Below are 227,791 nucleotides of genomic sequence, written 5' to 3' on the forward strand. Positions count from 1 at the left end.
GCGACGCTCGCCATGGCGCCGATCTCGCCGATGCCGGTCATCCAGCGGTTGGCGTACAGCAGCGAGCCACCCGGCTTGGTCTGGTCGATGAAATCGCCGTAGTCCGCCGACACGGAGCCGCTGAACGTCTGGTGGTCATAGTCGAACGGCATCTTGGTGCGCAGGTTCACCGACCCGCCGATGCCGCCCTCGATGACGTCGGGTGAGCCGCTCTTCAGCACGTCGATGCCGGCCAGCAATTCCGGCGGCACGTCCTCGAACAGCAGCGCGCGGCCGCCGTTGGCGCTGAAGGCCTCGCGGCCGTTCAGGGTGCTGCTGACCTGGGACAGGCCGCGCACGGTCACGCCGGAGCCTTCGACCGAGTAGTGGTCGGGGTCGCCGACGGCGGCGAAGTGGGTGATGGAAACGCCAGGGACGCGCTGCAGCACCTCGGTGACGCTGTTGTCCGGCAGCTTGCCGGCGTCATCGGCCGAAATGCTGTCCAGGATCATGTCGGCGGCCGCCTTGCGCTTGGCGGCGTCGGACACGGCGAACCGCTGCCCGGTGACGACGATTTCCTGCAGATCATCGTCCGCCGCGGCCGCGGTCTGGGCCTGGGCAAAGGAAGCGGCAGACAAAGCACCGATAACCAGCACGGACGCACCGGCCAGCACAAAGGAACGATAGGAATTCTGGGGCCAACTCATGGCGTTTCCCTTCCCTGGGTATCTTATTTATCGCGGGTCGAAGGGCCCGCGCGCTTCACCCCGGCCGCCGCATTTGGTGCGTCACGCCGTAGTCATATAAATGCATATGGAGATTCCTGCGGGCCTGCAACGGGAGAATGGTAGCGCTCACATGAAAAATGGTAGCGGTCCCTTTTTTGTCGCAGCGGATTCCGAAAAACATAATAAAAACAACACACTCAATCTTAGGTTGGTGTTGCGCGCGGGGCACAGGTCGCCTGTTCCGACCCCCGCCGAACCGCTGTCACCTGATTGTGCGCTGCGATGAACCCGCAGCGTATTTAACCATCAGGGCAGAGCGGAAAATTCCTCTATCACATTGATTATTAATAATAAACCGAGCCATTGGCCTGTTGCTTTCCCGAATTTCCAGACAAAAGGCGGGAGGGGCGCTTGGTCGCTGACGAAACCGCGGGCGGTCGTAAAGAGGTGGGAGTGCCCAAAATGTGCACCCAACAATGGCAAGGGCTATTGCTTAATAATTGTGCAATTTTGCAGATGTTGTGAATTGGCTGATAAATAGGGGAATTGCTGATGCTCCGGCGGTACTTCCCTGACCAGGGGGGGCTGATCAGGGGGCGGTGTCCATCACCTGATCAGTGCGATGACGTCCCGGAAGCGGGGATGGGTTGCACTCTCCATCCATTCGAACACGGCCATCTCGGTCGTGATGATGTCCGCCCCGTGTCGTTCCAGGCGGCGCAGGCCAGCCGCCTTGTTCCCCGCGGTGCGGGAGCCCACGGCGTCCTCCACCACATGGACTTCCCGTCCCATGGCCATCAGGCCCAGCGCCGTCTGCAGCACGCAGACATGGGCCTCGCACCCCGCCAGGATGACGGCGTGATCGGGGGGCAGGTGCGCCGCCAGGACGCTGGTGGCGTCGAACGCCATCTTCGTCGCCACCACGGCGGACTCCAGCGCCAGATCGGGCATGAGTTCCGGGACTGTCGGTCCCAGACCCTTGGGGTTTTGCTCCGTGAACACGACCGGCACGCCCATCATGCCGGCGGCGGCCAGCAAGCGGCGGGTGTTGGACAGCACGACGTCGGCATCCAGGAGGGCCGGGATCAGGCGGGTTTGCAGGTCGATCACCGCCAGCGTGCTGCGGCTTGGGATGAGACGGGGCACGGGTGATGCTTCTCAGGTCGGATGACGGTCAGGTTCACTATGGTGCCCGCCGTCGTCGCCGGGCAAGGAAGCGATCGGTTGATAACGGTAACAGCGATAGTGGATTGATTTGATATCGTTGACGGGTATGATCCGCCAGCATCGTTGTGATCATATAAATATGCCCTCGGCGCGCCCCTTGTTATGGGCGCCGGGGCGTTTAGGCCGGGACGGCGTCCGCGCCGATCTTCAATAATCAGCTATGGGCTTGGGAGGGCCTGCCGATGACAAGCGTTCTGGACACCCGCGTTCTGAATAGGGCCCCGCGCTCCAAGTCTCTGCGCTCAAGGGCTCTGCGCGCCATGGCCTTGGCCGTTCCGCTGCTGGCGGGGTTCACCCCTGTGATCCAGGCGGCCGAGAGCCGGACCGAGATGCCACGCCTGGTGCGGGAGGATGGGCGGTACGCCCTGATGGTCGATGGCGCGCCCTATCTGGTGCTGGGCGCCCAGGCCAACAATTCCAGCAATTGGCCCTCGGTGCTGCCGCAGGTTTGGCCGGCCGTGGACCAGGTACAGGCCAACACCCTGTTCATGCCCATCGCCTGGCAGCAGATCGAGCCCAAGGAAGGCCAATTCGATTTCAGCTTCCTCGACACCCTGCTGGCCCAGGCGCGGGAGCATAAGAAGCATTTGGTGCTGCTGTGGTTTGGCACCTGGAAGAACAACAGTCCGTCCTACGCCCCGGATTGGGTGAAGCTGGACAACGACCGCTTCCCTCGTGTCGTCAGTGCCAAGGGCGTCATGCGCGGTTCGCTGTCGCCGCTGGCCCCCGCCACGCTGGAGGCCGACAGGAAGGCCTTCGTCGCCTTCATGCGGCACCTGAAGCAGGTGGATGGCCAGCAGCACACGGTGCTGATGGTGCAGGTGGAGAATGAGACCGGCACCTACGGCGCCGTTCGCGACTTCCGGCCCGAGGCGCAAAAGGTGTTCGAGGGCAAGGTGCCGGCCGATCTGGTCAAGGCGCTGAACAAGGCCCCCGGCACCTGGAAGGAGGTCTTCGGCAAGGACGCGGATGAGTTCTTCCACGCCTACTTCACCGCCCGCTTCGTCGACCAGGTGGCCGCCGCCGGCAAGGCCGAATACCCCATTCCGCTGTACGTGAACGCCGCCTTGCGCGACCCGTTCAAGGACCAGGACCCGTACACCTATTCCAGTGGTGGCCCCACCTGGAACGTGCTGGATATCTGGAAGGCGGCGGCGCCCAACATCGATCTGATCGGGCCTGACATCTACGATCGCGGCTATGACTTCTACGTCAAGACCTTGGAACAGTATAAGCGGCCGGACAACGCCCTGCTGGTCGCGGAGACCGGCAACGACGCCGTCTATGCCCGCTATGTCTTCGCCACGCTGGGACACCAGGGCATCGGCTTCGCGCCCTTTGGCATCGACTACACCCGCTACGTGAACTACCCGCTGGGGGCGGCCAAGATCGACGCGGAGTCGTTGGAGCCCTTCGCCATGAACTTCAGGCTGCTGGGCGCGATGAACCGCCAACTGGCGGCCCTCAGCCTCAAGGGCAAGGTTTGGGGGGCGTCCGAGCCGACGGCCGACCACAGCAACACCCTGGACCTCGGCCCCTACAAGGCCACGGTCAGCTATGGCCTGCCGCAGTTCGGCGACGCCAAGCCCACGGGCAATGAAAAGCCCTGTGGCGGCGTGGTCATCGCCGAGTTGGCGCCCAATGAATATCTGGTGGCCGGCTATCACGCCCGCGTCGACTTCTCCCAGGCCGTCAAGGCCGGCAAGAACGGCTACATGATGGCCAGCGTGGAGGAGGGGCACTTCGATGATAGCGGCAAGTGGGTGTTCGAGCGCCTTTGGAATGGCGACCAGACCGACTACGGCCTGAACTTCACGTCGATACCCCAGATATTGAAGGTGCGGTTCGCCACCTACTGACGGGCTGTCCCGGTCAAGACGGCCTCAAGGACAGGCCCCTGCCGCCGCCCAGACTTTGGCGCGGCGGCAGGGCGTCTTGCCGACTCGCCGGCCGATGCTTGGGTCGATTTGCCGGCCCCCGCCCTTGTATTGGCGCCGCTTTAATCGGCATTTACCATGTAAAGCTGCATCAAGTCGCCGTGGGCGCCATTGGCGATCCCCGTTTTACACAAAACGGTCAGCAGGCGATTGCGCAAGTCCCAATGGTACTGCTATCACCGATCCAAACCGGCAGTGTATGCGCGGGCCCGATAAGGCGGAGCAGGAAGCGTATGGAAAAGCGGCGTGGGCGGAGTTCGCAGGGAGTCACCATTCGTGAGGTGGCGGCGCGCGCCGGCGTTTCCCCGATGACGGTGTCCCGCGTCATCAATAATGAGAATAACGTCACCCCGGCCACTTCCGCGGCGGTGATGGCCGCCATCCAGGAGCTGAAATACACGCCCAATCCCGCGGCGCGGCGTCTCGCGGGGTCTGAAACCTTCCGGATCGGCCTCCTGTACAGTAACCCCAGCGTCGCCTTCCTGAGCGAATTCCTGCTGGGCGCGCTGGATGAAAGCAGCAAGACTGGCCACCAGTTGGTGGTCGAGAAATGCGGTGCCACCGCCGCCACCGAAAAGGCGGCGCTGCAAAAGCTGTTGCAGAGCGGGGTGGACGGCATCGTCCTGCCGCCGCCCTTGTGCGAGGCCAAGAGCATCCTGGCGGACATCGCCAAGTCCGGTGTCGCCGCCGTGGCCGTGGCCGCCGGGCAGCCGGGCCCGGATGTCGCCACGGTGCGCATCGACAATTACAAGGCCGCGCACCGCATGACCCAGCACCTGCTGTCGCTGGGGCACCGCGCCATCGGCTTCATCAAAGGCCATCCCAACCAGACCGTCAGCGACCAGCGCCTGCACGGCTTCCTGGACGCGTTGAGCGAGGCGGGGCTGGACCCCAAGGCCGCGCCGGTCGAGCAAGGCTATTTCAATTATCGTTCCGGCTTGGCGGCGGCGGACAAGCTGCTGGCGCTCAAGCAGCGGCCGACGGCCATCTTCGCCGCCAACGACGATATGGCCGCCGCCGTGCTGGCCACCGCCCATCGCCTGGGTCTGAGCGTGCCCGTCGACCTGTCCATCGCCGGTTTCGACGACACGCTGATCGCCGGCACCATCTGGCCGGCGCTGACCACGGTGCGTCAGCCCATCGCCGCCATGGGCCGTGCCGCGGTCAGCATGCTGCTGGACGAGATGAAGCGTCGCCGCGGGGGCGGAGGCGGGGCGCCGGCGCAGCAACTGTTGCGCCATACGCTGGTGGAACGGGAGTCGACCGCCGCGCCCTCCAAGCCGTGAGTCTTGTGGGCTCGGGGGCCATGGTCCGGTTCCCATTGGCGCTACCCGGACAGGTGACCCCCTACGGAGTCGGGGGCGAAACCTTCGTGCGTATGCCGTCGAAATCCGGACTGGTATGGTAACGTCGCCTTGACAGCGCTTCTCGCTGGCCTCTAATGTTAGCGTTAACAAGGGCCGCCTGGCGATAATGCACCTTGGGAGGAGTTCAAGAGATGGGGTACCCGGTCGACACGCCGGTGCAGACTGCGCACGACAGCATTTTTCCCGAGGACAGCGCCCACGCGGTTCTGCTGGGCCGTATCGATGCGGGCGAGGGGCCGACGCCGGTCCTGATCCGCGACGGTGAGATTTTCGACCTGTCGGGCGTGGCCCCGACCGTGTCCGACCTGATGAACCGGCTGGAACCGGGGCAGATCCCCGAAGGCAAGAGCATCGGCCGCGTCGCCGACTGGGACCTGAAGCCGAGCTGGGCCGGTGGACAGACCATTGCCCCCGGGCGCGCCAAGCTGCTGACCCCGATCGACCTGCAGTGCATCAAGGCCGCGGGCGTCACGTTCGCCGTGTCCGCGCTGGAACGCGTGATTGAGGAGCGGGCGCGCGGCGATGCGGGCAAGGCCCTGGAAATCCGCCAGGCCCTGTCCTCCCGCGTTGGTACCGATCTGCGCCTGGTGAAGCCCGGTTCCGAGAACGCCGCCCGCCTGAAGGAGGCGCTGATCGCCGACGGGCTGTGGTCGCAGTACCTGGAGGTCGCCATCGGCCCGGACGCCGAGGTGTTCACCAAGGGCCCGACGCTGTCGGCCATGGGCTGGGGCGTGGAGATCGGCGTGCGCGCCGACAGCCATTGGAACAACCCGGAGCCCGAGGTGGTGATCCTGTGCGACGGCCAGGGCCGCGCGCGCGGCGCCACGCTGGGCAACGACGTGAACCTGCGCGACTTCGAAGGCCGCAGCGCCCTGCTGCTGTCCAAGGCGAAGGACAACAACGCGTCCTGCGCCATCGGTCCCTTCGTCCGCCTGTTCGATGAGACGTTCACCATGGACCACGTGCGTGAGGCCGTGGTGCACCTGAACGTCACCGGCGAGGACGGCTTCGTCCTGGACGGCAAGAGCACCATGTCCGAGATCAGCCGTGATCCCCTGGACCTGGTCGGCCAGACCCTGAACAAGAACCATCAGTATCCCGATGGCTTCGCCCTGTTCCTGGGGACGCTGTTCGCGCCGGTTGAGGATCGCGATGCCCCGGGCCGTGGCTTCACCCACAAGACGGGCGACATCGTCACCGTGTCCAGCCCCCGTCTGGGCCGCCTGGTCAACAAGGTGGTGCCGTGCCATGAGGCGGCGCCCTGGACCTTCGGCCTGACCGAGCTGATGCGCAATCTGGCTCGCCGTGGCCTGCTGAACGGGTGACGCCGCCCGCGTCACCCATCCGAACCAATTCTTTTAGGCCTGAATACATCATGACGCACGCCATCTATCCTAGCCTGCGGGGCAAGCGGGTCGTTGTCACCGGTGGCGGCTCCGGCATCGGCGCCGCCATCACCGAGGCGTTCGTCCGCCAGGGGGCCCAGGTTTCCTTCCTGGACATCGCGGAAGCTGACAGCCGCGCGCTGGAGCAGACGCTGGCCGAAAGCGCGGAGCATGCGCCCAAGTTCTACAAGTGCGATCTGACCAACCTGGATCAGTTGAAGGCGACGCTGGCGGAAGTCCAGAACGCTGGCGCGGTGGACGTGCTGGTGAACAACGCCGCCAACGACGACCGCCACACCATCGAGCAGATCACGCCGGAATACTGGGACAACCGCATGGCGGTGAACCTGCGGCACATGTTCTTCGCGTCCCAGGCCGTCGTGCCGGGCATGAAGGCGCAGCGCAGCGGCGCCATCATCAACTTCGGCTCCATCTCCTGGCACGTGGCCCTGCCGGAGCTGCTGATGTATCAGACCGCCAAGGCCGGTATCGAAGGCTTGACCCGCTCGCTGGCCCGCGACCTGGGGGAACACAACATCCGCGTCACCTGCGTGGTGCCGGGCGGCGTGCGCACGGAGCGCCAGATGCGCCTGTGGCACAACCCGGAGGAAGAGGCCCGCATCCTGTCGCAGCAGTGCCTGAAGGAGCGTGTGGACCCGCCGCACGTCGCCGCCATGGTGCTGTTCCTGGCCTCTGACGATGGCCGCATGTGCACCAGCCACGAATACTTCGTCGACGCCGGCTGGCGCTGAGGAGGTTGCCCCGTGACCGTGGAACCCCGCTGCATCTGGGCCTTGGGCGCCACCTTGGGGGAGGGGCCGGTCTGGTCACCCCGTGACCGGGCCCTGTGGTTCGTCGATATCAAGAAGCGGCACATCCACCGTTTCCGCCCCGCGGACGGAAGTACCCGCAGCTTCGACGCGCCGGATCAGCCGGGTTTCGCCCTGCCGCGCGCCGGGGGTGGGCTGATCGTCGGCCTGCCGGGCAAGCTGGCCCGTTTCGATAGCGAAACGGGTGTGTTCGAGCCGTTGGTGGCGGTGGAGTGGGACCGGGCGGGCAATCGCCTGAACGACGGCTTCGTCGATGCCCGGGGCCGGCTGTGGTTCGGTTCCATGGATGATGCGGAAGAGGGGCCGACCGGCGCCCTCTATTCCTGGACGGGGGCGCTGAAGCGCCATGTCGATGGCATCGTCATCACCAACGGGCCCTGCACCAGCCCGGATGGGACCACCTTCTACCATACCGATACCTTGGCCAAGACCATCACGGCCTATGACCTGTCGGCCGACGGCACGCTGGCCAACGGCCGCCTGCTGATCACCATCGAGGACGGCGCCGGCTGGCCCGATGGAACGGTGGTGGATGCGGAGGGGTGCCTGTGGGTGGGGCTGTTCGGCGGCTGGGCCGCCCGGCGCTATTCCCCGGCGGGAGAGCTGCTGCAGGTGGTGCGCTTCCCCTGCGCCAACATCACCAAGCTTGCCTTCGGCGGGGATGACCGCCTGGATCTCTATGCCACCACCGCCGCCAAGGGCCTGAGCGACGAAGAGCGCGCCGCCCAGCCGCTGGCCGGCGGCTTGTTCCACTTCAGGGCCACCATGCCGGGCCTGCCCCCGGCGGAGATTGCGTATGGTTGACCGTCCGAATGTTAGGTTCCGTTCCCGCGATTGGTTTGATGCGCCGGACCGGATCGACATGACCGCGCTCTATCTTGAGCGCTTCATGAACTACGGCATCACGCCGCAGGAGCTGCGCTCCGGCAAGCCCATCATCGGCATCGCCCAGACCGGCAGCGACATTTCCCCCTGCAATCGTATTCACCTGGATTTGGCCAAGCGCGTCCGCGACGGTATCCGCGACGCGGGCGGCATTCCCATGGAATTTCCCGTCCATCCCATCTTCGAGAATTGCCGCCGGCCCACGGCGGCCATGGACCGGAATCTCGCGTACATGGGCCTGGTGGAAATCCTGTACGGCTATCCCATCGACGCCGTGGTGCTGACCACCGGCTGTGACAAGACCACGCCGGCCGGCATTATGGCCGCCAGCACCGTCGACGTCCCGGCCATCGTGCTGTCGGGCGGCCCCATGCTGGACGGTTGGCACGAGGGCGACCTGGTGGGGTCCGGCACCGTCATCTGGCGCAGCCGCCGCAAGCTGGCCGCCGGCTTGATCGATGAGGAGGAGTTCCTGGACGCGGCCGCGTCGTCGGCGCCGTCCGCCGGCCACTGCAACACCATGGGCACGGCCAGCACGATGAACGCCGTGGCCGAGGGCCTGGGCCTGTCGCTCACCGGCTGCTCCGCCATTCCGGCCCCGTACCGCGAGCGCGGGCAGATGGCGTACGAAACGGGCCGCCGCATTGTCGACATGGCGTATGAGGACCTGCGCCCGTCCAAGATCCTGTCGCGCGAAAGCTTCCTGAACGCCATCAAGCTGGTGGGCGCGCTGGGCGGTTCCAGCAACGCGCAGCCGCACATCAACGCCATGGCCCGCCACGCCGGCGTGGAGCTGACGGCCGACGACTGGCGCATCCACGGCTATGACGTGCCGCTGCTGGTCAACATGCAGCCGGCCGGCAAGTACCTGGGTGAGCGCTTCCACCGTGCCGGCGGCGTGCCCGCCGTGATGTGGGAACTGCGGCAGGCGGGCAAGCTGTTCGACAAGGCGATGTCGGTCACCGGCCGCCCCATCGGCGAAAACCTGGAAGGCCGGGAAAGCCACGACCGTGAGATGATCACGCCCTACAGCCAGCCGCTGAAGGAGCGGGCCGGCTTCCTGGTGCTCAAGGGCAACCTGTTCGACTTCGCCATCATGAAGACCAGCGTGATCTCGGAGGAGTTCCGCCAGCGCTATCTGAGCGAACCCGGCAATGAGGGCGTCTACGAAGGCCGGGCCATCGTCTTCGACGGGCCGGATGATTATCACGAGCGCATCAACGACCCGGCGCTCAACATCGACGAGCGCTGCATCCTGGTGGTGCGCGGCGCCGGCCCGCTGGGTTTCCCCGGCTCGGCCGAAGTGGTGAACATGCAGCCGCCCGACGCGCTGCTGAAGGCCGGCATCACCAGCCTGCCCACCATCGGTGACGGCCGCCAGTCCGGCACCTCGGACAGCCCGTCCATCCTGAACGCCTCGCCGGAGAGTGCCGCAGGCGGCGGTTTGGCCTGGCTGCGCACCGGCGACACCATCCGCATCGACCTGAACCAGGGCACCTGTGACATGCTGGTGGACGAGGCCGAGATCCAGAAGCGCAAGGCCGACGGCATTCCGGCCACCCCGCCCAGCTATACGCCGTGGCAGGAGATGTACCGCCAGACGGTGGGCCAGTTGGACAGCGGCGGTTGCATGGAGCCGGCGTTGAAGTACCGGGGTGTCGTGGCCCATCCGCCGCGGCATAACCACTGATGTGAGAATACCGGCGCCCCCGTGATGTCATGTCCCGGGGTGCGGATGGTGATCTGAGGTGCAAGGGCGTCCCCATTCCCGATCGAATGGGGGCGCCTCGCTTTAGGACAAACGGCGGGCCAATGTGGCCCGTCTGGGGAGGAATGAATGGGCAACAAGCAAGGCGCACTGTCGCTGACGACAGGCCTGACACTGATCGCCACCCTGGGCGGTCTGTTGTTCGGGTATGACACCGCCGTCATTTCCGGTGCGATGGATAGCATCGACGTCAATTTCATCAAGCCGTTGAACTTGGCCGAAACGGCGCACGACAGCCTGATGGGCCTGACCATTTCCAGCGCGCTGGCCGGCTGCGTCGTCGGTGGCCTGGTCGCCGGCAAGATGGCCGACCGCTTCGGCCGCAAGCCGACGCTGATCTTCGCCGCGCTGATGTTCCTGATCTGCTCCCTGGGCTCCGCCTGGCCGGAAATCGGCCTGGGCGCCATCGGCCAGATGGGGCCGGACGCGCTGACGCCCTTCAACATCTACCGCATCATCGGCGGCGTCGGCGTGGGCATCGCCTCGCTGGTTTCCCCGCTGTATATCGCGGAGATAGCGCCGGCCGAATCCCGCGGCCGCCTGATCTCCTTCAACCAGATCGCCATCGTCGGTGGCATCGTCGGCGTGTACTTCGTGAACTGGGCCATCGCCGGCCTGGGTGACGAGACCTGGCTGCACAGCCACGGCTGGCGCTATATGTTCGCGTCGGAAGGCATCCCGTCGCTGCTGTTCGCCCTGTTGCTGCTGTTGGCGCCCGACACGCCGCGCTATCTGGTCATGCGCCGCCGCGACAATGAGGCCCTGGCCGTCCTGAAGCGCCTGGGCGGCGCCACCGACCCCAAGGTCACCCTGGTCGAGATTGAGGAAAGCCTGGTCGTCACCAACGAGCGCCTGTTCGCCTTCGGCGGCCTGGTGATCTTCGTCGGCATCCTGCTGTCGGTCTTCCAGCAGTTCGTGGGCATTAACGCAGTGCTCTACTACGCGCCGCAGATGTTCAAGAACATGGGCATGAGCAACGACAGCGCCCTGTGGCAGACGGTCATCGTCGGCATCGCCAACGTGGGCTTCACTCTGGTCGCCACCTTCTCGGTGGATCGCTGGGGCCGCAAGCCGCTGCTGATCGCCGGCGGCGTGGTCATGGGCGTGTCCATGATGGTGCTCGGCGGCCTGTTCGCCAGCAACCGGCTGGGCCTGGGCGCGCTGCTGGCCATGCTGGCCTATGTCGCCGGCTTCGCCTTCTCCTGGGGTCCGGTGGTGTGGGTGCTGCTGGCCGAGATGTTCCCCAACGCCATCAAGGGCAAGGCCCTGGGCATCGCTGTCGCGGCCCAGTGGATCGCCAACCTGCTGGTCTCCTGGTCCTTCAAGGTCATGGACGGCAACTCGGCCCTGAACGCCGCCTTCAACCACGGCTTCGCCTACTGGGTCTATGGCGTGTTCAGCTTCCTGTCCGCCCTGTTCGTCTGGCGCCTGGTGCCAGAGACCAAGGGCCGCAGCCTGGAAGCCATCCAGGAGTTGTGGACCCATAAGCCGCTGCATGACGCCGTACAACAGGTGAAGGCCGCGCGGTCATGATCCGATCCTTCGGGACGACCAGGGACGGTGCGCCGGTCCGGGCGGTGACGCTCGGGCCGGCGGACGGCCTTCAGGCCGAGGTGCTGACCTTCGGCGGCATCCTGCGGCAGCTTTCGGTGCCCGGCCCCAAGGGCCGGCGCAACCTGGTCCTGGGGCTGCCGGACGTGGCGGCCTATGAGAACGACCCGGCCTATCTGGGCTGCCTGGTGGGGCGCTACGGCAACCGCATCGCCAACGCCCGCTATGCCTACCAAGGCCGAACCATGGAGCTGGTGCCCAATGAGGGCGCCAACCAGCTGCATGGCGGCCCCGGCGCCTATAGCCGCAAGGTTTGGCGCCTGCAGGATTACCAGGCCGGGGCCGAGTCCCGCCTGGTGCTTGGGCTGACCTCGCCGGATGGCGATAACGGCTTTCCCGGCACGCTGGAGGTGACGGCGGAAATCGTCGTCGCCGGTGGCGACCTGACCTTGCGCTTCACCGCCATCGGTGACGCCGACACGCCGGTCAGCCTGACGTGGCACCCCTACTTCAACCTGGCGGGCGATCCGCAGGTGGCGGCGGATCGCCAGATGCTGCGTCTGCGCTCGCAGCATTTCCTGCCCGTCGGGCCCGGCCTCATCCCCACGGGCGCATTGGAGCCGGTGGCGGGCACGGCGTTCGATTTTCGTCGGCCGCGCCTGCTGACCCCCCGTCACAACCACCCCCAGATCTTCCAGGCCGGTGGTTACGACCACTGCTTCGTCCTGGATGGGGAAGCGGTGCCGGACGAGGCGGCGGACTGGGCGGCGACCCTGTCGTCGCCCGACAGCGGCGTCAGCATGCGTATCCACACCGATCAGCCGTCGGTGCAGTTTTATGGCGGCCAAGGGCTGGCGTCGCAGTATCCGGGCCTGGGCACCGGTGTCTGCCTGGAACCCCAGGCGTTCCCGGACGCGCCCAACCAGCCCGGCTTCCCGGATGCCATGCTGAAGGCGGGCGACCGCTACAGCCGGGTGATGCGCTTCAGCATCAGTTGGTAGGGATAGGTTGACAAGGGGTGTCCGTCACGGGAGTCATCGACCGTGATGGACACCCTTTTCCTTTGCGCGGGCGCCGCCACGGTGTTCGCCGCCACCAACATCGATGATCTGTTCGTCCTGGTCGCGCTTTTCGCCGCCGGCCGGTGGCGCCATCGCGACATCGTGGTCGGGCAATTCCTGGGTATCGGCATCCTGGTCGCGGCCGGACTGATGGGGGCCGTGGCCGCGTTGGTGGTGCGGCCGGCGTGGTTGGGCCTGTTGGGGCTGCTGCCCCTGGGTCTGGGCGTGCGCTTGCTGTGGCCGGCGCCATCCGACGATGAAGACGAGGCCGCCCCCGCCCAGGGTGGGGCCTGGACCGTCGCCGCCGTCACCGTGGCCGGCGGCGGGGACAATATCGGCGTCTACATCCCGCTCTTCTCCACCCAAAGCGCCGGGGAAATCGCGGTGACCACGGCGGTGTTCGCGGTCCTGACGGGCGGCTGGCTCGCCTTCGCCCGATGGCTCGCCACCCATCCCGCCGCCGGGCCGCCGATACGGCGCTGGGGCCGGCTGTTGTTGCCCTGGGTCCTGATTGGCGTGGGGGCCTGGGTCATCGCCGACGCGGGGACGGTTCCGCTGGTCCGATCCTGGCTCGGACTGTAGCTTCGGGTTCAGAGGCCCAGTCGCCCCAGGTTGGCGGCCGCCTTTTCATGGTTGGGGCTGAGGCGCAGGGCGGTGCGCCAGGCGTCGGCCGCCTCGGCCCGCCGGCCCAGTGCCAACAGCACCGCGCCCAAGCTGTTCCATGCCTCAAAGAAGGCCGGCTCCGCCACCAAGAGCTGGCGTAGCAGCGGTTCCGCTTCCGCTGGCCGTCCATCCTGGTGCAGCAGCAGGCCCAGCAGATGCAAAGCGTCCCCTCTGGCTTGGTCTTCTGGCGGAAGGACCGCCAGCATCTGGCGATAGGCGGCCTCCGCCTCGGCCAGCCGGCCCGTCTGGTGGAGGCGGAGGGCCTCGTTCAGGTCCAAGGGCGTGGGCGCGGCGGTCGGCCGTGCCAGGGCCGACAGGGCATGGGCCATGCGATGAATGATATCGGCCATGGTTTCCCCCTCCCTGGCGGCGGGGAAGATGCGCATGGCCGGGTACCAGGGGCGGATGGGGGTGCCAAGGCCGCTCCAATCCTGGCTGGGGGTGGAGATGCGCCAGGTGGGCACCCCCAGGCCGGCGGCGATCTCGCCCACGGAGGTGGGGGCGGTCAGCACCAGATCCAGGGTGGAGATCAGCGCGGCCGTTTCGTCCAGGTCGTTGCGCTGGTCGAGATCGGCCCAGTCGGTGATGTCCAATCCGCGCGCACGCGCGCCAGGCAGCTCCGCCGACACGATGTCGCGGTTGTATTGCAGGCTGACAAGATGGATGCCCGGCACCGACGCCAGGGGCAGCCAGTCGGCCAGGGTGGTGTAGCTGATGGCCCGCTCCGCCGTCAGCAGGCCGCTGGTCCAACATAGGCCCACCTTCAAACCGGGTCCCAGGGCCGCGACCCGCCTGGCCCAAAAGGCCGCGCGCCCGGGGTCCGGTTTCAGGAAGGGGCGCGTTCCCTTGAAGCTGGCCAGTGTCGGACGGCAATAGCGGGGCAGGCTGCCCGTGGGCAACTGCGCTGTGGCCGTGGCCGCGCGTGGATCGGCCGAGGCATCGCGGGAGCCACTGAGCGCGACCTGGGGAGGACGGGGGATCACGGTCACGGGCGGGAACGATCTGGTGAACAGCGGCACCAGGCGATGGTCGCATTCCAGCAGCACGTCCGTGCCGGCCGCGCGCACCGCGTCCGTGAGGCCGCCGGCCAGATCGGGAACCAGGCTGGCGAACAGGATTTCATCGCCCAATCCCTGCTCCCCCCACAGCAGCAGGCGGCGCCCCAAGAGGCTGTCCCCTTGCCAGACCGGCACCGGGAAGGCGCGGCGGACGGAGGGGAAATGGCTCACCTTCCACCGGCTTTCATACAGGGACCAGGCTTCCGTCCCCGGGCCTTGCAGCAAAAGCAGGCGGGCCAGGTTGAACCGCGCGTCGTGGATCAACTGTTCGCTTGTCCCCGGCTGGTCCAGCAGGTGCCGCAACTCCGCCACCGCTGTCGCCTGATGTTCCAGCGCCTTGTGCGCAAGGGCCAGGTTCATGCGGGCGCCGCCGTTGGCGGGGTCCAGCGTGACGGCCCGCGTCAGGGCCTGCAGCGCCGCCGGCATGGCCTGCTGGTCGAACAGCATCTTGCCCAGGTTGGCATAGGCGCCGGCGAAGCCGGGGTCCAGGGCGATGGCGCGGCGCCAGTGCGCCTCCGCCACATCCAATTGGCCACTGTCGCGGGCCACCAGGGCCAGGCCGTTCTCGGCATCCGCCCGCAGGGGGGCGGATGCGCCCGGGAGGGCGGCGAGGTGCGCGTAGGCGGCGCCCGCATCGGCCATGCGGCCGGCCTGGCGCCGCCGCTCCGCCAGGTTGGCCCAGGCGGGGGCGTGGGTCGGCAGCAGCGCGACAGCCTTTTCCGCCGCGGCCAGGGCTTCGCCCGAGGCGCCAATGGCGGCGGCGGCCAGGCTCAGGCCCAGCCAGCCGGTGCCGTCATCCGGGGCCTGGGCCAGCGCGGCGCGGTAGAGGTCCGCCGCCTCCGCCATGCGCCCGGCGGTCACGGCGGCATGGGCCCGGGCCAGGGTGCTCATGCCCGGTCATCCCGTTTCCGCAACAGCTCGCGCAGGGCCTCCAGGAACCGCTCCGCCGCCAGGTCGGCGGGCCAAGGCTCCCAGGGCGTGCCGGCATAGATCGTCCCCAAGGGGTCGTCATCCAACGGCTGGTAGGGAATTTTCAGCGTGCGGCGGATCTCCTCCCGCGACCAGCCGACCACATGCAGGGCTTCGCTGGCGGCGGCGACACGGTCCGCCCGCTTGTGGTTTTTCTTCGTGGTCTGGTTCCAGGCGGGGATTTGGTAGCGCAAGGTGATGGCCCCCTCCAGCCGGGCGGCCAGGGCCTTGTATTCCGGACCCAGGAAGGGCTTCAGCGGTGAAATGGCGTCGAACCCCAAGAGCCCTTCATCCGCGTCGTGCAGCAGTTCGCGCAGTTCCGCCGCCGGGCTCAGGGGCCTGTCGGCCTGTGCCCGGGACAGGGCCAGGACGGTGAGGGAGTGCTGCGCCACCGACAGGGGCAGGGGCCAGCGGGAGTGCCCGCCCCAGCGATAGGTGCGGGCCAGGCCCATGGCCAGGTCCTCGTCATCCCAGTCCAGGGGCGTGGGCGCCAGCAGGTTCAGATGCCGCCTTGAGGGCAACCTGACCCAGGCCCGTGCCTCACCCGTCATGCCCATCGCCTCCGCCAGTCGCCATCCTGCAACAGATAGCGCGTCCCGCGGGGTGCCGGCTAGGGCCCTGTCCGTCAGGTGCGGATCAGGCCCGGCACCGCGGCGGGGGAACCGTCGCCGGGGAAGACCGCTTTGTTCAGCGCGCCCGCATCCAGGCCCAGATGCTCTTGCAGGACGCCCTTCATCAGGGCGCGCAGATCCTGCGTCGGCGCCAGGTCGCGCCCCTGGTACAGGCGATCATCGGCCAAGCCTGGCCAATCGGCCAGCACACGGCCGCCCTGCACGGCGCCGCCGGCCAGGAAGGCGGCCGTCGCCGTGCCGTGGTCGGTGCCGCCGGTGCCGTTCGGCCGGGCGGTGCGCCCAAACTCCGTCACCACCGCCACCACGGTCTGGCTCCAGGCCGGGCCCAGGCCAGCGCGCAGGGAGACCAGGACCTTGGACAGGTTGCCCAGCGCGCCCGCGAGGCGGCCGGCGGTGGTTCCCTGCTGCGTGTGGGTGTCCCAGCCTTGCAGGTCCAGGGCGGCGATGCGCGGGCCGTTGGCGTCCGCCAGCAGCCGCCCCGTGGTTTCGCCCAACTGCGCCGGGTCCAGGCGCACGCTCTTGGCCTTGGGGGCGGAGCCGTCCGCCATGCCTCCGTCCATGGACATGTCGGCGTCGGCGTTCAGCGCGTGATCGGCCATGCTGGCGGACTCCAGGCCGGCCTTCAGCGCGTTGGCCAGCAGCGGGTCGCCGGCATAAAGGGCGGCCACCCGGTCCAGGAAGTCGCCGTCCGCTTCCTTCAAGGGCGATGGCGCCCAGGAGGCGACGGGTGCCGTGCCGCGCAGCACCAGGGGCACGCCCTGGCCCACCGCCAGGCCCAGGCGCCGCCCGGCTGCACCACCCTCCAACTGGCCTCCTCCCAACTGGCCGATTGCGCGATTCAGCCAGCCGGTTGCCGTGCCATGCGGTGTCACCGTGCCGTTTTCCAGCAGGTCCTGGGCGTCGAAATGGCTGCGATCACGATAGGGTGTGGCCACCGCATGGGCCACCAGCAACTGCCCCTCCGCGTACCAGGGGTGGATGTCGGCCAGGGCAGGGTTCAGGCCGAAGAAGCCGTTGAGGTCCAGCACACCGCCCTGGGCGTTGGGATCGGCCAGGGCCAGGCGGCCGCGCAGGGAGCCATAGTCGCGGTCGGCGTAGGGCGCCACGGCGGCCAGGCCATCCATCCCGCCCCGCAGGACGATCAGGACAAAGCGCTGGTCACCCACGGTGCGGGCGAAGCTGACGCGGGGCATGGCGGCCATGGCGGCGGCAGTGCCCAGGCTGGCCAGCAGGTGGCGGCGGTTCAGGTCAAGGATGGGGGACATGAGGGGGCACTCCTTCAGCGCCGCTGGAATTCGGGGGCGGAGATCAGCAGGGCCAGGCCATCGGCGGCGCTGGGGGCGCGGCTCACGGCCTGGCGGGTGGCGTCGCTGGCCAGGGGGCCCAGCGCCTGCTCCGCGATTTGGCGGGGATCGATGCCGTCACCCAGCTTCTCCCCCACCGTCAGGGCCCAATCGACCCGTTGCACCACGGCTTCGGGGCCCGCCCAGTCCGCCGCCTGGTCCGGCCAGCCGGCGGGCGAGGGGGCGGCGAAGGGCATTTGCCCCAGCAGGGCCAGGGATCGGACGGTGGGATCGGCATGGCCGGTGGGGGGGCCGCCGTCGCCCCCCGTCTCCGATCCATGGCCCATCTCCGATCCATGCACGGTTCCGTGCAGGGCGCGGGCGGTGGAGATCACCAGTTCCGTGGGCGTCTTGACCTTGCGCTGCTCCGGCGCCCAGGCGGCGTCCAGGCGCAGCAGGGTGCGCGTGACCTCGCCCAGGTCACCGTCGCTGTCGCGATAGCTTTTTTCCAGCGCCGCCACGGCGGCCGGGGGCGGGGCATCGGCGATGAAGTGGCGGGCCAGCTTGGTGGCGATGTGGCGGGCGGTGGCCGGATGCCGCGCCAGGCGTTGCAGCGCCAGCAGGCCCTCGCCTATGCCGTCCTCGCCATAACGCTGGCCCAGCAGAACCTTGTCCCCCGGTTCATGCAGGTTGGCGCGGAACAGGAAGGTGCCGGTGTCCCGGTCCCGTTCCGCCGCGACGCTCCAGCCGGTCAGGATGCGGGCCAGTTCGCGCACATCCGTCTGGCTGTAGCCGCCATCGACCCCGAGGGTGTGCAACTCCAGCAATTCGCGGCCCAGGTTCTCGTTCAGGCCCCGCTGGCGCCGGATGGCGGCGGGGCTGTCGGGGCCGGCGGAAACCGCGTTGTCCAGGTAGTTCAGCATGACCGGATGGCGGGTCACGGCCAGCAGCAGGTCGGCGAACCGCCCGGTGACGTGCGGCCGGATGGCCTCCGTCTCATAAGGCACGACGGCGGCGGCGACGATGGGCCGGCTGACGGACACGGTGAAATGGTTGGACCAGAAATGCACCAGCCGCTCCCGCAGGGGCGCGTCCGTGGCGATGGCGGCCCGGGTGCGTCGCGCGGCGTCGTCACGATAGGCCTCCCGCAACGCGTCCCGCAGCGGTTTGCGGGCCTCCTCGTCCTTCTCCTTGCGGGCGGCATAGGTGGCGTCCAAGCGGGTGGCGCTGCTGTCCAGGCCGCGCAGTTCCGGGGGCGTCCCGGTTTGCGCCAATTGCGCCTCCAGCCAGCCGCGGGGGTCTGATTGCGCCGCCGTGATGTCGCCGGGGCGGGCGCCCAGTCCGAATCGGTTGGTGGCAATGGCCGCTTGCAGGGTCGCAGCTTGCAGGGTCGCAGCTTGTAGGGTCATGGGGGGATGTCCTCGTACAGGCCGGTTCCACGCCGGCGCCCAAGCGTTTCCGCGCTTTCGGGGCCTTCAGGCCACGCCAGGCGAGGGGGAAACGTCCGCATCGCCCCTGGTACGGCGCACGGCGCGGGGACCCTGCGAACCCGGCAAAAGTGCAAGGACGGCGACGCCTTCGCTCTTTTATCGCGCGGCGCACGATGTCAGCATGGGGAGCAGTGACGTGGGGGCTAGCATGGCTTTGGGGAAAGGCCGGCGCTGGGCGTGGGGGCTGGGGGGCTTTCTCGCCGTGACCGGGGTGATGGCGTATCCGGAGATGGCGCGGCCGGACACCTGGGTGTCCGTGGCCAGCGACGGCCGAACCGCGCCCTATGTTCCCCTGGTGCACGCCAGCCGCCCCTGGCGCATCTGCGCCCTGCTGCCAGGGGCCCAGGACAAGTTCTGGTGGGGTGTTTCCTGGGGCCTGGTCCGCGAGGCCGAGCGCCAGGGCGTCCTCATCGGTGTTTACCAGGCGGGCGGTTATGACCGGCTGGAGGTGCAGAGGGCGCAAGTCGACGCCTGCCGTGAGTTGAAGCCTGACGCCTATATCGTCGCCGCGATATCCAGCGATGGCCTGGATGCCCAGGCGGCCGCCATCGCCGATAGTGGGCGGCCGCTGATCGACCTGATCAACGGCATGGCTTCGCCCTACGTCAGCGCCCACATCGTGTCGAATTTTCGCGAGGACGCCCGTGTCGGCGCCGATTATATCCTGGCCCATCGCGCGGAATGGGAAAGGGCCGCCGGGCGTCCCCTGAAGGTCGGGTGGTTGCCGGGCCCCAAGGGGGCGGAATGGTCGGACGCCATGGAGGCCGCGGCCCTGGCGATCCTGGGGCGTGCCGGGGTGGAGGTCATCCACGGCGGCTATGGCGCGACCGCGTTGCCGACTCAGATGGATCTGGTGCGCGACCTGTTCGACCGGGTGTCGGACATCGACGTGGTTTTCGGGAACGCCGTGGCCATCCAGGCGGCCGCCAGCTATCTGCGGTCACGCCACGACGCCTCCACCCATCTGGTGGCCACCTATGCCACCGATGCCGTCGCCGATCTGATCAAGAGCGGTATCGTGGACCAGGCGTCCGCCGATTCCCCCATTATACAGGCGCGCATCGCCGTTGATCTGGCGGTGCGCGCGCTGGAGCGCAAGCCGCATGGTGTCTGGAATGTCATGACGGTGGATCGATTGGATCGGACGGCCTTGGCCGGCTATGACCTGTCGCGCATCGCGGTGCCGCAGGGCGAGAGATTCCAGCTTCGCCCCCTGTCACCCGCGTCGCCCCCCACGGCCCCTATGCCGGGCGGTTTCCTGCCCGGCGAGCCACTTCCAGAGGCGCCGAACGCGGCGTCACCCCATTTGCCGCCGCATTTGGGGTCCTGACAGGCGGTCCTGACAACGGAAACGAAAAAGGCGGGCACGATGGCCCGCCTTATCCAAATCAAAACTGTATCAAAACTGTCTGGGCCGCTGGAATTACTCGGCGGCGGCGCTGCTGCTGCGGCGGCGCTTGCCGCTGGGCTTGCCCTCGGTGCGGGACCGCTGGCCCAGGCCGATGGCCTTGGCCAGGCCCGAACGCTGCTCGGCATAGTTCGGGGCGACCATGGGGTAATCGGACGGCAGGCCCCACTTCACCCGGTATTCCTCCGGCGACAGGCCGTAGGCGGTCCGCAGGTGGCGCTTCAACATCTTCAGCTTGCGCCCGTCTTCCAGGCACACGATGTAATCCGGAGTGACCGACTTGCGGATCGGAACGGCCGGGGTCAGCGGCTCCGCCGGGGTGGCGACCACTTCCTCAGGCGTCACCAGACGACGCAGAGTGTCATGCACCTGCTTGATCAGATCAGGCAGGGCGGCGGGCGCCAGCGTGTTACCGGCAACATAGCTCGTGACGATCTTTCCGGTCAGGGCGATGATCTGCAGGTCGTCATTGGAATCGGATATCGGTTGTGTCATGTCCAGCCCTGGCGTTGTTTGTCACTTGTTGCAGGTTTTGTTGGACGGACTATAACCGAATTTATCTTGTTTGTATTGAAAAGAAGTGTGTCCCCCCTTGGAATTGTCAAAATCGCGCAAAACTTGGGGGGATAGAGTAATGGGAAACCGAGTTACGTACCCTCTCTAGGCGAAAACCGCCGAGAATCGGAAGCTGAAACCCGTTACATGGGTAGGACAAAGAGTCGCCTTTAAGGCGACTCCCAATCCGTTTTGAACGCTTCGTCGCCGGCCGGTGGTGGCACGTTGACGGGAAGTTTTATGAGCCGCTCACGCCGTGCGCGACTCAGGGGCTGGGCGCGTGCTCCCGGCCGCCCCCGCCTGTCCCGCGATATCCTGGATGAATTGCCAGGCCACACGCCCGGACCGGTTGCCGCGCGTGACCGCCCATTCCACGGCGCGGGCATGCAACTCCTCCACCGGCACGGTCAGGCCCAGGGCCGCCGCGTAGCCGTCCACCATGGCGAAATAGGTGTCCTGGTCACAGTTGTGGAAGCCCAGCCACAGGCCGAAGCGGTCCGACAGGCTCACCTTTTCTTCCACCGCCTCGGACGGGTTGATGGCGGTCGAGCGCTCGTTGTCGATCATGTCGCGGGGCATCAGGTGGCGGCGGTTGGAGGTGGCGTAGAACACGACGTTCGCCGGCCGCCCTTCCACCCCGCCCTCCAGCACCGCCTTCAGCGACTTGTAATGCGCGTCGTCGTTGGTGAAGGACAGGTCGTCGCAGAACAGGACGAAGCGGCGGCCGCTGTCGCGCACGGCGGCCAACAGGCGGGGCAGGGAGGGGATGTCCTCGCGGTGGATTTCCACCAGCGCCAACGGGCCATGGCCGAGGGGCCGGCCGGCCGCCTGGTTCACGGCGGCGTGCACCGACTTCACCAGCGAGCTCTTGCCCATGCCGCGGGCGCCCCACAGCAGGGCGTTGTTGGCCGGGAGGCCCTGGGCGAAACGGCGGGTGTTCTCCAGCAGGATGTCGCGCTGGTTCCGCACCCCTTGCAGCAGGCTGATGTCCACTTTGGATACATCTGGCACCGGGGACAGACGGTCGCCATCAGCCTGCCAGACGAAGGCGTCGGCCGCGTGGAAGTCGATCGGCGCGGGCGGCGGCGGGGCCAGCCGGTCCAGCGCGTCGGCGATCCGGGTCAGCAGCGGCAGCAGGGTGGACTCGAGGGTCACGGGGCTTGCTTCCTTCTTGATTGCAACAGCGCCCGGAGTGGGCGCCCTCAGGGCCATGCGCGGTATGCCTGCGGCCCACCTGTTCAACCCGCGAACGGTACGGGCACCACCGCCGGGCGGCAACCCGTGCCGGCCGGGGGTCTGAGATTGGGTTGCAACATGGCCGGCGGTCGGTATAGTCGCGGCCAAACGCGGGCATGTCCGCCCCGTTGGTCCCTTATGGCCCCCGTTGGCCGTTGTATAGTCCCGCACGCTGGAGCAACCGTCCCATGTTCGTGTCCACCGCCCAGGCCCAGACCACCGGCGGCGCCAGTCCCGCCGATGCCAGCTCGCTGATGCAGATCCTGCCCTTCGTGGCGGTGTTCATCGTCATGTACTTCTTCCTGATGCGCCCGCAGCAGAAGAAGATGAAGGAACACAAGAACATGCTGGAGGCGCTGCGCCGTGGCGACAAGGTCGTCACCGGTGGCGGCATCATCGGCACGGTGGTGAAGGTCGGCGACAATGACGAGGTCACCATCGATGCCGGTGAGGGGGTGAAGTTCCGCGTCCTGCGCAGCACCATCACCAGCGTCCTGGCCAAGACCGAGCCCGCCAAGGCCGATACCGACTCCAAGTAAGCCGCGGCGGGCGGCGGGTTTGAAACCGCCGTCCCCGCACGCCAGTTAAAAGGCCTGCGCCAGCGTCCCCCAAGGTGCCGAGCGCGGGCCTTTTTCATTCTCGGGAGGGCTGGAAGCCCATGGACATCACCCCCCTCATCCCTGCCGACCGCCAGGTCATCGACGCCTATGGCCCCGGCCGCTTCCGCGTCAGCAACGTGGTCTATGAGACGCCCATCATCGTCTTCCCCAACCGCACCATCTCCTGGACGGTCGATGGGTTCGCCGGCCTGCTGCCGGAGGATTTCGCGGTTTTGATCGCGGAAGAGCCGGCGCTGGAGATCGTGCTGCTGGGCACCGGCCCCACCATGCAGCTGTTCCCCTCCACCCTGCGCCGCGCCGTCAAGGAGCGCGGCCTGGCGGGCATCGACGCCATGGACACGGGGGCCGCCTGCCGCACCTATAATGTCCTGCTGGCCGAGGGCCGGCGCGTGGCCGCCGCTTTGCTGCCGGCCTGATATCCGGCTTCACGTCAGGTAAACAAAACCCCGGCCTCCGCAAGAAGGCCGGGGTTTGCATGTCAGGCTTATGCCCCTGGGCTGCTTAGCCCAGGTTCTGGGCCGCGAATTCCCAGTTGGCCAGCGTGTCGACGAAGGTCTTCAGGAAGTCGGGACGACGGTTGCGGTAGTCGATGTAGTAGGCGTGTTCCCACACGTCGGCGGTGATCAGCGGCTTCAGGCCGTGAGCCAGCGGCGTGTCGGCGTTGGCCGACTTCGTGATCTTCAGCTTGCCTTCCTTGGTGTCTTCCACCAGCCAGGCCCAGCCGCTGCCGAACTGGCCGATGCCGGCGTCAACGAAGGCCTTCTTGAAGGCCTCGACGCTGCCGAAGTCGGCGATGATGCGCTTCTCCAGCTCACCCGGGATGGCCGAGGCCTTCGGGGTCAGGCTGTTCCAGAAGAAGGTGTGGTTCCAATGCTGGCCGGCATTGTTGAAGATGGCCTGGGATTCGGCCTTGCCGGCGGTCGCCTTGACGATGTCCTCCAGGCTCTGGCCCTCGAACGCGGTACCGGCGATCAGCTCGTTCAGCTTGGTCACGTAGGCGTTGTGGTGCTTACCGTGGTGGAAATCCAGCGTCTCGGACGACATGTAGGGCTGCAGGGCGTCCTTGGCGTAGGGCAGAGGGGCAAGTTCGAAAGCCATGGTTTTCCTCGTCTTCTACGGGGGTTATTCGGGAGTGGGCGGGCACGGCCGTGATGCGGGGCCGTCCGTCCACCGGGACCGTTATTCTTCAACGAAATCATGCCCTGGCCTGATGGCCCCGGCATGTGGGCATGGTCACAGGACAGCCGCCCGCGCCCTGGTTTCCCTACCCGGAACAAGGGGGTAACATGAACATTCCCGTCCCGGGAAGTGAATAGAACCGGTTCGGGGCCGGAAAGGTTAACCCTTTTGCCGGGGGGACTGTTCCGGGTCGGATCCCTGGGCGTGGGGGCCGGCCGCATCGGGGCCCGCATTGGGGCCATCGGCATCCGGGTCGGCCGGTGGCCCAGACGGCGGGGTGGGGGCCATGCCGGCCATGCTGCGGGCCAGGACCAGCCGGGCGCGGATCGTGACCCAGGCGCGGGCCAGTGGGCCCAGGCTGATGCCCTGGGCCAGCGGATCGCGCCGGCGCAGGCGCCCCGCCATCAGGCGGGCGGCATGCAGCAGCACGGCGGTTTCCATACGCAGGCCCGGGTCCCGCAGGGCGCCTGGCAGGGCGCGCGCGTGATCGAGCTGGCGGTCGATACGGTCCAGCATGCGGTCCAGCACCATGCGGATGGCCGGCGTCGCCCGATGTTCCACCAGATGTTCCGGGCTGGCGCCGACGGCGTCGAACCAGTCCAGGGGGAAATAGCAGCGGCCCAGCCGCACCCAATCGTCCCGGCATTCCTGCACCACGCGCAGCAGGCGGATGGCGGTGCACAGGGCGTCCGTCGCGGCCAACGCGTCGGCGCTTTCGCCATAAAGCTCCAGAAGGTGGTGACCGACCGGGTTCGCCGCCAGGCGGCAGGCCGCCAGCACGTCGCCCCAGGTCCGGGCGCGATAGCCTTCGGCGTCGCGGCGAAAGGCCTGCAGCAATTGGCGGGCGTGGAGGGAGGAGCCGCCGGTGATCGCCAGGCTGGCCTTCAGCTCCAGGGCCGGCCCCAGCCAGGAGGGCACGTTGCCGCCGCTGACCAGCGCGCGCTCCAGCGCGTCCAACTGGGCGATCTTGGCCTCCGGTTCCAGGTTGGCGTCGCCGGTGATGTCGTGCGCCAGCTTCAGGAAGGAGGCGAAGGCCGCCGCGTGGCGCCGCATGGCCTTGGGCACCCGCCGCAAGGCCGAGGCGTAGCCGCCCTGGACGGGCGGGCGGCGCTGGGCCGGGCGCGCGCGTCCGATGGCGGGCGGCTGGATACGGAAATCGGCCATGGTCGGTCCTCCGTCTCGGTGGCGATTGGCCCGGTGGCAGATGGGAGCACAGAGTGCCAGAGCTTGAACGCCGGATGAAGGGAAAGCAGCATGACGCCCACCGGCAATTCCGGGCAGGGCGTCCCTGCCGGCGGCACGACGCGCTGGTCAGGCACCCATCCGCCGGTCCATAAAGGCCCGCCTTTTTCCCGCCGGATGTGTCGCGCCATGGCCTCTTCAGCCCAGCCCACCCTGTCCTATTGTCTGGAAACCGTCCGCCGGCAGGACCCGGACCGCTTCCTGACCCTGTTGTTCGCCCCGGCGGACCGGCGCGAGGATCTGGCGGCGCTCTATGCCTTCAACCATGAGGTGGCGAAGACGCGCGAGGTGGTGACGGAGCCGATGCTGGGGCAAATCCGCCTGCAATGGTGGCGTGACAGCATCGCCGGTGTCTATGAGGGCGCACCCCGCCGGCATGAGGTGGTGCAGCCCCTGGCCCAGGCGGTGCGCCGCCATGACCTGGACCGCGCCCAGTTCGACCTGCTGGTGGACGCGCGTGAGGCCGACATGGATGACGAGGCGCCGGCCGACCTGTCCTGCCTGGTCAGCTATGCCGAAGTGACGTCCGCCCCGCTGGTGCGCCTGGCCCTTCAGGTTCTGGGAGTGGACCCGCAGGGGGCCGCCGCAACCGTGGCCGCGCATGTCGGTCGGGGCTGGGCCCTGGCCGGTATCCTGCGCGCCGTGCCCTTCCTGGCCCGTGCCCACCGGTCGCGCATGCCCGCGGATCTGATGCGCAAGCACGGCGCCGACGAGGCCCAGCTGTTCGAGCTGAAGCCCCAACCCGGGCTGGCCGCCGTGGCCAAGGAGATCGCGGACGCGGCGCGGGCGGAGCTGGCCGCCGCCCGGCGCCTGCGCGGAACACTGCCCCGCGCCGCCGTGCCCGCCCTGCTGCCGGCCCGCCTCGCCAGCCTGTCGCTGGATCGGCTGGCCAAGGCCGGCCACGACCCCCTGGCGCCGGAGCTGCTGCGCCCCGACGGCCTGCGCGCCGCCCGCCTGGCCTGGGCGGCCTTTAGTGGCCGGTGGTAGTTTTAAGGTTCCCTCAGATGCCGGGCGGCCGCATCCACGGCCTTGGCTATCCTCGATTTCCGGTCCGCCTTCGGCTTCCCAGAAATCTCCGGCGGCCCCGGTCGGGGCCTACAACGGCATGAGATGTCTCTCATGCCGTTGGCATCACCCTAACCACTCCGCCAGATCGGCCAGGGCACGGCGGGTATAGGCCAGCTTGCGCTCCTTGCCGCGCAGCTCCCGGCCGCGGGCGTCGCGCTCGGTGGGCGGGGGGAACAGGCCGAAATTCACGTTCATGGGCTGGAAGGTCTCGGCCTCCGCCCCGCCGGTGATGTGGCCCAGCAGGGCGCCCAAGGCGGTGGTGACGGGCGGCGGGACCGCGGGGCGGCCCAGGCGTTCGGCGGCGGCAAGGCGGCCGGCCATCAGCCCGACCGAGGCGCTTTCCACATAGCCCTCGCAGCCGGTGATCTGCCCGGCGAAGCGCAGGCGGGGCGCCGCCTTCAGCCGCAGCGTCGGGTCCAGCAGGCGGGGGCTGTTCAGGAAGGTGTTGCGGTGCAGGCCGCCCAGGCGGGCGAACTCCGCGTTCTCCAGCCCCGGGATCATGCGGAACACCCGCGTCTGGTCCGCGTACTTCATCTTTGTCTGGAAGCCGACCAGATTATAAAGCGTGCCCAGGGCGTTGTCCTGGCGCAGCTGGACGACGGCGTAGGGCCGGCGCTCATCATGCGGGTTGGTCAGGCCCACCGGCTTCATGGGGCCATAGCGCAGGGTGTCCAGGCCGCGCTCGGCCATGACCTCGATGGGCAGGCAGCCCTCGAAATAGGGCGTGTCCTTCTCCCATTCCTTGAACTCGGTCTTGGGGGCGTCGATCAGGGCCTGGATGAAGGCCTCGTACTGCGCCTTGTCCATGGCGCAGTTGATGTAATCCTTGCCCGTGCCGCCGGGGCCCACCTTGTCATAGCGCGACTGGAACCAGGCGCGGCTCAGGTCGATGCTGTCGAAATGGACGATGGGGGCGATGGCGTCGAAGAACGACAGTTGCGCCTCGCCCGTCAGTTCCAGGACGGCGGCGGCCAAAGCGGGGGAGGTGAGGGGGCCGGTGGCGACGATGACGCTGTCCCATTCCTCCGGCGGCAGGCCCGCGACCTCGTCCCGCACCACGGTCACCAGCGGATGGGCGGTCAGCGTGGCCGTCACCGCCTGGGCGAAGGCGTCACGATCCACCGCCAGCGCGCCGCCGGCCGGCACCTTGTGCTCATCCGCACAGGCCAGGATGAGGGAGCCGCAGCGCCGCATCTCCTCATGCAGCAAGCCCACCGCGTTGTACTCGTGATCATCGGACCGGAAGGAGTTGGAGCAGACCAGCTCGGCGAAATGCTCGGTCTGGTGCGCTTCCGTCCCCCGCACGGGCCGCATCTCATGCAGCACCACCGGCACCCCGGACTGGACCAGCTGCCAAGCGGCCTCGCTGCCGGCCATGCCGCCGCCGATGACGTGCACGGGGCCATTGGCGTTCGTGGATGTGGGGGTGTCGCTCATGACCAAAACCTTGCTTTCAACAAAACTGAAACCGCGTGCGGCCAAAGACGCCAGCCGGCGCCGTCCGTCAAGCCCCCCGGAAAAATGAGGCCGATGCGCTACCAGGAAAAAGCTACTTGCAATTCTCTGTCATATGTCAGAATTTACTGACACATGATTGATGGGGTTGACGCTTGTCCATTTCCGGAGATGCCCTGCTGACGATGCTGTCGGCGCTGGCCAGCCCGCACCGGCTACGGATCATGGCCACGCTCAGGGCGGAGGGCCGCAGCTATGTCAGCCAGTTGGCGCGACAGGTCGGCATCAGCCGCCCTCTGCTGCACCTGCACCTGCAGAAGCTGGAAGAGGCGGGGCTGGTCACCAGCCAGATGGAGCTGTCGCCGGATGGCAAGGCGCTGAACTTTTTCGCGGTGGCGGATTTCGCGGTGGAACTCACGCCGGACCTGCTGGTCCAGGCGGCGGCGACGCTCAGCGTCAAGTCCGAGTAATGGGCCAAGTCCGACTAATGGTTTGAACCCGAAGGGATAAGAGAATGTCGCCCAGCATCTATCTGCTCACCTTGATTCTGTTCTTCGGCACCTTCGTGCTGATCTTCGGCTTCAAGTACGTCTCCGCCGCCGTGGCGGCCCGCGCCAAGCTGGAGACGGAGGCCGGCTACCGGGCCCTGGCCGAGCGGGCGATCGCGGCGCAAGCCGAGACCCAGGCCGCCCTGGCGGCGCTGAAGGGCGACATGGCCAAGCTGGCCACCAGCCTGGCGGCCGTGGAGCGCATCCTGCGCGACGTGGAATAAGGCCCGGTCATCGGGCGCGTCAGAACGGGGAGGGGGAAAATGACGATATCGGTGTTTCGGCTTTATCTGCTGCGGGCGGGCTATCTATTGATCGCGTTGGGCATGGGGGGCTTGACCTGGCCGGAGATCCTGGACCCGGCGGTGGACTGGAACTTCAACCAGGGCGTGGTCCGTTGCATGTTGGGGGCGTTGACGGTGCTGTGCCTGCTGGGTGTGCGCTATCCGCTGCAGATGCTGCCCCTGCTGATGTTCGAACTGACATGGAAAATGATTTGGCTGGCGCGGGTGGCGCTGCCAGCCTGGACGTCTGGCCATATCGACGACGGCATGGCGGAAAACATCTTCGCGGTGGGCCTCGGCGCCATTTACTGGTTCATCATCCCCTGGCGCTATGTCATCGACCGCTATGTGACCCAGTCCGGCGACCGCTGGGCTTGGCGCTGAGGGCCGATGCCGGGCAGCGGGCACCTTACATCCGACACTCCTTATCCCTATGTATGGGGCGGGCATTGCGGCGGGCGCCGCCGCCATGCCATAGTGCCGCGCCTTAACGGGCGTCGGTATCGACTTCGCACTTAATTCAGGACACGGGACCCACCCATGGGCTCTTTCAGCATTTGGCATTGGCTGATCGTTCTTTTCATCGCTCTGCTGCTGTTCGGCAACCGTCTGCCCCGCATGATGGGCGACTTCGGCAAGGGCATTAAGAACTTCAAGGCCGGCCTGAACGAACAGGAAGAAGGCGGCGCGTCCGCGCCCCGCTCGATCGATGGCCACACGGACGCCTCGACGACCGCAGCGCCTAAGGATACCGTTTCCAAGGGCTGAGCCGCCGGTGGCCGGGCTTGGCCCGGTCGCGTGCAAGCGGATACGTCGTGCCGAACGGCCCGGGGTGCGTCAGCGCCCGGGGCCGTCTTTGGCCGATCTGGGGAATTGTCGGGAATAAGGCTCGCCGTCCATGTTCGACATCGCATGGTCCGAACTCGCGCTCATCGGGGTGGTGGCGCTGGTCGTCATCGGGCCCAAGGACCTGCCGGTCGCGCTTTACACGGCGGGGAAATGGATGCGCAAGGCGCGCCTGCTGGCCCGTGACTTCCAGTCTCATCTGGACGACATGGTGCGCCAGGCGGAGCTTGAGGATCTGCGCAAGCAGGCCCAGAAGGTGGCTCAGTTCGACCTGACGGCCGAGGTCACCAAGATGGTGGACCCGACCGACAGCGTGCGCCAGGCGTTGGAGATCAACCCCACCGCCTCGCTGACGGCGACCGAGGTCACGTCCGCGCCCACCGCGGCACCGGAGTTTGGAACGGTCGAGGACCATCCCGAGGTCAAGTCTGCCGAATCCGAATTGCCGGCCCCCGAGTTGCCGGCCATCGGTTCCCCCGCCATGCCCCTGATCCTGCCGGAATCGACGCCCGAGGCGGCGGCTGAGCCCGTGCCGGTGGCGCCGCCCCCGGTGACGCATGCCGATCCCGCTGGCGCCGAGGCGCCGGTCCCGACCAAATCCTGATAGGGCCAGCGCCCCATGGCCGATCCCACCCAAGACGAAATCGACGCCTCGCGCATGCCGCTGCTGGATCATTTGATCGAGCTGCGCAACCGCCTGATCATTTCCATATCGGCGCTGCTGGTCGCGTTCCTGGTCTGCTACCAGTTCGCCGCCCGCATCTACGGCTGGCTGCTGGTCCCCATGGTCAAGGCCTGGGGTGAACATGCCCCGGAGCATAAACTGATCTTCACCGCGCCCACCGAGGCCTTCTTCACCTATGTGAAGGTGTCTTTGTGGGCGGCGGCGCTGATCGCCTTTCCCATCATCGCCCAGCAGATCTGGAAGTTCGTGGCGCCCGGTCTGTACAAGCATGAGCGCAAGGCCTTCCTGCCCTTCCTATTGGCGACGCCGGTGCTGTTTTTGCTCGGCACCTGCATGGTTTATTTCTTCGTGATGCCCACGGCGCTCAGCTTCTTCCTGAGCTTTGAGCAGAAGGGCGGGGCAGGGGTTGTTCCCATCGTGGCCGAGACGCGGGTGGAGCAGTACCTGTCCTTCGCCATGTCGCTGATCTTCGCCTTCGGCATCGCCTTCCAGATGCCGGTGCTGCTCAGCCTGCTGGTGCGCGTCGGCATCCTGACAGCCGATCAGCTGGCGTCCAAGCGCCGCTACGCCATCGTGCTGATCTTCGTGCTGGCCGCCATCCTGACGCCGCCCGACCCCATCAGCCAGACCACGCTCGCGGCCCCCATGATCGTCTTGTACGAGGTATCGGTGTTCGCCGCCCGGCGCATCGAGCGCAGCCGGGCGCGGGAGCTGGCGAAGGCGGAGGCGGCGGAAAAGGCCGCGAGCGGCGAGGGCACGCCCGGCTGACGTCGGGCCTATAACGCCGGGGTGAGGCCAAAATGGTGGGGCGGGCTGGACCCCGGTGGGGCTTCCCGCTTATAAGTCGGTGACCAACGTCTAACCGTCTTCCAAGAAGCCTGCCATGCATGACCTCCGCGTTCTCCGCGACAATCCCGAAGCCTTTGACGGCGGCCTGGCCCGCCGCGGGTTGCCGCCCCAGTCCGCCGTCGTGCTGGACCTGGACGCCCGCCGCCGCGCGGCCCAGACGGCGCTTCAGGACATGCAGGCCCGCCGCAACGAGGCGTCGAAACTGATCGGCGCCTACAAGAAGGACGGCAAGGACGCCCAGCCGCTGATGGACGAGGTGGCCGGCCTCAAGGACCGCATGGCGGAGGCCGAGGCGACCGAGAAGGCGCTGTCGGAGGAACTGGACCGTCTGCTGTCGACCATCCCCAACCTGCCGGCCGCCGACGTGCCGCAGGGCAAGGACGAACACGACAATGTGGAGCGCCACCGCGTCGGCACGCCGCCGGTGATCGAAAACGCCAAGGAGCATTTCGACCTGGGCGAGGCGCTGGGCTTCATGGACTTCGGCGGCGCCGCCAAGCTGTCGGGTGCCCGCTTCACCGTCCTGAAGGGGCCGCTGGCCCGGCTGGAGCGGGCGCTGGGCGACTTCATGCTGGACACCCACACCCGGGAATTCGGCTACACCGAGGTGTCGCCGCCGCTGATGGTGCGGGACGAGGCCGCCTTCGGCACCGGGCAGTTGCCCAAGTTCGCCGAGGACCTGTTCCAGACCAACACCGGGCATTGGCTGATCCCCACCGCCGAGGTGCCGCTGACCAACCTGGTGGCCGACAGCATCCTGGATGCCGAGGAGCTGCCCCTGCGCATGACGGCGCGCACGCCCTGCTTCCGTGCCGAGGCGGGTGCTGCCGGCCGCGACACGCGCGGCATGATTCGCCAGCACCAGTTCTACAAGGTGGAAATGGTCAGCGTGACCACCCCCGACCAGTCGGCCGCCGAGCATGAGCGCATGACCGAGGCGGCGGAGACGGTGCTGAAGCGCCTGGGCCTGCCGTTCCGCACCGTCACCCTGTGCACCGGCGACATGGGCTTCAGCGCGTCCAAGACCTACGACATCGAGGTGTGGCTGCCCGGCCAGAACATGTACCGGGAGATCAGCAGCTGCTCCAACTGCGGCGACTTCCAGGCCCGTCGCATGAAGGCCCGCTGGCGCAACAAAGGCGACAAGAACACCCAGTTCGTTCACACCCTGAACGGTTCGGGTGTGGCGGTGGGCCGGGCCCTGCTGGCGGTGATGGAGAATTACCAGGAGGCCGACGGGTCCATTCGTGTGCCCGAGGTTCTGGTGCCGTACATGAACGGGCTGGAGCGCATCGTCCGTGGCTGAGGGCGCGCCGATGCGGGCCCCGGGGACGGAAGACCGCCCCCTGCGCATCCTCATCAGCAACGATGATGGTATCCACGCCCCCGGCCTGGCGGCGCTGGAACGCATCGCGCGGCAGTTGACCGACGACGTCTGGGTGGTGGCGCCGGATGCGGAGCAGTCCGCCGCCAGCCATTCGCTGACCATCCATCGTCCCTTGCGCATGAAGCGCCTGGCCGACCGGCGCTACACCGTGGACGGCACGCCCACCGACTGCGTCCTGCTGGCCGTGAACCACCTCATGGCGGATCATCGGCCGGACGTGGTGCTGTCCGGCGTCAACCATGGGCAGAACCTGGGCGAGGACGTGACCTATTCCGGCACCGTCGCCGCCGCCATGGAGGCGACCCTGCTGGGTGTTCGCGCCTTCGCCTTCAGCTTGCGCCTGCGCGATGGCCGGGACCCGGACTGGGCGACGGCGGAGCGGTGGGGGCCGGATGTCGTGCGCAAGGGGCTGGCGGTGGAGTGGCCCCGCCATGTCCTGCTGAACGTGAACTTCCCGGCCGTGGACCCGGACACGGTGGCCGGCATCCATGTCGTCCGCCATGCCAACCGCAAGGCCGGGGATGATTTGTTCGAGCGCATGGACCCGCGCGGCCGGCCCTATTTCTGGATCGGCGCCGCCCGGGGGCTGGACCAGGTGCCGGAAGACACGGATGTCCATGTGGTGGAGGCGCTGGGCGGCATTTCCGTCACGCCCGTCCACCTGGACCTGACGCACTATGAGACCTTGAAGCGGCTGGAGGGGGTATTCGGGTGAGCAGCGCCGCGCGCAAAATCCGTCTGTTGATGCTGTTGCGCCGCAATGGCGTGAACAGCACGGACGTTTTGCGCGCCATGGAGCTGATCCCGCGGGAGGTGTTCGTGCCCCCGACCTTCCACGACCAGGCCTATGAGGACACGGCGCTGCCCATCGGTCATGGCCAGACCATCAGCCAGCCCATGGTGGTCGGCCTGATGACCCAGGCCCTGCACCTGAACGATCGCCTGAAGGTGCTGGAGATCGGCACCGGCTCCGGCTACCAGGCGGCGGTGCTGGCCAAGATGGCCCGCCGGGTCTACACCATCGAACGTCACCGCCCCCTGTTGGCGGAGGCGGAGTCGCGGTTCCAGGCCCTGCGCCTGCACAACATCACGGCGCGCCATGGCGACGGCATGCGCGGATGGCCCCAGGCGGCGCCCTTCGAGCGCATCCTGGTGACCGCGGGCGGCGGTATGGACCCTCCGCCGGACCTGATGGACCAGCTTGCGGTGGGGGGCATCATGGTCATACCTTTGGGACCCGACCGGCGTAGCCTGCATGTCGTGCGCCTGCGCAAGACGGAAACCGGGGTGGAGCGGGAACAGCTGTGGCCGGTTCGGTTCGTTCCGCTGTTGCCCGAGGTTCCGGCCGAACCGGGTGCCGCGGTGTCGAACGGGGGGATGCCGGGGGATATGCCGCCGCCGGCCCTAATTCCGCCCGACTTTTCCGACGTAATCCATCAGCGGGCGTGATGCCTTACCTCGAACGAAAAAGTGCGATGGCCTTGACGATTTTCCGCCCGACGACTGTCGCCGCCTTCGCGGCCGAGGCCGTTGATGCTCCGATTGCCGGTGCCGCGCCCGGCCTGTCCCGGTTGATCATGCGGGGCGCCCTCGCGGGTGCCCTGCTTGTCGGCTTGTCCGCCTGCGCCAGCCGGTCGGAGCCGCCGGCCCCCGTGGTCACGCCGCCGCCCACGCCGTCCAACGTCATCTTCGTCTCCAAGGGCGAGACGATTTATGACGTCGCCAAGCGCTACAACGTGCCTCTGCGGGACCTGATCGATGAGAACCACCTGCAACCGCCCTACACCGTGACGGCGGGGCAGCGGCTGGTGGTGCCCACGCCGCATACCTACGTGATCAAGCCAGGCGACACCCTCTATGGCATCGCCCGCACTTTCAACGTGGACAGCAATGAGTTGGCGCGGCTCAACAACCTGGGACCGCCCTACCTGCTGCGCGTGGGGCAGACGCTGAACCTGCCGCATTCGGGTGCCGCGCCGGGCTGGACGCCGCCGGTGGTGGCTGAAGCGCCGCCGCCGGTGGCCGCACCCCGGCCAGGTGTGACGACGGCGGGCCGCGCGCCGGTCACGGTCGCGCCCCCGTCGGCAGCGGCACCTCCCCCGGTCACCGCCGCCCCCCGCCGGTCGGTGGAAAGCCAGGTCTTGTCCTCCCCGTCGGCGTCGGCCCCATCGGCTTCGGCCCCGTCGTCGGCACCGCTTCCCACCGGCAGCACCGGCGCGGCCATTCCACCCGGCGCCACGGCGGCGCCGGCGGCCCGCTGGGCGCCTGTCACACCGGGCGCCTCGTCCGAACCCACCGACACGCCGTCGGCCGCCGTTCCAACCGCCGCCGCCCCGGCGCCGACCCGCTCCCCGGCGTCGGCGGCCCCGCCGGCCGTGGTCGCGGCGGTGCCGGCGGTTCCCCGGCGCCCGAGGCGCCTGCGCCCGCGCCCAAGTCGGGCACGCGCTTCCTGTGGCCGGTGACGGGGCAGGTGATCTCCACCCACGGACCGAAGCCGGGTGGCCAGTACAACGACGGCATCAACATCGCGGCCCCCACGGGGACGCCGGTGGTGGCGGCCGATGCCGGCGTCGTCAAATACGCGGGCAACCAGTTGCGCGGCTTCGGCAACCTGGTCCTGATCCAGCACGCCGATGGCCTGGTCACCGCCTATGCCCAGTTGGACCAGATCATGGTGGAGGCGGGCGCCAAGGTGGCGCGTGGCCAGCGCATCGGCACCGTGGGGGCCACCGGCAACGTGACCAGCCCGCAACTGCACTTCGAGGTGCGGGCGCCGGGTAATAAGGTCTTGGATCCCATGGAGGTTTTGGACCCGGGGAAAGGGGGGCGCTGACCCGGTCATCCCTGCCTAGCGGGGCTCTGCATGATGACGAGGGCGGCAGATTTTGCCGCCCTTGCCATTTCCAGCAGTTTGCAAAAATACGAATGATTCCAGCGGTATAATCCGCCACCCCGGTTGGCCCGGGCTTTGCGTAGGGAGGGACGGATCGGCCATGGGGGCCGGTCCCCTGCGCGGAAGTCCCCGCCACCGAGGCCCGGTCCCATGAGTTTGTTCAGCGCGCTGAATACGGCCGCCAATAGCCTGAATGTCATTCAGGCCGGCATCCAGGTCGTTTCAGAGAACATGAACAACGCCAATAGCGCGGATCGTACGAAACACACCGTTTCGCAAACGACCGATCCGTTGAGCGGCGTCAGCATCTCGCAGTATTCGCGCTCGGTGGATGCGGCCCTGCAGGCGCAGTTGCACGGGACCACGTCCGAGAACGGGATGCAGCAGGTGCTGTCCCAGTACATGGGGCAGATCGGAAACCTGCTGGGCAGCACCCTCTCGAATTCGGCCAGTGACACGGCCACGCCCAAGCTGACCCAGGCGTTCCAGGACTTCACCTCTTCCCTGCAGGCCCTGTCGGCCGCGCCCGAAAACGCCGTGGCCCAGAACCAGGTGGTGCAGAAGGCCCAGGCCCTGGTCCAGACCATCCACACCCTCTCGGCGGGTGTCGACCAGATGGCGACGCAGGCAAAGAGCGACATCGCCCAGACCGTGACGTCCATCAACACCGATCTCACCCAGATCGACCAGTTGAACGCCACCATCTCCGATCTGAAATCCACCAACCAGCCGACAGCCGATTTCGAGGACCAGCGCGACGCGACGCTGCGCGACCTGGCCTCCAAGATCAACATCCGCACCACCTTGCGCGATGACGGCTCCATCGCCGTGTTCACCCCCACGGGCGCCACCCTGGTGGACGGTACGGCCACCCAGCTGAGCTATGACAAGGGCGTGATCTCCGGTGCGGGCGGCGCCGACATCACCGCCGCGGTCAGCAGCGGCAAGCTGGGCGGCCTGCTGGATCTGGTGGCCGACAATTCCCCGGCACCCGCCAGCAGCGACCCGACCACCGAGGTGTTCCGCAAACTGAAGTCGCAGCTGGACGCCATCTCCAGCGCGCTCACCGGCACCACCCAGGCGGGTCAGCCCACCAGCATCACTGACGCCTATAACCAGGCCGGCCCCACCAACGATGGTGAGCTGGAAAGCGGCCTGTTCACCGGCAGCGATGCCGGCACCCTGGCCGTCAACAAATCCCTGCTGAACGGGACGAAGACCATCAAGCAATCGGCGGTCAACGCCATGGTCAGCGCCATGACGGCGACCGGCCGCACGCTGACGGCCGATGGCCTGACCCTGAACAACGTCAGCTATGGCGGCATGGGCGACCAGGTGGCCAGCAACTGGTCCACCATCCAGTCCAATGTCAGCACCCAGGCCACCACCACCGCCTCTTTCATGACCAGCCTGCAGACGCGCTACGCCAGCTCGACCGGGGTCAACATGGATGAGGAGGTCGCGAACCTTCAGGTCCTTCAGCGCAACTACTCGGCAACCGCCCGGGTGATCTCGGTCATCGGGCAGATGTTTGACGCTCTTTCGCAGGCCGTGACATGACCATCTCCCGTGTGAGCTCTTACGGCAATTACCTGTCGCTGCTGAACGGCATCAATGGGTCTTCGTCGACCCTGGCCGATTTGCAGCAGCAGTTCAATTCCGGCATCAAGTCGCAGGACCTGTCCGCCTATGGCACGCAGGCCAGCCAGCTGCTTTCCCTGAAGGCCCAGTACGCCCAGCATACCGGCTACGCCACCGCCGTGACCATGGCGACCACCCAGGTGAACGCCACCGAAAAGGCGTTGAGCTCCATGCAGACCATCGTGTCCAGCCTGTTGAGCTCGGCCAACATTCCGGCCGGCGCCGGCAATCCCACCGTATCCGCCGTCACCTCGTCCAACAGCGGCAACCTCGGCCTGGCGGTGGACACGACCAAGTCCGTGTTCAACAGTTCCGCGACCTATACGGTCAGCGCCGTGCCGTCCAACTCCGGCAAATCCGGCAGCTATGACGTCACCGTCAGCGACGGCATGGGCGGCGTCTCGACCAAGACCCTGAACCTCAACACCATCCCGCCCGATGACGGTCAACAAACCTTCCAGATTTCGGGCGGGCCCGGCGACGGCGCCTCTGTCGCGCTCAACATCAACCAGCTGAAGGGCACGGGCAGCGCCAGTTTCACGGTGGGGTATCCCGACCTGGCGGCCCCCAAGGCCCTCCTGCAGGGGGCCTTGACCCAGCTGTCCAGCCTGCTGAACACCAAAGCCGGCGATCGCTATATCTTCTCGGGCAGCCGCTACGATACCCAGCCGGTGGGCGACCTGTCGGCGACCAAGCAGGTCACCAAGATGACCTTCAACGGCACGCTGGGCGTGGCTGGCGACACCTACGAAATGTATGTGGGCGACAAGCGCTACACCTATGTGACCACGGGCAGCGAGACCAGCCCGTCCGACATCCTCAACGGCCTGGCGGCCCAGATCAACGGCCCTAACCAGACCCTGATGGGCAATGGGCAGAAGGCCAACCCGCCGGTGACGGCCGCCGTGTCCGGCAACGTGCTGACCCTGACGGGCATGGACGCGGGCTATACCTTCAACGCCCAGTCCAACGTCTATTCCCAGCCGGGTTACCTGAATTCGGTCAACGGCGCCGCCACGCCGACCACGGCCTATACGCCCGCGACGACCGATGGCAAAGACGGGGTCTATGCCCAGTTCATGACCCAGCAGGCCATCGCGGCCGATCCCACCGCCACGCCCCCGGTCGCCGGCCAGCAGCAGATTGACCAGGTGAATCTGAACGGCGGCAGCGTGGATGTGGGTGACGTCTTCACCATCACCATGGGCAACCGCAACACCATCCAGGTGATCAGCGACGACGCCAACCCGGCCAACAACACGAGCTATGACAAGGTCGGAAGCCCAGCCACCTACAGTTATGTCATGACCGCGGCGGATATCGCCGCCGCCAAGGCCGACCCCAACGGCCCCATGAATTTCGTGGCCAACAAGCTGGCGGGCCTGGTCAATGCCGATCCGCAGCGGTCGGCTGACGCCGCCGTGACGGCCAACCCGCCGCTGAGCGCCCAGCTGACGCTGACCGGAACCGGGACCCAGCGTTTCGCGACCACGGCGACGGTGCAGAACAACACCAACCAGAACAGCTTCACCACCAACACGCTGGACCCGTTCCAGGACGCCACGTCGTTCAGCACCGGCATCACCACCCCGCCGAACCTGCCGGTGTATGACACGCAGTACAGCAGCGGGGCGCAGAACACCGCCGCCTATGCCAGCAGCAGCCTGAACGTGGATGACAGCACCACCGCGACCTACGGCATCAGCTCCAACGATCCGGCCATCCAGAACCTGATCATCGGGATCAAGCAGATGCTGTCCGCGGTCAGCAACCCGGGCACCTACACGTCGATGATGAGCACCGCGCGCTCCACCATCATCCAGGCCCAGGGACAAATTCGGCAGCTGGATGCCAGCACGGTGAACGTGCAGAGCGTCCTCGGCACCGCCGCGACCAACCATAAGAACGCCCTGGCCGACATCGAAAACCAGATCGGCAATATCCAGAACGTCGACCCGACGACTGTGGCAGCACAATTGCAAGCGGCTTTGAACCAGCAGCAAGGCGCCTATACCGTCGCCGGCAAAATCGCCTCCCTTTCCCTTGTCAACTTCCTGAGCTGAGGAGATCCCCCATGAACGCTTACACGCCTGCCCAAGCCTTCGCCGCCGCCACCGTCGCCGCCGCCCCGGTGAATGACGAGGCCCAGCGCGCCCGCCTGTTCGACCAGTTCAACGCCTATTGGGTGAACGCCGCCAGCGAGGGCGTGCCCTATGACACCATCGGCACCATGTCCGTGATGGCCTCCATCTACGGCATCCTGGCCAAGTACGGTAAGACCACCACCGCCGAATACCTGGAAATCCTGGCTGAAAGCGTTCGCTCCGGCGAGTTCTCGGTGACGCAAGGCGTCTGATCCCGATCTCCGACGCGACAAGGTCCAAAAGGGACCACGGGTTCAAAAGGAACCCACAGGAACGGACCAGGAAAAGGCCGGGCCGGTCTCCCCAAAAGGGGGAGGACCAGCCCGGCCTTCCTTGTTTATGGTCCCCGCTTACGGCCCCTGATGGGCCATGCGTGTGACCCGGAAGAAACGGCCGGGTGCGGCCTGCGGTAGGTAAAAATGCCCTGGTGCCACGCCTTCACGGCACTTGCTGCCGGGCGGCCCTTCAGCGCCAACAGCATCTGGGCGGGCAAGAAAGTTCAGAAAAAACCTATCTAAATTAAGGAGTTGTCCGGCTCCGCGCCCTGCGCCTCACCTCCGCCGCACGATGTTGGGTGCTTCGGCGGCATTGTTCGCAATCTGGCATCCATCTTGCTTTCCTGGAGTGTCAGATACGCAACCGCTCTTTTCTGGGAGCCAGCACCATGAGCATTTTCGGCTCGATGTCCGTCGGCATTTCCGGTTTGCAGGCGCAGTCCACCGCGCTCAGCAACATTTCCGACAACATCGCGAACGCCCAGACCACGGGCTTCAAGCGCATCGACACATCGTTCGAATCCCTGGTCATCTCGGCCAGCAGCACGCAATATCAGGCGGGTGGTGTTCACGCCGCGCCCAACTACATCAACAACGTGTCGGGCACCATCTCCACCTCCGACACGCCCACCAACATCGCCATCCGGGGCAACGGCTTCTTCAGCGTCAGCAAGCTGACGACGGTGAATGGAACGACGACGGCATCGACCGAGCGCTTCTACACCCGGGACGGCAGCTTCTCGCTGAACTCGACCCGCACCCTGGTCAACAATTCCGGCTTCGCCCTGAACGGTTTCTCTTACGACAGCACCACGGGTCTGTTCGCCACCTCCGCCACGCCGGTGCAGGTGACGTCGGATATCGACAGCCCGGTGCCGACCAAGGAAATCGACCTCAAGGCCAACCTGCCGTCCAACCCCTCGGGCGGTATCACACCGACCCAGATCCAGGTGTTCGACAGCGCGGGTACCGCCCATAACCTGAACCTGTCGTGGCGCCAGGGCAACACCGACGGGACGTGGCAGTTGGGTGTCACCGCCGATGGCAGCCAGGGCTCCCAGCCCATCCAATCCCTGCTCAGCACCGGCTTCCCCGCCGCCATCACCGAATCCAGCCTGCTGACCGGCAAGAACGACCGAGCCCAGATCACGGACGTGACGTTCGCCACGGCGGCGACCTCGCCCGCGGTTGGCTTCAACGTCGGCGACACCTATTCGGTGGTGATCAACGGCACGACCTATAGCCAGAGCCTCACCCAGGCCAACGCCGCTCAGTTCAGCGGGATGAAAGACATCGCGCAAGCCCTGGCCGACAAGATTAACGGTGCCGACACCTCTTCCGGTGTGCTGGCCACCGTGACGTCGACGGGCGACCTGCGCCTGAGCGCGAAAACGGCGGGCACGCCCTTCACCTTGGATCAAAGTGTGACGGCGGGTGCCATCACCACGCACACCTTCACCGATACCCTGGTGCAGAGCGCCACGGCGACCACCAAGGAAATCCACACGTCTACCTTCGTCGGCAACACCATCAACATCGACGACGTGTACAGCATGAACGTCAACGGCACGGCGTATTCCGTCCGTGTGACGCCACAGAACATCAGTTCGCTGTCCAACATCACCGGCGTGGTGCAGAAGCTGGCATCGCTGATCAACCAGGACTCCGCCACCACCGGGCTAACGGCCACCCCGTCCAACGGCACCGTCACCGTGACGGCGTCCAACCCCAACGTCGCCTTCACCCAGACGTCCAATGCGGTTGACTCGGCTGGCCTGACCAACACGGCGACCCAGTCAACCTACACCGGCAACATTACCGGTTCCAAAGAGGTCGAGAAAATCAGCCTCACCGGTCAGCCGGGTGACGTGGGCACCACCTACAGCCTCACCATCCAGTCGCCGCAGGCCAAGACGGTGACGCCCGTCCAGACGCTGAACGCCGGTGCGCCGACCGATTACACCTATGACTTCGCCACGCCTTACGGCAGTACGGCGCCGGCTGTGGGGCAGCTCTACAGCATCACGCTGGGGACTTCGACCTATAACATCCAGATGACCAACTCCAACATCGCCAACTATCCGGACGTGGCGTCGGTGGTCACCGATCTGGCGGCCAGGGTCACGGCGGACACCAATTCCCCCTTCAGCGTTGTCTCGTCGACGGGTGGTGTCCTGCAACTGGCGACCAAGGTCAATGACGCCCAGTTGTCCACCACCCAGGTGGTGCCGCAAAGCTTCTCGCAGGCGATCAGCTACACCACCGACGGCACTGAAACCAGTCTGAGCGACATCAGCGGCAAGCTGGCGGCCAAGATCAACGCCATCTCCGGCATCCCGGTGCAGGCCACCTCTTCCGGCGGCACGATCACCCTGACCGGCAATACCAACGCCTCCGCCTTCTATACCAGCATCCCCGGTGGCTCGACCGCGTTGACGCCGGGCGTGGTGGTCGGCAAGACGCCGGGCCATATCAGCCTGACCTTCGGTGGCACGCTGTCTGATGGCACCACTGCCGCGGCCGGCACGCTCAGCCACATGGACACCGCGTCGATCGGTACCGGCAATGCCACCGTCAGCGCCGACCAGAGTTCCGGCTCCGCCGCGCAGGTGGGCTTTGATTTCGACTTCGGCTATGGCCTGCAACACATCGTGTTGAACCTCGGCAACTTCGGTGAGGCATCCGGCCTGACGCAGTTCGACGGCAGCAGCATTAACGTCACCTCCAAGGTGCAGGACGGCAGCCCGGCCGGTACTTTCAAGGACGTGCAGATCAACGCCGACGGCACCGTGCTGGCCAACTACGACAACGGTCGCCAGCGCACCATCGCCAAGGTTCCGGTCGTGCTGTTCAACAACCCGGATGCCCTGTCGCGTTCCACCGGCAACGTCTTCACCGAGACGGTGGACAGCGGCAAGGCCCGCTTCAACGACACGGGCGTCAACGGTGCCGGTGACATCGCCTCGGGCAGCTTGGAAGGATCGAACGTCGATATCGCGTCGGAGTTCACCCAGCTGATCGTGGCGCAGCGCTCCTACACCGCCAACACCAAGGTCATCACCACCGCCGACGACCTGCTGCAGGACACCATCAACCTGAAGCGCTAAGGCCTGATGGCCCAGGCGCGGCGCAGCGCCGCCGCCCTGGGCCTGGCGGTCCTTTCCATCAAGCACCAAGCGCTCCGCCGTCCGCCTCCCGACCGGGGGCGGGCGGCTTTGTCTTGCGTGGCCGCGCGCGCGGTGCTGAAATGGTTGCATTATTAAAACCAATGCGACCGTATCGGCATGTCCGCCCTTGGTGGCATTTCTGCGTCGCCCGTCTGGGCACGCGCCTTGACCGGCCCAGCGCCCGCCACCACCACGGCGGGGCAGGCGACACCCGTGTCCGCCGCCAGGGCGTCCAGTCAGGCGAATCCCTACAGCGTCAAAGGCCAGCCCCCCGCTGGGGCAGGGGGTGGGGCAGGGGGTGGGGGTGCCACCGGCGCCAGCACCAAGCTGACGGACGCGCAACAGCAGCAGGTCGACAAGCTTAAGGTCGTTGATCGTTCCGTACGGGCCCATGAGGCGGCGCACAAGGCGGCCGGCGGCCCCTATGCCGGATCGGAAAGCTTCACCTTCACCACCGGGCCCGATGGCCAGCACTATGCCACCGCGGGCGAGGTGGCCATCGACATCGGTTCGGTCCAGGGCGATCCGCAAGCCACCATCGCCAAGCTGGAAACGGTACGCCGCGCGGCCCTGGCGCCCGCCGACCCGTCTGGCCAGGACCGTGCCGTGGCCGCCCAGGCGGAGGCGGGGATTGTCGCCGCGCAAGGGGAGGCGGCCAAGCAGAAGACGCGGTCGAAGGATGGACAGGGCGACGCCCCATCCCCGGATGCCCTTACCGGGGATAGCAATACGACATCCACTGGCCCGCAGGGGGCGGGGGTGGGAACAGGGGGCGTCACCAGCCGTCAAGGGGCGGCTGCCTATCGCAAGACCCAAGGGGCGATCGATGCCGGAATCGTGCAGGCCGCCCAGGCCGCGGCGGCACAGCCCTTGGCGCTTTTCGCGTGACGCCACCCCACCCCACGCCCGCCAATACCGAAGACAGGCGCTGGCCCGCGGGATAATTCCCCGGCCGTAACACGGTGTCGTTACGGGTAAGGCGCTCTACTGCGCGTTATAGCGCAGGGCGCAAATCTTGGTGGCCATGTCAGCCATCACGGCCCCACCCTGATCTTTGGCCAACGCGGTGGCCTCATCGCACTTATGCTGCTCGATCAAGCTGTCAACGCGTTGCGCGACATTCGTCAGGCGAGCCTTGGTTGCCGCTGTCATCCCCGTCGGCTCAGGTCCGCGGGGGGTGAAGGGACCATAATATCTGTTGAGATCCGGGGTGGCCGGCACCTGCCGCGCTTGGGTGTTGACCGTGGGCCCGGAGCCGCCTCCAGAAGCCGCGAACGCGGGGGCGGTCGAGGCGATGATGGCTGTTGTCATCAGTACGCAGGCCAGGGTCTTCATGGGTCAGCCCCCCAGGTCGTCATGCGGTGGCAGTCACACGGGTAATCGCACCTTTATTGCAGCCACAGGATGCGGCTTTCGTTGCGCTTTTGTCAAAGGGGATTGTGGGATGCCGCATACACCTTGGTGTCGCCGGATGGAATCAAAAAGGCCGGTCACAACGGCAACCGGCCCTTCCTTATCATTCTATGAAACCTGCGCGCTCAGGCGAACAGGTTGATCATCGTGCCCATCAGCTTCTGCGTGCCCGTCTGGCCGATGGTCCAGTTTTTCATGGTGGTGATCTGGTCGCTCAACGCCGATGAGATACCCGCGGCGCTGGCGGAGATGCTGGCGTTATTGGAGGGCGCGGTGATCGTGGTGGTGTAGTCCTTGGAATAATCGCCGGCGGCGACCTGGACACCATAATTCACCTTCTGCGTCAGCTTGACGCCCTCAGCGCGCGAGACCTTCAGCACATACGTGCCGGCGTCCAGCGACTTCTGCCCGTTCACCATCGCCGTGTAGGTGTCATAGGCGCTGCCGGACTTGCTGTCGCTATCGGCCAGGACGACCCCGGTCTTGGTCGTCACCTGAACCCGGGTCTGGCCCATGTCCAACTGGCCCAGGTTGATGATACCGCTGCGGGACAGCTTGAAGCTGAGGTAATCGGCGGGGTCACCGGCGCTGAGGCTGCCGAAGGCGTTGACCCGCGTCTGCCCCTTGGTGACCGTGCCGATGTCCGTGGCGGAGGCCACGTTGTTGTACTGCGACTTCGCCACCGACTTGGTGAAGTTCTGCGGGGTGCCGATGGCGCTGGAGCTCTGGGCCGAGGCTTTGCTCGACAGCGCGTCGTTCTGCGCCGCCAGCTGCGCCTGGATCTGCGCCAACTGGGCGAAGACCGAAGCGTTCGCCGCCGCCCCGGCGGAGGTGGTGCTGCTGACAGCGGATGTGGCGACGTTGCTCACGGGAGCGACCCCTATGGTCAGGCCCCTGCCGAAACGCGGGGGCAATAAGCCTAACTACCTTGCATAAGTCTGCGGAATGAAAACATAAAATGCAAGATATTTCCGGTTCCGGCCTGGGCGGGGCGACATTTTTTGCGCCCGCTTTGGCGCGGTCATCCGTTTAGATCGATATGTTGAACTTGCCCACGCCCCCTGATGCCATGCCCGCAGGCGCCATGCCCGGACGCTGCGCCCCCGGATTTGCCGGCGGCGCCATCATGGGCGCGCGCGGTGGTGTCGCGGTCGGCGCCGCCATGCCGGCGGGCACGCTCGCCGTCCCGTCGGCTGGGCGCTGCGACAGCCCGGCGGCGATGTTGCGGTTGATGTCGATCAGCGACTGCAGCTTGGTGACGTCCAAATCGCCCAGCCGCTCAAAGGTCTGGCGGTCGACAATCAGCGACAGCACCAGGATCTTTTCGCGCAACTCCTTGGGCAGGGGACAATCCGGCTCCGCCATGGACGATTGGAAGATGGTCCACAAGCGCTGGTTCAGCGACAGCGCCTGGCGCAAGGGCTCGGGGTTTTCGGGCGTCTGCGCCGCCAGCATCAACCGGCGCGCGGCTTCCGTCAGGCCCCAGGCTTCGATATCGCGGGGATTGTCCGACGCGGGACGGTTGGTATATCCGGCCGAAGGCTTCATCAGATCACGTGATCCCTGGCTAACGCGTTTCCGGGCGGCGGGTCCGTCAGCCCATCCGGCGGATCTGCCTCAAGGGCAGGTCAAACCTGGACGGGTGCGGTGCCGATGCCACCCTTTACCTTTACCGGCCGGCCACGTCCCATGACGTGATCTCGCCGGGCCTCACCTTCCCTCGCACCCGGGGCCCCATCCCCAGGGTGTCGGTATCATCACCATCCCCATTTTGCCTAACCCGATAGGGGCAAAAACAGCCTGGGGCGGCCAATAATGCCGACTTGGGAAGTATCCCATACTCATTTAGGGCCATCAACCCGGCAGCATCTGCCGGTTAAGACCCACGCTTGGGGGCTGCGCCCTCGCATATATGCAAACGGCAGACCACCGGTGCCGGGCTGCGGCGCCCAGTGACGCCAAGGCCCGGGCCCGGTGGTCTGTATCTAGGGCAAAAAGGTAAAGATATTTTGAAGGCGTGCCGGAACGTGCCAGGCGGCGACCGGGCCCAGGGTCCTTCAGGGGCTGCCGTAGGCCTCGGCGATGGGCACCCGCGCCGCGCGCCAGGCGGGGAACACGCCGCCGACCAATCCGACGATCAGCGCCATGATGATGCCCTGCAGGGCCACCGCCGGCGTGAGGTGGAAGGTGAAGACCACCTGTGAAAACGTGCTGCCGGCGAGGGTGGAACCAGTGAGGCCGTCCACCGCCACCCAGGTGATCAGGGTGCCGACAATGCCGCCCACCAGCGCCAGCACCAGGCTTTCCAGCAGGGTCCCGATGAAGGAGGAGGTGCCGCTGAACCCGATGCAGCGCAGGGTCGCGATCTCCTGCGCCCGCGCCGCGACGGAGCTGTACATGGTGTTCAGCGCGCCGGCCAGGGCGCCGAAGGCCATGGCGATGGCCAGCGGCCACCCCAGCTTCTGGATGAAGTCGGAGGTGCGGCTGGCCAGCTGGGCATAGTAATCGGCTTCCGTGGTCACGTCCAGTTTCAGCTGGGGATCGTTGGCCGAATAGTCGGTCAGGGTCTTCAGCGCCTCCGGCCCGGTCAGCCGGGCGCGGATGGACTGGAACACGTTCTGGCGGTGGAACAGACCCTGGACCTCCGGGGTGTCGGCCCACAGCTCGGATTCGAAGACGCTGCCGCCCAGTTCGAAGATGCCCACCACCAGCCAGCTGCTGTTGCCCAGCTTGACGGTGTCGCCCAGGTTCAGACCCACGAAGTCCTTTTGCAGGGCGCGCCCCACCATCAGCTCATTGGTGCCGGGGGTGAACGCGCGGCCCTCCACGACCTTGAGGCCGGGGCGAACCGCAATGCCGGCCGGGCCCATGCCGCGCAGGGTGACGTTGGATCGTGGCGCCTTCTTCAGGTTGCCATCGGGCGGCAGCGTGGATTTCTTGATGCCGTCGACGATGACATACAGCTCCGGCGACACCAGGGGTTTACCGTCCGGGCCTTTCAGGATGCCGGGCGCCTCCTCGATCAGGCGGGCCTGGTCGCGGGTTACACCGCTGTTCAGCTCCGCCTGCGCGCCAGCACGCATCAGGATGGCCATGTCCTTGGTGCCGGTGCCGCGCAAGGTCTGCTGGAAGCCTGTCGCCATGGCCAGGAAGCCCAGCAGCACCGTCACCACCAAGCCCACCGCCACCACGGTGGAGAGCGAGGCCCAGAAGCGCTGGGGAATGCTCTTGATGCAGATGGTGGTGACCACCGCGATCTCGTTGAACAGACGCATGGCGGTTTTCCTTCAAAGAGGGCGGATCACAGGCGCCCGAGGGCGGTGACGATGTTCAGGCGCAGCGCCGCCCGCGCCGGCAGAAAGCCGGTGATGAAGCCCAACAGCAGCATGAAGACGATCCCCAGCCCGACCACCGGCAGGCTGACGAACAAGCCGGGTAGGGCACCGGACAGGGCCTTGGACATCAGCGTGACCAGTACCGCGGCGACACCCAGGCCCGGCAGCCCGCCCAGGAGGGCCAACAGCAGGGACTCGCCCAGAACCTGCCGCCAGATGCGCCAAGACGGGAAGCCCAGGGTCTTCAGCACGGCGATTTCCTTCGTGCGCTCCCGCACCGCCATCACCATGGTGTTGCCCACGATCATGAGGATGGTGGCGAAGGCCGCCCCGACCACCAGGGTGATGATCAGGGCGATGTTGCCGAACTGGGCGAAGAAGGCCTTGCCGAAGGCCTTTTCCGACTGCGTGTTGGTTTCGGAGGTGGAGTTGGCGAACATCTCGTCGACCGCCGCCGCCACCTTGTCGTTCACGGCGGCGCTTTCCGTCTCCAGCACGATCCAGCCTACGGTGTCCTTGCCGAAGGTCTTGCTTTCATTGAAGTTTTCGTGATGAAACAGGATGAAGCTGGTGCCCACGCTTTCCTTTGCGGGGTGAGCGATGCCGGCCACGGTCAATTCCCAGGCATGGGTGCCGTTGGTCTTGTTCGTGAAGATGTTGGAGTTGATGGGGATCCGATCACCCACCTTCCAACCGTACTTGGTGGCGACGGCCTCGCCCACCATCATGGTGGTGCGGTCATGGATAAAGCTGTCCCGTTCCGCAGGGGCGATGCGCAGGTCGTCGCGATAGACCTGCATATAGCTCTCCGGGTCGACCGCGAAGGTGCCGACCTGATCACGCGGCTCCTTCACATAGCCACCGAACCAACTGGCGTAGGTCACCGTCTTCACGCCCTTGAGCGCCTGGATCTTGCCGACATAGGCGAAGGGCAGCGGCTGGATGAAGGTGATCTTGTTGCTGACGACCAAGCGGTTGTCCGCCACCTGATCCACCCCATGCTCGAAGGCGTAGTTGATGCTGCCCAGCACGCCATAGATCACGAAGGCCACGAAGATGGCCAGCATCATGAGGAAGGTGCGCAGCTTGCGGCGGAACAGGTTGCGCCAGAGCAGATAGAAATCGCTCATGCCACCAGCTCCCGCTCGGTGAAGCGGCCCTTGTCCAGATGCAAGGTGCGACGCGCGTACTTGGCCGCCTCCGGGTCATGGGTCACCATGACGATGGTCTTGCCCATCTCCTGGTTCAGCAGCCGCAGCATGGACAGGATTTCATCCGCCGTCGTGCGGTCCAGATCTCCCGTGGGCTCGTCGCACAGCAGCAGCTTGGGGTCGGAGATCAGGGCGCGGGCAATGGCCACGCGCTGCTGCTGGCCGCCCGACATTTCCCGGGGATAGTGGTTGGCGCGCTCCGCCAGGCCCACCAAGCTCAAGGCCGCTTCCACCCGGCGCCGACGCTCCGCCCGGCCGAAGGGGGTCAGCAGCAGGGGCAGCTCCACATTGCGCGCCGCCGTCAGGGTGGGCATCAGGTTGTAGAACTGGAAGATGAAGCCGACGTTGTGGGCGCGCCAGCGGGCCAGTTGCCCTTCCGTCAGGGTGTCCACCCGGCCGCCGTCGAAGGTGATGCTGCCGTCCGTCGGCTGGTCGATGCCGCCCAGCAGGTTCAACAGGGTGGTCTTGCCCGAGCCGCTGGGCCCCATCACCGCCACGAAATCGCCGGCCGGTATGGTCAGGCCCAGGTGGTCGAAAATGGTGATGGTGTCCTTGCCCTTCACGAACCGCTTGGACACGTCCTGCAGGTGGATCAAGGTCTGGCCCGTCATGGCCTTTGGCTCCCAGTTGGGGGTCGTGCGGGAAAGGGGTGATGGGCGCGCGGGTGGACTCAGCCGCCCTTGCCCTCGTTCAGGAAGGTCACCTTGGCCGCCATGTTGGGCAGGATGCGCGGATCCTTGGCGGCGATGGCCACGCGCACCTTGATCGTGGCCTTTTCCCGGCTGGCGGTGGGGATGATGGCCAGGACGGAGGCCGGCACCTTCCAGTCGGGATAGGCGTCCAGCGTCGCCTCCACCTTCTGGCCCGGATGGACGCGCGCGATGTTGGCCTCGTTCACCTCCACCTCGAACTCCAGGCTGTCCATGTCCACCAGGGTGCAGATGCCGGTGCGGGTGAAGCCGCCCGAGGACATGGGGGAGATGATCTCGCCCGGCTGGGCGTTCTTTTCCGTGACCACGCCGGTGAAGGGCGCGCGGACCTGGTAACGGTCCACCATCTCCGCGTCATAGGCGACGGTGGCCCGGGCGGCGTTCACATCCGCCTTGGACTTAACCAGTTGGGCGCGCAGCGAGGCGGCGCGCGCGTCGGCCTTGATCAGGTCCGCCTCGCTGGAGAATTGGCGGCCGGTCAGGGCGCGCGTGCGCTCCAGCGTCTTTTCCGCGTCCACCAGATCGGCCTGGTTGGCGACCACCGCGGCCTCCGCCGAGGCCTGGCGGGCCCGGGCCAGATCCAGGTCGCTGCGGGCCAGCACATCGTCCAGGGTGGCCAGCACCTGGCCCTTCTGGACCAGCATGCCCTCCTGCACCAGCACCTCGCGCACCCGGCCGGTGACATCGGCCGACACCGTCGCCACCCGGCGGGCCACGACGTAGCCGGACCCGATCAGGTTGCCGCTGCGCACCTCTGACACCGGGGTAGCGGGGGCGGGCTGGGGGGCGGCACCTGATGCCGTTGGCGCCGGCTTCGCGGGGCTGGCTGCGGGGGCCCCGTCGGGGACAGTCGAGCGGTTGAGCAGGCCGGTGGACCAGGCAATGCCCAGCGCGATCACCGCCACGGCGACACCCGCCGCCACTCCCAGGGCCAAGCCCCGGCCACCGCCGCCATCCCGCGCCGCCGCCGGCGTCCGGTCTATGGTGATCGACCGCAGCAATTCCGCCTTGTCCCGCTGCACCTTAGCCCCCCGACTGGTACATCCCCCGATGGCATCATACCGCGTGGCGCGGAATGTCGCACCACAAATGGTTGATCTATAAGACGGGTTGACGACCAGTGCCAGTTGCGGTCCGCCGGCTGGGGCCAGATAGGCAAAAGGGCCGGCGGATCGCTCCAGCCGGCCCTTCGGTCAGAAACAAGCGGTGGTCGTCAGATGGCGGCGCCGTCCACCAGATCGGCGTCTTCATCGAAGCGGGATAGCAGCGTGAAGATATGGTTGGCCGCCTGTTCGGCGGTCATGGCCTGGGTGTCGATGCGCACATCGGGCGACTCCGGCGGCTCATAGGGGCTGTCGATGCCGGTGAAGTTCGGGATCTTGCCGGCGCGGGCCTTGGCATACAGACCCTTGACGTCGCGTTCCTCCGCCACCGTCAGGGGGGTGTCAACGAACACCTCCAGGAACTCTCCCGGGCCCAGCAGTTCCCGCGCCATGCGCCGTTCCGCCCGGTAGGGGGAGATGAAGGAGACGAGCACGATCAGCCCGGCGTCGACCATCAGCTTCGACACCTCGGCCACGCGGCGGATGTTTTCCACCCGGTCGGCGTCGGTGAAGCTGAGGTCGCGGTTCAGGCCATGGCGGACGTTGTCGCCGTCCAGCAGCATGGTGTGCCGGCCATGGGCGTGCAGCTTCTTTTCCACCAGGTTGGCGATGGTGGACTTGCCGGCGCCGGACAGGCCGGTGAACCACAGCACGCGCGGACGCTGGCCCTTCATCTGCGACCGGGCGCGCTTGTCCACGTCCAGCACCTGCCAGGGCACGGTGCGCACGATGGCGGAGCGGATGAGGCCGGCCGCCACCGTCTCGTTGGTCAGGCGGTCGATGAGGATGAAGCCGCCGGTGTCGCGGTTGCGGCGGTAGACGTCGAAGGCCACCGGCTGGTCCAGGCTGAGCGTCGCCAGACCAACCTCGTTCAGGGCCAGGGTCTTGGTCGCCAGCTGTTCCAGGGTGTTGACGTTGATCTTGTGCTTCAGCGTCGCCACGCTGGCCGGCACCGACTTGGTGCCCACCTTCAGGATATAGGGGCGGCCGGGCAGCAGCGGCGCCTCCGCCATCCACACCAGCGTCGCCTCCATCTGGTCGGCCACCTCGGCCGGCTCATCCAGGGCGGAGATGATGTCGCCCCGGCTGATGTCGATCTCATCCGTCAGGGACAGCGTGACCGACTGGCCGGCGACGGCCACGCTCAGGTCGCCGTCATGGGTGACGATGCGGGCCACGCGGCTTTCCTGGCCGGAGGGCAGGACGCGGATGCGGTCGCCCGGTCGCACGGTGCCGGCGGCGATGGTGCCGGCATAGCCGCGGAAGTCCAGGTTGGGACGATTCACCCATTGGACCGGAAGGCGGAAGGACGCGGCCGCGCGCAGGTCCGCGACCTCCACCGTTTCCAGGTGCCCGATCAGGGTGGGGCCCTGGTACCAGGGCATGGCGTCGGTCCGGGTGGTGACGTTGTCACCCCTCAGCGCCGACAGGGGAATGGGTTGGATGTCCGTCAGGTCGAGCTGCCGGGCGAAGGCGCGGTATTCCGCGACCACCCGGTCGAAGACGGCCTGGTCGTAGGCCATCAGGTCCATCTTGTTGACCGCCAGGACGATCTTGCGGATGCCCAGCAGCGACACCAGGAAGCTGTGGCGCCGCGTCTGGGGCAGCACGCCCTTGCGCGCGTCGATCAGGATGATAGCCAGGTCGGCGGTGGACGCGCCGGTAACCATGTTGCGCGTGTACTGCTCATGGCCGGGGGTATCGGCCACGATGAACTTGCGCCGGTCGGTATTGAAGAAGCGATAGGCGACGTCGATGGTGATGCCCTGCTCGCGCTCCGCCGACAGGCCGTCGACCAGCAGGGCGAAGTCCAGGTCGCCGCCCTGGGTGCCCACCTTGCGGCTGTCCGCCTCCAGTGCCGCCAGTTGGTCCTCGAACAGCATCTTGCTGTCGTACAGCAGGCGCCCGATGAGGGTGCTCTTGCCGTCGTCGACACTGCCACAGGTGATGAAGCGCAGCAGGCCCTTGGACTGTTGCGCCGCCAAATAACGCTCAATCTCGGTCACGCCCGCTTCCGGAGCGTCGGGCAGAGGGGTATCGGGGGCCATCAGAAGTACCCTTCCTGCTTCTTCTGTTCCATCGAGGCGCCGCCGTCACGATCAATGACCCGGCCTTGGCGCTCCGACGTGCGGGCCAGCAGCATTTCGCGAATGATGGCCGGCAGGGTGTCGGCGTCGCTGTCGATGGCACCGGTCAGCGGATAGCAACCCAGCGTGCGGAAACGCACGCGGCGCATCTCCGGCACCTCCCCAGGCTTCAGGGGCAGGCGGTCGTCATCCACCATGATCAGGGCGCCGTCACGCTCCACCACCGGGCGTTCGGCGGCGAAGTAAAGCGGCACGATGGGGATGTTTTCCAGGTAGATGTATTCCCAGATGTCCAGCTCCGTCCAATTGGACAGGGGGAAGACACGGATGCTCTCGCCCTTGTTCTTGCGGGCGTTATACAGCTGCCACAGCTCGGGGCGCTGGTTCTTGGGATCCCAGCGGTGCTGCTCGGTACGGAAGCTGAAGATGCGCTCCTTGGCGCGGCTCTTCTCCTCGTCGCGGCGGGCACCGCCGAAGGCTGCGTCGAAGCCGTAACGGTCCAGCGCCTGCTTCAGCGCCTCCGTCTTCATCACCTGGGTATGGATGGCGGAGCCATGGGTGAAGGGGCCGATGCCGCGTGCCAGGCCTTCCGGGTTGGTGTGGACCAGCAGATCCAGCCCCAGGTCGGCCGCCCGCTGGTTCCGGAACGCGATCATTTCCCGGAACTTCCAGGTGGTGTCGACGTGCAGCAGGGGGAACGGCGGCTTGGCCGGATAGAAGGCCTTCATCGCCAGGTGCAGCATCACCGCGCTGTCCTTGCCGATGGAATAGAGCATCACCGGGTTCTGCGTCTCGGCCACCACTTCCCGCAGGATGTGGATGCTTTCCGCCTCAAGCCGCTGCAGATGCGTCAACCGTGGGGCTGGAAGGGTGCCTGCGAGCGCGGCGGGAAGGGGGAGGGGGGGTGTATGATGCTGTCCAACACTGCCGCGTCTTTCACGTCAATCACTCTGTCATCACGCCAAGGATGCCGTCCTATACGGCTCACGGTCCCAGAAGCCTGCGATTGCACGCTAACGATCACGCTGGTGGTCGTCGCATACTCAATACCCTATTGAGGGAGGTATAAAGGAAACTTTCACACATCGCATTGCGAATATGGAATTCCTGCGCCCCCGAAAAACACGTAGGAGAGAGGTGAATAAATAACAAATTAACAGTGTATTTTCCGTTAACGTCAGAGCAAAGCCGGGCAGGCCTGGTGTCAATCGACCGGCGCCAGGAAATGCTCTCCCAGGGCCCGCCAGGATGACGGCCCCAAGGTCGCGATCAGCGCCGCCAAGGCCCGCGCGCGATCCCCATCCCCACCATCGCAGGCGGACTGAAGCTGGCGCGCGGTTTCCTCCAAACGTTTTAATCCACAATTGCCGGCCGTTGAAACAAGATCATGCGCGTGCCGGCCCAGGGCGCGCAGGTCGGGTGCCGCGCCGTCGGTCGCCGTTCGTACCACCTGGGTGACCCGGTTCTGGCCATTATCGATGAAGTCCTGAACCAGCCGGGCGAAGGCGGTCGGCCCGGCGATCGGCTTCAGGCGGGACAGCACCGCCTCATCCAGCAGGGGGGCGTCCGGCGCCGCGGCCACCGGCGCATCTTCCGTTTCTTGTAGTGCAGGGGCAGATGAGGGCGCGGACATCTGGGCGCTTGCTTCCCCGCCGCCGGACCAATGGTCGACAACGCGCAGCATCTGGTCCTGGCGGAATGGCTTATAGACACAGTCGTCCATGCCGGCGTCCGCATAATCGGCGCTCATGCCCGCCATGGCGTTGGCCGTCATGGCGAGGATGGGGGTGCGCGGCCAACCGCCGGCCAGTTCCGCGGCGCGGATGCGGCGGGTGGCCTCCATCCCGTCCATGACCGGCATCTGCACGTCCATAAGCACGATGTCGAAGCGGTCCCGGGCATAGGCGGCCACGGCTTGGGCGCCATCCTCCGCCATCGTGACGGCGTAGCCCGCCTTGCGCAGCATCAGGGTGGCCACCGCCTGGTTGGTGGGATTGTCCTCCACCACCAGCACACGGCGACCGCCGCCAGCGGGCAAGGGCCGGGCCCCTTCTTCGGCTTCTGGCGCCTCCCGGGCGGCGCTGGGCGGCATGACGCACCCGAAGGCGCGCGCCACCGCCTCGTTCAGGGACAGGCGACGCACCGGCTTGGCCAATATCGCATCGTACCGCGTGTCCAGGGTCGCCTGATCCGGCTCGATGGAGCTCACCAAAATGACGCGCAGGTCCTTGAGGCGGGCGTCGGCCCGCACCCTGGCCACCACCTCCGGTCCAGACAGGCCCGGCATGCGGTTGTCGATGAGCAGGATGTCATACGGGTCGTCCCCGCCGGCGGCCCCTCCCAGCATCGTCAGGGCCGTCTCCCCCTCCTCCGCCTCGTCCACCCGCAGTCCCAGGTCGAAGCTCAGATTATGCGCCAGGATCAGGCGGTTCATGGCCAGGTCGTCGACCACCAGGGCGCGGCGTCCGCGGATGCTTTCCAACGAGGCCAGGGGGGCGTCCGCCGGTTCGGCCGGCGCCAACGGCAATTCGAACCAGAAGAGGGAGCCCTCGCCGGGCGCGCTTTCCACCCCGATATCGCCGTCCATCAGCTCGACCAACTGCTTGCAGATCGCCAGACCCAGGCCGGTGCCGCCGAAGCGGCGGGTCACGCTGGCGTCCGCCTGGGTGAACTTCTGGAACAGGCGCTTGGCCTGGTCCTCGCTAAGGCCGATGCCGGTGTCCTGCACCGTGAAACGCAGGCGCCGGGGCCCCGGTGCCGTCTCGGCTACGCAGGTGACGACGATGCTGACCCAGCCGCGGTCGGTGAATTTCACGGCGTTGCCCGCCAGGTTCAGCAACAGTTGGCGCAGCCGGGTGGGATCGCCGCGCCAGTGCCGCCGCGCTTCCTCCACCACCAGCACACCCAGCTCGACCCCCTTGTCGCGGGCCCGGGGCGCCAGGATGGCGGCGACCCCCTCGACCAGGTCCCCCAGGTCGAAGGACAGGTTTTCCAGATCGACCTTGCCGGCCTCCAGCTTGGAGATGTCCAGGATATCGTTGATGACGCCCAGCAGGGCGTCGGCGCTGTCGCGGATGGTTTCCGCATAGCCCCGTTGTTCCGGGGTTAGGCCGGTCGTGTCCAGCAGCAGTTGGACCATCCCCACCACCCCGTTCATGGGGGTGCGGACCTCATGGCTCATGTTGGCCAGGAAGTCGTTCTTGGCGCGGTTGGCCTCTTCCGCCCGGCGTTTCTCCGCCGCCAGCGCGCGGGCGCTTTCCCGCGCCGCCGTGACGTCCCAGTTCACGCCCACCATCTTGGTCGCCTGGCCGTTCGCGTCCCGCTCGACCTTGGCGCTGGTCTGGATATGGCGGACGGTGCCGTCGGGCAGGCGGATGCGGAACTCCGTGTCCAGCGGGGTTTCCCCGCGCAGGGCGGCCTGCACCTCCGCCTGCATGCGCCCCAAATCCTCCGCATGGCAGCGCGACTGCCACAAGGCATAGGTCAGGGGCTGCTCCGCGTTGGGATCGACACCGTAGAGCTGGAACATGCGCTCGTCCCAGACCAGGGCCTGCGTGGACAGGTCCCATTCCCAAACCCCGATGCCGCCCGCCTGTGTCGCCAGGGCCAGCCGGTTGCCGGTGGTCATCAGCTTGGCGTTCATGGCGCTCAGTTCCCGCGTCATCCCCTCCGCGATGGCCGTGGCGCGGGCGCGCACCAGGTGGAGGTTCGCGGTCAGTGCCGCCAGCATCAGGGCGAGGAAGGCCAGGCTGGCCACCGCCAGCGCCGCCCCCGCCTGTCCCGCCGTGGCGAAGCTGGCCGATCGCGACCAAGCCAGGGTCAGGGCATGCCCCCCTTCATCCACCCGGCTGATCTGGTCGGGTATCGCCAGGGTGGGGGGCTTCAGGCCCAGCCGCGCGGCCAGCTGGCCGCCCAGGCCAGCCGGCGTCGTCTTGCGGTACAGTAGGGCGTCGGGACGCGCCACGCCGCCGTCGTACACGGCCACGTCCACCTCATCCACCATGTCCCGCAGGGCCTCACGGAAGAACACCTCGGAAATGAAGGGCGCGTAGATCCAGCAGCGCAGGGCCCGGCGCCGTTGCGCCACCGTGTCCAGCGGCTGCCCGGAGGCGTAGACCGGGATGAAGTAGAGGAAACCCGCGCGCCGCTGCGCGTCCTGGACCAGGGAAATGCGCTTGGTCATCGCGGGCTGGCCGGTGTCGCGGGCGCGGAGGATGGCGTCGCGGCGATTGGCTTCGCTGGCAAGGTTCAAGCCCATGGCCGGGGCGTTCGATGCCAGTGGCTCGATATAGGTGATGATGTCGTATTCCAGGGCGTCGGCGAAATCATCCAGCACCGCCTCCGCCGACGCGGCCCGCAGCGTGAAATCCGGCGCGCCATCCGCCCGTACCCGCGCCAGGAAGGCATCCAGCCCGTCGACCGGCACGGGATAGATGACGCCGATGCCGTTGATGCCGGGATAGCGCCCATCGATGTTCAGCGTGGCGGCGAACGCCTTCCATTGGGCCCGCCCCACCGGCAATTCGGTGGCGTACAGCGCCGCCCCCGCTTGCAGGGCGTTGGAATAGACCAGCAGGCGCTCATGGATGCGGGCCATGGCGTTGTCGACGATCTTGCCCATGTGGGCGTCGTCGCGGGACCGGGCGATGTCCGTGCGGTCCATGAAGACGCCGCTCGCGATCAGGCACCCCGCCAGGAAGACGATGGACGCCAGGCGGATCGATTGGCGGGGAATGTCGGAAAAGACGATGGCCGTCAGGGCGAAGGTCGCCAGCATGGCCTGCATGTTCAGCAGGCTTTGGTTCAGCGTGGCGTCGATGAAGGGGCCGATGCCGGCCGCCGTCCCCAGTACATAGGCCGCCGCCGCCGCCAGCACCACCAGATGGGCCGCCACCGGGCCATAGCGCCGCGCGGCCAGCAGGATGGCCGGGTACAGCAGGAAGATGCCCAGCGCCGCCGCGGAGCCCAGCAAGGTGCGCGCCACCGGCAGGAAGGGCAGCAGCAAGCCCGCCGCCGTCAGCCCCAGCACCGGCAGCAGGCCGTTGAACAAGGTGGCCCAGAGGTAGGACGGGCGGTAGCGGGCCGCGGTGGCCTCACCCACGGCGACCATCAGGGATGTCACGATCAGGATGCCCAGCGCGTCGCCCGTCCACCAGGTGACCCAGACGGCGCCCAGGTTGACGTCCCAGGACAGGTTGCCGGACACCAGCAAGGCACTGATGCCGATGGTGGCGCTGCAGACCGGCGCGATGACGGATGCCAGGCCGAAGGCGGCGGCGCGGGAGACCTGCAGCCGCTCCCGGTCGATGCGATCAACCCGCTTGAACAGCAGGGCACCCAGCATGGCCTCGCCGGTGTTGCCGACGGAGATGAAGGCGGCCGTCACCAAGCCGACGCCGGGGGTCAGCGCGTTGGCGACGAAGGCGCCGATCAGGACGAAGGGCCACGTGGCCCTGCCAAAGATCAGCAGTCCCGCCACCGCCAGGCCCGAGGCGGGCCAGACCGGGCTGGCGCTTTCGCTCAGGCTGGCCAGGCCCAGGCCCAGGCGCGCCATGGCGAAATAGGCCGCCGCAAGGGCCAGTATCCTCAACGAAGTCGCCAGGGCGTGCCCCGGGATTGGACGCATGACGCCGCCTGTTGCTCAGCTTGCGCGCGTCACGACGCGCCGTTCGACATCAAGTCTAGCGCATGCCGCCGGGGATTGAAGCCGTGCAATCGGAGGTGATGGTAAAAAGGCCGGGCGGTTGAACGCCCGGCCTGGTTGGAATTGCCGAGGGCCCGCCTCAGTCGGCAGGGACCACCGGCAGGTCGATGAAGCTGGCCTGCGCCCCCTGGTGGAACACCCGCTGCGTCGCCTTGCGATAGTCGCCCGGCTTGGCCAGGAAGATGTTGTCCACGAAGGTCTGCGGATTGCGGTCATAGAGCGGGAACCAGCTGGACTGGACCTGCACCATGATGCGGTGGCCGGGCAGGAAGACGTGGTTGGCGTTGGGCAGCTCGAACCTATAGCGCTGCACCTTGTCCGCCGGTATGGCGGTCGGGTGTTCCAGGCTGTCGCGATAGCGGCCGCGGAAGATGTCCATGCCCACCGCCAGTTGATAGCCCCCCATTTCGGGCTGGGACGGCACCTCGTCGGGATAAACGTCGATCAGCTTCACCACCCAATCGCTGTCGGTGCCGGAGGTGGAGGCGTAGAGGTTCACCACCGGCGCGCCGCTGATCTTCATCGGCGCCGTCAGCACCTCGCTGGTGTAGACGAGGACGTCGGTGCGGTCGGCCACGGCGCGCTGGTCGGTGACCAGCCAACGCTTCCAGGCGTCACCATCGCCGAAGCGCACCGGGCGCGGCACGTAGGGCACGGGCTTGGCCGGGTCGGAGACGTACTCGTCATACGCGGGGCCACCCTTGGCCGGCGCGCTGAAGCCCAGCCCGCCGTTGGCCTCCAGGTACAGCGGCTTGAGGCTGGCGACGCAGCCGCTGGCGCAGGCTGTCGGCCATTTCTGCAGGCGGCGCCAGACGTTGGTGCCGCTCTCGAACACCAGCACCGGCGGCGTGTCGGCCTTAGGCGCGCCGTCCTTCAGATGCTCATCCAGGAAGGGCAGCATGGTGTTGCGCCGGAAATCCAGCGCGGTGTCGCCCTCGAACTTCAGCGGCCCCAGGGTGGAGCCATCATAGTTCACGCCGCTATGACGCCAGGGACCGAGCACCAGGTAATTGAGGTCGTTGCGGGTGTCCTTGGGCTCGATCGCCTCATAGGTGTGGACGGCGCCGTACATGTCCTCCTGGTCCCACAGGCTGGCCACGATCATGGTGGGCACCGTGGGCGTGCGGGCGCCCAGGATGGTGTCCAGCGCCTGGTTCTGCCAATAGGCGTCGTAGGCCGGGTGCTCGGTCAGCTTGCGCCAGAAGGGCAGTTGCGCCAGGCCGTACTGCCGGGCGAATCCGTCGGCCGATCCCGCCCGCAGGAAGGCGTCGTAATCGTCATAGATGCCGCGCGGGATGTCATCGCCCTGGCCCCGCACCGTGGTCTGGTGCTGGAAGTAATCGAAATTGGTCTGGCGGAAGGCGCCGTTGTGGAACCAGTCGTCACCCTTCCAACCATCCACCATGGGGCTCATGGGCACGGCGGCCTTCAGCGCCGGATGCGGGTTCACCAGGGCCATCAGCACGGTGAACCCTTCGTAGGAGGAGCCCACCATGCCGACCTTGCCGTTGCTTTCCGGCACGTTCTTCACCAGCCAGTCGATGGTGTCGTAGGCGTCGGTGGCGTGGTCGACCTCGCTGTCGTTCAGGGGGCCGCGCAGCGGGCGGGTCATGACATAGTCCCCCTCCGACCCGTATTTGCCGCGGATGTCCTGGAAGACGCGGATGTAGCCTTCGGCCACGAAGCTCTCATCCCCTTGGGCCAACGTGGCCAGCATGTGCGGGCTGACGGAGCGCTTGGCGCGCTTGGTGGCGTTATAGGGCGTGCGGGTCAGCATGATGGGCGCGCCCTTGGCGCCCTTGGGGATGACGATGACGGTGTGCAGCTTCACGCCATCGCGCATGGGGATCATGACGTCGCGCTTGATGTAGTCGGCACCCTCGATGGTGGTGTCGACCTTGGCCGGGATGTCGGGCGCCATGGGGGACAGGGGGGACGCCGCTTGCGCCCAGGCCGTGCCGCTTAACGGTGACGTGCTGGCCAACAGGGCCATAATGCCCAAACCCGCACTCCAGCGCCCCAGATGTGGGCGCGTCCATCCACGGCGCGCCCAGCCGGCCGCCCGTCCCGATTTCAACCTAGCCATGACCCTTGCCCCTTTTATCCAATATCCCGCACCTCGGCGCGGGTGGGGACGAACGATAGCGGGGCAGGCGGCGGGGTCAAATGGCGTTCGGTAACGGAACTGTTACAGACGGCGGCGCAGATTCCTTAAGTGGAAATATTCCATAGCGCCACTCGCCATGATAGTGTTGCGGCGCACAACGGAGGCGCCCGCCATGCTGCTCAACCCCTTCCTCGCCGATCCCACCAAAACCCTGTCGCAGGACCTGCTGACGGAGTTTGAAACCATCCTGGGTAAGGGCGTCCTGGGCACGCCGGTGGAAATACCCGGCGGCCTCATCGTTCCCGTCAACATCACCACCTTCGGCGTCGGCGTTTATGGCGGCAGCGTGTGGGGAGAGGCGGTGGGCGGCGGTGGGGGCGGCGGCGTCATTCCCTGCGCCGTGCTGGTGGTCCAGGATGGGAAGGTGACCTTCCATCCCATCGCGCCGGAAACCACCAAGGCGGCGGCCGAGCATGTCACGGCCATGGTCACCCGGATGCGCGGCCCCCGCGTCCCGCAGGATGAACCGGCGACACCCTCGACCGTGGATGCGTGAGATCAGACATCCAGCGGTGTGACGCCTTCCCCCGGCAGGTAGTAGGCCGCGAGGAAGGACCAGAAGGCGTTGTCCATCAGGGACCGCGCCCGGTCCGGAAGCGTCTTGTACTTGCCCACCGTGCCGGTGCCGATGTGGGTTTTGTGCCAATGGGTGACGGGGTCGTACAGGTTGGGCTTGGCGTCGCTGCCCGCGTTCTCGACGAAGCGACCGGAATTCTCCATCTCCGCCAAGGTACGCTTGACGGTCTGGGTCAGCAGGCCCTCATGAATGGCCCTGAGGGCTGTATCCGGCACGCTGACGCCAATGAAGTCGGCGACGCGGGCCACCGAGTCCAGCTTGTCATGGAAGTCCTCCTCGTACCGGAACACTAGCGTGTGCTGGCCATGGACCAGACAGGACTGAACCCGCCGCACGCTGCGCAACACGTAGGCGAAGGCCTCATTGAACGGCAGGTCGAAGCGCTCCATCAGCGAGGCGACGCAATCGCGGGGGTCGCGCAGGGTGATGATGGCGGGAATGTCCTCATGCGCGATCCGCACCTGGGTCATGGTGTCCGGGTGGTGGGTCTTCAGCACCAGGGGAACCTTGGGCCTGTCACCAATGCCGACGTGGTGCTCCAGTTCATTGTTGTAGTCCGACTTGAAGCCGTCCTCCCCATAGGCGTGGGACAATAGCTCACGCACCACGTTGAACGACCAGGTCGAGGCGCTCCCCGGCAAACCGACACAAACAATCACGTTGTTGTCGCCAATATCGGCGAGGCTGTCATCTTTTTGCATGATTGCAATCATTAACGGTGAATATTTTGAGTGGAAGCATATCCAGGGTGATTACACGGTCCGCGTGGGCTATTTCGTCGCACTAAAATGGCGCCTGCCTACCATCGGTTCGTCTCCGGCCAATCTTATTGATCAGTCGACGGGTGGATGGTTGAACTAAGTCACTTCACTTCCCATTTAGGACGGGCATGGCTTCGGGGGGCGGATCGCCCGCGCCGGGGGGGACACCGGGAAGCCGCGCCTTATCGTGAGATCAAGCCATCAGAGAGGGGCTGACGTGATCAAGACCTTGGGATATGCGGCCTACAAGGCCAAGGAGGCCCTGGCGCCATTCACTTTTGAGCGCCGGGATCCCCGCGACCATGACGTGGTCATCGACATCCAGTACTGCGGCATCTGCCATTCCGACGTCCACCAGGCGCGGGATGAATGGGGCGGCAGCCTGTTCCCCATGGTGCCGGGGCATGAGATCGCCGGCATCGTCACCCAGGTCGGCCCGGCGGTCACCAAGTACAAGGTGGGGGACCGGGTGGGCGTCGGCTGCTTCGTCGACAGCTGCCGGACCTGTGAATACTGCCTCCAGGGTCTGGAGCAGTACTGCACCCAGGGGATGACCGGCACCTACAACGCCATGGAGCGCGACGGCAAGACCCTGAGCCAGGGCGGCTATTCCACCACCATCGTGGTGGACGAGAACTACGTGCTGCGCATTCCCGACAACCTGCCCTTGGACGCCGCGGCGCCCTTGCTGTGCGCCGGCATCACGCTCTATTCCCCGCTGGCCCATTGGAAGGCCGGGCCGGGCAAGAAGGTGGCCATCATCGGCATGGGCGGCCTGGGCCACATGGGGGTTAAGCTGGCCCACGCCATGGGGGCCGAGGTCACGGTGCTCAGCCAGTCGCTGCGCAAGGAAGCCGATGGCCGGCGCCTGGGCGCCGATCATTTCTACGCCACGTCGGATGAGGCGACCTTCACCAAGCTGGCGGGCACCTTCGACCTGGTCATCAACACCGTGTCGGCGCCCATCGACTGGAACGCCTATCTGGGCCTGTTGAAGGTCGATGGCGCGTTGGTCGTGCTGGGTGTGCCGGAGGAGCAGGTGCCGGTCGGCGCCTTCTCCCTGATCATGGGGCGTCGCAGCCTGGCCGGTTCGCTGATCGGCGGCATCAAGGAAACGCAGGAGATGTTGGACTTCTGCGGCAAGCACGCCATCACCAGTGACATCGAAACCATCGCCATCCAGGGCGTGAACGAGGCGTATGACCGCGTCGTCGCCAGTGATGTGCGGTATCGTTTCGTGATCGATATGGCCTCGCTGAAGACCGCTGAAGCCAGCTTCTAATACCAAGGAGCGATGATTCCCATACATCGCTCCTTGGTATCGGCGGCGACTGCCGCCGCGCGCCGTAAGGCGCGGAAGCCAAGCCGCCGGATGGCGGCGCCGGCGACTGAGGGCGATGAGCCTGGCCATAGGTCAGGATCATCGCTACTTAGTATAAGGCCTTGCGGTTCCAACTTTGGACGGGCGGCGGAACTATTCCGCCGCCCGTTTCATTTTGCTGAAATGGAATTTAGGTTGCGCCAGGCGCGTGCCGGTTGTGGCCCTCCCGGACGCGGACTACGCTCAAGGTCATCGAACGGCTCTTAAGCGGTGATCCCATGCGCCCTGGTGTGCTGATCCTTGCCGGTGTTATCGCCACGCTGTCTTTCGGGGCCTGGGCCCAGACGACACCCAATCCGGCCGCCAATCCAGCGGACAGCCCCGCGGCCGGTCCCGCGGCACCGCCCGCGCTGAAAAGGGACGACTTGCCCCGTGACATCATCGTCACCCCGCAGGTGCTGCCGACACCGGAGGAGGAGCAGGCCTACCACGATGCGGAATATGCCCGCCTCAAGGCCATGTTCGGCCCCCCGGAACTGCCGCCGATCTCGCGGGGGGACGCCATGAGTCGAGATGAGACCCAGAACACCGGCACCCTGGCGGGGCCCAAGGCGGTGAACTGCGCCGACATCGCCGCCTGCTACGCCCCGCCGAAATAATACCAGCGGCACGAGATGGTGACTCGTGCCGCTGTAGGCCCCGACCGGGGCCGCCGGAGCGAGCACCGCAGGGCGCAGCGAGGACGAGCCTAGGCGGACGGATGTCCGCCGCCCGGCGCCTGAGGGGGCATTTGAACGGTCACGTTCAAATGCCGCGTGTATAAGCCCCGGCTGGGCTTTCCGACTTTTTGGAAGCGTCAGGAAAGCCTTCAGTGCGGCATGTTGCGCCGCAGCCAGCGGGCGGCGATGGCGACGACACCGGCGCACACCGGCACCGCGATGGCGACGATACGGCTGGTGGAGGGCCAACCCTCCGTTTCCGGCAGGCCGTGCATCACCTTTTCCACCAGCGACACCAGGTAATAGGTGATGCCGACGATGGACAGCGCCTCCACCGCCTCCTGGATGCGGACATGCATGCTGGAATTGCGGTCCAGCGAGGTCAGCAGCGTGGCGCTCTGGCTGGACAGGCCGACATCGACGCGGGTGCGCAGGCTGGCCTGGGCGCGTTCCATGCCGGCGGCCAGTTCGCCTTGCAGGCGCGCGGCGGCCTCCACCGTCCGGATACCGGGGCGCAGGCGGCGCTTCAGGAACAGGCCCACGCGCTGCAGGCCGGGGATGCGCTCCTCCCGCAATTCCTCCAGCCGCTCGTTCACGATCTCGCCATAGGCCAGGCTGGCGCCGAAGCGCCAGCGGTTGCGGGTGACCAAGTGGCCCAGGTCGACGGCCAGGGTGGTCAGGCTGTCCAGGATGGCGCGGTCCTCCGCCGGGGTCTTGCTGTCGCGGATGCGGCCCACGGTTTCCTCCAGCCGCCGTTCCATGTCGGTCAGGGCCGCCATGGTGTCCCGCGCCTGGGGGAAGGCCAGGAAGGCGGCAGCACGGTAGGTCTCGATCTCCAGGATACGCTGGACCAGCCGGCCGAGGCGGTCGTTGGTCAAACCCCAATTCTGGATCAAGGCCCGGCTGTAGCCGTCGTCATCGATGTGGAAATCCAGGGCCACCAGGGCCTCGCCGCCATTGACCACGGCGCCAGCGCACGTTCCGGTGGGAAAGCGGGCTTTCAGGGCCTGGGGCGCCGGCGCGCCGTCGGCCGGCTCCACCCGGATATGCACGGCGGCCAGGCGGCGTGGTCCCATGGGGGCGAACACGCCCTCCAGCAGTGCCTCCACCGCCAGACGGGTCGCGTCCCCATCGGTGCCGCTGACGGCCACGCTGGTGCTGAGAAACTCGGTATGGTGTTCCCACTTCACCTGCGCCGGCCGGCCGGCGAGGGTCGTGGCGATGACACCATAGCGTGGTGCCTCGCCGTCGCCGGTGGGGGCGGTGTCCAGTGCCGCCAGCAGCCGGGCCGCGCCGGCCGTCCCCTCCGCCGGGGTGCAGAGATAGGTGACGTGGAAGACCTCCGCCGGGGCCGCCAGGGGCAGGGCCATGCGGGAGTGCAGTTCCTGCATCAGGACGCCACGCAACGGGTGATCCGACTCCATGCCCATGATGCCCTGTCCCCTACGCCGTCCGTGGTGCCACACCCGTGAATGCTATCATGGGGGATGCTAACACAGGGTGGGCATGCCGCCAGGCTGGACCGCTGCGCATCCCGCGCACGCGGTCCTTCGCTGCCTGCATGGCTGCGGCGGTGACGGGTCAGGCGGCGGCCGGCCGGCGCTTGCGCAGGATGTCCAGGATTTCCGCCGCGGCCGTCGGGATGTTGGTGCCGGGGCCATAGATGGCCGCCGCCCCCGCCTGGTACAGCATGTCATAGTCCTGCGGCGGGATGACGCCACCGCACACCACCAGGATGTCGCCAGCGCCCTGCGCCTTCAGGCTGTCGATCAGGGCCGGCACCAGGGTCTTGTGCCCTGCCGCCTGCGACGACACGCCGATGACATGCACGTCGTTCTCCACCGCCTGGCGGGCCGCTTCCTCCGGCGTCTGGAACAGCGGGCCCACGTCGACGTCGAAGCCGATGTCGGCGAAGGCCGTGGCGATGACCTTGGCGCCCCGGTCGTGGCCGTCCTGGCCCATCTTCACCACCAGCATGCGCGGCCGGCGGCCCTCGGCCTCCGCGAAGGCCTCCACATCCTTGCGGATGCGGGCGAAACCCTCATCGCCGTCATAGGCCGAACCGTAGACCCCGCTGACGGAGCGGATGACGGCGCGGTGGCGGGTGAACACCTTCTCCAGCGCGTCGGAGATTTCGCCCACGGTGGCGCGGGCGCGTGTCGCCTGGATGGCGAGATCCAGCAGGTTGCCGGTGCCGGCCGCCGCCCCTTGCGCCAGGGCCGCCAACGCGGCCGTCACCGCCGCGTCGTCGCGGCTGGCGCGGATATGGTTCAGCCGCGCGATCTGGGCTTCGCGCACGGCGGTGTTGTCGATGTCCAGCACCTCCACCCGCTCCGGGTTCTGCGGCCGGTACTTGTTGACGCCGACCACCACTTCCTCGCCCCGGTCGATGCGGGCCTGGCGGCGGGCCGCGGCCTCCTCGATCATCAGCTTGGGCAGGCCGCTGTCCACGGCCTTGGTCATGCCGCCCATGCCCTCGACCTGCTCGATCAGCTTCTCGGCCTCGGCCGCCAGGCTGTGGGTCAGGCTTTCCACGTAATAGCTGCCGCCCAGCGGGTCGACGACGTGGGGCACGCCCGTCTCCTCCGCGATGATCAGCTGGGTGTTGCGGGCGATGCGGGCGGAGAAGGGCGTGGGCAGGCCCAGGGCCTCGTCAAAACTGTTGGTGTGCAGCGACTGGGTGCCGCCCAGCACGGCGGCCATGGCCTCGATGGTGGTGCGGACCACGTTGTTGTAGGGGTCCTGCTCCGTCAGGCTGACGCCCGAGGTCTGGCAGTGGGTGCGCAGGGCCAGCGACCGCGCGTCCTGCGGGTCGAAATGCTTCTTCATCAGCTTGGCCCACAGCAGGCGGGCGGCGCGCAGCTTGGCCACCTCCATGAAGAAGTTCATGCCGATGGCGAAGAAGAAGGACAGGCGGGGCGCGAACTGGTCGACCTTCAGGCCCTTGGACGCCGCCGCCCGCACATACTCCAGCCCGTCCGCCAGGGTGAAGGCCAGTTCCTGCACCGCCGTGGCCCCGGCTTCCTGCATGTGGTAGCCGCTGATGGAGATGGAGTTGAACTTGGGCATGTTCAGCGCCGTGTACTCGATGATGTCGGCCACGATGCGCATGCTGGGGGTGGGCGGGTAGATGTAGGTGTTGCGGACCATGAACTCCTTCAGGATGTCGTTCTGGATGGTCCCCGACAGCTTGTCCTGGCTGACCCCCTGTTCCTCCGCCGCCACGATGTAGCCGGCCAGCACCGGCAGCACGGCGCCGTTCATGGTCATGGACACGCTCATCTTGTCCAACGGGATGCCGTCGAACAGGATCTTCATGTCCTCCACGCTGTCGATGGCGACGCCGGCCTTGCCCACGTCGCCCACCACGCGGGGGTGGTCGCTGTCATAACCGCGATGGGTGGCCAGGTCGAAGGCCACCGACAGGCCCATCTGCCCCGCCGCCAGGTTGGCCTTGTAAAAGCGGTTGCTTTCCTCCGCCGTGGAGAAGCCGGCGTACTGCCGGATGGTCCAGGGCCGGTGGCTGTACATGGTGGCCCGGGGACCCCGGGTATAGGGCGCGAAGCCGGGCAGGGTCTGAAGCTCCAGACCCTCCAGATCCGTCGCGGTGTAGAGCGGCTTCACCGCGATGCCCTCGGGCGTGGTGCGCACCAGGCCTTCGGGGTCGGCGCCGAATTCCTTGGCGGCCAGGCGCTGCCAATCGGCCAGGGTCTTCTCGGGGAAGTCGCTCATGATGGTCACTCGAACTCGATGATGATCTGGTCGACGGCCAGGGACGTGCCCTTTTCGGCCGCGATCTTCTTGACCTTGCCGTCGGACTCGGCGCGCAGGATGTTTTCCATCTTCATGGCCTCCACCACCGCCAGCTCCTGGCCGGCCTTGACCTCGTCACCCACGGCGACCGCCACGGTGACCAGCAGGCCCGGCATGGGCGACAACAGGAACTTGGACATGTCCGGCTTGGCCTTGATGGGCATCAGGGCCGCGAACTCCGCCGCGCGGGCGGTCAGCACTTGCACCTCCAGCTCGGCCCCGCCATGGAACAGGCGGTAACCGATGCCGGTGCCGTCCACCTGCACGGCCAGGGCATGGCCGTCCACCGTGCCGGCCCACAGCGATTGGCCGGGGTGCCAGTCCGCGTTGCGCACCGCGTACGTCCGGCCGTCCAGCGTCACGTCATGGCCGTCGTCCACGGTGGCGACTTCCGCCGGATGGTTGTCCCGGCCGCAGCGCACCACCCAGCTGGCGGGCACCACGCGGTGGTGGCCGGCCATCTGGCCGGAGATGGTGGCGTCCCGCTCCACCCGGCTGAGGTGGATGCTGGCGGCCATGGCCAGCAGGCGGGTCAGCCCCTCGGCCGGCAGCTCGCGGCCATGGAAGCCGTCCGGGAATTCCTCGGCGATGAAATTGGTGGTCAGGCGCCCCTCGCCGAAGCGGCGGGATTCCACCAAGGCGGCCAGAAAGCTGATGTTGTGGCCCACGCCCCGGATCTGGAAGCGGTCCAGCGCGTCGCCCATGGCGGTGATGGCCGTGGCGCGGTCAGGGCCGTAGGTGATCAGCTTGGCGATCATGGGATCGTAGAACATGCTGATCTCGCCGCCCTCATGGATGCCGGTATCCACGCGGACGATGCTGCCGTCCACGGCGCCCGGCCCTTCCGCCGGGGGACGATAGCGTGTCACGCGGCCGATGGACGGCAGGAAGTTGCGCGTCGGCTCCTCCGCGTACACGCGGGCCTCCAGCGCCCAGCCGGTCAGTTTGACGTCCTCCTGGGTGACTGGCAGCTTTTCGCCCGCCGCCACGCGGATCATCAGTTCCACCAGATCCAGGCCGGTGATCATCTCCGTCACCGGATGTTCCACCTGCAGGCGGGTGTTCATCTCCAGGAAGTAGAAATTACGGTCCTTGTCGACGATGAACTCCACCGTGCCGGCGCTGCGGTACTGCACCGCCTGCGCCAGGGCCACGGCCTGCTCACCCATGGCCTTGCGCGTGGCCTCATCCAGGAAGGGGCTGGGGGCCTCCTCGATCACCTTCTGGTGGCGGCGCTGGATGCTGCATTCACGCTCACCCAGGTAGACGCAGTTGCCATGGGCGTCGGCCATGACCTGGATTTCGATGTGCCGGGGCTCGGTCACGTACTTCTCGATGAACACCCGGTCGTCGGCGAAGCTGGAGCGCGCCTCGTTGCTGGCGCTGCGGAAGCCCTCGCGCGTCTGGGCGTCGTCCCAGGCCACGCGCATGCCCTTGCCGCCACCACCGGCCGACGCCTTGATCATCACCGGATAGCCGATGTCGTGGGCGATGCGCACCGCCTCCTCATCGTCCTTGATGACGCCCAGGTAGCCGGGAACGGTGGAGACGCCGGCGGCCTTGGCCAGCTTCTTGGACTCGATCTTGTCGCCCATGGCGCCGATGGCGTGGACGTCCGGCCCGATGAAGGCGATGCCGGCGGCCTTCAGCGCCTCGCAGAAGGCCGCCTTTTCCGACAGGAAGCCATAGCCGGGGTGCACGGCCTCCGCCCCCGTCTCCAGGCAGGCCTGGATGATGCGGTCGGCCACCAGGTAGCTTTGGGCCGATGGCGCCGGGCCGATGGCCACGGCCTCGTCCGCCATCTGGACGTGCAGGGCGCCGGCGTCGGCCTCGGAATAGACGGCGACGGTCTTGATGCCCATGCGGCGCGCCGTCTTGATGACCCGGCAGGCGATCTCGCCCCGGTTGGCGATCAGGATTTTGGAAAACATTGGGACGGGCCCCCAGAACGGCTGATTATAGCGGCAGGTTGTCGTGCTTCTTCCAGGGGTTCTCCAGCTTCTTGTTCTTGAGCATGGAGAACGCCTTGATCAGCCGGCGGCGGGTGTTTTGCGGCTTGATGATGTCGTCGATGTAGCCGCGTGAGGCGGCGACGAAGGGGTTGGCGAACTTCTGCCGGTATTCCTCCGTCCGGGCGTCGATCTTGGCCGGGTCGCCGATGTCGGCGCGGAAGATGATCTCGACGGCGCCCTTGGGCCCCATCACCGCGATCTCGGCCGACGGCCAGGCGTAGTTGACGTCGCCGCGCAGGTGCTTGGACGCCATGACGTCATAGGCGCCGCCATAGGCCTTGCGGGTGATCAGCGTGACCTTGGGCACCGTGGCTTCGCCATAGGCGAACAGCAGCTTGGCGCCGTGCTTGATGATGCCGTTGTATTCCTGCGACGTGCCGGGCAGGAAACCGGGCACGTCCACCAGGGTGCAGAGCGGGATGTTGAAGGCGTCGCAGAAGCGCACGAAGCGCGCCGCCTTGATGGAGCTGTCGATGTCCAGGCAACCCGCCAGGACCAGCGGCTGGTTGGCGACGAAGCCAACGGTCGACCCGTTCAGGCGGCCAAAGCCGATGATGATGTTCTTGGCGTAGTCCGGCTGCAGTTCGAAGAAGTCGCCCTCATCCACGACCTTCAGGATCAGTTCCTTCATGTCGTAGGGCTTGTTGGGGTTGGCCGGCACCAGGGTGCCCAGCGACGGCTCCGGCCGGTCCACCGGGTCGGCGGTGACGCGCACGGGCGCCGGCTCCCGGTTGGACAGGGGCAGGAAGTCGAAGAAGCGCCGGGTGTGCAGCAGCGCCTCGACATCGTTGTTGAAGGCGAGGTCGGCCACGCCGGACTTGGCGGTGTGGGTCACGGCCCCACCCAGTTCCTCCGCCGTCACCACCTCATGCGTCACCGTCTTCACCACGTCGGGGCCGGTGACGAACATGTAGCTGCTGTCCTTCACCATGAAGATGAAGTCGGTCATGGCCGGGCTGTAGACGGCGCCGCCGGCGCAGGGGCCCATGATCAGCGACAGTTGCGGCACCACGCCCGAGGCCAGCACGTTGCGCTGGAACACCTCGGCATAGCCGCCCAGGCTGGCGACACCTTCCTGGATGCGGGCGCCGCCGCTGTCGTTCAGGCCGATGACGGGCGCGCCCACCTTCATCGCCTGGTCCATGATCTTGCAGATCTTCTCGGCGTGCGCCTCGGAGAGGGAGCCGCCGAAGACCGTGAAATCCTGGCTGAAGACGAAGACCAGGCGGCCGTTGATGGTGCCGTGGCCGGTCACCACCCCATCGCCCGGCACCTTCTGCTCCGCCATGCCGAAGTCGGCGCAGCGGTGCTCCACGAACATGTCCCATTCCTCGAAGGAACCGGCGTCCAGCAGCAGTTCCAGGCGTTCGCGGGCCGTCAGCTTGCCCTTGGCATGCTGGGCCGCCACGCGTTTTTCGCCGCCGCCCGCGCGGGCTCCCTGGCGTTTGGCTTCGAGGGTTTCAATGACCGTGAGCGTCAACGCCCGTCTCCTGACCGGTTATGGCTGCGCCGGGTGGCGGCGGCTTGGTGGCTGTGGCCGGAAGGGTCCTCAAGCAAAGGTTGGACCCATGGCCTTGATTGACCGCTGCGATGTTTGCAAACAGTTTGATCCCACTTCAAGTCAATGCCACGCGAAATCGTGCGACGCCGGGGCCGATATTTTGTAAACTTTGTGAAACGGACGGAAGGTGCGGCGGCCATGGCGGGCAAGATATTCGCGGGTGAACGGGTGCGGCAGCTGCGGCAGCAGCGGGGCATGGCGCTGTCCGCCCTGGCCCAGGCCAGCCACCTGTCCATGAGCTACCTGAGCCAGATCGAGAACAACCAGCGGCCACTCAGCACGGCGGCACTGGCCGCCATCTCCGCCGTCTTCGGGGTGGAACCGCGCCATTTCGCCGACGACAGCGACCTGCGCCTGGGCAGCGAATTGCGTGAGGTGCTGGGCGATCCGCTGTTCGCCGACGACGGCTCCAGCCTCAGCGCCATCAGCGACGCGGTGCGCGCCGCCCCCGGCATCGCCGGCCAGTTCATCAAGCTCTACCGCGCCTACCAGCATTTGATGGAGGAGGGGGCCCGCCACCGCCTGGACCAGGATCTGGAAGCGGAGACGAGCGGCACCGCCCCGTTCCCCTATGACGATGTGCGCGACTTCGTGCAGAGCAAGCGCAACCACTTCGCCAGCCTGGACGTGGCGGCGGAGACCCTGTTCGAAAGCCAGGGCTTCGCGCCCACCCGCCTGCTGGAGGATTTGATCGATTACCTGCGCGACCGGCACGGTGTCGCCTGCGCCGTCTCCGCCGCGCTGGGGACGGAGGGGGTGCTGTGGCGCTACGATCCGGCGCTGCGCCAGTTGCACCTGGCGGAAAGCGCGCCGCGTGAAAGCCGCGCCTTCTTCCTGGCGCAGCAGATCGGCCGCATGCAGTTCGCCCCCCTGATCGAGGAGGAGGTGCGCAAGGCCCCGCTGAGCAGCCCGGAGGCGCGTGCCCTGGCCTACACCGGCCTGGCCAATTATTTCGCCGGCGCCCTCATCCTGCCCTATGGCCGCTTCCTGACCCAGGCGCGATTGGTGCGCCATGATATCGAGCGGCTGCAGAACCACTTCGGCACCAGTTTCGAGCAGGTGTGCCACCGGCTCAGCACCATGCAGCGGCCGGGCAACGCCGGCATCCCCTTCTATTTCCTGAAGGTCGACCGGGCGGGCAACATCTTCAAGCGCAGCAGCGCCACCCGGTTCCAGTTCGCCCGCTTCGGCGGCGCCTGCCCCTTGTGGAACGTGCACGAGGCCTTTGCCCAGCCGGGCCGCATCCTGGTGCAGGTGGCGCGCACGCCCGATGGCGTCACCTATCTCTGCATCGCCCGCACCGTCACCATGACCGGCGGCGGCCACCTGTCCCGCCCGCGGGAGGCGGCGCTGGGCCTGGGGTGCGAGATCAGCCATGCCGCCGACCTGGTCTACTCCGCCGGCCTGGATTTGCAGAACCAGGAAACGGCGGTGCCCATCGGCTCCAGCTGCAAGGTCTGCGACCGCGACGACTGTCGCCACCGCGCCTTCCCCTCCATCGGCCGGGGCCTGGCCATCGCCGGGCATGAGCGCCACGTCGTGCCCTTCAGCATGACGCCGGCGGGGGTGAAGTGAAGCCTAGCGGCCGGATGCCCGCGCCCGGCGTTTGAGGGCATCCTCAACCCTCTGGCTCGGCCCGCTCCACTTCCCAGCTGACGGCGTAGACGTAGGGTTCCAGGCTGAGCCGGCCCACCATCTGCTCCATCGCCGCGTCGTTGCGGGTGGGGGAGACGGCCTTGGCGGTCACGTCCACCTTGGTGGTGTCCGGCACGTCCTGGCTGTCGATGCGGCGCAGGCCCAGGCCGCCGTGGCTGAGCGCGTGCATGAGCAGGGAACGGATGTGCGCCTCTTCCGCCCCCTTGCAGGTGACGGAAACGGTGTAGTGCGTCTCCACATCCGTGGCCACCAGGATGCGGCGGTTCATGCGGCGCACCAGGGGGCGCAGGATCAGGTTGGTGACGACCACGAAGCCGGCCGCTGCTACGCTGGGCAGCCAGTAGCCGCCACCGGCGAAGGTGCCGACCATGGCGGAACACCAGAGGGTGGCGGCGGTGTTCAGGCCATGGACGTTCACGCCCTCGCGCAAGATGACGCCGGCGCCCAGGAAGCCGATGCCCGACACCACCTGGGCGGCGACGCGGGTGGGATCGCCCTGTCCCACCATGGCGGAGAAGATGACGAAGCCGGCGGAGCCCAGCGCCACCAGGGCATTGGTGCGCAGCCCCGCCATCTTCTGGTGCAACTGGCGTTCGAAGCCGATGCCGGAGCCCAGGGTCAACGCCATGGCCAGGCGCAACACCACTTCCAAGGGGTTGGTCAGGTCGCCGGTTATCATCCTGTATTCCTTGGTTTTCGGGCGCCGCGCCGATCAGCGCCGTTTATGACCTCGACCGCGGTGGAAGGCAAGCCGTCGACACTGTGGCAATTGGCGTGGGTAAGGCCCATATCGGGAAGCGATCTGGCATAAAGGAGCCCCTGGGTATGAATGCGAGCATGAGTGGCGAATACGAGGTCGTGCGCACGGATGAGGAATGGCGCCAGGTGCTGACGCCGGAGCAGTACGCCGTCATGCGCGGCCATGGTACCGAGCGGCCCGGCAGTTGCGCCCTGAACCATGAGAAGCGGCCGGGCACCTTTTCCTGCGCCGGCTGCGGCCAGCCGCTGTTCCAGTCCGCCCGCAAGTTCGAAAGCGGCACCGGCTGGCCCAGCTTCAACGATCCGGTCGAGGGGGCCGTGGCCACCACCATGGACCGCAGCCACGGCATGGTGCGGACGGAGGTGCATTGCGCCCGCTGCGGCAGCCATCTGGGGCACGTTTTCCCCGATGGCCCGCCGCCCACCTACCAGCGCTATTGCATCAACGGCGTGGCGATGACGTTCGACCCTGATTGAGCCAGGCCCGACTGAGACCAGGGGTCCCCGTCCTCAATGGCGGCCCAGCTTGTTCCCGACGGGACCGGCGGCCGCCACCGTCTGGTCGGCGCATTTGTTCAGGGTGTTTTCCTGGCAGACGACCTGGGTGAATCCCAGGGTCTGGCCCTGCGCCGACAGGAAGCGAATGGGGAAGGCCAGCTTATAGTGGATGCCGGCGCGCGCCGCCGCCGTGGGCGCCTGCACCACGACGATCAGGGAATTGGCGCGGCGCCCCTGGCTGAGCGCGAAGCCGTCGTCGTTGCCGAAGGCCTGCATCACGGCGGTGGCCAGGGCCGTGGTGACGTCATCGTCGGCGCCCCGCGTCACCTCGACCTCCACCGGCGCGCCGGCACGGGCCGGCCCCGCCGGCGCCAGGGCGCAGAACGCCAACGCCATGGTGGTTATCCGCCGCAGGGCGTTCATGGTTCCCGTCATTTTCCAGCCCCCATATCCCTCTGTCCGCATCGGTCCCGCCTGCCGTATAGCCTATGGCATTACGTCGATTGCCGAGGCAAGCGCGGCGCCTGTAAAACCAAATCCGGGCGCCGCCTGGGTCTTCGCGGCAGATAGGTCCGCTGGTTTGGGGCCGTTTTGGGGGGCACACATGGCATTGGTTAAAACCTCCCGGCTGGCGGGCGCGAAGGGGCGGTCCCGCGCTTTGGCCGCGGAAGCGGCAGCGGCGGAGCCCGCCAGGACGGCCCCGGCCCAGCCTGGCACGGCAGCCAAGCGCCCGCGTCGTTCCCCGTCGTCCGCGACGCGCCAGACGGCGACGGAACGGATCGCCGCCGCCACGGCGGAACTGGCCAGCGGCGTGGCGGAAGCGGCCGCCGCGGCGGAGGAACTGGGCCGCTCGCTGGAACAGATCGCCAGCGCGGCGGAGGAAGCGGCCTCCGCCAGTCATGAATCCCTGGCCGCCGTGGCCGGCATGGCGACGTCGTTCCAGCAGGCGCGGGAGCGGGCGGACCGGGCGCAGGCGCGCACCGTGGCCTTGCAGACCCAGTTGACGGAGGCCGCCGCCCTGATCGAGGCGTCGGTGACCGCCGTGACCGCCAGCGCCACCCGCCAGCTCAAATCCGTGGACGTCGTCGTGGGCCTGGAGCTGCATGCCGCCCACATTGGCGAGATCACGCGCACGGTGGCCGACATCGCCGACCAGACAGGTTTGCTGGCGCTGAACGCCGCCATCGAGGCGGCGCGGGCCGGGGACCTGGGGCGGGGGTTCGCCGTGGTCGCGGACGAGGTGCGGGCCCTATCCGAAACGTCGGAGAAGCGGTCCCGCGACGTGCAGACCCTGGCCGACGGCATCACCGATGAGGTGCGCGCCATCGCCGCGCGCATCCGCGCCGCCGCCGCGGCGGCCACGGCCGAAGCGACGGAGGGCCGTGCCGTTTCCGTCTTGCTGGAGGATATCCGCGCCGGCCTCGCGGCGCTGGTGTCGGGCAGCCAGGCCATCCTGCTGGCGGCGGTGGAGGCGGATACCGCGGCGCGGGAGGCGCAGAAAGGCGCCGAAAGCGTGTCCAGCGCGGCGGAAGAACAGTCGGCCGCGACGGCGGGGGCCCAACGCTCGGTGGCGCAGCAGAGCCAGGCGCTGGACCAGAGCCGGGAAGCGGCGGAGGCCCTGGCCGCCCTTTCCGACGGCTTGGGCGATGCCCGCCAGCGCGGGAGCCTGGCGGAGGAGGTGGGGGCGGCCGCGGAGCAGTTGTCGGCGGCGGTGCAACAGCTGTCAGGGGCCGCCGGCGAAATCCTGATCGCCATCAACCAGATCAGCCGCGGCGCCCAAATCCAGGCGGCCGCCACCCAACAATCCAGCAGCGCCATGGGGCAGATCCACCAGGCGGCCCAGGCCACCAGCGCCAACGCCACCCAGGTGGTGGAGCGCATGGCGCGGTCCCAGGCCCTGCTGGCCGAAGGTCGGGCCAGCGTCGGGAAGCTGACCGCCGGGGTGGGGGCCGCGCTGGCGGAAACCCGCGCCGTGGTGGACTTGGTCGACGCGCTGGAAGAGTCCGGCCGGCGTATGGAAAAGATCGTCGATGGCATCGCCATCGTCGCCGTGCAGACCACGATGCTGGCCGTCAGCGGCTCGGTCGAGGCTGCACGCGTGGGCGACCAGGGGGCGGGCTTCGCCGTCGTCTCCACCGACATCCGCGCCCTGGCGCGCGATTCCGGGGAGAACGCCGATCGCGCCAAGGACCTGATCCGCCAGTTTCAGATTCAGGTCGCCACCGTGCGCCGCGATCTGGAGCACATCGCCGCCGTGGCGGAGGCGGAGGTGCACAAGAACAAGGACATCGATGCCCGGCTGGGCGGAATCGCCAGCTCCGCCGATGAACTTCACGCCCTGGGCACCGAGATCGCCCAGGGCGCCGACGCCATCGGCGCCACGGTGGGCGAGGTGCTGGGCGGGGTGCAACAGATCGCCACCGCGGCGGAACTGGCCGGTGGGGCGGCGATAGAGGCCGCCACCGCCGCGCGGCAGCAGTCACGCGGGGCCGAGGATCTGGCCGCCGCCATCGAGGAGATCGCGTCCCTGGCCGATGAACTCCAGAAGGCCGGGGGATGAGCTCACCCTCCACCCGGGAGTCCAATCCGGCGAAGGCCACCCAGGCTGGGGGACTGGCGCGGGTTCTGACCTTTCGCGTGGGCGCCGCCCGTCTGGCCGCCCCCGCCGGGGCGGTGACGGAGGTGCTGCGCCCGCCACCCATCACCCGGGTGCCGCATGCCCCCGCCAGCCTGTTGGGCATCGCGACCGTGCGCGGCGCCGTGGTGCCGGTGGTGTCGCTGGCCCGTTTGCTGGAAGGGGACGGGGCGACGCCTCCCGAGGTCGGCCGTGTCTTGCTGTTCGACGCGGGGGAACCGGTGGCCTTGGCGGTCGATGAGGTTGGTGCCCTCGCCGAATTGGACATTGGCGACACCGGGCCCGATGGCGCGCTGTATACCGATGGCGACGGCGCCACCCGCCTGATCGATTTGAAGGATCTGCTGCGGCGGGCCTTCGCGGGCCTGGCCGCGCGGACGCGGGCGGGTGATGGCCGCGTCCGCGCCATCGGGCACCAGCCGCGCGCGGCTGCGGATGAACGCGCCTTTCTGGCCTTCACCCTGGCGGGGCAGAGCTACGCCTTGCCGCTGGCGGAGGTGGCGGAGGCCATCGCCGTGCCGAACCATCTGGTCAACCTGCCCGGCAATGACGCGGCGATGGTCGGGGCCGTTTCGCACCGGGGCCGTCTGCTGCCCATCGTCAGCGCCCGCGTCCTGCTGGGGCTCGAGGGGGATGCCGCGCCCAGGGCGGATGAGGGGCGCGCCGCCCGCGTGGTCGTGGCCTATGGGCCTGGCAGTCCCTTGGGGTTGTTGGTGGACCGCCTGACCACCATCCTGCGGGTCCCGGCCGACAGCGTCGCCGCCGTGCCGGCCCTGTTGAACCGTGGCCGGGGGAGGCGCAGATCCAGTCCCTCTGCCGCCTGCCCGATGGTCGCGGCCTGGTTTCCATCCTGTCGGCCGCGCGGCTGTTTCGGCATGAGACACTGGCCCATCTGCTGCTGCAGGGGGTTGCCGAGGACGACAAGGGAAAGGGACCCGACATGGTTGCAGCCAATGCGGGCGCGGCGGCCCAGCGCGTCGTCGTCTTCCACCTGGGGGGCGAGGAATATGGCTTGCCCATCGACGCGGTGGAGGAGGTGGTGCGTCTGCCCGACACCCTGGCCCGCGTTCCCAAGGCGCCCCCCTTCATCGAGGGGGCCATGACCCTTCGCGGCCAGGTGCTGCCCATCATCGACCAGCGCCGCCGCTTCGGTGTGGCCGGGGCGGTCGGCGCGCGACGCCGGGTGGTGGTCACGCGCATCGACGGCACGCTGGCGGGCTTCGCCGTCGATGGCGTGTCGGAGATCCTGACCCTGTCCGCCGATCAGGTGCGCGAGACGCCGGACATGGCCCGCGCGGCGGACGGGGGGAGACGCTTTTCACCCGTGTCGCCACCCTGCGCACCACTGATGGCGTGGAGCGCATGATCCTGCTGATCGAGCCGCGGGCCTTGCTGAACCGGACGGAGCGTGACCTGTTGGCGGCACTGGGCGGCGAGGCGCAAGGGGGCGCTGACGACCCCGGATCGGCGCCGCCGTGACCCGCCTCCTCATCGTCGATGACAGCGCCCTGATGCGCCGGCTGTTGGGCGACCTCTTCGCCGCCGCCGGCGATTTCGAGGTGGCCACCGCCCGCGATGGGCTGGAGGCCTTGGCGCGGCTGCGGGACTTCGACCCGGACGTCATCACCCTGGACGTTCATATGCCGCAGATGGATGGCCTCTCCTGCCTGGACCAGATCATGGTGGAGCGACCCCGGCCGGTGGTGATGGTGTCCTCCCTCACCGAAGCCGGCGCCGAGGTCACGCTGGACGCGATGGCGCTGGGGGCAGTGGACTTCATCCAGAAGCCGGATGGCGCCATTTCGCTGAAGATGGACCGCTTGGGGCCGGAACTGCTGGACAAGGTGCGGGGGGCGGCGCGCGCGCGCCTGCGCCGGTCCCACCGGTTGGTGGAGCGCTTGCGGCGCCAGGCCCAGGGCCTGGACATCGCCGTGGCCGATGCCCCCAGGCGCGCGGCGCCGGCGGAGGCCGACCCGCTTCATGGCCCGCGTCCAGCCGGAAGGGCGGGGGACCCGCCGGGCGTGGTCCTGATCGGCTGTTCCACCGGCGGCCCGCCCGCCCTGGATGCGGTGCTGGATGGGCTGCCGGCCGATTTCCCGTGGCCGGTGGTGGTGGCGCAGCACATGCCGGCCACCTTCACCGGCGCGTTGGCCCGCCGTCTGGACCGGCTGTGCCCGCTCACCGTGCGGGAAGTGACGCGGCCCGTCCCGCTCGCCCCCGGCCATGTCTATATCGGCAAGGGCGACGCCGACGTGATCCTGAGCCGCCGGGCTGCGGGCCTGATGGTGATGCCCGTCCCATCCAAGGAGGAATATCGCTGGCACCCCAGCGTCGACCGCCTGGTCGACAGCGCCCTGGAGCATGTCGATGCGCGGCGGCTGGTCGGTGTGCTCATGACCGGCATGGGTTATGACGGCGCGGCTGCCATGACACGGCTGCACGCCCGGCAAGGACGCACCATCGCCGAAGCGGAGGAGACGGCCGTGGTCTGGGGCATGCCGAGGGAACTGGTCAAGGCGGGTGGCGCCGATGTCGTGGCACCGGTGGATGAGATCACGTCCCACCTGCGCCGCGTGGTGGGGCCATGAGCCCGCGCCGCGCCGTCGGGGGGACGCCCCCTCGGGCGAGGCCCCGCCGCTGAGCGGGCCGGATCTCGCCCGCTTCTGCGAATTCCTCTACGCCCGGACGGGCATGCAGTTCGGGGAAAGCAAGCGCTACTACATCGATCGGCGGGTGGGGCAGCGCATGGTCGAGATGGGGGCCGCGACCTTCGACGATTACTTCACCCGGTTGCGCGCCGATACGGCGGAACTGGAACGCCTGATCAACAGCTTCACCGTCAACGAGACCTATTTCTACCGCGAAGACCATCAGCTGAAGTGCCTCAGTCGCGACATGCTGCCGGACATCGTGTCCCGACGGGGACCGGGGGACCGCTTGCGCCTGTGGTCCATGCCCTGCGCCACGGGGGAGGAGCCTTACTCCATCGCCATCTGGCTGCTGGAGAACTGGGCCATGGTTGACGCCTACCATGTGGAAATCGTGGGGTCGGACATCGACACCCGCGCCCTGGCGGAGGCGAGGGCGGGCCGATATGCGGCCAAGTCGCTGGCGCGTCTGCCCCCGGAACTGCGCCGCGATTATTTCCTGCCGGGGGAGGGGGCTGGGGCGGAACGCTTCCAGCTCATCCAGGATCTGCGGGAATCCGTGACCTTCACCAGCGCCAACCTGGTGGATGGGATGACGTTGACGGCGCAAGGCCGTTTCGACGTCATCTTCTGCCGCAACCTGCTGATTTATTTCGACGACCTATCCCGCCGCCTGGCGGTGGCCAACCTCTATGACCGGTTGCTGCCCGGCGGTTACCTCTGCCTGGGGCATTCGGAATCCCTGGCGCGGCTGAGCGACCGCTTCGCCGTGCGGCGCTTCGAGGACGCGGTGGTTTATCAGCGGCCCCTAAATAGCACGCTGGGGGATGGCGCCCATGGATGAGCTGCTGGAGCAATTCCTGATCGAGGGGCCGGAACAGGTGCAGCAGGCGGGTGAGGCCCTGCTGGCGCTGGAAACACGGCCGGCGGATGCCGCCCTGGTCGATGAGGCCTTCCGGGCCATTCACACCCTGAAGGGGTCGGTGGGGCTGTTTGACCTGCCAGCGATGGCCGAGGTGTTGCACGTCGCCGAGGACCTGCTGGGCGCACGGCGGGATGGCCGCCTGGCCTTGTCCCGGGCGGCCACGGACGCCTTGATCGCCGCCACCGGCCAAACGGAACGCTGGCTGGGCTCGCTAAGGGCGACAGGGGGGGCGCTGCCCGAGGACGCGGGCATGGTGGCGGCTGCCCTGTCGCAGCGTTTGCGGGGCTTCCTGGCCCCAGGAACGCCTGCCCCAGGGATACCCGCCTCAGGAACTCCCCATGCCGCGACCGACATCGGGCCGGCGGATGCCGTCCCCCGGACACTCATTGGGTTGAGAGCCTGTTCCGCGCGCGCTCTCTGGACGCGGCGCGGCATCCCACCGTGACGGCGCTGCGCTACACGCCGGACGCGGGATGTTATTTCCGCGGGGAGGATCCCATCGCCCTGGCCCGCGCGGTGCCGGATTTGCTGGCCTTCCGCGTTGCCCGCCGGCCCGACGCTCCCCCCGCGTCGGACGCCTACGACCCCTACGCCTGCGATCTGGTGATCGAGCTGCTGTCCGCCGCACCCTTGGAGGCGGTCAAAGCCCCCTTCCGCTTCATGCCCGACCAGATACGGGTGCTGAGCTGGTCGCCGCCGTCCCCGTCCCCAGGAACAACTGCCGGCCTGTCCGCGCCAGCAGGGGAGGGACCGCGCGGGCTGCGCGTGGATGCGGGCCGCGTCGATACCCTGGTGGCTCTGGTGGACGAGTTGGTGGTGGCCAAGAACGCCTTGGCGGATTCTGGCGGCCCGCATGGCGGATGGTTTGGCCCCGGATGTGGCGGTGCGCGTTCTGGGCGACCGGCAGGCGGCATTGGATCGGCTGGTGGGACGGCTGCACCGCACCGTCACGGACATCCGCCTGGTTCCCGTATTGCCCCTTCTGCGGCGCTTCCCCCGCATGGTGCGGGAGATGGCCGCCGCCGTGGGCAAGCAGGCCGACCTGGCGGTGGACGGCCAGGAGATCCAGGCCGACAAGGGGATCGTGGAGGGGCTTTTCGAACCGCTGACCCACCTGCTGCGCAATGCCGTCGATCATGGTGTCGAGCCGCCGGCGGACCGGGCCGTCGCGGGCAAGCCCGAACGGGCCCGTATTGGCCTGACCGTGGCGCGGGAGGGCGACCGCATGGTCATCGAGATCACGGACGATGGACGGGGCATGGACCCGGACCGTATCCGGCAGACAGCGGTCGCCCGGGGCTTGATGCCGGCCGCCGTGGCGGCTGACTTGCCCGACGACCAGGCCCTGGACCTCGTGTTCCGTCCCGGCTTCTCCACGGCGGCAGGCGTGACCGCCCTGTCCGGGCGGGGGGTGGGGATGGACGCCGTGCGCGCCGCCGTCAGCCGCCTGGGCGGCGGCGTGGCATTGCTCAGCGTGGTGGGCTTGGGAACGACGGTGCGGCTGACCCTGCCCATGAACCTGGTGCTGACCAAGGTGATGGTCGTATCGGCGGGCGGTGAGCGCTATGGCCTGCCCATGGACGGGGTGGTCGAGACGGTGCGCGTCGCCCGCGACCGTGTCCTGTCCATCCGGGCCGGGCGCGCCTTCGTCCTGCGCGACACGGCGGTTCCCCTATTGGCGCTGTCCGATCTGCTCGACCAGCCGGCCACAGCCGGCGCGGGGGGCGACACCCTGCGGGCGGTGATCGTGCGGGGCGGTGACGAAATGCTGGCGGTCGAGGTCGACGCTTTCCTGGGTCGGCATGACGTGGTGCTGCGTCCCATGGCGGGGTTGCTGGCCGCCATGCCCGGCCTACTGGGCACCACCCTTTTGGGGGATGGGGGCCTGCTGATGGTGCTCGATCTGCCGGACCTGATTGCTGCCGCGCACCGCGACGGGGAAATGCCGACGGGGGGGCAGCCATGACCATCATCGTGGACGGCGCCGTCATCCGCCTGGTCGGGATCTGCGGCGCGGAAGACGCGGAAATTTTGCTCTCCCACCTTCAGGAAATGCCCGAGTCCCAAATCGATGTCAGCGCCAGCCGCCATCTGCATGGTGCCGTGGTGCAAGTTTTTCTCGCTTTGCGGCCAACTGTACGGGGTATGGCCGAGGATGTATTTCTCCGCGATTGGGTCATACCCTGTTTGGCTGCACCGCCATAGTCTTTCGCAGACAAGATTATTGAGGCCGCGATATACATACTGAACCACCGGCGTCCAACGAAAAGACCGATATCTGCCGGGGGACATAAAATGGCGGATTGGGTGAGTTTGGCAGGATGGTTGACATGGGTACTACGGTCTTAATCGTCGATGACAGCAAACTGGCGCGCATCGTTGTCGGTAAGGCTTTGGCGGCGCTGCAACCGGCATGGACCAAGATAGAGGCGGGCAATGCCGACGAGGCCCTGGCCGCCCTGCGCGACAGGCAGGTGGATTTGGCCGTGCTGGACTTCAACATGCCGGGGCGTAACGGTTTGGAATTGGCCGAACAGATGCGGCACCGCTATCCGGACATGCCCATCGCGTTGGCCACCGCCAACGTGCAGGATGAAGTGGTGGCCCGCGCCCGCGCGGCCAACGCCACCTTCGTCAGCAAGCCCATCACGGAAGACGGCATTCGCGATTTCGTTGCCGGCGCGGCGCTGAAGCTGCGCGCGGTGCACGGATGACCCATGACCGCCAACCCTTGGATGAGTTGGAAAATGACGCGCTGACCGAGCTGGTCAACATCGGGGTCAGCCGTGCGGCCGTCGCCCTGCGCAAGATGGTGGGCAGCGCGGTCACCTTGTCGGTGCCGTCGGTGGAGGTGGTGGGTCGTCAGGTCGCCGCCACCCTGATCCGGGAGCGGGAGAGCGATCCGCTGATCGCCGTCCGCCAGGATTTCGCGGGTGCGTTCAGCGGCCGCGCCTTGCTGATCTTCCCTGAAACCAACAGCTTGGAACTGGTTCGTGCCGTCACCCACGACGAGTTGTCGGGGGCGGAGATGTTGGACATCGAGGAAGAGGCGTTGGCCGAAACGGGCAACGTCGTCCTCAACGGTTGCCTGGCCACCATGGCCAACATCCTGCAGCGACCGCTGGCCATGTCGCTGCCCCAGGTGCTGCGCGGCGATGGCCAGATTTTGTTCGAACTTTCCGACAAGCCGGACGACAATGGCGTTGTCCTGTTCCTGTACATAAATTTCGCCATCAGCGGCCGCGACATTCGCGGCTACATTGCCATGCTGATGGACCTGCCATCGCTGCAGTCCCTGAAAGAATTGATCGGTGAATTCATCATGCGGGTGGTGGGAACGGACGGCGATGCCCGCTGACGTTTTCGCCGATGGCTTTGAGGCAAGGGGGCGCGCATGAGTGGCCGAGCGGAGGCATTGGTCATGATGGAGCGTGACAGCGGCGTGCCGCCGGAACTGCGCGCCCTGTGCGGCCCGCTGCTGGACACGCTGATCCAGTCCGGCATGGCTCTGACCATCACCGACCATCGCCGTCCCGGCGAGCCGCTGGTTTTCGCCAATCCGGCGTTTGAGCGGCTGACCGGCCACGCGTCCGGGGACCTGATCGGTCGTCCCTTCGGTTTCCTTGCCGCCGCGGATACCGACCCCGCCGTCCTGTCAGGGATCGAGCAGGCCTTGACGGCTTGCCGGGCCTTGACCACGGACCTGAGGGTGGTGCGCCAGGATGGCGGCGTGTTTTGGGACCGGGTGTGTCTGACCCCGGTGCTGGATGCGCAGGGGACCGCGCCCTACATCCTGTGGACCCATTCCGACCAGACCCTGGAGCTTGCCCGCCGGGAGGTGGAGGCCGACCTGGCCGCCAGCCGGCAGGCCTTGGCCGACGCCAAGGAACGGGCGCGCCTGGCCCAGGTGGTCGGGGGCACGGCCGGCGCCTGGGAATGGGACGTCGCCGGCGGGCAACTTTATGCGGACGCCCGTTTCGCCGAGTTGTACGGCCTGGATCCAGTGGAGGCCGGCAAGGGCCTGCCCACCGACGCCTTTTTTGATTCCATCCACACCGATGACCGCATGCGCATCCGCATCGCCGTGGCCGGGGTGATGCATGGCGCCGACATTTTCGCCAAGGATTACCGGGTGGTGGGCCGCGATGGCGCCGTGCACTGGGTTTCCGCCCGGGGCGGGGCCGACCGCCTGCCCGATGGCACGGCCTGCCGGTTCCGGGGCGTGCTGGCCGATGTCACCGAGCAGAAGCGGGTGGAAGAACAGTTGCGCGTGGCCCAGACCGCCGGCGGTGTGGGAACGTTCGAGTACATCAGCGGCTTCGGCACCGTTTCGGTATCGGAACAATTCTGCCTTTTGCTGGGCCTGCATCCCACCACGGCGCTGCCGGTGCGCACCGTCAACGCCGTGGTCCATCCCGACGACGCCCCCCTGATCACCAGCCTGGACGGTGGGGAAACGGCCCCGCCGTATCGTGAGTTCCGTATCCGGCGCCCCGACACCGGGGAGATCCGGTGGCTCGCCCAACGGGGCGAGCACCGGCGCGATGGCCAGCGGGATCGTGATGCCCGCCAGGGGACGGGCAGCCGCTTCATCGGTGTGATTTATGACATCACCGCGTCCAAGGACGCGGAGGAGAAGCTGCGCCAATTCGCGGAAACGCTGGAGGCGCGGGTGGAGGAGCGGACACGGGAGCGTGACCGCGTCTGGAACAACTCCCGCGACCTGCTGGTGATCATCGGCGCCGATGGCATCTTCCGGTCGGCCAGCCCGTCCTGGACGGCCATCCTGGGATATGCGGTGGATGAGGTGAAGGGGCGGCGGGTGCAGGTCTTCGTTCATCCCGAGGACCTGGCCGTCACGGAGGATGCGCTGAACGGCGCCATCCATGACCAGAACCTGACCAATTTCGAAAACCGTCTGCTGCACAAGGACGGCAGCCTGCGCTGGGTTTCCTGGAACACCTCGAAGGAGGGCGACCTGGTTTACGCCTACGGTCGCGACATCACCGAGGACAAGCAGCGCGCCGACACCCTGCGCCAGACCGAGGAGCAACTGCGCCAGGCCCAAAAGATGGAGGCCGTGGGCCAGCTCACGGGCGGCTTGGCCCACGATTTCAACAATATGCTGATGGGCGTCATCGGCGGCCTGGACATCGTGCGCCGCCGCATTTCCCAAGGGCGGCTGAGCGACCTTGACCGGTTCATGGATGCGTCCATGGCCTCCGCGCAGCGTGCGGCGGCCTTGACCCATCGCCTGCTGGCGTTCTCCCGCCAGCAATCGCTGGACCCGAAGCCCATCGACGTCAACGACCTGGTGCGGTCCATGGAGGATCTGCTGCGCCGTACCCTCGGAGAACAGATCGAGTTGCGGGTCAACATGGCGGAAAACCTGGTGGCGGCGCGCAGCGACGCGAACCAGTTGGAAAGCGCCATCCTGAACCTGGCCATCAACGCCCGCGATGCCATGCCGGATGGCGGCATCCTGACCATAGAGACGGGACGGGCCACGCTGGACCGGGCCTACGCCGCCCGCCATGACGGGCTGTCGGCGGGAGATTACATCATGATCCGGGTCAGCGACACCGGCATGGGCATGCCGCCGGACGTGGTCGCCAAGGCCTTCGATCCCTTTTTCACCACCAAGCCCATCGGCCAGGGGACCGGCCTGGGACTGTCCATGATCTACGGCTTCGTCAAGCAGACGGGCGGCCATGTGCGCATCGACAGCGAGATGTGGCGCGGCACGGCCATCACCCTGTATCTGCCCTGTGATGGGGGAGACAACGCCCATGACCCCGGCATGGCCGGCATGGGGGAGACGCCGGAAGGGGCGGGCGAGATCGTGCTGGTGGTGGAGGATGACGAGTCCGTCCGCCTGCTGGTCCTGGACGTGTTACAGGAACTGGGCTACACCGCGCTGCACGCCGCCGACGGACGCGGCGCGTTGAGCGTCATTGAATCGTCCAGCCAGATCGACCTGCTGATCACCGACGTGGGCTTGCCCGGCTTGAATGGACGCCAGTTGGCGGAGATCGCGCGGCGTCGGCGGCCGGACCTGCCGGTGTTGTTCGTCACCGGCTATGCCGCCAACGCCGCCGTGCGCGGCGATTTCCTGGACGAAGGCATGGACATGGTGATGAAGCCCTTCGCCATGGACGAATTGGCGGCCAAGATCCGGGGTATCCTGGAAGTGCGACAGCGGAACCCCTGACGCATCCATTCCGGCGCGCATAGTTGTATTCCGTGGTGCGTATAGGTTGCATCGCCGGCCCCTTTCCGCCATACCTTTCCCAGGTAACGTGGCACGGGGGAAGACATGCGCGGGAACGGGATCGCTTGGGCGGCGGCCTTGATGATGCTGGCGGGGTGCGCCGCGACGGGGCAGGCCCCAGGCCTGTCCCAGGCCGGTGCCAACGCCACGCCGACACAGTTGTTCGCCCGCTCCCTGAACGCGGCGGCAGTCGCCCGGCCCGACCTGATCGGTCCTGAACTGATCCGGCTGACACCCGACAACACCCGGCTGACCTGGCGTGAGGGGCCCCACGGCCGTCAGGTGCTGGTGGCGTCCACCATGGCGACGGCCGCCTATGAGAAATATTACGCGGGCAAGACGGGCGGCACGTCGCCCGCCGGCTGGGGCACCATGTGGGTGACGGCCGTGCCGCAGTTGCACGATTTTTGCGCGGGCGTCGCCGGTGACGCCACCGCCCAGGCGGACCGGGTGAAGCAGTATCTGGGCCTGGACCCCACCCGGGACTATTCACAGGTGGTGGAGATGTGGGTGGCGCCGGAAGACTTGGCGCGTCCCTGTCCCGACACGGACGTCACGGCCGCCCATTGCACCCTGGACTCCTCATCCACCGTGGCCCGGCCCGAGTGCGCGGCGGGGGATGCCGCCTGCCTGGAAAAGCAGGGCTACTGGGACTGGTTCGCCCGCAACATGCGCGTGAACTACGTGGAGGGCGGCGCGCCCTGGACCCGCCTGGGCTACACCTATGATTGGCACCCCCAGGCCGGCGCGCCGGACGGCGCCGTGCGCTATGGCGCCAGCGAATTCATTCTGAAGCCCAGCCGCGCCTATGAGATCCGCGCGGCTTACACGCTGGCCGATTATTGCCGCAAACCCGGCGCGTAAGGTCCCCTTCGGGACCTTATTCCGGCAGTAAGGGGGGCGCCTGGCGGCGGGCGGTGAGCGTCGCGCCAACGGACGCCGCCATGATGATGGCGATGGCCCCCCAGTGCGCGGGCGACAGCGCCTCCCCCAGCAGCAGCATGGCCATCAGCGCGCCGACCGCCGGCTCCGCGCTGGTCAGCGTGCCGAAGGTGGGGGCCGGCAGGCGCCGCATGGCGAACATCTCCAGCGTGTAGGGCAGGGCGCTGGACAGCGCCCCGACCATGACGGCGCTTCCCAGGATGGCGGGCTGAAACAGGGTCGCGGCGCCGGTCTTGGCCAAGCCCACGGGCAACACCAGCGACGCCGCGATCAGGGTGCCGATGGCCGTCACCGCGGTGCCATGGGCGTTTCCGACCTTCTTGCCGGCCACGATATACAGCGCCCAGAACAGCCCGGCCCCCAGCGCGTAGACGATGCCGCCTGGGTCCAGTTCGGTCGTCGCGCGGTCCAGCGGCAACAGCAGCAGCAGGCCCATGATGGCAAGGCCGATCCACAGGAAGTCGGCCCGGCGGCGGGATGACAGCATCGCCAAGCCCAGCGGACCGGTGAACTCCACCGCGATGGCCACACCCACCGGGATGGTCTGCAAGGACTGGTAGAACAGGGAGTTCATGCAGGCCATGGCACCGCCATAGGCCAGAAGCGGTCCCCAACTGGCCCGCGTCAGGCGCAGCCGCCAAGGTCGCAGCAGCAGGGTCAGCAGGATGGCCGCCGTGGTCAACCGCAGCGCGGTGGTGCCTTGCGAGCCCGTCACCGGAAACAGCGTCTTGGCGATGGACGCGCCCGTGGTGACGGACACCATGGCGGCAAACAAGGCGACCATGGGCAGGAATGAGGACAGGCGATTCAATCCCGTGGCAGGCGGGGGCAGGATGGCATCGTGGGACATGGAGGAAACCAGGCGGACGAGAGAGCGATGTGAGGCAGTATCCGCCATAGTTTAGCGGGCCAAGACGCCTAAACGTGTCATTTATCGCCACATCCTGATAATTTTTATCGCTAAACCGCCTCCATCGGAGGCCCCGCCCGCGGATGCCCATGCCGGACCATGACCTGGACGCCATCGACCGTAAATTGCTGGAGCAGTTGCAAGCGGACAGCCGCGTGCCCATGCCGGTTCTGGCGGAACGGGTTGGGCTGTCCGGTCCTGCCTGCTATCGTCGTATTCGCCGCCTGCGCGAGATCGGCGCCATTGAGCGCGAGGTCGCCATCGTCCGCCCGCGCACCTTGGGCTGGCCCTTGACAATGGTGGTGCTGGTGACCTTGGAACGGGACAGCGGCCGCGCCACCGATGCCGCCGGCGGCCATGCCATCGACCAATTCATGCGCAAGATCGCCACGGTGCCGGAGGTGGTGGAGGCCTGGTACGTCACGGGCGACCACGACTTCGCCTTGCGCATCGTCGCCCGCGACATGGAAGGCTATGATGAGCTGACCCGCCGTATCCTTCTGGACGACGAGAATGTCAGGAATTTCAAGACCCTGGTCGTGATGCGCCAGGCCAAGGCGCTGAGCCCCGTACCGGCCGAGGGCGGCTATAGATAATTTCCATAAGACAGATTATCGGCTCAATTTTCGCGACAACGCCACGGCGCGAGGAGCGGCTGTTCGATCTCGCCCCTGCCGTTGGGGCTGGCGCACGATAATTCTGCAATGGTCGCAATTATTTAATCATTTTTAAAAAATAATTTATCGCCCGCCGCTTATACGTCCCGCGCATCGCGTCCCCCTTCCTGACAGGATGAATTTGACGATGTCCCGGAGCGTTCTGCTGCGTCGCACCGCCGTGCCGCTGATCTTTTGCCTTGCCCCCTTCATCGCCCGCGCGGATGACACGCCGGCGGAGGCGGACCAGATTCAGGAGGTGGTCGTCACCGGCTATGGCCACAGCCTGCAGACAGCCAGCGAGGTCAAGCGCGCGGCGGACCAGGTGGTTGACTCGGTGTCGGCCGAGGATATCGGCAAGTTCCCCAACCAGAACGTGGCGGAGGCGCTGCAACTGGTCACCGGCATCACCATGACCCGCAGCCGCAGCGAGGGCCTGGACATCGCCGTCCGGGGCTTCGCGTCCAACTTCCAGACCACCCAGTTGAATGGCCGCAGCATCGCGGTGAATGAGAATGTGGAAAACGGCGGCGTGAACGGCCGTCAGTTCCGCTATGACGTCCTGCCGTCCGAACTGGTGTCCCGCATCGACGTGCAGAAGTCGCCCACCGCCGACATGAACGAGGGCGCCATCGGCGGCAACATCAACGTCCTCACCTTTCATCCCTTCGACTTGGGCACCACCGCCAGCGTCAACGCCCAGGGCAGCTATTCCGACCTGCGCGACCGTGTCGACCCGTCGGTGTCCGGCATCGCCTCCTGGGTGAACGCCAACCGGGACCTAGGCGTGCTGCTGGCCGCCTCCTACATGGAACGGTCGGTGCGGCAGGATCGTGAATACAGCACCGGCTGGCAGATCACCAAGGCCTGGGACCCCTACTTCGGCGGCGATACCTGGACGCCGACCCGCATCCGCCCCACCATTGAGCAGGAGGACCGCCGCCGTTACACGGTCGATGGCGCCCTTCAGTGGCAGCCCAATGAGCATTGGGAGACCAATGTCGACGTGCTGTTCTCCCGCCTGAAGGACAATTACGACGAATACGGCATCGACTTCTATCCCGGCGACAGCGCGGTGAAGCCGGCGGCGGGCACCTTCTCCGTCACGGACGGCACCATGGTGCGCGGCACCTTCAACAACGTCTTCACCATGGCGTCCCGTGAGACGTCCGGCCAGCGGCACGATTTGTTCGTCGCCGGCCTGAACCAGAAATGGACCGACGGCCCCTGGACCGTGGATGGCGATTTCTCCTATTCCTCCGCGCACAGCGTCACCGATGACCCCATCCATCGCAGCCGGCTGCAGACATACCTGCCGCTGACCATGGATTTCACCCGGGGGTACGAGGCCGCCTATGACCTGGTCACCCCGGTCAACCTGAACAGCCCTGGCAGCTTTGTCGGCCGTCGCCTGGAATACCGCGATGAGGACAGCAAGGACTACGATTGGGGCGGCCGTCTGGACGTCACCCGCGATCTGAACGTCGGCCCCCTGTCCAGCCTGGTGCTGGGCGGGGAGTATCGGGAACGGGAGCGTGACTATTTCCGCCGCGACCTGATCAGCGAGGCCGGGGTCAAGGGCGTCCCCGGCGGGGCCTTCCCCTCCTCCCTGTTCGAACCCTTCCCCTATTCCGATTTCATGAGCGGCTTCAGCGGCAACTTCCCGCGTACCTGGCTGGTGCCGAACGGCCGCGCCTTCTTCGCCAACTACTTCGACAACTCGCTGCTCAACGCGCCGCTGACGGCCGCCGACCTGGCCAACGGCTTCAAGGTGACGGAAGAGACTGTGGCGGGCTATGGCCGGCTGAACATGAAAACATCCCTGGCCGGCATTCCGCTGACCGGCAACGCGGGTCTGCGCGTGGTGGATACCAAGCAGGTTTCCAGCGGCTACGCCACCAACGGCGTGACCGCGACACCGGTGCGGTATGAGAAGAACTACACCGACCTGCTGCCCAGCATGAACCTGAAGGCCGACCTGACCGACGATCTGGTCTCGCGCTTCAGCGTGGCCCGGGTGCTAACCCGGCCGAACCTGGGCGACATCGCGCCGCGTCTCAGCATCTCCAACGACGCGCCGACCGGCAGTGGCGGCAACCCCAATCTGGCCCCTTACATGGCGACCCAGTATGACGCCACGCTGGAATGGTACTTCCGCAAGGACGCGTCGCTGACCGGCGGCGTGTTCTACAAGCAGTTGGACAGCTACATCACCGCCAAGAACACCGAGATCAACATCCCGGGCCGTGGCGATATCCGCATCACCACCCTGGCCAATGGCGGCAATGCCGAGGTCCGGGGCTTCGAACTGGCCTATCAGCAGGTCATGACCTTCCTGCCCGCTCCCTTCGACGGCCTGGGCCTGCAGGCGAATTTCACCCACGCCGACGTGACGACCCTGTTCGTCACCGGCACCCGCACCGTCCGGGACCAACTGCCCGGCCTTTCCAACAACAGCTACAACCTCGTGGGCTTCTACGATTACGGCCCCTTCGGCGCCCGCCTCAGCTATTCCTGGCGCAGCGCCTACATGAGCGGGTTCGGTAACGAGGTCAGCTCGGACACCAATGTCGACGCCTACGGCACGCTGGACGCCAGCCTCAGCTATGCCGTGACGGACAACATCACGCTGACCCTGGAGGGGACCAACCTGTTGGGTGCCGCCCTGTACAACTATGGCAACACCCCCACCCAGGCGCGGGAAATCTACTACTACGGCCGGCGTTACACCGCCGGCGTCCGCGCCAAGTTCTGACCGACCCGTCACCCCGCCCCCCGGCGTTCAGGGGGGCGGGGGCGCGACGTCATTATACCCCAAGGCGTTTCGCAGACGGGTAACGGCGACGCGTGCCCCGGTGACGACGACATCGGGGCCCTCGACGCGCAGTTCCACCGTGTTCTCCCCCAATCCGGCCATCTCATATACCAGGGTACCGACAGACGGTAGAGGGTGCGGCCAACACCATGCTCGACAGCCCGATAGCGGATGCCGGCCAGGATGTCGGGGGCCTTGTTGAAAATTATGCCGGGATGGGCGGCCGCCAAGCGCCACTGGCAGGGCATGACTTGATACGGCATGCGCAAGGAGCCCACGAGCGTGCCGATGAGTGCCCCGGCGATGACGTCCGTGGACAAGGGGTCATGGCCGCGAAGCTGCGTCAGGCCGCTGAGGGCCAGCATGCCGGCAAGGCTGGCGGCGGACACGCTGGCGACATGGGTCAGGAATTGGCGGAATGACTGGAAGACCAGCACCCGTCGCCACGGCGGCATGAGGCATTGAATGGTGGTCGGTGCGTCCATGATGGCGATAGGATCCCATCCCGCGCGATTGCGCCCCTGATATTTGCACAACTGTGGCGCGGGGGCGGCCCGCAGGCAAGGACGGAACCGACCCAAGCCCGTGCGGCGAAACGACCTTCGTTGAAGCGGCGGCCGCCCCGGTTATGCCGCCCCTTGCGTCTGCCGCAAGGCCCGTTGCACATGGCGGACGGCGATGCGGGCGCCGGTCATCGTTATGTCGGTCCCCTGGATGCGCACCTCGACCGCGCATTCCCGCCAGCGCAGCCAGGCCAGGGAGCGGGGCAAGGCCAAACGGTAGAGCATCCCGCCGTGCGACCGGTCGTCCGGCAGGTAGTCGATGTCGGCGAGGATGCGGGCGATACGATCGGCTGTCAGGTCGGGAAAGGCGGCGGTGATGCGCCAGCGGATGGGTTGCACCTCATACGGCACCCGTAGCGACACGGCGAGGCAGAAGGCCAGCGTGCCCGCCAGGATGTCGGGTGGAATGGTCTGTTGCCCCAGCAGCCGGGGCAGGCCCACGAACAGGAACAGTCCGGCGGCGATACCCGCCCCGGTACCCGCCGTATAGGACAGCAGCTGGCGCGGGGACTGGAAGATCAGGAATTGGCGCCAGGCCGGCAGCACGCTCTGCATGATGGAGTTCCCCAAGATCGCCGGCCCCCACCCGCGAAAAGACGCGCGGGAGCCGGCGGAGAGTTTGGAAGAAGCGGGTTACCTTAGGCCGGCAGGATGTCCCAGCGGGCCTTGTTGAATTGCCGGATCAGGTTGGGGTCCATGTTGGTGTGCTGTGCCACCAGTTCCGGCGGGGTGCAGGCCAGCCATTGCGCCAGCGAGACCTCCTGGAAACGGTCGGCCTTGAAAATCTCCAGGAACACGAGGTCTTCTGTGCCGGTGTTCTGGACGTAATGGCCGAAGCTTTTCTTGACGTAGCCCAGGTCGCCGGGGCGGAAGTCGGCCGTCTGGGCGCGGGGGCCGGTGTTGAACACCGTCATGCGGCCCTGCCCCTTCAGGTAATACTGCCACTCGTCGGCATTGGGGTGCCAATGCAGCTCGCGCAGCCCGCCTGGCTTGATGGTGACCAGGGCCGCGGCGATGGTTTTGCTGACCGGGAAGTTGCGGGTGTCCACCACCTTGACCGAGCCGCCCTTGGTGACGCGGGTGGGCTTCATCGAGCCCATGGAGAAGGTGAACTCGAACTCCGGCTCACCATCTGGCGAACGCACGGCCTTCTGCACCTCCTCCAGCGGCGGGATTGGGTCCTTGGCCTGGTAGATCCAGAGGTCGTCGACGGGGATGTTCTTGAAGGCGCTCTGCGGCAGGCCGAAATTGTCGGCCAGGATCTCGGGCGGGGTGTGGGCCATCCACTCCGTCAGCAGGAGGGTGTTGAACTCCGACGCGCGGCCGTTGTCGAACACCAGGGTGAACTCGCCCCCGCTGGTGCCGATCCCTTGCAGGGAGTGCGGCAGGCCCGGCGGGAAGTACCACAAATCCCCCTCCTTCACGTCACGCACGGCCGGGCGCCCGTCGGCGTCGATGACGGTGATGCGGCACTTGCCGTCGGTCATCACAGCCCACTCGGCCTGCTGATGCCAGTGCAGCTCACGCACGCCCCCCGGCCCCAGGCGCATGTTCACGCCTGACACGGCCTCGGAAATGGCGAAGTCGGCTTGGGTGACTTCGCGCGCCCAACCGCCATCCTGGATGCGCTTATGCGCGTTGTTGAAGGAGGCCCAGAACAGATCCATGCCGGCCACGTCGGTGGCGGGCGGGTCCTGGAAGGACGGGAACTGGCTGGCCAGGGCCGGATTCTGCGGCCCCGGTTCCTGGCCGGCGATGGGGTTGCTGAGGTTGACGCGGCCCTGGGCCGGCCGGTCGGGGTTGCCGAAGGTGGCGGCGCCGGCGGAATTTGCCGCCGCCGCGGCCGCGGCGACGGCGCCGGCCGCGATGATGTTCCGCCTGGTGAAATCTGTCATGAGGGATACCTCGGGCAAGGCAGGGCGGCGCCCGTCCGCCAAACCAAGGGCTGGCGGGCGGAGGGGCTGGGGGGCCGCCGTGATCTTCTGGGACGATTTGTCGCCGGGCGAGCGGTCATCAATTCCAATGACTTGCTGCCGACCCGCCCAATATGGATAGGTCTGCGGACGATGTGCAGAAATAACAGTTATTACTGGGCGGAATGATCCGTGTTCGACATTAACCAGTTACGCACCTTCCTGGCCGTCGCCGACACGCGGCACTTCACAGCGGCGGGAACCGCGCTGGGTATCAGCCAATCCACGGTCAGCCAGCACATCCGCCGGCTGGAGGCCGCCTGCGGCCGCCAACTGTTCGAGCGTGACACCCACACCGTGGAACTGACGGCGGACGGCACCGTCTTGGCGGAGTTGGCCCGCGACATCGTGGGGCTCAGCCGCCAGGCGGCGGATTATTTCGCCGACAGCGCCCCGCGCGGTCGGGTGCGATTGGGCGTTTCGGACGACCTGACCCTGACGCGCCTCGCCGACCTATTGCGCGACGTCGGCCGTGCCAGCCCTAATCTAAGCGTTGAGCTGACGGTGGGCCTGACCAGCCTGCTGTACCAGAAGCTGGACGCCGGCCGCCTGGACCTGGTGTTCGCCAAGCGCCAGCCGGGGGATGATCGCGGCACCTTGATCCACCGGGAACGACTGGCCTGGCTGGCCCATCGGGAGTTCGCGCTGTGCGCGGAGGAAGCGGTGCCCCTGGTGCTTTACCCCAACGCCTCCATCACCAGCACCTTGGCGATGGAGGCGCTGAACGGCGCCCGACGGTCGTGGTTCGTCGCGTGTTCCAGCGAGACGCTGGCCGGCCTGCGCGCCGGCGCCCAGGCCGGCCTGGGGGTCATGGCGCAATCGCCGCTGCTGATGCGGGCGCCCGGATCCGACCTGGTGGATATGGGAACCAGCGGCGCCCTGCCCCCGCTGGCGGAGGTGGAGTTCGTCGTGCTGGGCCGCAGCCGCCGGTTACAGGGGGCGCCGGCGGCCCTGGCCGACCTGATCGTGGAAAAGGGACCCGGCCTCTGGGCCTGATCAGGCCCTCGCGGTGACGCGCAGGCGCCCGGCCTCCACCATGGCGGCCAGATGCTCATAGGACGGCACCGTGGGATGGGGTGTGTCCAGCGGGGCGTGATGGGTGGCGGTGATCACGGCCACGGCGGCGCCCGCCGCCTCCCCCGCCGCGATGCCGGCCGGCGCATCCTCCCACACCAGGCAATCCTGCGGCGCCACCTCCAATCGCCGCGCCGCCAGCAGGAAAGGATCAGGGGCGGGCTTGCCCCGGCTGACGTCATTGGCGGTGATGATCACCGGCGGCGGCACCAGGCCGGCCGCCCCCAGCCGCGCCAGCGCCAGATCGCGCGGGGCCGAGGTGACGATGGCCCAGCGCGTCGGCGGCAAGGCGGCCAGGAAGGCGGGCGCGCCGGGTATGGCGACCGTTCCCTCCACATCCTCGATCTCCGCCAGCGTCAGCAGTGCCGCCTCCGCCTCCACATCCGTGCCGGGCGGGCTCCAGCGCCGGATGGTTTCCACCGCCCGCACGCCGTGCATGGTGGCCAGCACCGGCGCCGGGTCCAGACCATGGCGCACCGCCCAGCGGGACCAGGCGCGGTTGGCGGCGGCGATGCTGTCCACCAGTGTGCCGTCCATGTCGAACAGGAAGGCGGCGAAGCGACGGTCGGCGTGGGGGACGGTGGGCATGCAAACCTTCTGCGGGTCATCCAGTCGGATGCCATCCTGCGGCGCCCGCCGCTCCGCTGTCGACGCCCATGGTCGCTGGGCTCCGGTGCCGGCCAAGGGGCTTGCTTTTCCGCGGTGGGATCACACGGGCAGCGGGTTTGCCGTCGACAGACGCTCCCGCCCATGGGGGGCGCTGAGGTCCTGCACCGGCCCCACGGGTACGATGCCGGTGGGATTGATGGTGCGGTGGCTTTCGTAATAGTGGCCCTTGATATGCTGGAAGTTCACTGTCCCGGCCACGCCCGGCAGTTGGCACAGGTCGCGCAGATAGGCCGACAGGTTGGGATAGTCGGCGATGCGGCGGATGTTGCATTTGAAGTGGCCGACATAGACCGGATCGAACCGCACCAGGGTGGTGAACAGGCGGATGTCCGCCTCCGTCACCTGGTCGCCGGTCAGGAAGCGGCGGCTAGACAGGCGGTCGTCCAGCCAGTCCAGCGTGTCGAACAGGGGGGCGATGGCCTCCTCATAGGCCGCCTGGCTGGTGGCGAAGCCCGCCTTGTAGACGCCGTTGTTGACGGTGTCGTAGATGCGCGCGTTCAGCGCGTCGATCTCCGGCCGCAGCGCGTCGGGGTAATAGTCGCCCGGCTTGGCGCCCACCGTGTCGAAGGCGCTGTTGAACATGCGCAGGATTTCGGAGGATTCGTTGTTCACGATGGTCCGGCGCTGTTTGTCCCACAGCACCGGGACGGTGACCCGCCCGCTGTAGTGCGCGTCGGCGGCCTGGTAGACCTGGTACAGCGCGTCGGCGCCGTTGACCGTATCCGGCACGGTGCCCGGGCCCTCCTCAAAGGTCCACCCCTGCTCCAACATGCGCCAGTGGACGACGGAGACGCTGATGGCATCCTCCAACCCCTTCAGCGCGCGCAGGATCAGCGTCCGGTGCGCCCATGGGCAAGCGAGGCTGACATAGAGATGATAGCGGCCGGGCTCCGCCGCGAAGCCGCCCTCGCCGCCCGCCACCGCAGCATCGGGCCCCGGGGCGCCATCGGCGGTGACCCAATGGCGGAAGGCGCTGTCCTTGCGCACGAAGCGTCCGCCGGTCGATTTCGTCTCATACCAGACGTCGCGCCATTCACCGTCAACCAACAAACCCATGGTCTTCTCCGTGATCCCTGGGCTGGCGCCTGTGGGCCGCCCTTGGATTAAGCAATACCGCCCGGCAGGGTTGGCGAGGAGGTCCGTAATCCGGAAATGATTGTTCAGGAACTGGAACGACGGGCGCCGGTTCCGGGCCCGCTTCAGGTGCGGCTGGTTGAGTATGTGCGTTTTTGTCGTTGGAAAACAGGGCGCCCCGGTTGGATCATCAACCCCGGTTCCCCCAGGGGTGCCGATTATGGCATGCGACGGTGATTCAGTTTCGAGGGATGTCATGGACCAGGCGCAGATACTTCCGCTGATACTGTCCGGCGGTTCCGGGACGCGGCTTTGGCCCCTGTCGCGGGAGCTGTACCCCAAGCAATTCCTGCCCCTGGTCGATGAGGTGTCGCTGTTGCAGCGGACCTTGCGCCGCTGTCATGAGGCTGCCCTGGACCCGGCCATGGTCATCGCCAGCCACGAGCATCGTTTCGTGGTGGCGGAACAAGCCCGCCATCTGGGGATCGGGCTGGACAGCCTGTTCCTGGAGCCGATCGCGCGCAACACGGCGCCGGCCATCGCTGCGGCGGCCCTGGTGGCGGCCGCGACCAAGCCCGAGCGGCTGTTGTTGGTGCTGCCGGCCGACCACTGGATCGTGGATGAGGCGGCGTGGCGGGCCGCCCTGCGACAGGCGATCCCCGCCGCGCGCGCCGGCGCTTTTGTCACGTTCGGGATCGAGGCGACACGGGCGGAAACCGGCTATGGCTACATCCGCAAGGGCGACGCGCTGGATGGCGCGCACGGCGCCTTCGCGGTGGCGCAGTTCGTGGAAAAGCCCGACCGGGCCACGGCCGAAGATTACCTGGCGGGTGGCCAGCACCTGTGGAACAGCGGCATGTTCCTCTTCCGCGCCGACCGTCTGGTGGAAGAGCTGGGCGAGTTCGAGCCCGCGCTGATCGAGGCGGTGCGCCAGGCCGTGGACAAGCGGGCGCGGGATTTGGATTTCCAGCGCCTGGACCCGGACAGCTTCGCCAAGGCGCCCTCCATCTCCATCGACGACGCCCTGTTCGCCCGGACCCGCCGCGCCGCGGTCGTACCGTGCAGCATCGGGTGGAGTGACGTCGGCTCCTGGAAGTCACTGATGGAGGTTCTGCCCGTCGACGACCAGGGCAACTGTCAACACGGCGACGTGGTGCTGCAGGACACCCGCGGCAGCTACGTGCGCACCGATGGCGTCCTGACCACCGTGCTGGGCATGGAGAACGTCATCGTGGTCACCACGCCGGATGCGGTGCTGGTGGCCAACAAGGATCGTCTGGACGGGCTGAAGGGCATCGTCGCCACCCTGAAGAAGGACAATCGCCGTGAGGCGCTGACCCGCCCGCGTGTTTATCGCCCCTGGGGCTTTTATCAGACCCTGCATGAGGGAGAGCGGTTCCAGGTGAAGCGCCTGACCGTGAATCCGGGGCACAAGCTATCCCTGCAAAAGCACTTCCACCGGTCGGAACATTGGGTGGTGGTGAACGGCACCGCCACCGTCACCCGCGACGGCGAAACCCAACTGGTTCGGGAGAACGAATCCATCTATCTGCCGCTGGGATGCACCCACCGGCTGGAGAACGCGGGCAAGATCCCCTGAACCTGATCGAGGTGCAGTCCGGCCCCTATCTGGGCGAGGACGATATCGTCCGCCTGGAGGACAGCTACGGCCGCAGTTGAGGGCGGCCGTAGCGGGAGGAGATCCGCCTCAGCGCGCGGCGGCCGTGGCTTCCGGCGCCACGGCGCGGATGACCGCCCGCGTGTCCCGGCCCGCCTGGCGCATGCGGTCGGCGACCAGATCCACCAGCTTGGCTTGGTCGGCCGCCGGCGCCTGGCGCGACAGGGTGTAGAGGTTCGCGGCCTTGCCATCCAGGTTGGTGGCGGCGTCGGAGACGTAGCGGGGCGGAAAGGTCCGCTCCAATTGGGCGTCCAGCGCATCGGCCACGGCCACCGACTGCGCGCTGATGGCGCCCAGCAGATCCGCCGCCTGCACCTTCTCCAAGCTGGCGTCGCCGCTGGTGTCGCGCAGCGCCGCCAGCAGGGGATCGGCCTTCTCACCCTGCTCATACGCCGCCGTCATGCGGTTCTTTTGGTAATTCTCCAGCGCGGTGTGGCGGTTGGTCACCCGGTTCAGGGCGGCGATCTTGGGCCCGTGGACGCCCGCCATATCCAGCACGCTGGTCCACAGCATGGACGGCACGCTCACGCCCGGCAGGACACGGGCGTGATAGGGCTGCGCCATGTCCTGGACGTAATGGATGGCCCAGCCGGCAAAGCGCCAGCCCCAGTACGGGTGCCCCGAGGAGAAGGCGAAGCGCGACAGGGTCATGTAGAGGTGGACCCGCGCCTCCGGATAGGTGTGTTGCAGGTAGGGCGCCGCCTTATAGAGGATGCCGGCCTCGTGATAGAAACCCATGTGGAAGGGCGCCTGGCTGCCATAGTCCAGCAAGGGGTTGCCGAAGGGCTGCGTCCCGAAGGCGTAGAGCTTGCCCTGGTTCTGGCCGTTGTCCTGGAACAGGCCGATGTCCAGGCCGAAGTCGGGCTCGTTCGACGCCGTGGCGACGACATCGGCCACCGGCACCGCCTCGCCCTCCTCCACCCGCTCCATTTGCCTCAGGTCCGCGTCCTCCGGGTCCTTAAGAATAGTGAGATCCGGCCAAGTCATCTCGCGGCCGGCTGCGGCGTTGGTGCCGGGCTGGCGTTGCAGGTACAGCGCGAAGGGCACGTCCTCGTTCACGCGGATGGCATGGACGAAGGCCCGCTTAAGCGCCACCGCGTCCGCATCCGCCGCCACCGCGAAAGCCAGCGCGTCCGGCCGGGAGGCATAGAAGGGAACGTTGGCCCGGGCCCAGCGCTCCTCCTCCGCCAGCACCGACGGCAGGGCCGCCGCCTCCTTGGCCAGGAAGCCGGTCAGCGACTCCGCCGCCACGCTGTGGCCGGCCACTTGGGGCATGGCCTCCACCGCCGGCCAGGTGCACAGCGTGTGATTGCTCCACGCCCAGGCGGCCGGCTGCACCGCAAAAACGAAGACGGCGGCCAAGGACAAGCGGCGGCGGAGGGAACGGGGGTGTCGCATCTAAGACCCTGCTATTTCGGGACCATCAAGGATGGGCCGGACCATACCCGGCTTAGAAGTCATTTCCGCGACACCCGGTCCCAATTTGCCGCATGGCCAGTTCGCAGGATTGAAAGCGCCGCCCCCGGGAGTTAGGCCAAGCGGATGGCTCTACGCACTGCGTAGGTGGTCCTGGACTGGGCGGATTCCTGCGATAGATTGATTGTGCCGCCGCTGCTCATGGCGCTGCGCCTACCGCCTTTCAGGTGCTCGACAATGCCGCTGATCCCGCCCCGCCCCTGCCCCGCATGCCACGCACACACGGTCCCGCCCATGGCGAACATGACCAAGTCCCGGCCCTTCGTCTGCCCGAACTGCAGGGCGGAGGTTTATTCCAAGTGGACCTTCCTGGCGTGGATTTTCTATTTCGAACCCGTGATCTGGCTGATCCTGTTGGCGGTATTGTCCATGGCCTTCACGCTGCTGCGCTTCATGCCGCCGTTCGCGGTATTCTGCGTGCTGGCGGCCGGGGCCGCGGGATGGTTCCTGGTCTTCGTGATGCTGTGGCCCCTGGGGGTCAAGAAAAAGCACGGCCTGTGGGGTGAGGCGCCGGACGTTCGCCCCACAGGCCGAAAGGCCGGATCGTTTCCGACCCGGCCTTCCTGAAGCCAACTGATTTTAGGCCGCCGTCTCCGGCTGCTTGCCCCGCTGCTTCACCAGGGTGTCCAGCCCGCCCTGGGCCATCAGCAGGCTGACCAGCGCATCCACCAGGGTGCCATGGCCCCCCTCGCCGCCGCCCATGGCCACGGTGGGCACCAGCGGCACCTTGGCCTGGGTGATGGCGCCGCTGAGCATCGCGGCCACCTCCTTGGACAGGGCCATCTCCGCCCCACCGAAGGCGTCGACCTGGGCCTTGGCGGCCTGGGCGTTGGCGTCACCGATGGCGGCCACGCGGTCGGCCTCGGCACGGCCTTCGGTGCGGGTGCGCATGGCGGTCGCCTCGGCCATCACCTTGGTCGCCTCCGCCTCCTGGGTCTTGCGGGCCAGTTCGGCGCGGCCGTGGTTCTGCGCCACCTCAATGGACACGGCCGACTTGGTCAGGTCGCCCTGCGCCGCCGCCCGCGCCTCGGCGGCGCGCAGTTCCAGTTCCTTGGCCGCCGCGATCTGCTGGCTCTCATACGTCTCCACCTTCTCCCGGGCGACCTGGCGGGCGCGCAATTGTTCGAAGATGGTGTCGATATGGGTGTCGCCCTTGGCCGCGCGCGGCGTGCCGATCATCACCTCCTTCACGTTCAGGCGGTACTTGGCGAACCGGGCGCTCATGGCCGCCAGGGCCTCCCGCTGCACCTCGGCGCGCTGGTTCACCAGCTCGATCAGGGTGCGGCTTTGGGCGGCGTCCTTGAACCAGGCGCTGACCATGGGGTCCAGCGTCTGCTCCACCAGCTTCTTGATGTCCGCGAACTGCTGCACCACCCAGGGCGCGTCGTCGTAACCAATGTGCACGACGATAGACAGGGGCAGCACCGGCTCGAACGCGTCCTTGGTGATGAGCTTGATCTCTGCCAGGTTGTCGTCGAAGCCGTGGGCCTCGCTGCGGCCTTCGATCCAGCGCAGGACGAAGTTGGTGGTCGGCACCGTGCTGACCTTCACGGCATAGGGGTTGATGGCGTACTTGCCGGGATGCAGGGGCGTCTGCCAGACACCGCGCTGGCCCTGGGCCACCAGCTCGCCATGCTTGTGGTCGGAGCCGGAGACGTCGGTGCCGCGCGGGCCGGTGAAGCTGACCACCACGCCGACATTGCCGATGTCCACTTGTGTCTTGGGACGCACCTCGATGGTCGCGAACAGACGGTTGATGTAGTAGGTGCCCTCCACCAGCACCTGCTCCTGCCGGCCCCGGCGGCCGCCCGCCGCCAAAAAGGTTTCCGGGTCCTGGAAGGAGTTGTGGAAGGTGGCGCCATCCGCCGCATGGGTGCCCACGGTGGGGGCGATGATTTCGCCATGGTCCAGGGCGGGGCCGTCATGGACGGTGACCACGCCCACCGCGTCCTCATGATCGCGGATGATCAGCGGGCGGAAGCCGTTACGCTCCTCGATCAGTTGGCGCATCGTCTCCACCGCCCGCACATCGCTGGCGTCGCCCAGGGTGACGGCATGGGTGGCGGATTCGGTGAACACGATGAACTGGGCCGTGTTGATGGCGTAGACGCCCTCCCGCAGGATGCGGCGTTGGGGGCCGCGCTGGCCGCCTTGGCTCACGAAGGCGCGGGCGTTTTCCACCCCCACCCCGGTGGGCCAACGGGCAAGGGCCTGCGCGTTGGGCAAGGGCTGGCCGCCCCGGGCGAAGAGATAGGCCAGGCTGCCCTGGGGAACGGTCACCAGATTGGCGCGGTGCACGCGGTATTGCAGCGGCATGAAGAAATGAAAGCCGCCGCGCAGCGTCTCCGGCCGGAAGCCGGCCTCACCACCCAGGGCGAGGAAACCTTCCTCGACCGAGCCGCCGAGGGCCCACAGTTTCTCAACCACGCCCACGGCGTCGTTACGGATATAGACGACGGCGCCGGTGGCGAACGCCAGGACCAGCACACCAAGGACGGCGCCCACGACATACAGCGTGGGCAGCGCCCAGGAAGGGAACTCCAGCATGGAAGCCTCGTTCGACGGATCATGATGCGGGCGCCCGATCCGGATCCGTGACGGGGTCCGGGCGCGGCACCGCCATCAGCGAACGCCCAGGGTCATGGGCATCCGCAGGGCGGAATGGGAATGGGGGGATGCGTCAGGGGGCCGCCGGTGTCAGGGGCGGCGCTGGCTCATGGGGATGTAAGCCTTAGACACGGAAGCCGAGGGCGGCGTTGAGGCGCCGCGGGCTGAGGAAACAGGAACCGGACCGCCGCATTCTTGGGCACCCGAACCGTTTGTCGATGGCAGGGATTTTACCATGACGGCGGTGTGACACAACGCACACTCGCAATGCTGGCATTTTTGCCCAGCACCGCGCGCCACGCATACCGGTTGCCGTGGACAAGGCCGGTGAACGGAGTCCGCCAGGCTGATTGGCCTTGACCCATATCGAAAACAGAGTATTTCGATATCCATAACGTCTATCTTTGCGAATACATAGATTTCATGATCGACCGATCATGAAATACTATCAGCGTGACGCAATAAAGATATAAATATAGCGCCTAGAATTGACCCTGCATCCCGATCAGGTGCGATCGAATACAGATGAAGGGTCCTTAAAATGTCGAAGCAAACGCGGACGTCCCGGCCCGGGCGAACCAGCGTGTTCCTGCTCACCGCCACCTGCGGCCTGATGGCCGGCCTGCCCGCCCACGCGGCAGAGACGGCCACGCAAGAGGTGCAACGGCTGCGCGCCCAGTTGGAGGCGCAGATGAAGGTCAGCCAGGCCATCCAGGCCCGGCTGGACGCGCTGGAGGCGCGCGAGGCCGCCGACGCCAAGGCGCAGGCGGAAACCAAGGTCCAGGCGGAACAGGTCGCGGCGCAGGCGGCCACCCAGGCCAAGACCATCGCCAAGCTGGAGGCCAGCAGCGGCGACAACGGCAGCTTCACCATGGCCGGCGGCCGCCCCACCTTCACCGCGTTCGGCGGCAAGGGCACGCTGCAGATCGGCTTGCAGGCGCAGTTCGACGCGGCCGCCTATTTCGAGGACAACGCCAGCGTGAAGCGCTCGGGCGTGGATTTGGGCGACGGCGTCAACGCCCGCCGCATCCGCATCCCCTTCGTCTTCCGCTATGGCGATGTCACGGCCACGGTCACGCCCGACTTCGGCGGGTCGCCGGATGGCCGCCAGAACACGCAGTACCTGTATGAGGCCAACCTGGCCTATATGCCGTTCAAGGGCTTCACCGCGGCGCTGGGGTATCTGCAGCCCAACATCAGCCTGCAGGACGCGCCCAGTTCCAACGACTTCATGTTCATGGAACGCCCCGCCATCATGGATGTGGAGCGCAACATCGCCGCCGGCGACGCCCGCGCCGCCGTGGGCGCCCGTTACTATCAGGACCGCTTCTTCGTCTCGGGCTTCCTGACGGGCCAGGCGTATGGCGGCCAGTCCACCACCACCGCGACCTCAACCGTCGGGACCACCGGGTCGGTCACCACCGCCGTCTCCACCACCCAGCCGTCCAATGGCCAGCAGACGGGTGCCGTGATGCGCGTGGCGGGCCGACCGGTCTATGGCGAGGATTATGACGTCCACCTGGGCTTCAGCGGGTCCAAGGTGTTCAGCATGAACCAGAACGACAGCAACCGCCTGGCGCAGAACCTGGCCCTGTCGGTCCAGCCAGAACTGCGGGTGGACACCAGCAAGCTGATCAACACCGGGTCCATGCCGGCGACGGGTGTCTATACCTGGAACCCCGAAGTGGGGGTGCGTTATCAGAACTTCCTGGTCCAGGCGGAGTATGTGGAGATCGGCATCAACCGTCAGCATCAGGCCGGGGCCGGCCTGGGCGGCGCCACCCAGACGCCCGACCTCACCTTCCATGGCGCCTATGTCGACGCGTCCTGGGTGCTGACGGGCGAGCCGCGCCTGTACCAATCGGCGCGCGGCGGTTTCGGCGGGCTCAAGGTCGCCCACCCGTTCAACCCGGAAACCAATGACTGGGGCGCGTTCGAAGTGGCCGCCCGCTACAGCGACATCAACCTGAACAGCCATGTCCAGCGCTTCCTGGCCCAATCGGTGACCGGCGGCGTGGCGGGCGGCCAGCAGGATGTCATCCAGCTGGGGCTGAACTGGTATCCCAACGACCACCTGAAGTTCATGGCGGACTACCAGATCGTGGACGTCAGCAAGCTCAGCGGCGCCACCCTGCAGAACCAGACCGGCCTGCGTTACCAGGCTGTGGGCTTCCGCGCCCAGGTCGCTTATTGAGCTCAACGCGTGAACCTGGCCTCTCTGGGGCCAGGTTCCGCTGTCCGTCATGTCCGCTGTGTCCACACGGTGCCGTCAGGGGTTTGAGGGCGTCTGCTAATGGGTTGTATTTGCTTAATAAAATCCCTGGCCTGGAAATTGCCACAACCGAAGCAGGCAGAACAACCTGCCGGGAGCATTCAGTCCAGGAAAGGGATGAAAAATGGGAGAGTTACATCCGGTTGTCGCCGAAATGCAGCACCACATCAAACATCATCATGACTTTGCCACGGCCCTGGACAAGGGCATTAAGAGAGTAAAAGATCTTAATGTGCATTGGGAAAACACAAAAGGAAATTACGTACCGCTTAAGGCCGCCCAAGAAGTGGAAAATGTTCAGGATTGGATTGTTTGGATCAATTCCCTGTTGAGCTGGGTTCCCGTCGAGAACATGAGCGCAACTGAGTTATTCAACCACCAGAATCTTTTCTTCTTCTATCTCGATCAGCCGGAAATTGTCCACTTCCAGACCTTGGTTGAACCCCATAACAAGGCGCCGGAGTTAACTTGGCTGTCAGCCTGGATGGTCCGATATGTGGGCAGCTTGGGCAAATTCCTCGGCACCACCGCGTCCATCACTGAGAAGTCGCTGGACAGCTTCATTAAGTCGCCCGCCTTCAATATGGATGAATATATTTCACCGCCAAGCGGCTACCTGACCTTCAACCAGTTTTTCGCCCGGCAGGAAAAGTCCGGCACCCGGCCGATCGCCGCTCCCAGCGATAACCGGGTCATCGTCAATTCCTGTGATGGCGCCATCCAGGGATGGTGGCAGATCAATCTGGACAATCGCATCACGCCCAACATCACGATGAAGGGCCTCACTTGGTCGATTGGTGAACTGCTTCAGGGCAGCAAATACGCCGATCGTTTCAACAATGGCATCTTCATGCATTCCTGGTTGGCCCTGACCGATTCACACCGGCTGATCGCGCCGGTGGCCGGGCGGGTCCTTGAGGCCCACACCGTCATGGGCCAGGTATATCGCAATATCGTGGCCCAGCCGATCCCGGGCGCCGCCGCCCCCCAGCACGTTCTGACCTTGACGACCCGTCAGGTGAGTTCGGTACCGTCCCAGGAATACCAACTCGTCCTGAACAACACGCCCGGCTATCAGTTCGCGCAGGAGCGGGCGATTTTTGTCCTCGACTCCCCCATCGGGTTGGTCGCCGTGATCCCCGTCGGGATGGGCTTCGTGTCGTCGGTCGTGCCAACAACCTTCGTCGGCGCCGCTGTGCAGAAGGGGGATGAAATCTGCTACGTCCAATATGGCGGATCAGACTGCATTGTTCTTTTTGAGGCATCGGCGGCGGTCAACTTGACCGCGGCGACCGGCCAGCACTACCTCAAAGGCCAAGTCCTGGGATACGCGTATCCCATTCTGGACTGACCATGGAGATGGCCTGGCCGAGGGATTCTCGGCCAGGCCGCATTCGTTAAGGCTTGTGCCCCACCATCTCCAGCACCAGGCCGTCATAGGCCGGTTCCACCCCGGGCGGCAGGGACGCCATCAGGGTGCGGTAGTCCATCTGATGGTTCATGTGGGTGAGGTAGGCGCGCCGGGGCTTCAGCCGTTCTATCCAGCTCAGCGCCAGGTCCAGATGGGCGTGCACCGGGTGCGGCTCGATACGGGTGGCGTCCACGATCCAGGTGTCCACCCCTTCCAGCACGCGCCACGCCTTGTCATCCAGGTGCACCACGTCCGTGGAATAGGCGAAATCGCCGATGCGGAAGCCCAGGCTGGGGATGCGGCCATGGTCCTGGTGGAAGGGGATGAAGGTGAGATCGCCGATGGTGAAGGGGCCGGTGATGGTATGCGGCACCAGGCAGGGGCGCGGAAACCAATCCGGCCGGTCCTGCGGCTTGAAGCAATAGTCGAAGCGTTCCTGCAACTGGCCCAGGTTCACCGCGTCGGCGTAGATGGGCAGCGGCTGATGGTTCATCCAGTTGACCTGCCGCAGGTCGTCGATGCCATGGGCATGGTCGGCATGCGCGTGGGTGTAGACCACGGCGTCGACGCGGGTGACGCGCGCGTCCAGCAACTGCTCCCGCATTTCCGGGCCGGTGTCGATCAGGACCGTGGTGTCGTCCGTCTCCACCAGGATGGAGGCGCGGCGGCGGCGGTTGCGCGGCTCATTCGGGTCGCAGTCGCCCCAGACGTTGCCGATCATGGGCACGCCGCCGGAACCGCCGCAGCCCAGGATGCGCACCCGCATGCCGTTCCTCACGCCGGGAATCCCGCGACGAAGGTGCCGCACTCGGCGGGGGGATGCGGTTGAACAGCGCCAGCATGGTGGCGGTGGTGGCCCGCGCCAGCTCGGCCGGTTCCATGCCCTTCACCTCCGCCAGCAGGCGGGCGGTGTGGGCCACGAAGGACGGCTCGTTGGTCTTGCCGCGCAGGGGAACCGGCGCCAGGAAGGGCGCGTCGGTCTCCACCAGCATGCGGTCCAGCGGCACTTCCTTGGCGAAGTCGCGCAGTTCGTCCGACTTCTTGAAGGTGACGATGCCGCTGAAGGAGATGTGCAGGCCCATCTCCAGCGCCTGGCGCCCCAACTCGGGCGAGGAGCTGAAGCAGTGCAGCAGGCCGCGCAGCTTGCCCTCGGCCCCGCCCTCCTCACGCAGGATGCGGATCATGTCCTCATCCGCGTCCCGGGTGTGGATGACCACCGGCAGGCCGGTTTCCCGCGCCACGGTCAGGTGGGCGCGGAAGCTGGCCTCCTGCACCGCCTGCGGACTCTTGTTGTAATAATAGTCCAGGCCGGTCTCGCCCAGGCCGACGACCTTGGGATAGGCCGCCAGCTCGCGCAGCTTTTCAACCGTGCACAGCTCCTGCTCCTCCAGCGCCTGGTGGGGGTGGACGCCCACCGTGCACCAGACGTCGGGATAGGCCTGGGCCACCGCATGCACCTGGGGAAAGCGGCTGAGGTGGGTGCAGATGGTCAGCATGGCGCCGACCCCCGCCGCCCGCGCCCGCTCCACCACCGCGTCGCGCTGCTCGGCGAAGTCGGGGAAGTCCAGGTGGCAGTGGCTGTCGATCAGGAAAGCCTTTGGGGACAGACCGTCGGGCATCAGGCGGCGCCCTCCGTCTCCTCGACATGGCGGGGGAACACGCCCTGCGGCGGCGGCAGCGGCGTGCCCGGCACCAGCGCCTGGTCCAGATGGGCGACATCGCGGGCGTCGGCCGGCACGGCCAGCAGGTCCAGCACCTTGGCCATGGCCCCCGGCATGAAGGGCTGGGTCAGGATGGCGACGTGGCGCATGGCTTCCGCCAGCACATACAGCACCGTGGCCATGCGCGCCGGATCGGTCTTCTTCAGGGCCCAGGGCGCCTGTTCATCGATGTAGCGGTTGGCGTCGCCCACCACCACCCACAGGGCGTCCAGCGCCCGGTGGAAGGCCTGGACGTCCAGCTCCGCCCGCAGGGTGGGCAGCAGGCCCCGGGCGGCGGTCAGCAGGGCGTTGTCGGCCTCGGTGAAGTCACCGGGCGTGGGCACCACGGCGCCGCAATTCTTCTGGATGATGGACAGGAAGCGCTGCGCCAGGTTGCCATAGCCGTTGGCCAGTTCGCTGTTGATGCGGGTGACCATGGCGCGGCGGGAGAAGTCGCCGTCGTTGCCGAAGGGGATCTCGCGCATCAGGAAATAGCGGGTCTGGTCCAGGCCGTACTTTTCCAGCAGTTCGGACGGCGCCACCACGTTGCCCAGCGACTTGGACATCTTCTCGCCCTCCACGGTCCACCAGCCATGGGCGAACACGCGGCGCGGCGGCTGAAGACCGGCGGCCATCAGGAAGGCCGGCCAGTAGACGGTGTGGAAGCGCAGGATGTCCTTGCCCACCATGTGCAGCGCCGGCCAGTACCGGGCGTAGGGCGAGCCCTCCCCCGTCTCGGGATAACCGATGGCGGTGATGTAGTTGGCCAGAGCGTCCAGCCAGACATACATGATGTGCTTCTCATCACCCGGGACGGGAACGCCCCAGTCGAAGGTGGTGCGGCTGACCGACAGGTCCTTCAGGCCGCCCTTCACGAAGCTCATGACCTCGTTGCGCTTGCCGGCGGGCAGGATGAAGTCCGGGTTGGCCTCATAGAAGGCCAGCAGACGGTCGGTCCAGGCGCTGAGGCGGAAGAAGTAGCTGGGCTCCTCCACCCATTCGCACTCGGCCCCCGTGGGCGCGAACTTGCGGCCATCGGCCTCGGTGCGCAGCTCATCCTCGCCGTAATAGGCCTCGTCCCGGACGGAGTACCAGCCGGCGTAAGAGCCGAGGTAGATGTCGCCGCTCTCCACCAGCTTATGCCACAGCGCCTGCACGGCCTTGACGTGCCGCGGCTCGGTGGTGCGGATGAAGTCGTCGTTGGAGATGTTCAGCAGGCCGGTCAGGTCGCGGAAGTTCTGCGACACGCGGTCGGTGAAAGTCTGCGGGTCGATGCCGGCCTTCTCCGCCGACTTCTCAACCTTCTGCCCATGCTCATCCGTGCCGGTCAGGAACTTGACGTCATAACCGTCCAGGCGCTTGAAGCGGGCCATCACGTCGCAGGCGATCGTCGTGTAGGCGTGGCCGATGTGCGGCACGTCGTTCACGTAATAGATCGGCGTGGTGATGTAGAAGGGCGGGCGCCCGGACATGGCAACTCTCCGGCTAACGGCTATCGGTTTATTATTCAGGCGGCGAGAGAGGATAACAGCGCCTCAGGACGCCGCCGCCTCGATCGTGCGCAGCGCGCTCAACATCACCTGCTTGCGATCGAGATTGGCGCCTTCCGCCTTGGCGAACAGGCGGTTGACGTTGTCCCATACCTCCATCCAGCGATCAAGCGCACGATCCCGGCGCGCCGCGAAGGACAGACGTTCCATCAGGGCGGCCTCGCCCTCCACGATCTCCGGCGCCGCCTGGTCGCGGGCCAGCGCGCGGTTGAAGCGGGCCAGCCACCACAGCAGCAGGTCGGTCGTCGTCTCCCACACCGTGTCTTGCCCGGCCCGCGCCACCTGGTCGGCCAGGGCATGGGCGGCGGCCAGATCCAGGCGCGGCAGGGTATCCAGCACGCCCAGCAGCACGCGGTAGAGATCAAGCCCCCCGGCGGCCGCCAGATCCAGGCCCCGGCCGATGCTGCCGTCCGACAGGGTGGTCAGGGCGGCGGCGTCGCCCATCTCCAGGTCCGGCATCATGCGGTTGACCAGGCTGCGCACCGTGGTGGTGGGCAAGGGCTCCAGCATCAGGGTGCGGGTGCGGGAGCGGATGGTGGGCAGCAAGGCGCCCGGATTGTCCGCCACCAGCAGGATCAGGGCACGGGGCGGCGGCTCCTCCAGGATTTTCAGGATGGCGTTCTGGCCGCTGGCGTTCATCTGGTCGGCACCGTCGACCACGACGATGCGCCAGCCGCCTTCCGCCGCCGTCAGGCGCAGGAAGGGGGCGATGCGCCGCACCTCCTCCACCGGCAGGTCGCGCTTGAAGCGTTTGCGCTTCTCATCCCAGGTGCGCTGGATGGTCAGCAGGTCGCCATGGGCGCCGGCGGCGACGCGCCGCGCGGTCGGGTTCTCGGGCGAAACGTACAGGCTGGTGGGCGGCGGCGGGGCGCCGAACAGTCCGTCATCCTGCGGTTCCGCGCCGCCCGACAGCAGGAAGCGGGCGAAGCGGTAGGCCAGTGTGGCCTTGCCGATGCCGGGCGGTCCGCCGATCAGCCAGGCATGATGCAGGCGCCCGCCCGTGGCCGCCTTCAGCAGCGTCTGCTCCGCCGCCGCGTGGCCCATCAGGTCGTAGGTGGCGATGGGGGCCGGCACGCTCTCCCGGTCGAACGCCGCGGGCGGCATCAGGCGGCCCTCCCCAGCGGACCCAGGCGCCGTTCCACCGTGGCGATGATAAGGGCCTGGATGGTGGCGATGTCGCCGGTGGCGTCGACCACGGCGCAACGGCCGGGATCATGGGCGGCGATGTCCAGGAAGCCCTGGCGCAGGCGCTCATGGAAGTCCATGCCCATGCGCTCGTACCGGTCCTCGGTCCCCGGCCGGGAACCGGCGCGGGCCAAACCGGCCTCGACCGGCAGATCCAGCACCAGGGTCAGGTCGGGCATGAGGCCGCCGGTGGAGAGGCGGTGCAGGTCGGCCAGCACGCCCCGGTCCACGCCCATGGCGTAGCCTTGATAGGCGACGGTGCTGTCGACATAGCGGTCGCACAGCACCCAGGCGCCCCTGGCCAGGGCCGGGCGCACCAGCGCCTCGACATTCTCATGCCGGGCGGCGTTGTGCAGCAGCGCCTCGGTCAGGCGCTGCCACGGCGTGTCTCCGGCCACCAACAGGCCACGGATGGCGGCGGCGCCGTCGGAGCCGCCGCCCGGTTCCCGTGTGGTCACCACCTCCACGCCCCGGTCGGCCAGGGATTGCGCCAGAAGGCGGATCTGGGTGGATTTTCCCGCCCCCTCCCCGCCCTCCAGCGTGATGAACCGGCCGGTCGGCATCGTCCGTCCTCAGCTGCCGAAGATCATGCGGTGCAGGCCGGCGCCCATGCGGCCGAACAGCCCGAGACGCGGCACGTCGTTGGCCGCCTGCAGCGGGATTTCCACCGTCTGAAGGTCCGGCGCCGTCACCTTCAGGGTGGCGACGGTGGCGCCCTTGGCCACCGGGGCGGCCAGCGGCAGTTGCGTCACCACCGACACCTTCATGGCGCGGCGCTGCTCGTTGGTCAGGGTGATCTTCAGCGCCTCCGGAATGACGACGGGCACGGTGTCGGCGGTGCCCAGCGACACCGGCAAGGTGTCGACCGTGTCCCCCGCCTTGAACAGCGCGTAGTCATCGAATTCGTGGAAGCCCCACTCCAACAGGCGGGCGGGCTCGTCCGCACGGCTCTGCATGCTGGTCAGGCCGTTGATCACCAGCACCAGGCGGCGGTCGCCGCGCTTGGCCGAGGCGATCAGGCCATAACCACCGGCCTCGGTGTGGCCGGTCTTCAGGCCGTCCACGCCCATGTTGCGGTACAGCAGCGGGTTGCGGTTGCCCTGCTTGATCTTGTTGTAGGTGAACTCCAGCTCCGAGAAATAATGATAGTACTCGGGGAAGTCGTGGATGGTGTGGATGGCCAGGATGGCCAGATCATGCGCCGTGGAATAGTGGTTGGCATCGGGCAGACCAGCGGCGTTGGTGAAGTTGCTGTCCTTCATGCCCATGTCATGGGCGCGCTTGGTCATGTTGCGGCAGAAGGCTTCCTCCGTGCCGCCCAGGCCTTCCGCCAGGACGATGGTGGCGTCGTTGCCGGACTGCACCAGCACGCCACGGATCAGATCCTCCACCTTCACGCTGGCGCCCAGCGGCAGGTACATGGTGGAGCCTTCGGTCTTGGCGCCCCCCAGTTCCCAGGCGCGGCGGCTGACCGGCAGGGTGTCCTCCAGCGACAGCTTGCCGTTCTTCAGCCGGTCGAAGACCATGTACATGGTCATGACCTTGCTCATCGACGACGTCGGCATGTGCTGGTCGGCGTTCTTGGCGAACAGGACGGTGCCGGTGTCGGCATCCATCAGGATGGCCTGGCGGGCCTCGGTATCGATGGTGGCCGCCTGCACCGCCATGGGGGCGGCGCCCCCCAAAAGGCCACTCAGCAGCACCATCGCCAGGACGGCCCGCTTGGTGCCGCGCATCGCCAAAACCTTCAGTTCCATGTCTCTTCTATCCCGACTGCGTGTCCGATAGCCCTAAAGCAAGCCCTAAAGCATGTAGGGGGGCTTCATGCCCCATGGCCGGCGGCCGTGCCAGTCTCCAGACGGCCTATGGCCAAAATGTCCCAACCCGGGCAGGCCTCTGTCCGGGTTGCGGCGCCCGACAGGGTGCGGCGGCGGGGCGGTGATCCGCAAGCCCTTTGGCGCATCCCGGACGGGGGTCTGCCCCCCTTATTCGACCCCGATTATTCGATCCCGATTATTCGACCCCGGTTATTCGACGATGACGCGGGCCCCGTTGTTGCCGGCGGCAACCACCTGGTCCAGCACCTGGTCGGCCTGTTCCGGGGTGTCCAGCGGACCGACGCGCACGCGGAAGAACTGCGTGCCGTTGACCATGGTGGGCGCCAGGAAGGACGGGCCGATGCCGGCCAGCCGCGCGCGCAGCTTGTTCGCGTTGTCGAACAGGGTGAAGGACCCCGCCTGGACGTAAATCTTCTTCGGCCCCGGGCCGACGGCGACCTGCTGCACCACCGGCGCCGGCAGGAAGCGGCCGTCCGGCTCCGTCGTGCCGGGAACGGTGGTGGGGGCCTGGACGGGCCGCGACGGTGCCGGGCTCGGCCCCGGCGCCGCCCCCTGGGCCGGGGGCAGGGCCTGGCCCTGAACCGTCACGCTGGGGCGGGGTGCCGCCTTGGGCACGGGGCTGCCGTCCGCCATGGTGGTGGGCACGGGGGCGGCGCTGCTGGGCGGCGCGTTCAGGGCCACCTGGGCGCCGCCGGCCTGCATGGCCGCCGCGGCGATGGCGCGGCTCTCATCCGCCAGGATCTGCACGCGCACCTTGGCCGTGCCCTGCTGTTCCATGCCCAGCAACTGGGCGGCGCGGCGGGACAGGTCGATGATGCGGCCGGCGGCGAAGGGGCCGCGATCGTTGATGCGCACGACGATGGAACGGCCATTGTCCAGGTTCGTCACCCGCACCAGGCTGGGCATGGGCAGGGTCTGGTGCGCGGCCGTCAGTTCGTTCTGGTCGAAGATTTCGCCGTTGGCGGTGCGTTCCTGATGGAAGCCCGGGCCGTACCAACTGGCGATGCCCGTCTGGTCATAGTCGTAGTCGGCGCGCGGATAATACCAGATGCCGCCGATCTGGTAGGGATTGCCCACCTTGTAGGTGGGCTGCCCGGCGGCGGCGGCCCCGGGGCTCGGCGTCTTCTGGACGACCGCGGGCCCCTGCTGGTCCGCCTTGTGCGCGCAGCCCGTCATCAGCAGCGCGCCCAGCGACAGCCCGGCCAGGGCGGTCCCTGTCCACGGGAACCGCCACGTCGATTCGTTGGCAGCGGCGGCCGTCGCCGCCCGCTTCACCAGATTTGCCCGGCTCATCACTCGCACACCGCTATGGATTGTGGCAGCACCCTACAACATCTCACGGCGCCGCGCCAAGTTGATCGGCCAGCAAACCAACGGTGGTCGCGAAATAAGTGGACCGGTTCCAGTTCATGATGGCGCGGTAGTTGTCATAGACCAGGAAGGCCCTGCCGGTGGGGCCATCCGGGATGACCAGCGAGGCCGACAGCGCGCGGGCCGGCAACGGCTTGCCGTCCACGCTCCGCACCCCTGCCCGCCCCCACTCCGCCAGCGTGCGCTTCTTATCCAGGCCGGCGGCCGCCGCGGCGTCCAGGCCTTTCGCGGGCAAGGTCACTTCCCGGCCCCAGGTGGTGGTCGCGTCCCACCCCACGGTGGACAGATAATTGGCGGCGGAGGCCAGGACGTCCGGGGTCTTGGTCCAGATGTCCCGGCGGCCGCAACCGTCGAAGTCCTGCGCGAACTTGAAGAAGGCGCTGGGCATGAACTGCACCTGCCCCATGGCGCCCGCCCAGGATCCCTTCATGGTGGCGGGATCGACCTTGTCCTCCTGGACGATGCGCAGGGCCTGGATCAGCTCTTTGCGGAAATAGGCCGGGCGGCGGCCATCATGGGCCAGGGTGGCCAGGGCATCGATGATTCGGAAGCCGCCGGTGATGCGCCCGTAGTTGGTCTCAAGCCCCCACAGCGCCACGATGTATTGCGGCTGGACATGATAGCGGGCGCTGACCTGGGCCAGCAGGGCCGCGTTCTGCCGCATCATCTCGCGACCGCGCTGGATGCGATCCTTGGTCAGGACGCGGTCGGCGTAGGTCGCGAAGGTGACGGTGCCCTCGGGCTGCTTCCGGTCCAGGTCGATGACGCGCGGCAGTTCCTGCACATTGGCCAGCGCCAGGTCCAGGGTGGCCCTGGTGATGCCCTGGGCTTCGGCCTCCTGGCGCACCCCCTCCAGCCAGCGGGCGAAGTCGGCCTGCTGTTCCGGGGTGATGATCGTAGCCGGGGGCGTCACCGATGCAGCGGGTTGGGCCGCCGGCGCCGGTGGGGCGGGTGTGGGCGCGCTGGCCGCCGCCGGCGGGCCGCTGGCACACCCCGTCAGCAACAAGGCCGACAACAGGCCCATTCCGGCGCTGCGGGACAGGGAGGGGCGGCGGACGGCGATGCGGGTCACAGGCGGGTCCTCAAATGACGGGTGGGCAGCAGGGATGGGAAGAGAAAGGGTCGGAAATGGAATTAGGAACGGAATCAGGGCGTTTTAGTGGCGGCGCCGGCGTGGTCGGGGCCGGGGAACAAGCTGTCGGTGCGGCCCAGCAGGCGGTAGGCCACCAGCCCGACATACTCATGCACCGATTGCGACAGCAGTTCCAGACCGCGCAGCAGATCGAAGTCCGGCCGGTAGAGCAAGGTCCGGGGCGCCCGGATGTCCACGGGATAGGCGATCACGGGCCAGCCGACATGGCGGAAGATGCCCATGGACCGGGGCATGTGAAAGGCCGATGTGACCAGCAGCCAGGTCTGCCCCGGCTGTGGCCGCATCAGGTCGCGGCTGAACAGCGCGTTCTCCCAGGTGTTGCGTGACTGCCCCTCGAACGTGACGCGCCCAATGTCCATGCCCATCTCTTCCAGCGCGGCGCGGGCCACCGGCGCCTCCTTCTCGTCGGGATCGCGCAACTCCCCCGACCCTCCGGAAAACACGATGCGGGCGTCCGGATAACGGCGCGCCAATTCCGGAATGACCATAAGGCGCTCGGCGGCGGCGTTCACCTCCGGCTGGCCGGTCTCGGCGGTCGCCACCTGGTCCACCGACCCGCCCAGAACGATGATGCCATCGACATGATCGGGCAGCGCCGTGGGGGCCGGGAAGCGCTGTTCCAGCGCGCGCATGCTCCAGGCGCCCACCGGCAGCACGGCGATGATGAGAAAGCCCAGGGCGGCGGCGCGGGCGCAGCGCAAGGAACGGCGCGACCTGAAGCCGCCGGTTGCAAAAAGGCCGACCAACAAAAACAAAAGCAACAGGTTGCCTGGCGCCGTCAGCGTCCAGAAAATCTTGGACAGGGCGAAACTCAAGACTCTTATCCCCCATCATCATTGCTGGGCAAAGCCAAGGAGCGGCAGGCTTACTCCTACAAACAGCCTACCAATGTAGGGCAGCCTTCAACGGCGGGTGCCACAGATACGGTCAGATTCCGTGGGATTTGTCGAATATTGCATGGATGGCGCAGTTTCCTCATGCGGCCGAGACAGAAAATGGTCTAAGGTCAAATTCAACCGAGAACAAGCGGCCTAGCCTTTATCGTGACCGATGCCTGCCTGACCGTCGTCGCCAGACCCGACTCTGCACCTTCCGGTGCCGGTGCCCTGCAGGATATTTCCGTTTTCACCCGCCGCATCGATGACCACCTGGCCGGCCACAACGGCCCCTGCGCCGTGCTGGTCATCGAAATCTCGCGTATGGCGGAGCTGTACAAGCTGCTGGGGCAACAGGCGCTGGACGCCTCGATGGCGGTGATGGCGGAACGCGTGTTGGGCTTGTGCGGCAGCGGCGACATGGTGTGCCGCATCGCCCGTGCGCAGTTCGCCCTGTTCCTGCCCAACCTCAGCCACGCCAGCAAAGCGCTGTTCACCGCGTCCGCCCTGGCCGCGCGTGTCGGCGAACCCATTCTGGTGGAAGGCCGGTTGCTGTACATGGTGGCCAAGATCGGTGTGGCCGTGTCGCCCGACGATGGCACCACGGGCCACACCCTGCTGCGCAACGCCGCCATCGCCCAGGGAGAGGTGGCCAAGTCCGGATCCGCCCATTACCTGCACTATACCGAGCAGATGCGGGAACGGCTGCGCCACCAGCTCATCACCGAGACGGAGCTGCGCCAGGCCATCCTGGACGAGGCGTTCGTGCTGCACTACCAGCCCAAGGTGTCCATCACCGACGGCACCCCCATCGGGGGCGAGGCGTTGATCCGCTGGCGCCATCCCACCCGGGGCCTCGTCTACCCCATGGAGTTCATTCCCATCGCCGAGGAAACGGGCCTGATGGTGCCCATCGGCGAATGGGCCCTGCGCGCCGCCTGCCGCCAGATCCAATCGTGGATCGAGGCGGGGCGCCAGCCCTTGCAGATCGCGGTCAACGTTTCGGAACGTCAGTTCCGGTGGGGGCACCTGCCGGCCTTGATCGACGTGCTGCTGCGCGAAACCGGCATCCCGCCGCATTTGCTGCAGCTTGAGATCACCGAGTCCGTGCTGCCCGAGGATCTCGAGGGCGCGTTGCGCCAGATGGCCTGGATCGCCGATTGCGGTGTCGCGCTGGCGCTGGACGATTTCGGCACCGGCTATTCCTCCCTCTCCTACCTGCGGGAACTGCCGCTGGACTGCCTGAAGGTGGACCGTAAGTTCGTGCAGGACATGGAGCAGGACATCGGCACCCGCCATATCGTGCAGGCCATCGTCGCCATGGCCAAGGCCATGGGCCTGAAGGTGGTGGCAGAGGGGGTGGAGACCGAGGCGGAGCGTTCACTGCTTCGGGGCATGGGGGTGGAGGAAGGTCAGGGCTATCTGTTCGCCCGGCCGCTGCCCGTCAAGGAGTTCGAGCTGTTCTGCGGCGTGTGAGACGCGCCGCCAGCGGACGCCGGCGCCCCCGGGGAATGAATTAAGCGCCGGGGCGCGCGGGATGGTCGTCGGTGTGCGGGTGATGCGTGCCGCTGATGGCCCGCACCCAGCCAGCGACAATCGCGCCCACGCCATCGCGCAGGAATTCGATCCCGACCCCCGTGTCGGTCCGCCGGACGATGCGCACGGCCGCGGCCACCGGCGCGCCGGGAAGGCGCAACACCCCCTCGGTGCCGATGGGCAGATCAGGGCCAGGGGTCAGGAACGCGCCGCCGGCCGAGACATCGGCGATCCGGCAGGAAACGGTCACGTCACCGCAGCTCAAATCAACCTGGCTATCCACGGACAAGCGGTCATAGGTGCGCCGATTGCTGCCCCCTATCAGGTTGGACAGGACACGCTTGATTCCGTCCCAGGCCATGAACCCCCTCCCCACTCATCGTACCGGCACGGCGGGCTCGCCGCTCAGGCGAGCGACCGTGTGACGCCACACGAACAGAGTGTGCCGCGAAACCGACACCGAGGCAAATGCTGCCATATGGCGACAGTCGTTTCGGAAGCGACGTTAGTGGGTTGTGACCCGCGCTATGGCGCCAGGAACTTCGGCCGCAGAAGCCCCCCGGATCGCCCACCCACCAGTTCCAGGACGTAGGATTCCAGCGCCCGTCGCTCTTCAGGCGTCGCCTCCGCATAGGCGCGGGTTCCGCGCAGCCCCAGCAACATCTCGGCGGCCCGCGTCAGCGCCATGTCGGCCGCGCTACAAGGGGACATGGGGGACGGCGCCGCGGCGCAAGGAGCCGACGGACGGGTCTGGTGGGTGGCGTGTCCCGTCATTGCTGTGGGATCACCCCCGCGATCGTCGTGAGGATCGGACATGGTTCCGGATCGTCCCTGACAATTGTGGGCACTGACCTACAACAAAAGTTATTTATACAGCCTCCGAAACGGCCATGGAATTGAAGCGGGCGGGCTATCTCCAAAGACGGAGAATGAAGGCTTGATCGCGCGGACCGCCGCCCATCGGGCCGGCCTACAAAGACGGGGACGCCGGCTCGCGCCCGGCCTCCAACACCTTGTGCATGGACTGGCCGATCATGCGGATCTCGTCGAACTGCGTGACCAGCTCAAAGCAAAACAGGAATGCGAGCATATAGCATGGTGCCGGGAAGCGCATCATGACCCGCAGGATAGGGGTGGTATAGAGCGGGCGGATGGCGTCCCGCGTCATGATAAGGGTGATCAGCATGCCAATAATGGCGCCGCCGATGACGTCCGTGGGGAAGTGCAGGCCCAGGTATACACGCACCAGGCACACGAAGATTGCCGTGTAGGCCATGGCCAGGGCGCCGACCCAACGCCAGACCAGGAAAATGCCGGTGGACACCGCCATCCACAGCATGGCGTGGTCACTGGGGAATGAACTCCAGGTCCTGAGGATGCTTTCGCTGGTGCCGCTCAGGGGGAAGTGGAAGGGCACCGTGGGGTCATAAATGGGACGCTCCCGGAATGGCAGGAAATGGGCCAGCAGTCGCCCCACCGCCAAGGCGCACAGGCCGCTGGCGAAGGTGGCGATGACCATTTCCTTTTCCCACAGCCCCCGCTTGCCACCCCGGAACCACACCCACCACAGGATGGCGACGGGGAACAGCCCCTTGAACAAGGAGAAGTCGGCGATGGTGCGGATGGCGTGATTCACCACGTCGGAGGTGAAGGCATGGGTGGTCAGGAATTCCTGAATGGCACCATCGACGCTGTTCATCGCTTGTTGTTCCTCCTGGCTTTCCGCCAGCACTGCCAGCGGGCAAGCCTCAATCGTTGCCGGCCACGACGATGGCCGGGAGCATCCCCTCCGCCCCTGGAAAATTCGCGCGCGCTGGCTGACCGTGGGAGTCCCTAGCCGGATCCCGCGAACCGGACCCCGCGACCGCCAACAAACTGTAACAAAAACTTTATATTCAGCCCGGCGTGCCGCCAAAGACGCGCTTTCGAAATAGGCCTTGCGACACAAGGCGCGCGTCGGTCGCGCTAGGCCGCCGAGGATGGGGAGACGGGCGTGTAACTGCGGTGCGCGCGCCAGGCATCCAGGGCCAACTCCACGGGCCGGAACAAGGGCTGTGGCAACGCGTCGAGGCCATACCATCCCCAGTCCGCGATCTTGTGCGGCTCCAGCACGCGGGGTTCGCCGGGGTCAACCTCCTCGGCGATGAATTGGATGTCCACGTAATGCCGGTCGTAGGCCAGGATGTTGTGCAGGCAGAGGAAACGCAGGCGACGCACGATGAGGCCGCATTCCTCCCGCACTTCGCGCACGGCGCATTCCTCGAAGGTCTCGCCATATTCCAGGTGGCCGCCGCACCAGGAATAGCTGCCGTCGCCATGGCTGTTGCGGCGACGGCCCAGCAGGATACGCCCCTCGCGTTGGATCAGGACACCGATGCCGACCTTGGGAACGCCGGTGGCGGCCGATGCGGAAACAAGGGATTGGGTCATGGCGTCACTCCAGACACTAACCGTGGCGTTTTACAGCACCCCAGCGGTATCATGCCCGCACCGCCGCGCCAAGCGCCCGCCCCTGTTCCGGAGTTGTCCCCGCCATGTGCGGTCGTTACGCCGCCGTCACACCGCCCCAGGCCATGGAGGCGCTGTTCCAGACCCTGGGCGCGCTGCCCAACTTTCCCGGCCGCTTCAACATCGCGCCCACGCAGTCGGCGCCGGTGGTGCGCTGGAACGCGCAGACGGGGGAACGGCGGCTGGATCTGCTGCGCTGGGGCTTGGTGCCCTCGTGGGCGGCGGATCTCGCGGGCGGCGCCAAGATGATCAACGCGCGATCGGAAAGCGTGACGGAGAAGCCCACCTTCCGTCAGGCCTTCGCCCGCCGCCGCTGCCTGGTGCCGGTCACCGCGTTCTATGAATGGCGGGTGGAGAATGGCGTCAAGCAAGCCTACGCCATCGCCCCGGGCGACAGGGACACGGCGGCCTTCGCCGGGCTGTGGGAGGGCTGGAAGGATCCGGCCAGCGGCGAATGGGTGCGGACCTACACCATCCTGACCACGGCGGCCAACGACGCCATCGGTCACATCCACCACCGCATGCCGGTGATCCTGGCGCCGGATGATTGGCCCGCCTGGCTGGGGGAGACGGATGCCGACCCGTCCACTCTGCTGGGCCTGCTGCGCCCCTATCCCGCCAATGAGACCCGCTTCTGGGCGGTGGGGCCAAGGGTCGGCAACGTGCGCAACGACGATGCCGACCTCCTGGCCCCGCAGGCTGCCGCGACTTTATTCTAAGATCAGAGCCGCAGGCCCAATTGCATCCACAGGTTCTCACCTTGGGCGCGGTTGTCGGCCATGAACTCATGCTGCCAGGTGAAAGTCGCCTGCAGCGGACCGATGTCGTGGCTGATGGCCGGTCCCACGGCGAAGGCTTGGCCGCGATGGCCGTCGCCATCAACCTTCAGTCCGTTCTGGGTGTCGTCCTGGTACTGGACGTAATAGTAGCCCGACACGCCGAACCGCCAGCCCTCGATATTGCGACCCACGGCGAAGTCCAGGTCGAAATCGGCACCGGAATGGTAGTGGGTGGCGTCGTTGGTGGTGTTGAACGCAAAACGGGGCGACATTTGCGCCTGCCAACCCTCACGGTCGATGTAAGCCAATCCGAAGGTCGGCTGGAAGGACCAGACGTTGCGCCCGATGTTGGCCAGGGAACTGACGTTGTACTGGCCCACCGGCATGAAGATGTCCGTCCCAAAGACCAGGGTCAAATTGGGGCCGAAGTGCCAGCCCAACAAGATCGGCGAGATGCCGATGTCGCCGAAGCCCAGCTTGTTGGTCTTTTGTCCCGCGACCTCGGCATGCAGATCGACGACGGGGAGGATGACCTCGGTCGCCACCTGGGCGCCGAACAATTGATAGGGCGTGACGAGAAAGCCGCGGAAAGTCTGCGATACGGATTGGACGCTGAAGTCCAAGGGAATCTTATTGCCGCTGCCGTCGTTCAACTGGCCCGCAGTGTAATAATTGGGCTGGAACAGGATGTATTCGCCGGGCGGCGGCATCGCACCCGCCAGATAGATGCTGGCGCCGGGGGGATAGCTGTTTCCACCGCCTTCCGTGGCCTGCGCTGTGTTCATATTTGCAAACGAAGCGGCACACAAAAATGCCGCGGCATACGCCCGGTTCTTCACAGAGCACGTCCTCCTCATTTGACGATCACGCGCGGGTGACCGTCTTTTATTTTGGTGAGGAGAAAAATCGACGCAAAGAACGCCCGCCGGAAGGCGCATTATTCAATACGCCGTATCGGTTTGGGCGATACACCGTTCAGTTGACATCGCGCAGCGTCAATATGTCGCCGCGCATCCAACGCCCAATTGGGCGGGATTTTCATTTAAGTTATTGATTTAATTGGTGATCCCGGTGGGATTCGAACCCACGACCCCATGATTAAAAGTCACGTGCTCTACCGGCTGAGCTACGGGATCGACCGCAGGGAAAACAGCGTGGTTTTCCGCGAACGAAGACGGGGCTGAGGCGCCCGTCCCGGTGTGGCGCGCACCATAATGACGGGGGTGGGCGCGGTCAATGGAAACAGGCGGGGGCCAGCCTTTTCAGGACGCATAGGGCCCCTGCCCCGGAAAACACTGGATAAAACCGACAGGTCTATTCGCCGGCGCCGCCGGTCGCCGGCTCGATCCCCCCACGCCTTGGCGGGCGTCCTGGGCGAAACGCTCCGCCAGGCGATGGGCCACGCGCGGGCTGACGAAGTGGGCGATGTCGCCGCCCAGCCGCCCGATCTCCTTCACGAAGCGGGAGGAGATGAACTGATGCCGGTCCGACGCCATCAGGAACACGGTCTCAACCTGCGGGTTGAGGCGGGCGTTCATGCCGGCCATTTGGAACTCGTACTCGAAATCCGAGACGGCGCGCAGGCCGCGGATGATCACCTGGGCATTGCAGCCCACGGCGAAGTTCATCAGCAGGCTGTCGAAGGAGCGCACCTCCACCGAGATGCCCTTGGCGGTCAGCGGCGCCAATTCGTCCTGCACCAGGGCCACACGCTCCGCCGTGGAGAACAGCGGCCCCTTGCCGGCGTTGCTGGCCACCCCGATGATCAGGTGGTCGACCAGCTTGGCCGCCCGTTGGATGATGTCGTAATGCCCATTGGTGATGGGGTCGAAGGTGCCGGGATAAACCCCGATGCGACGCTCGCTCATCCTCGCCCCCGCTGATCCAATCCGCCCATCGTCAGCTCCATCCGCCGGCTTTGCCGAGTGTCGGGGGATCAAATCAACGGTGTGATTCGATCCCCCGCCATACTCAGCCGCCGGTTCCCTCATCCGAACCCGTGCCGGGGCCGGTTTCAATGGGGGCGGTGTCATCCACGCCGCCCTCTTCCGTACCATCGTCGGCCAGCCGCGCCACCGACACCACGCCCTCGTCGGTCGACAAGCGGAACAGGGTGACGCCCTTGCTCTTGCGCGCGGTGATGCGCACGTCGTGCACGGGCATGCGGATGACCTGGCCGCCGTTGCTGACCATCATCACCTGGTCGGTCTCGGCGATGGGGAACACGGCGGCGATGGCCTTGTTGCGGCCCCCCATGTCCATGTTCCAGATGCCCTGGCCGCCGCGACCGGTGAGGCGATACTCATAGGCCGAGGTGCGCTTGCCGAAGCCCTGGACCGAAACGGTCAGCAGGAACTCCTCGCGCGCCTTCATCTCGGCATAAAGCTCGGGCGCCAAGGTGCCGACATCGCCCGTGACCTCGGGATCGACGTCGGTGGCCTCTTCGACCTCTTCCCCCTGCTGGCGGCGCTCGACGCCCGCCTGCTTCAGGTAGGCCGCCCGCTCCTCCGGCGTGTATTCGGTGTGGTGCAGGATGGACAAGCCGATGACCTCATCCCCCTCGGCCAAACGGATGCCGCGCACGCCGGTGGAGGTGCGGCCGGCGAAGACACGGACGTCCACCACGGGGAAGCGGATGCAGCGGCCCAGGCGCGTGGCCAGCAGCACGTCGTCGGCCTCGCCACAGGTGCGCGCGGCGATCAGCAGTTCACCCTCTTCCTCCAGCTTCATGGCGATCAGGCCATTGGCGCGGATGTTGGTGAAGTCCGACAGCTTGTTGCGGCGGACGTTGCCGTGGCTGGTGACGAACAGCACGTTCAGATCGCCCCAGCTGGCCTCGTCCTCCGGCATGGGCATCACGGTGGTGATGACCTCGCCTTCCTCCAGCGGCAACAGGTTGACCAGGGCCTTGCCCCGGGTCTGCGGCTGGCCCAGCGGCAGACGCCAGACCTTCAGCTTGTAGACCATGCCGCGGTTGGTGAAGAGCAGCATGGGCGTGTGGGTGTTGGCCACGAACAGGTCGCTGACCGTATCCTCCGCCTTCAGCTGCATGCCGCTGCGGCCCTTGCCGCCGCGCGCCTGCGCCCGATAGGTGGAGACGGGCACGCGCTTGATGTATCCGCCCTGGGTGACGATGACGACCATGTCCTCGCGCTGGATCAGGTCCTCGATGTCCGCCTCGAACTCCAAATCCTCGATCTTGGTGCGGCGGGGCGTGTCGAAGCGCGCCTTCACCTCCACCAGCTCGTTGCGCAGGATGGCCAGCAGCAGCGGGCGGGACGACAGCACCTCCAGGAAATGGCGGATCTGATCCACCACCGCCGTCAGGTCGGCGCCGATTTTGTCACGCTCCAGCCCGGTCAGGCGGTGCAGGCGTAGTTCCAGGATGGCCTTGGCCTGCGCTTCCGACAGGCGGTAGGTCCCGGCCTCAGACAGGCCGCGGCCCGGCTCGTCGATCAGGGTGATCAGCGGCGCCACGTCCAGGGCGGGCCACTCGCGGGCCAGCATCTCCTCCCGCGCCGTCTGCGGGTCGGGCGCGCGGCGGATCAGGGCGATCATCTCGTCCAGGTTGGCCACGGCCACGCCAAGGCCCACCAAGGTGTGGGCGCGCTCGCGGGCCTTGCCCAGCTCGAACTCGGTGCGGCGGGTGATGACCTGCTCGCGGAACTTCACGAAGGCCGCGATGATGTCCTTCAGGTTCATCAGCTCCGGCCGGCCGCCGTTCAGGGCCAGGGTGTTGACGCCGAAGGAGGTCTGCAGCGGCGTGTGGCGGAACAGCTGGTTCATCACCACGTCGGCCACGGCATCGCGCTTCAGTTCCACCACCACGCGCACACCGTCGCGGTCCGACTCGTCGCGCACGTCGGAGATGCCCTCGACCAGCTTCTCCTGCACCACCTCGGCGATGCGCTCGATCAGCTTGGCCTTGTTCACCTGGTAGGGGATCTCGGTGAAGACGATGGCCCAGCGGTCCTTGCGGATCTCCTCGATCTCGCTCTTGGCGCGCATGACGACGGAGCCGCGGCCCGTTTCGAACGCGGAGCGAATGCCGGAGCGCCCGAGAATCAGGGCGCCGGTGGGGAAGTCCGGACCGGGGACGATCTCCATCAGTTCGGGGATGGTGATGTCCGGGTTGTCGACATAGGCGCAGCAGGCGTCGATCACCTCACCCAGGTTATGGGGCGGGATGTTGGTGGCCATGCCCACGGCGATGCCGCCGGCGCCATTGACCAGCAGGTTGGGGAAGCGCGACGGCAGGACGGTCGGCTCATCCTTCGACTCGTCGTAGTTCTTCTGCCAGTCGATCGTGTCCTTATCGATGTCGTCCAGCATCGCCTCAGCCGACTTGGCCAGGCGGGCCTCGGTGTACCGCATGGCCGCGGCGCGGTCGCCGTCCATGGAGCCGAAGTTGCCCTGACCGTCGATCAGCGGCAGCCGCATGGAGAAATCCTGCGCCATGCGGACCATGGCCTCATAGATCGAGCTGTCGCCATGGGGGTGGTAGTTACCCATGACGTCGCCGACCGCCTTGGCCGATTTGCGGTACGGCTTGGTGCTGTCGTAGCCGCTTTCCTTCATCGCGTAGAGGATGCGGCGATGCACCGGCTTCAGGCCGTCCCGCACGTCGGGAAGCGCGCGGCTCACGATCACGCTCATGGCGTAATCGAGATAGCTGTTGCGCATCTCCTCTTCGATGGCGATGGGGGTGATGTCGCTGGCGGGAGGGGCCGCGGGGGGCGTCGGAGTCGTGACCAAACCGGAATCCAAAAGCAAGAAAAACCAAGCCTTAGGGTCGGCCGGACGGCCGCCCCGGGGCGATGGGGGTCGGCCGCTTTTCTAGCACCAATCGCGCATGTGAACAATGAAACCGGCACGGCGCGTATCTCTATGGTTCGCGCGCGCGGGTGCGACTCGCCGCCGGTTGCCCCGGCCCGGTCACTCTGGGCGCCGCCCGGTGATGACGGGCGGGGTTCCGGGAGGGGGGCCACGGCGGTACAAGTGCGACAGCGTTTTCCCTGATGATGGCCCGCATGACACCCCCCTTCGCCCTTCGCGGCCTGGACCACCTGGCCCTGCCCGTGACCGACATGGCGCGCAGCCTGGCCTTCTATCGCGACATCCTGGGCTGCCCGGTGACGGCGGAATGGCCGGAGGATGCGCTGCTGCGGCTGCGGGTGGGGACCTCCGACCTGTTCCTGGTGGACGTGACGGTGGCCGAGGGGGGCTGGGCCAAGCCGCCGGCGGGGCCGGGCCGCAACCTGGACCATCTGTGCATCGCGCTGGAGGCGTGCGATGAGGCAGCGGTGCGCCGGCACCTGGCGGCCCACGGGCTGGACATCATCGAGGAACGGGTGGGCGACAACCGCCACGGGCCCACCCTGTCGCTCTACATCCGCGATCCGGAGGGCACCCAGGTGGAACTGCTGCTGCCGTTGCCCTAAGCATCCCCGGGGGCGGGCTCACCGCCGCGACAGCAGGTGGAAGCGGATCATCAGCACCGACACCGCCACGATGCTGGCCGCCAGGATGCCCTCGAAGATGCCCAGGATGCCGTGCCCCAGATGGAAGGCGGCATAAGCCGCCGTGGGGATCATGACGCCGTAATAGCTGAAGAAATGCAGGGCGGTGGGAATCCAGCTGTCGCCCTGGCCGCGCAGGGCGCTGGCCATGACCGTCTGCCCGCCATCCGCCACCACAATCCAGGCCATCAGCGCGATGGTGGGCACCAGGACACGGATCAGCGCCGGATCGCTGGCATAGAGGCTGGCGATGATTCCGGGCGCCAGGGCCAACACCACGCCCACCACCGCCAGGGTCAGGGCAGTGATGGCCAGGCCCGTCCAGCCGGCCAGCGTGGCCTCGCGCCGGTTGCCGGCGCCATGCGCCTGCCCCACCTGCACAGCGGTGGCCGACGCCAGGCCCAGGGCCGCCATGAACACCAGGGCCAGCACATTCAGGCCGACGGCATAAGCCCCCAGGCCCAGGGCCCCCAGCCAGCCGGCGAAGATGCCCATGGTGCCGAAGGCGGACGACTCCGCCCCCTGGCTGAGGCCGGCGGCGTAGCCCAGATGACGGTGGCCCCGCCCCTGCCGCCATTCCAGGAAAGAGCCGCGCACGCCGTAATGGGCATGGTCCCGCATGGTCCAGACATACAGGATCAGGCCCAGGGCGGTGACCCAGCGGATGGTGGTGGTGGCGATGGCCGACCCCATGGCCCCCAGGGCGGGCAGGCCGAAATGGCCGAAGACCAGGGTGTAATCCAGGGCAAAGTTCAGCAGGTTGGCCACGATCATGGAGATCATGGCCGGGAACGGCCGCTTGATCCCCTCCAGGAAAAAGGAGGTGGTGATCTGCATGACCGCGGCGGGCATGCCCAGGCCCAGGATGGCGATGACCGCCGCCGCCCCGTGGGCGATGTCCGCCTCCTGCCCCGTCAGCAGGAAGAAGGCTTCCCCGAATTGGCAGGCGATGGCGACGATGCCGCCGATCAGCAGGGCATAGGGTAGAGAGCGGCGCCAGACGGCCCCCGCCTCGTGCGGCCGGCCCGCCCCCACGGCCTGGGCCACCAGGATGATGGTCCCCATCATCAAGCCGACCACGGTGGCGAAGGCCGTACCCACCGGCGTGTTGCCCAGGCCGAAATAGGCCAGCTCCTCCGCGCTGTAGCGGCCGACCATGGCGGTGTCCACGGTCTGCATGAACAGTTGCCCGATGCGGGTCAGCATCAGGGGGCGGCCAGCAGCACCAGGTCGCGGGCATGGAGCAGGACACGAGGCAGCAGCGCCTCATCCGGCGCGCGCGGCGGCAGGCCGGGGCACGCGGCCTGGACCGCCGCCTCATCCAGGGGCGGCAGGGGCGTCACCGCCGCCGACACTTCGGGCGGCACGGGGGGCTCGAACTGGGTCATGACGAGCGTGCTCTGGCGGCTTTATCGTTGCCCGGCCAACCGTCCGGGTCCCCCTTGCCTACCGCGTGGCATACGCATCCGCAACCCTCAGGGGCGCACGGCTGTCTGGCGCACGCGCCATGATCGCCGCGACGCCCAAGCCGGCACCTACCCGGTGAAGCGCGCCGTCAGGGGAAGCGCCGGTCCTTGGTGGTGGGCGACTTGCGGTGCACCTTGGGGCCGGGCGGGGATTGGAAGCGCTTGAACTCCGCCCGGCGGACGCGGCGGCGGATGTCCTGCACGAAGTCCAGGGGCTCGCCCAGCTTTTCCGCGATCTCGGCATCGGTCTGGCGTTCCTTGGCGTCCTCCATCTCCCACAACACGGCGTCCAGGCGGGGATAGGGCGGCAGGCTGTCGGTGTCGCGCTGGTCGTGCTTCAACTCGGCGCTGGGTTCGACATCGATGACGGCGCGCAGGGCGGCCTGGGCCTGGACGTCATAGGGTTCCAACGGCTTGCCGAAGGCCCCCTCCCAGATGCGGGCGAACAGCGGGTCCGGGTTTTGCGCCTGGGCCAAGCGCATTTCCAGGATGGGGAAGACGTCGATGGCCTTGTACAGATCCTTCAGCGGGTTGAAGGCGCCGCGCATGTCGCCATAGAGCGTCCCGTATCCCATCAGGATCTCGCTCTTGTTGCTGGTGCCCAGGATGGCGCGGCGGCCGTGGTCGTTGGATATGGCGGACAGGGTGTTGCCGCGAATCTGCGCCTGCAAATTCTCATCCGCCAGGCTGCCCATGTCGCGGCCGAAGGCGTTGCGGAACTTGGTCAGCCCGGCCTCATACTCCACGGTGATGGGCAGGCTGATGGCGCTGAAGCCCGCGCCCACGCCGGCCGCGAACTCCGCCGCCCGGGTGTTGGAACCGGAACTGGTGTAGGGCGACGGCATCATGACGGCGTTGACCTTGGGCGGGCCGAACACATCGGCCGCCAAGGCCGCCACCAGGGTGGAATCGGCGCCGCCGGACAGGCCGAAGACCACGTCCTGGAAGCCGTTCTTCTCGATGTAGTCGCGCAGGCCTAGGCCCACGATCAGATAGCGTTCCTGCGGGTCGGTCAGTTGGACGGGCGCCTTGCCCTCCACCAGGCGGAAGCCCTCCCCCCGGTCGACCAGGGCGACGACCTCGGCACCCTCGCGGCCGATCTCCATCTCATGCAGGGTTCCCGCCGGATCCATGATGGCGGAACAGCCTTCCCACACCAACTCGTCATTGCCGCCCACCTGGTTGACATAGACCAGGGGCAGGCCGGTTTCGGCGATGCGCTGGGCGAACAGGCGGCGGCGGAAATTGCCCTTGGCGATGGCGTAGGGGCTGGCGTTGAGGGAGACGATGACCTCGGCACCCAGGGCCTTCAGGTCGCGGGTGACATCGTCGAACCAGATGTCCTCGCAAATGCAGAAACCCAGGGTGACGGGGCCGCCGGCGGCCTCATAGCGCAGCACGCCAATCTCCGCGTCGGCGCCCGTCTGCTCGCCCCGCGCCTCAAACCAGCGCACGTCGTCGAAGACGTCATAGTTGGGCAGGTGGGTCTTGAACTGGCTCAACACCGGGCGGCCCCGGTCGAACACCACCAGGCCGTTGCCCATCTTGCGCCCCTGCACCTTGCCGCGCAGCGGCGTGCCCACGGCGATGGCGGTGCCCGCCTCCTGGGACAGCAGGCGATACTGCTCCGTCCAGTGGACGATGGCCTGCTGGTAGTCCGCCTCCAGCAGGTAGTCGCCAGCGGCGTAGTTGGCCACGGCGCATTCCGGCAGGACATGCAGGTCGGCCCCGGCCGCCGACAGGATGCTGGCCTTGGTCCGCTCGAAATTCCCCCGGAAATCGCCCGTGGTGTAGTTCATCTGGTGCAGGGCGACCGTCAGCGTGCGCATGCTCTCTGTCCTGGTGTGCCGGGCACCCGCCGGTTCGCGGGATGGGGTGCCCTCATTAACCTCGCGGCCGCAGCCTACCATTCCCATGCCGGGCGGCGACAATCCCCCGAAAGCAAAGGGCCCCCATGCCCCGCCCGCGAAACGCCCCTGGGTGCCAAGGGGCGAGAGGGCGTGCCCAAGAGACCGACGGGCGGAACGAAGGGCGGGCCTCGCGTCTTAACCCTTCGGCAGTTCCAGTGAACCTCGGAGAATGAGATGCCTCACCACCGTCAGGATCAAGGCAACCCGACCAGGCCGGCTGGCGCCGCCCCAGCAGCCTCCCAGCCCGATCATCGCAGCCCGGCCGACAGGAAGCGCGAGGTGGGCGAGGCCAGCGACACGCGGCGCCTCAAGGACGAATGGGCCATGACCGGCCACGCCGCCACCAAGAAACCGGGCGGGCCCGGGCCAGAGCACGCCTCCCCACAGCACGCCTCCCCGCCCCAGGAAGGAGGCACCCGTACCGCTCGGGGAAGCAAAGGGGATTGGGACGCCGGCGGCAGCGGCCAGCGCGGGCCCCAGGGCGACCGGTCGGAAAGCACGGCGGGCACGGCCACCAAGGCCAACAGCAGCAAGGGGCGCGGCAGCACCTCCTGACATTGCCTGTGCGCCGCGCACAGCAAAAGGGCCGCGGTGACGCGGCCCTTGGCTTACTTACACTTCTGTCTGGGCGGAGGGGTCAGAACGGGATCTCATCGTCCAGGTCATCGGCCGGCTTGCCGCCGCCGCCGCCAAAGCCGCCGCGCGAGCCACCGCCGCCGGAGGAGGAACCGCCACCGCCGTAGCCGCCACCGCCGGAGGAGGACCCGCCACCGCCGTAGCCGCCCGACGAGCCGCCGCCGTAACCGCCACCGCCGCCGAAGTCGCCACCCAACTCGTAGCCGCCGCCACCGCCGCCGCCGTCACGGCCTTCGAGCATGGTCAGCTCACCCCGGAAAGGACGCAGCACCACCTCGGTCGTGTACTTCTCCTGGCCGGACTGGTCGGTCCACTTGCGGGTTTCGAGCTGGCCCTCGATGTAGACCTTGGAGCCCTTCTTCAGGAAGCGCTCGGCCACGCCGATCAGCGCCTCGTTGAAGATCACCACCTGGTGCCACTGGGTGCGTTCCTGACGCTCCCCACTGTTGCGGTCCTTCCAGGTTTCCGAGGTGGCGATGCGCAGGTTGCACACCTTGCCCCCGTTCTGCATCGACCTGACCTCCGGCTCCTTGCCGAGGTTGCCGATGAGAATGACCTTGTTGACGCTGCCAGCCATGTCCGATCCGTCCTGAATCCAATAGGGGCGCAAAACGCCCCGCCGTTGATGGGGAGAGCCTACACCGTCCCGCCGGCGCATTGCCACAGCGATGGTGGGTGCAGGCCCACGGCATACCCAAAATATCGATCCCACGGCCCCCAAACGGACAGCCGCCACCGCATCCCCCCATGCCACAAAAGAGGATGCATCCTGCTGTCGCCTTTTGACACAGCCGCCCCCATATTAGGGCGCTGTCGCCCGTTGGCAGGGGGACGCGCGCCTACCGGCGTATTCCCCCTTGCCAGCGCCCGCCCCGATCGACTATTTAGAACATACCATGAACAAATATATCAGCGTCCGCGGCGCGCGGGAACATAATCTGAAGAACGTCGACGTGGATTTGCCGCGCGACCAGCTGGTGGTGATCACCGGGCTGTCCGGCTCCGGCAAGTCGTCGCTGGCCTTCGACACCATCTACGCCGAGGGACAGCGGCGCTATGTCGAAAGCCTGTCGGCCTATGCGCGCCAGTTCCTGGAGCTGATGCAGAAGCCGGACATGGACAGCATCGAGGGCCTGTCCCCCGCCATCTCCATCGAGCAGAAGACGACCAGCCGCAATCCCCGCTCCACCGTCGGCACGGTGACGGAGATTTACGACTACATGCGCCTGCTCTACGCGCGGGTGGGCGTCCCCTATTCCCCCGCCACCGGCCTGCCCATCGAAAGCCAGACGGTTAGCCAGATGGTGGACCGCATCATGGCCATGCCCGAGGGTACGCGCCTGTACCTGCTGGCCCCCGTCGTGCGCGGCCGCAAGGGTGAGTACAAGAAAGAGCTTCAGGAACTGCGCAAGCGCGGCTTCCAGCGCGTCAAGATCAACGGCGAGATGATGGAGATCGACGAGGCGCCGGCGCTGGACAAGAAGCTGAAGCACGATATCGAGGTGGTGGTCGACCGCATCGTCGTGCGCGACGGCCTGGGCAACCGCCTGGCCGATTCGATTGAGACGGCGCTGGAACTGGCCGACGGCCTGGTGTTCGCGGAGAACGCGGAGTCGGGGGAGCGCACCGTCTTCTCCGCCAAGTTCGCCTGCCCGGTCAGCGGCTTCACCATCGAGGAGATCGAGCCCAGGCTGTTCTCCTTCAACAACCCCTTCGGCGCCTGCCCCGCCTGCGACGGCCTGGGACAGAAGCTGTATTTCGATCCCGAGCTGGTGGTGCCGGACACGCGCCTGTCGCTGAAGGACGGCGCCATCGCCCCCTGGGCGGGCTCCACCTCCCAATACTATGCCCAGACGCTGGAAAGCCTGGCGCGCCACCACAACGCCCGCATGGACACGCCGTGGAGCGACCTGCCGGAGGCGCTGCGCACCCTCATCCTGTACGGGTCGGGCGGCAAGCCGGTGACCCTGCGCTATGACGACGGCCTGCGCTCCTACGAGACCAACAAGCCCTTCGAGGGCGTGGTGCGCAACCTGGAGCGCCGGTGGAAGGAGACGGAAAGCAACTTCATGCGGGAGGAGCTTTCCAAGTACCAGTCGGCCCAGCCGTGCGAGGCCTGCAACGGCGCGCGTTTGAAGCCGGAGGCCCTGGCCGTCAAGATCCACGGCCTGAACGTGGCCGAGGTCAGCCGCATGTCCATCCAGGAGGCCGGCGCCTGGTTCCTGGGCCTGGACGACCACCTGACGCAAAAGCAGAAGGACATCGCCAACCGCATCCTGAAGGAAATCAACGAGCGGCTGGGCTTCCTCAACAATGTCGGCCTGGAATACCTGGCCATGGACCGCGCCTCCGGCACCCTATCGGGCGGCGAGAGCCAGCGCATCCGCCTGGCCTCGCAGATCGGCAGCGGCCTGACCGGCGTGCTCTATGTGCTGGACGAACCGTCCATCGGCCTGCACCAGCGGGACAACGACCGCCTGCTGGCCACGCTGAAGCGCCTGCGGGACCTGGGCAACACGGTGCTGGTGGTGGAGCATGACGAGGACGCCATCCGCACCGCTGACTATCTGGTCGACATGGGGCCGGGCGCCGGTGTCCACGGCGGCACGGTGGTGGCGGCCGGCACCCCGGCGGAGGTCATGGCCAACCCGGCCAGCGTCACCGGCGACTATTTGACCGGCCGGCGGCGCATCGCCCTGCCGGACCGCCGCCGCGCCGGCCACAAGGGCCAGTTCCTGGAGGTGATCGGCGCGCGGTCCAACAACCTGAAGGATGTGAACGCCCGCATCCCCCTGGGCACCTTCACCTGCGTCACCGGCGTGTCCGGCGGCGGCAAGTCCACCCTGATCATCGAGACGCTGTACAAGGCCCTGGCCAAGCGCCTAAACGGCGCGCGGGAGCATCCGGGCGCCCACGACGACATCCTGGGCCTGCAGCACCTGGACAAGATCGTCGACATCGACCAGTCGCCCATCGGCCGCACACCCCGCTCCAACCCCGCCACCTACACCGGCGCCTTTACCCCCATCCGCGACTGGTTCGCCGGCCTGCCGGAGGCCAAGGCCCGCGGCTATGGCGCCGGGCGGTTCAGCTTCAACGTCAAGGGCGGCCGGTGCGAGGCCTGCCAGGGCGACGGCGTCATCAAGATCGAGATGCACTTCCTGCCCGACGTCTACGTCACCTGCGACGTCTGCCACGGCAAGCGCTACAACCGCGAGACGCTGGAGGTCCTGTACAAGGACAAGAGCATCGCCGAGGTGCTGGACATGACGGTGGAGGAGGCGGCGGTGTTCTTCCAGGCCGTGCCCGCCATCCGCGACCGTATGCAGACCCTGAACGAGGTGGGGCTGGGCTATATCCACGTCGGCCAGCCGGCCACCACCCTGTCGGGCGGTGAGGCGCAGCGCGTGAAGCTGGCCAAGGAACTGTCCCGCCGCGCCACCGGCCGCACCCTGTACATCCTGGACGAGCCCACCACCGGCCTGCACTTCGAGGATGTGCGCAAGCTGCTGGAGGTGCTGCATGCCCTGGTGGACCAGGGCAACACCGTGCTGGTGATCGAGCATAACCTGGAGGTCATCAAGACCGCCGACTGGATCATCGACATGGGGCCGGAGGGTGGCGCCGGCGGCGGCCGCATCGTGGCCGAGGGCACGCCCGAGCATGTGGCCACGGTGCCGGAAAGCCATACCGGCCACTACCTGAAGCCCTACCTGTCGGAGGTGCCGCCGGCGGTGGAGGCTGTGGCGCCCAAGAAGCGCAAGGCCAAGGGCTGAAATGACGCGCTAGCGGAGGCGGGGGACGGCTTCGACTTCCGTCCCCCGCCCGCTCGTCCTCAATCGGCGGGAATGACGCGGACCAAGAAGTCGATGGCGCCGGTGTTGTCCAGGCTGTTGACGTCCCAATAGAACAAGAAAAGGTTCGGGATGGCGGGCGGCTTCGTCTCCGGTAGCAAGCCGTTGCCCAAGATCTTCATCTCAAAGCGCGTGCCGACCGCGAAGAATGACAGGCCGCCGTCCAGGGAACCGACGAGCGTTCCGATCCCGAAGCTGTAGTTCTTGGCGGCCGGGTATGGGCAGCGGTCATTGCCTCCGGGATTGGGGGTTCCCGGGTTAAGTCTCCCCCACAGCGGCTGCCCCTGCGGCGACAGGGGAACGCCATTGGCATTGGTCGCGCCCGGGCCGCCGCCTGAATTCCACAGCGTCAGTTCAGAAGTGATGACCTCCAATGTATCACCGGATGTCAGCGGCTTGTCGAACTTGACGACAGCCGGTTCGCCACCGACGGGATGGTTTCCCGGCCCCGCCTGCTGGACGATGCTGTTGGCTTTCGCGTCAACACGGACCGTGTAGTATGTCATATTTTCAACTCCATAAGATGCCAATTGATAGGAATATCTATTTTGAATTGTCCATGTTTGGACCTATCAATCTTTGGGCGTAGGAACGGCCCGGCACCACTTCTGAAATTCTTCTGACACGCACCCCATTGATCGCGCGTGATATTCCTGGCGCCAGGGGGTATGGATCGCCCGAGGCGTCCAATAAGCGTAAAGGCCAGGAAGTATGACCCCCATCATCCTCATCCCCGGCCTGCTGTGTACGGCGGAGATCTTCGCCCCGCAGGTGGCGGCGCTGTGGCCCCAGGGCCCGGTCACCGTGGCCAATACCCTGACGGGGGAAACGATGGCGGACATCGCGGCCGCCATCCTGGCCGACGCCCCACCCCGCTTCGCCCTGGCTGGCATTTCCATGGGCGGCTACGTCGCCCTGGAAATCTGGCGCCAGGCGCCAGAGCGGGTGGTGAAGCTGGCCCTGCTCAGCACCCAGGCGGTGCCAGACGCGCCGGAACAGTCGGCCCAGCGCCGGGCCTTGGTGGCCCTGGCGCGCAAGGCCAAGTTCAGCGCCGTGCTGCGCCAGGCCACGGCGTCCATGCTCCATCCCCAGCATCGGGACGATCCGCATCTGACGGCGGTCACCCTGCGCATGGGCCTGACGGTGGGTATCGAAGGGCTGGCGCGGCAGACGGCGGCCATCATCGGTCGCCCCGACAGCCGGCCCACCCTGCCCACCATCACCGTGCCGACGCTGGTGCTGACGGGCGACAGCGACCCGCTGATGCCGCTGGAGCGCTCACAGGAGATGGCCGCCGCCATCCCGGGCGCCCGGCTGGTCGTCATGCCGCAGTGCGGCCATTCCTCCACGCTGGAACAGCCGGACGCGGTGAACCAGGCGCTGGTCGACTGGATTACCAGCTGAGCTGACGAGTTAGAGCGGAACGCGATCAGACATGATCGCATCTCGCTCTAAGGCCCCAGGGCTCACCGGCTGTGATGGCCCGGCGTGTCCGGCCGCTTCTTGGCGGCCTCCCGCTCCTCCTCCCGCTTGTCAGCGGCGGGCACGCGCTTGGCGGGCGGGATCTCATGCGGGATGGGCGGGAAGATGTCCGGCGTCGGCGACCGCGCCTCCTCAATGGCCTCCACCACCTCTTCCAGGATGATGTTGCCCAGGATGCTGCCGGTGCCGGCGTCCTTGTTGGTCTTCGTGCTCATCATCGCGTCTCCTCGGGGGGCTATCCTTCAAATAAGGATACGCCCGCCAAGGTTCAAACGCGCTGAGCCAAATCAGCAATAGGCCGATTTGTCCGAGCGGCTCAGGTGCCGGTATCGGCAGCGGCCTTCTTCCCCTGGCCGATGCGGGGCTCCGTCCCTGACAGCAGGCGGCGGATGTTGGCGTGGTGGCGAATCCACACCAGCACGGCGATGGCCAAGGCGAGGGTCGCCTCCGCTCCGCCGGCGCCGAACCCGGTGGCCGCCGGACACACCGCCGGCAGGAGCCAGGCGACCAGGGGCGCCAGCGCCAGGGCGACCAGGGCGGAAAGGGACGAGATGCGGAACAGGACGGCAACCAGCAGCCAGGTCAGGCAGGCGATGACGCCCACCGGCCAGCTGGTGGCCAGCAGCACGCCCAGGGCCGTAGCCACCCCCTTGCCGCCCTTGAAACCCAGCCACACCGGGAAGGTGTGGCCCAGCATGGCGCCGCCGCCCGCCACAAGAGCGGCCAAATGCGGCGCATCCGGTGAAGGCAGGGCGCTCATGGCCAGGCAATGGGCGATGGCCACCGCGATGGCGCCCTTGCCGCTGTCCAGTACCAGGGTGGCGGCGGCCAAGGGCTTGTTGCCCGTGCGCAGGACGTTGGTGGCGCCGATGTTGCCGGAGCCGATCTTGCGGATGTCGCCGTAGCCGCCGAGATAGGCCAGCACCAGGCCAAAGGGGATGGAGCCCAGCAGGTAGCCGCCGGCCAACGCCAGCAGCAGGGGGATCAGGGGCAGCGCCGCCGTGTCCATGGGCATCAGGCCGCCAGTTGGAAGACGGTGCGCCCGTCCACCAGGGTGCGCAGCACGCGGCCCTGCACCGGGTGCTTGTCGAAGCAGCTGTTCTTGGACTTGCTGTGCAGCGCCTCCGCGTCCACGCGCCACGGCCGCTCGGCATCGAAGATGACCAGGTCGGCGGCGGCACCGGTGCGCAGGCGGCCCAGGTTCAGGCCCAGCACGGTGGCCGGTTTGATCGTGACGGTGGCCAGGGCGTCCAGCAGGCTCATGTGCCCTTTGTGCACCAAATCCAGCGTCAGGGGCAGCAGCGTCTCCAGCCCCACGGAGCCGAAGGCCGCCTGGGCGAAGGGCACGCGTTTGGCGTCCTGGTTCCAGGGCAGATGGTCGCTGGTGATGCAGTCGATGGTGCCATCGGCGAGCCCTTCCACGATGGCCTGGCGGTCGTCCTCGGTGCGCAGCGGCGGCGACAGCTTGAAGAAGGTGCGATAGTCGCCGACGTCCCGCTCGGTCAGGGTGAAGTACGGCGGGGCGGTGTCGCAGGTGACCTTCAAGCCCTTGCGCTTGGCGGCGCGGATGACGGCCACGGACTCGGCGGTGGAGATGTCGGCCGCGTGATAGCGGCCGCCCGTGGCCTCCACCAGGCGCAGGTCCCGTTCCAGCATGATGACCTCGGCCACGGCCGGGATGCCGGACAGGCCCAGGCGCGTGGCGATCTCACCGGAATTCATGGCGCCGGTGGCCAGGCGCGGCTCCTGCGGGTGCTGCAGGATGGGGCGGCCCCAGATGCTGGCGTAGGCCAGCGCCCGCTGCATGACCAGGGCGTCGGCCACGGCCTTACCGCCGTCGGTGAAGCCCACGGCGCCAGCCTCGGCCAGCAGGCCCATTTCGGTCAGTTCCTTGCCGCCCAGGTCGCGGGTGATGCCGGCATAGGCGAAGACCTTGACCAGCTTCACCTCCCGCGCGCGGCGGGCGATGAATTCCAGGCCCGCCACGTCGTCGATGACCGGGTCGGTGTCGGGCAGGCAGGCCAGGGCGGTGACGCCGCCGGCCGCCGCCGCCTGGCTGGCGGTCTTCAGCGTCTCATTATCCTCGTGCCCCGGCTCGCCCACCTGGGCGCGCAGGTCGACCAGGCCGGGGGCGACGCAGGCCCCGTCCGCGTCGATGACCTCGATGCCCTCCGGCACGCCGTCGCGGAATAGGCCGGGGCCGTGGTCGGCGATCTTGCCGCCGTCGATCAGCAGGGAGCCGCGCTGGTCCAGGCGACTGTCCGGATCCAGCAGGCGGGCGTTCAGGATGGCGGTGCGGGCGTGTGTGGCCATGGGGATGGTCCCGGAAGAGCGAGAGGCGGTAAGGCGGGGCGGAGACGGGACGGCGGCGTCAGGCCGGGTCGTTGCGGCCGTGCTGGGTCAAGAGATCCAGGCAGGCCATGCGCACGGCCACGCCCAGTTCCACCTGCTGCAGGATGACGCTGCGGTTGATGTCGTCGGCCACCAGGCTGTCGATCTCCACGCCGCGGTTCATCGGGCCGGGGTGCATGATCAGGGCGTCCGGCTTGGCCGCCGCCAGCTTCTCATAATCCAGGCCGAAGAATTGGTAGTACTCCCGCACCGAGGGCACGAACTGGCCCTGCATGCGTTCCAACTGAAGACGCAGCATCATGACGATGTCGGCATCCTTCAGGCCGGTGGCCATGTCGTGATGGACCTCCACGCTCAGCTCACCGATGGCGCGGGGCAGCAGGGTGGGCGGCGCCACCACGCGCACACGCGCCCCCATGATGTTCAAGAGCTGGATGTTGGAGCGCGCGACGCGGCTGTGCAGGATGTCGCCGCAGATGGTGACGGTCAGCCCGTCCAGGCGCCCCTTGTTGCGGCGGATGGTCAGGGCGTCCAGCAAGGCCTGGGTCGGATGCTCGTGCGCGCCGTCACCGCCGGAGATGACGGCGCAGTTGACCTTGTCGGCCAGCAGCTTCACCGCGCCCGACTCCGGATGCCGCACCACCAGCACGTCCAGGTGCATGGCGTTCAGGGTGGTGGCGGTGTCCAGCAGGGTCTCGCCCTTCTTCACGCTGGAGCCGTCGACCGACATGTTGATGGCGTCGCCACCCAGCCGCTTGGCCGCCAGCTCAAAGCTGGTGCGGGTGCGGGTGGAGTTCTCGAAGAACAGGTTCACCACCGTCTTGCCGCGCAGCACGTCCGACTTCTTGTTGGGGCTGCGGTTCTGTTCAACGTAGGTGTCGGCCAGATCAAGGATGGTGTTGATCTGGGCCTGGCTCAGGCCTTCGATGCCAAGCAGGTGCCGGTGCGGAAAGCGCATGGGATCCCTAGGGCGGTCAGAGGGGACGGATCGCCTCCCGCACGGGGGACGCCGCCGTATCGGGGGCGGACTATGGCCCTGCCGCCGCCGGCAGGCAAGGACCGGATGGCTGCCCGGCGACGCACGCAGCCCCCAGCCCACCACCCGCATCGAAAGGTTGATCTCCACCACCATAAGCGATGAATTGTGACAAATACTTATATTGCATTTTATCTAATCCAGCAAGATAACATCAAATTGTCACGAAACCGGAGCGCTTCGATCCCGCCATTTATTTAATACTTTACTATAAGCTGGCGCGATTTATCCTATGCGTTACATGGGGGATGGCAGGCCCCTGCCCTTAAACGGCCGTCCACCCAGATGGCGGACCGCATTACGGCTTTGAGGACGACCATATGCCGCTTGCTGTCCAGGACGCGCCCCCGAGGGCTGAACAGGGTGGCCGCCCACCGACGGCCCAATCCCCTTCTTTGATGCGCCCCTTGTCGCTGGATCCGCCGCGCGCGGATGGCATGTCGCATGCCGCCGCCGATGGCCGGGACACCGGCGCCTGGTCGGACGAAACCGACGCGTTGCACCTGTTGCCCCTGAATGTCCTGCCACTGACCGTCAGCGGCTTGAAGCGGGCGCGCCTGGTAAAGACGGCGCGCCTGGAAACGATGGTGGAGTTGTTCCGGGACGCCCGCGCCGGCACCGGCCTGATCCAGATCGAAGGACTGGGCCGCGAATTCATCGCCGACAAGACGGCGCTGGACCGCGACATGGCCCTGCTGCTGAAGCTGGGGGCCATCGCCTCCTTCGACGTCTATTCCCTGCGCATCGAATTGCGCGCCCTGGGAATCGCGGTCGATGAGCATCAGCACCTGGTCCTGTCACCGGAAAAGCAGGAGGAACTGACCCACTACATGCAGGGCTTCACCCGCCCCCTCCTCCGCCGTGTCTATGGCGAGCAGGCGGCGCGGGTGGAGAACATGGGCGACCTCACGGCGCTGCTGTCCAGCCCGGACCGGGAGGAGACGCTGGCCAACCTGCGCCATATCGCCGGCCGGCTGGGGCTGAAGCTGACCGAGATCCCGGAATTCCTGGCGCAGTATGGCGACATCTTCCTGTCCATCGCCTATTTCCGCAGTTGCCGCGACGGGGCCCATGCCCTGTTGCAGGAACTGGGGCGCTGGCTGGCGGACCTCAAGCGCACCCCGCTGGTGCAGACCGACAGCGCCGCCCAGCGCATGATCACGATAGTGGACACCAGCCTGGACTCCATCATGGCCCAGTTGGAGGGATGCTTCCGCAGTTTTGACCGCATGACGCGGCAATTGTGGGACGACCTGTCGGCCGACGGCTTCCAGGCCATGCGCCGGGAGATCGAGGCGCACCACACCGGGGTCGGCGCCCTGTGCTGCGGCCTGGCGGTGAAGCTGGGCGGCTGGAAGCGCGCCTTCCCCACGGCCGGCCGGGGGGCCCCGGGGCAGAAGCTGGACTGGCTGCGCCAGGAGATGATGCCCGGCTTGGCGGATCTGGTCGAAATCGGGCTGAAAGCGAATCAGCGTCCCCCGGCGGCCTGACGGCAACCACCGGGGGCCGGCTTGTGGATCGCGGCGCCTCAGGTCACGCCGGATCCGGCACTTTCGTCCGCAACGTCACGAACTCCTCCGCCGCCGTCGGGTGCAGGCCGATGGTGCTGTCGAACACGGCCTTGGTGGCGCCGGCGTTCATGGCCACGGCCACGCCCTGGATCATCTCCGGCGTGTCGTCGCCCACCAGGTGGCAGCCCACCACCCGGTCGCTGGCGCGGTCCACCACCAGCTTCATCAGCATGCGCTGGTCCCGGCCGGAGAGGGTGTGCTTCATGGGTTTGAAGTTGGTGCGGTAGATGTCCACCGCCGGATAGACCGCCCGCGCCTCCGCCTCCGTCATGCCGCAGGTGGCGACGGGGGGGATGGAGAACACGGCCGTCGGGATGTTGAGATAGTTCACGCTGCGCGGCTTGTTGCCGAACAGGGTGTCGGCCAGCACATGGCCCTCGGCCGTCGCCACCGGCGTCAGGTTCACGCGATCGGTCACGTCGCCCAGGGCATAGATGTTGGGCACGGTGGTGCGATACTGGTCGTCTACCTTGATGGCGCCGCGCTCGTCCAGCTCCACGCCCACGCGCTCCAGCCCCAGGCCGCGCACGTTGGGCCGGCGACCGGTGGCGTAGAGCACCGCGTCCAGGTCCAGCATCGTGCCATCCGAGAGGGTGGCGCGCAAGCAGCCGCCGGCCTTCTCCAGGCGCTCGATGGTGGTGCGGGGCCGCAAATCCACCCCGGCCTTGGCCATCTCGGCATCCATGAAGTCGCGCACGTCCTCATCGAAGCCGCGCAGCAGCTTGTCGCCCCGGTAGATCTGCACGGTGCGGGAGCCCAGGCCGTTGAACACGCCGGCGAATTCCGTGGCGATGTAGCCGGCGCCGACGATGGCGATGTGTTCCGGGCGCTTTTCCAGGTGGAACACCTCGTTGGAGGTGATGGCGTAGTCGCGCACGCCGGGTTTCTCCGGCAGTTCCGGCCAGCCGCCGGTGGCGATCAGGATACGCTCCGCCGTGACGCGCTTGCCGCCCACATCCACCGTATGCTCATCCACGATGGTGGCGCGCGCGTCGAAAATGGTGGCGCCGGCGTTCTCTAGCAGGCGGCGATAGATGCCGTTCAGGCGGGTGATCTCCGCGTCCTTGTTGGCGATCAGGCGCTGCCAGTCATGGTCCTTGGCCTCCACGTCCCAGCCATAGCCGGCGGCGTCCTGGAAGCCGGCCGAATACTGGGCGGCATAGACCAGGAACTTCTTGGGCACGCAGCCGACGTTGACGCAGGTGCCGCCCAAGTACCGTTCCTCCGCCACCGCCACGCGGGCGCCGTGGCCGGCCGCGATTCGGCTGGCCCGGACGCCGCCGGAACCGGCGCCGATGGTGAAAAGGTCGTAATCATAGGCGGCCATGGCCGGATTCCCTGTTGTGGATAGGGGGGATAGGACGAACGGGTGTGCCCAGATGTCGTATCTTTTCTCCTTCGGCGCAAGGGACGCCGTCACGCTGGAAGTGTAGCGCCGGACGCATGTTACCTTGTTGGGGAACAGGAGGGCGGGAGACCGCCGGCGACGACAATGGGGGTTCGGATATGATCCGTATGACGGGCGGCCTCGCGGTCATGGTGGCGGCGGGCCTAGGGGCAAGCCTGATGGCGGGCGCCGCGCACGCCGAGATCAAGCTGGGCCTGGGCGCCCCCTTGACCGGCCCCAACGCGGTGGTGGGAGAGCAACTGCGCCGGGGCAGCGAGCAGGCGATCAAGGACATCAACGCCAAGGGCGGCGTGCTGGGCGAGCAGATCGTGCTGATCCAGGCCGACGACGCCAGCAACCCCAGCCAGGGCGTGGCCGCGGCCAACAAGCTGATCACCCAGGGCGTGGCCGCCGTCATCGGCCATTACAACTCCGCCGTCTCCATCGCCGCCGCCAAGGTCTATTCCGAGGAGGGCGTGGTCCAGATCTCCCCCGGCTCGACCAATCCGCAACTGACGGAGATGGGCAGCCACACCACCTTCCGCACCTGCGGGCGCGACGACCAGCAGGGCGAGGTGGCCGCCCAGTACATCGCCAAGAATTTCCCCAAGGCCCGCATCGGCATCCTGCAGGACCAGACCACCTATGGCCGCGGCCTGGCCGATGCCACCCGCGCCTCCCTGGCCAAGCTGGGCCTGAAAGAGGTGGTGTATGAGGCGGTGACGGTGGGCGACCGCGACATGTCCTCCGTCATCACCCGGATGAAAGACGCGCAGGTCGATTTCGTCTATTTCGGCGGCCTGCATACCGAGGCCGGCCTGCTGGTGCGCCAGATGGCGGAAAAGGGCCTGAAGGCCAAGTTCATGGCCGGCGACGGCATCGTCTCCAACGAGTTCTGGAACATCACCGGCGCCACCGGCAACGGGGTGTTGAACACCTTCGGCGCCGACTATCGCCAGCAGCCCGTGGCGGCGGAGGTTGTGAAAAGCTTCCGCGCCCAGAACTATGAGCCCGAGGCCTATACCCTCTATTCCTACGCCGCCGTGCAGGCCTGGGCCCAGGCGGCGACCCAGGCCAAGAGCACGGACCCGGCCAAGGTGGCGGATGCCCTGCACAAGGGCAGCTTCCAGACCGTGATCGGCCCCCTCTCCTTCAATGCAAAAGGAGATCGCACCACTGCCGATTACACAGTTTACCAATGGCGCGACGGATCCTATACCGAGATCAAATAGTGTGAATTAGCCTCCCCTCGGTTCAGGAATCACAGTCCGATGCGTGCCCCCTCCTTCGCCCGTGCCGTCGTCCTCGCCCTGCCCCTGCTGTCGATCAGCCTGCCCGCCCTCGCGGACATCAAGATCGGTGTCGGTGTCCCCTTGAGCGGGCGCCTGGCGGCGGTGGGCACCCAGCTGCGCCGGGGTGCCGACCAGGCCGTGGCCGACATCAACGCCAAGGGCGGCGTGCTGGGGCAGAAGCTGGTGGTGGACGCGGTGGATGATGGCGGTGAACCGACGCAGTCCGTGGCCGCCGCCAACCGCCTGGTCACGGACCGCGTCGCCATGGTCATGGGCCACATGACCACCGGCACCACCATGCCGGCGGCCCAGGTCTATGCCGATGAGGGCGTCATCGTCATCACCCCCAGTTCCACCAGTCCGGAACTGACCGCCCAGGGCTGGGACACGCTGTTCCGCACCTGCGGCCGGGACGACCAGCAGGGCCAGGTCATCGGCGCCTATCTGGCCGACCACTACAAGGGCGGCAAGATCGCCATCGTCGACGACCAGACCACCTACGGCAAAGGCTTGGCCGACGCCGTGCGCGCCACGTTGAAGGCCAAGGGCGTGGCCGTGGCCCTGAACGGCACGCTGACCGCGGGCGAGAAGGACTTCAGCAGCATGGTCACCCGCCTGAAGTCGGCGGACGTGGACGCCGTGTTCTACGGCGGCCTGTACCCGGAGGCGGGTTTGCTGGTGCGCCAGTCGCGCACCGCCGGCCTGAAGGCGGCCTTCCTGGCGGGCGACACCCTGGCCAGCGATGAGTTCTGGACCACTGCCGGCACCATGGGCGAAGGGGTCATGATGGCCTACAACGCCGACGTGCGGCAGAGCCCCGCCGCCAAGGAGGCGCTGGAGAGCTTCCGCAAGAACGGCGGGGAGCCCAACATCTTCTCACTCTACTCCTACGCCGCCGTCCAGGTCTGGGCCCAGGCCGCCGCCAAGGCGGGCAGCACCGACCCCAAGAAGGTGGCCGCCGTCCTGCACAGCGGCCAGGAGTTCATGACCGCCGTCGGCCCCGTCTCCTACGACGCCAAGGGCGACCGCAAGCAGAACGACTACGTCATCTACGCCTGGCACAACGGCGCCTACGCCCCGCTGGCTAAGCCGTAAGGAACCGCTTGGAAATGACCCTGGAGTCGGTGGCGCTGATTGACGAAGACGGAACCGTCACAGTCAGTGGCGTTGCCGCCCCGGTCCCGTGGTGGAGCGTCACGAAAACAGTCCTGGCGATCGCGGCGCTACGCCTGGTCGAGGATGGGGCGCTTTCCCTGGATGCGCCGATCGCCGGCGAGGCCTTCACACTGGCGCAGCTCTTGCGGCACGAGGCCGGCCTTCCCGACTATGGCGGCGTGGCCCGCTATCATGAGGATGTCCGCGCGGGCAAATCACCGTGGCCGGTTGGACGCCTTCTCCAGGCTTTGGATACGCGGCGGTTACGCTATGAGCCCGGGAACGGCTGGGCGTATTCCAACATCGGCTATCTCAAGGTGCGAGAGCAGATTGAAACCGCGACCGGCCTGTCCCTGGCGGAGGCGCTGGATCGTCTGGTGTTCACCCCGGCGGGATTGACCACAGCACAGGTGGCCACCCAGCCGGGGGATCTATGCGGCGTCCAGATGGGCCCCGAGGGGGAAGGATATCATCCGGGCTGGGTCTATCACGGCCTGGTGACGGGCACCGCCGCCGACGCCGCCCGGCTGCTTCAGGGATTGGTCACCGGCACCCTGCTGCGGCCCGCGACGTTCGCGTCGATGCTGAAGCGCCGCGGCCTGTCCGAACACCGGAACGAGACCTTCAAGGACCCGGCCTATGGCCTGGGCCTCATGCTGGCCGCGGACTCTCCGCTGGACCATCCCATCGGCCACCGGGGCGCGGGCCCCGGCAGCACCATCGCGGCCTTCGCGCATGGCCAAAAGGCGTGCGCAGTCTGGCACGCATCCGCCGAGAATCCGGACCGGGTGGTGGATAGGGTCTTCCGGCGATTGGCCGAGGCGCCCTGAGTTACCGGCACCCTTTCCCGATCAATTCACCGCCACCGGCAGACCCAGCGCATGGCGCACCTTGCCCTCCGCCGTGGCGGGCGGTTCGAAGGGGTTGATGGTGCTTTTCAGGTGGCCATCCGGCCCCATCAGGAAAATGGCGGCGTTGTGATCCATGCCATAGTCGGCGGGATGGGCGTCGGGGGCCAGGGGCGTGCCGTCGGCCGCGACCTTGCGATACAGCACCTTATAGCTCGCGGCGGCCTGCGCCACCTGCGCTGGCGTGCCGGTCAGGGCCGCGATGTGCGGGTTGAAGTTGGCCATGTAGTCCTTCAACACCGCCACCGTGTCGCGCGCCGGGTCCACGGTGATGAACAGGCCCTGCACGCGGTCGGCGTCCGGCCCCAGCGCGTCCAGGATGACGCTCATGGACGCGAGGCCGGTGGGGCAGACGTCGGGGCAATTGGTGTAGCCGAACATGACCATCAGCGTCTTGCCGGCATAGGTCTTGTCCGTCACTGCCTGCCCGTCCTGATCTGTCAGGGCGAAGGGGCCGCCGATGCTGGCCAGGGTGGGAACCGCCAGATCCGGGGATGCTGTCAGCGACCGGCCCACGATGCCCCAGACCCCGATGGCGACGGCGGCCAACACCAGGGCGGGGCCCATCCAGCGCACTAGGCCTGGCCAGCGCACCAGGTCCGGCCAGCGCGACACGGACGGGCGACGGGATGGCGCGGCTTTCCGGGGCTTCGCGGGCCGAGGCATGGACGGGCTCTTGGATGTTTCCTTCGGTGAACCATAGGGAACCTAGGCGCGCCCTGGGTCAAGCCTCGCGCGTGCCGCGGGAGGGGTCCCGTGAGGCGCAGCCCTTTACAATGCCCTGTGGCGAGACTATGCCACGGGCGACGCGGGGGCACGCCCCCACCCGCCCGGCTGGAATAAGGATGCGCAGGATGGCCAAGGATTACATGCCCCCGTCGGAGTTCCTGCGGGACCTGATTGACGAGGATGTGGAGATCGAGGCCGACGACACGGCCACGGTCAAGCGCCTGCTCTCCTTCTTCAAGGACGCAGACGCCGCCAACCGCGACTGGGCGGTGTTCCTGCTGGGGCAGTCGGAGGTGGACACCAAGGCCGTGCGGGACGCCCTGATCGGCGCCTTGAACGATGAGGATGACGGCGTGCGCGCCGAGGCCCTGGTGGCCCTGGCCCAGCGCGACGGCGACCTGGCCCGCCCCCATGTGCTGGAGGCGCTGAGCGCCGAGGGCGTCTACCCCACCGTGTTCGAGGCGGCGGCGCTGTGCGCCCATCCCGACCTGATCAAGCCCTTGCGCGGCTGGCTGAAGGCCACCGGCGACAAGGAGGTGGACCAGATGGTGGCGGAGGCCGTCGCCGCCTGCGAGGCGAGCGCGCGGTGACGCGCTGGCGGCCCCTGAGCGCCTAATCCTCCGCGCTATCCTCCACCGCCCTGGGCAGGGCGGCGTCATCGCCACCGCGTGAGAACAGGGTGGTGATGGCGGGGCGGGCGTCCAGCAGGCCGGCGGCGCGCAAGTCATCCACGCCGGGCAGGTCGCGCAACGATTCCAAGCCGAAATGATCCAGGAAAGCCGGCGTGGTCAGCCAGGTCAGGGGCCGGCCCGGCGTCTCGCGCCGGCGGCCCGGCTTGATCCAGCCCGCTTCCATCAGGATGTCCAGCGTGCCCTTGCTGGTGGCGACGCCGCGGATGCTTTCGATCTCCGCCCGGGTTACCGGCTGGTGATAGGCGATGATGGACAGCGTCTCCACCGCGGCGCGGGACAGGCGCGAGGTCACCTCCGTCTCGCGCTGCAGCAGGGGCGCCAAGTCCGGCGCGGTGCGGAAGGCCCAGCGGCCGGCCGCCGCCACCAGGTGCACGCCGCGATGGCTGTAGTGGGCCTGCAACTCATCCAGGATGCCGCGCAGGTCGGCCGCCGGCCCCAGGCGGGCGGCCAGGGCGGCCTCCTCCACCGGCTCGGCGGAGGCGAACAGCACCGCCTCGACCAGGCGCAGCTGCTCGGCCCGGCGGTCGAAGCCCTCCTCCTGGTCGGCAGGCGCCTCGGTAACGGTTTCGACGGTCATGGCTCTTTATCCGTGCTCTGGGCCGGCGGCGGATCGGTCCGCCGGACGTACAGGGGGCCGAAGGTACCGTCCTGCCGCACCTCCAACTGGCCTGCCTTGGCCAGTTCCAGCGTGGCGACGAAGGTCGCGGCCAAGGCGGACCGGGCCTTCAGCTTGTCCTCCCGGCTGGTGCCGCCGCCGCGCCAGTCGGGCGGCAGGAAGCGGTCGAGGCGCGTCCAGTCCGGCAAGCGGCCCAGCATGGCCTCCACCCGGCGGATGGCGTCCTCGATGGTGAACAGGTCCACGGGCGGCAGGTGCAGGGGCCCGGTCTTTTGCTGGCGCCGCTTGATGTCGCCATAGGCACGCAGCAGGTCGTACAGCGTCACCTCGGTCACCCGCCGCTCGAACACCGGCAGATCTTCCGGCGCGCCGCGGGGGAAGATGTCACGGCCCAGGCGCGGCCGGGCCATCAGGCGGGCGGCGGCGTTCTGCATGGCCTCCAGCCGCTGCAACTGGAAGGCCAGGGCCTGGGCCAGTTCCTCGCCCGTCGGCTCTTCCGTTTCCGGGGTGGGCAGCAGCAGGCGGGACTTGAGATAGGCCAGCCAGGCGGCGGTCACCAGGTAATCGGCCGCCACCTCCAGCCGCAGGCGCCGCGCTTCCTCCACGAAGGCCAGGTACTGCTCGGCCAAAGCCAGGATGGAGATGCGGGTCAGATCGACCTTCTGGTCGCGTGCCAGCGTCAGCAGCAGATCGATGGGGCCTTCGAATTCCCCCAGGTCGACCAGGAGCGCCGGCTCCCCCTCCGCCGCCGCCTCAAGGGCGGGGGCTTCGCTCTGGTCCTGATCGGGCCAATCCGGATCGGGGCCGTCCTGATCGGGGCCTGGGGGTTCGACCATCAGTTCAGTCCTGTCACCGCGGCGATCACATTCCACAGGGCCGTGGTCGGCCACCGCACCAGCCACATGTAGGGGTCGTACGCCGACAAGCCCATCTTATTGAGAAGGTAGGGCAGCAGGAAGAACATCGTCAGCAGGATCATGTTGCCCCGCACCTCCTGCGCCGCGAACCATTGCGCCCGGCGGTAGGGCAGCATCTGCTCCAGCACCTTGCCGCCGTCCAGCGACGGGAAGGGCAGCATGTTCAGCACGCCCAGCATCAGGTTGATCTGGATGCCGGCCACGAAGTTCTGCCCCACCCAGTCGGCGACGGAGGCGGGCAGCAGGAACACGGTGTGCAGCAGCAGGGCGAACAGGATGGCCAGCAGGAAGTTCATGCCCGGCCCCGACAGGAACACCAGGGCCATGTCCCGGCGGGGGCGGCGCAGCCGGCTTTGCACCACCGGCGCGGGCTTGGCCCAGCCGAAGACGAAGCCGGTGAACAGGAACAGCGTGGCCGGGATCAGGATAGTCCCGAACGGGTCGATATGCTTGCCGGGGTTGAAGCTGACCCGGCCCTGGCCATAGGCGGTGTCATCGCCCAGCTTCCAGGCCACCCAGGCGTGGGCGGCCTCGTGCAAGGTGATGGCCAGCACCATGGGGATGGCCATCACGGAAAGGCGAACGATCAGTTCCTGAATGGAGGTGTCCAAGGGGTCAGTCCCAGTTGCCGGCAAGGTCGATAAGGCGGGCGCGCCAGGCGGCGATGGTGGCCGCGTCGGCGTCGGTGTCCTGGTGGGGCCGCCGGGCCTGCGCCCGGGTCCAGCGTTCCTGCGCCCGCGGCGTCAGGGGGGGCACCACGGCGGCGACGGCGGCCATCTCCTCCACCGTGCCGTTACAGTGCAGGGCCACGTCGCAGCAGCCGTCGGCGACGACGGCTGCCGCGCGTTCCGGTCGGGTGCCGGACAGCGCCTGCATGTCCAGGTCATCGCTGAACAGCAGGCCGTCGAAGCCAATCCTCTCCCGCACGATCTTGGTGATCACCAGGGCGGAGGTGCTGGAGGGATGCTGGGCGTCCACGGCGGTGAACAGGATGTGGGCCACCATGCCCGCCGGCAGATGGGCCAGGGCCTTGAACGGCGCAAAGTCGACCGCGTCCAGCGTCGCCAGGTCCGCCGTCACCGTCGGCAGTTCCTTGTGGCTGTCGGCCAGCGCCCGGCCGTGCCCCGGCAAATGCTTCACGATGGGCAGGACACCGCCGGCCAGCAAGCCCTCCGCCTGGGCCCCGGCCAGCAGGGCAACGCGCGCCGGGTCGTGCCCGAAGGCGCGGTCCCCGATGACATCGTGCGCGCCCGCCTGGGGCACGTCGGCCACGGGGGCGCAGTCCATGTCGATGCCCAGCGGCGCCAGCAGGGCGGCCAGAAGCCGGCCGTGCAGCCAAGCCGCCTCGCGCGCCTTGTCCTCATCCGCGATCGCGCCGATCCGTCCCGCCGGCGGCAGGGAGGGCCAGTGCGGCGGGCGCAGGCGGGCCACCCGCCCGCCTTCCTGGTCGATCATGATGGGCGCGTCCGGCCGGCCGACACTGTCGCGCAGCGCGGCGGTCAGGGTGGCCACCTGCTCCGGCGTCTCGCAATTGCGCCGGAACAGGATGAAGCCCAGGGGATTGGCCGCCGCGAACAGCGCCCGCTCCGCCTCGGTCAGGACGGGGCCGGCGCAGCCGAAGATGACGGCCGCCGGAACAGTGGAAGGGGTCATGGCAGGCACCGCCTTAATGAACGGGGATGCAGCCGTCCTTGGCCGCCTTTACCGCCTCGCAGATGCGCTTGGCCTGGGCCTCGTCCACCGGCCCGGACTGGACGCGGTAGTAGATGCCCTTGGCGCCCAGGTCGGCCTTGACCAGCCGCAGGCTGAGCCCACCCAGCACGGCGGCATGCTTGCGCTGGATGCGCTGCATCTCCGCCTCCGCCTGCGGTTCGGACGGGATGGACGCGAACTGCAGCTTGATCGTCCCGCCGCCAGACGTGGCCGGGGCCGGCACCGGCGGGGCGACGGGCTTTTCCACCGGCTTGGGCGTCGGGGCCACCACGGGCTTGGGTACAGCCTGGGGGGCAGGCTGGGGCGCGGTCTGCGCCGGCGATGGCACCAGGGGAGTGGGCGCGTTGGTGGCTGGCACATTGCCCGACACCTGCCCGGCCGGGACCTGGGCAGCTGGCGCCTGGGCGGCCTGCTGGGGTGCCGGCGGCTTGGCCGTGGAGGTGCCGGCGGCTGTCGGAGGCAGCACGGTGGGTGGCACCACAGACGGGGCCTGGGCCGCCGGAGTCTGAGCTGCCGGCGTCTGGGCCGGTGGGTTCTGGGCCGGCGCGGCGGCGGCCTGCTGAGGCGCCGGCTGGCTGGCCGGCGGCGCCGTCGGCCGTTCCATAGGCGCCTCGGGCGGGGGCAGCAGGCGCTCCACGCCCGGATCGGTCTTGTCGGCGCGCAGGCGGTCGTAGATCAGGCGGTCCTGGTTGGGCACGTCCATCCCGCCGGGCGTCTCCGGCTTCACCTTCGTCGGCCCGGGATCGGCGTGGATGATGGGGGCGACCGCCTCCGTCCCCGCCCGCTGGCCCTGGGTGTAGACGAAGTAGATCAGCCCGCCGAAGCTGCCGACAGCCGCGAGGACCACGGCCAGGCTGAGGAACCCGCGCCGCCGGGGGGCGGCTGGCGCCGCCCCTGCCAGTCATAGCCGGGATCGTAGTCGTAGTCGGGGTCGCCGTGATGGTCGTGCATGTCGCTCATGGGGTCAGCGCAGTTCCTCGGCCGGCACCACGCCCATGATGGCGAGGCCGGACGCGATGACCAGGGACACCGCCGTCACCAGGGCCAGGCGGGCCCGGGTCAGGGCGTCGTCACCCTCGATGATGAAGCGCAGGGTGGCGTCGTCCTTGCCCTGGTTCCAGAAGCCATGGAAGGCGGCGGCCAGGTCCTGGAGATAGTAGGCGACGCGGTGCGGTTCATGCGCCTCCGCCGCCGATTCCACGGTGCGCGGCCAGTTCAGCATCAGGCGGATGAGGTCGACCTCCGCCGTGGAGGCCAGGCCGTCGAAGGACACGCCGGCCAGGGCCCCCGCGGACAGGTCCCAATCGGGATGAAGGCTGGCCGCCTGGCGCAGGACGGAGCGGCAGCGGGCGTGGGCGTACTGCACGTAGAAGACGGGGTTGTCCTTGGACTGCTCCGTCACCTTGGCGTAGTCGAACTCCAGCGTCTGGTCGTTGCGGCGGGTCAGCATGATGAAGCGCACCACGTCGCGGCCCACGGCGTCCATGACGTCACGCAGGGTGACGAAGGTGCCGGCGCGCTTGGACATCTTCACCGGCTCGCCATTCTGCAGCAGGTGCACGAGCTGGCACAGCTTCACGTCCAGCGCGGCCTTGCCGTCAGAGATGGCCTTGGTCGCCGCCGCCATGCGCTTCACATAGCCGCCGTGGTCAGCCCCCCACACGTCGATCAGCACGGGGCAACCGCGCCGGTACTTGTCGTAGTGATAGGCGATATCGTTGGCGAAATAGGTCCACGACCCGTCGGACTTCTTGAGCGGACGGTCGACGTCGTCACCGAACTGCGTGGCCTTGAACAGGGTCTGCGGCCGCGGCTCCCAATCGTCGGGCTTCTTGCCCTTGGGCGGCTCCAGCACGCCGACATAGATCAGGCCGGCATCCTCCAGCGCCTTGAACGCCTGGTCCACCGCCCCGCTGTCCACCAGCGCGCGCTCGCTGCTGAACAGGTCATGGTGGATGTTGAGGGAGGCCAGGTCTTCCTTGATGCCCGCCATCATCTGGTCGATGGCGAAGGCGCGCACCGGGGCCAGCCACTCCTCCTCCGGCAGGTCGCGCCACTTGGCCCCGTCCCGCTGGGCCAGGGCCTGGCCCACATCCTTCAGGTATTCGCCCGGGTACATGCCCGCGGGGATCTCGATGCCGGTCTCGCCCAGCGCCTCGCGGTAGCGCAGGTGGGTGGAGCGGGCCAGGACGTCCACCTGGGCGCCGGCGTCGTTGATGTAATACTCCCGCGTGACGTCGTAGCCGGCCTTTTCCAGCAGGGCGGCCAGGGCGTCACCCACCACGGCGCCACGGGCATGCGCCGCGTGCAGCGGGCCGGTGGGGTTGGCGGAGACGTATTCCACGTTCACGCGGGTGCCGTTGCCGGTCGTGCTGGCGCCGAAGCCCACGCCGGCCGTCAGGACGTCGGCCAGGCGGGCGCGCCAGTAGCTGGGCGCCACACGCAGGTTGACGAAGCCGGGGCCGGCGATGGTGACCTCGGTCACGTCCGGCAGGGCGCGCAAATGCGGGGCCAGCGCCTCGGCGATGGCGCGCGGCGGCCTGCCCGCCGGCTTGGCCAGCACCATGGCGGCGTTGGTGGAGATGTCGCCATGCGCCGCCTCGCGCGGCGGCTCCACCGTCACGCGGGAGAGGTCCAGCCCGGCGGGAATGCCGCCGTCGGCCGCCAGGGCCTCCAGCGCGCGGCGGACCAGGGCTTCGAATTCCTTGTAGACGTTCATGGCGTTAGAACCGACAAATCCAAATAGGGACACGTTCGCCGGCCATGGTGACCGGCGGCGGGGCACCATACAAGGTTCCTGCGGTGCAGGTCACGGGCGGAGTTGGACGGGCTGGGTCCATCAGGACAATGGATCGGCTCCGAAGCGGTTGGCGCCCGGCGTCCCCCGGCGACAGCCAAGTTCGATGCAGAGCCAGAGCCCACCAACGAAGGGAATCAAATAGACCAGCATGAACCAGCCGCTTCGATTACGGTCGTGACAGCGTTTGACCAAGACGGCGAGGCTCGGCCACCAACTCGCCACGGAGATAACCATCAACAGCGCGCCAACCGCCGGAGGGAACGGGTTTCCCGGCCCGCCACGGAGGAATACCGCGCTATCCGCCGTGCTAAGAACGAGCGAAATCACCAAGGCACCAAGGATGAGTCCAGGTATCTGGAACTTCAGCCAAAACTCCCCACGTGAAATTCGCCCATTGAACGACAGCAAGAACCAAGACCAAGTAAAGGGCGCTCGCCGCAAAGACGATACGTTGACGCCCTCGGTGATATCCTCCATGCATCCTCGGATCGCTTGAGTTTCGCAGGTGGAATAGAGCTATCCCGCGATCAATTGCGCCTGCCGGATGGCGAAGCGGTCGGTCATGCCGGCGACGTAATCCAGCAGGCCGCGCACCCAATGGGCCCGCTCATAGGGCAGCTGCCGCGACTCCGGCATGGTTTCCAGCAGGGAGGCCCAGCGGCGGGGCAGCTTGGCGCCCGGGCCCAGCTTCTCCCGGTCCAGCAGCGCCTCGCCATAGGCGTCCAGCAGGGTGGTGATGGTGCGGGCGGCGATAATGTCGGTCTCGCAGCGTTGCTGGCCGCGATAGATGCGCTCGTGGCTGACCTGTTCGATGTGGCGCAGGGCCTGGGCGCGCTCCGACAAGGTCAGCAGCGGCTTGCAGAACTCCCCCGCCATGAGGCTGGGCAGGCGCTCCAGGAAAATCTCCGCCGCGTCGCGCACCAGGCGGTCGATGGCCTGGGCGCGCAGGAAGATCAGCTTGCGGTCCTCATCCTCCAGCGTCTTGTAGTCCGCTTCCCAGTCCTTGCTCTTGTCGTCGCGGATGAAGGCCAGCAACAGATCCTCGGCATGCTCGAAGCTCAGCATGCGCATCTTGGCCGCGTCCTCGATGTCCACGACGTGGTAGCAGGCGTCGTCCGCCGCCTCCACCAGATAGGCCAGGGGGTGGCGGCACCAGGCGCCCGGCCCCGTCTCCACCAGCCCCACCTCAGCCGCGACCTCGGCGAACACCGCCTGCTCGCTTTCAAAATAGCCATATTTGCGCTTGTGCGGACGCCGCACCGGGCCGCCTGGAACCTCAACGCCCCAGGGGTACTTGGCGCCGGCCGCCAGCGTCGCCGCCGTCAGTTGCAGCCCGCCCACGCCGCGCCAACCCTGCAACCGGGTCAGCACGCGGAAGCCCTGGGCGTTCGCCTCGAACTTGCACAGCTCCGCCTGCTCCACATCGCTCAGCCCCTCGCGGATGCGGCGGCCGATGGCGCTGTCGGCGAACCAGTCGGAAATCACGTCCTCACCCGTGTGCGCGAAGCAGGGCGTGCCGACGTCGTGGGCCAGGGAGGCGGCGGCCACGACATGGCCGATGTCGGCCGGGGTGGCCTTCAAGGGATAGGCGATGCTGCCCAGGATGGCCGGCCCCACCCACATGCCCAGCGACCGACCTACCCGCGCCGCCTCCATGGAGTGGGTGAGGCGGGAGCGCACATAATCGGACCCGCCGATGCCGTGCACCTGCTGCTTGTCCGCCAGACGGCGGAAGCTGGTGGTGAAGGTGATGCGATCGATGTCGATCTCATAGGCGCTGCGGTGCGGCAGTTCCGCATCGGCCGTCGTCTTGGCCAAGCGCTTGCGCGACAGCAGGCTGTTCCAGTTCATCATCGCCGCATACCTCATGCCAGACCGGTGCGGGCACCAAATGATTCCCGTCCTTTGACGGAACCGTTTGGAGCGCCTACATACTATGGGCGTTACAGAGGAACGCGGCCCCTGTCCAGTCGCCTTTTCAACAGGTACGTGGGTGCGGGGGGCGCATTCCACAACTGGAAAGACATCCGTCGATGACCATGACCGACATCGCCGCCGATACCGCCCCCCTCCCCCGCGCGCCATGAGCCTGAGCGCCAGCGCCGCCAAGCGCGTGCGCAAGCTGGCGGAGATGGAGGGCGGCGCCCACGTCATGATGCGCCTGACCGTGTCGGGGGGCGGCTGCTCCGGCTTCCAGTACGGCTTCAGCTTCGACGCCACCCTCAATGACGACGATCATGTGTTCGAGCGGGACGGCGCCCGGTTGGTGGTGGACGACACCTCGCTGGACCTGCTGGCCGGGGCCGAGGTGGATTTCGTCGAGGAACTGGCCGGCTCCTACTTCAAGGTCAGCAACCCCAACGCCAGCTCCTCCTGCGGCTGCGGGCAGAGTTTTTCTCTGTAAGGTTTCCCTCAGGCGCCGGGCGCGGCCATCCGGCCGCTTGGCTTCCTCGCTGCGCCCTGCGGTGCTCGCTCCGGCGGACGCGGTCGCGTCCTAATGCATCTTCCCTCAAGCGCCGGGCGCGGCCATCCGGCCGCTTGGCTTCCTCGCTGCGCCCTGCGGTGCTCGCTCCGGCGGACGCGGTCGCGTCCTAATGCATCTGCCCTCAAGCGCCGGGCGCGGCCATCCGGCCGCTTGGCTATCCTCGCTGCGCCCTGCGGTGCTCGCTCCGGCGGACGCGGTCGCGTCCTAGAAAGTCGTCCGTGAATGATTCCTAAGCCGTTGGCCGAGCATGGTGTTTGGCTGGTAGTGCCGTAATCGGATTTGCAGGGAAGTGGGGTCTTGGCCTCCGCTTTCTTGCAATTTGGGGATCCCCTTTTGGGCCATTTCGTGATTCGATTCCCCCTGTGAACAGCGGTGGGAACAGGCCATGTCACGACCCCGGGACACCCGACAGAAAGACCTTCTGCGTCCAGCCCTGGACCAGATCATCGACCTGAAGCACCCACTGGTGGTGCTGGCGGGCAAGGTCGACTGGGGCTTTCTGGAACAGCGCTTGGGTGGGGTCTATCGCGGCGGCCCAGGCCAGCCGCCGTTGCCGGTTCGGCTGATGGCGGGCCTGCTGATCCTGAAGCATATGCACAACCTGTCGGATGATGTGCTGACCGCCCGCTGGGCGGAGAACCCCTATTTCCAGTTCTTCTGCGGCGAGGAGGTCTTCCGCCACGACCTGCCCTTCGACCGGTCGTCGCTGTCCCGTTGGCGCCAGCGCCTGGGCGAGGAGCGGCTGGCCGCGCTGATCCAGGAGAGCCTGCGGGTGGCGCAAGCCACCGGCGCGCTCAGCACCAAAGACTTGGCGCGCGTGGCGGTGGACACCACCGTCCAGCCCAAGGCCGTCGCCCACCCCACCGACGCCCGCCTGACCCACAAGGCCATCGAGAAGCTGGTCGCCTTCGCCAAGGACAACGGCCTCACGCTGCGCCAGAGCTATCTGCGCGTGGCCAAGAAGGCCGCCATCATGGTCGGCCGCTACACCCACGCCCACCAGCACAAGCGCGCCAATCGGGAACTGAAGTTCCTGCGCACCCGTCTGGGCCGCCTCATCCGTGACATCAACCGCAAGATCGCCGCCAAGGCCGCCAAGGGGGACGCCGACGCCCCGGACCTCCTGGCCCGCTACGGCCCCTTACGCGACCTGACCATCAAGGTCAGCATGCAGACCCAGCGCCAGCGCGGACAGAAGGTCTACTCCCTCCACGCCCCCGAGGTCGAATGCATCGGCAAGGGTAAGGCCCGCGCCCCCTACGAGTTCGGCTGCAAGGTCAGCGTCGCCGTCCCCATCACCAAGCCCAAGGGCGGCCTCTTCGTCCTCCACGTCCAGGCCCTGCACACCAACCCCTTCGACGGGCACACACTGGCCAAGGCCGTCGCCGACATCAAAGCCAACACTGGGCGCGAGCCGGACCGCGTCCACGTCGACAGGGGATATCGCGGCCACGACCATCCCAACAAGTTCAAGGTCTGGATCACTGGCCAGGTCCGCAGAACCACCGCCGCCATCAAACGGGAGATGAAGCGCAGGGCCGCCATCGAGCCCATCATCGGCCACCTCAAGGCCGAACACCGCATGGGACGGAACTACCTCAAGGGACGCCACGGCGACCGTATCAATGCCGTCCTCGCAGCCGCTGGCTTCAACTTCCACCTCCTCATCCGGTGGTTCAAGGACCTTTGGCGTGCCCTGCTCAGCGCACTCCAAATCCAAAACGAAAGGGCCCTGATCAGCACGTAAGCCAATCAGGGCCATTCTTCACGGACGACTAGAAAAGAAAGGATGCGTGGTACGCTTCCGAGCAAGCCCCTCGCGTTGAGCAAGGCTTCGCTCTAAGGTGCGGACAAATTCCGCCTGATGAGAGCCTTCCCATGCGCATCGCCACCTGGAACGTGAACTCAGTCAAAGCCCGCTTAGGCAACGTGACCGAGTGGCTGGACAGCGCCAAGCCGGACGTCGTGCTGTTCCAGGAGATCAAGTGCGAGACGGCCGCCTTCCCGCTGCAGGCCTTCCAGGACCTGGGCTATCACTGCGCCGTCGTGGGGCAGAAGGCCTACAACGGCGTCGCCCTGCTGTCGCGGGAAGAGCCCACCGACATCATCACCCGCCTGCCGGGCGAGCCGGAGGATGAACAGGCCCGCTATGTCGAGGCGACGGTGGGCGGCATCCGCATCGCCAGCCTGTACCTGCCCAACGGCAACCCGGTGGGGACGGAGAAATACCCCTACAAACTGCGGTGGATGGACCGTCTGAAGGCCCACGCCAGCAGCCTGCTGGCCAGCGAAGTGCCCTTCGTGCTGGGCGGCGATTACAACGTCATCCCCGAGGCGCGCGACGTCTACGACCCCGCCGCCTGGATCACCGACGCCCTGTTCCGGCCCGAGACCCGCGCCAAGTTCCGCGAGATCACCCACCTGGGCCTGGTGGAGGCCTTCCGCGCCGTGCATCCGACGGCGGAGCGGGCCTACAGCTTCTGGGATTACCAAGCCGGCGCCTGGCCGCGCGACATGGGCCTGCGCATCGACCATTTCCTGTTGTCGCCCCAGGCCGCCGACCGCCTGGTGGGCTGCGCCATCGACAAGGGCCCGCGCGGCCAGGAAAAGGCGTCCGACCACACGCCGGTGATCCTGGAACTCGCGGCCTGAGTCTTCAAAAACGCCCTCAAACCCCGGGCGGCCGCTGTCGCGGCCTTGGCTAATCCTCACGTTTCAGTCCGCTGACGCTCCCCAAAACGCTCCGGCGGCCGCAGTCGCGGCCTGCAAGGGCATGAGTGTCTTTGGCACTACCCCTCACGCTTGCCGGTCAGCAGTTCCACGGGGCCGCTGAAGGGGTAGAGGAACTGCTGGACGAACCCACCGGGGATGGGCTTCACCGTGCCGTACTTCTCCGGCCAGCGGTCCTTGGGCTGGTGGTAGGTGCGGAACACCAGATCCCAGAAAGGGGTGTGGGCGCAGTAGTTGCGGTCCAGCGCCTCTTCATCCGAGGCGTGGTGCCAATGGTGGAACTGCGGCGTCACGATGAAGTAGCGCAGCCAGCCCAAATCCATGGCGATGTTGGAATGGATCAGCACCGCCTGGATGGACACGAAGATCAGATAGGCGAACACCGTATCCTGCGGGAAGCCCAGCAGGAAGATGGGCACCAGGATCAGCGACCGGGTGATCAGCACCTCCAGCACATGCAGGCGGGAGCCGGACAGCCAGTCCATGTGCTGCGGCGAGTGGTGGACGGCGTGCAGGCGCCACAGCCAGGGGATCTCGTGATAGGCGCGGTGGCTGACATACTCCACGGCGTCGGCCGCCAGGATGACCAGCAGGAAGCGCACAAATCCGGGCAGCGCCGCGACCTGCGTCTGCAGCCAGCCATTGACCGCCCAGCCGAAGACATCATGGGCGAAATGGTTGGAGGTCAGCAGAAAGGCGCCAATGAGCAGATGGTTCACGGTGAAATAGCTGAGGTCCAGCCGCCACCCATCCCGCAGCACCGGCTGGTCCGGGGCCACGCGGGGCAGCAGGCGCTCCAGCAGGATAAAGGCGCTACCAGTGAAGAACAGGTCCAGCACCAGCCAGTCCAGCCCCACCCAGGTCCGGGCCTGGTCGAAATCCTCATACGGCACATAGGGCCCGCCCAGCAGCAAGGCCAGCACCACGCCGCTGATGCCCATGACACCGGCCCGCCGGCGCCGATTCAGCACGCAGGCCCCCAGCCCCAGGAACACCCCCACGCCCATGGACAGCGCCAGGATCAGGCGCAGCAGGTCCATGTCGTAGTGCGGCCGCAGCTCCGGCGTCGTCAGCCAGGCGGGATAGCGCAGGCACAGGACCGCGCCGATGCTGAGCAGGCCAATGGCCAGGGAGATGGTGCCGGCCGCCTGGCTGGACATCAGCCGGTGCCATAAGCCGGGCGCCGGCGCGGCGGAATTGGTCATGTCTGTGGCCTGACTGTTCGCCGGGGCCATGCGCCCCTCCTGCGGCGGTGGAACCGTATGTCACAAATCAATCAAGAATACCGTCTTACTGCAACTGGCGCGGTGTAAACCGCATGTGTCGGCGGCTGGGCCGCTTCCGCGTCGGGATTGATGGCGTAAAACGTCCCATCTTTGTCCGCCAGCCCCATTATCCCGTGCTACGCTCAGGGCTAGCATCCAGGCCATCGCCCAACCCTGATGGCAGGAAATAGTCCTCATGAGCACCATGGCAACCCCCACCGCCCTGATCGTCATCGACGCGCAGGAGTCCTTTCGCCACCGGCCCTATTGGGAGCAGGCGGAGTATGACGCCTATCGCCCGGCGCAGCAGGCGTTGGTGAACGGCGCCAAGGCGCGCGGCATCCCCGTCGTCCAGATCTTCCATGTGGATGGCGAGGCGCCGTTCAGCCTGGAGTCCGGCACCATCCGCACGCTGGAGGGGTTGGACATCACGCCCGACGCGGTGTTCCACAAGGCGCGGCACAGCGCCCTGGTGGGCAGCGGGCTGGACGTCTGGCTGATCCGCCACGGCATCCGGCGGGTCATCATCTCTGGCGTGCGGACGGAGCAGTGCTGCGAAACCACCACCCGCCATGCCTCCGACCTGGGCTTCGACGTCACCTACGTGACGGAGGCGACCTTGACCTTCCCCATGACCGACGCGCACGGCCGCGTCTGGCCCCCGGCGGAGATCAGGGCCGCCACGGAGTTGGTGCTGGATGGCCGCTTCGCGCGCATCGCCACCGTCGCGACGGCGTTCGAGGCATGAATGCCGGCCCCATCCCCCTGCCCGTCTATGTGGTGCTGCCGCCCCGCACGCTGCTGCTGGACGTGGCGGGGCCGGTGGAGGTGCTGCGCCGGGCCAATGTGGAGCAGGACCGGCTGCGCTTCGCCGTCCGCTATGTCGGTCCGGCGGCATCGCTGGTCACCTCCATCGGTCTGACAGTGTCGGGGATTGAACCATTGCCCGACACGCTGCCGGCCGACGCCATGGTGATGGTGGTGGGCTCGGTCGAGCAGATGATGGGGGACGCGGGGCCGGACGCGGCGGATGTCGAGGCGGGCAACCAAGCCATCGTCGATTGGCTGCGGGCCCGAGTCCAGGCCAGCCATCGGCTGGTCAGCATCTGTGCCGGGGCGCTGCTGGCCGGTCGCGCGGGCCTGCTGGATGGCCGGTCCTGCACCACGCATCACAGCGACTGCGAGACGCTGGCGCGGCTGGTGCCCCGCGCGCGGGTGCTGGAGAACCGTCTGTATGTCGAAGATGGCAAGGTGGCGACCAGCGCCGGCGTCACCGCCGGCATCGACCTGATGCTGCACCTGGTCGCCACCCTGCTGGGCCCGGCCGTGGCCCTGGCCGCCGCCCGCGCCCTGGTGGTCTATGTGCGGCGGGCGGGCGGCGATCCGCAATTGTCCGCCTGGCTGGAGGGGCGCAACCATGTGCATCCGGCGGTCCACCGGGTGCAGGACGCCATCACCGCCAACCCCGCGCATCCCTGGACGCAAGAGACGTTGGCCGCGGTGGCCGGGGCCAGCCCCCGCCATCTGTCGCGGTTGTTCAACGACCATGCGGGGATGACCCTGCCGGACTATGTGAACCGGCTGCGGGTGGCGCTGGCGGCCCAATTGCTGGGCCATACGCGGCTGGACATGGAAAGCGTGGCGGAGCGCGCGGGCTTCGCCTCGACCCGGCAGATGCGGCGGGTCTGGCGCCTGTACCACCCCACACCGCCCAAGGCTGCGCGGGGGTCGGGGGCGGGATGACGCCCGGAAGCTAAGGAATGCCTTAGAAGCTGTGGATACGGGCCACAGCCACCTGGTCGTAGGCATTGGCCTGGCGGCCGGCCAGGCAAGCGTTCAGATGGTCGGCGCGCTGGGCGCCCTGTTCCGCACCTGGGTACAGGTCGAATGCCGATTGCGAGCAACTGGAAAAGGCGGGGTTCTCATCGGCCACCTGGACGTAATCATGGTCCGGCGCGCCGGTGCAGGCGGCGATGGGCAGCAGCACACCCAAGGTGGACAGCAAACGGGTGGGTAGCAGGCGGTGCGCCCAGTGATTGATGGCCTTGGTCATGGCGTCATCCCCAATTTCAGCTCGTTCCGTATCGCAAATCTAGCGAAGCGAAGCGGAACCGGGAGTGACGGGCGTCATAAACGCGCAGATCGGTGAACATGGGCGCCCCCCGCCCACCGCATGCCAAGCGGAGGGGGCACCACCGTAGGGACACCCGGGGCCTTCAGCCCTGTGCGTCCTGCTGCGCGCGCCAAGCGTGGGCCAAACGGACAAAGCCCGCCACGTCCACCTCCTCCGCCCGCGCCGTTGGCGGGATGCCCGCCGCCTCCAGCAAAGGCTCCGGCTGCGCCACCAGGCCCTTTAGGCCGGCGCGCAGCATCTTGCGCCGCTGGTTGAAGGCGGCGGCCACCACCCGTTCCATATCCTTGAAGGACGGGGCATCGTCCGGCAGGACACGCGGGGTGATGTGCACCACCGCCGACATGACCTTGGGCGGCGGGGAGAAAGCCTGCGGCGGGATGTCGAACACCAGGCGGGCCTCGGCCAGCCATTGGCTCATCACCGCCAGGCGGCCGTAATCCTTGGTGCGGGGCACGGCGACGATGCGCTCCACCACCTCCTTCTGGAACATCAGCGTCAGGCTGCGGAACTCCCGGATCTGCCGCAGCCATCCCACCAGCATAGGCGTGCCCACGTTGTAGGGCAGGTTGGCGACGATGGCGCGCGGCGCCGGGGCGATGGCGGTCATGTCCACCGCCAGTGCGTCACCCTCCACGATGGTCAGGCGGCCGGCGGCGGTCTCAACCACATCCGCCAGGGCCGCGACGAAGCGGCTGTCCCGCTCCACCGCGATCACTGCCTTGGCGTCGCTTTCCACCAGGGCGCGGGTCAGCCCCCCGGGGCCGGGCCCGACCTCGATGACGGTGACGCCGGCCAGGTCGCCGGCGGCGGCGGCCACCCGGGCCGTCAGGTTCAGGTCCAGCAGGAAGTGCTGGCCCAGGGCCTTGCGGGCGCCCAGGTCGAAACGGGCGATGACGTCGCGCAACGGCGGCAGGTGGGCAAGGCTGGTCATGGGGCGATCTTGGAACAGGAAAGGGATCAAGCGATGGACAGGGCGCGCTGCCGCGCCAGGCGGTCGGCCGACAACAGGGCCGCCACCAGGCTGGACGGGCTGGCCTGCGCCGTGCCCGCCAGCGACAGGGCGGTGCCGTGGTCCGGCGAGGTGCGGATGAAGGGCAGGCCCAGGGTGATGTTGACCCCGGTTTCGAAATCCAGGGTCTTCAGCGGGATCAGGCCCTGGTCGTGGTATTGGCAGATGACGGCGTCATAGGCGGCGCGGGCGCCGGCATGGAACAGCGTGTCGGCCGGCAGCGGCCCGGTGACGGCCAGCCCCTCCGCCCGCAAGGCGGCGACGGCGGGGGCGATGATCTCGATCTCCTCCCGCCCCATGGCGCCGCCCTCCCCCGCATGGGGGTTCAGGGCGGCCACGGCCAGGCGCGGCTGGGCGATGCCGAAATCACGGCGCAGCGCCTGGTAAGTCACCCGCGCGGTGTGCAGCAGCACCTCGGGCGTCAGCAGACCGGCCACATCCTTCAGCGCCACATGGATGGTGGCCAGGGCCACGCGCAGACCGCCGCCCTCCAGCAGCATCACCGGCTCTTCCGTCATCCCGGCCAAGTGGGCCAGGTATTCCGTGTGGCCGGGATGGCGGAAGCCGGCGGCGTACAGGCTGCTTTTCTGAATGGGGTTGGTGACGACGGCCGCCGCCCGCCCCGCCCGGACCAGGGCCACGGCCCGGTCGATGCTGGCGATGACGGCGGCGCCGTTGGCGGGGTCCGGTCGACCGGGCACCACCGGCACGGGCAGGTCCTGGCGCAGCACCGGCAAGGCGTCGCCAAAGACGGCGGCGGTATCGGCCGGGTCGGCGATCTCCCGCACCGGCACGTCGAGGCCGGTGGCGCGGGCCAGGGCCGCCAGACGGTCCGGGCTGTCGATCAGGAAAAAGGGCGGGATGCCCCGGTCACGCCGCAGCCGCCAGGCCATCAAGGCGATCTCGCCACCGATGCCGGCCGGTTCGCCCATGGTCAGGGCCAGGGGCAAGGGGGACGAAGGAAGCGGCGCGGTCATGAAACGGATCGGGGGGCCATCGCCCCCCGCCCCTCAGCTACGGATGTCGATGGTGGCGGCCCGCCGCAGGTCGCGCAGGTTGCGCCGCTGCAGCATGTCCATGCGCTCGCCACCGATCATGTTGGCCACCTGGTCACGCGGCGGGGCGCTGCCCTCCGGCACCTTGCGGTCGCACACCATCAGCAGCATGAGGCCGGCCTGGGTTTCCAGCGGATCGGTGGCCTGGCCGACACCCAGCCGGCCGATCAGCTTGGCCAGCTCACCCGGGATATCGCCCAGGCGGGTCATGGGCTGCGCGCGGGTGGTGGAGCCCGGCAGGTTGGCCTTGGCGGCGGCGGCCAGGGCCTCGCAGCTGTGCGAGGTGTCGCCGATCTTCTTCACGGTCTGGCCCAGGGCCTGGATATCGGCGCCGGGGGGCACCGGCACCACCACCTGGCCCACCGACACCTGGATGTCGGCGGGATCGCCGCCGGTGACGGTGCGCTCATCACGCACGAGGAAGATGTAATAGCCGCCGGCGCCGCGCAGCGGCACCGAGACCTGGCCCGTGGGCAGGCGCTGCAAGGCGCGGTCCAGCGCCGGCTCAAGCTGGCCCTGCTGCACCCAGCCCATGTCGCCGCCGGCCGCCGCCGTGGCGCTCTGCGAAAACTGCTGGGCGACGGCGGCGAAATTGGCGCCGTGCGTGATTTCGCCGACCAGCTTGTCGGCCAACTGGTGGGCGTCCTGGTCCAGCTTGGGGTTGTCGACGGAGATGAAAATCTCCGTCAGCAGGTATTCCGGCTTGCCCGCGTTGGCGATGATGCGCTGGGTGCGGGTGTCGATCTCCTCATCGCTCACCTGGATGGTGGGACGGATGCGGCGCTGCACCACCTTGTTCCAGGCAATGTTGGCGCGCATCTGGTCCTTCAAGGCGTTAACGGGGACGCCGCTGCGCTCCAGGGTGGCCGCGAACTCTTCCGGCGAAGCCGCCTTGTTCTGCTTGGCGAGGCGCGCGAACTCCCGGTCCACCTCCTCATCCGTCACCACCAGGTTCTGCTTCTTGGCCTCCTGCAGCTCCAGCTTCTCATCGATCAGCAGGCGCAGCACCTGGGGCTTCAGCTTCTGCTCCACGTCCGGCGTGTCGGGCAGGCCGGTGTTGACGATGGCCAGGCGCATACGGCCGGCCAGGTCGGTCTGGGAGATCGCCTCGTCGTTCACCACGGCGACGATACGCTCCTCCTGCTGCCCCTGCGTGGCGCTGACGCGCGGGCCCACGGCCAGGCCGTTGGCGGCGTTGGCCGTCCGGGGGCCGGCCAACTGCGCCAGCGCGGGCGTGGCCAGGCTGGTGGTCAGCGCCAAGCCAAGGGCAAGCACGGCAGCGGCGGAACGGCGGGAGAATTGGATCATCTGACCTTACCGGGAATAGCAGGGAACGGAACTTATAGTGCCAAGGATGGGGGAAGGCAAACGGCCGCCACGCGCCAGGGCGCGGCCGCTCCACCATCCCCGCTCAACCATCCTCAAGGTGCAGCAGGGCGGCGGCGCCCAGCATGAGGCAGACGCCCGCCGGCGCCCAGGCGGCCAGGAACACCGGCAACACGCCGCTGCGGCCCAGCGCCTGGATGATGTTCTGGCTGACGAACAGCACCAGGGCGGTCACCAGGCCGGTGCCCAGCATCTGCAAGGTGCCGCCACGGCGGGCGTGCCGCAGGGAAAAGGTGCCGGCCAGGAAGACCATGGCACAGAAGAAGGCGGGTACGGCCAGCATCGATTCGTAATACATGCGGTGCCGCACCGACGACAGCCCGGTCTGCTCCAGGGTCTGGATGAAGCCGGGCAGTTCCCAGAACGACAGGGTGTCGGGCTGGGCGAAGCTTTCCTGGATGCGGGCTTCCGTCAGGTCGGTGGGCAAGGCGGTGACGTCGACATGCTGCGTGGGCCGGCCGGGGCGGTTCAGCCAGGCGTTGCGCAGCACCCACTGGCCCTTCTGCAACTCCGCCGTTTCCGAATCCAGGCGGCCCACGGGGATCTGGTCGCTGCCGTTGAACAGCAGGATGGTGACGGTGCGCAGGCTGACCGGCTTGCCCGGGGCCACCGACTCCGCATGGATCAGGTAGTTGCCGTTCTCGCCCTCCTGCACCTGGCGCAGCCACACGCCCGAGCGGGCGACGTCCAGCGAACTTTGCTGTCCGCGCAGATACCGGCTTTCCAGCTGCTCATACCGGGTCAGCATGGTGGCGAAGACGGGACTGAGCAGCGTGATGTTGATGATTCCCGCCACCATGGCGGTCAGCAGCACCGGCGTCATGAACTGCCAGACCGAGATGCCGGAGGCGCGCACCACCACCAGCTCCGCACTGCGGGTCATGCGGAAGAAGGTGTACATGGCGCCGAACAGCACGCCGAAGGGAAAGATTTGCTGCCCGATCTCCGGCAGCTTCAGCACGGCCATGCCCAGGACGATCTGGAAGGTCGCGTCGGTCTTGGCGGCGGCCCGGCGCAACAGTTCCACCGTGTCCAGCAGCAGGACAAGCGCCAGCATGCCCCCCAGGATGACCAGGAACCAGAAGACGAACTGACGGGTGATGTAGACGGACAGGGTGGGCGAGATGCGCATGATGTCAGGCCACCTTTCCGCCCAGTGATCCATCCAGGGGCGGGCCACCGAGCGGCGGGGGCGCCTTGCGGGGTCCGCCGCGGCTGAAACTGCGCCAGTTCTGCAGATACCAGTAGCCGATCAGAACCGGGGCGATGCCAACGACATACAGCACGGCGTTGAAGAGCTGGGTTTTCACCGCGAGGTTGGAGATGCCCAGCATCATGGCCTGCAACAACATGCCGCACACCACGGCCAGCGAAATGCGGCGGGCCTGGCCGCGGCGCGAGAACTCGCCCGACATCAGGGCCGTCAGCGCGATCATGGCGAAGGCCGGCGCCAGCAGCGGCGTGGCGAAGCGCTGGTGCAGTTCCTGGTTCAGGCGGGGGCGCAACTGGGTATCCGTGGGATTGCCGGTGTCGAACAACAGGTCGCTCAAGGTCCGTTCCCGCGGGTCGGGCCAGCGCGGCGCCTCCCCGGCGTTCAGCACCTTGAGGTCGACGGTGTAGCGCTTGAATTCCAGGTTGGAGGCGTGGCCGGTGTCGCGGTCATATTCCTGGCGCACGCCGTCATAGACGATGACGCGGGGCCCGGCCTCCGCCGTCACCAGGATGCCGTGGTCGGCGATGGTCATCACCGGGCGCTGCGGCTTGCTGCTGTCATAGATGATCAGGCCGCTCAGCATCCCCTCCGCCCCGCGCTGACGGACGTAGACGGTCTTGCCCTCGCCCACGTCGTTGAAGGTGCCTTCACGCAGCAGGACCGAGGAATAGTCGGTGCGGATCTCCTCGCGCAGGCGCACGAACTCGCGCTGGGCCGCTGGCGCCAGGAACAGGTTCAGCAGCAGGCAGAGGAACAGGACGATGGCCGAGAGCTGCAGCGCCGGCCGGGCCAGGGTCAGCGGCCCCATGCCGGCCGCGCGCATGACCACCAGTTCGCTGTCCAGCGTCAGGCGGTTGTAGGTGAACAGCGTGGCGATCAGCACGCCCCAGGGCATTACCAGCGCCAGGAAGGTCGGCAGCGTGGAGAACGCGAGGCGCAGGAACATGCTGATCGGCGCCCCGCCCTCGACCACCAGCTGGATCAGGCGCAGCGACTGCGTCATCCAGATGGTCGAGGACAACCCGGCCGTGATGAAAATCATCGCCACGACGAGGTTGCGCGACAAATACCGGCCGATCAGATTCATCGTGCTCCACAACAAGAAAAGACGGGATCGGCGCCAGCCATAAGGGCGCCTCCCATCCCGCCAATCCGCTGCCGCGAGCGCGCCCTGAAGCACGCCCGTGGCCCGGCCACTATAGGGCCCCACAATTTGGCGAAACCAGGGCGCTTTGCCCCAGCCCCCGGAAGAGGGCAGCCGTGGTGGGACCCCGCCCACAGGGCTTGGTACGCTGTTCTTATCGACTCCCGTCTCCGGAAACAACCGCCAGGGACGAAAGGACTGGATTTCGAGCGTTGACGAACAACATTGAGAAATCCTGTATAGGACTAGGAACGCCATAAGGCGAAGCCATCCGGACGGGGTAAGGTGCCGCGCGGGCGCCGCCGTCCCAAGGGACCACCAAGAGAGGCAAGATGAAGATCGCTTACGCCCAGAACGCCCTGCCGCAGTCCGGCGTGCTGGCCATCACGGTATCGCAGGGCCGCGGGCTGGGCAGCCTGGGCGCCGAGCTGGACCAGAAGGCCGGCGGCGCGCTGGCCCGCGCCATGGAAGCGGGCCGCTACACCGGCAAGGCGGATGAGACGCTGACCCTGCTGGCGCCCGCCGGCACCGAGTATTCCCGCATCCTGCTGGTCGGCATCGGCGCCGCCGAGAAGGTGACGGACCTGTCGGCCCAGTCGCTGGGCGGCACGGTCGCGGCCAGCCTGGCCCGCGCCGGCGACTCCGACGCCACGCTGGTGCTGGACGGCCATGACGGCCTGGTGCTGTCGCCGGCGGCGTTCGCCGCCCATGTCGGCTATGGCGCCCGCCTGCGCTCCTACCGCTTCGACAAGTACAAGACCAAGGAACCGAAGGACCAGAAGCCGACGCTGAAGAAGCTGACGCTGGCCACGGCCGAGCATGCCGCCGCCAAGAAGGCCTACGGCAAGCTGGACAAGGTCGCCGACGGCGTCTTCCTCACCCGCGACGTCGTGTCCGAGCCGCCGAACGTCATCTACCCCGAAACCTTGGCCGAGCGTTGCCAGGCCCTGACCGAGCTGGGCGTCAAGGTCGAGGTGCTGGACGAGAAGCAGATGAAGAAGCTGGGCATGGGCGCGCTGCTGGGCGTGGGCCAGGGCTCGGCCCGTCCGCCCCGCCTGGTGATCATGCGCTGGGACGGCGGTGAGAAGGGTGCCGCCCCCCTGGCCTTCGTGGGCAAGGGCGTCACCTTCGACACCGGCGGCATTTCGATCAAGCCGGCCGCCGGCATGGAAGACATGAAGTGGGACATGGCGGGTTCCGGCGCCGTCATCGGCCTGATGGCCGCCCTGGCGGGCCGCAAGGCCAAGGCCAATGTCGTCGGCGTGGTGGCCCTGGTGGAGAACATGCCCGATGGCAACGCCCAGCGCCCGGGCGACGTGGTCACCAGCATGTCCGGCCAGACGATCGAGGTGCTGAACACCGACGCCGAGGGCCGCCTGATCCTGGCCGACGCCCTGTGGTACACCCAGGCGACGTTCAAGCCGCGCTTCATGGTCGACCTGGCCACCCTGACCGGCGCCATCATCGTGTCGCTGGGCAACGAGCATGCCGGCCTGTTCTCCAACAACGACGAACTGTCGCAGCGTCTGACCGACGCCGGCCTGAAGACGGGCGAGACCTTGTGGCGCCTGCCGCTGGGGGCCGCCTATGACAAGGACATCGACTGCGACGTCGCCGACATGAAGAACATCGGCAGCCCGGGCAAGGCTGGCAGCATCATCGGCGCCGTCTTCCTGCAGCGCTTCGTCAACGACGTGCCGTGGGCCCACCTGGACATCGCCGGCACCGCCTGGAGCAAGAAGGACGGCGGCACGGTGCCGAAGGGCGCCACCGGCTACGGCGTCCGCCTGCTGGACCGGCTGGTCGCGGACTACTACGAAGGCTGACAAAAGCCTTCATAGTCGGGGTAAGATCAGGGGCGGCTCCGCGGGGGCCGCCCCTTTTCCTTGCGCGGATCGTCCCATGACCGAGGTCAACTTCTACCACCTGCAGCGCAGCAGCCTGGAGCAGACCCTGCCCGACCTGCTGGAGCGGTCGCTGGCGCGCGGCTGGCGGGCGGTGGTGCTGTCCACGGTGGAGGAGCGGTCGGAGCAGTTGGCCCAGCACCTGTGGACCTGGCGGCCGGACAGCTTCCTGCCCCACGGTACGGCCAAGGACGGCCACGCCGCCGACCAGCCCATCTGGCTGACGGCGGTGGATGAGCGGCCCAATGATGCCCAGGTGCTGTTCCTGACCGACGGCGCCACCAGCACGCGCATGGCCGAGTATACCCGCGTCTGCGACATCTTCGACGGCATCGACCCCGATGCCGTGGCCGCCGCCCGCCAGCGCTGGAAAGCCGCCAAGGAGGCCGGCTTGGACCTGACCTATTGGCAGCAGACCGACAAGGGCTGGGAAAAGAAGGCCTGAGCGCCCCTTTTCCAACCATCAGGTGGGCAGGGCGAGCGGGCGCCTGTCGACATCCGGCACTTCTGGCTGAGCATTCCCCCAGGACCATTCTCTGAGAGGGGGGCTTACCCGTGAACATCCGGCACCTGCTTAAGCGCGGCCTGCGGAACGCGCTGCTGTCCGTCGGCCTATCGGCGGCCCTGTCCGCGACGGCGGCTGAAACCCTGGCGGCTGAAACGCTGACAGTGGACGCGGACGGCACCATTCATGTCGATGGCCTGTCGGTTCCGGTTTCGGACCTGCTGAGCCCCGAGGCGCGGGCCATCCAGGCCGCCCGCCTGGTGCAGCCGCCGGCGCCCGTGCTGCGGGAGGATGGGGTGCCCACGGCCCGCATCGCCACCGACAAATTTCAGAAGATGATCGCGCAGCAGTGGCTGGCCCGCTATCCGGCGCGGATCGAAACGGTGACCATGAATGGCGTGCGCACTGACGTGGTGACGCCCGATGCCGGGATCGCACCGGAAAACCAGCACCGCGTGCTGATCAACCTGCACGGCGGCGGCTTCTTCGCCGGGGCCGTATCCGGCGGCTTGGCGGAAGCGGTGCCCGTGGCCGGCCGCGGCCGCATCAAGGTCGTCACCGTGGATTATCGCCTGGCGCCGGAAAACCGCTTCCCCGCCGCGTCGGAGGATGTGGAACACGTCTATCGCGCCCTGCTGACCCGGTATAAGCCTGCGGAGATCGGCCTCTACGGATGTTCCGCCGGCGGCACCCTGGTCGCGCAGTCCGTCGCCTGGTTCCAGAGCCGCCATCTGCCCCCACCCGGTGCCATCGGGGTCTTTTGTTCCGGCGCCATGCCTGGGTTCTGGTACGGCGGCGATTCCTTCGCCACCACCCAGATGATGAACGCCCGCCTCCAGGCCACGGACGACGATATGCGGGATGGCGCCGGCAGCCTGTACCTGGCCGGCCGCAACCAGGACGACCCGCTGGTCACGCCCGCCCTGTTCCCCCAGGTCCTGGCGAAATTCCCGCCAACCTTGCTGATCACCAGCACCCGCGACAGCGCCATGAGCAACGTGCTGGTCACCAACGCCCGCTTACTGGCGGCGGGGGTGGAAACCCAACTGTTCGTGCAGGAGGGGTTGGGCCATGGCGAGTTCAATTACGTCGTCGGCAGCCCGGAGGCGGCACAAGCCTACGATGTCATTTGGCGCTTCTTCGACAAGCACCTGGCGCGCTGACCGGCCGACAATGGCGCTTAGCGGGGCCGTACTCCCAGGCGGCCCCACCGCCCGTGTGCATATGCAGCATGGATGGGCGCGCCGCCCCTGGAAAGACGGCGCCCGGCTCTTATTTAAGCCCGATGAACAGCCTATCCATCGCGCGCATCCTGCTGGTCGAGGACGACCCGGCGATGCGCACCCTGATCCTGCGGGTGCTCAAGGAAAACGGGTTCGAGGCCACCGGCGTGCGCGACGGCCGCGACATGGCCGACGCCCTGGGACAGGGCAGCTACGACCTGGTGTTGCTGGACGTCATGCTGCCGGGGCAGAGCGGACTGGACATCTGCCGGGAGCTGCGGCGCACCAGCCAGGTGCCCATCATCATGGTCAGCGCCCATGGCGAGGAGATCGACATGGTGCTGGGGTTGGAGATGGGGGCCGACGACTATGTGCCCAAGCCTTTCCGCGCCAAGGAGTTGCTGGCCCGTATCCGCGCCCTGCTGCGCCGCGCCGGCCATAACGGCGCCGGCGGGGGCAATGGCGCCGGTTCCATCGGCTCGGCCCCCCAGGATGTCATGGTCTTCGCTGGTTGGCGCCTGGACCGGCGGCGGCGGGAACTGACCGACCCCGACGGCGTCGCGGTCGACCTGTCGGGGGCGGAGCACGACCTGCTGGTCAGCTTCCTTGAGAACCGGCAGCGCGTCATCGGGCGCGAGCGCCTGCTGGAACTGTCCCGCGCCCGGCTGGGCGAGGTGAACGACCGCAGCATCGACGTGCTGGTCAGCCGCCTGCGGCGCAAGCTGGGGGATGAGAACCGCCTGATCCGCACGGTGCGGGGTGTCGGCTACATCTTCACCGCCGACGTGATCCTCCTATGACCCCGCCGCTTCTTCACCGCTGGGCCCATCTATGGCCGCGCAGCCTGATCGGCCGACTGGGCGTCGTGTTGTTCGGCGCCGTGCTGCTGGCCGTCATCGGCAACGCCATCGTCCTCGTCCAGGCCGAACAGGACTATGGCGACGAAACCCAGACCTGGCACATCGCGGAGCAGGTGGAGACGGCGGGTCACGTCCTGTCGGCCATCCAGCCGGAGCGCCGCGCGGCGGTGGCCGACTCCCTGTCCTCCCCCTTCCTCACCTTCACCTGGGTTCCGAATCCGGCGGAGCGCGCCAACCAGGGCGACAATCCCGCCAGTTGGCTGCTGCGCCACGAGATGATCGAGCATCGGCCGGCGCTGGCGGGATTGGACCTGCGGCTGCGCACCGGAACCGAAACGCCGTCCAAGACCTTCGACGGCGACCTGCGGCTGACGGACGGCAGCATCCTGCGCTTCGGCGCCACCGACCTGCCGGCTTACGTTCCCGTCCTGTACGCCCAGTTGGGGTCCATCGCCCTGCTGTCCATCGGCGTGCTGCTGATGGCCTTGTTCCTGGTGCAGACGCTGGCGGCCCCCTTGAAGATGCTGGTGAAGGCGGCGGACGCGGTGGGCAATGGCCCCCCCGTCTTCATCCCCGCGCGGGGCCCGCAGGAAATTCGGCGCGTGGCCCTGGCCTTCAACGCCATGCAGCGGCGCATCGACCGTCTGATCACCAGCCGGACGGAGGCGCTGGCCGCCGTCTCCCACGATATGCGCACCCCCATTGGGCGCCTGCGCCTGCGGGCGGGCTTCCTATCCAGTGCGGAGGAGCGTGCCGCCTTCGACAGCGACCTGGATGAGATGGAAGGCATGGTCAACGACCTGCTGGACTATCTGGGCGGGGAGGAAGACCCCGAGCGGCCGCGCCGCACCGACCTGCCGGCCCTGCTGTCCACCCTGGTCGACAACGCCGTCGACGCCGGCCACGCCGCCCGGTACGACGGACCGGACCGGCTGCCCCTGACCCTGCGTCCGCTGGGTATGCGACGCGCCTTTTCCAACATCATCAACAACGCCATCACTTACGGCGGCGGTGCCCGGGTGACGGTGCGCGACACCGCCAAGGCCGCGGTGGTGTCGATCAGCGACGATGGCCCCGGCATCCCCGAGGCCCAGTTCGAGGCGGTGTTCGAACCGTTCCACCGCCTGGAGGAATCCCGCAACCGGGGAACCGGCGGCACGGGCCTGGGCCTGACCATCGCGCGCCAGGCGGTAACGCGCGAGGGCGGCAGCATCGCCCTCAAAAATCGACCCGAAGGCGGCCTGACGGTTATCGTTTCGATACCGAAACAGGATGAGGCGGCTCAGAAGCCGACACAAAAGATCGCCAGACACACTTTGTCATAATCGAAACGTATCCGGGAAAAACTCGGGCGTTAGGTCTAGGGGGCCCCCAACGGGGACGGTCATTCCGGGCATCGCGCCCGGCGCCGTCCGGCCGGGGATCATCGACTGAAACGCGAGGGTCTTCCCATCATGGACAGCATCATCGACGGCGTGTCGCATTTCCGATCCGTTGTGTTCCCTGAACAGCGGTCGCTGTACCGTAAGCTGGCCCACCACGGGCAGCAGCCCAAGGCGCTGGTGATCTCCTGCGCCGACAGCCGCGTGGTGCCGGAGATCATCACCCAGAGCGGGCCGGGCGAGATGTTCGTCTGCCGCAACGCCGGCAACATCGTGCCGCCCTTCAGCCAGATGAACGGCGGCGTCTCCTCCGCCATCGAATACGCGGTCGTCGGGTTGGGGGTGAACGACATCGTCGTCTGCGGCCATTCCGACTGTGGCGCCATGAAAGCCTTGTTGAAGCCGGAGGCGCTGAAGGACATGCCCAACGTGGCCGCCTGGCTGCGCCACGCCGAAAGCGCCCGCCATGTGCTGCGCGAGGCGTACAGCCTGCTGCCCGAGGCGGAGGCCGCCCGCGTGCTGGCCATGGAAAACGTGGTGGCCCAATTGAACCACCTGCGCAGCCACCCCTCTGTCGCCGCGAAGCTGGCCTCCGGCCAATTAAACCTGCACGGCTGGTTCTTCGACCTGGAGAACGGGCACATCCTGGCCCTGAACGGCGATACGGGGACGTTCCTGCCCGTGGGCGACAAGAACCAGACCCTGCAAGTGGCCGTGCGCGGCATGCGCCGGGCGGTCGCCGATCCCTGCTGCGCGCAGCACGCGGCCCACGTCACGGCCGCCGAATAATAGGGCGCCCCGAAAAAGGGAACAGAAGCATGCAGCGTTTTTTTCCCGCCACACTGGCGCGGGACCTCCCCGCGTCCATCGTGGTCTTCCTGGTGGCCATGCCGCTGTGCATGGGCATCGCCATCGCCTCCGGCGCGCCGCCTGAAAAGGGGCTGATCACCGGCATCATCGGCGGCGTCATCGTCGGCCTGTTCGCCGGCTCCCCCTTGCAGGTCAGTGGCCCCGCCGCCGGCCTGGCGGTCATCGTCTTCGAGTTGATCCGCGACGCCGGCATCGGCGCCCTGGGGCCGGTGCTGATCATGGCCGGCCTGATCCAGATGGCGGCGGGCATGCTGAAGCTGGGGCAATGGTTCCGCGCCATCTCCCCCGCCGTGGTCCATGGCATGCTGGCCGGCATCGGCGTGCTGATCGTGGCGGGCCAGTTGCACGTCATGCTGGACGCCAAGCCCCAGGCCGGCGGGCTGGCCAACATCCTGGCCGCCCCCGCCGCCTACCTCGGCCTGTTCCCGTTCAGCGGCGAGGCGGCGGAGGCGGCGCTGGGCCTGGGCCTGCTGACCATCGCCACCATGCTGGTGTGGGAATGGGTGCGCCCCCAGCGCCTGCGCCTGGTGCCCGGCGCCCTGGTGGGCGTGGTGGCCGCGACCTTGGCCGCCACCTTGCTGAACCTGCCCGTCGCCAAGGTGGCGGTGCCGGAAAGCCTGTGGGCCGCCATCCAGCCACCCGACCTCGCCAACGGCTTCGGCCTGTTTGAGCCCAAGCTGATCATCATGGCGGTGGCCATCGCCTTCATCGCCAGCGCCGAAACCCTGCTGTCGGCGGCGGCGGTGGACCGCATGCACGACGGCGTACGCACCAACTACAACCGGGAACTGACGGCCCAAGGCGTGGGCAACCTGCTCTGCGGCTTCGCCGGCGCCCTGCCCATGACCGGCGTCATCGTCCGCAGTTCCGCCAACGTGCAGGCCGGCGCTGTCAGCCGCACCTCCGCCATCCTGCACGGCGTCTGGATCCTGGGGGCGGTTGCCCTGCTGCCTTGGCTGTTGCGCGCCATTCCCATGTCGGCCCTGGCCGGCGTGCTGGTCGTCACCGGCTATCGCCTGGTCAGCGTCGCCCATGCCCGCCACCTGTTCGAACGCTACGGCGTCCTGCCGGCCACCATCTGGGCCGTCACCCTGGTCACCGTGGTCGCCACCGACCTGCTGACCGGCGTGCTGGTCGGTCTGGGTCTCAGCCTCATCGAGTTGCTGCCCCAGGTGCGCCGCTTGCGCCTGCTGGTGGTCACCCGTGAACGGGAGGAAGGCGAGTGGGAGGTGGTGCTGTCCGGTTCCGCCAGCCTGGTGCAACTGCCCCGCCTGGCCCAGGCGCTGGAAAGCCTGCCGCCCGCCCACCGCGTCACCCTGCGCCTGCGGTCCCTGTGGTTCATGGACCATACCTGCGCCGAGTTGATCAGCGGCTGGATGGACCGGCGGCGGGCCCAGGGCGAGCGGGTGATCATCGACGATGGCGACGTCGCCCGCCACCAGGCGTTCGCCGCCAAGCTCCAGGTCAGCCACGGCTGATCCCCATCCCTAACGACCCTATGCATCACAAGGAGGAACCCATGAAAATGACCAAGACCCTGGCCCTGATCCCCGTGCTGGCCGCTCTGGTGGCCCCTCTGGGCATGGCCCACGCCGCTGGCACCGCCCAGGCGCCGACCATCACCATCACGGCGGCGCAGACCGACGCCGCCCGCCGCGTCTGTCGCGACACCCTGGGCCTGGGCCCGGCCAACGTGGACTACGCCGCCTGCGTCGACAGCCTGAAAACCCAGGCCGCCGCCGCCCAGCAGCCGCAACCGGAGGCGCGGGCCTGCGCCGAAATGGGGCATACCCCGGGCGGCACCGACCATAACCAGTGCGTCGCCCACCTGGCGGCAGCGGTCAGCCATGCCCAAACCCCGCTGAACTGAGCGGCTTCAGCGTTATCCCATCATCTCGACCCTTCCATCGGGCGGCGTTCTTGACTGCCCGGGTGCGGCTCCCATCCACCCGGTCCCTACCCTAGCGTCCGCCCGTGCCCATCCCTCCCGACCGGAGGGGTGGGCTTTTTTTCGTCCAGGCGGGCAACACGCCGTGCCGATACCGCCCCAAGCCCGCCGGTCCTCCAAAATTTATGAACAAAATCATTCACTTGGTGACAATTATTAGAGGATTACTGTGGTGCTATTCTTAACTTTTAGTTTACGCGTTCCGTAGCCTCCTAGGGGATACGGCGTGATCAACGTCGCCGCACATCGATTCCGACGAAGCCCCGCGCAGATGGGGCCGCCCTTGCTGGACCAGAACCCTGGAGGAAGCCCCCATGTCCCTGTCAACCGCCGCCCTCCCCTCCGTGCAGCCGGGCGGCACGGCCGCGGCCGGCGCGTCACTGGTCCGGGTCCTCACCACCGATGAGCGCCTGGACGGTCTGGATGCCACCACCTTCCGCTTCGGGGATCGTCCGGGGGCGCTGGCCTTGGCGTTCATCTCCCCCCACCTCGACTTCCAACGCCAGGCAGAGGCGCTGCGCCGGCTCGCGGGAAGCACGCCGCTGCTGGCCATGACCACAGCGGGGGAACTGTGCGGCGGCACCAGCCAGACCGGCCCCCTCTACTGTGCCGCTGGCGAGCGGTGGTCCACCATCGTCGTCCAGGTCTTCTCCCCCGACCTGTTCGCCAGCGTCAGTATCCACACGGCCCCCCTGTGCAATGAGGACATCCGGCAAGGGAAACCGTCACGCGCGCGGGAGGAGCGGGTGGCCCGCATCGGCGAAGCCCTGGCCGGGATCAAGCCCGCCTTCCCGCTGGATTACCGGGACACCCTGGCCCTGACCTTCATCGACGGCCTGTCCAACAGCGAGAACTATTTCATGGAGGCGGTGTACGCCAGCCGCCGCTTCCCCTGCCTGTTCGTCGGCGGGTCGGCCGGCGGAAAACTGGATTTCAAGAACACCTATCTTTACGCCGACGGACGGGTGCTGGAAAACCGGGCCGTCATCGCCTTCCTGAAGCTGGCGCCCGGCAAGCATTACGGCGTGCTGAAAAGCCAGAACTTCGAGCGCACGTCCACCCGCTTCGTCGTCGCGGAGGCCGATCCCGACCGCCGTACGGTGAGCGCGGTGATCGACCCCGCCACCGGCCGGGTGGACCGCTTCGCCGACGTGCTGGCGCGCACCCTGAAGACCACCCCGGCCCGCGTATTGGACACCCTGGGGCGCCAGACCTTCGGCATCGAGATCGGGGATGAACTGTTCGTGCGCTCCGTCGCCGCCGTAGATGCCGACAGCGGCGTCGTCAGCTTCTTCTGCGACGTCAACACGGGCGATGACCTGCTGCTGCTGCGCGCCACCGATTTCGTCGACCAGACGCGACGGGACGTGGCGGCCTTCCTGCGCGACAAGCCGGCCCCCATCGCCGTCCTTCTGAACGACTGCATCCTGCGCCGGCTGAACAACGACAAGCAGTTGGGCGGCCTGACCGGGCTGTGGACGGCACCCACGGCGGGATTTTCCACCTTCGGGGAGTTGCTGGGCGTCAACATCAACCAGACCCTGAGCGCCCTGGTCTTCTTCGAACAGGCGCCGGGCCAGCCCTTCCACGACGCCATCGTGGACAATTTCCCCATCCACTACGCCAGCTTCGTCAACTACTTCACCTACACGACGCTGAAGCGGGCCGAACTGATGAACAGCCTGCGGTCGGGGATCATCCATCGGCTGATCGACCACTTCAACGCCAGCGCCGGCCTGGGCGAGGCCTTCGACCAGGTGCTGAAGGAGACGCATGAAATCCGGCAGACCATCAACCGCATCCGGGACGTGGTGATGTCCAGCCAGAAGGCGGCGGAGGACAACGCCGACACCAGCACCCTGGCGGCGGAGTTCGGCCGCATGGCCCAGGCCATGACCGGCCTGCGGGACGTGCTGAAGATCATCGACACCATCGCCGGCCAAACCAACCTGCTGGCGCTGAACGCGACCATCGAGGCGGCCCGCGCCGGTGAGGCCGGTCGCGGCTTCGCCGTGGTGGCGACGGAGGTCAAGAAGCTGGCCACCGACACCAAGACCACCCTGGGCAAGACCCAGACCAACATCGCGGGCATGGAAACCAATCTCGCCACGCTGGGGGAACACATCCAGAAGGCGCGCGACCAGTTTGCCAGCGCCCACGACCGCTACCGCGGCGTCTTCGGTCAGATGAACGAGGTGTTCGACAACACCGCGCGGATCGAGCGGACCCTGGAGTCCCTGGGCACGATGGTCGCCAACCAGCAACGCAACATGGATGAGGTGTCGAGCGACATCGCCCTGCTGAACCGTCTGGAATGACGCGCGCCGAATAGGGGCTGGCCGTGGCAGCGCCATTCATCGCATGCCGGGGGCGTGACAGAGACGGCTTGTAAGATGAATAATTTGTACATCTTATTTGCGCGTCCTCATTTCCACCCCCGGTCCGCCCATGCATCCCTATTTGCGCTCGTTCCGCGCCACCCAGCCCGCCCTGCCGCCGGTGGAGCGGATCCGCATCTTCGCGGGGGCCCTGCTGGGCATCCTGCTGACCACGCTGATCAGCCGCTGGTGGCTGGGCGGGAATGTCGAGGGGCTGCCCTACCTGGTGGCGCCCATCGGCGCCTCCAGCGTGCTGGTGTTCGCGGCCCCGGCCACGCCACTGGCCCAACCCTGGGCGGTGTTCGGCGGCAACGTGGTGTCAGGGTTGGCGGGTGTGGCGTGCGCCCGCCTGATCCCGGATCCGGTGATGGCGGGCGCCGCCGCCGTGGCGCTGGCCGTGCTGGGCATGTCGCTGTTGCGCTGCCTGCACCCGCCGGGCGGGGCCGTGGCGCTGACGGCCGTGCTGGGCGGGCCCGTCATCCATGCGGCCGGGGTCGGCTTCGTCTTGGCGCCGGTGGGGGTGAACACGGTGATCCTGATCGCCATGGGCCTGGCCTTCAACAACCTGACCCGCCATCGCTATCCCCACGTCGCGCCGGCCCAGCCCCCCCAGACCGCGCGCAACAGCGCCGGCTACACCATCGAAGACCTGGACCAGGTGCTGGCCCATTATGGGGAGCAGTTGGACGTCGACCGTGACGACCTGGACGCCGTGTTCCGCCAGGTGGAGGCCCGCGCCTACCAGCGCCGGCATGGCGACATCCGCTGCGGCGCCATCCGATCCCGCGTGCCGGTGGCCGTGGGGCCCGAGGACACGGTGGCGACGGTGCGCGGCCTGATGGCCGACTATCACCTGCGCAGCGTGCCGGTAACGGATGAGGGCGGACGCCTGCTGGGCGTCATCCCGCCCCTGCCCGCCACCGTTCCCGCCCGCCAGGGCATCCGCCACCTGGTACAACCGGCCGTGACGGCGCTGGCCACCACGCCGGTGGTCAACATCCTGCCCGCCATGACCGCCGGCGCCCATGAAGCCATGGTGGTGGACGAGGTCGGCCGCCTGGTGGGCATGGTCACCACCGCCGACCTGCTGTCGGCGCTCTATGGCAACGAAGCCATCGCGCTGGCGGGGTAAGTGGCAGACGCTTGCCGGCAGCGTCTTCAGTACAGCCCGCTGGCGAAACCGGCCACCAGCCTGGCCACATCGTCGGGAGCCTCCAGCATCGACAAGTGGCCGATGCCTGCCAGCACATGCAAGGTTGCGCCAGCGATACGGGGAACAAGCGTCGTCTTCAGCAGGTCCACGCTGTCTACGCGATCCAGTTCTCCCGCCACCACAAGGGTGGGGACATTGACCGAACCCACCCAGTCGGAAATATCCTCAAGGCTGGTGGATTGGGGCCATGCCACCTTCGCGGCCGGCGCACCGCGCAGACTGTCTTCGATCACTTGCTCCCTGTCTTCAGGCGCCAGCGCCTTGGCCGTCAATACGTGGTCAATGACCATGCCGACCGTCTCACGGGTGGCGTAGGCACCCGCCATCTGTTCCCGCGCGTCGCCGGGCATGGCCATCGGCTGAGGTGGGGACGGCGCCACGAGCACAAGTCCGGCAAGGCCGGACGGCCGCCGCGACGCCAGCAATTGCGCCACCTTACCACCCATGGAATGGCCAACCAGCACGTATCGTCTAAGGTCCAGCGCCGCGATCACGCCCGCCGCGTCGTCGGCCATATCGGCCAAGGCATAGCCGTCGGATGGGGCGTCGGAGTGTCCCCAGCCCCGGTGATCGAGCGCGACGGTTCTGAAAGACGGCGCCAACCTCGATGTGACGTGGCGCCAGGTGCGCGCTGAACCACCCCAATAGTGCAGAAAGACTAAAGTCGGCTCCCCCCGGCCGATGTCCTCGACATGGAGACGTATCCCGTTCGACGCAATTTTCATGATGTTCCTTCCTTGACGAGCCGCGTCCAGCGGCACTGTCAGGAAGCCTAGAGAATGTCTTGATGATCTATAATCGGCGATATTTTATTAGGATCTGATAGCCAACATATCGAATGAGATGATGTCATGGATCGCCTGACCAGCATGGCGGTTTTCGTCGCCGCGGTGGAGGAAGGCAGCCTCAGCCGGGCGGCCCGGCGTTTCGGCCTTTCCGCCTCGATGGCGGGCAAGCACGTAACGGCAATCGAGGAAGACCTTGGTGTACGCCTGATGCAACGCAGCACGCGGGCGCTGACGCTGACCGACGCGGGCCGGTCCTATTACATCCGGTGCGAGCGGATCTTGCAGGAGTACGAGGATGCCAACCGGGAGGCCATGGATACGCAGCAAAGCGTTCAGGGCGTTCTGCGGATTGCCGCCCCGCAGACGTTTGGCGCAATGCACTTGAGCGGTATCGTCGCCGCGTACCTTGCCCGGTATCCCGATGTCACAGTGGAGACGGTGCTGAGCGATCGTTATGTCGACCTGCTGGCGGAAGGCGTCGACCTGGCCATCCGCATCGGACGCCTGCCTGACTCCGATCTCGTCGTTCGGTACCTGGCGCCCTGCCGCATGGTGTTGTGCGCGGCGCCGGCCTTTCTGCAACGCCATGGCACGCCGTCGACCGTCGAGGATGCGCGCCACGCGCCGCGACTGACCTTCAACAACGCTGTATCGCCCGGGGATTGGACCATCATTACACCAGAGGGTGACCGCCAGGTGATAGACGGCCCCATCCGCTTGGCGGCGAACGACATGCAGATGCTGCTCGCTGCCGCGCTGGCCGGCACGGGCATCGCCTATGGCCCCAGCTTCGTATTCGAGAAACACATCGCCGCCGGCCGCCTGGTCACCCTGCTGCCGGACCATACGACGTCGGAACTGGCCATCCAGGCTGTCTATCCCACGAAGCGGCATGTCTCGCTGAAGCTTCGCCGTTTCCTCGACCTTCTGGTCGACAGCTTCGGCGAATCACCACCTTGGGATGGGCCGCCTTCTGGCGCGACTGTCGGCGGCGCCTAGCGCTGCGCCTTTTCCCGCAGGTCGCGCCATTTATCGACGTTGCGGTTGTGCTCGGCCAGGGTGGCGGCGAAGGCATGGCCGCCGCTGCCGTCGGCGACGAAGTAAAGATCGTCGCTGACCAGCGGGTTGGCCACGGCGCGCAGGGCCTCGCGGCCCGGGTTGGCGATGGGGCCGGCGGGCAGGCCTGTGATCTTGTACGTGTTGTAGGGCGAGTCGACCGCCAGATCGGCATGGGTCAGGGGCCGCCCCAGGGGGCCCGCGCCGTTGGTCAGGATGTAGATGACCGTGGGGTCGGACTGCAGGCGCATGCCCTGCTTCAGGCGGTTGTAGAAAACGGCGGCGATGTGCGGCCGCTCGGCCGGCACGCCCGTTTCCTTCTCGACCAGCGAGGCCAGGGTCACCATCTCCTGCGGCGACTTCAGCGCCACGTCCGGCGCACGGGCCTGCCGAATCTCGTCCACCGTCTTGCGCATGGCGGCCTGCATGCGCTCCACCATCTGCGCCCGGCCGTAGTTCAGCCCGAAGAAATAGGTCTCGGGCAACAGGCTGCCTTCCGCCGGCTTGTCCTTGATGGTGCCGGACAGGGCGGGCTCCGCCTCGATCAACGCCACGATCTGGGCGGAGGTCAGGCCTTCGGGGATGGTCAGCCGATGCACCACGGTCTTGCCGCTGCGCAGCAGGGCGACCGTGTCCTTCAGCGAGACATGGGCGGGGAAGGCGTATTCGCCGGGCTTCAGCACCTGGCTGCCCATGCCCAGCGCGCTGCTGATGCGTACGGCGGCGATGAAGTCGATGTCGCCGCGCACCACGCCGGCCTCCGCCAGCGTCTGTCCCATGGCTTGCAGGCCGCCCCGCGACGAGACGACGACGATGCTGTCCTGGGCCAGCGGACCCGGATCGACATAGCGGTGATAGCCCACCCAGGCCAACGCGGCGGCCACCAGAATCGCCAAGGCCGCCGCCTTCAAGAGACGGCGGCCCAGTGAAGACGCGGGCCGGGATTGAGGTCCCGGGGCCGGAACCTTGTCGGTCACGAGCCGGTGTATTCCTTGACGATCAGCGAGGCGTTGGTGCCGCCGAACCCGAAGGAGTTCGACAGGGCCGCGCGCACACGACGCTTCTTGGACTTGTGCGGCACCAGGTCGACACCGGCGCACTCGTCGGACGGATTGTCCAGGTTCAGCGTCGGCGGCACTTCCTGGTCGCGGATGGCGAGCACGGAGAAGATGGCCTCGATGGCGCCGGCCGCCCCCAGCAGGTGGCCGGTGGCCGACTTGGTGGAGGACATGGAGGCGGTGTTCAGCGCATCGCCGAACAGGCGCTTCACGGCGCCCAGCTCGATCAGGTCGCCCAGGGGCGTGGAGGTGCCATGGGCGTTGACGTAGTCGATGTCGGCCGGGGTCATGCCGGCGCGCTTCAGCGCCATGGCCATGGAGCGATAGCCGCCGTTGCCATCATCCGCCGGGGCGGTGATGTGGTGGGCGTCGCCCGACAGGCCATAGCCCACGACCTCGGCGTAAATCTTGGCGCCGCGGGCCTTGGCGTGCTCCAGCTCTTCCAGGACGACGACGCCGGCGCCCTCGCCCATGACGAAGCCGTCACGGTCCTTGTCATAGGGGCGGGAGGCCTTCTCCGGCGTCTCGTTGAAGCCGGTGGACAGCGCGCGGGCGGCGGCGAAGCCGGCCACGCCCAGACGGTTGATGGCGGCTTCGGCGCCGCCGGCGACCATGACGTCGCAGTCATCCCACATGATCAGACGGGCGGCGTCGCCAATGGCGTGCGCGCCGGTGGAGCAGGCGGTGACGGCGGAATGGTTCGGCCCCTTGAAGCCGTGGATGATCGACACATGGCCGGAAACCAGGTTGATCAGGGCCGACGGAATGAAGAAGGGGGAGATGCGGCGCGGGCCCTTCTCGGCCAGCAGCAGCGACGTTTCATAGATGGAGGACAGGCCGCCGATGCCGGAGCCGATCATGACGCCGGTGCGCTCACGATCCTCCTCGGTCTGCGGTTCCCAGCCGCTGTCCTTCACCGCCTCGGCCGCCGCGGCGATGCCGTAGATGATGAAGTCATCCATCTTCTTCTGGTCCTTGGTCGGGACCGTCAGATCAGGATTGAAGGTGCCGTTCGTGCCGTCGCCCCGGGGAACCAGGCCGCCGACCTTGGCCGGCAGGTCGGACACGTCGAAGGTGTCGATGGCGCGGATGCCCGACTTGCCGTCGAGCAGCTGTTTCCACGAGTGCTCAACGCCCGTGCCGAGAGGGGTTACCAACCCGAGACCGGTGATGACGACGCGACGCATGGGTCAGACCTGTACTTAGTTCCAGATGAAGCAAGGGCCTGGAATTGCATGTCATGGGATCCATCACGGATCCGGCGCCTCCAAAGGCCCTGAAAACCAGCAAGCGCTTTATCGGTTCCAGGCGCCGCGCCAGCGCGGTAAGGGCAGCGCGGCGCCTGAATCCCGGGAAAGCGGGGATTAGCCCTGCTTGCTGGAAATGAAGTCGATGGCGTCCTTCACGGTCAGGATCTTCTCCGCCGCGTCGTCCGGGATCTCGATCCCGAACTCTTCCTCGAAGGCCATGACGAGTTCAACGGTGTCGAGGCTGTCGGCACCCAGATCGTCGATGAAGCTGGCGGTGTCGGTGACCTTGCCCTCTTCCACACCCAGGTGCTCGACGACGATCTTCTTCACCCGTTCGGCGATGTCGCTCATTTCCTATACCTTCCCGAATTTCAATGTTGGGGTTGTTTACTGACTTGTCTGATCGGCGGGGCACGTCCGTCAGGACGAATTCGAGCGCCCATCCTTTGGAAAAGTGCCGTCAGATACCACAGGTAGCCGCGTCTTGCCTAGCGCCCGCAGGAACTGGGACACCCACAAAGGGGTACACCCTCGCCAAGATTGGGCTCCGGCGATACTTAGGGGCGTTCCGTGAAAGGACAAGCCCCCAAGATCGACAGAACCCGATCAGATCATGGCCATGCCGCCGTTGACGTGCAGTGTCTGGCCGGTGACGTAGCCGGCCTCGGTGGAGGCCAGGTAGAGCACGGCGGAGGCGATTTCGTCCGGCGTGCCCAGGCGACCGGCCGGCACGCCGGCGGTCAGCTTTTCCTTCTGCGCGTCGGGCAGCACGTCGGTCATCGCGGTGGCGATGAAACCGGGCGCCACGCAGTTGGCGGTGATGTTGCGCGAGGCGACCTCGGCGGCCAGCGCCTTGGTCATGCCGATCATGCCGGCCTTGCTGGCGGCATAGTTGACCTGGCCCGGGTTGCCGGTGACGCCGACGATGGAGGTGATGCCGATGATGCGGCCCCAGCGGCGCTTCATCATGCCCTTCACCAGGGCGCGCGACAGGCGGAAGGCCGCGGTCAGGTTCACGTCGATGACCGACGCCCAGTCCTCATCCTTCATGCGCAGGATCAGACCGTCGCGCGTCAGGCCGGCGTTGTTCACCAGGATGTCCACCTGGCCCAGCTTGGCCTCCGCGTCCTTGGCCAGGGCCTCCACGGCCTCCGGATCGGACAGGTTGGCGGGAACGACCACGGCGCGGTCGCCCAACTCGGCGGCCAGGGCCTCCAGGGCCTCGACCTTGGTGCCGGACAGGGCGACGGTGGCGCCGGCCTGGTGCAGGGTACGGGCGATCGCGGCACCGATGCCGCCCGAGGCGCCCGTGACAAGCGCGGTCTTGCCGGTCAAATCGAACATGGGATGGTCCCTATCGTTCTTGCGGGGTTTGTCCGTTCAGGCCTTGAGGAAGGCGTCGATGTCGGCGGGCAGGCCCAGCGACACGGCGGTCATGTCTTTATCGATACGCTTGGCCATGCCGGCCAGCACCTTGCCGGCGCCCAGCTCCACCAACTGCTCCACGCCCTGTTCCTTCATGAACAGCACGCTTTCGCGCCAGCGCACCGACCCGGTGACCTGTTCCACCAGCAGGCGGCGGATCTCGGCGGGATCGGTGACGGTGCTGGCGATGACGTTGGCCACCAGCGGCACCCGCGGCGCCTGGATGGCGGTGCCGGCCAGGGCCTCGGCCATGGCGTCGGCGGCCGGCTGCATCAGCGGGCAATGGAAGGGGGCGGACACCGGCAGCAGCACGGCGCGCTTGAAGCCCCGCTCGGCGGCGATGGCGATGGCGCGCTCCACGGCGGTCTTGTGACCGCTGATCACCACCTGGCCGGGGGCGTTGTCGTTGGCGGCGGTGCAGACCTCACCCTGGGCGGCATCCTGGGCGATGGCGCGGGCGGCCTCGAAATCGGCGCCGATGATGGCGGCCATGGCGCCCACGCCCACGGGAACGGCGCGCTGCATGCTCTGCCCGCGCAGCTTCAGCAGTCGGGCGGTATCGGCCAGGGTCAGGGCCCCGGCGGCGCAGAGGGCGGAGTACTCACCCAGCGAGTGGCCGGCGACGAAGCGGGCGGCCTTGGCCAGGTCCAGCCCGCCGTCCTTCTCCAGCACCCGGGCCACTGCCACGGACACGGCCATCAGGGCCGGCTGGGCGTTCTCGGTCAGGGTCAGCTCATCCAGCGGACCCTCGAACATCAGGGCGGACAGCTTCTGCTTCAGCGCCTCATCCACCTCGCCGAAGACGTCGCGGGCGGTGGCGAAGGCATCGGCCAAATCCCGGCCCATACCGACGGCCTGGCTGCCTTGGCCGGGAAACACGAAAGCGCGAATCATAGGCGAATACCCTGGAGATCGTTCCGGTGCGATGCCCCTTCCCCCTCATACGGGCCATGACGGAAAACCCCGCCGCAGCCTGAAATGGGCACCGCAAGTCGCGCCATGCATACCGCCTGCGATCAATCTGTCAATCATCATTACTGCGAACGCCCCCCGGTTAACGTGGGCTGCGCCTGGGTTTTTCGCGTCGTCAGGCGGCTGTCCCCATGCCGCTAGGCCGCTGTCCAGGGTATGAAGGGGCGCCCGTGACCCTCCGGCGTCTCGGGGTTCAGGAAGACCGCCAGCGCCTCGGGCGTCACGTCGGCCTCCGCCGTGAGGCGGCGCGCCAGTTCGGTCGCGGCGGCGCGTAGGCGCCCCGGCGGGCGGTCCAGCCAATAGCTGGTGGGGTTCAGGGCCGTGCGCGGGTCCACCCGCACCACCCGGCCGCCGTGGATCTGGGCCTGCGCCAGGGGCGGCCGCGCCAGCGCGATGCCAAGCCCGCAGGCGCAAGCGTCCAGCACCAGATTGTAATCCTCGAACCGGCGATCCTGCGGGCGGGGCTTGTAGTCCAGGCCGCGGGCGGCGAACCAGGCGCGCCAGCCGGTCGCGTCGGAGTTGTGGATCAGGGGGAAGGCCAACAGCCGCTCAGGATCGCCCAGCCCCACAGCCGCCGCCAGGTCCGGCGACGCCAAAGGGTAGCACCATTCCTCGAACAGTTTCAGCGACACCCGGCCCGGCATGGCGCCCCAGCCGCAGCGGATGGCCAGATCCATGCCCTCGTCCGCCAGATCCAGGGGGCGATGGTCCACCGACAGCAGGATGCGCAGGGCGCCGCCAGGATCCGAGTCCCGCCCCTCCAGCATCGCCAGGCGGGGCATGAGCCACAGCCCGCAGACCGAGGGCAGCGAGGTCAGCCGCACCACCGCCGTGCCCCTGGGCTCCGTCCAGCGGTTGGAGGTGTCGGCGATGAGGGCGAAGGCCTCGCTGGTGCGCTGGAACAGCCGCTGGCCGTCCGGCGTCATCGCCACGCCCCGCGCCTGGCGGTGGAACAGGCGCAAACCCAGCCATTGCTCCAGCTTGGCGATCTGTCGGCTGACGGCGCCGTGGGTGACGTTCAGGGTGTCCGCCGCGGCGGAAAAGCTGCCGGTGCGGGCGGCGGCCTCGAAAGCGCGCAGGGCGTCCAGGGGCGGCAGGGGCTGTGAGCTGTGATCCATGCTCACAGTTGGCTGCTGATTTCATCGATTGTCAATCAGCTGGGGCCGGCGCGTACTGCATCCTCTATCGCCCCCTGTCCGGAAATCCGCGATGTCCTCCCCGCCGCTCGCCCCCACCTGCGACTCCGCCGCCGCCATCGGCATGTCCCCCGCCAAGGAGAGCCGGCTGGACGGCGGCACCTTGGCCATCGTCGTGGTCACCGTCATCATCTGGGCATCGGCCTTCGCGGCCATTCGCGCCGGGCTCCAGGCCTTCGGCCCGCTGGAATTGGGGGCGGCGCGCTTCTCCATCGCGGCGGTGCCGGCGGGGCTCTACCTGCTGATGAGCCGGCCCGCCCTGCCCCGCCTGGCCGAGGTGTGGCGCTTCGCCGCCGGCGGCCTGCTGTTCGTGGCGCTCTACACCGCCCTGCTGAACCTGGGGGAGCGCACGGTGCCCGCCGGCGCCGCCGCCTTCATCATCAACATCAATCCCATCATCACCGCCGTGCTCGCCTCCTTCCTGTTGGGGGAGCGATTCGGACGCTGGGGTTGGGTCGGCACCGCCGTATCCTTCAGCGGCATCGGCTTGATCGCCCTGAACGAAGCCATAGGGAATGGAGCGGCGGGCGGCGGAGCCGGCCTGCGGCTGGGCTGGGGTGCCCTGCTGGTGCTGGGCGCGGCCCTCTGCAACTCCATCACCACCGTGGTGCAAAAACCCCTGTTCGCCCGGCACAAGGCCCTGACCGTATCGGCCAGCAACATGGTGATCGGCGCCCTGGCCCTGTCGCCCTGGCTGCCGGGTGCCTATGCCCAGGCGCAGGCGGCCCCGGTGCCCGGCCTGATGGCGGCCCTGTACTTGGGCATCATGCCCAGCCTGGTCGCCTATGCCACGTGGAGCGTGGTGCTCTCGCGCATGCCCGCCGCCCGCGCCAGCAACTTCCTGTACTGCGCCCCGCCCCTGGCCATGCTGCTGGGCTATCTCTGGCTGGGGGAGGTGCCGACCGTGATGGGCATCATCGGTGGCCTGATGGCGCTGGGCGGCGTTGCCGTCGTGAACCTTAAGCGTTGAGGCATCTGCCTTAAGGACAAGGGGAATTTCGTTTCGGCGACGCGGGGGCTTGGGTAGCATATCCCGCCACGCCGCCCCCGTCTGCCGTCCCCCCATGCCGCTTCCCAGGCCCCGGTTCATCCTGGCCGCCCTGTTCCTGATCTGCGCCGGCGCCGCGGCGGCAAGCCTGTTGCCGTCCCGCCCCGTGCCCATTTCGACCCCTTTGCCCGCCTATTTGCCCGCCCCTTTGCCCAACGACATCTATGTCTGGCAACGGGCCTGGACGCCCGCCTTGGGCCAGGCCATGGACCTGGCGGCCCCCGACATCGCCGCCTGGCGCATCCTGGCGGCGGAGGTGTCAGCGGACGGCCAGATCGCCCCGGCGCTGGCGAACGATGGGCGACTGGAGGCGCTGCGGGCGCATCTCGCGGGGCGGCCGGTCATTCTGGTGGTGCGCATCGACGGCCGGTTGAGTGATGCCGATCCCGCCCCCCTGGTGGCGGCGGCCCTGGCGCCGCTGGATCGCTGGCACCAGGCCGGGGTTGCGGTGGCGGGGCTGGAGATCGATCACGATTGCCCCACCTCCCGCCTGCCCTTCTACGCCCGTTTCCTGACGGACCTGCGCGCGATTAACGGAGAGGGGGCTGACCGGCACACGCCTGTCCATCACCGCCCTGCCCACCTGGCTGGCGGCCCCGGCCCTGGCTGAGGTGGTGGCGGTGCCGGATGAGGTGGTGCTGCAGGTCCACGCCGTGGCCGCCCCCACCGACGGGCTGTTCAACCCGGCCCAGGCCGGCCGTTGGGTTGCCGCCTATGCCCGGCGCTTCCACACCCCGTTCCGTGTGGCCCTGCCCGACTATGGCGCGCGGGTCAGTTGGGACGCCGACGACAGCCTGGCGACGGTGGAGGGCGAAACGCCCCTGCTGGCCGGCGGCGCGCATGCCAATGAGCTGATGGCCAAGCCCATGGACGTGGCGGCTTTCTTGAGGGATCTGCGCGCCCAGGCGCCGGCCACGCTCAAGGGCATCGCCTGGTTCCGCCTGCCTACCGCCGAGGACCGCCGCGCCTGGTCGCTGGCCACCTGGGCGGCCGTCGCACGCGGGGACGTTCCCGTTGGTCATCTCACGGCGGTGACACGGCCCACGACCACGCCCGGTCTGTCCACCCTGGTGTTGGTCAATGAGGGCGCCGCCGATGCCGAGCTGCCATCCGGCCTGGACCTGCCCGCCGGCTGCCCCTTGGGCGACGGTGCCAACGGTTATGCCCGCGATCCCCTGCCCCCCAAACGGCGCCCCGCCTGGTGCGCCTGTCCCCCGGCCTGCTGCACCCCGGCGACCAGCGGTCCGTCGGCTGGATGCGGTGCCCCGACTCCCCCTCGCCCCCGGTGATCCATGTCCGCCCATAAGCGCCGCGCCCTTGCCCTGTCCGTCCTGCTGCTGACCGGCGCCGCCGGCATCGCCATCGCCTGCGGACCGGACTTTCCCTGGCAGTTGCTGAACCGCCGCGAGGTGACCCTGGCGGAGACGCCGGCCAACCCCTTCGCCTGGGAGGCGGCACATCTGGTGCCCGCGCCCACCGACACGATGAAGGCGGTGGAGAACCGCTGGGCGACCGACGACACGCGCGCCAAGCTGCGTATCGATGCCGAAACGACGGGCCTGAGCCCGGAAGCGGCCAGCCTGATCAGCGCGATGCGCGCGGCCGGCGACGGCGACAAGGCCTACGCCTTGGGGGAGAAGCTGCCGGCCGCCGTGCGCCTCTACACCGCCGCCGCCGTGGATTATCAGGCCGGCCGGCTGGACCAGGCCGCCGCCCGCTTCCAGGCGGTGCTGGACCTGCCGGCGGCGGAGGCGTCCCCCCGTGCCGTCTGGGCCGCCTATATGCTGGGTCGCGTGGCAGCCCAGCGCGACCAGGCGGACGCCGCAGCTGCCGCCTTCGCCAAGGCCCGTAGCCTGGCCCAAGGTGGCGCCCCCGATCCATTGGGCCTGGGCGTCGCCAGCCTGGGAGAAGAGGCACGTGTGCGCCTGGCGCAGGCGGGGCTGTCCCTGGTGACGACGGCGGAGACGGACGACGACACGGTAGCAGGCAGCCTGCCGGCCACCCTGCGGTTGGAGGCGACTGGACCACTCAACGTACCGGCGCTTGCGGAGGCTGTGGCGCTGTATGCCCAACAGGCTGCGCACGGTTCCTACCTGGGTGTAGCATCCCTAAACATCATCGCGAATCATTTGCTTGGTAGTGACGATCTTTTGGACGCAACGGTCACCGATTCTCTACTTCAGCAGCTCTTGGCCGTCCATGTCTTGGCCTTTGAAGACGATAGACGCCGATTACACGTTTTACACACGGCCAATGACCCCGCTCCCTATACCCCCCATTTAGTTTGGCTAAGCAGCGCACTTCACATGGCCCATATCGGCGAACCCGATGGTCCTGTGCCCGCAGCCGCCGATCGATTGGCGGCACTTGCTTATCGTCGAGGTGATTACGAGGCGGCGGCCCGTCTGGCGGCCATGAAGCCCGGCCCTCTTTCCAGTTGGGTCCAGGCCAAGCTGGCCCTGCAAAGGGGCGACCTGGCGCAGGCGGCCAAGTTCTATGCCGAGGCGGCGGCCGCCTTCCCCGCCACCGGCGACGGTCCCCAGGGGAGCGCCCTGCCGGTGGCCGAGCGCAACCGCGCACTCGGCGAAAGCAGCGTGGTGGCCCTGGCGCGGGGCGAATACGTGGCGGCGCTGGATCAGTTGATGCCGGTGGCCGACACCTATTGGGGCGACGTGGTGCATATCGCGGAGCGCGTGCTGACCGTCGATGAGTTGAAGGCCTATGTCGACGCCAAGGTGCCCGCCAGCGTCGTTGCCAACTGGACGCAGCACGTCGACAACAAGCAATGGCCCAATACCCTGCTGGACACCATGGGCGTGGGCTATAAGTATGATGAGGAGGCTGACCGGCTGCGCTACCAAGGTGCGCCCCTGGCGTTGCGCAGCCTGCTTGCCCGCCGCCTGATGCGGGCGGGCCGGGGCAAGGAGGCGTTGGCCTACTATCACAATCCGGCCGTGGCCAAGGATGCGCGTGCCTACCTGGACGCCTTGGACACCGCCGGCAGCGCCTGGTGGGGGGCCAGCCGCGCCCGTGCCTGGTTCCAGGCGGCGCAATTGACCCGAACGAAGGGCATGGAGATCATGGGGACGGAGGGCGTGCCGGATGAGGCCGCCCTGCAAGGGGCCTATGACGTCGGCATCGGCCAAGCCACTCTGCCGCCCGGCGGGGCCCCCTACGTGACGGATGGGGAGCGCAAGCGCTTCGCCGACAGCGCGCCGCAACCCGACCAGCGCTTCCATTATCGCTTCATAGCCACTGATGCCGCCGAGCATGCGGCCGACCAGTTGCCGCACACCAGCCAAGCCTATGCGGCGACCCTATGTTGGGCGGTCAATTATGCCACGGATCAGATGATCGGCACCTGGACCGACGATCCCGGCACCATCCAGGATCCTTATTGGCAATCGGTCGTCCGCCGCATCATCGAGCGTGACAAGCAGGCAAAAGGCCGGGCGGCCGCGCTTTACGACCGGTACATCAAGACCGGTCCGCACCAACCCTGGGCCAACCATTTCGGCCACGCCTGCCCGGCGCCGGATTTCGACGCCGCCGCCAAGGAATGGTGGCAGGCGCCGGCCCGGCAAGCGCACCGCTGGATCCGGCAGAATCATCCCAAGGCCCTGGCGGGCGGGGCGGCGGTCCTGGCCGTTTTGGCGGCCGGAACCGCCCTGCTGCTGGTCCGCCGCCGGCGCGCGCCCAAAAACGTCAGCTGAGGAAGTAGTCCAGCTCCTTGCCCTTGTCTCCGGACAGGTAGGCGTCCTGCCAATGATCGTTGGTGGACAGGAAGCCGCCCTGCGGGCTGCTGGGAGCCGGTTGGCCTTTCAGCAGGGCGTCGCGCTCCCGCTCTTCCAGGATGGCGCGCTGGCGGTAGTGTTCATAAACGTCCAGGACATGGACGGCATAGGCCTGGGCCAGCGGCTGGTTGCCTTGGATGATCAGAAGGTTGTCGTCGTTGGCGTAGGAGGCCTTGTAGCCCAGGTTGTGGCTGCCGGTGACGACGACGCAGTTGGGGGAGAAGGGGTCGATCACCACGATCTTGTCATGGATGATGGCGGCACCGGCGGTCAGCAGCTCCGGCTGCAAGTCGCCCGTGGGCGTGTCGATGGCGGCGGCGCGCACCACCAGCACCTGCGGCGCGTCCTTGGGCGCGTAGACGGAGGGCTTGGGGATCTTGGTGCCCTGGGCATCCGTATCGTCGCCCGTGTCATCGCCGCCATTGGCGTCCCCCTCGATGGGCAAGGCCTGGGGGCTGCTGACGGCGCCCATGACCATCAGGTCGGGCCGCTGCTTGCCCAGGTCCACCGCCGCCTCGATGATGCTCTGCTTGCCCTCGACGGAGGGGTAGAAAGTCAGGAACAGGATGGCGTGTTGCGCCTGGTCCATCAGTTGGAACACATCGGCCAGATCCGGCGGCGTGGCCGCGGTCTTGGTCGTGGCCAGCGTGGTGGGCGCGCACCACACCCGGGGGTTGGCGTCCGGTTGTGGATAGGCATGGCCATCCGCCCGGCGCAGGGGCTTTTGCTGGACATTATGGTTGGGGGCGCCGGTGTCGGCCTGCACCGGGAAGCTGGCCGTGTCCGTCTTCAGCCGGTTCCAGTAATCCAGATAGGCCTGCGCCAGGGCGGCGTCCTGGGTGGTGATGGTGTTGTTGGACTGCGTGCACAGGCCCGTGGGCGTCCAGTTGGTACTGCCGGTCAGCAGGGCCAACGGCGTGTCATTCCCGTCCGTGCGCACCAGGAATTTGTTATGGCCGATATGGGCGCTGTTGTTGAACAGCCGGTCGATGACCTCGTTCGCCGTGCCGTGCAGGGCTTGGCGGGCCGCCTGGTTGGTGCGGTCCCAGGCGGGGTTGGTCTTGGTCCCCTCCCCCGCCGTGGACAGGATCAGGTGCAGCCGGCCGCCCAGGCCGGTCAGGCCGGCCACCAGTTCCGGGTCCGACAGCTCATACAGGGCGGCATAGACCTTGTCGGCCGGCCCCACCTGGCCCAGGAAGTCGGTCAGGGTGGGCAGCACGTCGCCGGTCAGGAAGGTGCGGATGGCATTGCCCGGCTGACGCACCTGATCCAGCACATAGCCCTTGCTGGGCGCCTGGCCGGCGGGGGTGTGCAATTGCTGGCGCAGGTTCTGCGTCGACAGGATGCCGTTGGTGAAGACGGCGGTGAAAGCGCCATAGGTCCAGGTGACGGTGATGGCGTTGGTCTCCACCGCGTCGCCGCAGATAAACAGCGGCCGGGGCGCGCCGGTGTAGGCGCCGGGCTGGGCGCTGCTGAAGGTCTCCGTCCGCTTGATCCAGTTGGCGACCGCCTCCCGCCCCGGCGCCGCGTAGCCCACCGGGATGATCTCGTAATGGCAGGTGAAGGGCTGGCGCACCGACAGGCTGTCGCGGCTGCGCCGCAGGGTCAGGTCGCGCCAGGAGAATTTCTGGATGGGCCAGACGCTGCTGTCCTGCTGTTGCCAATTGGGATTGGACTGGTCCTTGAACGCCACCCAGGTGGGCAGCAGGCGGCGCTCGCCATCCTCATGCACGCGCACGATCATGAAACCCAGCAGGCCGTCGATGCGGGCTGTCAGACGCCCAAAGGGACGCCACGCCAGGTAGGCCACTTCATTGTTGCACCAGGCGCGCGCGGGAACCTGAGACATGACCCACCTCCATCATGACGGAAGGGGGCATGGTGCGCCCGGAATGTGACGGCCGCGACCATAGCGTGCATATCTGCCGATGTACTTCCTTGGGTGAAGCCACCTCCGTCCCCTTCCGGACGCACCGGCATCGCCCTCTGAACTTTCCTTCCTGCGACGGCCGCCGACAGGATAGTCTGCGGCCTGTGCCCCCCTGGGAGCCAAAGATCGCGACGGGAAGAAAGATGAACCGCAACCAGCGCCGCCTGGACAAGAAGCAGGGCGCACCCGCCACACCGGCGGCGGCGCAACTGCTGTTCAGCCAGGCGACGCAGCATCACCAGGCCGGCCGCCTGGCGGAGGCGGAGGCGGCCTATAGGCAGGTGTTGGCCCAAGCCCCCCGCCATGCGGACGCGCTGTACCTGCTGGGCATGGTGCATCACCAGACCGGCCGGCACGAGGCCGCCGCCGACCTGTTGGCCAAGGCCGTGGCCTTCCAGGGCGACGCCGCCCACATGCAGGCCGCCCTGGGCACCGTGCTGCTGACCCTGCGCCGTCCCGCCGACGCCCTGGCCCCGCTACAACGGGCCCTGACCCTGAAGCCGGATCAGGCGGAAACGCGGAACACCCTGGGCAACGCGCTGAAGGATCTGGGCCGCCCGGACGAGGCCACGACACACTATGGCCAGGCCATCGCGCTGAAGCCAGACTATGCCAACGCCCATAATGGACTGGGATCGGCCCGCCAGGCCCAAGGCCGCCTGGAGGAGGCCGCCGGCCATTACCGCCGCGCCCTGGCCCTCAACCCCGGCCTGGTCCTGGCCCGGGTCAACCTGGGCAAGACCCTGAAAGACTTGGGCGACCTGGCTGGAGCGGAGGCGGAGCTGCGCCAGGCCCTGGCGCTGGACGCCACCCACGCCGATGCGCTGAACAACCTGGGGGCCGTGTTGCAGGCGCAAGATCGGACGGCGGAGGCCACGGCATGCCTGCGCCAGGCGGCGGCCCTGGCCCCTGCCGACGCCGACGCACATCTGAACCTGGCCCGCCTGCTGGCCAGCGACCTGCTGATGCGCGACCCGGCCCTGGTGCGCGAGGCGTTGTCCCATGCCGAGCGGGCGCTGGCCCTGCGCCCCGGCCACGCCGCCACGCTGGACACCCTGGGCACCTTGTTGCAGCGCTTGGGCCGCCTGTCGGAGGCGGAACGCCATTTCCGCGCGGCCCTGGCCCTGGCGCCCCAAGACGCGGGCATCCTCCACAACCTGGCCACCACGGTGCAGGCGCTGGCCCGCCAGGATGAGGCGGAGGCGCTGTACCGTCGCGCGCTGGACGCCGATCCGGACCATGCCGACGCCCGCTTCTGCCTGGGCACCACCCGCCTGGCCGCCGGCGACCTCGCCAGCGGCTGGCCGGGGTACGAGGCCCGCTGGCGAGGACGGCAGTTGGCGCCCTTCTGGCGCCCTTTCCCCGCGCCGCAGTGGCGGGGCGAGGGATTGGCGGGCAAGCGCCTGCTGGTATGGGGTGAACAGGGCCTGGGCGATGAGATCCTGTTCGCCAGCCTGCTGCCCGACCTGCACCGGCGGGTGACGGCGGAGGGCGGGCAACTGGTCGTGGAGTGCGCGCCCCGCCTGGTGGGGCTGTTCGGCCGCGCCCTGCCGGGCGTGGTGGTCCGCGCGGCGACCTCCGGCCCCGGCGCCCCCACGCTGTCGGACATGGACTTTCACCTGCCCATGGGCAGTCTGCCCGGATTGCTGCGCCCCGGCCTGGGCGATTGGCACGGCGGCGCGCCCTTCCTGACGCCCAGGGACGATCTGGCCGCCCTCTGGCAGAGCCGGCTGGACCAATTGGGCCCGGGCCTGCGCGTCGGCATCAGCTGGCGCAGCGGCATCCGCCGTGGCGACCGCGACGGCGCCTATACGACCCTGGCGGACTACGCCCCGGTGCTGACCCTGCCCGGCCTCATCCCCGTCACCCTGCAATACAGCGCGTCCGAGGAGGAGATCCGGCCGGTGGAACAGACGCTGGGCGTCACCCTGCACCGCTGGCCGGACCTGGACCTGCGGGATGATATGGAGGGGGTGGCGGCCCTGATGGCAGGGCTGGACCTGGTCATCACCGCCCCCACCGCGGTGGGGGAGATGGCGGGGGCGCTGGGGGTGCCGTGCTGGCGCCTGGGCACCGATCATGACTGGTCCATGCTGGGCACCGGGGCGCGGCCGTGGTTCAATGCCATGGCGGTCATTCCGGCCGCCCCGCAGGGTCCGACGGTGCCGGGCTGCGTGGCCCTGGCGGCGCAACGCCTGCTGACCCTGGCGGGCGCGCGGGGCGACTACCTTTTCCCTTGCCCGCCGCTCGAGCTTCCTATATAAGCCCGCGCTTCAACCGCTCCTTGCCGGTGCCTTTGCCATGGCGCCGGCTAGGTCCGTGCGGCTGACCCACCCCTTGGCCCTCGGAATGATCCGATGTCCCGGACGGGCACAGCGGCGGACCACGTAACAGCCATGAGGAGTATCAAATGGCTTTGTATGAGACCGTGCTGATCGCACGGCAGGACATCACGTCCGCCCAGGTGGAAGGCCTGACCGAAACCTTCACCGGTATCCTGAAGGAAAACGGTGGCCAGGTTGCCAAGGTCGAGCAGTGGGGTCTGAAGACCCTCACCTACAAGATCAAGAAGAACCGCAAGGGCCACTACGTCTACTTCGCCCACGACTCCGCCCCGGCCGCCGTCGCCGAGATGGAGCGTAACATGGGCCTGAACGAAGACGTCCTGCGCTTCATGACCACCCGCATCGAGAAGATCGAGGAAGGTCAGACCGCGATGCTGTCCAACAAGGGCGATCGTGGTGAGCGCGGCGAACGCGGTGAGCGTGGCGATCGCGGTCCGCGTCGCTTCGAGGACCGTGGCGAGCGCGGTGACCGTGGCGATCGCGGCCCCCGTCCGCCCCGCCGCATGGAAGCCTCTTCTGAAGGAGACCGGGCATGAGCTTCGGCACCCAGGGTAACGCCGGCGCGCCGCGTCCGGCCGGTGGCGGCGGTGGCCGTCGTCCGTTCTTCCGTCGTCGCAAGACCTGCCCCTTCTCCGGTCCGAACGCTCCGGCGATCGACTACAAGGATGTGAAGCTGCTGTCGCGCTTCATCTCCGAGCGGGGCAAGATCGTCCCGAGCCGCATCACCGCGGTTTCGGCCAAGAAGCAGCGTGAGCTGGCCCGCGCCATTAAGCGCGCCCGCTTCCTCGCCCTGCTGCCTTACATTGTGAAGTAAGGAGTAGGAACGATGGAAGTTATTCTGCTGGAGCGTGTCGAGAAGCTCGGCCGCATGGGCGAAGTGGTCACGGTGAAGCCCGGCTTCGCCCGCAACTACCTGTTGCCCCAGAAGAAGGCCCTGCGCGCCTCCAAGGACAACCTGGCTTTCTTCGAGAGCCAGAAGGCCAAGCTGGAAGCGCAGAACGCCGAGCGCAAGGTCGAGGCCGAGAAGGTCGCGTCCAAGATCAGCGACCTGTCGGTCATCATCATCCGCCAGTCTGCCGAAACCGGCATTCTGTACGGTTCGGTGAGCGCCCGTGACGTTGCCGAGGCGGTCACCGCCGCCGGCACCGCCGTCGAGCGCAGCCAGGTCGCCATCGACACCCCGATCAAGACCCTGGGCCTGTTCAAGGTCCGTCTGGTCCTGCATCCGGAAGTGTCGGTGAGCATCACCGTGAACGTCGCCCGTACCACCGAAGAAGCCGGCCTGCAGGCCGCTCGCGGTGGCATGGTCGCCGGTCAGCGTGATGAGGACGAGGACGAAGAGGTGGTGGAAGCCGCCGACGAGGCCACGGAAGAGACCGAGGCCTGATCCTTCCTCGGATCGCTTAAGTAACGAAACGGCGCGGTTCTTCGGGACCGCGCCGTTTTGCTTTGGCGCTTACGCCCATCACCGTCTAGCCTGCGGAAAACTCCGACTGGGGAAGCGAGTTATGGCGGTGGAAGCGGGCGGATTGCGGCAGGCGGCCAAATGGGTGGCCATCATCGGCTTGGCGGGTAACCACGTCCTGGCCTATCAGCAGGCGGTGGACCGCATCCGCGCGCCCTCCCGCGCGCTGGCGGACATGGCGGGGGCCATCGGCCAGATCTTCGGCCAGTCCCCGGACCGCTTCAAGGCCGGCGATCTCAGCCTAAGCGACAAGATCGACCTGTTCGTGAACCCCTACACCTCGGTGCGCGACATGGCGCATTGGGAGGGGCTGAACCATCTGCTGTTCTGGCCGGGCCTGGCGGCGCTGGCGCTGTTCCTGATCCTGACCTTCGGCGGCCGGCGGGCGTGACGGCCGCCCCGTCCGGCCGGGGCCCCCTCAAATGACCGGGTAAGGGACAATGCCGCGACAGTGCGCCTCTATCGCCCTGGTACTCCTGGCGCTGTTGATAGGGTGGCCGGCGCGGGCAACCGTGCCGCCGGTCCCGCCGGCCGCCTACATCACGCTCAGCCCCCAGGGCGCCAGCTTGCGCGCCACCTACCGCCTGGACACCCCTGTCACACGCCTGAGCCTGGGCGAAGGTCCGGTCGCCTGGCGGAATCCGGTATGGCGGATGGAAACCCCCGGCCTGGTTCTGCAGAACCAGGAAGTGCGGGCGGCGGATGGTCGAGCCTTCAAGGAATTCAGCCTGCTGATCGATGAGGATAAGCGCTTCGTCGACCGCACCTATCCAGTGATGCTGCGGCTGGGGCCGCAAGGGTTTCTGGTCTATGGGCCTTTCCTGCTGGTGCGCTCAGACAGCTTGGCGACCGGCTTGAGCCAGGGTGCCGTCGCCACCGAACCGGCGGGTGGCCGCGCCTTGGAGGGGTATTTCTTCGTCGGCCCGGCGGGTTACGTCAGGCCCATTGACGCGGCCCGTCCGGGCCTGGGGCGTATCGTGGCGCGGCCGGACCTGCCCGCCACCTGGCGGGATGAGGTGGCGCCCGGCCTGGCCCGCGCCTTGGCCTATTATCGGGCGCGCCTGCCGCCGCGCGGCAATACCGTCTCCCCCATCATCGTCTATCAGGATCAGCCGGCCCCCTTCCTGCGGGGCAGCGTCACCGGTGGCGGCATGATGCTGCTGCAGGTCGGCGGCGTCTGGCGGATGCCGCGCCTGGAACTGAAGCCGGAGCGGGACCGGGTGCTGGCGCATGAAACCTTCCACCTGTTCCTGCGCCGCCATGACAAGGCCGATTTCCCCGATTGGATGAACGAGGGGGCGGCCGACTACGCCGCAGGCCTGGTCATACGCCAGGGCGCCCTGCCCTCCCTGGCGGAGGTTCAGATCCAATTGGATTTGTGCGTCACCAGCCTGGGCGACCGTCCGCTGGACAACCCCGCCACCACGGCGCGCAACCGGATGCCCTATGCCTGCGGCTTCGTCGCCCACTGGCTGGTGGACAAGGCGCTGCGCCGGACCGGCAAGCCCGACGACGTGGGCCTGTTCGCGCTATGGGCCGACATGGTGGCGCACGATGGCGTCACCGCCAGCGACAGCCTGCGCCAGGCGGTGGCGGGCAGCCCTGCCGCCACCCGGGCGCTATCCCTGCTGCTGACCGGCAGCGGACCGGAGCGCTGGACGAGCTGGGCGGCCAGCCTGGCCGGGCTGGGTGTCTCGGCCCGCTGGGTGGACGCGGGGGCGCCGTCGGCGGATGAGGTGCTGGAGCATGTGCTGAAGCAAAATTGCACGGGCACCCATGGCTTCTGGCGGGGCGCCAACTACACGCTGGATACCGGCAACCGCTGCGGCCCCCTGTCGGGCGATCCGGTGATCACCGGCATCGAAGGGCATCCTCTGGCGGGTGACGCCATGGCCCTGTTCCAGGCGGTTGTGGCGCGGTGCGCCGCCGACCAGGATGTGGCGCTGAACCGGCCGGATGGCGCCCCGCCACTTTCCGCCCTGTGCCATAGTCCCCCACCGGCAAGCCGATCGTTACGCCTGGACCCGCTTCCTTAACCCCCACGCTACGCCGTCAGATAGGCCATCACCGCCCGCACCGTCTCCCGCTCCAGGATGTGCGGGTCGGCGCCCGGCGGTGGGTCCAGGACGGCGGCATGGATCAGGGCATGAGCCATGCGTCCCACGACAAAGGTGGCGACATCCAGATCGGGCACGGTGACCTCGGCATCCGGTCCCCGGGAATAGCGTTCCAGCAGGGCCCTCAGCACGCCTTCCGTTCCGTCCTCCTCATGGCGGGCTTCCAGGTGCGCTGCCTCTAGCGCCAACACCTTATGCAGGGCGGGCTCCAGCCGGTGCGCCGCCATGGCGACATGGATGGTGCGGGTGATCAAGGCTTCCAGGGGCACGCCCTGCTCCGCCGCGTCCCAAAACACCGCCTCCCGCATCATCAGGGCGCTCATATGCCGCACATGGCGCTCCCGCAGTGCCAGGACCAGCGCCTCCTTATTGGGGAAATACTGGTAGAGCGAGCCGATGCTGACCCCCGCCGCGACCGCGACGGCGTTGGTGGTCAAGGCGGCGTAGCCGTCGCGCACCAGAACGCGAGCGGTCGCGTCCAGGATGGCGTCCACCAGAGCACGGGACCGGGCCTGGCGCGGCCGTTTCCTTGGGGTTGAGCCCGCCGCTGCGGGCCGTTCGGAACGCGAGTTTTCAGCCAGGACGCGCCCTCCTACTATGATGCGAGCTTTTACTCATGTTTACGGAGGATCATCGTGAGCGGCAACCCATCCTGCAAGCAGGACCCCGGCGTCATCGTCCCGCACATCAACCGCAACCGCTGCGAGGGCAAGGACGATTGCGTGCGCGTCTGCCCCTACGACGTCTTTGAGATCGGGGTGTTGCCGGAAGCGGAGCGCCGGGACTTGAGCCTGGGCGGCCGGATAAAGGGCTTCTTCCACGGCTACCACCAGGCCTTCGCCGTGCGGGCGGACCAGTGCCGGGCCTGTGGCCTGTGCGTGGCCGCCTGCCCGGAGCACGCCATCACCCTCACCCGCGCCGCGTAGGGGGACGCCGATGGCCGCCTCATTGGGCTTCCGCCACATCGTGCTGGTCGTGACCGACATCGACCGCGCCGCCACCTTCTACCAGCGCATCATGGGTCTGGCTCGGGTGCGGACGGAGCCCCACACCATCACCTTGGCCGCCCCGGGCCTGCGCTATGTCATGAACCTGACCGATCAGAAAGAGACGCGGGAATATGACACCGGCCCCACGGCCGCTGTCGGCAGCCTGGGCGGCATCGACCATCTGGGCATAGAGGTGGACGAGCCGGCGGAGCTCGAAGGCCTGGTACAAGAATGGCTGGCCGCTGGCGGGCAGTTGCTGGAACGGCGCGACATGGATACGCCCTATCCTTCGGCGTTCATGCGCGACCTGGACGGCTATCTGGTGCAGATTTACAGCTTCGCGGCCGAATTGCGGGCGCGCGTCCCTTAACCCTCCAGCCGGTCGAACAGGGTGCGCAGCAGGGGCGAAAGGCGGCGGATTTCGTCCCGGTGCACCCGCGACAGGCCGGCCAGCAGTTCCTCCGCCGCCGGGGTCAGGCTGATGACCACCTGGCGCCGGTCTTCCGGCCCGGGGGCCCGCCGCACCCAGCCATGACTTTCCAGGCGGTCGATCAGGCCCACCGCGCTGTGCGGGCGCACGCACAGCCGTTCCGCCAGCTCCCCCACCGTCACATGGTCGCGCCCGGGATAGCCCTTGATGGCCAGCAGCGCCTGATGCTGCTGCGCCGTCAGCCCGGCCTCCGCCGCCGCGTCCTCGCTGAAGGACAGGAAACAGCGCAGCATGTGCCGGAACTCCGCCAGCAGCTCATAGTCCGCCTTTTCCAAGGATTCCACGGTTTCGGGCATGGGATGGCCGCTCCTGCAGTCGGGACGCAATACAGCACTGTCGGATGGCCCCTTCATAAATATCGCAGTACGATATATTAAAGCCATCAGCCGGTGGGTCCGGCTTCCCTTTTTTAACGGTTGTTGATGCGATGGCGAATGATTTGCTGATGGACGGCCAGCCCACCCAAGCGCCGCGGGGGAAGCCGCAAGAGGCCTCCCGGATTCCCCAAGATCATATTCTGGGCGATTTCAGCGCCGACCGGCGGCTGCTGATGCTGATGGCCATGGCCGGGGTGGTGGGGGCGGCCGGCGCGGGCGCCGCCTGGGTGCTGCTGCGCCTGATCGACCTGGCAACCAACCTGTTCTACTTCGGGCGGCTCAGCACCGCGCCGGCCGTGATCGCCCAAAGCGTCTGGGGGCCCTTCATGCCCCTGGTGCCCGTCGTCGGCTGCCTGATCATCGGGCTGATGGCGCGCTATGGCAGCGAGAAGATCCGGGGGCACGGCATTCCGGAGGCCATGGAGGCCATCCTGGTGGGCCGCAGCCGCATCCAGCCCAAGGTGGCGCTGCTGAAGCCCCTGTCCTCCGCCATCTCCATCGGCAGCGGCGGGCCGTTCGGCGCCGAGGGTCCCATCATCATGACGGGCGGCGCCATCGGCTCCCTCTTCGCGCAGTTCTTCCACCTGACGGATGCGGAGCGCAAAACCCTGCTGGTCGCGGGGGCCGCCGCCGGCATGAGCGCCACCTTCGGCACCCCGGTGGCGGCCATGCTGCTGGCAGTGGAACTGCTGCTGTTCGAGTGGAAGCCGCGCAGCTTCATCCCGGTGGCCATCGCCGCCGCCGTGGCGGCCGCCTGCCGTCCCGCCTTGCTGGGTGCCGGCCCACTGTTCCCCCTGGCCGACAGCGCCGCGCTGCCGGCGACGGGCCTGGCCCTCTGCGCCTTGCTGGGCGTGCTGGCGGGCCTGGGCTCCGGCCTTCTGACCAGCCTGGTCTACGGGTTCGAGGATCTGTTCGGCCGCCTGCCCCTGCATTGGATGTGGTGGCCCATGATCGGCGGCGTCTTCATCGGCCTGGGTGGCCTGATCGATCCGCGCGCCCTGGGCGTGGGCTATGACAACATCGCCGGGCTGTTGCACGGGCAAATCCCGCCGGCCTCCGCCCTCACGCTGGTGGCGGTGAAGGCGGTGATTTGGTCGGTGGCGTTGGGGTCGGGTACCTCGGGCGGGGTGCTGGCGCCCCTGCTGATGATGGGCGGCGCGCTGGGCGCCCTGTTCGGCGCCGTGGCGCCCGTGGGCGAGGCCGGCGAATGGGCGCTGGCGGGCATGGCGGCCATGATGGGCGGCACCATGCGGGCCCCGCTGACCGCGATGATCTTCGCGCTGGAACTGTCGCACGACGTCGGCGCGCTGTTGCCCCTGGCCATCGCCTGCGCCCTGTCCCACGGCACCACGGTGCTGCTGCTGAAACGTTCCATCCTCACCGAGAAGGTGGCCCGGCGCGGCCATCACATCGTGCGCGAATACGCCGTCGACCCGTTTGAGACCATGCGCGTGGCCCAGGTGATGGCCCAGCCGGTGGACACCCTGCCGGCCACCATGCCCCTGACCGACGCGCTGGCCTTCTTCACAGGGGCCGAGGAGGCGGGGCAGGCACCCAAGGCCCGGCACCGCAGCTATCCCGTGGTGGACGCGGACGGCCAGGTGGTGGGCATGGCGTCGCGCACCGATGCCCTACGCTGGGCCCGGGATGGGCAGTGGGGCAAGGACGGCGGGCGGGGAGAGGGCTGGACGCTGGGCGACCAGTGCGCCCATGGATCGGTGGCCGTCGCCTATGATGACGAGCTGGTGGGCCGGGTGGCCGACCGCATGGGGGCCACGGACCATAGCCGCCTGCCCGTCCTATCACGCGAAAGCGGGCGGTTGGTGGGCCTGGTGGCGCAGCGCGACCTGTTGGCGGTCCGCCATCTCAGCCTGCGGCAGGAACAACGGCGCGAGGCGCTGCTGAGCCTACCCCTGGGCGCCCGGCGCACCAGCTGACGCCCAATCGGATAGCCTCACGCCAAGCGGTCGTGTCAGACGGTGAGTTCCACATGGTGGATCTCACCGTTCTGGGCCAACAGGGCCTCAAGATAGCTGGCGATCTTGCGGGCACCGTCGCTGTGCACCGCCAGGCATTGGCGCAGGGCGTCGGCCAGGCGGGCGTTCTCCAGCCGCTCGGCATCGCTCAGTTCCGCATGCTGGGGGGCGAGGTGTTCCACCACATGGGCCAGTTCCTGGCCCGGGGCCGGCGGCGCCACCGGGGCCCCGCTGCGGACCAGGCCGCGCAGGTTCTGGCGCAGCCGTTCCTCATGGTGGGGTTCCAGGGCGCCGGTTGGGTCGGCCTCATCCACGATGTCATCGAAGAGGGAACGGCCATGACGCTGCCCCGCCTCGGCGGGCGGGCGCCGACGGCGGTCCCGCTGCCGCGCCTCACGCTCCTGCACCGCGTCCACCCGGTCGACATGCAGCGACGCCGCCGGCGGGTGGGCGGGGCTGAGGTCCAGGACAGGGGGCGGCGGTATCATGATCATGATGCACCACCCTAACGCGAATCGGGGCGGAGCTCAAGGGAAGCCCCGAAGTGCCCTAATAGAAGCTCCCAGCGCTCGTGGAACTCGGCCAAGATGATCCCTGCGGTTATTGCCGGGGTCGAGGATTGGCCGTTCAATCGGGCAGTGAAAATGGGCTTTTTTTGCTAGGACGCCGCAATCAAGCCTATGCCGATTGGCCAGGCATCCGCCGGCACGGCCCCCGCCGATACACCCCATGGGGATGGAACGCGCGGCTTTCCGGACACTTGCCCCGGAAGCGCGTGCCCAGTACGGTCGCGGGAATTGGCAGAATGAGGACGTCCCCGATGGACATTACCGGCGAATATTTGATCGCGGCCCCGCAGGACCGGGTGTGGGCGGCGTTGAACGACGCCGAGGTGCTGCGGCAGAGCGTGCCGCCGGGCTATTCCAGCACCCTCACCCTGTCGGACCTGGAGCCGCCCCACGCCTGCGTCCTGAACGGCGACGGCCAACGGGCCCGCATCCGGCTGGCCGAGACCGGCGACGGCCGGACACGCCTGACCTTTGACGCGCAGATCGACGCGGGCGCGGAGGAGGACACCCGCGCTTTCTTCGCCCACCTGGCGGACCTGCTGGCATCGGCCGGGGGCCCGAACGCCGCCCTGGTCGCGGACGTGGCCCTGGCCGAACCCGCCGTCGACGCCGCCGCCATTTCAGAAGCGATGCCGGCGGAGTCCATTCCGCTGGTTGAGATGGCGCCGCTGAGCGAGGCCCTGGCGCCGTCCCTGGTCATGGCCGCGCAGGCCGAGGCCACCCAGCCCGTGGCCGCCACGCTGCCCTTGGAACCGGAAACCCACGCCCGCGCCATTGAGCATCAGGTGCGGCCGACGGAGGCGGAGGCGTTGGGATCGGCTGGCATTTCCCTGCCCCCGGAACCCGCCCCCCCGGCGGCGGCGCACGATGACGCCCAGCCGGCGCCCACAGTGGCGCATCCGGTCACGCACGCCGGCCTGCGCCCCATGATCTGGATCCCGCTGCTGGTCCTGGTCCTGCTGCTGCTGATCGTGCTGATCCGCTAAGCGGCCCAGCCGCTTATGGCTCCGCCCGCGTCAGGCAAAAGGCCGACAGCATGACGAGCAGACCGGCGACCAGCAGCGTCACGAGGACCGGCGTCCATTCCTGAAACGTGGCGCCACGCGCCGTCGCCATGGCCGGAACGCAGATAATGACCGGCAGAAAAGCGGCTTGCGCTCCCATGACGCGCACACCCCGCATCGCCTGGGCGGACACCACTTGCCCCACACGCCGCGCGGTGTGGATACGACGCCAATAAAGGATGGCGGTGGCTGCCGCCTGGAACAGCAACAGGCCGCCACCGGCCACACAGGACGGGGGCACGGCGTCCCCCCAGAGCGCGGCCAGGATCAGGCCGGACAGGCCCATGGACGCAATCAGCCCTGCAACCGCCCCCAGGAGAATCAGGACAATCTTGGAGGAAAACCGAATCTCGCCGCACATCATGGCCAAGCCTCGCACGCGTGACAGGATGAAGACAGCGTAAGACTTACGATTTATCCGCGCAACACTCCCAAAGTACGGCCCGCTTGGCAAAGTGCGGTCCGTTGGGAACCTTGTTCGTCCCCCATATCCGCGCTGGCAAAGAGCGGCAGCACCCCTTATCTGGGAAAGACTGGGCATGCCGCTGTCGATAGTGTCGCAGCCCAGGTCCGCAGTGGTGTCCCATGCGCTGGTGTCCATGACCGTCGATCCGTCCGCCCCCGAGGCAGCCCCCCTTCCTGCCATCACCACCTTGGCCGCGCCGCCGTCTGACGACACGCCGCCGCAGGGCGCTGCGGCGGTCAACGCGCCGGTGGACGAGCTGTCCATCCTGCGCGCGGTCGAGGGCTGGCTGGCCCAGGGCCAGGCGGCGGCCATCGCCACCGTCATCGACACCTGGGGCTCCTCCCCCCGGCCGGTGGGCAGCAAGCTGGCGGTGGACGCGGCGGGCACCATGATCGGCTCCGTCTCCGGCGGCTGTGTCGAGGGCGCGGTGGTGGAAGAGGCCTTGCGCGCGCTGGAGGATGGGGAGCCGCGGCTGCTGACCTTCGGCGTGCCCGATGAGCGGGCGTGGGAGGTCGGGCTGGCCTGCGGCGGCACCGTGCGCATCTACGTCGCCCCCGTCGGCCCCGGCCATGGCGCCACGCGCCGGCGGCTGCTCTCCGCCCTGCTGGCCGCCGCGGACGCCAAGCGGCCGGCCGCGCTGGTGACCGACCTCGCCACGGGGCAGCAAACCTTGGTGGAGGCCGACCGCCAGCAGGGCGAAACCGCCCTGCCCGACGACATCCGCGCCCAGGTGCTCGACGCCCTGGCCCGCGACCGCTCCACCCTCATCACCCCCCGTGACACGGAAGGAGAGGAAGCGGAAGGGGAATGGTTCGCGCAGGTGTGGAACCCGCCCCTGCGCCTGGTCCTGGTGGGGGCCGTGCACATCGCCCAGGCGCTGGCGCCCATGGCCCGGATGGCCGGCTATGAGGTGATCGTGGTGGACCCGCGCGCCGCCTTCGCCAGTGCGGCCCGCTTTCCCGACGCCGCCGGGATCACGCTGGTACGGGAATGGCCGGATGACGCCGTGGCGGCCCTGGCGCCCGACCGGCGCACCGCCGTGGTCACCCTGACCCACGACGCCAAGCTGGACGAGCCGGCCCTGCGCGCCGCCCTGGAAAGCGACGCCTTCTTCATCGGCGCCCTGGGCAGCCGCAAGACGCATCAGCGGCGGTTGGACCGCATGGCCGACTTCGGCCCCACGGCGCTGGAGCGCATCCATGGCCCCGTCGGCCTGGACATCGGCGCCCTGACCCCGGCGGAAATCGCCGTCTCCATCCTGGCGCAGGTGACCCTGGCCCTGCGCGGCGCCAAGGCCGAGCGCATCGGCGCGGGGCGCTGACGCCATGCTGTTCGGCCCCCTGCCCGTCGCCGATGCCGAGGGGACCGTGCTGGCCCATAGCCTGAAGGCCGGGGCGTTGCGCTATCCCAAGGGACGGCGGCTGACATCGGCCGATCTCGCGGACCTGGCCGCCGCCGGCGTGACCGAAGTGGTCGCCGTGCGGCTGGAGGCGGGCGACGTGGGGGAGGATGCGGCCGCCTCCCAGGTGGCCGCCGCCATCGCCGGTCCGGGATTGGCCTTGACGCGGGCCGCCACCGGCCGCGTCAACCTGATGGCGGAGCGCGCCGGCCTGCTGCTGGTGGACGCCGCGCGCCTCACCCGCCTGAACCGGGTTCATGAGGCGGTGACAGTCGCCACCGTGGCCGCGCATGCCCCCCTGGAGGCGGGGGCCATGGCCGCCACCGTCAAGATCATCCCCTTCGCCGTACCGGCCGAGTTGCTCACCCGCGTGACGGCGGTCGCCACCGGCGATAGCTCGGCCGATGCCGGGCCCATCCTGCGCCTGGCCCCGTGGCGCGGCGTCCGCGCCGGCCTGGTGCAGACCCGTCTGCCCGGCCTGAAGGCCGTCACCCTGGACAAGACCGCCGGGGTCACCGCCGCCCGCCTGGCCCAGGTGGGCGGGACCCTGGTGGCCGAACGGCGCACGGCCCATGACGCGGCGTCCGTGGCCGGCGCGCTGGAGGCGCTTGCGGGCCTGAACCTGGACCTGCTGCTGGTCATCGGCGCCTCCGCCATCACCGACCGGCGCGACGTCCTGCCCACCGGCATCGAGCGCGCGGGCGGCGAGCTGCTGCATTTCGGCATGCCGGTGGACCCCGGCAACCTGATGCTGCTGGCCCGGCTGGGTGGCGTGCCGGTGCTGGGCCTGCCGGGCTGCGCCCGCTCCCCCCGCGTCAACGGCTTCGACTGGATCCTGCAGCGCATCGCCGCCGGGGTGGAGGTCACGCCGGACGACATCATGGGCATGGGCGTCGGCGGCCTGCTGAACGACATCCCCAGCCGCCCCATGCCGCGCCAGCGCGTGGCACCCGCCAACATGCCGGCGGAGGCGCCGCCAGCCGTCACCACCCTGGTGCTGGCGGCGGGGTCCGCGCGGCGCATGGGCAGCAACAAGCTGCTGGCCGATTACGCCGGGCGTCCGCTGGTGTGGCATGCGGTGACGGCGGCGCTGTCGGCCAACCCGGGCCGGGTCACGGTGGTGCTGGGCCACCAGGCGACCGAGGTGCGGGCCGCGCTAGCCGGGCTGGCGGTCCGCTTCATCGAGGCGCCGGACCACGCGATGGGGCTCAGCGCCTCCCTCAAGGCCGGCTTGGCCAGTCTGGACGCCGGCGCGGCGGGCGTGCTGGTCTGCCTGGGCGACATGCCGCGCGTGACCGCGGACCTGCAGCGCCGGCTGCTGGCACGGTTCCGGCAAGGGCATGGTCGCGCCATCGTGGTGCCGGTGGCGGACGGGCGACGCGGCAATCCGGTGCTGTGGCCGGCAGACCTGATCCCCGCCATGGCCGGGATCAGCGGTGACCAAGGCGCCCGCGGGCTGCTGGCGCTTCATGCCGACCACGTGGCGGAGGTGCCGGCTGACAGCGGCGTTCACCTGGACGTGGACACGCCCGACGCGCTGGCCGCCCTGCGCGACCTGGCCCCCCTGGCGGAATCGCTCGCCTGAAGCGGCGCCATGACGGGGGGTCAGTTCATGCGCCAGCCCAGGCGGAAATCCTGGCTGAACGGATCGGCGTGGGCGACGGCCGCCGCCAGGATGGTCAGGCGCGTCAGGCGGCGCTTCAGCGCGGCCCGCCCCGGATCGCCCACCACCTGCAGCCATTCGGAAACCCGCGTGGCGTCGACCACGTTGCAGGACAGCACATGCAGGATGGCGGCGTCCGCATCCATCGTGCTTTCCCGGGGCATGCGGTAGATCAGGCCGGCGCACAGCAGGCGCAGCCGCTCATACTCCTCCCCCGTCAGGGTGCCGTTGCCGGACCGTTGCGACACCTGGCCGGCGAGGAAGGCATCCACGGCCACGATGCGATCGGCCCAGGGCGACCGCAGCAGGGCGTGTTGCGCCGCCTCATCCAGGGGGGCCAGCAGGGCCTCCAGCTGCTGGTCCACCACCAGCGGCGCCTCGGCGTAGTGGGAGAAGTCCAGTTTTTCCACCAGTTCGGGCGGCAGGCCCTCGACCGCGTATCGCTTCCAGGCGGCGGCCTTCTGGGCGTGGACCATGGGCAGGTCCGTCAGCCTGTCGAAGGGCACATCCTCCTGCCCTTCGCGCAGCAGGGTGATGCGCAGCGGCGCCTGACGCACCGGCACCATGGCCACGCGGTCCAAGTAATGGCGCAGCACCACCTCCGGCTGGAACACCGGCCGCTCATGTCCCTCCATCCCCCGGGGCAGCCAGGTGGCGAAGGCGGCATAGAGGCGCATGAAGGGCGGGCGGCCGAACGCGAACTGGTCGTTGTACCCGGCGGCCGGCGCCCAGTTGTCGGGGGTGATCAGTCCGGGGGTACGGAACCAATCCTCGGGCAGGGTGTCATCGAAACGGCTGTCATAGCGCACCCGGATGATGGCGTCGAAGGGGGCCGCCTTGCCGTCCGGCCCCTTATGGCCCAGCGCCAGGGTCAGGACCTGCTGCACGGCATGAAACATGTCGAAGATGAAAAAGGGCGGGCGGTAGTGCCACCGCTCCGCCATGCGCCGCTTCTCCGCAGCGAAGGGCGGACGCGCCGTCACCAGGTGGGCGGCCGGCTGGTAGGCGGCCAGAATCTCCGCCCGTTCCGCCTCCGGCACCTCATCCCACAGATGCAGGAAGGTGGTGACCTCATGGCCGGCCACAAAGCGGCGCAGGCTGTCGATGCAATGACGCCAGGTCCGCGGCTGGCCGCTCAGGCACAAGGCGACGCGCATACCCATTCCTTCCCTCAGAAACCCTTGTCCCAGCACCGACCGGTCCCCGGGACGGGCCCAGAATGGATTTATCATCGCCCCCGAACAAGCATATTGACACCAGCCCCCCATCCCTCTACAAACCGCCCCCACGACGGATGGGCGCGTAGCTCAGCGGGAGAGCATCGCCTTCACACGGCGGGGGTCGTAGGTTCAATCCCTACCGCGCCCACCATCCTTCGAAACCAGTACGATCAACACCTTAGATCGCACTGCCGCCAGCGCAGACTGGCAAGCCCGGACGGATGGGCGCGTAGCTCAGCGGGAGAGCATCGCCTTCACACGGCGGGGGTCGTAGGTTCAATCCCTACCGCGCCCACCATCCGTCCCCTTCTCCAGACATACCAAATCGAGCGACGGCGCCAGGGCGGCGCCCTCTACGGCATGCCCCGTCAGGCGATGCCGATGTCGCGCGCCAGGCTCAGGAAATGCAGGCCGCAATCGACGGCGATGTCCTGGTCGGTGATGGTGTCGTGGTTCAGCAGGAAGACAACGGCGTCGGCCACCTGCTGCGCATCCGGCGCGCGGTCCAGGGGGTTGCGGCGGCTCAGGCGCTGGAACTCCGCCTCATCCTGGCCGGGTGCCGGCAGGACATAGCCGGGGGAGACGGTGTTGACCCGCACGCTGGGCGCCAAGGCGCGGGCCAGCACGCGCGACGCACCGGCCAGCGCGTACTTGGACAGGGTGTAGGACAGGTGGTCCGGGTTGGGATTGGCCAGCTTGAAATCCAAGATATTGACCACCGCCCCCCGCTGGTCTGTCCCTTCCGCCGCCAGCCCCTGATGCAGGGCGCGGATCAGCAGCACGGGCGCCAGGGTGTTGACCGTCTGGTGCGTCAGGAATCCCGGCGCCGTAAGGCTGGCGGCGTCATCCCATTCGAACAGCGAGGCGGAGTTGACCAGGCCCTGGATGGCCTGGCCGGCGGCGCTGGCCGCCTGTGGCAGCAGGGTTTCCACCTGGGCCGGTTCGGCCAGATCGGCCCGCACCACCACAGCCCGGCGGCCCAGCGCCCGCACCTCCTCCGCTGTGGCCTCGGCGGCCTCCGCCGAAGCGTGGCAATGCAGGGCCAGGTCCCAGCCCGCCCCCGCCGCCGTCAGCGCGATCAGGCGCCCCAGGCGCTTGGCCCCACCCGTCACCAGCAGCCAGCGGCTCATGACCCGCACCCCGCGCAGGCATGGGCGTTCCGGCGAAAGGAGAGGCGGCACGGCATGGTCGGGAGGGACTTTCCAGCGTAAGGGGTTAACCACCCTGGAGTCTTATAGGGCCGCCTTCCCCGGCCGCAAGCCGCAAATCCCGCCGCCGCTTCCGCCCGCCGGCATCTGTGGGTATGCTCCGCCCCCGTCGACCATCGAGAGAGATGAGGGAGCCCCCATGCCTGCCCGTCACCCCCGCCGCGCCCTGCTGAAGGCCGGCCTGGCGCTGGCCGCCCTGTTGACCGCCCCGGTCCTGAGCCACCCCGCCCGCGCCGCCGAGAAGCTGGTGTTCATGCTGGACTGGCAGGCGGAGGCCGAACACGGCGGCTATTTCCAGGCGGTGGCGGAGGGCCTGTACCAGAAGGCCGGGCTGGACGTGACCATCGTGCCCGGCGGCCCGGGGATGAGCGCGCAGCAGATGCTGGCCGCCGGCAAGATCGACGGCACCATAGGCTCCAACGCCTTCTACGTGCTGAACCTGGTGGAGGCGGGCGCCAAGGTGAAGGCGGTGGCGGCCATGTTCCAGAAGGACCCCACCATCCTGATGGCGCATGCCCAGAACACCGGCAGCCTGGCGGACCTGAAGGGCCGCCCCATCTTCCTGGGCGACCCCAGCATCAACACCCTGTGGCGCTGGCTGAAGAGCAAGTACCCCTATGAAGACGGCCAGATCCGCCGCTACACCGGCAGCCTGGCGCCCTTCCTCACCACCCCTACCGCGGCGGCCCAGGGCTATGTCACCAGCGAGCCGCTGATCGCCAAGAAGGCCGGGGCGGACGTGAAAGTCTTCCTGCTGGCCGACCAGGGCTATGACGGCTACAGCGGCCTGGTGATGTTCAACGACGCCTATATCCAGGCCCATCCGGCGGCGGTGAAGGCCTTCGTCGCCGCCACGGCGGAGGGCTGGCGCAACTACCTGCACGGCGACGCGGCCGCCGCCGACGCCCTGATCCGCAAGTCCAACCCCGACATGGACGCGGAAACCCTGGCCTATGGCCGCAAGGCCCTGGTGGACAACGGCATCGTGGAGGGCTCGCCAGCGGCGCCGGACGCCGTCGGCCGCATGACCGCCGCCCGCTGGGACAGCTTCACCGGTGAGATGAAGCGATTGGGCATCTACAAGGCAGGCACCGACTGGAAGGCCGGGGTCGATTTAGAGCCAACCAGTCATTGAGTTCACATCACTTTTCTCATAAAATTATATCTTATAAACTAAAATAAAGAGAAAATGATGGCCATTAACATAGATTCATATCTGTCAGAAACCCTGCAGCAAAGTATTATTCCCGGCATCATTACCTTAATTGCCGCCGGCATTAAGATAATTCTGACGCCAAAATCGAGGATAAAATGGGGATTTTCTCATGGATTTGTTTTTTCTGTTCAACATGACAAAACAAAAGCACCTGCATTATATTATACAAAAACATTATTTATTAGAAATAGCGGGAGAGCGCAAGCCGAAAATGTAGAAATTATTTTTGGATCTGAGCCAGAACATTTTCAGATTTGGCCTTCTATTATATACAAAACAAATAAGAATCCAGAAGGCCATTTCGCCATTCAAATTGAAAGCTTGGCCCCAGGCGAGCATTTTTCAATAGAAATGCTGTCAATCCACGAACTTCCACTTATTTTACGCGCACGCTCCAAAGCCGGAGATGGGGAAAATGTTAATTTTATCCCCATGGAGTCAATTAAAAAATGGAAAATACAAATAGTCGTTCTTCTTATTTGGCTTGGAATATTTAGCATATTCCAAAATATTTATATTTACATTCTGAAATAGATTCCAATCTATTCTATATCTTCCATTTCCCTTTTGGGCGCCAGCAGCGCCATGAGCTGCGCCTCGGGCATGGGACGGCCCAGCAGATAGCCCTGGATGATGTCGCAGCCCAGGTCGCGCAGGCAGTCCAGCTGCGCCTGGGTCTCGATGCCCTCGGCGATGGTTTCCAGGCCCAGATGGTGGGCCATGGCGATGACGGCGGCCACGATCTGACGGCTGGCGTCATCGCCGGGCAGGCCGTCAACGAAGGACTTGTCGATCTTCACATAGGCGGCGGCGAACTTGCGCAGATAGGCTAGCGAGGAATAGCCCGTGCCGAAATCGTCGATGGCGAAGCGGAAGCCGTTGGCGCGCAGCTCGTGCACCGCCTGCAGGTTGCCCTCGGCATCGCCCATCAGGGCGCTTTCCGTGATCTCCAGCGCGATATCGGCGGGGGTGCAGCCTTCTTCCGTCAGGATTTGCAGCAGGCGCTCGCCACAGCCCTTGTCGCGCAGTTGCACCGCCGACAGGTTGACCGCCATCTTGAAGCCCACCACCCCGCGCTCGCGCACCTTGCGCGCGGCACGGCAGGCCGTGCGGAACACCCAGTCGCCCAGCGGCACGATCAGGCCCGTCTCCTCCGCCACCGGGATGAAACGGGCGGGCGACACGGGGCTCAAATCCTCCGGATGGTTCCAGCGCAACAGCGCCTCCGCCCCCATCAGCACGGCGGCCCTGTCGTTGGCGGCGGGCCGGTATTGCGGCTGATAGACCAGGCTGAACCCTTCCACCACGCCGTCGTTGCCCCCCCAGAGGCCACCCCCAGTGAAATACGCAAGCCCTCCTCGATCCAGGTGCGGTCGCGCACCCGGTCGCCGATCTCGGGCGTGAAGAAGTGATAGCGGTCGCGGCCGGCGTGCTTGGCGGCGTACAGCGCCACGTCGGCATGGCGCAGCAGGGCCTCCCACGTGTCACCGTCGGCGGGGGCCACGGCCACGCCGATGGAACAGGCCAGCCGCACCTCTCCCCCGCCATTACCCTCTAGCATCAGGGGCTGTTGGAAGGCGGCGACCAGCCGCTCGGCCACCTGGCCGACGGCGGCCAGCGCCTCCTCCCGCTTGTCGGCACCGGTGAGGGGGGCGCTTCCCTGTGACAGCCCTGTCAGGATGACGGCGAATTCGTCCCCGCCCAGGCGGGCCACGGTGTCGCCCGGCCGCACCGTGCGGCGGATGCGCTCCCCCGCCGCGATGATGGCGGCGTCGCCCGTCGGATGGCCGCGGGTGTCGTTCAGCAGCTTGAAATGGTCCAGATCCAGCAGCAGCAGGGCCACCGGTTCGCCCGTGCGGCGGCTGTTGGCCAGGGCCAGGCGCACCCGCCCGATCAACAGCGCCCTGTTGGCCAGGCCCGTCAGCGGATCGTGATAGGAGAGATGGCGGTTGCGCTCCTCCGCCTCCTTCTTGGCAGTGAGGTCGCTGAAGACGGCGATGTGATGGGTGATGGCGCCCGCCTCATCCCGCAGCAGGGTGATGCGCAGCCATTCGGGGTAGAGGGTGCCGTCCTTGCGCCGGTTCCAGATCTCGCCCGTCCAGCTACCCTCATCCCGCAACGCCCGCCACATGACGCGGTAGAATTCCGGGCCCTGGCGGCCCGAGTTCAGCAGGCGGGGGTCCTGGCCCATCACCTCATCGGCCGTATAGCCGGAGATTTCGGTGAAGGCGCGGTTGACCAGGACGATGCGGTTGTCGGCGTCGGTCACGATGATGCCGTCGACGCTATGCTCGATCACCCGGGCGGCGACGCGCAGGTCGCGGATAGTGGCAGCCAGCGCGCCCGCCTGCTCCTCGGCCAGGCGGCGGGCCTGTTCCAGTTCCCAGGTGCGCTGGCGCACCTGGCTGCGCAGCAGCTCATGCCGGCGCACGCGTCCATGCACCAGGGCCGCCAGCGTCAGGCCGGCGACGATGCCCAGGGCCCCCAATGCCATGACCAGGGGGGTGCCCATGCCGTTTTCCCGCCCCAAACCGGCGGCGAACAGGCCGCTGAAGGACAGGACGGCCAAGGTGACGACCAGCACCAGGGGCCGCCAGCGACGTTCCACGACGAAGGTGCCCTCGCCCGCAGGCGCAGTCACGTCGCCGGAAGAATCATCGCCAGAAAACAGCATTAGAAAGGCATCCTGATCAGTAAGGTCCCGCCTTCGCGTATCCGCGGGACGCAGTATCAACCCTGTGGTTTAGCAGGGCAACGATGTTGCCACCGGACGGTATGTGCCAGACATCATGCGCCTGCCGCCACGCCGGGGGTATTGATCCATCGCAATCCGTTTGGGAATCAGCCATGCGCCGTCCCGCCGCCGTGCTGTCCGGGGCGGGACGGCCAATAGGCCAATGACATTGATCCGACTGCCTATTCCGGCCAGCCGGCTTGTTCGCCGCCCCCGCCATGGGGCATGATCGGGAATGCCGGGCGCAGGGGCGCGGTCGGGGGTGAGAGGTTGGCCGGGCGCCAGCCGGATGGGGTGCGATGGCGGCGGCAGATAGAGAGTTCCCGGTTCCCGACCTGGGCCCCGTCGACCTGGGCGGCCGGGCGGAGATCCAGCCCAGCGCGCCCCTGCCCGCCTTCGACACGCCCGGCGGCCGTGCCTATCTGTGCCACCGCATGCGCGAAAAGAAGACGGAGCTGTTCGCCATCGTCTGCGAGCAGCCCGTGCCGCCGCGCATCGAGGCGATGAGCAGCTTTCGCGCCATCGACAACAACAACCTGCTGCACCTCATGGACTGGGGCGTGGTCGATTGGACGCCGGAACATCGCCGCCGCTTCGTCTGTGTGTTCGAGCGGCCCTCCGGCCGCCGCATCATGGAACGGCTGGACGACGTCATCGAGGGCATCGCCGACGACGCGCTGGTGCGGGTGGTGCTGCCGCAGTTGACCGCCGTGCTGCGCGACATCGCCCAGCGCAGCCTGAGCTGTGGCGCGCTGAACCCCACCAACCTGTTCATCCGCGAATCGGCGGCGGCGGCGGTGGTGCTGGGCGATTGCGTCAGCCTGCCGCCCGGCTATGCCCAGCCCCTGGTGTTCGAACCGCTGGAGCGCGCGTTGGCCGACCGCGCCGGCCGGGGCAACGGCACCATCGCCGACGATTTGTACGCCCTGGGCGTGACCTTGCTGACCCTGTACCTGGGCCGTGCGCCCGGCCGGGGCCTGGACGACCAGACGCTGCTGCAGGCGCGCATGGACAGGGGCACGTATTCGGCGCTGACATCGGGCGTGCGCGTCCCGCAGTCGCTGGTGGAGCCGTTGCGCGGCCTGATCACCGACGACGCCCGCCAGCGCTGGACCCTGAACGACCTGGACATGTGGATGCAGGGGCGCCGCCTCAGCCCCAAGCAGGCGCAGTTGCCCAAGCGGGCGCCGCGCCCCATGGAGTTCCAGGGCCGCGAGATCTGGCACGTCCGGGGGGCGGCCTGGGCCTTTTCCAAATCCCCCGTCGCCGCCGCCCAGGTGATCGAGCGGGGGGAGTTGGATCGCTGGCTGCGCCGCTCCCTGAATGACGAGCCGCGGGCGGAAGCCGTGGCCAACGCCGTTCGCACCGCCACCGCGGGCGGCCGGGCCTCCAACGTGGAGGAACGGCTGGTGGCCCGCGTCTGCACCGCCCTCGATCCCCCCGGCCCCCTGCGCTACAAGGGCCGGGCCATCATGCCCGACGGTTTCGGCACCGCGCTGGCCGAGGCCTTGGCCACCGGCGAAGGCGGCCAGGCCCTGGCGGAGATGATCGTGGGCCAGTTGCCGGCCTTCTGGATCAGCGTGCAGTCGGAGTACAAGGCCGAGCAGGTGATGATGATCCAGCAGTTCGACGCCGTGCGCGCCGTGCTGGAGAACACCAGCCCCGGATTCGGCATCGAGCGCGCGCTATACGGCCTGAACCAGGTAGCGCCCTGCCTCAGTCCGGCCGTGGCCGACTATTACCCCCTGACGCTGGGCGACCTGATGGCGGCGCTGGACGCGGTGGGCGCAGGCGCCGGTCCGGGCCGGGACCCCATGGACCGCCATGTCGCCGCCTTCGTCGCCACCCGCAACCCCAAGCTGAACGAGCGCCTGCTGGCCACGCTGGCGGCGGAGTCGGCGCGGCGGCCGGTGGGGGTGCTGGCCATCCTGGCCGATACCCAGCGCCGGGCGGGCCCGCCCAAGGTGTCCGGCTTGGCCCTGTGGATGACCAGCATCCTGGAACCGTCGTTCAAGCGCTTCCGCAACCTGAAAAAGCGGGAGGAGGTCCGCGTCGCCGCACAGAAGGCGGCGCGCGAGGGTGTGCTGGACATCCTGCTCAGCATCGTCGACGACCCCAAGGCCCTGACCCAGGACCACCACGGCTTCCTGGACGCCATGCGCCGGCATGAAAGCCTGACGGCCCGCATCAACAAGATCGAGGAAACGCTGGGCGATCGCAGCGACGACGCCGTGTCCAAGGGCAAGCGGGTGGCCGCCATGGTGGCCAGCGGCATCTCCCTGGCCGGCCTGGCCTTGATCGTCACCTTGATGGCGGGCGTGAAGTGAGCCAGGGTGGTGCCATGAACAGCGCCTCATCCCCCCGACGCCGCAGCTATGGCGGCCTGCTGGCCGCCGCCGTGCTGCTGCTGCCCCTGGGCGCGTTGGTCCTGCCCACCTCGGTGCTGACCGTCATCGGCATGATTCCAACCCTGGTGGCCTGGATCGTGGACCGCGACCCGGACAAGCCGGCGGCGGTGACCGTGGGCGGACTGAACCTGTGCGGCGTCATGCCCTTCTGCATCCAGCTTTGGCAGCATGGCCACACCATGGACTATGCCGCCGGCCTGCTGGTGCAGCCGGTGACCTGGCTGGTCATGTATTCCGCCGCCGGCGTGGGCTGGCTGCTGTATTTCGGCATACCGCCACTGGTGGCCGGCTGGGCCGTCGCCCGTGACCAGGCCAAAATCCGCGAGTTGGATGAGGAACGCCAGGCGCTGGTGGAGGAATGGGGCATCGAGGTGACGGGCCAGGGCCTCAAGCCCGACACCCCGGCCGAAGGCGACGCCCCGTCGGATGGGGTGCCCGATCCCCTGGCCGACCCCGCTGCGGCGCCGTGACCGGCGACGGCCGCGCCCGCCCCTCGTATAACGCCCCAGCCCCTGATGCCGCATGAGCGCCGCCCCCATGCCCCTGTCCCGATTCCACGCCCCGCTGATGGCTATTGTCCTGGGGGCCCTGTGCCCGACGGCCTGGCCCGTCGCCGCCCAGTCCCAGGCGGCGTTCCAGCCGGTGCCCCAGGTCGCGGCGCCGGCCAAATATGGGGTGGAGGTGGTGCGCACCTATCCCCATGACAGCCAGGCCTTCACCGAGGGCCTCTTCTACCTGGACGGCTTCCTGTACGAGAGCACCGGCCTGGAACGGCAGTCCTCCGTCCGCAAGGTGGAGCTGGCGACGGGCAAGGTGGTGCAAAGCCATGACCTGCCGCCCCAGTATTTCGGCGAAGGCATCGTCAACTGGAAGGACCGCCTGGTGCAGCTGACCTACCGGAGCGAGGTCGGCTTCGTCTACGGCCTGGGCGATTTCAAGGAACGGAAGAGCTTCCACTATCGCGGCGAGGGTTGGGCCCTGACCCAGGACGGCCACCGGCTGATCATGAGCGACGGCACGCCAGAACTGCGCTTCCTGGACCCGGAGACGCTGGCGGAAACGGGCCGCATCACCGTCACCGACAATGGCTACCCCATCCGCAACCTGAATGAGCTGGAGTTCGTGAAGGGCGAGATCCTGGCCAACATCTGGCAGACCAACCTGATCGCCCGCATCAACCCGGCCACCGGCGCCGTCACCGGCTGGATCGACCTGACCCCGCTGGAGGCCCTGTCGGGCCGGGCGCCGAACGTCGACAACGTGCTGAACGGCATCGCCTATGACGCGGTGGGCGACCGCCTGTTCGTCACCGGCAAACGCTGGCCCAAGGTGTTCGAGATCAAGCTGGTGCCCCTGAAGTAAGGGCTCAATCCTCGCCCAGCGCCGCCGCCAGCCGATGCAGGCGGTCGCGCAGGTCGGTCACCTCCTCCAGGGGCATGGGGAAGCGGCAGAACATGGCGCCGGGAATGGCCAGCGCCTTGTCGCGCAGCGTCCACCCCGCCGGCGTCAGCTCCACACGCACACGGCGCTCATCCTCCGGGTCGCGCCGCCGGGCCACCAGCCCGGCCGCCTCCAAGCGCTTCAGCAAGGGGGTCAGGGTGCCGGAATCAAGATCCAGCCTCGCGCCTAAGTCCCCCACCGTCATGGGCGCCGCCGGCACGGTCCCCCCCTCCACGGCCACCCCCCGCGCAGGGGCCGCATGGGGCGCGCCCTCCCACAACACCATGAGCACCAGATATTGCGGGTAGGTCAGGCCCAGGGCTTCGAGCAAGGGGCGATAGGCGCGGGTGATGCGGTTGGTCGCCTGGTACAGGGCGAAACACAACTGACGGTCCAGCGCCAGCGGGTTGTCGGCGTCATCCGGGGACAAAACATCATCGTGAGAAGGGGAAAGGCTGGCAGGCTTGACCATCGGGACCGCTTTGCAAGGTGCGCTGGATTAGGGGCAGACCTTGAGGGCGATGGCAATGGAAGAAGCGCGCCGGGCCAGCCCGCTCAGGTCTGCAGGACCTCCACCTTCACGCCGCCGGCGCCGGTCATGCCCTCCACCCCCGCCTTCAGCTTGGACAGGAAGGTGAAGTTGATGCCATCGCGGCCCGCCAGCAGGGTGGTGAGCTTGTGGCGCGGCAGATCCACCCGCTTGGACAGATCCTCCATCAGGCCGCCCCCGCGCAAGGATTTCACCGCGTCGGACGACAGCTCGGGATCGACATAGAGCTTCCCCTCTTTGCGGATCAGATACAGCGTGCCGGTCATGGCGCCGCCGCCGCCCGGCGCCGGCAGGCCCGCGGCGTCACCGGGGCCGCGCAGATAGGCGGTGACGGTCTGTTCCTGGCGATCATGGGTGAAGTCACGCAGGGCGGGTGCCGACTGCACGATGATCTGGGCCAGCGCGCGGGACCGGGCGATGGCACCGACCAGGCGGCCGTAGCCCGCCACCGCCGCCTCATACGAGGCCTCAACCGCGTCCTGTTTCAGCAAGGGGGCCGCCGCGTCGCCCACAGGGACCGTTTCCGCCAACAGGGCGGCGTGCCGCACGTCCTGGTGCAACCGCTCCAGGTCGGCCACGGCCTGCGTCACCTCCTGGGCCGTCACATCCAGGTGGGTGATCCATTTTTCCATGACATAGCCGGTGCCCAGGCCCATGGGTTCCGCCCGGTCCACGATCGCCTGCAACACCGGCTCCACCGACTGGATGTGCAGTTCCGTCACCGTCTGGCGCAACTGGGCCAGACGGATCAGGGTGGCCGGACGCTTGCTCTCATCCAGGCTTTCCCCGCGCGACGCCAGCACGGTGATGAAGGACAGGGTGTCCCCCACCTCCACCCACAGCTTGCGGAAGGCGTTCAGCTCCTTGGTCCGCGCCACCATCTGGCAGGTGCGCTGCAAGGCGCCCACCGACTGCTCCAACTGCCGGATGTCACCGATGATGCGGGTGTACAACTGCCCCTTGTCGGGCTGCCGTTTCCAGGGGTTGGGCGCGTCGCCTCGCACGGCGGGAACTCCAAATGGCGGGACCGGGACACCGCCCGGCACCAGGGATGGTATCAGGCGGACCCACGCGTTCCCAAATCCATAAAGCGCGCATTCGCATAGGGTGCCCCTGCCACCGACCAGACTCGAGGGGCTCGATGTCCCCTATGAGCAGGACCACGCACGGAAAATCTCCCAAGGCCCCGTCCCGTGGCCCCATGCCGCGCCCGCCCCTGGCCTGGCCCGATTAAATAGGAATCTTCGGGCGTTTGCGGCCCCTGTGTCAATTCGCGCCAATCATTCCGGTTCCGATCCCATCCAGGATAATCAAGGACGCGCACCAAGTGACTAGGCCACCTGGACAGGCGGAGGCGCGGTGACAGGGGGACCTGATGGGCGAACCGCCCGCCCCCCGACCGCCGCGCCATCGGAAAAGCTTAGCCCGTCAACATTTTTGGTCGCCGTTTAAGGTGACAGCGCCCCCGCCAGCGGGTACATCGACATCCAAGCAATACGCGGGGCATCACATCACGCCGGCGGCACGCGCTTGCACAGCGCCGCCATCCGGTTGGGCAGATACGGGAGAGGTGGTTTTGAGCCTTTGGACGAAAAAGACTATTGCGGAGGCCAGTGCCGACAATGACGGCGACGAAGGCCGCCCGACCCTGGCGCGCAGCCTGAACGCCTGGAACCTGACGGCACTGGGCATTGGCGCCATCATCGGTGCCGGCATCTTCGTCCTGACAGGCTCGGCCGCGGCCCAGTACGCCGGCCCCGGCATCGTCCTCTCTTTCGTGCTGGCGGCGACCGCCTGCCTGTTCGCCGGCCTGTGCTATGCCGAGTTCGCGGCCATGGTGCCGGTGGCGGGCAGCGCCTACACCTACGCCTATGTCACCGTCGGCCAGTTCCTGGCCTGGATCATCGGCTGGGACTTGGCGCTGGAATATCTGTTCGCGTCGGGCACGGTGGCCGTGGGCTGGTCGGGCTATTTCGTGAACCTGCTGAAGCAGGTGGGGATTGTCATCCCGCCGGCATTGACCTCCGCCCCGCTGACGGTGAAGGACGGCTTCCACTTCGAAACCACGGGCGCCATCCTGAACCTGCCGGCCGTGGTGCTGGTGGGCCTGATCACCGTGCTGCTGTACCTGGGCATCCGCAATTCGGCGCGCGTCAACGGACTGATCGTGCTGTTGAAGCTGCTGGTGGTGTTCCTGGTCATCGGCTTCGGCCTGTTCTACGTGGTCCCGGCACACTGGTCGCCCCTGATCCCGGCCGAGGTGGTGGACGGAAAAGGCTCCCACTATGGCTGGGGCGGCGTGCTGCGCGGCGCTGGCGTCATCTTCTTCGCCTACATCGGCTTCGACGCCGTCTCGACCACGGCGCAGGAGGCGGTGCGACCGCAGCGCGACATGCCCATCGGCATCCTGGGGTCGCTGATCTTCTGCACCGTGCTGTACATCCTGATGTCGCTGGTGCTGACCGGCCTGGTGCCCTACACCGAACTGAACGTGCCCCACCCGGTGGTCGTGGCCATCGAGGCGGTGAAGGGCCTGCATTGGCTGGCCCTGCCGGTGGATCTGGGCGCCGTGGCGGGCCTGACCACCGTCATGCTGGTCATGATGCTGGGCCAGAGCCGCGTGCTGTACGCCATGTCGCGGGACAAGCTGCTGCCCCCGGTCCTGGGCAAGGTGCACCCGACCTACCGCACACCCCATGTGGCCACCGTCGTCACCGGCGTACTGGCCGCCTTCCTGGCCGGCCTGTTCCCCATCGACATCCTGGGTGAACTGGTGTCCATCGGCACCCTGCTGGCCTTCGCCATCGTGTGCGCCTGCGTCCTGGTGCTGCGCATCACCCAGCCGGACATGGAACGCCCCTTCAAGACGCCTCTGTTCTGGCTGGTCTGCCCCCTGGGCGTGCTGGTCTGCGGCTATCTGATGTCGGGCCTGCCGGGCGATACCTGGCTGCGCCTGATCATCTGGATGGTTGTCGGCTTCGGCGTCTATTTCCTCTACAGCCGCCGCCGCGCCGCCTGACCGGTGCGCCGCTGGTAATGAAATGGGGCCGGGCGACGTGTTCGCCCGGCCCCTTTCCATTTCTATTGGTGCGGCCTACCGCCGGGCGAAACTGCCCAGCGGCCCACCGCTGGCGGCGGGCCAGCCGAAGCCCAGGACGGCCAGGAGGTCGGCGGAGGCCGCGTCGTTCACCAGCCCCTCGGCCAGGGCGGTCACCATGGCGGTGCGCACCGCCGCCATCAGTTGCCGCCCGGCATCGGCGGGGGGCGGATCGTCTGGCGGGCGCTTCAGGGCGGCGAGGACGGCGGCGGCCCCCTCCTCCCCCACCAGGTCGGTGACGGCGGCGTATCCCAGCCGGCGCGCCAGGGACCAGGGCCCCTCCGCCAAGCCGGCACCCCGCGCCGCCGCATCCACGTCCGCCGCGCCGACCGTGGGGCCCAGGTCCAGGGCCGCCCGCAGATAGGCCGCGTTCAGCCGGCCGAGGAAGCGGCCCTCGCCGTCCTCCACCCGGAAGGGGGTCCGGCCCAGGCGCCGGGCGGCATCGACGGCGATGGACAGGGCTGGGGCCGAGGTCGCGGAGCCGGCCACCACCTCCGCCACGCCGCCATCGGCCGGCAGGTGCAGGCCCACCAGCCGGTCCGGCCAGGACAGGCCCAGGGCCACGGCGCCCACCCGCAGGCGGGGCCCCGTCAGCGCCAGCAGGGTGTCGTCGCCCAGCACCCCCTCCGCCGCGGCCAGCAGGGCGCGCTTGGCGGGCAGATCCTCGCGGCTGGCATCGAACAGAATCTCGATCTTGCGGCCACCCAGGCGCGCGGGCGCCAATTCATCCAGACCGTCGGCGTCCGCCACCACATGCACGTCCAGGCCGGCGCGGCGGGCGGCCAGGGCCACGGCGTCCGCCGCCGGGCCGCGCCCCAGGACGGCGACGCGCGCCAAATCCGCCACCGGCAGCGCCGGGCGCCAGGCGGCCTTGTCCGCCTCCCCCTTCGCCACGACCAGGGTGCGCACCAGGGCCGCGACCTCGCCCCGGCGCAACAGGCCGGCGGCCAGCGCCCGTTCCAGCGCCAGGCCCTCATCCAACGCCAGGCTCAGCCCCTGGCTGACCGCCGTCTCGATGGCGGCGGTGGCCGAGGCCACGGCGATGGGCTTGCGCTTCTGGCCGACGACGAAGGGCGGCTCCGCCCCCTGCGCCAAGCGCCCGCGCACCCAGGCCTTGGCGGCGGTCCGCACATGGCTGGCCGGCACCACCTCGTTCACCAGCTTCGCCTCCAGCGCCGCCGCCGCCGTCACCATATGCCCGCCGGACAGCAGGCCGTGCGCCCCCACCCAGCCCAGCAGGCGGGGCAGGCGCTGGGTGCCGCCGGCCATGGGCATCAGGCCCAGGCGCTGGTCGGGGAAGCCGAATCGCGCGGCGGGATGGTCCGTGGCGACGCGATAGCCGCAGGCCAGCGCCAACTCCAGCCCCGGTCCCAGGGCCGACCCGCTGAGCGCCGCCGCGATGGGCTTCGCCGTCCCTTCCAGACGGCGCAGGATGTCACCATAGGGGGCGATGGCCGCCAGCAGCGCGTCGTCGGCCAGGCCGGGTGCCGCATCCGCCAGGGCCAGCAGGCCCAGCGGCTCCCGCCCCAGCAGGAAGTGCCCCTTGGCCGAGGCGATGACCAGGCCGCGCACCTCTTCCCGGTCCTCCAGGACGGTGGCCAGTTCATCCAGCGCCGCCACCAGGGCGTCATCCACCAGGTTGGCGCGCCCAGGGGCGTCCAGCGTCGCCAGGGCGATGCCGTCGTCGTCGAGCGTCAGGTGCAGAGGGGACGGATGATCGATCATGCCCGCACTGTGCCGGGCGGCCGGGGCCCCGGCAAGCCCCCTATTCCTTACGCAGGCCGCCACTTCAGCGGTTTCGTTATTCGCGACGGCTATAAATAAAATCTATCACTGCCTGAGAACGCTTCACTAAATAGTTTTCTGGCGAAGTGGCGTCGACGACAAACGTCGACGCCACACATTTTCATAGTTCGTCTACAACAACTTCAAAGCGCGTAGAGGCGTAACCGCTATCATTATAATCCACGCTCACAAATACCCATATTTTTTCACCAGCCACAATTCCAATATCAGTAAACCCCCAGTAGTCAAAGCTCCATTTAGTTCCATCCATCCCACTATCATTATCAATTTTCGGGATAATTAGAGCCGATTGCGAACCAGCAAACGCTTCATTGCTACCAATTCGCCCAACCAGAACAAAGACATTTTTAAAGAAAATATCTGGATTTGAGGAGGAAACGTCAAATCCAAGATCCCATTCACCATCTCCAACAAAGGCCTCCGGCCTGCTGATTACGATAAACTGTGAATCCTGCGCCGGTGCATTGACGTTCTTATTATTAGAATTCTTAATACGGTTCCGGACACCCCGAACTGACGATGACATGATTTCTGTCCTTCATATGTTGGATATGGATTCGGAAGTGGGATACCCCACAAGGAAGAACAAGCATTAATCATGCCAAGTAAATTTCCATGTTTTCAGCCCCTAGAATCTCCTAATGCTGCGTCCGCCAGAACTGTCGGACACGTCGGACATGGCCGCCTTGCCAAGGTTCACGATCATTCGATAGATGTCCCGCATGGAATCTTAAAAAGGCGCACCAACAATGATCCGCCCGGGCCTTCACCCCAACGAAACGTTCCATCCTTACTGGTCAGAATTCGTAGTTCACGCTCGACAGGAGCGGTGCTGGCCGGGCATGTTGACCTCGGTGCGCCGGCCGCTCAGGTCACCGCCATTGGACACCTAGAGGTGCCGGCATATGCCGTCTGTCACGAACGAAAATTCAGAAGCGAAGCTCACACATTGGACGCCTCCGCGACACCTCAAACGACGATCGCCCGGCCAGATGGCCGAGCGATCGCTCAGGACTGGAGTGCCCTGCGGCTCACCCGCGCAGGGATGACGCCTCACGCGCCAGCTTGGTGATGCCAGCCCAATCCTTGGCCGCCACCAGGTCCGCCGGGGTCAGCCAGGAACCGCCGACGCAGGCGACATTGGGCTGGGCCAGATAGTCGGGCGCCGTCTTCACGCTGATGCCGCCGGTGGGGCAGAAGGTGACGCCCGGCAGGGGCGAGGCCAGCGACTTGATCAGCTTCAGGCCGCCCACGGCCTCGGCCGGGAACAGCTTCACATGGCGCAGGCCACGGGCCTGCAACGCCATCACCTCGGACGGGGTGGCGGTGCCGGGCAGGAAGGGCACGCCCTTGGCCAGCACCTCGTCCAGCAGGGCGGGGTAGCAGCCGGGGCTGACGATGAACTGCGAGCCGGCATCCTGGACCCGGCCCACCTGGTCCGGCGTCACCACCGTGCCGGCGCCGACCACGGCATCGGGCACCTTGGCGGCGATGGTCTCGATGGCGGCCAGGGCGGCCTCGGTGCGCAAGGTGACTTCCAGCACCCGCACGCCACCCTCGACCAGGGCCTCGGCCAGCGGCAGGGCGTCTTCGACCTTCTCGATGATCAGGACGGGAACGACGGGGCCCAGCGCCAGGATTTCGCCCACGCCGTACTTGCTCTGCGAACTCATGCGAAATCCTCTCCGAAGCTATGGGCGCCTTCCTCGGCGCCGGTCACGTGGGCGCGCATGGCCCCGAACAGGTTGCGGCCGGTGCCCCAGGTGTTGGCGGTCAGGTCGGGCGTGGCGGCCGGGCGGGCGGCGAACTCGGCCGCGTCCACCAGGATGTCCAGCGTGCCGGCCTCACCATCCAGGCGTACGACGTCGCCGGTCTGGATGCGCGCCAGCGAGCCGCCCTTCAGCGCCTCCGGCGTCAGGTGGATGGCGGCCGGCACCTTGCCCGAGGCGCCGGACATGCGGCCATCGGTGACCAGCGCCACCTTGAAGCCCTTGTCCTGCAGCACGCCCAGGGGCGGCGTCAGCTTGTGCAGCTCCGGCATGCCGTTGGCGGCGGGGCCCTGGAAACGGATGACGGCGATGAAGTCCCGCTCCAGCTCGCCCCGCTTGAAGGCGGCCAGCATCTCGTCCTGGCCGTCGAAGACGATGGCCGGCGCTTCGACGATGCGGTGCTGCGGCTTCACCGCCGACACCTTGATGATGGCGCGGCCGGCGTTGCCCGTCAGCAGGCGGATGCCGCCCGACGGGTCGAAGGGCTCCGCGGCGGGGCGCAGGATGGTGGTGTCGGCGCTGTGCGGCGTGCCGGGGCGCCAAGCCGCCTTGCCGTCCTTCAGCCAGGCCTCATGGCGGTAGGCGTCCAGGCCGGTGCCCTGCTCCGTGCCATCAACCACGGTGGCGACGTCGCCATGCAGCAGGCCGGCGTCCAGCAGGGTGCTGATCAGGAACTGCAGCCCGCCCGCGGCGTGGAAGTGGTTCACGTCCGACACGCCGTTGGGGTAGACCCGCGCCAGCAAGGGGACGGCCCCCGACAGGTCGCTGAAATCCTGCCAATCGATGCGGATGCCGGCGGCCCGCGCCACCGCCACCAGGTGCAGGGTGTGGTTGGTCGACCCGCCCGTGGCCAGCAGGCCCACGATGGCGTTGACGATGCTGCGCTCATCCACCAGGCGGCCGATGGGCAGGTAGTTGCCCGCCTGCTCCGTCAGTTGGGCCACGCGCTGGGTGGCGGCCACCGTCAGGGCGTCGCGCAACTCAGTGTTCGGGTTGATGAAGGAGGCGCCCGGCAGATGCAGGCCCATGATCTCCATCAGCATCTGGTTGGAGTTGGCGGTGCCGTAGAAGGTGCAGGTGCCCGGGGAGTGGTAGGACTTGGACTCCGCCTCCAGCAGGTCGTCGCGGGTGGCCTTGCCCTCCGCGTAAAGCTGGCGGATGCGCGCCTTTTCCGGGTTGGACAGGCCCGACGGCATGGGACCGCCCGGCACGAAGATGGCCGGCAGGTGACCGAAGGACAGGGCGCCGATCAGCAGGCCGGGAACGATCTTGTCGCAAATGCCCAGGTACAGGGCGGCGTCGAACATGTCGTGCGACAGGGCGATGGCCGTCGCCTGGGCGATGACGTCCCGGGAGAACAGCGACAGCTCC

At 67.6% G+C, this 227,791-nt stretch carries 202 protein-coding genes, 3 tRNA genes and 2 pseudogenes (2 of these 207 only partly in view); 105 read left to right on the plus strand and 102 right to left on the minus strand.

Going from position 1 to position 227,791, the window contains the following annotated elements; genetic code table 11:
* Positions 1-686, minus strand: the beginning of a protein-coding gene (locus ULB03_RS14600; RefSeq protein WP_322483876.1) for a TonB-dependent receptor. The gene continues 2,197 nt to the left of window position 1, outside the view; the window shows 686 of its 2,883 coding nt (coding positions 1-686); it begins with the start codon at positions 684-686; its stop codon lies off the left edge, out of view.
* Between the two features lie 627 nt (positions 687-1,313).
* Positions 1,314-1,853: an isochorismatase family protein gene (locus ULB03_RS14605; protein ID WP_322483877.1), complete on the minus strand. Its 540-nt coding sequence runs from the start codon at positions 1,851-1,853 to the stop codon at positions 1,314-1,316.
* A 341-nt stretch (positions 1,854-2,194) separates the two neighbouring features.
* Here ULB03_RS14605 and ULB03_RS14610 point away from each other — a divergent pair, with 341 nt between their 5' ends.
* The 9 genes from ULB03_RS14610 to ULB03_RS14650 all read left to right on the plus strand — a co-directional run bounded on the left by ULB03_RS14610 (position 2,195) and on the right by ULB03_RS14650 (position 13,300).
* Positions 2,195-3,793, plus strand: coding sequence for a DUF5597 domain-containing protein (locus tag ULB03_RS14610; protein WP_322483878.1), 1,599 nt, complete (start codon positions 2,195-2,197; stop codon positions 3,791-3,793).
* A gap of 311 nt (positions 3,794-4,104) precedes the next feature.
* Positions 4,105-5,157: a LacI family DNA-binding transcriptional regulator gene (locus tag ULB03_RS14615; protein ID WP_322483879.1), complete on the plus strand. Its 1,053-nt coding sequence runs from the start codon at positions 4,105-4,107 to the stop codon at positions 5,155-5,157.
* Positions 5,158-5,369: 212 nt separating this feature from the next.
* A complete protein-coding gene (locus tag ULB03_RS14620; protein ID WP_322483880.1) occupies positions 5,370-6,563 on the plus strand; it encodes a fumarylacetoacetate hydrolase family protein in 1,194 nt (397 codons plus the stop codon).
* 50 nt (positions 6,564-6,613) lie between these two features.
* Positions 6,614-7,375, plus strand: coding sequence for an SDR family NAD(P)-dependent oxidoreductase (locus ULB03_RS14625; protein WP_322483881.1), 762 nt, complete (start codon positions 6,614-6,616; stop codon positions 7,373-7,375).
* A gap of 12 nt (positions 7,376-7,387) precedes the next feature.
* A complete protein-coding gene (locus ULB03_RS14630) occupies positions 7,388-8,257 on the plus strand; it encodes an SMP-30/gluconolactonase/LRE family protein (protein WP_322483882.1) in 870 nt (289 codons plus the stop codon).
* Complete coding sequence (xylD, locus tag ULB03_RS14635) at positions 8,250-10,028, plus strand: xylonate dehydratase XylD (protein ID WP_322483883.1); 1,779 nt, start codon at positions 8,250-8,252, stop codon at positions 10,026-10,028. Before ULB03_RS14630 ends, xylD begins: the two co-directional genes overlap by 8 nt.
* A 147-nt stretch (positions 10,029-10,175) precedes the next feature.
* A complete protein-coding gene (xylE, locus tag ULB03_RS14640; protein ID WP_322483884.1) occupies positions 10,176-11,639 on the plus strand; it encodes a D-xylose transporter XylE in 1,464 nt (487 codons plus the stop codon).
* Positions 11,636-12,658, plus strand: coding sequence for an aldose epimerase family protein (locus ULB03_RS14645; protein ID WP_322483885.1), 1,023 nt, complete (start codon positions 11,636-11,638; stop codon positions 12,656-12,658). The genes xylE and ULB03_RS14645 overlap by 4 nt, the downstream gene beginning before the upstream one ends.
* Before the next feature lie 45 nt (positions 12,659-12,703).
* Positions 12,704-13,300 carry a cadmium resistance transporter gene (locus tag ULB03_RS14650; protein WP_322485208.1) on the plus strand — a complete coding sequence of 199 codons (597 nt, stop codon included), beginning with the start codon at positions 12,704-12,706 and terminating at the stop codon, positions 13,298-13,300.
* An 8-nt stretch (positions 13,301-13,308) separates the two neighbouring features.
* On the opposite strand, the gene ULB03_RS14655 is transcribed toward ULB03_RS14650, so the two are convergent.
* The 4 genes from ULB03_RS14655 to ULB03_RS14670 form a co-directional block, all read right to left on the minus strand.
* The gene (locus ULB03_RS14655; RefSeq protein WP_322483886.1) at positions 13,309-15,330 is read right to left on the minus strand and encodes a tetratricopeptide repeat protein; all 2,022 of its coding nucleotides are present in this window, start codon (positions 15,328-15,330) and stop codon (positions 13,309-13,311) included.
* Positions 15,327-15,959 carry a phosphohydrolase gene (locus tag ULB03_RS14660; RefSeq protein ID WP_322483887.1) on the minus strand — a complete coding sequence of 211 codons (633 nt, stop codon included), beginning with the start codon at positions 15,957-15,959 and terminating at the stop codon, positions 15,327-15,329. Before ULB03_RS14660 ends, ULB03_RS14655 begins: the two co-directional genes overlap by 4 nt.
* Positions 15,960-16,033: 74 nt before the next feature.
* Positions 16,034-17,305 (minus strand): DUF1501 domain-containing protein, encoded by a 1,272-nt coding sequence (locus ULB03_RS14665; protein ID WP_322483888.1) that lies wholly within the window; start codon positions 17,303-17,305, stop codon positions 16,034-16,036.
* Positions 17,306-17,319: 14 nt separating this feature from the next.
* On the minus strand, positions 17,320-18,732 hold the full coding sequence (locus ULB03_RS14670) for a DUF1800 domain-containing protein (RefSeq protein ID WP_322483889.1): 1,413 nt from the start codon (positions 18,730-18,732) through the stop codon (positions 17,320-17,322).
* A gap of 229 nt (positions 18,733-18,961) precedes the next feature.
* Between ULB03_RS14670 and torT the strand changes: the two genes are divergently transcribed.
* Positions 18,962-20,143, plus strand: a complete 1,182-nt coding sequence (gene torT / locus ULB03_RS14675; RefSeq protein ID WP_322483890.1) for a TMAO reductase system periplasmic protein TorT — start codon at positions 18,962-18,964, stop codon at positions 20,141-20,143.
* Positions 20,144-20,236: 93 nt separating this feature from the next.
* Here torT and ULB03_RS14680 read toward each other — a convergent pair whose 3' ends face one another.
* Positions 20,237-20,716: a Ros/MucR family transcriptional regulator gene (locus ULB03_RS14680; RefSeq protein ID WP_145610065.1), complete on the minus strand. Its 480-nt coding sequence runs from the start codon at positions 20,714-20,716 to the stop codon at positions 20,237-20,239.
* Between the two features lie 309 nt (positions 20,717-21,025).
* The gene (locus tag ULB03_RS14685; RefSeq protein ID WP_322483891.1) at positions 21,026-21,931 is read right to left on the minus strand and encodes an ATP-binding protein; all 906 of its coding nucleotides are present in this window, start codon (positions 21,929-21,931) and stop codon (positions 21,026-21,028) included.
* 269 nt (positions 21,932-22,200) lie between these two features.
* Between ULB03_RS14685 and yajC the strand changes: the two genes are divergently transcribed.
* Both yajC and ULB03_RS14695 read left to right on the plus strand, forming a co-directional pair.
* Complete coding sequence (yajC, locus tag ULB03_RS14690; RefSeq protein WP_322483892.1) at positions 22,201-22,551, plus strand: preprotein translocase subunit YajC; 351 nt, start codon at positions 22,201-22,203, stop codon at positions 22,549-22,551.
* A gap of 119 nt (positions 22,552-22,670) precedes the next feature.
* Positions 22,671-23,048 carry an Mth938-like domain-containing protein gene (locus ULB03_RS14695; protein ID WP_322483893.1) on the plus strand — a complete coding sequence of 126 codons (378 nt, stop codon included), beginning with the start codon at positions 22,671-22,673 and terminating at the stop codon, positions 23,046-23,048.
* An 85-nt stretch (positions 23,049-23,133) separates the two neighbouring features.
* Here ULB03_RS14695 and ULB03_RS14700 read toward each other — a convergent pair whose 3' ends face one another.
* Both ULB03_RS14700 and ULB03_RS14705 read right to left on the minus strand, forming a co-directional pair.
* The gene (locus tag ULB03_RS14700) at positions 23,134-23,730 is read right to left on the minus strand and encodes a superoxide dismutase (RefSeq protein WP_322483894.1); all 597 of its coding nucleotides are present in this window, start codon (positions 23,728-23,730) and stop codon (positions 23,134-23,136) included.
* Positions 23,731-23,970: 240 nt separating this feature from the next.
* Entirely contained in the window at positions 23,971-24,975 is a 1,005-nt protein-coding gene (locus tag ULB03_RS14705; protein ID WP_322483895.1) for a squalene/phytoene synthase family protein, read from the minus strand.
* Positions 24,976-25,182: 207 nt separating this feature from the next.
* Between ULB03_RS14705 and ULB03_RS14710 the strand changes: the two genes are divergently transcribed.
* Positions 25,183-26,040: a phytoene/squalene synthase family protein gene (locus ULB03_RS14710; protein ID WP_322483896.1), complete on the plus strand. Its 858-nt coding sequence runs from the start codon at positions 25,183-25,185 to the stop codon at positions 26,038-26,040.
* Between the two features lie 144 nt (positions 26,041-26,184).
* On the opposite strand, the gene trmFO is transcribed toward ULB03_RS14710, so the two are convergent.
* On the minus strand, positions 26,185-27,558 hold the full coding sequence (gene trmFO / locus ULB03_RS14715; RefSeq protein ID WP_322483897.1) for a methylenetetrahydrofolate--tRNA-(uracil(54)-C(5))-methyltransferase (FADH(2)-oxidizing) TrmFO: 1,374 nt from the start codon (positions 27,556-27,558) through the stop codon (positions 26,185-26,187).
* A 173-nt stretch (positions 27,559-27,731) separates the two neighbouring features.
* Here trmFO and ULB03_RS14720 point away from each other — a divergent pair, with 173 nt between their 5' ends.
* From ULB03_RS14720 to ULB03_RS14795, 16 genes are all read left to right on the plus strand, one after another.
* Positions 27,732-28,046 carry an ArsR/SmtB family transcription factor gene (locus ULB03_RS14720; RefSeq protein ID WP_322483898.1) on the plus strand — a complete coding sequence of 105 codons (315 nt, stop codon included), beginning with the start codon at positions 27,732-27,734 and terminating at the stop codon, positions 28,044-28,046.
* A 44-nt stretch (positions 28,047-28,090) separates the two neighbouring features.
* Complete coding sequence (locus tag ULB03_RS14725) at positions 28,091-28,348, plus strand: hypothetical protein (RefSeq protein ID WP_322483899.1); 258 nt, start codon at positions 28,091-28,093, stop codon at positions 28,346-28,348.
* Positions 28,349-28,387: 39 nt separating this feature from the next.
* Positions 28,388-28,792 carry a hypothetical protein gene (locus ULB03_RS14730; RefSeq protein ID WP_322483900.1) on the plus strand — a complete coding sequence of 135 codons (405 nt, stop codon included), beginning with the start codon at positions 28,388-28,390 and terminating at the stop codon, positions 28,790-28,792.
* A 156-nt stretch (positions 28,793-28,948) separates the two neighbouring features.
* Positions 28,949-29,176, plus strand: a complete 228-nt coding sequence (locus tag ULB03_RS14735; RefSeq protein ID WP_145730901.1) for a Sec-independent protein translocase subunit TatA — start codon at positions 28,949-28,951, stop codon at positions 29,174-29,176.
* Between the two features lie 130 nt (positions 29,177-29,306).
* Positions 29,307-29,858, plus strand: coding sequence for a Sec-independent protein translocase protein TatB (gene tatB / locus ULB03_RS14740; RefSeq protein WP_322483901.1), 552 nt, complete (start codon positions 29,307-29,309; stop codon positions 29,856-29,858).
* Positions 29,859-29,873: 15 nt separating this feature from the next.
* Positions 29,874-30,707 (plus strand): twin-arginine translocase subunit TatC, encoded by an 834-nt coding sequence (gene tatC, locus ULB03_RS14745; RefSeq protein ID WP_322483902.1) that lies wholly within the window; start codon positions 29,874-29,876, stop codon positions 30,705-30,707.
* A gap of 115 nt (positions 30,708-30,822) precedes the next feature.
* Positions 30,823-32,094, plus strand: a complete 1,272-nt coding sequence (gene serS, locus ULB03_RS14750) for a serine--tRNA ligase (RefSeq protein ID WP_322483903.1) — start codon at positions 30,823-30,825, stop codon at positions 32,092-32,094.
* A 10-nt stretch (positions 32,095-32,104) separates the two neighbouring features.
* A complete protein-coding gene (gene surE, locus ULB03_RS14755) occupies positions 32,105-32,890 on the plus strand; it encodes a 5'/3'-nucleotidase SurE (protein ID WP_322485209.1) in 786 nt (261 codons plus the stop codon).
* Positions 32,887-33,624, plus strand: a complete 738-nt coding sequence (locus ULB03_RS14760; protein WP_322483904.1) for a protein-L-isoaspartate(D-aspartate) O-methyltransferase — start codon at positions 32,887-32,889, stop codon at positions 33,622-33,624. The genes surE and ULB03_RS14760 overlap by 4 nt, the downstream gene beginning before the upstream one ends.
* A 26-nt stretch (positions 33,625-33,650) precedes the next feature.
* The gene (locus ULB03_RS14765) at positions 33,651-34,637 is read left to right on the plus strand and encodes a LysM peptidoglycan-binding domain-containing protein (protein ID WP_322483905.1); all 987 of its coding nucleotides are present in this window, start codon (positions 33,651-33,653) and stop codon (positions 34,635-34,637) included.
* A gap of 8 nt (positions 34,638-34,645) precedes the next feature.
* Positions 34,646-35,008: a M23 family metallopeptidase gene (locus ULB03_RS14770; protein WP_322483906.1), complete on the plus strand. Its 363-nt coding sequence runs from the start codon at positions 34,646-34,648 to the stop codon at positions 35,006-35,008.
* Between the two features lie 210 nt (positions 35,009-35,218).
* Positions 35,219-36,628 carry a flagellar hook-associated protein FlgK gene (gene flgK, locus ULB03_RS14775; RefSeq protein WP_322483907.1) on the plus strand — a complete coding sequence of 470 codons (1,410 nt, stop codon included), beginning with the start codon at positions 35,219-35,221 and terminating at the stop codon, positions 36,626-36,628.
* Positions 36,625-38,772 carry a hypothetical protein gene (locus ULB03_RS14780; protein WP_322483908.1) on the plus strand — a complete coding sequence of 716 codons (2,148 nt, stop codon included), beginning with the start codon at positions 36,625-36,627 and terminating at the stop codon, positions 38,770-38,772. Before flgK ends, ULB03_RS14780 begins: the two co-directional genes overlap by 4 nt.
* Positions 38,773-38,783: 11 nt before the next feature.
* The gene (locus ULB03_RS14785; RefSeq protein WP_322483909.1) at positions 38,784-39,065 is read left to right on the plus strand and encodes a hypothetical protein; all 282 of its coding nucleotides are present in this window, start codon (positions 38,784-38,786) and stop codon (positions 39,063-39,065) included.
* A 452-nt stretch (positions 39,066-39,517) separates the two neighbouring features.
* Positions 39,518-42,235, plus strand: a complete 2,718-nt coding sequence (locus tag ULB03_RS14790; RefSeq protein ID WP_322483910.1) for a flagellar hook-basal body complex protein — start codon at positions 39,518-39,520, stop codon at positions 42,233-42,235.
* A 225-nt stretch (positions 42,236-42,460) separates the two neighbouring features.
* Positions 42,461-43,183, plus strand: coding sequence for a putative metalloprotease CJM1_0395 family protein (locus ULB03_RS14795; RefSeq protein ID WP_322483911.1), 723 nt, complete (start codon positions 42,461-42,463; stop codon positions 43,181-43,183).
* A 96-nt stretch (positions 43,184-43,279) separates the two neighbouring features.
* On the opposite strand, the gene ULB03_RS14800 is transcribed toward ULB03_RS14795, so the two are convergent.
* The 11 genes from ULB03_RS14800 to ULB03_RS14855 form a co-directional block, all read right to left on the minus strand.
* Positions 43,280-43,630 (minus strand): hypothetical protein, encoded by a 351-nt coding sequence (locus ULB03_RS14800; RefSeq protein WP_322483912.1) that lies wholly within the window; start codon positions 43,628-43,630, stop codon positions 43,280-43,282.
* A gap of 203 nt (positions 43,631-43,833) precedes the next feature.
* Positions 43,834-44,577 carry a hypothetical protein gene (locus ULB03_RS14805; RefSeq protein WP_322483913.1) on the minus strand — a complete coding sequence of 248 codons (744 nt, stop codon included), beginning with the start codon at positions 44,575-44,577 and terminating at the stop codon, positions 43,834-43,836.
* A gap of 160 nt (positions 44,578-44,737) precedes the next feature.
* Positions 44,738-45,256, minus strand: coding sequence for a flagellar biosynthesis regulator FlaF (gene flaF / locus ULB03_RS14810; RefSeq protein ID WP_322483914.1), 519 nt, complete (start codon positions 45,254-45,256; stop codon positions 44,738-44,740).
* Between the two features lie 509 nt (positions 45,257-45,765).
* Positions 45,766-46,983, minus strand: coding sequence for an ABC transporter permease (locus ULB03_RS14815; protein WP_322483915.1), 1,218 nt, complete (start codon positions 46,981-46,983; stop codon positions 45,766-45,768).
* 26 nt (positions 46,984-47,009) lie between these two features.
* A complete protein-coding gene (locus tag ULB03_RS14820; protein ID WP_322483916.1) occupies positions 47,010-48,173 on the minus strand; it encodes an ABC transporter permease in 1,164 nt (387 codons plus the stop codon).
* A complete protein-coding gene (locus tag ULB03_RS14825; protein ID WP_322483917.1) occupies positions 48,170-48,865 on the minus strand; it encodes an ABC transporter ATP-binding protein in 696 nt (231 codons plus the stop codon). The genes ULB03_RS14820 and ULB03_RS14825 overlap by 4 nt, the downstream gene beginning before the upstream one ends.
* A gap of 59 nt (positions 48,866-48,924) precedes the next feature.
* Positions 48,925-49,986: an efflux RND transporter periplasmic adaptor subunit gene (locus ULB03_RS14830; RefSeq protein ID WP_416211151.1), complete on the minus strand. Its 1,062-nt coding sequence runs from the start codon at positions 49,984-49,986 to the stop codon at positions 48,925-48,927.
* Between the two features lie 191 nt (positions 49,987-50,177).
* A complete protein-coding gene (gene cysN, locus ULB03_RS14840; protein WP_322483918.1) occupies positions 50,178-52,115 on the minus strand; it encodes a sulfate adenylyltransferase subunit CysN in 1,938 nt (645 codons plus the stop codon).
* Positions 52,115-53,008 carry a sulfate adenylyltransferase subunit CysD gene (cysD, locus tag ULB03_RS14845; protein WP_322483919.1) on the minus strand — a complete coding sequence of 298 codons (894 nt, stop codon included), beginning with the start codon at positions 53,006-53,008 and terminating at the stop codon, positions 52,115-52,117. Before cysD ends, cysN begins: the two co-directional genes overlap by 1 nt.
* A 350-nt stretch (positions 53,009-53,358) precedes the next feature.
* Positions 53,359-57,780: a CHASE domain-containing protein gene (locus tag ULB03_RS14850; RefSeq protein WP_322483920.1), complete on the minus strand. Its 4,422-nt coding sequence runs from the start codon at positions 57,778-57,780 to the stop codon at positions 53,359-53,361.
* 157 nt (positions 57,781-57,937) lie between these two features.
* Positions 57,938-59,851, minus strand: coding sequence for a CocE/NonD family hydrolase (locus ULB03_RS14855; protein ID WP_416211168.1), 1,914 nt, complete (start codon positions 59,849-59,851; stop codon positions 57,938-57,940).
* 286 nt (positions 59,852-60,137) lie between these two features.
* Between ULB03_RS14855 and ULB03_RS14860 the strand changes: the two genes are divergently transcribed.
* A complete protein-coding gene (locus tag ULB03_RS14860) occupies positions 60,138-60,521 on the plus strand; it encodes a spore germination protein GerW family protein (protein ID WP_322483921.1) in 384 nt (127 codons plus the stop codon).
* A 2-nt stretch (positions 60,522-60,523) separates the two neighbouring features.
* On the opposite strand, the gene ULB03_RS14865 is transcribed toward ULB03_RS14860, so the two are convergent.
* A complete protein-coding gene (locus ULB03_RS14865) occupies positions 60,524-61,303 on the minus strand; it encodes a sulfotransferase domain-containing protein (RefSeq protein WP_322483922.1) in 780 nt (259 codons plus the stop codon).
* Between the two features lie 277 nt (positions 61,304-61,580).
* Between ULB03_RS14865 and ULB03_RS14870 the strand changes: the two genes are divergently transcribed.
* Positions 61,581-62,645 carry an NAD(P)-dependent alcohol dehydrogenase gene (locus tag ULB03_RS14870; RefSeq protein ID WP_322483923.1) on the plus strand — a complete coding sequence of 355 codons (1,065 nt, stop codon included), beginning with the start codon at positions 61,581-61,583 and terminating at the stop codon, positions 62,643-62,645.
* Positions 62,646-63,109: 464 nt separating this feature from the next.
* The gene (locus tag ULB03_RS14875) at positions 63,110-63,343 is read left to right on the plus strand and encodes a hypothetical protein (protein WP_322483924.1); all 234 of its coding nucleotides are present in this window, start codon (positions 63,110-63,112) and stop codon (positions 63,341-63,343) included.
* Between the two features lie 209 nt (positions 63,344-63,552).
* On the opposite strand, the gene ULB03_RS14880 is transcribed toward ULB03_RS14875, so the two are convergent.
* The 4 genes from ULB03_RS14880 to ULB03_RS14895 form a co-directional block, all read right to left on the minus strand.
* On the minus strand, positions 63,553-64,833 hold the full coding sequence (locus ULB03_RS14880; protein ID WP_322483925.1) for a DUF3422 domain-containing protein: 1,281 nt from the start codon (positions 64,831-64,833) through the stop codon (positions 63,553-63,555).
* 151 nt (positions 64,834-64,984) lie between these two features.
* Positions 64,985-67,135, minus strand: coding sequence for a methylmalonyl-CoA mutase (gene scpA, locus ULB03_RS14885; RefSeq protein WP_322483926.1), 2,151 nt, complete (start codon positions 67,133-67,135; stop codon positions 64,985-64,987).
* A 5-nt stretch (positions 67,136-67,140) separates the two neighbouring features.
* Positions 67,141-69,147, minus strand: coding sequence for an acetyl/propionyl/methylcrotonyl-CoA carboxylase subunit alpha (locus ULB03_RS14890; protein ID WP_322483927.1), 2,007 nt, complete (start codon positions 69,145-69,147; stop codon positions 67,141-67,143).
* A 25-nt stretch (positions 69,148-69,172) separates the two neighbouring features.
* Complete coding sequence (locus ULB03_RS14895; protein ID WP_322483928.1) at positions 69,173-70,708, minus strand: acyl-CoA carboxylase subunit beta; 1,536 nt, start codon at positions 70,706-70,708, stop codon at positions 69,173-69,175.
* Positions 70,709-70,927: 219 nt separating this feature from the next.
* Here ULB03_RS14895 and ULB03_RS14900 point away from each other — a divergent pair, with 219 nt between their 5' ends.
* Positions 70,928-72,364 carry a helix-turn-helix domain-containing protein gene (locus ULB03_RS14900; RefSeq protein ID WP_322483929.1) on the plus strand — a complete coding sequence of 479 codons (1,437 nt, stop codon included), beginning with the start codon at positions 70,928-70,930 and terminating at the stop codon, positions 72,362-72,364.
* A 43-nt stretch (positions 72,365-72,407) separates the two neighbouring features.
* Here ULB03_RS14900 and ULB03_RS14905 read toward each other — a convergent pair whose 3' ends face one another.
* Positions 72,408-73,124 (minus strand): MgtC/SapB family protein, encoded by a 717-nt coding sequence (locus tag ULB03_RS14905; protein ID WP_145730846.1) that lies wholly within the window; start codon positions 73,122-73,124, stop codon positions 72,408-72,410.
* Between the two features lie 146 nt (positions 73,125-73,270).
* Here ULB03_RS14905 and msrB point away from each other — a divergent pair, with 146 nt between their 5' ends.
* The gene (gene msrB / locus ULB03_RS14910; protein WP_463605633.1) at positions 73,271-73,681 is read left to right on the plus strand and encodes a peptide-methionine (R)-S-oxide reductase MsrB; all 411 of its coding nucleotides are present in this window, start codon (positions 73,271-73,273) and stop codon (positions 73,679-73,681) included.
* Between the two features lie 33 nt (positions 73,682-73,714).
* On the opposite strand, the gene ULB03_RS14915 is transcribed toward msrB, so the two are convergent.
* Positions 73,715-74,137, minus strand: a complete 423-nt coding sequence (locus ULB03_RS14915; RefSeq protein ID WP_322483930.1) for a hypothetical protein — start codon at positions 74,135-74,137, stop codon at positions 73,715-73,717.
* Positions 74,138-74,306: 169 nt separating this feature from the next.
* Between ULB03_RS14915 and ULB03_RS14920 the strand changes: the two genes are divergently transcribed.
* The 13 genes and pseudogenes from ULB03_RS14920 to ULB03_RS14975 all read left to right on the plus strand — a co-directional run bounded on the left by ULB03_RS14920 (position 74,307) and on the right by ULB03_RS14975 (position 87,045).
* Positions 74,307-76,262 carry a methyl-accepting chemotaxis protein gene (locus ULB03_RS14920; RefSeq protein ID WP_322483931.1) on the plus strand — a complete coding sequence of 652 codons (1,956 nt, stop codon included), beginning with the start codon at positions 74,307-74,309 and terminating at the stop codon, positions 76,260-76,262.
* Positions 76,259-77,440, plus strand: coding sequence for a chemotaxis protein CheW (locus ULB03_RS14925; protein WP_322483932.1), 1,182 nt, complete (start codon positions 76,259-76,261; stop codon positions 77,438-77,440). The genes ULB03_RS14920 and ULB03_RS14925 overlap by 4 nt, the downstream gene beginning before the upstream one ends.
* The gene (locus tag ULB03_RS14930) at positions 77,350-77,703 is read left to right on the plus strand and encodes a chemotaxis protein CheW (protein WP_322483933.1); all 354 of its coding nucleotides are present in this window, start codon (positions 77,350-77,352) and stop codon (positions 77,701-77,703) included. Before ULB03_RS14925 ends, ULB03_RS14930 begins: the two co-directional genes overlap by 91 nt.
* 109 nt (positions 77,704-77,812) lie before the next feature.
* The gene (gene cheB, locus ULB03_RS14935; RefSeq protein ID WP_322483934.1) at positions 77,813-78,925 is read left to right on the plus strand and encodes a chemotaxis-specific protein-glutamate methyltransferase CheB; all 1,113 of its coding nucleotides are present in this window, start codon (positions 77,813-77,815) and stop codon (positions 78,923-78,925) included.
* Positions 78,885-79,829 (plus strand): CheR family methyltransferase, encoded by a 945-nt coding sequence (locus tag ULB03_RS14940; RefSeq protein WP_322483935.1) that lies wholly within the window; start codon positions 78,885-78,887, stop codon positions 79,827-79,829. Before cheB ends, ULB03_RS14940 begins: the two co-directional genes overlap by 41 nt.
* Positions 79,822-80,355 carry an Hpt domain-containing protein gene (locus ULB03_RS14945; RefSeq protein ID WP_322483936.1) on the plus strand — a complete coding sequence of 178 codons (534 nt, stop codon included), beginning with the start codon at positions 79,822-79,824 and terminating at the stop codon, positions 80,353-80,355. The genes ULB03_RS14940 and ULB03_RS14945 overlap by 8 nt, the downstream gene beginning before the upstream one ends.
* A 215-nt stretch (positions 80,356-80,570) precedes the next feature.
* Positions 80,571-80,738: pseudogene (locus tag ULB03_RS27455) on the plus strand (hypothetical protein); the annotation flags it as partial.
* A gap of 25 nt (positions 80,739-80,763) precedes the next feature.
* Positions 80,764-81,876 (plus strand): chemotaxis protein CheA, encoded by a 1,113-nt coding sequence (locus ULB03_RS14950; protein WP_322483937.1) that lies wholly within the window; start codon positions 80,764-80,766, stop codon positions 81,874-81,876.
* Positions 81,873-82,115, plus strand: a complete 243-nt coding sequence (locus ULB03_RS14955; RefSeq protein ID WP_322483938.1) for a hypothetical protein — start codon at positions 81,873-81,875, stop codon at positions 82,113-82,115. The genes ULB03_RS14950 and ULB03_RS14955 overlap by 4 nt, the downstream gene beginning before the upstream one ends.
* Before the next feature lie 125 nt (positions 82,116-82,240).
* Positions 82,241-82,624: a response regulator transcription factor gene (locus ULB03_RS14960; RefSeq protein ID WP_322483939.1), complete on the plus strand. Its 384-nt coding sequence runs from the start codon at positions 82,241-82,243 to the stop codon at positions 82,622-82,624.
* Positions 82,621-83,268, plus strand: a complete 648-nt coding sequence (locus tag ULB03_RS14965) for a chemotaxis protein CheX (protein ID WP_322483940.1) — start codon at positions 82,621-82,623, stop codon at positions 83,266-83,268. The genes ULB03_RS14960 and ULB03_RS14965 overlap by 4 nt, the downstream gene beginning before the upstream one ends.
* 36 nt (positions 83,269-83,304) lie before the next feature.
* Positions 83,305-86,121, plus strand: coding sequence for a hybrid sensor histidine kinase/response regulator (locus tag ULB03_RS14970; RefSeq protein ID WP_322483941.1), 2,817 nt, complete (start codon positions 83,305-83,307; stop codon positions 86,119-86,121).
* Positions 86,122-86,226: 105 nt separating this feature from the next.
* On the plus strand, positions 86,227-87,045 hold the full coding sequence (locus ULB03_RS14975) for a hypothetical protein (RefSeq protein ID WP_322483942.1): 819 nt from the start codon (positions 86,227-86,229) through the stop codon (positions 87,043-87,045).
* A 16-nt stretch (positions 87,046-87,061) separates the two neighbouring features.
* Here ULB03_RS14975 and ULB03_RS14980 read toward each other — a convergent pair whose 3' ends face one another.
* Positions 87,062-87,973 carry an EamA family transporter gene (locus ULB03_RS14980; protein ID WP_322483943.1) on the minus strand — a complete coding sequence of 304 codons (912 nt, stop codon included), beginning with the start codon at positions 87,971-87,973 and terminating at the stop codon, positions 87,062-87,064.
* A 149-nt stretch (positions 87,974-88,122) separates the two neighbouring features.
* Here ULB03_RS14980 and ULB03_RS14985 point away from each other — a divergent pair, with 149 nt between their 5' ends.
* Positions 88,123-88,629 carry an Lrp/AsnC family transcriptional regulator gene (locus tag ULB03_RS14985; protein WP_322483944.1) on the plus strand — a complete coding sequence of 169 codons (507 nt, stop codon included), beginning with the start codon at positions 88,123-88,125 and terminating at the stop codon, positions 88,627-88,629.
* A gap of 208 nt (positions 88,630-88,837) precedes the next feature.
* Positions 88,838-91,444: a TonB-dependent receptor gene (locus ULB03_RS14990; RefSeq protein WP_322483945.1), complete on the plus strand. Its 2,607-nt coding sequence runs from the start codon at positions 88,838-88,840 to the stop codon at positions 91,442-91,444.
* An 8-nt stretch (positions 91,445-91,452) separates the two neighbouring features.
* Here ULB03_RS14990 and ULB03_RS14995 read toward each other — a convergent pair whose 3' ends face one another.
* The 3 genes from ULB03_RS14995 to ULB03_RS15005 all read right to left on the minus strand — a co-directional run bounded on the left by ULB03_RS14995 (position 91,453) and on the right by ULB03_RS15005 (position 93,962).
* On the minus strand, positions 91,453-91,989 hold the full coding sequence (locus tag ULB03_RS14995) for a hypothetical protein (protein ID WP_322483946.1): 537 nt from the start codon (positions 91,987-91,989) through the stop codon (positions 91,453-91,455).
* A 141-nt stretch (positions 91,990-92,130) separates the two neighbouring features.
* Entirely contained in the window at positions 92,131-92,622 is a 492-nt protein-coding gene (locus ULB03_RS15000) for a hypothetical protein (protein WP_322483947.1), read from the minus strand.
* Between the two features lie 83 nt (positions 92,623-92,705).
* Positions 92,706-93,962 (minus strand): cupin domain-containing protein, encoded by a 1,257-nt coding sequence (locus ULB03_RS15005; protein WP_322483948.1) that lies wholly within the window; start codon positions 93,960-93,962, stop codon positions 92,706-92,708.
* Between the two features lie 210 nt (positions 93,963-94,172).
* Here ULB03_RS15005 and ULB03_RS15010 point away from each other — a divergent pair, with 210 nt between their 5' ends.
* Positions 94,173-95,036: a LysR family transcriptional regulator gene (locus ULB03_RS15010; RefSeq protein WP_322483949.1), complete on the plus strand. Its 864-nt coding sequence runs from the start codon at positions 94,173-94,175 to the stop codon at positions 95,034-95,036.
* Here the strand turns inward: ULB03_RS15010 and ULB03_RS15015 are convergent, their stop codons facing one another.
* Both ULB03_RS15015 and ULB03_RS15020 read right to left on the minus strand, forming a co-directional pair.
* A complete protein-coding gene (locus ULB03_RS15015; protein ID WP_322483950.1) occupies positions 95,037-95,702 on the minus strand; it encodes an HAD-IA family hydrolase in 666 nt (221 codons plus the stop codon). It lies immediately after the preceding gene.
* Between the two features lie 120 nt (positions 95,703-95,822).
* Positions 95,823-96,839, minus strand: coding sequence for a glutathione S-transferase family protein (locus ULB03_RS15020; RefSeq protein ID WP_322483951.1), 1,017 nt, complete (start codon positions 96,837-96,839; stop codon positions 95,823-95,825).
* Between the two features lie 274 nt (positions 96,840-97,113).
* On the opposite strand from ULB03_RS15020, the pseudogene ULB03_RS15025 reads away from it, so the two are divergent.
* A pseudogene (locus ULB03_RS15025) lies at positions 97,114-98,537 on the plus strand (mannose-1-phosphate guanylyltransferase/mannose-6-phosphate isomerase).
* A gap of 28 nt (positions 98,538-98,565) precedes the next feature.
* Here the strand turns inward: ULB03_RS15025 and ULB03_RS15030 are convergent.
* Complete coding sequence (locus tag ULB03_RS15030; protein ID WP_322483953.1) at positions 98,566-99,933, minus strand: phospholipase C/P1 nuclease family protein; 1,368 nt, start codon at positions 99,931-99,933, stop codon at positions 98,566-98,568.
* A gap of 255 nt (positions 99,934-100,188) precedes the next feature.
* Between ULB03_RS15030 and ULB03_RS15035 the strand changes: the two genes are divergently transcribed.
* Complete coding sequence (locus tag ULB03_RS15035; protein ID WP_322483954.1) at positions 100,189-100,578, plus strand: DNA gyrase inhibitor YacG; 390 nt, start codon at positions 100,189-100,191, stop codon at positions 100,576-100,578.
* Between the two features lie 12 nt (positions 100,579-100,590).
* Here ULB03_RS15035 and ULB03_RS15040 read toward each other — a convergent pair whose 3' ends face one another.
* Complete coding sequence (locus ULB03_RS15040; RefSeq protein WP_322483955.1) at positions 100,591-102,558, minus strand: SPFH domain-containing protein; 1,968 nt, start codon at positions 102,556-102,558, stop codon at positions 100,591-100,593.
* 601 nt (positions 102,559-103,159) lie between these two features.
* Between ULB03_RS15040 and ULB03_RS15045 the strand changes: the two genes are divergently transcribed.
* Both ULB03_RS15045 and ULB03_RS15050 read left to right on the plus strand, forming a co-directional pair.
* Complete coding sequence (locus tag ULB03_RS15045; RefSeq protein WP_322483956.1) at positions 103,160-104,812, plus strand: OprO/OprP family phosphate-selective porin; 1,653 nt, start codon at positions 103,160-103,162, stop codon at positions 104,810-104,812.
* Positions 104,813-105,014: 202 nt separating this feature from the next.
* Positions 105,015-106,241: a phosphatidylserine decarboxylase gene (locus ULB03_RS15050; protein WP_322483957.1), complete on the plus strand. Its 1,227-nt coding sequence runs from the start codon at positions 105,015-105,017 to the stop codon at positions 106,239-106,241.
* A 46-nt stretch (positions 106,242-106,287) separates the two neighbouring features.
* On the opposite strand, the gene ULB03_RS15055 is transcribed toward ULB03_RS15050, so the two are convergent.
* From ULB03_RS15055 to ULB03_RS15095, 9 genes are all read right to left on the minus strand, one after another.
* On the minus strand, positions 106,288-107,067 hold the full coding sequence (locus ULB03_RS15055) for an MBL fold metallo-hydrolase (protein WP_322483958.1): 780 nt from the start codon (positions 107,065-107,067) through the stop codon (positions 106,288-106,290).
* Positions 106,985-107,920 carry a TatD family hydrolase gene (locus ULB03_RS15060; protein ID WP_322483959.1) on the minus strand — a complete coding sequence of 312 codons (936 nt, stop codon included), beginning with the start codon at positions 107,918-107,920 and terminating at the stop codon, positions 106,985-106,987. The genes ULB03_RS15055 and ULB03_RS15060 overlap by 83 nt, the downstream gene beginning before the upstream one ends.
* Positions 107,920-109,473 (minus strand): methionine--tRNA ligase, encoded by a 1,554-nt coding sequence (gene metG / locus ULB03_RS15065; protein WP_322483960.1) that lies wholly within the window; start codon positions 109,471-109,473, stop codon positions 107,920-107,922. Before metG ends, ULB03_RS15060 begins: the two co-directional genes overlap by 1 nt.
* Before the next feature lie 63 nt (positions 109,474-109,536).
* Positions 109,537-110,655: a DNA polymerase III subunit delta' gene (locus tag ULB03_RS15070; protein WP_322483961.1), complete on the minus strand. Its 1,119-nt coding sequence runs from the start codon at positions 110,653-110,655 to the stop codon at positions 109,537-109,539.
* On the minus strand, positions 110,655-111,299 hold the full coding sequence (gene tmk, locus ULB03_RS15075) for a dTMP kinase (protein WP_322483962.1): 645 nt from the start codon (positions 111,297-111,299) through the stop codon (positions 110,655-110,657). Before tmk ends, ULB03_RS15070 begins: the two co-directional genes overlap by 1 nt.
* 9 nt (positions 111,300-111,308) lie before the next feature.
* Positions 111,309-112,493 carry a D-alanyl-D-alanine carboxypeptidase family protein gene (locus ULB03_RS15080; RefSeq protein ID WP_322483963.1) on the minus strand — a complete coding sequence of 395 codons (1,185 nt, stop codon included), beginning with the start codon at positions 112,491-112,493 and terminating at the stop codon, positions 111,309-111,311.
* A gap of 270 nt (positions 112,494-112,763) precedes the next feature.
* Positions 112,764-113,867 (minus strand): septal ring lytic transglycosylase RlpA family protein, encoded by a 1,104-nt coding sequence (locus ULB03_RS15085; RefSeq protein WP_322483964.1) that lies wholly within the window; start codon positions 113,865-113,867, stop codon positions 112,764-112,766.
* Between the two features lie 43 nt (positions 113,868-113,910).
* Positions 113,911-115,017 carry a lytic murein transglycosylase gene (locus tag ULB03_RS15090; protein WP_322483965.1) on the minus strand — a complete coding sequence of 369 codons (1,107 nt, stop codon included), beginning with the start codon at positions 115,015-115,017 and terminating at the stop codon, positions 113,911-113,913.
* A gap of 74 nt (positions 115,018-115,091) precedes the next feature.
* A complete protein-coding gene (locus ULB03_RS15095; protein WP_322483966.1) occupies positions 115,092-115,913 on the minus strand; it encodes a YdcF family protein in 822 nt (273 codons plus the stop codon).
* A gap of 228 nt (positions 115,914-116,141) precedes the next feature.
* Here ULB03_RS15095 and ULB03_RS15100 point away from each other — a divergent pair, with 228 nt between their 5' ends.
* A complete protein-coding gene (locus tag ULB03_RS15100) occupies positions 116,142-117,449 on the plus strand; it encodes a putative bifunctional diguanylate cyclase/phosphodiesterase (protein WP_322483967.1) in 1,308 nt (435 codons plus the stop codon).
* Between the two features lie 40 nt (positions 117,450-117,489).
* Here the strand turns inward: ULB03_RS15100 and ULB03_RS15105 are convergent, their stop codons facing one another.
* The 4 genes from ULB03_RS15105 to ULB03_RS15120 form a co-directional block, all read right to left on the minus strand.
* Positions 117,490-117,870: a PilZ domain-containing protein gene (locus tag ULB03_RS15105; RefSeq protein WP_322483968.1), complete on the minus strand. Its 381-nt coding sequence runs from the start codon at positions 117,868-117,870 to the stop codon at positions 117,490-117,492.
* 164 nt (positions 117,871-118,034) lie between these two features.
* Positions 118,035-118,220 carry a hypothetical protein gene (locus ULB03_RS15110; protein ID WP_322483969.1) on the minus strand — a complete coding sequence of 62 codons (186 nt, stop codon included), beginning with the start codon at positions 118,218-118,220 and terminating at the stop codon, positions 118,035-118,037.
* Between the two features lie 259 nt (positions 118,221-118,479).
* Positions 118,480-119,208 carry a phosphatase PAP2 family protein gene (locus ULB03_RS15115; protein ID WP_322483970.1) on the minus strand — a complete coding sequence of 243 codons (729 nt, stop codon included), beginning with the start codon at positions 119,206-119,208 and terminating at the stop codon, positions 118,480-118,482.
* A gap of 266 nt (positions 119,209-119,474) precedes the next feature.
* Positions 119,475-119,939 (minus strand): nucleotide triphosphate diphosphatase NUDT15, encoded by a 465-nt coding sequence (locus ULB03_RS15120; RefSeq protein ID WP_322483971.1) that lies wholly within the window; start codon positions 119,937-119,939, stop codon positions 119,475-119,477.
* Between the two features lie 104 nt (positions 119,940-120,043).
* On the opposite strand from ULB03_RS15120, the gene ULB03_RS15125 reads away from it, so the two are divergent.
* Positions 120,044-120,736 carry an SOS response-associated peptidase gene (locus tag ULB03_RS15125; RefSeq protein WP_322483972.1) on the plus strand — a complete coding sequence of 231 codons (693 nt, stop codon included), beginning with the start codon at positions 120,044-120,046 and terminating at the stop codon, positions 120,734-120,736.
* Between the two features lie 2 nt (positions 120,737-120,738).
* Here the strand turns inward: ULB03_RS15125 and ULB03_RS15130 are convergent, their stop codons facing one another.
* From ULB03_RS15130 to gyrA, 4 genes are all read right to left on the minus strand, one after another.
* The gene (locus ULB03_RS15130) at positions 120,739-121,581 is read right to left on the minus strand and encodes a SphA family protein (RefSeq protein WP_322483973.1); all 843 of its coding nucleotides are present in this window, start codon (positions 121,579-121,581) and stop codon (positions 120,739-120,741) included.
* Between the two features lie 275 nt (positions 121,582-121,856).
* Positions 121,857-121,932, minus strand: a tRNA-Lys gene (locus tag ULB03_RS15135).
* Positions 121,933-122,058: 126 nt separating this feature from the next.
* A complete protein-coding gene (gene coaD, locus ULB03_RS15140; RefSeq protein ID WP_322483974.1) occupies positions 122,059-122,664 on the minus strand; it encodes a pantetheine-phosphate adenylyltransferase in 606 nt (201 codons plus the stop codon).
* 103 nt (positions 122,665-122,767) lie between these two features.
* Complete coding sequence (gene gyrA / locus ULB03_RS15145; RefSeq protein ID WP_322483975.1) at positions 122,768-125,551, minus strand: DNA gyrase subunit A; 2,784 nt, start codon at positions 125,549-125,551, stop codon at positions 122,768-122,770.
* Positions 125,552-125,826: 275 nt separating this feature from the next.
* Here gyrA and ULB03_RS15150 point away from each other — a divergent pair, with 275 nt between their 5' ends.
* On the plus strand, positions 125,827-126,237 hold the full coding sequence (locus ULB03_RS15150; protein ID WP_322483976.1) for a VOC family protein: 411 nt from the start codon (positions 125,827-125,829) through the stop codon (positions 126,235-126,237).
* A gap of 18 nt (positions 126,238-126,255) precedes the next feature.
* Here ULB03_RS15150 and ULB03_RS15155 read toward each other — a convergent pair whose 3' ends face one another.
* The 3 genes from ULB03_RS15155 to nadE all read right to left on the minus strand — a co-directional run bounded on the left by ULB03_RS15155 (position 126,256) and on the right by nadE (position 129,610).
* A complete protein-coding gene (locus tag ULB03_RS15155; RefSeq protein WP_322483977.1) occupies positions 126,256-127,521 on the minus strand; it encodes an MATE family efflux transporter in 1,266 nt (421 codons plus the stop codon).
* Positions 127,521-127,703, minus strand: a complete 183-nt coding sequence (locus ULB03_RS15160; protein ID WP_322483978.1) for a hypothetical protein — start codon at positions 127,701-127,703, stop codon at positions 127,521-127,523. Before ULB03_RS15160 ends, ULB03_RS15155 begins: the two co-directional genes overlap by 1 nt.
* Positions 127,704-127,870: 167 nt before the next feature.
* Positions 127,871-129,610, minus strand: coding sequence for an NAD(+) synthase (gene nadE, locus ULB03_RS15165; RefSeq protein ID WP_322483979.1), 1,740 nt, complete (start codon positions 129,608-129,610; stop codon positions 127,871-127,873).
* Between the two features lie 255 nt (positions 129,611-129,865).
* Between nadE and ULB03_RS15170 the strand changes: the two genes are divergently transcribed.
* Complete coding sequence (locus ULB03_RS15170) at positions 129,866-130,246, plus strand: hypothetical protein (protein WP_322483980.1); 381 nt, start codon at positions 129,866-129,868, stop codon at positions 130,244-130,246.
* Between the two features lie 82 nt (positions 130,247-130,328).
* On the opposite strand, the gene ssb is transcribed toward ULB03_RS15170, so the two are convergent.
* The gene (gene ssb, locus ULB03_RS15175) at positions 130,329-130,904 is read right to left on the minus strand and encodes a single-stranded DNA-binding protein (protein ID WP_322483981.1); all 576 of its coding nucleotides are present in this window, start codon (positions 130,902-130,904) and stop codon (positions 130,329-130,331) included.
* Positions 130,905-131,223: 319 nt separating this feature from the next.
* Here ssb and uvrA point away from each other — a divergent pair, with 319 nt between their 5' ends.
* The gene (gene uvrA / locus ULB03_RS15180) at positions 131,224-134,103 is read left to right on the plus strand and encodes an excinuclease ABC subunit UvrA (RefSeq protein WP_322483982.1); all 2,880 of its coding nucleotides are present in this window, start codon (positions 131,224-131,226) and stop codon (positions 134,101-134,103) included.
* Between the two features lie 59 nt (positions 134,104-134,162).
* Here the strand turns inward: uvrA and ULB03_RS15185 are convergent, their stop codons facing one another.
* On the minus strand, positions 134,163-134,687 hold the full coding sequence (locus ULB03_RS15185) for a hypothetical protein (protein WP_322483983.1): 525 nt from the start codon (positions 134,685-134,687) through the stop codon (positions 134,163-134,165).
* Positions 134,688-134,892: 205 nt separating this feature from the next.
* On the opposite strand from ULB03_RS15185, the gene ULB03_RS15190 reads away from it, so the two are divergent.
* On the plus strand, positions 134,893-135,585 hold the full coding sequence (locus tag ULB03_RS15190) for an alpha/beta fold hydrolase (RefSeq protein ID WP_322483984.1): 693 nt from the start codon (positions 134,893-134,895) through the stop codon (positions 135,583-135,585).
* Between the two features lie 62 nt (positions 135,586-135,647).
* Here the strand turns inward: ULB03_RS15190 and ULB03_RS15195 are convergent, their stop codons facing one another.
* From ULB03_RS15195 to ULB03_RS15210, 4 genes are all read right to left on the minus strand, one after another.
* Positions 135,648-135,878, minus strand: coding sequence for a hypothetical protein (locus ULB03_RS15195; protein WP_322483985.1), 231 nt, complete (start codon positions 135,876-135,878; stop codon positions 135,648-135,650).
* Positions 135,879-135,979: 101 nt separating this feature from the next.
* Positions 135,980-136,678, minus strand: coding sequence for a glycerol-3-phosphate 1-O-acyltransferase PlsY (gene plsY, locus ULB03_RS15200; RefSeq protein WP_322483986.1), 699 nt, complete (start codon positions 136,676-136,678; stop codon positions 135,980-135,982).
* Complete coding sequence (pyrC, locus tag ULB03_RS15205) at positions 136,678-137,976, minus strand: dihydroorotase (protein WP_322483987.1); 1,299 nt, start codon at positions 137,974-137,976, stop codon at positions 136,678-136,680. The genes plsY and pyrC overlap by 1 nt, the downstream gene beginning before the upstream one ends.
* A gap of 58 nt (positions 137,977-138,034) precedes the next feature.
* A complete protein-coding gene (locus ULB03_RS15210) occupies positions 138,035-138,973 on the minus strand; it encodes an aspartate carbamoyltransferase catalytic subunit (protein WP_322483988.1) in 939 nt (312 codons plus the stop codon).
* Positions 138,974-139,488: 515 nt separating this feature from the next.
* Between ULB03_RS15210 and ULB03_RS15215 the strand changes: the two genes are divergently transcribed.
* On the plus strand, positions 139,489-140,541 hold the full coding sequence (locus ULB03_RS15215) for a hypothetical protein (RefSeq protein ID WP_322483989.1): 1,053 nt from the start codon (positions 139,489-139,491) through the stop codon (positions 140,539-140,541).
* A 43-nt stretch (positions 140,542-140,584) separates the two neighbouring features.
* Here ULB03_RS15215 and gor read toward each other — a convergent pair whose 3' ends face one another.
* Entirely contained in the window at positions 140,585-141,949 is a 1,365-nt protein-coding gene (gene gor / locus ULB03_RS15220; protein WP_322483990.1) for a glutathione-disulfide reductase, read from the minus strand.
* A 179-nt stretch (positions 141,950-142,128) separates the two neighbouring features.
* Here gor and ULB03_RS15225 point away from each other — a divergent pair, with 179 nt between their 5' ends.
* From ULB03_RS15225 to ULB03_RS15235, 3 genes are read left to right on the plus strand one after another with little or no spacing between them, the layout of a single operon-like run.
* On the plus strand, positions 142,129-143,241 hold the full coding sequence (locus ULB03_RS15225; protein WP_322483991.1) for a branched-chain amino acid ABC transporter substrate-binding protein: 1,113 nt from the start codon (positions 142,129-142,131) through the stop codon (positions 143,239-143,241).
* A gap of 39 nt (positions 143,242-143,280) precedes the next feature.
* Positions 143,281-144,396: a branched-chain amino acid ABC transporter substrate-binding protein gene (locus ULB03_RS15230; protein ID WP_322483992.1), complete on the plus strand. Its 1,116-nt coding sequence runs from the start codon at positions 143,281-143,283 to the stop codon at positions 144,394-144,396.
* Between the two features lie 14 nt (positions 144,397-144,410).
* The gene (locus ULB03_RS15235; protein ID WP_322483993.1) at positions 144,411-145,286 is read left to right on the plus strand and encodes a serine hydrolase domain-containing protein; all 876 of its coding nucleotides are present in this window, start codon (positions 144,411-144,413) and stop codon (positions 145,284-145,286) included.
* A gap of 21 nt (positions 145,287-145,307) precedes the next feature.
* Here ULB03_RS15235 and ULB03_RS15240 read toward each other — a convergent pair whose 3' ends face one another.
* Complete coding sequence (locus ULB03_RS15240) at positions 145,308-146,030, minus strand: SCO family protein (RefSeq protein ID WP_322483994.1); 723 nt, start codon at positions 146,028-146,030, stop codon at positions 145,308-145,310.
* A gap of 188 nt (positions 146,031-146,218) precedes the next feature.
* Between ULB03_RS15240 and ULB03_RS15245 the strand changes: the two genes are divergently transcribed.
* Positions 146,219-146,683, plus strand: a complete 465-nt coding sequence (locus ULB03_RS15245) for a HEAT repeat domain-containing protein (RefSeq protein WP_322483995.1) — start codon at positions 146,219-146,221, stop codon at positions 146,681-146,683.
* Between the two features lie 22 nt (positions 146,684-146,705).
* Here the strand turns inward: ULB03_RS15245 and scpB are convergent, their stop codons facing one another.
* The 8 genes from scpB to dgt form a co-directional block, all read right to left on the minus strand.
* Entirely contained in the window at positions 146,706-147,362 is a 657-nt protein-coding gene (gene scpB / locus ULB03_RS15250; RefSeq protein ID WP_322483996.1) for an SMC-Scp complex subunit ScpB, read from the minus strand.
* Entirely contained in the window at positions 147,359-148,237 is an 879-nt protein-coding gene (locus ULB03_RS15255; protein ID WP_322483997.1) for a segregation and condensation protein A, read from the minus strand. The genes scpB and ULB03_RS15255 overlap by 4 nt, the downstream gene beginning before the upstream one ends.
* Positions 148,237-148,929, minus strand: a complete 693-nt coding sequence (locus ULB03_RS15260) for a site-2 protease family protein (protein WP_322483998.1) — start codon at positions 148,927-148,929, stop codon at positions 148,237-148,239. Before ULB03_RS15260 ends, ULB03_RS15255 begins: the two co-directional genes overlap by 1 nt.
* 4 nt (positions 148,930-148,933) lie before the next feature.
* On the minus strand, positions 148,934-149,971 hold the full coding sequence (gene nagZ, locus ULB03_RS15265; RefSeq protein WP_322483999.1) for a beta-N-acetylhexosaminidase: 1,038 nt from the start codon (positions 149,969-149,971) through the stop codon (positions 148,934-148,936).
* Positions 149,972-149,984: 13 nt separating this feature from the next.
* Complete coding sequence (locus ULB03_RS15270; RefSeq protein WP_322484000.1) at positions 149,985-150,878, minus strand: SPOR domain-containing protein; 894 nt, start codon at positions 150,876-150,878, stop codon at positions 149,985-149,987.
* A gap of 117 nt (positions 150,879-150,995) precedes the next feature.
* On the minus strand, positions 150,996-152,750 hold the full coding sequence (gene argS, locus ULB03_RS15275) for an arginine--tRNA ligase (protein ID WP_322484001.1): 1,755 nt from the start codon (positions 152,748-152,750) through the stop codon (positions 150,996-150,998).
* Positions 152,751-152,870: 120 nt separating this feature from the next.
* Complete coding sequence (locus ULB03_RS15280) at positions 152,871-153,308, minus strand: DUF805 domain-containing protein (protein WP_322484002.1); 438 nt, start codon at positions 153,306-153,308, stop codon at positions 152,871-152,873.
* 39 nt (positions 153,309-153,347) lie between these two features.
* The gene (gene dgt / locus ULB03_RS15285; protein WP_322484003.1) at positions 153,348-154,685 is read right to left on the minus strand and encodes a dGTP triphosphohydrolase; all 1,338 of its coding nucleotides are present in this window, start codon (positions 154,683-154,685) and stop codon (positions 153,348-153,350) included.
* A gap of 229 nt (positions 154,686-154,914) precedes the next feature.
* Between dgt and erpA the strand changes: the two genes are divergently transcribed.
* From erpA to xth, 3 genes are all read left to right on the plus strand, one after another.
* A complete protein-coding gene (gene erpA, locus ULB03_RS15290) occupies positions 154,915-155,235 on the plus strand; it encodes an iron-sulfur cluster insertion protein ErpA (protein WP_322484004.1) in 321 nt (106 codons plus the stop codon).
* Between the two features lie 466 nt (positions 155,236-155,701).
* Positions 155,702-157,063 (plus strand): IS5 family transposase, encoded by a 1,362-nt coding sequence (locus ULB03_RS15295; RefSeq protein WP_322484005.1) that lies wholly within the window; start codon positions 155,702-155,704, stop codon positions 157,061-157,063.
* Between the two features lie 131 nt (positions 157,064-157,194).
* Complete coding sequence (gene xth / locus ULB03_RS15300) at positions 157,195-157,968, plus strand: exodeoxyribonuclease III (protein WP_322484006.1); 774 nt, start codon at positions 157,195-157,197, stop codon at positions 157,966-157,968.
* A gap of 137 nt (positions 157,969-158,105) precedes the next feature.
* Here the strand turns inward: xth and ULB03_RS15305 are convergent, their stop codons facing one another.
* Positions 158,106-159,251, minus strand: coding sequence for a sterol desaturase family protein (locus ULB03_RS15305; protein ID WP_322484007.1), 1,146 nt, complete (start codon positions 159,249-159,251; stop codon positions 158,106-158,108).
* Between the two features lie 256 nt (positions 159,252-159,507).
* On the opposite strand from ULB03_RS15305, the gene ULB03_RS15310 reads away from it, so the two are divergent.
* Positions 159,508-160,059, plus strand: a complete 552-nt coding sequence (locus ULB03_RS15310; protein WP_322484008.1) for an isochorismatase family protein — start codon at positions 159,508-159,510, stop codon at positions 160,057-160,059.
* Positions 160,056-161,054, plus strand: coding sequence for a GlxA family transcriptional regulator (locus ULB03_RS15315; protein ID WP_322484009.1), 999 nt, complete (start codon positions 160,056-160,058; stop codon positions 161,052-161,054). Before ULB03_RS15310 ends, ULB03_RS15315 begins: the two co-directional genes overlap by 4 nt.
* Positions 161,055-161,076: 22 nt before the next feature.
* On the opposite strand, the gene ULB03_RS15320 is transcribed toward ULB03_RS15315, so the two are convergent.
* The 6 genes from ULB03_RS15320 to lptF all read right to left on the minus strand — a co-directional run bounded on the left by ULB03_RS15320 (position 161,077) and on the right by lptF (position 167,195).
* Positions 161,077-161,364 (minus strand): hypothetical protein, encoded by a 288-nt coding sequence (locus tag ULB03_RS15320; RefSeq protein ID WP_322484010.1) that lies wholly within the window; start codon positions 161,362-161,364, stop codon positions 161,077-161,079.
* 163 nt (positions 161,365-161,527) lie between these two features.
* The gene (rsmA, locus tag ULB03_RS15325; RefSeq protein ID WP_322484011.1) at positions 161,528-162,376 is read right to left on the minus strand and encodes a 16S rRNA (adenine(1518)-N(6)/adenine(1519)-N(6))-dimethyltransferase RsmA; all 849 of its coding nucleotides are present in this window, start codon (positions 162,374-162,376) and stop codon (positions 161,528-161,530) included.
* A gap of 26 nt (positions 162,377-162,402) precedes the next feature.
* Entirely contained in the window at positions 162,403-163,431 is a 1,029-nt protein-coding gene (gene pdxA, locus ULB03_RS15330) for a 4-hydroxythreonine-4-phosphate dehydrogenase PdxA (protein WP_322484012.1), read from the minus strand.
* Positions 163,432-163,464: 33 nt separating this feature from the next.
* Positions 163,465-164,817: a peptidylprolyl isomerase gene (locus ULB03_RS15335; RefSeq protein WP_322484013.1), complete on the minus strand. Its 1,353-nt coding sequence runs from the start codon at positions 164,815-164,817 to the stop codon at positions 163,465-163,467.
* A gap of 103 nt (positions 164,818-164,920) precedes the next feature.
* Complete coding sequence (lptG, locus tag ULB03_RS15340) at positions 164,921-166,027, minus strand: LPS export ABC transporter permease LptG (protein ID WP_322484014.1); 1,107 nt, start codon at positions 166,025-166,027, stop codon at positions 164,921-164,923.
* A gap of 4 nt (positions 166,028-166,031) precedes the next feature.
* Positions 166,032-167,195 carry an LPS export ABC transporter permease LptF gene (lptF, locus tag ULB03_RS15345; RefSeq protein WP_322484015.1) on the minus strand — a complete coding sequence of 388 codons (1,164 nt, stop codon included), beginning with the start codon at positions 167,193-167,195 and terminating at the stop codon, positions 166,032-166,034.
* 389 nt (positions 167,196-167,584) lie between these two features.
* Here lptF and ULB03_RS15350 point away from each other — a divergent pair, with 389 nt between their 5' ends.
* From ULB03_RS15350 to ULB03_RS15395, 10 genes are all read left to right on the plus strand, one after another.
* Positions 167,585-169,078 carry a leucyl aminopeptidase gene (locus ULB03_RS15350; RefSeq protein ID WP_322484016.1) on the plus strand — a complete coding sequence of 498 codons (1,494 nt, stop codon included), beginning with the start codon at positions 167,585-167,587 and terminating at the stop codon, positions 169,076-169,078.
* A gap of 76 nt (positions 169,079-169,154) precedes the next feature.
* Positions 169,155-169,601, plus strand: a complete 447-nt coding sequence (locus ULB03_RS15355; RefSeq protein WP_322484017.1) for a DNA polymerase III subunit chi — start codon at positions 169,155-169,157, stop codon at positions 169,599-169,601.
* Positions 169,602-169,711: 110 nt separating this feature from the next.
* A complete protein-coding gene (locus ULB03_RS15360) occupies positions 169,712-170,824 on the plus strand; it encodes an alpha/beta hydrolase fold domain-containing protein (protein ID WP_322484018.1) in 1,113 nt (370 codons plus the stop codon).
* 122 nt (positions 170,825-170,946) lie between these two features.
* On the plus strand, positions 170,947-171,684 hold the full coding sequence (locus ULB03_RS15365) for a response regulator transcription factor (protein WP_322484019.1): 738 nt from the start codon (positions 170,947-170,949) through the stop codon (positions 171,682-171,684).
* Complete coding sequence (locus ULB03_RS15370; protein WP_322484020.1) at positions 171,681-173,069, plus strand: ATP-binding protein; 1,389 nt, start codon at positions 171,681-171,683, stop codon at positions 173,067-173,069. Before ULB03_RS15365 ends, ULB03_RS15370 begins: the two co-directional genes overlap by 4 nt.
* A gap of 129 nt (positions 173,070-173,198) precedes the next feature.
* Positions 173,199-173,915 (plus strand): carbonic anhydrase, encoded by a 717-nt coding sequence (locus ULB03_RS15375; protein ID WP_322484021.1) that lies wholly within the window; start codon positions 173,199-173,201, stop codon positions 173,913-173,915.
* Positions 173,916-173,944: 29 nt separating this feature from the next.
* Entirely contained in the window at positions 173,945-175,474 is a 1,530-nt protein-coding gene (locus ULB03_RS15380; protein WP_322484022.1) for a SulP family inorganic anion transporter, read from the plus strand.
* A gap of 41 nt (positions 175,475-175,515) precedes the next feature.
* The gene (locus tag ULB03_RS15385; RefSeq protein WP_322484023.1) at positions 175,516-175,866 is read left to right on the plus strand and encodes a hypothetical protein; all 351 of its coding nucleotides are present in this window, start codon (positions 175,516-175,518) and stop codon (positions 175,864-175,866) included.
* Between the two features lie 392 nt (positions 175,867-176,258).
* On the plus strand, positions 176,259-178,262 hold the full coding sequence (locus ULB03_RS15390; protein WP_322484024.1) for a methyl-accepting chemotaxis protein: 2,004 nt from the start codon (positions 176,259-176,261) through the stop codon (positions 178,260-178,262).
* A 130-nt stretch (positions 178,263-178,392) separates the two neighbouring features.
* Entirely contained in the window at positions 178,393-179,454 is a 1,062-nt protein-coding gene (locus ULB03_RS15395; RefSeq protein WP_322484025.1) for an HPP family protein, read from the plus strand.
* A gap of 26 nt (positions 179,455-179,480) precedes the next feature.
* Here ULB03_RS15395 and ULB03_RS15400 read toward each other — a convergent pair whose 3' ends face one another.
* Entirely contained in the window at positions 179,481-180,260 is a 780-nt protein-coding gene (locus ULB03_RS15400) for an alpha/beta fold hydrolase (protein ID WP_322484026.1), read from the minus strand.
* Between the two features lie 126 nt (positions 180,261-180,386).
* Here ULB03_RS15400 and ULB03_RS15405 point away from each other — a divergent pair, with 126 nt between their 5' ends.
* Complete coding sequence (locus ULB03_RS15405) at positions 180,387-181,322, plus strand: LysR family transcriptional regulator (RefSeq protein WP_322484027.1); 936 nt, start codon at positions 180,387-180,389, stop codon at positions 181,320-181,322.
* On the opposite strand, the gene mltG is transcribed toward ULB03_RS15405, so the two are convergent.
* From mltG to ULB03_RS15435, 6 genes are all read right to left on the minus strand, one after another.
* Positions 181,319-182,275, minus strand: coding sequence for an endolytic transglycosylase MltG (gene mltG / locus ULB03_RS15410; RefSeq protein ID WP_322484028.1), 957 nt, complete (start codon positions 182,273-182,275; stop codon positions 181,319-181,321). The two genes, ULB03_RS15405 and mltG, sit on opposite strands and share 4 nt — an antisense overlap.
* Positions 182,276-182,352: 77 nt before the next feature.
* Positions 182,353-183,624 (minus strand): beta-ketoacyl-ACP synthase II, encoded by a 1,272-nt coding sequence (fabF, locus tag ULB03_RS15415; RefSeq protein WP_322484029.1) that lies wholly within the window; start codon positions 183,622-183,624, stop codon positions 182,353-182,355.
* Positions 183,625-183,801: 177 nt separating this feature from the next.
* Positions 183,802-184,038 (minus strand): acyl carrier protein, encoded by a 237-nt coding sequence (locus ULB03_RS15420; protein WP_004272228.1) that lies wholly within the window; start codon positions 184,036-184,038, stop codon positions 183,802-183,804.
* 255 nt (positions 184,039-184,293) lie between these two features.
* Positions 184,294-185,031, minus strand: coding sequence for a 3-oxoacyl-[acyl-carrier-protein] reductase (gene fabG / locus ULB03_RS15425; RefSeq protein WP_322484030.1), 738 nt, complete (start codon positions 185,029-185,031; stop codon positions 184,294-184,296).
* Positions 185,032-185,067: 36 nt separating this feature from the next.
* Positions 185,068-186,006 carry an ACP S-malonyltransferase gene (gene fabD, locus ULB03_RS15430; protein WP_145730643.1) on the minus strand — a complete coding sequence of 313 codons (939 nt, stop codon included), beginning with the start codon at positions 186,004-186,006 and terminating at the stop codon, positions 185,068-185,070.
* A gap of 215 nt (positions 186,007-186,221) precedes the next feature.
* Positions 186,222-187,202 carry a LysR family transcriptional regulator gene (locus ULB03_RS15435; protein WP_322484031.1) on the minus strand — a complete coding sequence of 327 codons (981 nt, stop codon included), beginning with the start codon at positions 187,200-187,202 and terminating at the stop codon, positions 186,222-186,224.
* Positions 187,203-187,293: 91 nt separating this feature from the next.
* Here ULB03_RS15435 and ULB03_RS15440 point away from each other — a divergent pair, with 91 nt between their 5' ends.
* The 4 genes from ULB03_RS15440 (at position 187,294) to ULB03_RS15455 (ending at position 192,041) form a co-directional block, all read left to right on the plus strand.
* The gene (locus tag ULB03_RS15440) at positions 187,294-188,250 is read left to right on the plus strand and encodes a DMT family transporter (RefSeq protein ID WP_322484032.1); all 957 of its coding nucleotides are present in this window, start codon (positions 187,294-187,296) and stop codon (positions 188,248-188,250) included.
* 94 nt (positions 188,251-188,344) lie between these two features.
* On the plus strand, positions 188,345-188,938 hold the full coding sequence (locus tag ULB03_RS15445) for a DUF3142 domain-containing protein (RefSeq protein WP_322484033.1): 594 nt from the start codon (positions 188,345-188,347) through the stop codon (positions 188,936-188,938).
* A gap of 4 nt (positions 188,939-188,942) precedes the next feature.
* Entirely contained in the window at positions 188,943-189,617 is a 675-nt protein-coding gene (locus ULB03_RS15450) for a DUF3142 domain-containing protein (RefSeq protein WP_416211152.1), read from the plus strand.
* A 3-nt stretch (positions 189,618-189,620) separates the two neighbouring features.
* Positions 189,621-192,041: a hypothetical protein gene (locus tag ULB03_RS15455; RefSeq protein ID WP_322484034.1), complete on the plus strand. Its 2,421-nt coding sequence runs from the start codon at positions 189,621-189,623 to the stop codon at positions 192,039-192,041.
* On the opposite strand, the gene ULB03_RS15460 is transcribed toward ULB03_RS15455, so the two are convergent.
* On the minus strand, positions 192,034-193,971 hold the full coding sequence (locus ULB03_RS15460; protein ID WP_322484035.1) for a phospholipase D-like domain-containing protein: 1,938 nt from the start codon (positions 193,969-193,971) through the stop codon (positions 192,034-192,036). The two genes, ULB03_RS15455 and ULB03_RS15460, sit on opposite strands and share 8 nt — an antisense overlap.
* Positions 193,972-194,195: 224 nt before the next feature.
* Between ULB03_RS15460 and ULB03_RS15465 the strand changes: the two genes are divergently transcribed.
* The 6 genes from ULB03_RS15465 (at position 194,196) to ULB03_RS15490 (ending at position 199,898) form a co-directional block, all read left to right on the plus strand.
* On the plus strand, positions 194,196-196,316 hold the full coding sequence (locus ULB03_RS15465) for a tetratricopeptide repeat protein (RefSeq protein ID WP_322484036.1): 2,121 nt from the start codon (positions 194,196-194,198) through the stop codon (positions 196,314-196,316).
* Between the two features lie 146 nt (positions 196,317-196,462).
* Positions 196,463-196,933, plus strand: coding sequence for a 30S ribosomal protein S6 (gene rpsF / locus ULB03_RS15470; protein ID WP_322484037.1), 471 nt, complete (start codon positions 196,463-196,465; stop codon positions 196,931-196,933).
* Positions 196,930-197,211: a 30S ribosomal protein S18 gene (gene rpsR / locus ULB03_RS15475; RefSeq protein WP_044561423.1), complete on the plus strand. Its 282-nt coding sequence runs from the start codon at positions 196,930-196,932 to the stop codon at positions 197,209-197,211. Before rpsF ends, rpsR begins: the two co-directional genes overlap by 4 nt.
* A gap of 12 nt (positions 197,212-197,223) precedes the next feature.
* The gene (gene rplI, locus ULB03_RS15480; RefSeq protein ID WP_145730630.1) at positions 197,224-197,784 is read left to right on the plus strand and encodes a 50S ribosomal protein L9; all 561 of its coding nucleotides are present in this window, start codon (positions 197,224-197,226) and stop codon (positions 197,782-197,784) included.
* A gap of 121 nt (positions 197,785-197,905) precedes the next feature.
* A complete protein-coding gene (locus ULB03_RS15485; RefSeq protein ID WP_322484038.1) occupies positions 197,906-198,253 on the plus strand; it encodes a hypothetical protein in 348 nt (115 codons plus the stop codon).
* Between the two features lie 49 nt (positions 198,254-198,302).
* The gene (locus ULB03_RS15490; RefSeq protein WP_322484039.1) at positions 198,303-199,898 is read left to right on the plus strand and encodes a hypothetical protein; all 1,596 of its coding nucleotides are present in this window, start codon (positions 198,303-198,305) and stop codon (positions 199,896-199,898) included.
* Positions 199,899-199,906: 8 nt separating this feature from the next.
* Here ULB03_RS15490 and ULB03_RS15495 read toward each other — a convergent pair whose 3' ends face one another.
* Complete coding sequence (locus ULB03_RS15495) at positions 199,907-200,473, minus strand: TetR/AcrR family transcriptional regulator (protein WP_322484040.1); 567 nt, start codon at positions 200,471-200,473, stop codon at positions 199,907-199,909.
* A 141-nt stretch (positions 200,474-200,614) separates the two neighbouring features.
* On the opposite strand from ULB03_RS15495, the gene ULB03_RS15500 reads away from it, so the two are divergent.
* Both ULB03_RS15500 and ULB03_RS15505 read left to right on the plus strand, forming a co-directional pair.
* A complete protein-coding gene (locus ULB03_RS15500; RefSeq protein WP_322484041.1) occupies positions 200,615-200,905 on the plus strand; it encodes a 4Fe-4S dicluster domain-containing protein in 291 nt (96 codons plus the stop codon).
* Between the two features lie 10 nt (positions 200,906-200,915).
* Positions 200,916-201,338 carry a VOC family protein gene (locus ULB03_RS15505; RefSeq protein ID WP_322484042.1) on the plus strand — a complete coding sequence of 141 codons (423 nt, stop codon included), beginning with the start codon at positions 200,916-200,918 and terminating at the stop codon, positions 201,336-201,338.
* Here the strand turns inward: ULB03_RS15505 and ULB03_RS15510 are convergent.
* A complete protein-coding gene (locus tag ULB03_RS15510; protein WP_322484043.1) occupies positions 201,335-201,754 on the minus strand; it encodes a MarR family winged helix-turn-helix transcriptional regulator in 420 nt (139 codons plus the stop codon). The genes ULB03_RS15505 and ULB03_RS15510 overlap by 4 nt on opposite strands.
* Before the next feature lie 131 nt (positions 201,755-201,885).
* On the opposite strand from ULB03_RS15510, the gene ULB03_RS15515 reads away from it, so the two are divergent.
* On the plus strand, positions 201,886-203,772 hold the full coding sequence (locus tag ULB03_RS15515; protein ID WP_322484044.1) for a chloride channel protein: 1,887 nt from the start codon (positions 201,886-201,888) through the stop codon (positions 203,770-203,772).
* A 35-nt stretch (positions 203,773-203,807) separates the two neighbouring features.
* Here the strand turns inward: ULB03_RS15515 and ULB03_RS15520 are convergent, their stop codons facing one another.
* Positions 203,808-204,305 (minus strand): hypothetical protein, encoded by a 498-nt coding sequence (locus ULB03_RS15520; RefSeq protein WP_322484045.1) that lies wholly within the window; start codon positions 204,303-204,305, stop codon positions 203,808-203,810.
* 311 nt (positions 204,306-204,616) lie between these two features.
* Here ULB03_RS15520 and ULB03_RS15525 point away from each other — a divergent pair, with 311 nt between their 5' ends.
* On the plus strand, positions 204,617-205,366 hold the full coding sequence (locus ULB03_RS15525; protein ID WP_322484046.1) for a CoxG family protein: 750 nt from the start codon (positions 204,617-204,619) through the stop codon (positions 205,364-205,366).
* Positions 205,367-205,379: 13 nt separating this feature from the next.
* Here the strand turns inward: ULB03_RS15525 and ULB03_RS15530 are convergent, their stop codons facing one another.
* Complete coding sequence (locus ULB03_RS15530; RefSeq protein WP_322484047.1) at positions 205,380-205,808, minus strand: hypothetical protein; 429 nt, start codon at positions 205,806-205,808, stop codon at positions 205,380-205,382.
* A gap of 175 nt (positions 205,809-205,983) precedes the next feature.
* Between ULB03_RS15530 and ULB03_RS15535 the strand changes: the two genes are divergently transcribed.
* Complete coding sequence (locus tag ULB03_RS15535) at positions 205,984-207,231, plus strand: XdhC family protein (protein ID WP_322484048.1); 1,248 nt, start codon at positions 205,984-205,986, stop codon at positions 207,229-207,231.
* Between the two features lie 4 nt (positions 207,232-207,235).
* Positions 207,236-208,894, plus strand: coding sequence for a molybdopterin-binding/glycosyltransferase family 2 protein (locus ULB03_RS15540; protein ID WP_322484049.1), 1,659 nt, complete (start codon positions 207,236-207,238; stop codon positions 208,892-208,894).
* Positions 208,895-208,914: 20 nt separating this feature from the next.
* Here the strand turns inward: ULB03_RS15540 and ULB03_RS15545 are convergent, their stop codons facing one another.
* Entirely contained in the window at positions 208,915-210,129 is a 1,215-nt protein-coding gene (locus tag ULB03_RS15545; protein ID WP_322484050.1) for a hypothetical protein, read from the minus strand.
* A gap of 139 nt (positions 210,130-210,268) precedes the next feature.
* Here ULB03_RS15545 and ULB03_RS15550 point away from each other — a divergent pair.
* Positions 210,269-210,343, plus strand: a tRNA-Val gene (locus tag ULB03_RS15550).
* A gap of 72 nt (positions 210,344-210,415) precedes the next feature.
* Positions 210,416-210,490 (plus strand) — tRNA-Val (locus ULB03_RS15555).
* Between the two features lie 70 nt (positions 210,491-210,560).
* Here ULB03_RS15555 and ULB03_RS15560 read toward each other — a convergent pair.
* Positions 210,561-211,322 carry an SDR family oxidoreductase gene (locus ULB03_RS15560; RefSeq protein WP_322484051.1) on the minus strand — a complete coding sequence of 254 codons (762 nt, stop codon included), beginning with the start codon at positions 211,320-211,322 and terminating at the stop codon, positions 210,561-210,563.
* 217 nt (positions 211,323-211,539) lie between these two features.
* On the opposite strand from ULB03_RS15560, the gene ULB03_RS15565 reads away from it, so the two are divergent.
* Both ULB03_RS15565 and ULB03_RS15570 read left to right on the plus strand, forming a co-directional pair.
* Entirely contained in the window at positions 211,540-212,535 is a 996-nt protein-coding gene (locus ULB03_RS15565; RefSeq protein WP_322484052.1) for an ABC transporter substrate-binding protein, read from the plus strand.
* A 54-nt stretch (positions 212,536-212,589) separates the two neighbouring features.
* Complete coding sequence (locus ULB03_RS15570; protein WP_322484053.1) at positions 212,590-213,150, plus strand: hypothetical protein; 561 nt, start codon at positions 212,590-212,592, stop codon at positions 213,148-213,150.
* An 8-nt stretch (positions 213,151-213,158) separates the two neighbouring features.
* On the opposite strand, the gene ULB03_RS15575 is transcribed toward ULB03_RS15570, so the two are convergent.
* Positions 213,159-213,920: a putative bifunctional diguanylate cyclase/phosphodiesterase gene (locus ULB03_RS15575; RefSeq protein WP_322484054.1), complete on the minus strand. Its 762-nt coding sequence runs from the start codon at positions 213,918-213,920 to the stop codon at positions 213,159-213,161.
* Complete coding sequence (locus ULB03_RS15580) at positions 213,851-215,290, minus strand: diguanylate cyclase domain-containing protein (protein ID WP_322484055.1); 1,440 nt, start codon at positions 215,288-215,290, stop codon at positions 213,851-213,853. Before ULB03_RS15580 ends, ULB03_RS15575 begins: the two co-directional genes overlap by 70 nt.
* A gap of 359 nt (positions 215,291-215,649) precedes the next feature.
* Between ULB03_RS15580 and ULB03_RS15585 the strand changes: the two genes are divergently transcribed.
* The 3 genes from ULB03_RS15585 (at position 215,650) to ULB03_RS15595 (ending at position 219,120) form a co-directional block, all read left to right on the plus strand.
* Positions 215,650-217,677 (plus strand): serine/threonine protein kinase, encoded by a 2,028-nt coding sequence (locus tag ULB03_RS15585; RefSeq protein ID WP_322484056.1) that lies wholly within the window; start codon positions 215,650-215,652, stop codon positions 217,675-217,677.
* Positions 217,678-217,691: 14 nt separating this feature from the next.
* Positions 217,692-218,228: a hypothetical protein gene (locus ULB03_RS15590; protein WP_322484057.1), complete on the plus strand. Its 537-nt coding sequence runs from the start codon at positions 217,692-217,694 to the stop codon at positions 218,226-218,228.
* A gap of 67 nt (positions 218,229-218,295) precedes the next feature.
* Positions 218,296-219,120 (plus strand): glutaminyl-peptide cyclotransferase, encoded by an 825-nt coding sequence (locus tag ULB03_RS15595; protein WP_322484058.1) that lies wholly within the window; start codon positions 218,296-218,298, stop codon positions 219,118-219,120.
* A gap of 4 nt (positions 219,121-219,124) precedes the next feature.
* Here the strand turns inward: ULB03_RS15595 and ULB03_RS15600 are convergent, their stop codons facing one another.
* Together ULB03_RS15600 and ULB03_RS15605 are read right to left on the minus strand one after the other, a co-directional pair.
* Entirely contained in the window at positions 219,125-219,628 is a 504-nt protein-coding gene (locus ULB03_RS15600; protein WP_322484059.1) for a MarR family winged helix-turn-helix transcriptional regulator, read from the minus strand.
* Between the two features lie 125 nt (positions 219,629-219,753).
* Positions 219,754-220,752 carry a hypothetical protein gene (locus tag ULB03_RS15605; RefSeq protein ID WP_322484060.1) on the minus strand — a complete coding sequence of 333 codons (999 nt, stop codon included), beginning with the start codon at positions 220,750-220,752 and terminating at the stop codon, positions 219,754-219,756.
* Between the two features lie 566 nt (positions 220,753-221,318).
* Between ULB03_RS15605 and ULB03_RS15610 the strand changes: the two genes are divergently transcribed.
* The gene (locus tag ULB03_RS15610; protein ID WP_322484061.1) at positions 221,319-222,767 is read left to right on the plus strand and encodes an amino acid permease; all 1,449 of its coding nucleotides are present in this window, start codon (positions 221,319-221,321) and stop codon (positions 222,765-222,767) included.
* 75 nt (positions 222,768-222,842) lie between these two features.
* Here the strand turns inward: ULB03_RS15610 and ULB03_RS15615 are convergent, their stop codons facing one another.
* From ULB03_RS15615 to edd, 4 genes are all read right to left on the minus strand, one after another.
* On the minus strand, positions 222,843-224,570 hold the full coding sequence (locus ULB03_RS15615) for an enoyl-CoA hydratase-related protein (RefSeq protein ID WP_322484062.1): 1,728 nt from the start codon (positions 224,568-224,570) through the stop codon (positions 222,843-222,845).
* A gap of 181 nt (positions 224,571-224,751) precedes the next feature.
* Positions 224,752-225,177 carry a hypothetical protein gene (locus ULB03_RS15620; RefSeq protein WP_322484063.1) on the minus strand — a complete coding sequence of 142 codons (426 nt, stop codon included), beginning with the start codon at positions 225,175-225,177 and terminating at the stop codon, positions 224,752-224,754.
* 505 nt (positions 225,178-225,682) lie between these two features.
* A complete protein-coding gene (locus tag ULB03_RS15625; protein ID WP_322484064.1) occupies positions 225,683-226,324 on the minus strand; it encodes a bifunctional 4-hydroxy-2-oxoglutarate aldolase/2-dehydro-3-deoxy-phosphogluconate aldolase in 642 nt (213 codons plus the stop codon).
* A protein-coding gene (edd, locus tag ULB03_RS15630; protein ID WP_322484065.1) for a phosphogluconate dehydratase crosses the window boundary here: on the minus strand, positions 226,321-227,791 show its 3' portion. The gene runs 371 nt beyond the window's last position; only the last 1,471 of its 1,842 coding nucleotides appear in the window; its start codon lies off the right edge, out of view; its stop codon occupies positions 226,321-226,323. Before edd ends, ULB03_RS15625 begins: the two co-directional genes overlap by 4 nt.

The sequence above is a fragment of the Nitrospirillum goiasense genome (assembly GCF_034427435.1).
Classification (GTDB): Bacteria; Pseudomonadota; Alphaproteobacteria; order Azospirillales; family Azospirillaceae; genus Nitrospirillum.

What these genes read in the sequence shown, in the direction of transcription:
- ULB03_RS14825 (WP_322483917.1), bottom strand. Translation starts at nt 48,865, where the DNA reads ATGACGGGCCAGACCTTGATCCACCTGCAGGACGTGTCCAAGCGGTTC.
- ULB03_RS14700 (WP_322483894.1), bottom strand. Translation starts at nt 23,730, where the DNA reads ATGGCTTTCGAACTTGCCCCTCTGCCCTACGCCAAGGACGCCCTGCAG.
- ULB03_RS15490 (WP_322484039.1), top strand. Translation starts at nt 198,303, where the DNA reads ATGCCGCGACAGTGCGCCTCTATCGCCCTGGTACTCCTGGCGCTGTTG.
- ULB03_RS14950 (WP_322483937.1), top strand. Translation starts at nt 80,764, where the DNA reads ATGGCGGATGGTTTGGCCCCGGATGTGGCGGTGCGCGTTCTGGGCGAC.
- ULB03_RS14855 (WP_416211168.1), bottom strand. Translation starts at nt 59,851, where the DNA reads ATGGCCCTGTTGGCCAGCACGTCACCGTTAAGCGGCACGGCCTGGGCG.
- ULB03_RS15195 (WP_322483985.1), bottom strand. Translation starts at nt 135,878, where the DNA reads ATGAGCACGAAGACCAACAAGGACGCCGGCACCGGCAGCATCCTGGGC.
- flgK (WP_322483907.1), top strand. Translation starts at nt 35,219, where the DNA reads ATGAGTTTGTTCAGCGCGCTGAATACGGCCGCCAATAGCCTGAATGTC.
- ULB03_RS15590 (WP_322484057.1), top strand. Translation starts at nt 217,692, where the DNA reads ATGAACAGCGCCTCATCCCCCCGACGCCGCAGCTATGGCGGCCTGCTG.
- ULB03_RS15030 (WP_322483953.1), bottom strand. Translation starts at nt 99,933, where the DNA reads ATGCGACACCCCCGTTCCCTCCGCCGCCGCTTGTCCTTGGCCGCCGTC.
- ULB03_RS15545 (WP_322484050.1), bottom strand. Translation starts at nt 210,129, where the DNA reads ATGCGCGTCGCCTTGTGCCTGAGCGGCCAGCCGCGGACCTGGCGTCAT.
- trmFO (WP_322483897.1), bottom strand. Translation starts at nt 27,558, where the DNA reads ATGAGCGACACCCCCACATCCACGAACGCCAATGGCCCCGTGCACGTC.
- uvrA (WP_322483982.1), top strand. Translation starts at nt 131,224, where the DNA reads ATGAACAAATATATCAGCGTCCGCGGCGCGCGGGAACATAATCTGAAG.
- ULB03_RS15105 (WP_322483968.1), bottom strand. Translation starts at nt 117,870, where the DNA reads ATGGCCTGGGACGGAATCAAGCGTGTCCTGTCCAACCTGATAGGGGGC.
- ULB03_RS15235 (WP_322483993.1), top strand. Translation starts at nt 144,411, where the DNA reads ATGACCCTGGAGTCGGTGGCGCTGATTGACGAAGACGGAACCGTCACA.
- ULB03_RS15440 (WP_322484032.1), top strand. Translation starts at nt 187,294, where the DNA reads ATGTCCTCCCCGCCGCTCGCCCCCACCTGCGACTCCGCCGCCGCCATC.
- ULB03_RS15375 (WP_322484021.1), top strand. Translation starts at nt 173,199, where the DNA reads ATGGACAGCATCATCGACGGCGTGTCGCATTTCCGATCCGTTGTGTTC.
- ULB03_RS15435 (WP_322484031.1), bottom strand. Translation starts at nt 187,202, where the DNA reads ATGGATCACAGCTCACAGCCCCTGCCGCCCCTGGACGCCCTGCGCGCT.
- ULB03_RS14610 (WP_322483878.1), top strand. Translation starts at nt 2,195, where the DNA reads ATGGCCTTGGCCGTTCCGCTGCTGGCGGGGTTCACCCCTGTGATCCAG.
- ULB03_RS15130 (WP_322483973.1), bottom strand. Translation starts at nt 121,581, where the DNA reads ATGAACACAGCGCAGGCCACGGAAGGCGGTGGAAACAGCTATCCCCCC.
- ULB03_RS15525 (WP_322484046.1), top strand. Translation starts at nt 204,617, where the DNA reads ATGAGGACGTCCCCGATGGACATTACCGGCGAATATTTGATCGCGGCC.
- ULB03_RS15280 (WP_322484002.1), bottom strand. Translation starts at nt 153,308, where the DNA reads ATGGAGGATATCACCGAGGGCGTCAACGTATCGTCTTTGCGGCGAGCG.
- ULB03_RS14735 (WP_145730901.1), top strand. Translation starts at nt 28,949, where the DNA reads ATGGGCTCTTTCAGCATTTGGCATTGGCTGATCGTTCTTTTCATCGCT.
- ULB03_RS15170 (WP_322483980.1), top strand. Translation starts at nt 129,866, where the DNA reads ATGCCTCACCACCGTCAGGATCAAGGCAACCCGACCAGGCCGGCTGGC.
- ULB03_RS14985 (WP_322483944.1), top strand. Translation starts at nt 88,123, where the DNA reads ATGCCGGACCATGACCTGGACGCCATCGACCGTAAATTGCTGGAGCAG.
- ULB03_RS15400 (WP_322484026.1), bottom strand. Translation starts at nt 180,260, where the DNA reads ATGAAAATTGCGTCGAACGGGATACGTCTCCATGTCGAGGACATCGGC.
- argS (WP_322484001.1), bottom strand. Translation starts at nt 152,750, where the DNA reads ATGAACGTCTACAAGGAATTCGAAGCCCTGGTCCGCCGCGCGCTGGAG.
- ULB03_RS15045 (WP_322483956.1), top strand. Translation starts at nt 103,160, where the DNA reads ATGTCGAAGCAAACGCGGACGTCCCGGCCCGGGCGAACCAGCGTGTTC.
- ULB03_RS15000 (WP_322483947.1), bottom strand. Translation starts at nt 92,622, where the DNA reads ATGCAGAGCGTGCTGCCGGCCTGGCGCCAATTCCTGATCTTCCAGTCC.
- ULB03_RS15310 (WP_322484008.1), top strand. Translation starts at nt 159,508, where the DNA reads ATGAGCACCATGGCAACCCCCACCGCCCTGATCGTCATCGACGCGCAG.
- ULB03_RS15620 (WP_322484063.1), bottom strand. Translation starts at nt 225,177, where the DNA reads ATGTCATCGTCAGTTCGGGGTGTCCGGAACCGTATTAAGAATTCTAAT.
- ULB03_RS15125 (WP_322483972.1), top strand. Translation starts at nt 120,044, where the DNA reads ATGTGCGGTCGTTACGCCGCCGTCACACCGCCCCAGGCCATGGAGGCG.
- ULB03_RS14765 (WP_322483905.1), top strand. Translation starts at nt 33,651, where the DNA reads ATGGCCTTGACGATTTTCCGCCCGACGACTGTCGCCGCCTTCGCGGCC.
- ULB03_RS14710 (WP_322483896.1), top strand. Translation starts at nt 25,183, where the DNA reads ATGGCCTCTTCAGCCCAGCCCACCCTGTCCTATTGTCTGGAAACCGTC.
- rsmA (WP_322484011.1), bottom strand. Translation starts at nt 162,376, where the DNA reads ATGACCAGCCTTGCCCACCTGCCGCCGTTGCGCGACGTCATCGCCCGT.
- ULB03_RS15160 (WP_322483978.1), bottom strand. Translation starts at nt 127,703, where the DNA reads ATGACCCAGTTCGAGCCCCCCGTGCCGCCCGAAGTGTCGGCGGCGGTG.
- ULB03_RS15390 (WP_322484024.1), top strand. Translation starts at nt 176,259, where the DNA reads ATGTCCCTGTCAACCGCCGCCCTCCCCTCCGTGCAGCCGGGCGGCACG.
- ULB03_RS15420 (WP_004272228.1), bottom strand. Translation starts at nt 184,038, where the DNA reads ATGAGCGACATCGCCGAACGGGTGAAGAAGATCGTCGTCGAGCACCTG.
- tatC (WP_322483902.1), top strand. Translation starts at nt 29,874, where the DNA reads ATGGCCGATCCCACCCAAGACGAAATCGACGCCTCGCGCATGCCGCTG.
- ULB03_RS14960 (WP_322483939.1), top strand. Translation starts at nt 82,241, where the DNA reads ATGGGTACTACGGTCTTAATCGTCGATGACAGCAAACTGGCGCGCATC.
- ULB03_RS14945 (WP_322483936.1), top strand. Translation starts at nt 79,822, where the DNA reads ATGGATGAGCTGCTGGAGCAATTCCTGATCGAGGGGCCGGAACAGGTG.
- ULB03_RS15365 (WP_322484019.1), top strand. Translation starts at nt 170,947, where the DNA reads ATGAACAGCCTATCCATCGCGCGCATCCTGCTGGTCGAGGACGACCCG.
- xth (WP_322484006.1), top strand. Translation starts at nt 157,195, where the DNA reads ATGCGCATCGCCACCTGGAACGTGAACTCAGTCAAAGCCCGCTTAGGC.
- ULB03_RS15445 (WP_322484033.1), top strand. Translation starts at nt 188,345, where the DNA reads ATGCCGCTTCCCAGGCCCCGGTTCATCCTGGCCGCCCTGTTCCTGATC.
- rplI (WP_145730630.1), top strand. Translation starts at nt 197,224, where the DNA reads ATGGAAGTTATTCTGCTGGAGCGTGTCGAGAAGCTCGGCCGCATGGGC.
- torT (WP_322483890.1), top strand. Translation starts at nt 18,962, where the DNA reads ATGGCTTTGGGGAAAGGCCGGCGCTGGGCGTGGGGGCTGGGGGGCTTT.
- lptF (WP_322484015.1), bottom strand. Translation starts at nt 167,195, where the DNA reads ATGAATCTGATCGGCCGGTATTTGTCGCGCAACCTCGTCGTGGCGATG.
- ULB03_RS15305 (WP_322484007.1), bottom strand. Translation starts at nt 159,251, where the DNA reads ATGACCAATTCCGCCGCGCCGGCGCCCGGCTTATGGCACCGGCTGATG.
- ULB03_RS15515 (WP_322484044.1), top strand. Translation starts at nt 201,886, where the DNA reads ATGGCGAATGATTTGCTGATGGACGGCCAGCCCACCCAAGCGCCGCGG.
- ULB03_RS14940 (WP_322483935.1), top strand. Translation starts at nt 78,885, where the DNA reads ATGAGATCACGTCCCACCTGCGCCGCGTGGTGGGGCCATGAGCCCGCG.
- cysN (WP_322483918.1), bottom strand. Translation starts at nt 52,115, where the DNA reads ATGGCCCCCGATACCCCTCTGCCCGACGCTCCGGAAGCGGGCGTGACC.
- ULB03_RS14975 (WP_322483942.1), top strand. Translation starts at nt 86,227, where the DNA reads ATGCGCGGGAACGGGATCGCTTGGGCGGCGGCCTTGATGATGCTGGCG.
- ULB03_RS15505 (WP_322484042.1), top strand. Translation starts at nt 200,916, where the DNA reads ATGGCCGCCTCATTGGGCTTCCGCCACATCGTGCTGGTCGTGACCGAC.
- ULB03_RS14665 (WP_322483888.1), bottom strand. Translation starts at nt 17,305, where the DNA reads ATGTCCCCCATCCTTGACCTGAACCGCCGCCACCTGCTGGCCAGCCTG.
- ULB03_RS14625 (WP_322483881.1), top strand. Translation starts at nt 6,614, where the DNA reads ATGACGCACGCCATCTATCCTAGCCTGCGGGGCAAGCGGGTCGTTGTC.
- ULB03_RS15055 (WP_322483958.1), bottom strand. Translation starts at nt 107,067, where the DNA reads ATGCGGGTGCGCATCCTGGGCTGCGGCGGTTCCGGCGGCGTGCCCATG.
- ULB03_RS14695 (WP_322483893.1), top strand. Translation starts at nt 22,671, where the DNA reads ATGGACATCACCCCCCTCATCCCTGCCGACCGCCAGGTCATCGACGCC.
- ULB03_RS15485 (WP_322484038.1), top strand. Translation starts at nt 197,906, where the DNA reads ATGGCGGTGGAAGCGGGCGGATTGCGGCAGGCGGCCAAATGGGTGGCC.
- ULB03_RS15580 (WP_322484055.1), bottom strand. Translation starts at nt 215,290, where the DNA reads ATGCTGTTTTCTGGCGATGATTCTTCCGGCGACGTGACTGCGCCTGCG.
- ULB03_RS14850 (WP_322483920.1), bottom strand. Translation starts at nt 57,780, where the DNA reads ATGCGTCCAATCCCGGGGCACGCCCTGGCGACTTCGTTGAGGATACTG.
- ULB03_RS15530 (WP_322484047.1), bottom strand. Translation starts at nt 205,808, where the DNA reads ATGATGTGCGGCGAGATTCGGTTTTCCTCCAAGATTGTCCTGATTCTC.
- ULB03_RS15240 (WP_322483994.1), bottom strand. Translation starts at nt 146,030, where the DNA reads ATGCCTCGGCCCGCGAAGCCCCGGAAAGCCGCGCCATCCCGTCGCCCG.
- ssb (WP_322483981.1), bottom strand. Translation starts at nt 130,904, where the DNA reads ATGGCTGGCAGCGTCAACAAGGTCATTCTCATCGGCAACCTCGGCAAG.
- ULB03_RS15560 (WP_322484051.1), bottom strand. Translation starts at nt 211,322, where the DNA reads ATGAGCCGCTGGCTGCTGGTGACGGGTGGGGCCAAGCGCCTGGGGCGC.
- ULB03_RS14680 (WP_145610065.1), bottom strand. Translation starts at nt 20,716, where the DNA reads ATGACACAACCGATATCCGATTCCAATGACGACCTGCAGATCATCGCC.
- fabG (WP_322484030.1), bottom strand. Translation starts at nt 185,031, where the DNA reads ATGTTCGATTTGACCGGCAAGACCGCGCTTGTCACGGGCGCCTCGGGC.
- ULB03_RS15315 (WP_322484009.1), top strand. Translation starts at nt 160,056, where the DNA reads ATGAATGCCGGCCCCATCCCCCTGCCCGTCTATGTGGTGCTGCCGCCC.
- ULB03_RS15355 (WP_322484017.1), top strand. Translation starts at nt 169,155, where the DNA reads ATGACCGAGGTCAACTTCTACCACCTGCAGCGCAGCAGCCTGGAGCAG.
- gor (WP_322483990.1), bottom strand. Translation starts at nt 141,949, where the DNA reads ATGGCCGCCTATGATTACGACCTTTTCACCATCGGCGCCGGTTCCGGC.
- ULB03_RS15080 (WP_322483963.1), bottom strand. Translation starts at nt 112,493, where the DNA reads ATGGAACTGAAGGTTTTGGCGATGCGCGGCACCAAGCGGGCCGTCCTG.
- ULB03_RS15295 (WP_322484005.1), top strand. Translation starts at nt 155,702, where the DNA reads ATGTCACGACCCCGGGACACCCGACAGAAAGACCTTCTGCGTCCAGCC.
- ULB03_RS14655 (WP_322483886.1), bottom strand. Translation starts at nt 15,330, where the DNA reads ATGAGCACCCTGGCCCGGGCCCATGCCGCCGTGACCGCCGGGCGCATG.
- plsY (WP_322483986.1), bottom strand. Translation starts at nt 136,678, where the DNA reads ATGCCCATGGACACGGCGGCGCTGCCCCTGATCCCCCTGCTGCTGGCG.
- ULB03_RS15350 (WP_322484016.1), top strand. Translation starts at nt 167,585, where the DNA reads ATGAAGATCGCTTACGCCCAGAACGCCCTGCCGCAGTCCGGCGTGCTG.
- rpsF (WP_322484037.1), top strand. Translation starts at nt 196,463, where the DNA reads ATGGCTTTGTATGAGACCGTGCTGATCGCACGGCAGGACATCACGTCC.
- ULB03_RS14970 (WP_322483941.1), top strand. Translation starts at nt 83,305, where the DNA reads ATGAGTGGCCGAGCGGAGGCATTGGTCATGATGGAGCGTGACAGCGGC.
- ULB03_RS15455 (WP_322484034.1), top strand. Translation starts at nt 189,621, where the DNA reads ATGTCCGCCCATAAGCGCCGCGCCCTTGCCCTGTCCGTCCTGCTGCTG.
- ULB03_RS14920 (WP_322483931.1), top strand. Translation starts at nt 74,307, where the DNA reads ATGGCATTGGTTAAAACCTCCCGGCTGGCGGGCGCGAAGGGGCGGTCC.
- fabF (WP_322484029.1), bottom strand. Translation starts at nt 183,624, where the DNA reads ATGCGTCGCGTCGTCATCACCGGTCTCGGGTTGGTAACCCCTCTCGGC.
- surE (WP_322485209.1), top strand. Translation starts at nt 32,105, where the DNA reads ATGCGGGCCCCGGGGACGGAAGACCGCCCCCTGCGCATCCTCATCAGC.
- ULB03_RS15565 (WP_322484052.1), top strand. Translation starts at nt 211,540, where the DNA reads ATGCCTGCCCGTCACCCCCGCCGCGCCCTGCTGAAGGCCGGCCTGGCG.
- ULB03_RS14820 (WP_322483916.1), bottom strand. Translation starts at nt 48,173, where the DNA reads ATGAGCGATTTCTATCTGCTCTGGCGCAACCTGTTCCGCCGCAAGCTG.
- ULB03_RS15465 (WP_322484036.1), top strand. Translation starts at nt 194,196, where the DNA reads ATGAACCGCAACCAGCGCCGCCTGGACAAGAAGCAGGGCGCACCCGCC.
- ULB03_RS15570 (WP_322484053.1), top strand. Translation starts at nt 212,590, where the DNA reads ATGATGGCCATTAACATAGATTCATATCTGTCAGAAACCCTGCAGCAA.
- ULB03_RS14790 (WP_322483910.1), top strand. Translation starts at nt 39,518, where the DNA reads ATGAGCATTTTCGGCTCGATGTCCGTCGGCATTTCCGGTTTGCAGGCG.
- ULB03_RS14860 (WP_322483921.1), top strand. Translation starts at nt 60,138, where the DNA reads ATGCTGCTCAACCCCTTCCTCGCCGATCCCACCAAAACCCTGTCGCAG.
- flaF (WP_322483914.1), bottom strand. Translation starts at nt 45,256, where the DNA reads ATGAAGCCTTCGGCCGGATATACCAACCGTCCCGCGTCGGACAATCCC.
- ULB03_RS15585 (WP_322484056.1), top strand. Translation starts at nt 215,650, where the DNA reads ATGGCGGCGGCAGATAGAGAGTTCCCGGTTCCCGACCTGGGCCCCGTC.
- ULB03_RS15520 (WP_322484045.1), bottom strand. Translation starts at nt 204,305, where the DNA reads ATGATCATGATACCGCCGCCCCCTGTCCTGGACCTCAGCCCCGCCCAC.
- ULB03_RS14660 (WP_322483887.1), bottom strand. Translation starts at nt 15,959, where the DNA reads ATGACGGGTGAGGCACGGGCCTGGGTCAGGTTGCCCTCAAGGCGGCAT.
- ULB03_RS14780 (WP_322483908.1), top strand. Translation starts at nt 36,625, where the DNA reads ATGACCATCTCCCGTGTGAGCTCTTACGGCAATTACCTGTCGCTGCTG.
- ULB03_RS15540 (WP_322484049.1), top strand. Translation starts at nt 207,236, where the DNA reads ATGCTGTTCGGCCCCCTGCCCGTCGCCGATGCCGAGGGGACCGTGCTG.
- ULB03_RS15110 (WP_322483969.1), bottom strand. Translation starts at nt 118,220, where the DNA reads ATGTCCCCTTGTAGCGCGGCCGACATGGCGCTGACGCGGGCCGCCGAG.
- ULB03_RS15255 (WP_322483997.1), bottom strand. Translation starts at nt 148,237, where the DNA reads ATGGTCGAACCCCCAGGCCCCGATCAGGACGGCCCCGATCCGGATTGG.
- serS (WP_322483903.1), top strand. Translation starts at nt 30,823, where the DNA reads ATGCATGACCTCCGCGTTCTCCGCGACAATCCCGAAGCCTTTGACGGC.
- ULB03_RS14725 (WP_322483899.1), top strand. Translation starts at nt 28,091, where the DNA reads ATGTCGCCCAGCATCTATCTGCTCACCTTGATTCTGTTCTTCGGCACC.
- ULB03_RS15245 (WP_322483995.1), top strand. Translation starts at nt 146,219, where the DNA reads ATGGCCAAGGATTACATGCCCCCGTCGGAGTTCCTGCGGGACCTGATT.
- ULB03_RS14800 (WP_322483912.1), bottom strand. Translation starts at nt 43,630, where the DNA reads ATGAAGACCCTGGCCTGCGTACTGATGACAACAGCCATCATCGCCTCG.
- ULB03_RS15335 (WP_322484013.1), bottom strand. Translation starts at nt 164,817, where the DNA reads ATGATCCAATTCTCCCGCCGTTCCGCCGCTGCCGTGCTTGCCCTTGGC.
- ULB03_RS15320 (WP_322484010.1), bottom strand. Translation starts at nt 161,364, where the DNA reads ATGACCAAGGCCATCAATCACTGGGCGCACCGCCTGCTACCCACCCGT.
- ULB03_RS15395 (WP_322484025.1), top strand. Translation starts at nt 178,393, where the DNA reads ATGCATCCCTATTTGCGCTCGTTCCGCGCCACCCAGCCCGCCCTGCCG.
- pyrC (WP_322483987.1), bottom strand. Translation starts at nt 137,976, where the DNA reads ATGGCCACACACGCCCGCACCGCCATCCTGAACGCCCGCCTGCTGGAT.
- rpsR (WP_044561423.1), top strand. Translation starts at nt 196,930, where the DNA reads ATGAGCTTCGGCACCCAGGGTAACGCCGGCGCGCCGCGTCCGGCCGGT.
- ULB03_RS15615 (WP_322484062.1), bottom strand. Translation starts at nt 224,570, where the DNA reads ATGATCGATCATCCGTCCCCTCTGCACCTGACGCTCGACGACGACGGC.
- ULB03_RS15535 (WP_322484048.1), top strand. Translation starts at nt 205,984, where the DNA reads ATGCCGCTGTCGATAGTGTCGCAGCCCAGGTCCGCAGTGGTGTCCCAT.
- ULB03_RS14620 (WP_322483880.1), top strand. Translation starts at nt 5,370, where the DNA reads ATGGGGTACCCGGTCGACACGCCGGTGCAGACTGCGCACGACAGCATT.
- ULB03_RS14705 (WP_322483895.1), bottom strand. Translation starts at nt 24,975, where the DNA reads ATGGCCGATTTCCGTATCCAGCCGCCCGCCATCGGACGCGCGCGCCCG.
- yajC (WP_322483892.1), top strand. Translation starts at nt 22,201, where the DNA reads ATGTTCGTGTCCACCGCCCAGGCCCAGACCACCGGCGGCGCCAGTCCC.
- coaD (WP_322483974.1), bottom strand. Translation starts at nt 122,664, where the DNA reads ATGAGCGAGCGTCGCATCGGGGTTTATCCCGGCACCTTCGACCCCATC.
- scpA (WP_322483926.1), bottom strand. Translation starts at nt 67,135, where the DNA reads ATGAGCGACTTCCCCGAGAAGACCCTGGCCGATTGGCAGCGCCTGGCC.
- nadE (WP_322483979.1), bottom strand. Translation starts at nt 129,610, where the DNA reads ATGCGCACGCTGACGGTCGCCCTGCACCAGATGAACTACACCACGGGC.
- ULB03_RS15035 (WP_322483954.1), top strand. Translation starts at nt 100,189, where the DNA reads ATGCCGCTGATCCCGCCCCGCCCCTGCCCCGCATGCCACGCACACACG.
- ULB03_RS15060 (WP_322483959.1), bottom strand. Translation starts at nt 107,920, where the DNA reads ATGCCCGACGGTCTGTCCCCAAAGGCTTTCCTGATCGACAGCCACTGC.
- ULB03_RS15020 (WP_322483951.1), bottom strand. Translation starts at nt 96,839, where the DNA reads ATGGGTTTGTTGGTTGACGGTGAATGGCGCGACGTCTGGTATGAGACG.
- msrB (WP_463605633.1), top strand. Translation starts at nt 73,271, where the DNA reads ATGAATGCGAGCATGAGTGGCGAATACGAGGTCGTGCGCACGGATGAG.
- ULB03_RS14990 (WP_322483945.1), top strand. Translation starts at nt 88,838, where the DNA reads ATGTCCCGGAGCGTTCTGCTGCGTCGCACCGCCGTGCCGCTGATCTTT.
- nagZ (WP_322483999.1), bottom strand. Translation starts at nt 149,971, where the DNA reads ATGACCCCTTCCACTGTTCCGGCGGCCGTCATCTTCGGCTGCGCCGGC.
- ULB03_RS14900 (WP_322483929.1), top strand. Translation starts at nt 70,928, where the DNA reads ATGGCGGGCAAGATATTCGCGGGTGAACGGGTGCGGCAGCTGCGGCAG.
- ULB03_RS14785 (WP_322483909.1), top strand. Translation starts at nt 38,784, where the DNA reads ATGAACGCTTACACGCCTGCCCAAGCCTTCGCCGCCGCCACCGTCGCC.
- ULB03_RS15405 (WP_322484027.1), top strand. Translation starts at nt 180,387, where the DNA reads ATGGATCGCCTGACCAGCATGGCGGTTTTCGTCGCCGCGGTGGAGGAA.
- ULB03_RS15230 (WP_322483992.1), top strand. Translation starts at nt 143,281, where the DNA reads ATGCGTGCCCCCTCCTTCGCCCGTGCCGTCGTCCTCGCCCTGCCCCTG.
- ULB03_RS15380 (WP_322484022.1), top strand. Translation starts at nt 173,945, where the DNA reads ATGCAGCGTTTTTTTCCCGCCACACTGGCGCGGGACCTCCCCGCGTCC.
- dgt (WP_322484003.1), bottom strand. Translation starts at nt 154,685, where the DNA reads ATGATGAACTGGAACAGCCTGCTGTCGCGCAAGCGCTTGGCCAAGACG.
- ULB03_RS15085 (WP_322483964.1), bottom strand. Translation starts at nt 113,867, where the DNA reads ATGAGCCGGGCAAATCTGGTGAAGCGGGCGGCGACGGCCGCCGCTGCC.
- ULB03_RS15370 (WP_322484020.1), top strand. Translation starts at nt 171,681, where the DNA reads ATGACCCCGCCGCTTCTTCACCGCTGGGCCCATCTATGGCCGCGCAGC.
- xylD (WP_322483883.1), top strand. Translation starts at nt 8,250, where the DNA reads ATGGTTGACCGTCCGAATGTTAGGTTCCGTTCCCGCGATTGGTTTGAT.
- ULB03_RS15210 (WP_322483988.1), bottom strand. Translation starts at nt 138,973, where the DNA reads ATGCGCTTTCCGCACCGGCACCTGCTTGGCATCGAAGGCCTGAGCCAG.
- xylE (WP_322483884.1), top strand. Translation starts at nt 10,176, where the DNA reads ATGGGCAACAAGCAAGGCGCACTGTCGCTGACGACAGGCCTGACACTG.
- ULB03_RS15510 (WP_322484043.1), bottom strand. Translation starts at nt 201,754, where the DNA reads ATGCCCGAAACCGTGGAATCCTTGGAAAAGGCGGACTATGAGCTGCTG.
- ULB03_RS14925 (WP_322483932.1), top strand. Translation starts at nt 76,259, where the DNA reads ATGAGCTCACCCTCCACCCGGGAGTCCAATCCGGCGAAGGCCACCCAG.
- ULB03_RS15120 (WP_322483971.1), bottom strand. Translation starts at nt 119,939, where the DNA reads ATGACCCAATCCCTTGTTTCCGCATCGGCCGCCACCGGCGTTCCCAAG.
- ULB03_RS14965 (WP_322483940.1), top strand. Translation starts at nt 82,621, where the DNA reads ATGACCCATGACCGCCAACCCTTGGATGAGTTGGAAAATGACGCGCTG.
- ULB03_RS14815 (WP_322483915.1), bottom strand. Translation starts at nt 46,983, where the DNA reads ATGCGTCTGTTCAACGAGATCGCGGTGGTCACCACCATCTGCATCAAG.
- ULB03_RS15070 (WP_322483961.1), bottom strand. Translation starts at nt 110,655, where the DNA reads ATGCCGCCCGCGGCGTTCGACCGGGAGAGCGTGCCGGCCCCCATCGCC.
- ULB03_RS15040 (WP_322483955.1), bottom strand. Translation starts at nt 102,558, where the DNA reads ATGCTGGAGTTCCCTTCCTGGGCGCTGCCCACGCTGTATGTCGTGGGC.
- tmk (WP_322483962.1), bottom strand. Translation starts at nt 111,299, where the DNA reads ATGCCGACCGGCCGGTTCATCACGCTGGAGGGCGGGGAGGGGGCGGGA.
- ULB03_RS14905 (WP_145730846.1), bottom strand. Translation starts at nt 73,124, where the DNA reads ATGATAACCGGCGACCTGACCAACCCCTTGGAAGTGGTGTTGCGCCTG.
- ULB03_RS15150 (WP_322483976.1), top strand. Translation starts at nt 125,827, where the DNA reads ATGACACCCCCCTTCGCCCTTCGCGGCCTGGACCACCTGGCCCTGCCC.
- ULB03_RS15190 (WP_322483984.1), top strand. Translation starts at nt 134,893, where the DNA reads ATGACCCCCATCATCCTCATCCCCGGCCTGCTGTGTACGGCGGAGATC.
- fabD (WP_145730643.1), bottom strand. Translation starts at nt 186,006, where the DNA reads ATGATTCGCGCTTTCGTGTTTCCCGGCCAAGGCAGCCAGGCCGTCGGT.
- scpB (WP_322483996.1), bottom strand. Translation starts at nt 147,362, where the DNA reads ATGACCGTCGAAACCGTTACCGAGGCGCCTGCCGACCAGGAGGAGGGC.
- ULB03_RS14915 (WP_322483930.1), bottom strand. Translation starts at nt 74,137, where the DNA reads ATGACGGGAACCATGAACGCCCTGCGGCGGATAACCACCATGGCGTTG.
- ULB03_RS15155 (WP_322483977.1), bottom strand. Translation starts at nt 127,521, where the DNA reads ATGCTGACCCGCATCGGGCAACTGTTCATGCAGACCGTGGACACCGCC.
- tatB (WP_322483901.1), top strand. Translation starts at nt 29,307, where the DNA reads ATGTTCGACATCGCATGGTCCGAACTCGCGCTCATCGGGGTGGTGGCG.
- ULB03_RS15460 (WP_322484035.1), bottom strand. Translation starts at nt 193,971, where the DNA reads ATGTCTCAGGTTCCCGCGCGCGCCTGGTGCAACAATGAAGTGGCCTAC.
- ULB03_RS14730 (WP_322483900.1), top strand. Translation starts at nt 28,388, where the DNA reads ATGACGATATCGGTGTTTCGGCTTTATCTGCTGCGGGCGGGCTATCTA.
- ULB03_RS14955 (WP_322483938.1), top strand. Translation starts at nt 81,873, where the DNA reads ATGACCATCATCGTGGACGGCGCCGTCATCCGCCTGGTCGGGATCTGC.
- ULB03_RS15625 (WP_322484064.1), bottom strand. Translation starts at nt 226,324, where the DNA reads ATGAGTTCGCAGAGCAAGTACGGCGTGGGCGAAATCCTGGCGCTGGGC.
- ULB03_RS15225 (WP_322483991.1), top strand. Translation starts at nt 142,129, where the DNA reads ATGATCCGTATGACGGGCGGCCTCGCGGTCATGGTGGCGGCGGGCCTA.
- ULB03_RS14880 (WP_322483925.1), bottom strand. Translation starts at nt 64,833, where the DNA reads ATGGGCATGGAGTCGGATCACCCGTTGCGTGGCGTCCTGATGCAGGAA.
- lptG (WP_322484014.1), bottom strand. Translation starts at nt 166,027, where the DNA reads ATGCGCATCTCGCCCACCCTGTCCGTCTACATCACCCGTCAGTTCGTC.
- ULB03_RS14890 (WP_322483927.1), bottom strand. Translation starts at nt 69,147, where the DNA reads ATGTTTTCCAAAATCCTGATCGCCAACCGGGGCGAGATCGCCTGCCGG.
- ULB03_RS14865 (WP_322483922.1), bottom strand. Translation starts at nt 61,303, where the DNA reads ATGCAAAAAGATGACAGCCTCGCCGATATTGGCGACAACAACGTGATT.
- ULB03_RS15005 (WP_322483948.1), bottom strand. Translation starts at nt 93,962, where the DNA reads ATGACAGATTTCACCAGGCGGAACATCATCGCGGCCGGCGCCGTCGCC.
- ULB03_RS14645 (WP_322483885.1), top strand. Translation starts at nt 11,636, where the DNA reads ATGATCCGATCCTTCGGGACGACCAGGGACGGTGCGCCGGTCCGGGCG.
- ULB03_RS14670 (WP_322483889.1), bottom strand. Translation starts at nt 18,732, where the DNA reads ATGACCCTACAAGCTGCGACCCTGCAAGCTGCGACCCTGCAAGCGGCC.
- ULB03_RS15050 (WP_322483957.1), top strand. Translation starts at nt 105,015, where the DNA reads ATGGGAGAGTTACATCCGGTTGTCGCCGAAATGCAGCACCACATCAAA.
- pdxA (WP_322484012.1), bottom strand. Translation starts at nt 163,431, where the DNA reads ATGACCGCGCCGCTTCCTTCGTCCCCCTTGCCCCTGGCCCTGACCATG.
- ULB03_RS15185 (WP_322483983.1), bottom strand. Translation starts at nt 134,687, where the DNA reads ATGACATACTACACGGTCCGTGTTGACGCGAAAGCCAACAGCATCGTC.
- ULB03_RS14995 (WP_322483946.1), bottom strand. Translation starts at nt 91,989, where the DNA reads ATGGACGCACCGACCACCATTCAATGCCTCATGCCGCCGTGGCGACGG.
- erpA (WP_322484004.1), top strand. Translation starts at nt 154,915, where the DNA reads ATGAGCCTGAGCGCCAGCGCCGCCAAGCGCGTGCGCAAGCTGGCGGAG.
- ULB03_RS15215 (WP_322483989.1), top strand. Translation starts at nt 139,489, where the DNA reads ATGTCGCATGCCGCCGCCGATGGCCGGGACACCGGCGCCTGGTCGGAC.
- metG (WP_322483960.1), bottom strand. Translation starts at nt 109,473, where the DNA reads ATGTCCGGGCGCCCGCCCTTCTACATCACCACGCCGATCTATTACGTG.
- ULB03_RS14980 (WP_322483943.1), bottom strand. Translation starts at nt 87,973, where the DNA reads ATGTCCCACGATGCCATCCTGCCCCCGCCTGCCACGGGATTGAATCGC.
- ULB03_RS15385 (WP_322484023.1), top strand. Translation starts at nt 175,516, where the DNA reads ATGAAAATGACCAAGACCCTGGCCCTGATCCCCGTGCTGGCCGCTCTG.
- ULB03_RS15015 (WP_322483950.1), bottom strand. Translation starts at nt 95,702, where the DNA reads ATGCCCACCGTCCCCCACGCCGACCGTCGCTTCGCCGCCTTCCTGTTC.
- ULB03_RS15115 (WP_322483970.1), bottom strand. Translation starts at nt 119,208, where the DNA reads ATGAACAGCGTCGATGGTGCCATTCAGGAATTCCTGACCACCCATGCC.
- ULB03_RS15595 (WP_322484058.1), top strand. Translation starts at nt 218,296, where the DNA reads ATGCCCCTGTCCCGATTCCACGCCCCGCTGATGGCTATTGTCCTGGGG.
- ULB03_RS14650 (WP_322485208.1), top strand. Translation starts at nt 12,704, where the DNA reads ATGGACACCCTTTTCCTTTGCGCGGGCGCCGCCACGGTGTTCGCCGCC.
- ULB03_RS14615 (WP_322483879.1), top strand. Translation starts at nt 4,105, where the DNA reads ATGGAAAAGCGGCGTGGGCGGAGTTCGCAGGGAGTCACCATTCGTGAG.